Source organism: Gordonia sp. AC31, assembly GCF_031844505.1.
GTDB lineage: Bacteria > Actinomycetota > Actinomycetes > Mycobacteriales > Mycobacteriaceae > Gordonia > Gordonia hongkongensis.
The window spans coordinates 172,417-391,253 of sequence record NZ_JAUZVK010000002.1; the positions used below are offsets into that span (position 1 = coordinate 172,417).

Below are 218,837 nucleotides of genomic sequence, written 5' to 3' on the forward strand. Positions count from 1 at the left end.
ACCGAGGGCGTCGGCGACATCGAGGCCGTGCGCCCATGTCTCCATCAGGCGCGCGGTCGCCATCGACGCCGCGGACATCGGTGGTCCGAACCACGGGATCTTGACGCCGGCCGGTACCTCGCGCAGCGCGTCGGCGAGACGGTCGCGCGCCGCCCGCCACCCGGCCAGGATCTCGTCGGCCGGCGCGGCGGCCCCCGCTTCGGCGGCGTCGTCGACGTAGGTCGCCACGCTGCTCGCCGCCTCCGAGAGCAGTGCGCCGAACCGGTCCGGGTCGGTGGCCGCGACCGCCGCCACCTCGTCGGTCCACGCCAGATGCGCGATCTGGTGCGCGATCGTCCACCCCGGCGCCGGCGTGGGGGTGGCCCAGCCCGCATCGTCGAGACCCGCGACGAGCGTGTCGAGCTGCGCGGATTCGGCTTCGAGGTCGGCGACGACGCCGATCACGGCTGCTTGTCCCTCAGGCATGCGATCACCCTCACACACGGCATCAGAAGAATCAAGCGCGCTTGATTGTTTTTCCCGCAGGGACGACCCGGCGCTTTCACCACCGGTGGTTGAGCCGGCACCGAGCGGAGCCGCCGGGCCGAGCAAGCGACGGAGGAGCGCGTCGAGGTCGAGGCGCCGAGTCGAAGCCACTCGACAACCCGCGCCCCCACCGCTGGTTGAGCCGGCACCGAGCGCAGCCGCCGGGCCGACCAAGCGACGAAGGAGCGCGTCGAGTCGAAGCCACTCGACAACCCGCGCCCCCACCGCTGGTTGAGCCGGCACCGAGCGGAGCCGCCGGGCCGAGCAAGCGACGAAGGAGCGCGTCGAGGTCGAGGCGCCGAGTCGAAGCCACTCGGCGACCCGAGCCCCACCGCTGGTTGAGCCGGCACCGAGCGGAGCCGCCGGGCCGAGCAAGCGACGAAGGAGCGCGTCGAGGTCGAGGCGCCGAGTCGAAGTCACTCGGCGACCCGGGCACAAGAGGTGACCTCGACCGACGCGGCAACCTCGCCACGCCCGATAGACGCTGCTCGGCCGGCTGACGACCCAACTGCGGTCAGCGGTAGTGGATGTCGACCGTGGCTCGGCTCAGCAGGACGTCGTCGTAGGAGGTCATCGTCGCCTCGAAGGACGAGATGCGGCGGCCGAGCTTGATCGGCGTCACCTCGACCACCACTTCACTGCCGTCGACAGCAGGTGAGCGGTAGAAGCCGATCGCCATGTCCCCGATCGAGTACTCCTGCCCGGCACCGGCATGCAGATGCCCGGCGAACGATGCCGCCTGGCCGGCGATGGTGGCGATGACGCCGCCGTGCATGGTGCCGAACATGTTGCCCATCCACGGTTCGGTGGCGCTGCGAAAGCGGATGCCGGACTCACGGTCGGTGGTGCCGTCGATCACCTCGACGCGGCCGTTGAGCATGTCGGTGAGCGGGCCGGGTTCCCGCATCTTCGACGCGATCTCCTCGACCACGGCCCGCCCGGACAGCGCGGCGGGTATGCGCTCGGGCAGAACGGACCCGCCATCGTCGCTGCATTGCGGTATCGCGTGGCCGATCTCGGCGGACGGGGTGGCACCGGTCGGGGCACGGCCGACGCGGACGTTGCGTGCGGTCCCGACGCAGCACAGGTCCCCGGTACCGGTGCGGATCTCGACCGACGTCGAACCCCAGGCGTCGTCGTGCATGACCACCTCGGCCCGTGCGGCGACCAGGTCGCCCACTTCTGCGCGACCGTGCGTGGACATCGTCAGGCGTGCCTGGAGGGTCGCCGCGGCGGGGTCGTCGTGGATGCGATGGAACGGGATACCACCGCAGTGATCGAACAGCACGGCGAGCGCCGGCAGCTCGATCACGCCCCGATGGTCGGCGAACCGCGGGCACAGCCGCTGCGAGGCCCGCACCCCCGACTCCGACACCGAGATGTCGCCGAGGTGGAACGCGGACAGGGGATCGTGCGGCTGGCTCATGAAATCTCTTGTATCAGCGATGTACCGCCGATCTCACAGTGGAGAGTCCAATCTCACTCCCGTAGTCTGGGTGCGTACGTGTCCAGAGTGACGGGAGAGACAGATGCGACGCACAACTGTGGCGACGATCGGGGCGATTGCGGCAGTGGGAGCGTTCGGCGTAGGAGCAGGCACCGCCTCCGCCGCACCCGCGGAACGACCCCTCAGCGTGGAGCAGGTCCCCAACGCCGGCGTCACCGTCGGCGCCAGCGGCATCACGGGCGGTTTCGTGGCGGGCATCCTCGCCTCGGCCACCGAACCCGGGGTCACGCTGATCACGCTCAACACGACGCCCACCGAGTCCTGCGCCACCAACCTGAAGGATGCGCGCGTCGGGATCACCTGGAAGAACACCTCCACCGGGGCGTCCGGCGACGAGGTCTTCGCCGCATGTGCGGACGGACGTCCGTCCGACGGGGTCGCCGTTGCGACCGGAGCGGGATCGGTCGAGTTCACCACGACGATCCTCGGCCAGGGCGACCAGACCTTCACGGTCGTCCCGGGCAGCGGATCGTTCACGCGCTGACGCCGAGCCGACCACACCCACTCCGCTGAGCGGGAGGGCGCGAGCCACCCACCCTGCTCCCTGATCTGAAAGAAGCCCGTAACCCGTGCTCCCTGAGGTGTGAGGAGCGCAAGCCGCCGGGCCGAGCAAGCGACGAAGGAGCGCGTCGAGGTCGACGAGCCTCGAAGGGCTGGCGAGACACGTTGTTACACCCTTCGTGGCTCGCTTCGCTCGCACCTCAGGGAGCATGGAGATCAGACGCTCACGAGTGTTCTTTCAAAGGTCACGGCGACCCCCTCCGGTACCGCAGTAGACAATTCTGCAAATCTGTATACACGTGCGGTGAACACGTTCTAGATTTGCCGCATGGCCGAGACAGTCACCCAGCTCCTGCAGGCACGCGCCGACGACGACAACCTCGCGATCACCTACGAGGGTCGGCAATGGACGTGGCGCGAGTACATTCGCGACGCCGAACGCGCCGCGTCGGCGATTCTCGGCATCGCCGACACCGAGCGCCCGCTGCATGTGGGTGTGCTGCTCGGGAACACGCCGGACATGCTGATCGCCCTGGCCGCCGGCGCGCTGGGCGGTTACGTGACGGCGGGGATCAACAACACTCGCCGCGGTGAGGGTCTGGCGGCCGACATCGTGCGCGCGGACTGTCAGATCCTGCTCACCGACGCCGAGCACCGCCCTCTCCTCGATGGCTTGGAGCTACCGGGCGTGACGGTGCTGGACACCTCTACTCCGCAGTGGGCCGAGATGCTCTCCGGCGCCGCGGAGTTGACCCCGCATTCGGCACCCGGGGCGATGGACACGTTCATGCTGATCTTCACCTCGGGGACCAGTGGAAACCCCAAGCCGGTCCAGTTCGCGCACATGATGATGCCGTTCGCGGGTCCGGTGCTCGCCGACAAATACGACATCGGCCCCGGCGACGTCTGCTACCTGTCGATGCCCCTGTTCCACAGTGCCGCGCTCATGGGGGGTTACTGCGTCGCACTGTGCGGCGGTGCCGCGATCGCGCCCGCCAAGTTCTCCGCCTCGACCTTCCTGGCCGACATCCGCCGCTACAACGCGACGTACATGAACTACGTGGGCAAACCGCTCGCCTACATCCTGGCCACCGAGGAGAGGCCCGACGACGCCGACAATCCGCTCCGGGTGGCGTTCGGCAACGAGGCCACCGACCGCGACATCGACGATTTCTCGCGCCGGTTCGGTTGCACCGTCTGGGACGGCTTCGGTTCCACCGAGCTGGCGATCATCATCACCCGTGAGCCCGGCACGCCGCACGGTTCGATCGGCAAGGGTTTCCCGAACGTCGCCGTGTACAACTCGTCGACGCTGACCGAATGTCCGCGTGCCGAATTCGACTCCAGCGGAGCGCTTATCAATGCCGACGACGCGATCGGCGAGCTGGTGAACATCGAGGGCGGCGGGATGTTCATGGGCTACTACAACGATTCCGACGCCACCAGCGAGCGTCTCCGCCACGGGATGTACTGGTCGGGCGACCTCGCGTACAAGGACGCCGACGACTGGATCTACCTCGCCGGCCGGACCGGCGACTGGATGCGCGTCGACGGCGAGAACCTCGCCGCCGGACCGATCGAACGGGTGCTGTTGCGCGTTCCCGAGATCAATCGCGTTGCCGTGTATGCCGTTCCGGACGACCACGTCGGCGATGCGGTGATGGCCGCCGTTGTCCTGCAGGACGGCGTCGAGCTGACCCCGGAGTCCTTCGCCGAACAGCTTGCCGCACAGGCCGACCTGTCGCCGAAAGCGTGGCCGACGTATGTCCGGATCGAGGACGACCTGCCCACGACCGCAACGAACAAGATCCTCAAGCGCACCCTGAAATCCGAGGGAGCCGTCCCCGGCACGGGCACACTCTGGGTGCGCGAGCCGCGGTCCCGCGTGTATCGACAAGCCGTCGCCGCACAGGCATGACCTCGACCGCGGCCACCATACCGACACCGGAATCCGTCCCTCAGCAAACGCTTCCGGAGATCGGCTACTACGCACTCTCGCGCCATCCGGTCGATCCCGCCGAACTCGCCGACGAAGCGGGGCTCGCCGACCGCGCGGGCTTCGGTGCCGCCTTCGTCTCCGAGCGGTTCAACGTGAAGGACGCGGCCGTACTCGCGGGCGGTCTCGCGGCGGCGAGTCGCCGGATGGGCGTCGCCACGGCCGCGACCAACCACAACACCCGTCACCCCATCATCACCGCGTCCATGGCCGCCACGTTGTCGACCATGACGGGTGGTCGCTTCGCGCTCGGCCTCGGTCGTGGATTCGCCGCACAGTGGCAGGTTCTCGGGGTTCCCGATGTCACGAGCGCCCAGCTCACCGACGCCGCCTCGGTGTTGCGCACCCTTTGGCGCGGCGAGATGATCCTGGGCCACGACGGCCCGCTCGGCACCTACGACTACCTCAACCTCGGTGTCGCGGTTCCACCGGTCCCCATCCTGCTCGTGACGATGTCGCCCAACACCTTACGTCTTGCCGGGCGCATCGCCGACGGTGTCGTCCTGCACACGTTCTTCTCCGACGAGGCCACCATCGCCGCGGTCGAGACCGTCCGGGCGGCGGCCGCCGAGGCCGGTCGGGACCCCGCTTCGGTGCGCATCTGGTCGGTACTGGCCACCGTGCCCGACCATCTCGGTGATGACGACCGGTTGCGACGTCTGTACGGCCGGCTCGCGACCTATCTCCAGGGGTATCCGGACGTCCTGATGCGTGCCAACGGATGGCGTGGGGATGATCTCGAACGAATCAGAGACAGTCCGGCTTTCGCCGGCGCCCGCGGGCCGATCGACGCCACTGCCACCGCCGACGAACTCACCCGGCTCGCCGAGGTCATCCCGGCGTCGTGGGTCGCCGACAGCGCGGTCGGCAGTGCCGAACAGTGCGCGGCCGCCGTGGCGCGCCAGTTCGACCTGGGAGTCGACTCGGTCATCATGCACGGCGCCGCGCCGTCGGAACTGTTGTCGGTGCTGACGGCGTACCGGTCGATACGACCCGCCTTGCCGGCTCTGCCAGTGAACCCGGGTTCGGTTGCGGGACCACCGGTTCAGTGACCGTCAGTCGGGCACGCCGGGTGGCACCGAGTTCAGCAACGCGCCCGCCTCGACCCGGAGCTGTTGACCGGTCACGTACCGGGCAGCATCGGACACCAGGTAGAGGACCGCCTCGGTGACATCCTCCGGCGCGAGCAGGTCCACCGGCATCGCGTGCAACGACGCGAAGACGTCCTTGACGTCGTCGTAGACCGGCTTCTCGAGATCGGGTCGGAACAGCCGGTAGATCTCGTCGTGATGCACCATCGCGGTGTCGACGTTGCCGGGATGAATCGCGTTGACGCGAATACCTTTCGGCGCCAGGTGCCGGGCGAGGTCGTTGACGAGTCGCGCCACCGCTCGTTTCGAGTGGCCGTAACCGCCTGCACCCGGCCCGGCCTGCGCGGACTCGAACGACGGCATGAACGCGGCCATCGAACCGATGCAGACGATCGATGCACCCGCTTCGAGGTGCGGCAGAGACAACTCGAGGGTGTTGATCACCCCACCGAGATTCACCGACACCGTGTTCAGCCAGGTGACCGAGGGACTCTCGGGCCCGAGCGGGCTGATACCGGCGTTGGCCACGACGATGTCGAGTCTGCCGAACTGCGCCACCGCGTCGTCGATCGCGGCCTGCAGGGCGTCCCGGCTGCGGACGTCGGCGATCTTCGCGATCACCCAACTGTCCGTCGCGTCGACCATCTTCGCGGTCTGCTGCAGGTCGTCCGGCGTGCTCATGGCGTAATTGACCGTCGTGATCTGATCGCAGATGTCGATGGCGATGATGTCGGCGCCCTGCTCGGCCATCCGCACGGCGTGGCTGCGCCCCTGACCCCGTGCCGCGCCCGTCACGAGTGCGACCTTCCCGTCGAGTCTGGTACTCACTCGCGCTCTCCTCGTCCCGGCGGCCACGAGTCCGGACGCCGCGTCTCCGCGCAGCCTAGCCGACGGCCATCCTTCGTGTGGCGGAATGGATTTGCTGTTCGCAAGGTCGCCCGGCGTGGCCGGCCTGCACAGCTGCACACCGCCGCGCCGGTTCCCTGGACACCAGTCCAATTCCTCGGTAGTGTCCGATCAGCGGCCTGGGTGAGCCCGGTCACATCGGCCCGGCCCGCGCAGCTCGATCGAAAGGGCGTGCCCGTGCCGGACACCGTCGGAATCCCGACTTGCATAGACGAACTCACCCCGACGTGGTTGACCTCATTCCTCCGCTCTCACGGTCACGACGTCAGCGTAGAGTCGGTCAGTGCCGAACCGGTGGGAACCGGGCAGATGGCGGGTTCCTATCGCCTCCACCTCGGGCACGACAGCCCAGCGACGTTGCCCGACACCATGATCGCGAAGCTCGCGACCGGCTCACCGGACCAGCGCGAGTTCGGATCGGGGGTGTTCCGCAACGAGGTGCGCTTCTACCGCGACCTCGCCGGGTCGTTCACGGTGCCGATGCCAGACTGCTTCGCCGCGACCATCTCCGACCGCGGCACCGAGTTCGTACTCCTGCTGGAGGACATGTGCGCGGCCGTGCAGGGCGATCAGATCGCCGGCTGCACACCCGCGCAGGCCGAGGCGGTAGCCGTGGCGACTGCCGGTCTGCACGCTCCCCGGTGGAACGATACGACCCTGCTGGCCGAGATGCCGTTGCCCACCGACGCCGACCGGGAAGTGATGGAGTCGATCCTCGCTCCGATGGCCGAGGTCTATCGCGAGCGCTTCTCCCCTATCGGTCCGTCATCGGCAGCGGTCGATTGGCTCGTCCGTGAGGCCGGCCAGTGGCTGGTCGCCCCGCTGGACAATGCCACCCTGATCCACGGCGACCTCCGGGTCGACAACGTCCTGTTCGGCCCGTCCGGTGAGGTCACGGTGATCGACTGGCAGACCATCACCACCGGTAACCCGCTGCGCGACATCGCCTTCCTGCTGAGTACCAGTCTGACCACCGCCGACCGGCGCCGGCACGAGCGCGGCATCGTCGCCTCGTACCATCGGGCGCTGGTCACCGCGGGCGTCGGCGACTACACGCTCGACGACTGCTGGGACGACTACGTCGGCAACCTGATCCAGGCACCGCTGATCATCGTGTTCGGCTCCGCTGCTGCACAACCCACCGAGCGCGGCAATGCGATGTTCGATGCGATGCTGTCCCGCAGCGCAGCCGCGATCGACGATCTCGCACCCGGAGGGCTGTGAACCGTGCCGTCACTGGTCATCGGGGGCAACGGGTTTCTCGGTTCTCATCTCGTTCGGCAGCTCGTGGACGCGGGCGCGGAGGTGCGGGTGTTCACCCGGCCCACGAGTGACCTCCGGACCCTGGCCGGTCTCGGCGTCGATCACGTGACGGGCGATCTCTTCGACGCCGACGCCGTCGCGCGGGCGATGACCGGTTGCGACGTGGTGTTCCACTGCGCGGTCGACACGCGCGCGTGGTTGCGCGATCCGGCACCGCTGTACCGGACGAACGTCGAGGCCCTGCGTTCGGTGCTCGACGTCGCAGCCCGGATGCCACTGCGGAAGTTCGTGTTCACCAGCACCGCGGCGACCATCGGGCGGGTGAACGGCCGTCGGGCGACGGAGGACGATGTGTTCAACTGGGCCGCGCGGGCTCCCGCCTATGTGCGCAGTCGCGTGGCCGCCGAGGACCTGGTGCTGCGTCGAGCGCAGGACGACGCGGTACCCGCCCTCGCGATGTGCGTCGCCAACACCTACGGACCCGGCGACTGGCAACCAACTCCCCACGGCGCATTCGTTGCCGGTGCGGCGCTGGGCAAGTTACCGTTCACCGTCCGCGGCTGTCGCGCCGAGTCGGTCGGCATCGACGACGCCGCGCAGGCGCTGCTCCTCGCGGCGGACCGCGGCGAGGTCGGCGAACGCTACATCGTCTCCGAGCGGTCCATCGACACCGGTGAGATCGTGGCCATCGCCGCCGCGACCGCCGGTCGTCAGCCCCCGCGCGTCGTTCTCAACCGCGCTGCGCTGTACACCTTCGGGGCGGTGGGTTCCGCCCGAGCGACGCTGACGCGCAAGCCGGTGCAGTTGACGATCCCCTCGGTCCGGTTGATGCACTTCATGTCCGAGATGGACCACGGCAAGGCCGAACGCGACCTCGGATGGCATCCACGCCCGGTGACCGAGGCCATCGCCGACGGTGCCCGCTTCTGGCTCGAACGACGCGCCGTCCGCCGCGCTGGTTGAGCCGACACAACCACCTCGCTGGTTGAGCCGGCACCGAGCGAAGCCGCCGGGCCGAGCAAGCGACGAAGGAGCGCGTCGAGGTCGAGGCGCCGAGTCGAAGCCACTTGGTGACCTCGACGAGCTCGGTCAGCGGGCGAGTCAACCCGCCCTGCTCCCCAATCCCCAAGAACCGCAAAAGCACTGGTCCCTGAGGTGCGAGGAGCGATAGCGACGAGCCACGAAGGGCCTGGTGGGGCACCTTGCGAGCCCTTCGTGGCTCGCTTCGCTCGCACCTCAGGGAGCAGAGGGGTGGCCCTCCGCAAGCTCCGCACGCTTCTCAGGGAGGACGAACGCGATCGATCTCAGGGACCGGAAGGCCCGGCCAGGATGCCGGCGAGTTCGTCAAGGCTGTAGGGCGAGGTGCCCTTGTGGTCGCGGTAAGCGACGAAACTCGCCTGCTGCGACTCGAACCGGCCGATGAATCCACCGGCAGCGCTGAAGATCTCGCCGGTGATGTGCTCGGCCGCGTCACTGGCCAGGAACACGTACAGCGGGGCGACGTACTCGGGCGGGGCGGGATCGAGCGCCGCGTCGCGCGTGGGGTCGTCGAGGATTCCGCGACGATGGAGTCCTTCGATGTGGGCGACGTAGTCGTCGCCGGAGGACAACCTCGACTTCGCTCCCGGCATCACCACGTTGACGCGTACGTGATGATCCCGGAGGTCCGCGGCCGCGGCGAGGGCGAGTGCGTTGACGCCGCCCTTCGCCGCGGGATAGCCGCTGCCACCGAACATTCCGAGCGAGGCCGCCGAACCCGTGAGCACGACCGACCCCGATCCTTGTTCGACGAACACCCTCCCCGCGGCCTGTAGGAGATGGAAGGCGCTCATCAGGTGGGCGTCGATCTGCTCGCGGAACTCGTCGGAAGCGATCGTCAGCACCGTCGAACCGGGAGGTTCGGCGATGCCGGCGCAGTTGATGGCGATGTCGAGGGCACCGAACTCCGCCAGCGCCGCCTCGACCATCGCCTGCGCCACTCCGTCGTCACCCGCGGACCCGCGAACGCCCACGGCATATCCGCCGCCGCCGCGGATCTCGGCGACGGTGTCGTCGACGGCCTGTCCGTCGCGACCGTTGACGACGACCGAGACTCCCTGTCCGGCCAGCGCATACGAGACGGCCAGTCCGATACCGCGGGTCGCGCCTGCGACAACGGCGACCCGGCCCCCCAGTCCCGCGCCGCCAGGTGACCAACCGCCGCCCGACGTCACGCCGAGCTGCCCACCGGCGTGATCGGGATCGACCGCCCGCGGTCGACGAATTCGAAACTCGCGCCCCCGCTGAAGCGTGCGACGGCCACCTCACCGTACTCCTTCTGCGGCGTGTCCGCCTTGGTGATCCGGACGACGAGATCGCCGTCGGCCTCGGTCGCGTCCGCGACGACGAGATACGGATCGACGGCGGTCGCCGCCGCCTGCAACGGTTCGACGTGGTCGACATCGAGTATCGACGTCCAACCGCCGTCGGTCATCGCATAGGACTCCCGGGGGATTCGGACGGTGACCGTGTCCCCGTCGGCCTCTGCGGTGAGTCCCGTGTACTGGGTCGGACCGAAACACGGATGCAGTGCCAGTACCTGGGCGAGACCTGCGGCGTCGGCGGACAGATCGAGCGCGACGCGAATCCGGTCGGCAGCGAGTCCGGCGATGCCGATCAGCTGCTTGCGGAAGATCTCGGTGGTCTGCGCCTCGCTCTCGGCATACCTGCGCAGGCTGACGAGGAAGCCCAGCGACAGCAACTGGTGTTGCAGCGCAACCTCCTCGGCGACCCGCACCAGAGCCGACGTCGACCACTCCGCGAACTGCAGATCCTCGACGAGCGGGCCGCGGTAGTCGACCCAGCCGTCGGTCTCCGTGGTGTCGATGGCCGACAGGACGAGTTGACCGGCCCTCGTCTCGAACATGTCGACCGAATCCGGTGGGAGCGGCAGCTCGTCTCGATCCGGTTCGATCGTGACCGTCCACTCACAGTGCGGCGTGCGATCGACCGGTCGACGCGGGGGGCGATGAACCGGACGGATTCGTGCGCGCCGGTTGGTCGCGATCGCCGTCGCATCGAAGGTGGGGTCCTCGATGTCGTGGCACATGGTGGTCACGTAGTCGTCGCCGAGGGGTTCGACGTCGAGCAGCGCGCCGCAGTGATCGAGCACGAACGACCCGTGGTACTCGTCGTCGATGCGGTATCGGAAGTCCATGAACTGGGGTGGCGCACCGATGTCGAGTTGCAGACACTTGAACATGTCCTCGACACCGTCGCCGTCGATACCCAGGGCCGTGCGCATGCGATGCGTGTAGACCGGACTCGCGGCCATCCACTCCTCGATGGCGACCTTGCCCATCACGTCCCTGCCGAAGGCGCTGATGAGATGCGCCATGCCGCTGCGGTCGATCATCTGACCCGACAGCAGCAGTTCCGGTACGAGCACGGCGAGCTGATCCTGACTCAGACCTTGGTAGGTCGGGGCTGTGGAAGTCATGTCAGTTCACCAGAACGCGACCGGGGCCTTGCCGAAGTCGTACCAACCCGGCAGATTACCCGGCGCCGACTTCTCCACACGCTTGAGCATCGGCTCACTCATCGCGTTGTTCTTCATCATCTCGATGAAGAGAGCCGAGACGTTGCCGTAGTCGAAGAAGTCACGCTGCCAACGGAACTGGAAGTTTCCTCCGTACTTGAACCAGCTACCCTGGATGCCCTCGAGGGCGTAGTGGCTGCCGTCGTCGCGTGTGCCCTCGTAGATCTGCTTCCACAGTCCGATCATGTCGCCGGTCTGGTCATCGATGACCCACGCCTGGTACGGGTACTCCCACCCCTGCAGACCCTCCATCTCCTGTCCGAGGGCGAGCTCGCGGATCTCCTCGCGGCCGACGGCCATGAAATCCTTGTTGGGGCCGTAGTTCCACCCGTAGGTGGCATCCTCGGTGTAGAAGTCGGCCAGGGGCTTCCAGTCCCCCGCCTTTTCGGCCTCGATGTTGGCGGCGAGCCACCGCTCCTTCATCTCGTCGAGTTCGGCACGGTCAAAAGACATGTGTTCCACCTTTATTCGATCGTTCGGGTCTTGCGTGGGCGACGTGGTCGGAGCTCAGTCCTCGATGATCCGAAGGGCCTGAGTCGGGCAGTAGTGCACGCCGGCCTCGACCTCGGCGCGCTGGGATTCGTCCGGGGTCGCGTCGAGGATCTCCACATGATCGGTGTGCGCGGCGAAGACCTCGGGCGCCTCGAGCTCACACATCCCATGTCCCTGGCAGAGGTCCAGGTCCACCTCGACGCGCATCACGCGTCCTGACGCTTGCGGTAGGCGACGCGGCAGGGTTGCTGCAGCTGGACCACCATCTTCGAGTGGTCGTTGCGGTAGCTCTCCGGCGGCTGCAACATCTCGAACTCGTAGTTCTGGAAGAGCACCGAGAAGATGGCCTTCAGTTGCATGATCGCGAATTGCGCACCGACGCAACGGTGACGACCGGCGCCGAAGGGGATCCAGGTCCAGCGATTGACCAGATCCTCCTGCCGCGGTTTGTCGTAACGGTCGGGGTCGAAGGTGTCCGCCTCGGGGAAGTCCTCGGGCAGCCGGTTGGAGATCGCCGGCGAGACGGCGATCGACTGCCCGGCCTTCACCTCGAAGTCCTCGACGTGAAAGTCGTTCTGCACCACGCGCATGAGGATGATGAGCGGCGGGTGCAGCCGCAGCGCTTCTTTGAGCGCGTTCTCGAGCTGTGGCATCTGACGGGTGTGCGCAAAGGTGTATTCCGGGCGCTCGCCGGGCGGGGTCTCGCCGTAGATCTCGTCGAGCTCCTCGTACACGCGTTGCATGTAGTCGGGGTTGCGCAGCAGTTCGATGAGGGTCCACGCGGCGGTGCCCGACGTCGTGTGGTGGCCCGCGAACATCATCGAGATGAACATGCCGGTGATGGTGTTGGCGTCGAATCCGACCTGGACGAGGACGTCCATCAGGTCGCGATCTTCCTTGTCCTCGGTCGGATTCGCGATCCGTTCGTCCATCACGCCCTGGATGAACTCGACCAGTTCGGCCCGGGCCTCGTCGCGCTTGCGGAAGCTCTCGATGTCGGCGTTGTAGTCAACGTAGGCGATCGGGTCCGTGCCCTTCTCGAGATCGTGGAACAGGTGGGCGATGTGCCCGTTGAGCCGCTCCCGGAACTTCCGCCCGATGAGGCACGACGACGACGTGTAGAGGGTCAGCTCGGCGAAGAAGTCCAGCAGATCGATCTCGCCCTCGTCCCCCCAGTCGGCGATGATCCGCTCGACCTCGTTGGGGATGGTCACCGCGTGCTGCTTCATGTGCGCGCCCTTGAGCGCCGAGTTGTGGATCGCCTTGGACCGCTCCTCTGGACTCGTGTCGAACACGACGCCCTCGCCGAAGACCGGTGTCATGAACGGGTAGGCGGCGGCCTGGTCGAGGTCCTCCTCGGGGGCGCGGAAAAATTCCTCGTTCGCGGCCGATCCGGAGACGAGAACAACCTCACGGTCGGCGAGTTGGAACATGCCGACGTCCCCGCATTCCTCCCGCACGCGCCAGAACAGTGCGAGCGGATCGGTGGCGAGTTCGTCGAGATGTCCGTGTTCGCCCTCGCCACCCGAGACGCGATTCGGTTGTTTCAGGCCTGATTCGGTGATGGCGGTCATCCATCCGTCCCCTTCTCCTGTGCTGCCTGTCGTTTCTTGTCGCTGACTGCGCCTTCGGCCTCCACCTCGACCGACCGCATGTGCGCACCGCGAGGCATGGTCACCATGGCGGCGACGGCCTGCGCGATGTGTTCGGGCGAGAGGAAGTTGCCATGACGGGCCAGACCGTGTGTGATCCAGTCGTTCAGCATGTTCTCGGTCGTCTTCGGGTCGAGGTTCATCCCCATGCCGGTGAGTGTCTGCCCGGGCCGCACGACTCCCGCACGGACACCGGTTCCCTCGAGCTCGAGCTGAATGGTCGCCACCAGCCCATCGATGCCGGACTTGGCTGCGACGTACGCCGACGACCAGGGCCGCGGATGTATCGCCACATCGGAGCCGATGAACACGAAATCTCCTCGGGTGCGGTCGATCATGCCGGCGATCACGGCGCGGTAGATGCGGTAGGCGCCGGTGAGATGGATGTTGATCTGATCCGCGAAATGGTCGGTACCGGTCTCATAGGATAGTCCGACTGCGAGATCGCCCGCACCGGCGACGACGATCTCCAACGGCCCGAGAGCAGCTTCGGCCTTCGCCACGCAGTCGAGCACGGATTGCTCGTCGGTGACGTCGAGCGGAACTGCGACGGCCTCGCCACCGGCAGCGGTGATCTTGTCGGCGAGTTCCTGCAACTTCTCCACCCGGCGGGCGGCGAGCGCGACGGGATGGCCGGCAGCGGAGAGAAATTCGGCGGTGGCGGCGCCGATGCCCGACGACGCGCCCGCGACGAGGACCGGTCGGCGCTCGGGATGAGGACGGAAAGCCATCAGCGCACCGTCACCTTCACCGGGAGCTCGGCGAAGCCGCGCACGTTCACCGAGTGGACCCGTACCGCCTTGTCGGCATCGACCTCCACTGCCCGGATCGACTTGATCACCTCGGTCAGGCCGATGTTGGCCTCGAGGCGCGCGAGGTGCGCCCCGAGGCAGAAGTGGGCGCCCAGGCCGAAACTCATCAGGGACTGGGCGCAGTCGCGGCCGATCTCGTACCGGTCGGCGTCGGCGCCGAACACCTCGACGTCGCGGTTCGCCGAACCGACGAGCAGGAGTACGCGCTCGCCCGCCGGGATCACGAAGTCGCCATAAGGGGCATCCTCGATCACCCGCCGCACGACGATCTGCGTCGAGTTGTCGTAGCGCAGCGTCTCCTCGGTCCAGTCCGGGACGACGACTTCCGGGTCGGCGAAGACCTTGGCGAGCTCGTCCGGATTGCGCCAGCCCCAATACAGGGCGTTGGCAAGCAGTTTGGTGGTGGTCTCGTTGCCCGCCACCACCATCAGAACCATGAACCCGACGATCTCGTCCTCGGTGAGCTTCGTCTTCTCACCGGTCTCGTCGTCGTCGATCTCGGCCGCGATGAGGGCCGAGACCAGATCCTCGCCGGGGTTCTTGCGACGATCGGCGATGAGCTCCGAATAGTACTTGTGCAGTTCGATGTACGCGTACACCGCCGCCTCGGGAAGGTCGAGGTCGCCGTCCTCGCGATGCAACAGCAGGTCGGACTGGTGGCGCAGCCGGGTGCGATCGGCTTCGGGCACTCCCAGCAGTTCGGACACGACGTCCATCGGGAGCAGGGCGGCGAAGTCGTGCACGAAGTCGAACTCGCCCTTGTCGAGACATCTGCTCCAATGCTGATGGGTGAGGGCGGTGATCCTGCCGGTGAGTTCGTTGACGCGGCGAGGCGTGAAGCCCTTGGAGACCAGTTTGCGGATACGCATGTGCTTGGGGTCGTCCATGGCGAGGAACGACATCGACTTGTGCGCGTCGGGACCGTACGCCGACGGGTCCATCGACACGCCCCAGCTGTTCGAGAGTCGTTGTGTGTCACGGAATGCGGCACGGACGTCGGCGTGTCCGGCGAGCGCCCAGAAGTTCATCCCGCCGTGGTAGTAGACCGGCGCCTCCGCGCGGAGACGGGAATAGGTCGGGTAGGGATCCTCGTGGAAATCATAGGCATACGGGTCGAAGGGGAGCTCGTGCTCCATCCCCGACACCGCCGTCGTTTCGGTCATCACTTCTCCATCAGTAGATGTGCGGCTGCGACAAGACGTTCGGAGGTCTGCTCGTAGGTCATGTGCCCCATACCGGCATAGACCAGGCCGCCGGAGTAGATCATCTCCAGGGCGTCGAGCAGCGGGCCCGGGTTTTCCGGGTCCTCTTCGAGGGCGGCGGCGAGACGACGCCGGATGAATGCGCCGATCCGCACGCGCAGGTGTTCGACGTCAGGGTCACTGCCCAGCAGGGCCACCGTGACCGCACCACCCAGCTGCCCCTCGCCGGCCACGACCAGGGCGACCTCGCGGAGCACCTGCGCGACGCGCTCACTCCGCGGTGCACCGGGATCCGGTTCGAGCACCCCGGCCGAGAGGCGACGCCAGAACACCTCGGCGACGAGGTGACTCTTCGACGAGAAGTAGGTGTAGGCGGTAGCCGGCGCGACCCCGGCGATCTTGGCCACCGACCGCACGGTCAGACCGTCGAAACCCTCGGCGTTCAGCACGTCGACCGCGGCATCGGTGAGGCGTGTGACCGTCTCCGCCTGCTGCTGGGTCAGCCTGCGGCGGGTGGATTCCTGAGACACGGGGCTGGACATGTGAGCAACGCTACACTAGGTTTGAACGCGAGTCCAGACACCTGTCCAGATGGAGTTCCAGCTCATGCCTCTTCGCCCCGAATCCGCGTCGGATCTGTTGATCGACGGCAAGCTCACCCCCGGGAGCGGTGGCGTCTTCGACGTCGTCAATCCCGCGACCGAGGAGGTCATCGGGCAGGCGGCCGACGCCACCGCGGCCGACATGGATGCCGCCATCGCCGCCGCTCGCACCGCCTTCGACACCACCGACTGGTCGCGCGATCACGCCTTCCGCGCTCGCTGCCTGCGTCAGCTGCGCGACGCACTGCTCGCCCACGGCGACGAGTTCCGAGAGCTCACCATCGCCGAGGTCGGGTGCCCGTCGTTCCTCACCCACGGCCCGCAGTTCGAGGGACCGGTCACCGATCTCGGCTACTTCGCCGACCTCGCCGAGAGTTACGAGTGGACTCGCGACCTCGGCACCGCGAAACCGATGGGCTTGAAGAACCACCGTGAGCTGCGCTCGGAGGCGGTCGGCGTCGTCGGCGCGATCACCCCGTGGAACTTCCCGCACCAGATCAATTTCGCCAAGATCGGACCCGCCCTCGCCGCCGGGTGCACGGTGGTGCTCAAGCCCGCGCCCGACACCCCGTGGTGTGCGGCGCTCGTCGGCAAGGTGGTCGCCGAGGAGACGGACTTCCCGCCGGGCGTCCTCAACATCGTCACCTCGACCGACCATCAGCTCGGCGCCCAGCTCAGCACCGACCCTCGCGTCGACCTGGTCTCGTTCACCGGCTCCACGGCGACGGGCAAGAAGGTGATGGCGGCCGCCTCCGAGTCGCTGAAGAAGGTGTTCCTGGAGCTGGGCGGCAAGTCGGCCTTCATCGTCCTCGACGACGCCGACATCGGATCCGCCTGCGCCATGGCCGCGTTCAACGTCGTCACCCATGCCGGCCAGGGGTGCGCGATCACGACGCGTCTCGTGGTGCCGCGCGGCAGCCTCGACGAGGCGATCGCCGCCACCCGCGACGCGATGGCGGGCCTGCCCGCCGGGGACCCGACCGACGGCGGCACCATCTGCGGACCGGTCATCTCGGCCCGGCAGCGCCAGCGCATCGAGTCCTACATCGAACTCGCCACCAGTGAGGGCGGCACCATCGAGATCGGTGGCGGCCGTCCCGCCGACAGGCCCGCCGGTTTCTTCGTCGAACCGACCCTGATCTCGGGTCTGGACAACTCGGCGCGGGTGGCGCAGGAGGAGATCTTCGGCCCGGTGCTCGTGATCATCCCCCACGACGGCGACGACGACGCGATCCGCATCGCCAACGACTCGCCGTACGGGTTGTCGGGCATGGTCTACGGGACCGATGAGGACCGGATCGACAAGGTCGTCAACGGAGTTCGCACCGGGACGATGGGCGTCAACGGCGGCATCTGGTATTCCGCCGACGTCCCGTTCGGCGGTTTCAAACAGTCGGGCATCGGCCGCGAGATGGGTGTCGCCGGTTTCGAGGAGTACCTGGAGACCAAGGCCGTCGCCCGCCCGGCGTGACCCTTCGAGGCTCGTCGCTATCGCTCCTCGCACCTCGCACCTCAGGGAGCAGAAGCCTCGCGCTATCGCTCCTCGCACCTCAGGGAGCAGAGAACGCCCCCTGAGGAGGCCCGGAGCTTGCGGAGGGCCGTCACCCACCCCGCCCCCTGAGGAGGCCCGGAGCTGGCGGAGGGCCGTCACCCACCCCGCCCACTGAGGAGGCCCGGAGCTTGCGGAGGGCCGTCACCCACCCCGCCCCCTGAGGAGGCCCGGAGCTTGCGGAGGGCCGTCACGAAGGGTCCACCCGAAGACCACCCGAAGCCCACACGACACCACACAGAAAGCAGGACAATGAGTTCCAAGCGTTTCGAGAACAAGACCATCATCGTCACCGGCGCCGCCGGCGGGATCGGCGAGGCCTATGCGCGTGCCCTCGCCGCGGAGGGCGCGAACGTCGTGGTCGCCGACCTCGCCGACGAGAAGGGCAAGCAGGTCGCGGCCGACATCGGCGGACTGTACGTCAGCACCGATGTCGCGGACGAGGATTCGGCGAAGGCGCTCGCCGCCGCCACCGTCGACGCCTACGGTTCGATCGACGGTCTGGTGAACAACGCCGCGATCTACGGCGGGATGAAACTCGACTTCCTCATCACCGTGCCCTGGGACTATTACAAGAAGTTCATGAGCGTGAACCTCGACGGTGCACTCAACGTGACCCGGGCGGTCTACCCGCACATGACCAACGGCGGTGGCGCCATCGTCAACCAGTCCTCGACCGCCGCATGGCTGTACAGCGGCTTCTACGGGCTGGCCAAGGTCGGCGTCAACGGCCTGACCCAGCAGCTCGCCACCGAACTCGGCGGGCAGAACATCCGCGTCAATGCGATCGCCCCGGGGCCCATCGACACCGAGGCAACCCGGAGCACGACGCCCAAGGAGATGGTCGCCGACATCGTGAACCGGCTGCCGCTGAAGCGTTTCGGCACTCCCGAGGATCTCGTCGGAATGTGCCTGTTCCTGCTGTCCGACGAGGCCGGGTGGATCACCGGGCAGATCTTCAACGTCGACGGCGGCCAGGTCATCCGCTCATGAGCGAGTCGTCCCCCATCCGTCTGGGGTATGTCGGACTCGGCAACATCGGTGGGCCGATGGCCGGGAGCCTGGCCGCCTGGGCGGGTGGGCTGACGGTGTTCGACCTGTCGTCCGACGCCGTCGCGAAGGTCGTGGAGAAGGGCGCCACCGCTGCGGAATCGCTCGCCGATCTCGCCGCGTCGGCCGACATCATCGGCATCTGCGTGCTCGACGACGCGCAGGTCCGAACCGTGGTCGCGGGTCCGGACGGCCTGCTGTCGGCAGCTCGCCCGGGCACCGTCATCACCGTCCACTCGACCATCGCGCCGGAGACCGCCGTCGAACTGGCGGATCTGTGCGCGGCGCGCGAGGTGACTCTGCTCGACGCACCGATCTCCGGTGGTGCGATGGGTGCGGCGTCGGGCCGCCTCGCGATCATGGTCGGTGGACCGCGGGACGCGTACGAGAAGCTGAAGGAACCGTTCGCGCTCACCGCCGACATGCTGGTCCACGCGGGGCCCGAGGTCGGCGCGGGTACCCGGATGAAGCTGGCGCGCAACCTCCTCCACTTCATCTCGTTCACCGCGACCACCGAGGCCGCGCGACTGGCCGAGGCCGCCGGCATCGACATCACCAAGCTCGGCAAGGTGGTCCGGCACTCCGACGCCGTGACCGGTGGGGCCGGGGCGATCATGTTGCGCGACACCACCGCTCCCGTCGAGCGCGACGATCCCTGGTACGGAATCCTCGCCGGCGTCCGTACCCTGGGCGAGAAGGACCTGACGCTCGCACTCGCACTCGGTGAGGAACTCGGCGTCGACCTGCCCCTCGGGCAGCTCGCGTTGCGGAACCTGGCCACCGGGCTCGGTGTCCCCCACCTCGAAGGAGAACCAGCATGACCCGTTCCAACATCTCCGACGACGCACCCGACGAGGCACGCAAGCGCGGCCTCGCCAAGATGTCAGAGGTCTACGGCTGGGAGGTGAGCGACGGCCCGGGCGACTACTTCGCACACACCGCCGACCAGGTGTTCGGCAATGTGTGGGCGCGAGACGGTCTGTCCAACCGTGATCGTCGGCTGCTCCTGCTCGGCGCGCTCGCCGCGAGCAACAACATCGACGTCGCCGAGATCCAGGCCGGTGCCGCACTCGGGAACGGAGAGCTCACCCCGGAGCAGCTTGAGGAGATCAGCCTCTTCCTCTGCTACTACGTAGGCTGGCCGCAGGGCACCAAGATGCACTTCATGTTCGGTGAGGTGATCAAGCAGCACCGGAAGAAGAAGTGAGTCGACCCATGCGGTTTCGAGTCCTACAGGGCGGCGACGGGTGTTCGTTGCTCAGCGCCTCTCCCCTCCCCGACCTCGCCGCGGCCGGATACACCGACATCGAGTACGCGGCGTCGGGGGTGGCCGAGAAGATCGTCGGGGACCCGCCCGCGCCCGCCGCCGAGTTCACGACCCGGGTCGTCGTCCGACGCCCAGCGGAGCCCGCGACGTTCAGCGGCTGCGTTGTCGTCGAGTGGCTGAACGTCAGCAGTGGCGCCGACGCCGCCCCCGAATACTCCTATGTGGCTGCTGAACTGGTCCGTTCCGGGCACGCCTGGATCGGGGTCTCGGCCCAGTTCGTCGGAGTGGAGGGCGGCACGGGCTCGGTCGGCGTCGCGACCGGTGCGCCGCAGAGTCTCGCCGCCAAGGACCCGGAACGGTATGCCGGACTCCACCATCCTGGTGATGCGTACTGTTACGACATCTTCAGCTCGATCGGACGGGCCGCCCGGGACACCGCTGGGGCCGACCATCCCCTCGCGGGCCTGACGGTCGCCACCGTGCTCGCGATCGGCGAATCACAGTCGGCGATGGCCCTGACGACCTACGTGAACGCCATCGGCCCGGATGCGGCGCCGTTCGACGGATACCTCATCCACAGCCGCGCGGCCGCCGGGTTGCCCGCAGGCGAGGTCGGTTCGGGCATCGACGTGGCGACCGTCTTCGGGCGCGAGCCCACCACGATCCGCACCGACCTCGACGCACCGGTGTTCGTGGTGCAGACCGAGACCGACGTCCTGACCAACTTCCGTTATCACACTGCGCGGCAACCGGATTCCGACCGGTTACGCGTGTGGGAAATGGCGGGCACGTCCCACGCCGACCTGCACCAGGTCGGCGACTTCGAGGAGTTCCTCGGCTGCCCCGACCCCGTCAACCGGGGTCAGCAGCGTTTCGTCCTGCGGGCTGCGTTGCGGCACCTGCGATCCTGGGCCGACGGTGGCGATCCGCCGCCGGCAGCCGACCCGCTGGCCCTCCGGGACATCGACGGCGCCGACCCCGTGTTCGAGCTGGACGACATCGGCAACGTCCGGGGCGGGGTCCGGACGCCGTGCGTCGACGCACCGACCCAGGTCCTCAGCGGGATCGTCGCCGACCCCGTCTCCCGCATCTGCCTGCTGTTCGGCACGACATTCCCTGTCCCCGCCGACGCGTTGGCGGCCCGGTACGGAACGCGCGACGAATACGAGAAGCACTACCGGAACGCCGCCGACGCCGCCATCGCGGGCGGATTCGTCCTCGCCGAGGACCGTGACGAGCTGCTCGCCGACGCCAATCCGGACCTGATCCCGAACTGACCGTCCGCCGATTCGTCTCGGCGCGCGGCGGTTTGAAAATCACCATGACTCCAACGGTGCCGGTGGAGTCGAGTTCTCAGTAGCGTCCCAGAAGTCCTGCCAGCCCTCTCCCAGGCGGATTTCGATGACTCTAGAACTCACGACACCGGTCGGTGTCGCCCCCGCCCCGTCCGCGGCCGGGCCCGTCGACGTGCCGTCCGACGGCCCGGCGGCCCGAGTACGTCGGCGACGGCTCTCCCGTCACGCCGCCACACGCACGCTCCGTCAGTCCATCGGCCTGATCCTGGTCGTCGTCATCTGGCAGGTCGGCGCGCGGGGATGGCTCGGCGCGACCACCCCCGCACCCACCGAGGTGGTCGAGGCGGGCTGGGAACTGATCAGCACCGGTGAACTCTGGACCCATCTGGCCGCGTCGGGGCGGCGCGTCGCGATCGGACTGGCGATCGGGATCGCCATCGGCGCGGTGCTCGGCGCGGCCGCCGGCCTCTTCAAGGTCGCCGAAGACCTGGTCAACGCACCGGTCCAGGTGCTGCGGATGATGCCCGCCGTGGCCCTCGTCCCGGTCTTCATCATCTGGTTCGGGATCGGCGACTCGTTCAAGATCGCCCTGATCATCGTCGCCCCGATCTTCCCCATCTATCTCAACTTCCTCGCCGGCATCCGGGGCGTGGACCAGAAGCTCATCGAAGCCGCCGAATCGCTGGAGCTGACGCGTTTCGAACTCGTGCGATACGTGGTCCTGCCGGGCGCACTACCGCAGATCTTCGTCGGGCTACGACAGGCGCTGGGCATCGGTTGGCTCGTCCTGGTCGTCGCGGAGATGCAGACCACCCCGGTCGGTCTGGGCTTCCTGATGAACGACGCCAAGGAGTACCTACGCACCGATCAGATCTTCCTGGTCCTGGTGATCTACGCGGTACTCGGACTGCTCACCGACATCGGCGTGCGAATACTCGAGCGTCGGTTCCTGTCGTGGCGCAACGGATTCGAAGGTAGGTGAGTGGAATGTCCGCAGATCGAATCGACGGTGTCCGCGTCCTCGGCGCCGGGCGCGAGTTCGACGGCCGGCGGGTTCTCGACCGCGTGGATCTGACCATCGCCCGGGGCGAGTTCGTCGCGCTGCTCGGAGCGAGTGGTTCCGGGAAGAGCACCCTGCTCCGGGGGATCGGCGGGCTCGACCGCGGTTTCACCGGCACGATCGAGGCACCCTCGGCCAAGGCCATCGTGTTCCAGGAGCACCGACTCATGCCCTGGATGTCGGTGTGGCGCAACGTCGCACTCGGGCTGCGCGGCGGTGACACCGAGGCCCGCGCTCTCCGCGCACTCGACGAGGTGGGGCTGGCGGCCAAGTCCGACGCCTGGCCGTCCACGCTCTCGGGTGGCGAGGCCCAGCGCACCGCGCTGGCACGCGCACTCGTCCGGGAGCCCGACCTGCTGTTGCTCGACGAACCGTTCGGCGCGCTCGACGCCCTGACCCGGATCAACGCCCAACGCCTGGTGGCCCGGTTGTGGGAAGCGCACCGTCCGGCAACACTGCTGGTGACGCACGACGTCGAGGAAGCCCTTCTGCTCGCGGATCGCGCGCTGATCCTGCGGGCCGGCCGGATCGCACAGGAGATCGTCGTGGATCTACCTCGCCCACGCCAGGTCACCGATCCCGAATTCGTCGCCCTCCGTTCGCAACTGCTCGCCGGGCTCGGCGTCGGCGGAACCGACCGCGAATCCACCGGCCCCACAACGACACCGACAACGACACCCCGGGAGTTCACCCATGTCTGACGTACTGACCCTGTCCACGGACGTGCTGGTGATCGGCGGTGGTCCCGCCGCGACCTGGGCCGCCATCCACGCTCGCGACGCCGGAGCCGAGGTGATCATCGTGGACAAGGGTTACTGCGGTGCGTCGGGTACGACGGCCCCTGCCGGGACCGGGGTCTGGTACGTCGCCCCCGACCCGGACAAGCGCTCGGCGGCGAAGGCGAGTCGCGAAGCCCTCGGCGGGTATCTCGCGGACCACGCCTGGATGGACCGGGTTCTCGACAGGACCTACGCGAACATGCACCGGCTGGGCACCGAGGGTCGCTACCCGTTCCCGATCGACGAGCACACCGGGGAGCCCATCCGCACCGGTGTCCAGGGCCCGGAGTACATGCGTTGCATGCGCGCGTGGGTCCGACGCCGCGGAGTACAGATCCTCGATCACTCCCCCGTCCTGGAACTCCTCACCGACAGCGAGGGCGCCGTGCGGGGCGCCGCCGGACACCAGCGGCAGACCGGCCAGGACTTCCGGATCTCGGCCGGCGCGGTCGTCGTGGCGACGGGCGGATGTGCGTTCCTGTCCAAGGCACTGGGCAGCAACGTCGACACCGGCGACGGCGCACTGATGGCGGCGGAGGTGGGTGCCTCGTTCTCCGGGATGGAGTTCGCCAACGCGTACGCGATCGTGCCGAAGGGCTCCACGGTGACCAAGACCGCGTACTACGGCTACGCCACCTTCTTCCACGCCGACGGACGCATCGTCGAGGGTGCGGGATCGACGAAGGGGCGGTCGGTGATCGCACGGACTCTGCTGCAGGAGAAGGTCTACGCACAGCTGGACCGGGCCGATGAGCGGGTGGCGGCACAGATGCGCCAGGGTCAACCCAACTTCTTCCTCCAGTTCGACCGCCGGGGCATCAACCCGTTCACCGACCGGTTCGAGGTCGATCTCCTCGCCGAGGGCACCGTTCGCGGAACCGGTGGCATCGACATCGTCGACGCGGACTGCTGGACCGGCGTCCCGGGTCTCTACGCGGCCGGCGACGCCGCCACCCGCGAGCGGATCTGCGGTGGCTTCACCGGCGGCGGCAGTCACAACTCCGCCTGGGCGATGTCGTCGGGCGGTTTCGCAGGCGCTGCCGCGGCACGAGCGGCCCGCGACGCGGGCGGGGCATCCCCACTCGATCGGCTCTCGGGCGCCGGCACCGTCGGATTGGACTCCGCCCGGAGCGGGATCACACCCGACGAGGTGGTGACCGCCGCACAGGGCGAACTGATCCCCTTCGAGAAGAACTACCTGCGTCACGGCGACCGTATGGGTCCGGCGCTGAACGCCCTGGACTCGCTGTGGGATGAGGTCTCCGGCCCGGCCTACGGCGCCCGCACACCGGCGGGGCGCGTCCGCGCGCGGGAGGCGGCTGCGATCACCGCGGTCGGACGGTGGATCTACCGATCCGCACTCGCCCGCACCGAATCCCGCGGGATGAGCAAGCGCGCCGACCACCCCGAGCTCGACCCGGCACTGGGCGATCACGTCCGCACCGGCGGACTCGGCGATGTCTGGGTCGCCGCACCCGGATCGGCTGTCCGCCGGCCAGACCCGGCCCCTCGGCTCGCCGTCAGGATTCCCGCGTGATCGAGCTCGTCGTCGCGTCGGCGTGTATCGCCTGCGACAAATGCGTGAATGCCTGTCCCACCAACGTCTTCGACACCGGACTCGACGGCGTACCGGTCATCGCACGGCAGTCCGACTGCCAGACCTGCTTCATGTGCGAGGCGTACTGCCCCACCGACGCTCTCTACGTCAGCCCGGAGTCGTCCCCACTCGGCACCCGAGAATCGTTGCCGCTCGGGCTGATCGGCAGCTACCGGGAGCGGCTCGGCTGGGGCAAGGGGCGCGCACCAGGAAGCCTCACCGCGGTCGGGCCCCCGATCCCGCATGGAGACCCGCCACCCCGGCTCGTCGAGCAACACGCCGACTGACCGGCTCACCCCGTTCATCCCTTCAGATCGCCAGAACAGAGAACTCATGCCCACCACATCATCTTTCGGATCACCGCTGCGCCGGATCAGACGCGCCCTCGCCCTCTTGTCGGCGGGCGTGGCAATCGCAGCGGTGGCCGCGTGCGGTTCCGACGACGCGTCGTCGGCGCAGCGCGAGGTCATCGACACACTCCGGATCGGCGTCATCGGCTCGAGCAACGTGATCGCCGGTCCGGTCGGCTTCGCCCACAGTCGAGGCGAACTGCTCGAGGCCTTCGCCCCGCTCGGTGTCAACAACGTCGAGGTCTTCAACTTCCCGAACGGGCCCGATCTCAACCAGGCGCTCATCGGCGGACGCCTCGACGTGGCGAGCTACGGTGACACCCCGGCCCTCGTCGCCCGCGGCTCGGGACTACAAACCCGCCTGCTGTCGATCAACCAGTTCGACAACGATGCCGGCGTGGTGGCCAAAGACCCGTCGATCCGCTCGCTGGCCGACCTGGCGGGCAAGAACATCGGTGTGCCGAAGGGGTCCTACATCGACCGCTATCTGCAAGGCGCACTGGCCGAACAGGGCATCACCGCCAACCTGATCCACCTGTATCCCGCCGATCAGGAGGCCCCACTCAACTCCGGGGAGATCGACGGAGCGGCGCTGCCCGGCGTCATCCCGTCGGTGGCGCTGCAGACCCTCGAAGGCAAGGGATTTCACCTGGTGGACTCGGTCTACCGGGACCATCCCGATCTGGCCGGCACCAGCGTGACGGTCAGCAGTGACCAGTTCCTGGAGAAGAATCCGGACTTCGCCGCGACGTGGCAGCAATTGCACGCGTCGTCGGTCCGCTACGCGAAGGCGAACTGGGAGGAGTACCTCCAGTTCGAGCTCGGCAACTCCAAGGCACCCGAAGCCGCCGTCCGTGCCGCCGCCAACCCCGAGGGCTACTCCGAGGAGCCGTTCCCGGCCCGCGCCGTCGAATTGCTCACCGGCACCAAGGCTTTCCTGGTCGAGCAGGGCAGCATCGAAGAAGACTTCGAACTCGACTCCTGGCTGCAGCGTCCCGCGACAGGAGCGAACTCGTGACCGGGCCCCGGTTCGGGGTGTGGGCCAATGTCTACGGCACGTGGGCCTCGGCACACCATCCCGACGACCCGGTCGACGCATCCTGGGAACGCAACCTGGCACTGGTCCGCCGCGCGGAGGAACTGGGGTATCACAGCACCCCGTGAGGTGCGAGCGAAACGAACCCACCCCCCTGAGGTGCGAGCCCAACTACTGCTCCCTGAGCAGGGGCAGGGCGTTCTTTCGGATTAGGGAGCAGAAGAGGTCAGCGCTGCCTCACATCAGCGAACGGAGGCCCGGTTCGCTGTCGGACCGCGGGGGCGGAGCGGCGCGGAAGAATTCGTCGGTGGCCTGTCGGATACTGCCCGAGATGGCGTGTCCGACATGGCTACCGGAGTACCAGTGGACTTTCCCACCCCAGTGATTGTGTAGCTGCTGGGCGGCGGTCACGGAGGTCACCCGGTCGTTGAGCGCCGCGACCACCATGCGGCGTTCTGGTGTCGGAACCGGCTCCACGGACAGTGGGTTGATGACCGACGAGACCGCACGAACCGGCTCGCTCCGCATCAACGACGCGAGATGGCGCCCCTTGGACCCGCCGCGCTCCATGTGATGAGCCAGGGTGGCATGCATCTGCAGCATCGGCACGACGGCGAGCACCGAGCTGATACGGGGGTCCATCGAGGCGACCATCGCGGCGATCGGTCCGCCGAGCGACGTGCCCGCGATCGCGATGTCGGCGGGTTCCTGACTCTCGATCCACGTGATGAGCGAACGGATCTCGGCGATCGCCCGGATGGTGATGACGGTGTTGACCAGTGGATCGAACCCCGGATAGGCCACCTTCTCGACTCGCCGCGAGCCGTGGGCCGGAAGAACGGGGAAGACCACGTCGTAACCGAGCTTGTTGTACAGGTTGGCCGCGCGGAACGCGTAGAGATCGTCGGCCCGACCCTGAGCCGCCCCGTGGACCCAGATCAACCAACGGCGACCGGCGCGTCGTCGTGACAGCACCCGCACCGAGGCGATCCCGTCGGCGTAGGGGTCGGCCGCGGCGATCGATTCCGGGAGCGGCACCGCCACCGAGTAGTCGATGTGATCGAACGAGGTGGTCCCGAAGGTCTTCCGGTTGCGGGAGACGATGCCGGGTGGGCCGGGGTCGAGGTGGACTCGCGACGGACCGAGGGCAGCCAGTTCATCTGCGACACCGACACATCGGTCGACGCAGTCTTCCACGAAGTCGATCGGCGGGATGTCCCGGATCACCGAGTTGACCGCGATGAACAGCTCGTCGACGGCGGTCTCCCCGACCATCCGCGGACCGCAGTCCGCCGGCGGGACGCCCGTCGCGGGATCCCCGCGGCCGGCCGCACGCGAACTGCCGATCGCACGGGGCAGCACTTTCGCGAACAACCCCAGTCGTGCTGCTCCCGACTCCCAGTCGATCAACTCGCCTCCTGCGCCATCGCGGTACTGTTCTCGTCCTCGTCGGCGGTCGTCCGTCCGAGCGCATCGGCGGCCTCGGCGACCGCGTCGGCCACCCGCCGCAAGAAGCCGGCCGGGTCGGGCATCGACTCCGGTGTCGCGATGAGGCCCATGCTGAGCCTGCCGGCATAGCTGTAGGTGGTGAGGTTGACGTCGGCGGGTGCGATGGCCAGCGCGAACGAGATCCAGTCGACGACCTCGATGTCCCCGACCCACCGCGTGGTGCGCGGACCCGGCATGTTGGCGGTGGTGATGTTGTTCATCACCAGCGGCGCGCGATTCGCGGCCAGACCGCGGAAGGTCGGGCCGAGCCGTCCGGTGTAGGTGGCCAGCGCGTCGGTGAGATCGAAGCCGACCTCGCGCCGGCATCGAACAGTCGCCGCGCAGCTCTCACCGGTGGCCGCGATCCGCTCGATCGGGTCGGCCAGATCCGACCTGAGATAGGCCATCGCGGTGGCGATCTCGTTGCCGTGCACACGGGTGGAGGCCAGGTCCTTGCATACCCCGAAGATCGAGACCGACACTCCCGGCTCCTCGCCGCGAGCGATGAGTTCCGCCCGGATCGCACCGGCGATGACACCGTGCAGAGCCCCGTTCACGGTGTTTCCGGTGGCCAGCGCGAGTCGCTGGACGGCGGCGAGCGGGATGTCGCCGGACGCACACACGCGTTCGGCGCCGCTGCGGGCGTTGAAACTCGTCCGACGGACCGTCAGGGGTTTCGGGATGAGTTCGGCATCGCCGGCCCGGCGTTTCGCGACAACCGCACGCGCCAGTGCCGACGCTGCCGACGGCAGGCGACGAACCATACGCCAGGATTCCGAACGCGCTGCGCGCGTGAGCTCGTCGTCGTCGTGCTCGATGCGGGTCGCGGAGATCGGCGCCTGCTCGACCCGCTCATCCGGACCGGCGGTCGCGGCCATGAACGTGTTGAGTGCGGCGAGACCGTCGGCGACGGCGTGATGGACGCGGACGACGACCGCCTGCCGCCCACCGGCGAGACCGTGCACGAGGGTCAGTCCCCAGAGCGGCCGACTCCGATCGAGTTGCCGGACGGCGAGCTCGGACAGGATCGCGTCCAGCTCGGCACGTCCCCCCGGTGCGGCGGCGGAACGCTCGTCCAGGTGCCGGCGCACGTCGAAGTCGTTGTCGTGCACCCAGAAGGGACGGGCGCCGTGTCCGCGAGCCCACGCGAGCCGCTGGGTCGCGCGCGGGAACATGCCGAGGTAGTCGGGCAGGACGTCGGCGATCTCGGTGAGATCGAGGGGCCGGCCACGACGGGAGGTGTCGAGCACCGCGACCTTCAGTGTGTGCATCGGGGTCGACGCCGATTCCATGTTCAGCATCAGCGCGTCGGGACCGGACATCCGTTCGGCGTCCAGAACACCGGTGGAGCGGTCGATCTGCTTGACAGCGTGCATGATTCAGCTCACCTTTCGTTCGGTCGACGGGGCGGACGGGAGTTCGCGTTTGAGGATCTTGCCGGTCGCATTGCGCGGCAGTTCGTCGAGGAAGTGGACGTCGCGGGGGACCTTAAACCCGGCGAGCTGTTCTCGCACGTGCCGCTGGATGTCCTCGGCGCCGATCTCGGCCTCCGGTGCTCGCACCACATGGGCGACGAGACGCTGGCCGAACCTGTCGTCGTCGACCCCGGTCACCGCGACCTCGACCACCTCGTCGAGAGCCCCGATGACCAACTCGACCTCGAGGGGATACACGTTCTCCCCACCGGAGACGATCATCTCGTCGTCGCGGCCGACGACGAACAGCAGCCCGTTCTCGTCGAAGCGGCCGACATCGCCCGACACCATGTGTCCGTCGCTGAATGCCCTGGTGTCCGAGCTGGTGTAACCGTCGAACCCGGAGTTGTTCGCGACCACGATGCGCCCGACCTCGCCGACGGGGACCTCGCGGTCGTCGTCGTCCAGGATGCGAACACTCGTACCCGCGAGCGGCCGCCCGGCGGTCTCCGGCGCGGTGCGCAGATCGGTTGGGGTGGCGGTGGTGATGAGACCCGCCTCGGTGGCGTTGTAGCTGTTGTAGACCACGTCGCCGTACCGGTCCAGGAATGCGACGAGAGCGTCGGAGCGCATCCGCGATCCGCTCGCGGTGGCGAAGCGCAGTGTCGGCATCGGGTGGTCGTCGAGGACGTCGTCGGGGAGGTCCGTGATGCGTTCGAGCATCACCGGAACCACGGCGAGGCCGGTGGCCCCGTGGTCGCGGACCATGTCGAGCGTCGCCACGGGATCGAAGCGACGGCGCATGATCATCGTGCACGTCATCGTCGCCGCGATGGCCACCTGCCCGAAACCCCATGCGTGGAAGACCGGGGCCGCGATGACGATGGACTCGCCTGCGCGCCAGGGAATCCGGTCGAGCATCGCGGCGAGGGACGCCACGTCGGTGCTTCCGCCTCGGCGCGCACCCTTGGGCGTTCCGGTGGTTCCCGAGGTCAGCAACACGATCCGGCCGGCACGATCGGGCCGCGCGGGTCGCGCGGGTCGCGCGCCGCGATTCGCGCCGATCAGTCCGTTGACGGTGACACCTTGCGACGACTCGTACTCCGTCCATGCACGGATGCGCCGCAGTTCCGGAAGTCGTTGCGCCGCGCCCTCGACGACGGTGTCGAACTCGTCGTCGGCGATGAGCACGTCTGCCTGTTCACGTTCGAGGACGTCGGCGAGCTGGGGTCCGGCGAACCCGGTGTTGAGGAGTACCGCGTCGGCACCGAGCCGGGACGTCGCGGCGAGCGCCTCGATGAGACCGCGGTGGTTGCGGCAAAGGATGGCGACGGTGCCGACGGTCGTGCCGGGTAGATCGCGCAGACCGACGGCGAGCGCGTCACAGCGGGCATCGAGCTCGCGCCAGGTGAGTTGTCCCGCCTCGTCGATGAGGGCGAGTCCGTCGGGATCGCGCGCCGCGGCGAGGCCGATCCCGCTCACCGGCGAGGCACCGCCGTGCCGACGGAGGTTGAGCCCCATGCGGACATAGCGATCGACCCGAAGCGAACCGAGAAAGCCGCTGCGGACGAGGGTGCGAACGAGCCACATCTGTGTGGTGACGCGATCGCGGAGTTGCGAGATCATCGTCGTCTCCTGGTGATCAGCCGATGACCGGGAATCGGCGCTTGCGGGCGAGGTCGTCCAGTGCGTGCTGCATGCGTTTGCGGACCATCTGGTCCACCTCGTCGTGTTCGGGGTCGTTGCCGAACTCGGCGGTGATGTCGATCGGGTCGAGAACCTCGGTGACCAGCTTCGACGGCAACGGGATGTTCGGCGGGAGGTGCGCGGTCAGACCGAACGGGAAGCCGAGCGCGAACGGAGCGGTGTCGGTGCGGATCAGCTTGTCGAGCCGCAGTATCCGGGCCAGCGTGTCACCGCGGTTGAGGAACAGCTGCGTCTCCTGGCCCCCGATGGTGACGATCGGGACGATCGGGACGCCCGCCTCGAGTGCGGTGCGGATGTACCCGGTCCGACCGTGGAAGTCGATCGTCGCGCTCTGGCTGCTCGGCCGCAGCGCCTCCCACTCCCCGCCGGGGAACACGATGGTGGCCGCGCCGGACCGCAGGGCGGCGACCGCGTTCTTCGGGTGAGCCGGCAGGAACCCGACCTTTCCGAAGATCTGTTTGCCCGATCCGGTGAAGATGAGGTCGTGGGCCAGGGTGTACAACGGCCGGTCCGCCCCGAACTCGTCGGCAAAGGCCACGCTGATCACCGGGACGTCGAAGGCCATCAGACCGCCCGAGTGGTTGGACACGAGGAGGGCACCGCCGTCGGGCACCTTGTCCATGCCCCGGACCTCGGAGCGGAAGTAGGTCTTGGCCACGAGCTTGAGCACGGGCAGCACCCGCTTCACCCAGGTCTCGTCGCGTGCGGTGAGGTCGAAGGTCTCGGCACTCATCGGTCCATCTCCTGTGGGATCGATTTCGCGGTTCGCGCGGATCACCGCTGGATCGGTCGGAGCCAGATGTCCGACCGGGGTCGATGTCCTCGGAACCGCAAAATGAGAACACGTTCTAGTGGTTAAATTAGAACACGTTCTACTTTGCGTCGCCACACTTCGTTACCCATGCCACAACTGACTGATCGGTAGCCTTATGGACTTCATCCTGGAGGACATCTCCGAAGCGGAGGTCGCGCGTCGCCGCGCGGTCTACACCCCTCTCACCGACACCGTCCGGGACCTCGTCGACGCGGTGATCCGCACCGAGGTCGCCGAGGACGACCTCGAAGAAGCACGCCGACGGATTGCCGAGGTGGTGGCCGACTTGCGGAGAAGCCAGATGGACGGGGCCTTCGGGGTGCGACACACGCGCGAGAACACCGGAATGGCCTGGGGAAATGCGGTCATCGGCGTGCGCAACGCGCTCGCGCCACCGCTCGACGTCGTGCATGACGCCGACGGGGTCCGCAGTGAGTTCACGCTGGGAGCGGCCTACGAGGGGCCGCCCGGTCAGGTGCACGGCGGGGTGTGCGCGATGGTCCTCGATCACGTCCTCGGCAACGCGGCCAGTGTCGAGGGGCCGTGCTACACCGGCACCCTCACCGTCCGGTACGGGCGACCGACGCCCCTGGGCGCACTGGTCGCGCAGGCGTCGGTGACCGAGCACAGCGGACGCAAACGCATCGTCCGGGGCACGATCTCCGACGCCGACGGGGTCACCTGCGACGCCGAAGGGGTGTTCATCGTGCCCCGCTCCGCGGTCGATGTCCCGTCGGTGCGCTGGTCGGCGGGCTGATGCGAGCCGCGGTGACCGCCCCCGGAGAGCTTGGCCCCGGAGAGTCCGGCCCAGGAGAGTTCGGCCCAGGCGGATTCGTCGTCGAGCACCGTCCGGATCCGACACCGGGGCCCGGCGAACTCGTTCTGCGGGTCGCGGCGAACGGGATCTGCGGTTCCGACCTGTCGACCGCGCCGCTGCTCCCGGCCGGCACGATCATGGGCCACGAGTTCGCCGGCGAGGTCGTCGGCATCGGGCCCGCGGACCCGGACGTCCCCCACGCCTTCCGGGTCGGCGACGCCGTGGCCGCCATGCCGGTCATCGGGTGCCATCGGTGCCGCGCCTGTCTCACCGGTGACGTCGCCCGCTGCCCGTCTGCGCGCACCCTCGGACTCGGCGTCCTACCCGGCGGACTCGCCGAGTTCGCGGTGGTCGGTGCCGCCGAGAGTGTCCTACTCGACGACATCGACCCGGTCGACGGCGCGCTGGTCGAGCCGCTGGCGGTGGGTCTGCACGCCGTCACCCGCGCGTCCGTCCGGCCCGGCGACCGGGTGCTGGTCCTCGGCGCCGGTCCCGTCGGCCTCGCGGCGTTGCACTGGCTCTCCCGCGGCGTGGCCACCGAACTCGTGTGTTCGGACCCGTCGCCGGGCAGGCGCGCGGCCGCACTCGATCTCGGCGCGTCCGCGGTGTGCGCTCCGGACGAACTCCCCGCCCAGGTCGAATCGGGCTTCGACGTGGTCGTCGAGTGCGTGGGCAAGCCGGGGATGATCGCGTCCGCCCTCGACGCGGTCGCGACCCACGGCACAGTGGTCATCGCGGGCGTCTGCTTGAGCCCGGACACGTTCATGCCGGTGGCCGGAGTCGTCAAGGAGATCACCATGCACTTCGTCTCCTACTACACCAAGCGCGAGTTCGACACCGCCGCAGCGGAGTTGAACAAGGGCGTGATCGGGTCGTCGACGCTGGTCAGCGGGATCGTGGGGCTCGACGAGACCGATCGCGTCGTCCGCGAGCTCTCGGCGCCCAATGACCACCGCAAGGTGCTGATCGCGCCCGGGGTGTCCACGGTCGGCTGAACGGCACTCGCGGACGCCCGCGCAACCGGCGTACGGTCACTCGGGTGAACAGTGCCGTCCCCGAAGCCCCCGAGCCGTTCAGCACCGACGAGGCGCGGCAGGTGCGCGCGATCTCTGCCGAGCTGGGCCTGCCGGGCATCGTCGACGTCCACACCCACTTCATGCCGCGACCGGTGATGGACAAGGTGTGGGCTTATTTCGATTCCGTCGGGCCGTTGGTCGGACGGGAGTGGCCGATCACCTACCGCGCCGACGAGGACGTCCGCGTCGCCACCCTGCGCGACTTCGGGGTGCGGGCCTACTCGTCCCTGGTCTATCCACACAAACCGAACATGGCCGAGTGGCTGAACGGCTGGGCGCACGACTTCGCCGCCAACCACGACGACTGCCTGCACACGGCGACGTTCTATCCCGAGGAGTCCGCCCACACCTACGTCTCCCGCGCCATCCAAGCCGGCACGCAGGTCTTCAAATGCCACATCCAGGTCGGCGACTTCGCCCCGACGGATTCGCTGCTCGACGGGGTGTGGTCGCAGATCGCCGACTCCCAGGTTCCGGTCATCATCCACTGCGGTTCCGGGCCCGCCCCGGGGACGTACACCGGACCCGACCCCATCCGCGAACTGCTGCACCGGTTTCCGTCGTTGCCGCTGATCGTCGCGCACATGGGGATGCCCGAGTACACCGCGTTCCTCGACCTCGCGTTGGAGTACCCCAACGTGCGCCTGGACACCACGATGGCGTTCACCGACTTCGCCGAAGAGGACGCCCCGTTCCCGTCGGACTACCTGCCGCGACTGGCCGACGCCGGCGACAAGATCCTGTTCGGCAGCGACTTCCCGAACATCCCCTACGGCTACACCCACGCCCTCGAGGCGATCATCCGCCTCGACCTCGGGGCCGAGTGGCTCCGAGACGTGTTCTACCGCAACGGCTCCAGGCTCTTCGGGATCGGCTGACCGGGGCGAGCGCCTACAGCACCTGGGACAGGAACGCCCGCAGCCGATCCGACGTCGCGTCGTCGAAGACCTGTTCCGGACGCCCGGTCTCCACGACGGCACCGTGATCCATGAACAGCACGTTGTCGGAGACGTTGCGCGCGAAGCCCATCTCGTGGGTGACGACCACCATGGTCATCCCCTCGCTGGCGAGGTCGGCCATGAGCGCGAGGATCCCCTTGACCAGTTCCGGGTCGAGGGCGGAGGTCGCCTCGTCGAAGAACATGACCTCGGGGGTCATGGCGAGCGCACGGGCGATGGCCACCCGCTGCTGCTGGCCGCCGGACAGGCGTGCCGGGCGCACATCGGCCTTGTTGGTCAGCCCGACGATCTCGAGCTGACGGAGCGCGACCTCGCGGGCCTCGTCCCTGCTCAGCCCCTTCAACTTGCGCGGTCCGAGAGCGACGTTGTCGACGACGCTCTTGTGCGGGAACAGGTTGAAGTGCTGGAACACCATGCCGATCCGGCGTCGGAGTTCGTCCGGGTTGTCCTTCAGGACCGACCGGCCGTCGAGCAGGATGTCGCCCTGGTCGGGTTCGTGCAGCCGGTTCAGCACTCGCAGGAGAGTGGACTTGCCCGAGCCCGACGGTCCGATGACCGTCGTCGTGGTGCCGGCGTCGACCTGGATGTCGACGCCCCGCAACACGTGGTGCTTGCCGAAGGACAGGTGCAGGTCGGTGCCGGTGAGCGAGACGGCCGTCCGGGTGGCGGTCGCACTCGGCGTCCGGGAGCCCGGCGTCTGGGAGCCCTCGGTGTCGGTCTCGGACTTGTTGAGATCAGGCATGGACCTATCCCTTCTCGACGACGGTCGGGGGCAGCGGGTCGTCCTGGACGTCGGTGGGACGTCCGGTGCGCAGGCGCCGGTCGATGTAGTTGACCAGGTGCGTCAGCGGGATCGTGAGGATCAGGTACATGATTCCCGCGGCGACGAGGGGCGAGAGGTTGCCCGTCTGCGCGTTCAGGTCGCGGCCGACCGCGAACAATTCCCGCTGGCTGGCCAGCAACCCGAGGAAGTACACCAGCGAGCTGTCCTTGATCAGGCTGATGAACTGGTTCATCAGCGCCGGGAGCACCCGCCGCACGCCCTGCGGCACCACCACCAGACGCATCGACTGCCGATAGCTGAACCCGATGGCCCGCGAGGCCTCGAGTTGCCCGTCGTCGACGCTCTGGATTCCGGACCGGAAGATCTCGCCGATGTAGGCCGCGGCGAGCAGGGCCAGGGCGACCGCCCCGAGCCAGTACGGGTTGTTGCCGGTGATGCCCTTGACCACCGGGCCCACACCGAGTCCGACGATCAGGATGACGACGACGGCGGGCAGTCCGCGGAAGATATCGGTGTAGACGCGCGCCGGCCAGCGCAGCCACCGCGACCGGGAGATGCCGCAGAGCGCCAGGATCATGCCCAGGATGGTGCCGAGCGCCCCGGACACCACGGACAGGATCAAGGTGTTCACGAGCCCGGTCTTGATCAGCTCCGGGAACGATTCCTTGTAGAGATCCCAATTGAAGAAGGTGTCGCCGAGCTGTTCCAGGGTGCTCTTGGGCGCGGTCTCCTCGGCCGGGCCCGCCTTCTCCGCGTTCTCGGCGGCGATGGCGGCGATGTCGGGGAGTTCGGGCGCGGGCGCCGCCTTGCTGCCCGGCTTCCACCCCTCGGGTAGCTCGCGCGGCACCCAGTCGACGTAGAGGTCGGCATACGTGCCGTCGGCGATGATGGCGTCGAGTCCGGAGTTCAGGGCCTCGGTGAGCCGCGGCTTGTTCTTGCCGACGGCCCACGCGACGAAGTTGTTGACGCTGAAGGTGTTCTCGACGATCGCGGTGCCGTCGCCCTCTCGGACCGCACCCTCCGCCTGCTGCGACGGTGCGACCCAGGCGTCGACCTGACCGCTCCGGAGGTTGGCGTAGGCGGTGGCGTAGTCCGGAAACTTCACCGGGTCGAGGCCCAGGGTGTTGACGACGTAGTCGTCCTGGACGGTGCCCTGGACCACGGCGATGCGCGTCGAGTCGGAGAGGTCGCCAAAGCCCTTGATCGCCCCGTCGGTCGGCGCCACGAGTGAGAAGTAGCCGAAGTCGTAGCCGTTGGTGAAGTCGACGGTCTTGCGCCGGTCGTCGGTGGTGGTGATCGACGACGACCCGACGTCGAAGCGGTTGTTGGCGACCTGGGACAGCAGGCCGGCGAACTCGGTGCCGTTGAACTCGATCTGCAGACCCAGCTTCACGGCGACGGCCTTGAGGAGTTCGTTGTCGAAGCCGGTGAAGTCGCCCGCGCCGTTGACGCAGATGCTCGGTCCGGCGTCCGACAGCGTGCCGACGGAGATCTTGCCGGGCGACAGCAACTCGAGACGACTCACGTCGATCTGGTCGAGCGGCGTGGTGGACTTGGTGGTGTAGCGGTCCTCACCGCCCTGATCGGCTGCGGCGAGGTTGACCGGCGCGGCCGAGGCCGACGCGAGTCCAGCGGGCGCACAGCTGTCGGCGGGAGCCGCCTGGGCTCGTGGCGCAGGTCCGCCGAGGATGGTCAGCAGGCCGACGATGGCGACCGTCAGTGCCAGCGCGACGACGCGCACGGCGCGCGGCGCGGCCCGTCGGGCGCGATGGGATCGGTGGTTGGACACCATGTCGACACTATCCCCACGCGCAGGAGGTGTCCCAAATTTTTGCTCGCCGGTGGGTTTAACCCGGTTGAGCTGGGGATCGTCGTCGTCACGGGGCGCCTGCGAGGCGCGCTGCGGAGGCCACCGTCGGCCTGGCCATCTCACGCCGATCATCGGGGACACTTGCGTGGGGTCGACGCCGATACTTCTCTATCGGAATTTGCCAATTGCTTGTCGGAAAACGATTCGCGTGCTACCAATGATACAGGGATTCGGGATTTGTAACATCATTTCTTCACCGCGCCAGAAATCAACCCCCTCTTGATCATCTGGCACCCATCCCGCTATCCCACGGGCCGCCGACGTGCGCCTTTGTTGCGGCCTGCGTCCACTGTCGAATTCGAAGTGAAAGCGGGAAATATCATGCTGTCTGCAATCTTCTACGCAATCGAGGCTTTCGACAATCTGTTGTGGGACTTCGCGGAAATGATCGTCACCGGCAGTGACGAAGCCGCCGGCTCGTAGGCTCCACCACCTCAGGACGAGTTCAGCAGTAGGTATCGCCTCGCGATACCTACTGCTGAACCTGTGTGGGACTCCTCAGCCCCGAGCGGCAATCCGCGCCTGCACCTCGGGGCGCCGGAGCGGGGGCACCGTCTTCGGCGGCTGACGACGCTCGGGCAAGACGTCGAGCAGCGTGCGGGTAGCCGCGGTCACGGCGACCACCGCGGCCTCGAAGGCCTCCGCATTCGCCGGCGATGGGTTGCGAACTCCACTCACCTTGCGCACGTACTGCCGCGCGGCCGCCTCGATCTCGTCCTCGGTGGCCGGCGGTTCGAGTCCGCGGAGTTCGGTGATGTTGCGGCACATGGCAGATCCCTTCGATGACGGACGCGCTGGGCGGAAGGCGATGCGACCTCGCAACCGGCCGACCCGCCGAGGGCCTACTCGCCGATCTTGACCACCGCTTTCCCCAGAATCCGCCCTTCGGCCAGATCGGTCAACGCTTCCGGCAGTTGATCCAGCGTGTAGGTCACGTTGACCTGGGGTTCCATCCCGTCGGCGATCATCTTCGACAGCTCTTCGTGCAGCTTCGCGGGCAGATTCAGTTCCGGATGGGTGCGCACGTACTCGCCCCACGCGGCCCCGACGACGGCGATGTTGCGGAACAGGACTCGATTGAGTTTGACGGTCGGGATGCCACCGGCCGCGAAGCCCACCACGACGTAGCGGCCATCGGGGGCGACCTGACGGAGTGCCTCGTCGAACACCTCGCCGCCCGACGGGTCGATCATCACGTCGACGCCCTTGGGGACGATCTCCTTGAGCTTGGTACCCCAGCCCTCCTCGAGCTGGACGATCTCGTCGGCCCCGGCGCTGCGCAGCAGGTCCTCGGCACCCTTCCGGTGGACGATGGCGATGACCTTCGCGCCCATCGCCTTGGCGACCATGATCGACGCGGTCCCGACGCCGCCGGCGGCGCCGAGCACGCCGACCACCTCACCGGGCTGGGTGTGCGCACGGGTCTTCAGCGCGAACAAGGCGGTCTGGTAGTTGATGCCCATGGCCGAGCCCTGCTCGAAGGACAGCCCGTCGGGAAGCGGCAGGAGCTGTTCGGGCGCGGCCGCGACCTGTTCGGCGAATCCGCCGACGATCGACGCCACGAGCACCTTGTCCCCGACCTTCACCGAGGCACCCTCGGGAGCCGAGCGCACCACGCCGGCGACCTCGGTACCCGGCGTGAACGGCGTCGGCACGCGCAGCTGGTACTTGCCCTGACTCATCAGCACGTCGGGGAAGCACACGCCGCACGACTTCACGTCGACGACGACCTGGCCGTCGGCCGGGGTGGGATCGGGAACGTCCTGCAACTCGAGTCCGGACGGGCCTGTCTCTGCGGTGAGTACCTGAGCTTTCATACGGCTCACCCTACGCGGCGACCGTCACACACCCGATAGGATCTGATGCCATGTCACAACCTGCGGCACAGTCGCCGAACGCACCCTCCCCCGACCGCCTCCGCGTCGCGGACGAGGCACCCGGATTCATGCCGCTCGACGAGGCCCAGACGCTCTTCGAGATCGCCGGAGAATATCTGTCCCAACCTGATTCGACGAAGGTCGGCGTGGAGATCGGTACCTACTGCGGGAAATCCACCGTCTTCCTGGGATCGGCCGGCGAAGCGAACGACGCCGTCATCGTGACCGTCGACCATCACCGCGGTTCCGAGGAACACCAGCCCGGTTGGGAGTACCACGACGAATCCCTCGTCGACGCACACACCGGGACGCTCGACACCTCGGCACGCTTCCGCCGCACCATGTTCGACGCCAGGCTCGACAACACCGTCGTCGGGTTGCTCGCCCCGTCGGCCGTCGCCGCTAAGGTCTGGGGCCGACCGGCGGATTTCGTCTTCATCGACGGCGGCCACAGCATGGAGGCGGCGCAGACCGACCTCGACGGCTGGGCGCCGTGGGTGCGCATCGGCGGGGCCCTGCTCATCCACGACGTCTTCCCCGACCCCGCCGACGGCGGCCGCCCGCCGTACGAGATCTATTGCCAGGCACTGGAAACCGGACAGTTCACCGAGGTGCGGGCGGAGGGATCGCTGCGCGTCCTCCGCCGCGACTCGGGCGAGGTGGGCGCACCGCTACCGCGGAAAGCCTGACCACGTCGGAGGCCGTCAGCGTCAGGCCTCGCCGGCCAGCGCCCGCACCTTGCCGAGCACGTCGGGATAGCGCTTCAGGTGCGCACCGCCGTTGACGTCGAAGGCGGCACCGGTGATCCAACGCGCCTTGTCGGAGGCGAGAAAGGCTACGGTGTCGGCGATCTCGGCGGGTTCTCCGCTCCGGCCCAGTGGGGTGTTGTCGAGGTAGTCCTCGGTGAGGCCCGGTACGAAGCCGATGCCCTCGGTCAGCGGGGTCATCACAAGCCCCGGCGACACCGCGTTGACCCGCACCCGACGGTCGGCGAGTTCGAGTGCGGCCACCTCGACGAGCATCAGCACACCGGCTTTCGACGCGCAGTACGCCCCCATCCCGGCGCCCGGTTGGCGGCCGTTGAGTGAGGCGATGCAGGTGATCGATCCGCCCTCGGCGATCCGGGCGCCGGCGTGTTTGATCACGAGGAACGTTCCGGTCAGACAGATGTCGACGGTGTTGCGCCAGGCATCGAGTTCGAGTTCGGTCAGCGCACCCGGATTCGACAGTCCGGCACAGTTCACCACCGTGTCGAAGTCGCCGATGCCGGCGAAAGTCGCTGCGACCGAGTCCTCGTCGGTCACGTCCATGTGCACCGCCCGCGCCCCGTCGCGCGTCGCCGCCACCTGCTCGGCACGTTCGACGTCGCGGTCGGCCACCACCACCTGCATCCCCTCGCCGACGAACGCGTCGACGGTGGCCAGTCCGATCCCCGAGGCACCCCCGATCACGACCGCCCGGTTCATCGCGTAGCCGCTTCCACAACGTCGGCGTTCGATGCCAGATGACGGCGCAGGAAACCGATCTCGTGCGTGACGCAGAGCTCGAAGAAGTCGTTGCCCGCGAAGATGTCGAAATGGTCGCACGGGTAGTGGCGCACTTCGGCGTGAGCTTTGAACGCGGTCTTCGACGCCGCGTACGGCGGTGCGGCGGAATCGAAGTCGGCGATCTGGAACAGCACCGGGGCATCGACGCGCGCGGCGTGCTTGTCGACTCGGAACGAGCCGATCTCGAGACCGACCGAGGCGTCGACCTCGTTGCGCCACGACGGCCCCGCGATCGCGCGGTAGCTCTCCAGAAACCCTGGTGCGGTCAGCGCGGCGCCCACGTCGCCGGGTTCGCCGACGACCCGCAACATCTTCGGACCCCGGCCCAGCCGTCGACCCACCGAACTGGCCACTGCCGTGGCGGTCGAGCGGGCGATCGCCGCCCCGCCGACCTGGGCGTAGGCGACGCGACCGGCGGCGAGCCCATTGACCAGTGGCACCACCGCGATCACCGCGGCCACGTCGGTCCGGTCGGCCGCCACGGTCAGCGCATGCCCGCCGGATTGCGACACTCCCCAGAGGATGATCCGTTCCGGGTCCACTCCCGGCTGTTTCTTGGCGGCGCCGATCGCGGCGCGGTAGTCGTCGGCCTGCCGTTCCAGCGAAATCGACTGTCGCGGTTCGCCACCGGACAGCCCGAAGCCGCGGTAGTCGAACGCGAACACGGCCAACCCCGCGTCGGCGAACCGTTGCGCATAGGGCGCCAGACCCGAGTCCTTGGTCCCCGCGAAACCGTGCGCCATCACGACGACGGGGCGCTTGCCGTCGATCTCGAACGGCGAAGACTCCGCGCCCGGAAAGAACCAGGCGTCGCAGTCGGCGTCGGACGATCGGAAGCGTACGGTGGTCGCACCATTTGAAATGGTCATGCGGATGCTCCCTTCGAGACCAGATCGTCGGCCACCCCGGCCCACGTCGGCGGCCCCTGCTGGTGGGCCCGCCGGATCCCCGCCGGAATCTCCTTGGTCCGCATGTTGTGTTCGTAGAGATAGTGATCGAGTTGCTGCGTGTGCCGCGGGCGGTCGAGCATGTGTCCGGTGTAGTACTGCATGTCCGCCTCGATCGTCTGCCGCATCTCCGGTACCGACGGGAGCCGGTAGTGACCCGTGGCGTAGGCCCCGATCAGCCGCGCCTGGCATTCCACGAAGGGAAACAGCGTCGGAACCGCCTGCGCGAAACCGGCGAAGACGAGGTCGTCGATTCCCGGGTAGAACATGCGCTTGTAGAGGTCGATCCGATTGTCGGGCGCACTGATGAAGTTCGGGTCGAAGAACGGGAACGTGATGTTGTAACCCGTTGCGTAGATGATGATGTCGAAGTCGTCGGCGGTCCCGTCGTCGAAGTGGACCGTGGACCCGTCGAACCGGCTGATGTTGGGCTTGGGGGTCACGTCGCCCGAGCCCAGTCGCAGTGGCAGTTCCACCGACTGCGTCGGATGTGCCTCAAAGAACTTGTGATTCGGTGTCGGCAGACCGTAATCCTCCGGCCGGCCGGCGGTCACGGGTTGCATGACCTGGACGAACTTGCGCTGCCACGACGTCGGCAGATACGGCGTCGACCGGTAGTACTTGTCGGCGGGCTTGCCCCCGAAGTATTTCGGCACGATCCACGCTCCCGACCGCGTGGAGAGGGTCAGCTTGTTGTCCAGCGCCTTCGACGACAGTTCGACGGCGATGTCGGCGGCACTGTTACCCAGGCCGACGACGAGGATGCGCTTACCCGTGAAATCGTGCGGGGTACGCGGATCGATGTAGTGGTGGGCGTGCATCTCGATTCCGTCGAACTCGCCCGGGAAATCGGGCCAGCGCGGATCCCAGTGATGGCCGTTCGCCACCACCAGCAGGTCGAACCGCCTGCGCTCACCGCCCTGGGTCTCCAGTTCCCAGCCGCCCCCGTCCAGTCGGGTCGCATGCTCGATTCCGTTGGTGAACTCGATCGAGGAGTAGAGGTCGAAGGCCTCGGCGTAGGAGTCCAGGTAGGCCTTGACCTGGGTGTGGTGCGGGAAGTCGGGATACTCGTCGGGCATCGGGAAGTCGCGGAACGACAACTGGTGTTTCGAGGTGTCGATGTGCAGCGACCGGTAGGCACTGCTGTGACCGTTCGGGTTGCCGAAGGCCCAGTTGCCCCCGACCCGGTCCGAACTCTCGAAGCAGGTGTACGGCACGCCGTAGTCGGTGAGCATCTTGCCGGCGGTCAGCCCGCTGATACCGGCGCCGATGATCGCGGTGGTTGGTAAAGGCACACTGCCCCCTCGGTGGACCCGTTGGATGTAGACACAATCTGATTTGTGTCTACACGATGAGACGTATCGTGTACACAGAATCCGCGAACTGTCTACGCAGCGCCCTCCTGAGCAGACATGTGGATGTGGGGACGCGGCGCGCACCGACCACGACCACAGGAGGAGTCAGTGACCGAGGCCTCGACCACGACGGTCCACGAACGACTGCTCGACGCCACGCAGAAGCTGCTCGCCGACAAGGGAATCCGGGCGACCACCATGCAGCAGGTCGCGGAGTCGGCAGGCGTGTCCCGCGCGTGGCTGTATCGGCACTATCCGGACAAACCGTCCATGATCGGCGCGACCATCGTCCGTCTCACCGAGTCGTTCTGGCGCGACGCCCGGGCCGAACTCGACGCCATCCCCGACCTGGTCGGGCAACTCACCGCCGGCGTCCGGATCGGCCGGGGTGCCTACGACGACCCGGGCACGCTGCTGCTCCGACTCCGCACGGAGGAACCCACGGAGTTCGCCGAATGCGCCGGTGTCGGTGTCGTCAAGCTGGTTCCCGACCTGGCAGCGTTCTGGTTTCCGTTCGTCGAACAGGCCGCCGCCCGCGGGGAGATACACCCCGCGCACGATCCGTACGAGGTGTCCGAATGGGTTGCGCGCGTCCTGATCAGCCTCGGCACCTCCCCGGGTGAGGCCCTCGACATCGACGACGCGCGGCAGGTCCGACGCCATCTCGAGCGGTTCGTCATGCCGGGTCTGGCCACCGACCCGCAGGGATGAGTCGGTGAGGCCCCCGATGCCCTCTGGCCTGGGTGACGCCGATCACCTAGACTAGTGTCCAGTCAACCGTCCGGAAAACGCGGACGACCGAACGACGCCGTCGGAGGGCCCCATGGATTTCGGGATCGTGCAGTTCACCAGCGACCGCGGGCTCAAGCCCCACGTCCTGGCCCCGCTCATCGAGGACGCAGGTTTCGCGTCGTACTACGTTCCCGAGCACGGCCACATCCCGACTCGACGCGACGCCGCGCATCCCCGCACCGGTGACGAGACCCTGCCCGACGAGCGCTACATGCGCACCCTCGATCCCTGGACGTCACTCGCCGCCGCCGCGGCCGTCACCGAACGCATCCGGCTCGCCACCGCGGTCGCACTGCCGGTGCAGTCCGACCCCATCACGCTCGCCAAGACCATTGCGACGCTCGACCACATCTCGAACGGAAGGGTCACCCTCGGCGTCGGATTCGGTTGGAATCTGGACGAACTCGCCGACCACAACGTCCCGCCGAAGCGCAGGCGGACGATGCTGCGCGAGTACCTCGAGGCGATGACCGCGCTCTGGACTAAGGAAGAGGCCGAGTTCGCGGGCGAGTTCGTGAATTTCGGCCCCAGCTGGGCGTGGCCCAAATCGACGCAGTCGCACATCCCGGTCCAGGTGGGCGCGGCAGGCAACGAGAAGAACTTCAAGTGGATCGCGCGCAGCGCCGACGGCTGGATCACCACACCCGGCGAGGAGGACATCGAGGGGTCGGTGTCGTTGCTCAAGCAGATCTGGTCCGACGCCGGTCGTGCGGGCGACCCCGAGATCGTCGTCCTCGACTTCCGGCCGGTACCCGAGAAGCTCGAGAAGTGGCGCGAGATCGGGGTCACGACAGTGCTGTACGGCCTCCCCGACGACTCGGTCGAGCGCGCGAGCGGCTACCTCGCCAAGCTGGCCGGCAAGCTCGGCATCACCCCGGCGGTCGTGTAGGCCGTTGTGGGAGGTGCGAGCGAAGCGACCCACCCCCGCTCCCTGAGTCGAAAGAACCACCTGGCTCTTGTTCCCTGAGGAGGCCGGAGCTTGCGGAGGGCGCGTCAACCCCTGCTCCCTGAGGAGCCGGAGCTTGCGGAGGGCGCGTCAACCCCTGCTCCCTGAGGAGCCGGAGCTTGCGGAGGGCGCGTCAACCCCTGCTCCCTGAGGAGCGCCCGGAGCTTGCGGAGGGCGCGTCACCCCCTGCTCCCTGAGGAGCGCCCGGAGCTTGCGGAGGGCACGTCACGAAGGGTCCTGGTGAGATGACGTCGCCACCCCTTCGTGGCTCTCGTCGACCTCGACGCGCTCCTCAGGGAGCGCGGATGGCCGCGCCCTCCGCAGCCGGCTCAGGGAGTCGGTGCGACGAGCCGCTGGCGGACGTCCCGGAAGATCCCGTTGGCCACGCTGGTGCGGCTCACCGCATCGGCCGCCAGGATCACAGCCGCCGAGGTCCAGCAGCTCTTCTCCACGGGCCAGCGTTTGCCATCGGCGAAAACCAGTCCGGTCCAATACGATCCGTCCGGATCGCGCAGATGCTGAATCGACGCGATGAGCTCGATGGCATCGGCGGTGTCACCGAGGGCATCGAGTGCCAGTGCCAGCTCACAGGTCTCGGCGCCGGTGACCCAGGGACGATGGTCGACGCAGCGAACACCCTTGCCGGGCACCACGAACTGTTCCCACCGCCGCGCGATGAGTTCCTGCCCGTCGCGTCCGCGGACGGCGCCGCCGAGGATCGGGTAGTACCAGTCCATGGAGTGTTCGGACGGCGGGGTGAAGGTCTGCCACTCGTCACGCGTGACGTCGGCACGGATCGCGTCGCCGAGCACACTGTGCGCCGCGATCCAGTCGGCGTCGGGCTGATCCATCTCACCGGCGATCCGGATCGCGCAGTCCAGCGCTTGGAAGATGCTGGCGTTCCCGGTGATCAGCGCTTCACCGAACATCGCTCCGGTCCGGTGGTCGCCGCCCCAGCGGAACGCACCGTCCTCACGCTGGAAGCGCAGCACGCAGTCGATCGCCGACCAGACCACCGGCCACATCTTCTGCAAGAAGGCGTCGTCACCGGTGATCAGATAGTGATGCCAGACCCCGACCGCGATGTAGGCGCAGAAGTTGCTGTCGGTGCCGGCGTCCTCCACCTTTCCTACGACGGTGCGGATCGGCCACGACCCGTCGTCGCGCTGTTTACGCCGCGACCACTCGTAAGCCGCCTCTGCCTCGGAGTGAAACCCGGTCACGGACAACGCCATCGCCGATTCGATGTGGTCCCATGGGTCGGTCTGCCCGCCCGGGAACCACGGCAACGCACCGTCGGCCTCCTGCATGCCGACGATCGCGGCACCGGTGGCCCGCATCTGCTCGGCCGTGACCACACTGGGGATCGCCGGGACGGCCGTCATGGGGCTCCCGTCCTGGAGGCCCCCGTCATGAAGACGCGGTGGCGGTCTCGGGCTTGCGCAGGTAGAGGGCCACCGACTTGCCGATGAGCGGGTTGAGCACCTGCTCGCCGACCCGGGTCAGCCACGGCTTGCTCATCATGTCCCAGACCAACAGCTGGTGGTAGCCCTTCACCAGGACATTGTCGTTGTTCTCGACTCCCACAGCGCATTTCAGCCACCAGTAGGGGGCGTGCAGGGCATGGGCGTGGTCGGTGCCGGTGACCTCGAGTCCGGCTCGCTGCAACTTGCCCGCGAGCTCGGAGGCCTTGTAGATGCGGACGTGTCCGCCCTCGACCTCGTGGTACTCGTCCGACAGGGCCCAGCACACCTTCTCCGGCCAGTACCGGGGCACGGTGACCGCGGCGACGCCACCCGGCTTCAGCACGCGCACCATCTCATTGATCGCGCCCTCGTCGGTCGGGATGTGCTCGAGGATCTCGCTCATCAGGACGACGTCGAAGCTGTTGTCCGCGTACGGGAGTCGAAGCGCATCCCCGACCTCGGCGCGCGCCTTGGCCGACGCGGGCACGTGACCCTCCGCCATCATGGCGTCGAACATCTCACCGACGTCGGACATGTCGCTCTCGGACATGTCGAAGGCGATGACCTCCGCGCCACGACGGAACATCTCGAACGAGTGCCTACCCTGCCCCGCCCCGATGTCGATCGCCTTGGTGCCCGGTCCAACGCCAAGCCGGTCGAAATCAACTGTGAGCACTCGATGTCCCTTCTGTTGCCCGCCGATGTCCGGCGAGCACGGTTTCGTAGTGAGCCGCAGTCTTCGCGGCCACTGCTGCCCAGCTGTAGTGCTCCTCGGCGCGTCGACGACCACCGTCGCCGAGACGCGTCCGCAGATCGGCATCGTCCAGCAGCCGGCCGATCGCCTGCGCCAGGCATCCGGAATCCCGCGGCGGCACCAGCAACGCCGCCTCCTCAGCGGTGCCGACGACCTCGGGGATCGCACCGGCCCGGGTTGCCACCAGCGGCGTTCCGCAACTCATGGCCTCGACCGCCGGCAGCGAGAACCCCTCGTACAACGAGGGCACACACGCCACCTCGGCGGAGGCGAGCAGGCCGGCGATCTCGGAGTCCTCGAGGCCGGACACCACCGAGACGCGATCGCCGATCGCCAGATCCTCGATCATCTTGGCGGACGGACCGTTCGGGTCCAACTTAGACACCAGTACCAATTCGACATCCCGCTCGGAGGACAGCTTCGCGACCGCCTCGAGCAGGTACGAGACACCCTTCAGCGGCGCGTCGGCACTGGCGACACACACGATACGTCCGGGAACGCGCGTGGCGGCCGGCGTGAAGATCTCGGTGTCCACCCCCAGCGGGATGGTGGTGATCCGACCCGACGGGATGTCGAAGGCCTTGCGGATGTCGACCTCGCTGCTGCGGGAAACGGTGAGCAGCTCGGGGATACGGCGTGAGACGCGCCCCTGCATGCGCAGGAACGAATGCCACCGCCAGGCACTGATCTTGCGCCACCCCTTGGCCGCCTTCACCGCCAGTGTGCGGTCGCGGGTGATGGGGTGGTGGATCGTCGCGATCAGCGGGAACCCGGCCTTCTGGATGTCGAGCAGTCCGTAACCGAGGCACTGGTTGTCGTGCACGATGTCGAAGTCGTCGCGGCGCTCTTTGAGAAGGCGCGCCACCCGGAGGCTGAACGTGAGCGGTTCGCCGAAGCTCGCCGTCCACATCGAGCCGACCTCGAGCACGTCGATCCAATCGCGGTACTCGCCCGGACGAGGCGTCCGGAACGGGTCCGGCTCGTCGTAGAGACCGAGGCTCGGCACTTTGGTGACGGTGACCCCGGCGTCGATGGCCACCTGGTCCAGTTCGGGGTAGGGCTGCCCCGAGAAGATCTCGACGCTGTGCCCCAGCAGTGCCAGTTCGCGGGAGAGGTGGCGGACGTAGACGCCCTGGCCACCGCAGTGCGGCTTGCTTCGGTACGAGAGCAGTGCGATGCGCACGGTCACTGCGCCCCGGCGGTGGCAGCCGCCTCGAACTCGGAGATTCTGACGAACTTCGTGCGGACCCGGCCGGTGGCCCTGCCCGCGGACTTCTCGGCGGCGTCGATCGCCTTCCAGCCCGTGAGGTCGATGCGGTTGGCGCCGCGGTCGGCCACGAGTGCGGCGACGTCGTCCCGCGAGGTCGAGGGGTCGTCGAACGCGGCGGCGACGAAGTCCGCGATGACCGCCTGCGCGGTCTCCTGACCGCAGATGCGGTTCATGCCGATACCCCCTGTCGCTCCTCGCTTGATCCAACCCGTGACGTACAGGCCGGGCATCACATCGCCGTCGGCCGCGGTCTGGACCCGCCCCTCGGTGTTGGGGACGACGCCGTGCCCCTCGTCGAACGGTAGGTCGGTGACCGGCACGCCCCGGTAACCGATGGCCCGCAGGACCAGTCCGGTCTCGAGGTCGAACCGATCCTCGGTGGGTGTCACCGCGACTGTCCCGGTCGCGTCGGCGTAGGCGTTGCGCACGCACGTAAGCGTAGCCACTTCCCCGTCACCGGCAATTTCGACGGGAGACGTGAGGAACCGGAACACGATGCGCTTGTTGCCCGGCGTCTGCGGACGCTCGGCGAATTCTCGGGCGAGACGCACCTTGGTGGCGATCGTCGAGTCGAGCGTGTCGTCGGACTGCGCCGCCTCCGAGGCCGGGTCGAGGACCAGCTCGTCGGGGTCGATGACGACGTCGACACCGTCGACGTCACCGAGTGCCAGGAACTCGCTGTTGGTGTATGCCGCCTGCGCCACGCCGCGGCGGCCCAGGAGCACCACCTCGGAGATGTTGGATTCACGCAGCTTCGCGAGGGCGTGGTCGGCGATGTCGGTCTTGGCGAGCTCGTCCGGGTCGGTGACGAGGATGCGCGCGACGTCGAGTGCCACGTTGCCGTTGCCGACCACGACGGCCCGCTCGCCCGACAGATCGACGTCGAGGTCGGCGAAGTCCGGGTGACCGTTGTACCAGGCGACGAACTGGGTCGCGGCGACCGAATTGCGCAGATCCTCGCCTTCGATTCCCAGCCGCTTGTCGGTCGCGGCGCCGACCGCGTAGATCACCGCGTGGTAGCGGGCGACCAGCTCGTCGTGGCTGATGTGCTTGCCGACCTCGACATTGAGGTAGTAGCTGAAGTTCTTCTTCGCCGCGACCGAGGCGAAGGTCTTCTCCACGCCCTTGGTGGCGCTGTGGTCCGGTGCGACCCCGGCGCGCACGAGTCCGTAGGGCGTCGGCAGCCGGTCAAACATGTCGACCTTGATGGCCGGTTTGCGGACGAGCTCCTCCGCGGCATAGAAGGCCGCCGGCCCGGCACCCACGATGGCCACGTGCAGTTCCTTCTCGGGCAGCTTGGGTGCCTTGCGCGGTGGCACGAGGCCGCCCTCGACGTCGTGGTCCTTGTAGTAGTCCGCGTTGATCTGGAGGTACGGCTCGTCACGCTCGTCCAGCTGATCGTCGGGGATGATCGCCTCCACCGGGCACTCGTCGATGCAGGCGCCGCAATCGATGCAGGTCTCCGGATCGATGTAGAGGGCCTCCGCCGTGAGGAACTCCGGCTCGTCGGGCGTGGGGTGGATGCAGTTCACCGGACACACGCTGACGCAACTGGCATCGTTGCAACATGGGCGGGTAATCACATGCGCCATCTGCTGTTTCCTCGTGATCCGACACGTAGAACGTGTTCTATTTTTCCGATTGAATGTATCTTAGCCGCAAAGATACCGGCGACCTATCGGAGGGACTCGAGTGAGCCAGGTTACGCCAGCAGTGTCGGTTGCATCACTCCCGGATCGCAAGCCTGGTGCCCAGTTCTACGAGGTGGGCTATCGCGTCCGCACCGGCGACGTCGATCAGGACATGCGTGTGCGCCTCGATGCGGTGGCCCGCTACCTGCAGGACGTCGCCAACGACAACCTCGAGGCAACCGAGTTCAGCGCGACCGACCCGTTCTGGATCGTTCGGCGGACCATCATCGATGTCATCGAGCCCATCACCTGGCCGGGTACGGTGACCGCGCAGCGCTGGTGCGGTGCCCTGTCGACGCGCTGGACCAACATGCGCGTGCGCCTCACCGCCGAGCACGAGACAAACCGGTTCAACCCCCGACCGCGTCCCGCGGGCCTGATCGAGACCGAGGCGTTCTGGATCAACGTCAACGAGCAGGGCGTGCCGTCACGCCTGTCCGACGACGCCTTCGCGATGCTGTCGGCGATGACCGACGAGCACCGCCTTCGCTGGCGGTCGATGAACCCCGAGAAGGCCCCCGACGCCGCCGACATCGACTTCCCCGACCGTGAACACGTTCTCCGGATCACCGACTTCGACCCGTTCAAGCACCTCAACAATGCCGCCTACCTCGAGGCGATCGAGGACGAACTGGTCGAGCATCCCGACCTGGTCGACGCTCCGCACCGGGTGGTCATCGAATATCTCCGGCCCATCGTGCCGGGCACGCGGCTGGTCCTGCGCCGGGTGCGCGAGGGCGACCGGCTCACCGTGTGGTTGCTGATGCCGGGCACCGGCGACGAACTCGTGGTCGCGGCCAGCGTCGTCGTCGGGCCGCTCCCGGGGTGAGCAACTTCTACTGACCGCCCTGGAGCAGCAACTCCATCAGCTTGATCGGCGCCTCGCACGGATCGCCCTGGGGCGCGCTGCGAGGTTCGACGAACCAGGTGAAGATGCCCCGGCTCGGCGCACGGGCGGTCACACCGCAGACGCCCGGCCGGTCGGGACTGCGCTGGGTGAACGCCGACTGGCTGGCGACCTTGATGTTCTCGGTCTGGAAACCGAGCTTCTTGGCCGTCTCCTTCTCCACGTTGACGTTGCCCCACTCGAACCAGTTGAACGTCACACTCACCACGTCGGTGGTGCCGGAGACCAGCCACCGGCAGATGGCCCCGCTGAACGACCGTTCGGCGAACCCGCCGCCGGCGACGACATCGGCGATCATCGCGTCGGGTAGCACATCGCATTCCAGCAAGAGCCGGTCGAACTGGTCGGTGTCGATGTCGCTGCTGCCGGACTGGTCCGCGGCCCCCAACGGCACCGCCTCACCGTCGACGGTGCGCGCACACCCGGCCAGGGCGGTCAGTCCCAGCAGCACCGCGGCGATCACGATGAGGGCGCGCTTCACGACGCACGCTCTATCGACAGCGTCGCCAGCTCGCGTGCGGCGTCACAGATCTCTTCGATCGGCCGTGGTGTCGCCGCGTCGCCGCGGATCGACCATTCGAAGAAGTCCGCGCCGAAACCGATGCCGACCTCACAGATCTGACCTGATTGCGTGTAACCGATGAATCCCTCGTGGCCGTCGATCACGAGTCTGTTGGTGACGTCGCGCGACAACTTCACGTTCGCCTCCTCACGACCGATCGGCGATCCGCGATACCAATTGAACGAGGCGACGGCACCCGTCCGCGAACCGGTCGTGTCCCATTCGCACACCGAAGTGTTGTTCACGGTCTCGGTGAGTCCACCGAACCCGGTGATGCGGACCACCTCGTCGAGGGACACGCCGCCGCATTCGCCGAAGAACGGTCCGGAACCGGCCTGGGCGGGCGCCTCGGGCGTGTTCGGAGTGTTTGGATCTGACGTCGGCTCGTCGTCCGAGCAGGCGCCGACGAGGAGCGTGATCGCCGCCAGTACCGCGATGAGGAATGTGCCGTCACGCAGCCGATCCAGTTGACGCCGTTCACGTTTCGTCGGCCGACCGGCACCGCGGTCGCGACGCGGCTGACTCGCGAGGATCTCCTTCGGCGGCGGCGGCGGAGACCGGTCGATGAAGCACTCGGCGGCCATCGGCGCCGACACCCGCTTACTGATCGTCCTGGTGACCTCGACGATGCGCTCCCGTCCGGCGAGCCGTACGCGGACCTCGTCACCCGGCACCACCGGCTGGGCCGGTTTGGCGGTCACCCCGTTCACGCGGACGTGCCCGCCCCGACACGCGGCGCCCGCCGCCGATCGGGTCTTGGTCAGACGGATGGCCCAGATGTAGGCATCGACGCGGGTGGACATGGTCAGCCGCCCAGCCGACTCGTCCGCAACCCGGGAGTCCGTCCGGCGCAGGCGCGCCGACCCGGTTCAGTGCCCACGACGCCGACTCCCTTCACCGCGCTTTCAACCCTGCCGGGTGCTCGTTGGGCACCACTGTAGCGGGGTCGCCCAGCTCGCCGCGGGTGCTGAACAGGCGACACCGTCAGCGCTTGCGCGTCAGCAGGTATGCGCCCCCGCCGACGGCCAGGACGAGGAACAGGATCGCCAGGAAGGTCTGGTCGAGCAGCAGCAACGTCACGAACACCGCGATGCCCGGTGACACCGCGACCAGGCTCATCGCCGGGTGCTGACGCACGACCTCCGACACCGCTCTGCTCTTGTCCCGATCGATGGCCATGATGCCCTCCCTGGTCGGTTGCACCCGGATCGGTCCGTGAACGGCCCGGGGTCGTGTGACCAGGGTAGCCGCGTGTCGCGACAGGCCCGGAAAATCGCCCCCGTTCCGGTCAGGGACTCTGCGGCCTGACCCCTGCTCTCAGCTCATCGAACTGCCCGCGAAGCGAATAGCCATATCGTCAGCCACACGGTCCGATGTCGGCAGATGTTCCTGCCCGAGGAGTCGGCCGGGACGTCCAACGCGAACATGTGCGGGTCGGCGAGGATGTCGGTGACCGCGGCGGAGCCGGCACCGATGTCGGGTCCACCCGATCATGTCTACTCCGTCTGACATGTCTATGCCGTTCAGCGGCTTCCATTCTGGTGGAATGTGGAGGGCCGCGGTTTCTACTTCTTGCTTCGCTCCGAAGTCTGGTCTGACCTGGTTCACCTGGTAAGTAATCGACTGCATACTGCATCAGATGAGACGCCTCGGCGTTCTCACAAAGGATGGCCGCGGCAACCCCGTCCGGCGCATAGTCGTGGCATGCTGCGTTTCTGTGCTGACGTCTCAGCCGCGGACTGGATCACACGAAGTCGCGACGCGACCGACGACGTCGCGTCGGGCCAGGCTTGGAAAGCTCTAGCGCTGTTCGGCCCTCCTGAGTTCGAGGCCTACGCGCGGGTCCGTTTCATACCGGATCCAGACCGTCCTCACCAGAGCGTTCCGAGCCAGGACTTCACACAGCCCGCCTATGAGGGCTACGAGCACGCCATCGTCGCCAGGACGTGTAGAGCCCTGGCTGCGGCGACGCGCAGCTCCGACGAGTGCTACTTCGCGATCTGGGCCCGCTATTCAGGTGTCGCGTCCCCTCTACCGGGTGGCCCTCGGATGTACATCCCCAACCGCGGCTACCACCTCTACGTCGGCACACTGTCCGACCTCAAGGCGTGGGAGGAGCCCTTGACACACGAAACGCCTGCGCTATTTCACGACCCGCCGGCCTTTGTATGGCCCGCTGACCATGCCTGGTGCCTGGCAAGCGACACCGATCCTCACTGGGCCGGGATCGGGGCGAACACAGCCACCATCCGCGACCTCACATTGCGAGACGACATCGATGTCGTGACCGCAGACCGCTACGGTCGCCAGCCGTTCTACGACTAACGCACAGAACCGAGGATGGATGAAACAAACGTCGCGGATTCCGACTACTGACCGTAGGTGTATCGCAGGTTGGCGTTGATCAGGTGGCCGATCCGTTGGCACAGATGACGGAGCTGGCGGTCTTCCGAGTCGCGACCCGCTTTCGTCTGCCAACGCGTCAACATGATGAAACACCCGATTGATGCGGTGCGACTCGGCTGGGCTCAGGGGACATGCGCGGGCAGTCGGCTGCTCCGTAGCGCATCCTCGGCGTTGGACCCCCTCCTGTTGTCAGCTGCGTAGTGATGATCGACAAACCCTGTTCGATCAACGGGCTGTGACTGGTGGGGTTTCTGTTCACCACGGTTCACTGCGGTTCACCGCTGATGTGTGTGTGACATAGAGTGCCGCACAGTGTGATTCGACGCCAGATAGGTTGTGGATAAATCTCGTCGTCGAACGTTTTGGCGAGTACCTTGGTGTCATGACCTCGATCACCGAGCTCCGCGACACCCTCATTGGTCTGCAACCCCCGCCCGACGCCGGGAGTGGTCGCCTGGTAGTCGAGCGACTCGACGGACTACGCGTGCTGCGCAACGTCCTCGATCACCAGATCGCCGTCCACATCGCCCTGTTGGACGATTCGGGGGCACCGGCGCGAGCTGGGTCGACGACCCGATCCTGGCTGATCGAGATGGGCCTACCCCCGACGGCCGCGCACCGCGGTGCACGGATCGCCGCCGGACTGGGATCGTTGCCGAAAGTCGCTGACTGCGCCGCCGACGGGTATCTCGCGGCCGAGTGTGTTGATGCCGTGGTCCGCGGTATCGCGTCCATCGACAAACAGGCAGCGACTGCGTTGTCCGACGATGACCGGTCGGCGTTCGAGAGCGAACTGCTGGCGCAGGCGTTCTCCGGTGCCACCCCCGCCGAGATCAACACTCACGCCCGGAGCATCGCCATGCGGGTCGCCGATGACGATCCGCACGCGGTCGCGCCGGCCGATGATGCGTCGCTGAACACCTTGCACACCAGGGTGACCGACGAAGGCCGGGTCGCGATCACCGGCGATGTGACGGCGGTGATCGGCGAGAAGTTCCTGGCGATGATCGACGAACGCTCCTGTCCGCGTCCCGAACCCGACGGGGCCGACGACCGCCGTGATGTCGGGCAGCGTCGTGCGGACGGCTTGGAGCTACTGCTCGATCAGGCCGCGATCGGTGCGGCGATGACCACCGCAGGTGCACCCCGCACTCAGGTAGTGGTGACCATCCCCGCTGATGGTGTGGGCCCGGCGATTCTGCCGTGGGTGGGCGCGGTCACGGCATCGACGGCGCGCCGGTTGTCGTGTGACGGCGCGGGCGCCGAGATCGTCCTCGACGCCGAAGGCGTGCCGCTACGGATGGGAACGACGAAACGACTGTTTCCGCATCACTTACGTCAGGCGATCGTCGTGCGGGATGCGTGTTGTGTGAAATGCGGTGCCCCAGCAGCACATACCCAAGTGCATCATCTGGTCCACTGGGCCGACGGCGGACCGACGGATCTGGACAACGGCTGCCTACTCTGCCAGCGCTGCCACACCCAGGTCCATCACCACGGCTGGGAGGTGGTGATGGGCCCGGACCGGCATCCCTGGTTGATCCCACCCGCCGACATCGACCAGAAACGCCTCCCCCGACCCGCCTACAATCGGCGCACCATGCGACTCGACGACGCACTCGTCTAACCGTCCCCGCCGCACCAGACCCTCGGGCATCGACCCCGACGCCACACGACCCTTGACAACTCCACAGTGTTAAAACAAACCCCTGCCCACCGGGGCACTGTCGCGGAAGATGTCGTTAGCAATCTCTTCGCGAGAGATCCCGGTGGGGTCCGGGGGGATCGAAGCTGCACTTGAGATCAACCGTTCCCGCCTTCACAGCAACCAATAGCCAGGCGGTGAGTCAGCCCCGGCCCGGCCCCCTCCCCTCAGAGCGCAGCGAGCCTGGAACACTTTCGGATCAGGCCGCGGCATCTTCGGAATCGCTGCCGGAATCGGAATCGGCGCTCGAGTCCGAGTCGCTACCGGAGTCGTTGCCATCGGAATCAGAGGTGTCGGAATCAGCGGCGTCGGAGTCCGCGGCGTCGGAACCGGCTCCGTCGGAATCCGAAGTGTCAGGATCCGAGGTGTCGGAGTCCGAGCCGCCGGGCTCGGGCGCGTCGGAGTCTCCGGCATCCGAGTTCCCGACGCCACCCTCTTCGGAGGTCGCCGGCGCCCGGTGCTTGCCGACGTAGGAGTTCTCCGCCGAGCGGTGCTTGCCGACGTAGCTATCGGCCTCGTCGGTCTCATCGTCGGTGGCGGCCGAATCCGCCGATGTGTCGACGACCGACATGCTCGTGCGCGCCACAGTGTTCGACGCGCCGGTGTCTATTGGATCGGTGGCGGGCAGGCCGAACGGGAACTCGTAACTCGGGATGCGGATCACGGGGACGAGTTCGCCGGTGTCGAGTTGCCCGAATTCGATGACCGGCATGCCCAGTCGATTCGGCCGGAGCTCGCCGTTGACCTCGACCAGCGGCCGGAAGGTGACGGTCGAACCCAGCCAGTCGACGGTGATCGGAGCCGTGAATCCGTAATCGCTCGTCAGCCGGAGGAAGTTCCCGCTGAACAGGTCGTAGTCGCCCCCGATGCTCAGGCGGGCGAAGTCCTTGGAAAGCGACATCCAGTCGCCGTCGAAGTCGATTCCGGAACCACTCAGGGCGCCGGCGAGCAGACCCTCGAGAACGTCGGCGCCGAGTCCGCCGAGAACCCCTCCCGGATCGGCGATCAGCGCTGTCGGGTCAGTGAGCGCGAACTGGAGTTCGCCGTTCGGTTGCTGCCACCGGAAGTCGAAGGTGCCCAGCACGTTCGCGCAGGCTCCGACGCCGTCGGCATAGGCACCGGTGAGGCCGCCATAGCAACCCACGCCCTGGACGCCGGGGATCGTCGTGATCGTCTCGCCGAGGACCGTGACGTCGAGCGGCCCGGTGTTCCACGCGTGTGCCATCCCGATCAGTGCGAACGACCTCGCCGTCCGTCCGTCACTCGCCCCCGCGGTCGCGATGCTCAGCGGCAGATACGATGTCGCAGTTGCGTCGCCGCCACGGTATGCGAGCGCGAACTGGAAGCCGTTCCCGGCGACCGTCGCCGAACCCTCGGTGGCGGGGCCGTCGGTCATCGTCGGCGGCAGGTCGATGCCGAGAAAGCGGAGGATGTCGCCGAGGACCGAACCGGACACGGTGTCGAACACCTGCTTGACCGGATCGTAGATCGCGACCGGCACCACCTCGATGCGGTCGGGCAGGACGACGGCGAGTCCGATGCCGCCGAGCTCGGTGCTCGACTGAGAGCAGTCGGCCCCGTCCCGGACGCCGCCGGACAGGCAGCTCTGGATGCGCCACTGCTCCGCGATGTCGGCGAGCGCGCCGTTCCCGATCTCGGAGATCAGACTGCCGAGCGGGTTTCCGCTGTTGAAACCGTTCAGCCAGTCGTCGAGTTCGCCGATCGCCGGTGGTATCACCGCGGCCTCGGCCACCGTCGGCTCCGCGACCTGCCCCGCTCCGATCGCGGCTACGGTCGCCAACGCGGCCGCCCCCGCGATCGCACGATGCTGCCGCCGCTGCTTCCGGTTCTCGCGTCGAGCGACCTTCTCCGATCGCTGAATTCCGCTGCGCCCCAACCTGGTCATCCGTCCCACCCTCTTCTCCCCGACCGCCCGAGCTGAGTAAGTGAATCATCACGCTCGGTGAACAGATGGTCGATCGGAGGAAATGGCACGAATCGGCGGTTCTGGTCAGACGTCCCACCCCTACCAGCGGTCGCGATCGAGACCCTGACCGGTGGCACCGGCGTCGGCGGCGCACCCGAATCCCACGAGCCAGCGGGCAGGACCGCTCTCTCCCGCGGCGATCTCGACCTTGCCCAGCATCATCGGCTCGGGCAGGGCGGCCAGGAACTCCCCCAGCGCCGACGGGGCGAGCGTCCACACCTCGCCGCGAATCGCACGGCCGGCCTCGGGATCGCGGATCAGTCCCGGTTTGGGCGGGGTCGTATCAAGTGCGACCAGACGGTACGACTGGGTCGTGGTGACCTCGCCGGCCCACCGGGCACCCCGTTCGCTGAGCTCGTGCGTCAGAGGCCCACCCCGCATGTGCGCCCCGAAGACCGCGAGTTCGATCGCATCGTCGGGCTCCGCCCAGGAGGACGCCACCGAGTCGTCACCGACGAAGCGACGTGCCACGTCGACGAGCACGGCGTCGGCATGCGCGACGCCCAGGAACGTGACGCCGAACTGGGCTGTGCTGCCGTCTCCTTCGATGACCGTCCCGGCCGGCACCGCGAGTCCGCAGAGGTCGAAGAGGTTGCAGAAGTTGGTGTACGTGCCCATCCGCGAGTTCACGCCCACCGGATCGGCGGCCACCTCGGCGAGCGTCGGGTGCGCCGGCGCGGTCGGGACCATCAGGACCGTCGCATCGCCCCACTGGTCCATCGCCGCCGCACGAAGGTCCGCAAGCCGACAACGGGCGCGCAACAGGTCGACCGCCGAGAAACGGTCCGCCGCACCGATGATGGCCGACACCGTCGGATCGAGGCCGGCGGCGCCGGGATCGGCAACGGAATCGAGGTACTCCCCCACCGCCTCGTATCGCTCGGCGACGAGCGCGTCGTCGTAGAGGAGCCGGGCGGCCTCGAGGAACGGCGACAGGTCGATGGTCTTGATCATGAGCCCCGCCGCCTCGGCACGATGCACCGCGTCGTCGAACGCGGCGCGCCATCTGTCGTCCAGACCGGGCAGCTCGGTGGGCACGGCGACGACCGGGCGTTCGGGCGCGGCGTAGGGCATAGACTTCGGGAAGGGGCGTGTCCCAGCGGCTTTCGCCATCACCGCAACCGATCGGTCGGCCAGCGCGAGGTCGGCGGCGAAGATGGTGAGGACATCGTAGCTCCGACAGGCGGGTACGACTCCGTCGGTGGAGACGACACCGAGGGTCGGCTTGACACCGACGATGCCCTGCAGGCCCGCCGGCACCCGACCCGACCCGGCGGTGTCGGTCCCGATGGCGATGTCGGCGAATCCGAGGGCCACCGCCACCGCCGACCCCGAGCTCGATCCACCCGAGATGCGGTCGGGGCGTCGGGAATCCCGCACCGCACCATAGTGACTGCGCGTACCCACCAGTCCGGTCGCGAACTGGTCGAGATTGGTCTTGCCCAGCACCACCGCGCCGGCCGCACGCAGGGCGGCGACCGCGGGCGCATCGGCCTTGGGGGTGAAAGCGAAACCGGGACACCCGGCGGTGGTCGGCAGACCGCCGACGTCGACGTTGTCCTTGACCGCGAGAAGAATGCCCGCCAGCGGGCCGCCGGTCGCGACGGACCGCTCGTATTCGGCACGCACCTCGGCCTCGGGCCGGAGCGTGATGAACACCTCCGGACGATCCGCCTCGGCGATCCGCGCGTACACCTCGTCGATCCTGCTCATGCCACCCGCTCCTCGTCGTCCGCGCGCTCCGACGCTCCGCCGTCGGCCACGCTCACACCGGCCGCTCGCGCAGCGAATTCACCTTGTAACGACCATCTCTCGCGCTCCTCCGCACGGGCGATCTCCATCGTCTCCCGGCGAGCCGCGATGTCGCCGGCGTGCTCGTCGAGGAAGCGCTGGTGCGCGGCCAGCGAGAACTCACCGTCGACGATCTTCGTGCTGTCGCCGCGCCCGGCGGCGACGTCGGCCCGCATGTCCAAGAGCTCTTCGGCGCTGACCGGATACCAGTGGATTCGATCGAAGAACCGCAGGAGCCACGGATGTTCGGGATCGAAACCCGGGGCCGGCAACGGATGCCGGTGATTCCACACCTGGGTTGTCCGTCCGACGAACTGATAACCGCCCGGGCCTTCCATGCCGTAGATGCACAGGTAGGCGCCGCCGATACCCACCGCGTTCTCCGGGGTCCAGGTGCGGGCGGGGTTGTACTTGGTCGTGACCAGGCGGTGGCGTGGATCCAGCGGAACGGCCACCGGCGCACCGAGATAGACGTCGCCGAGGCCGAGCACGAGGTAGCTCGCGTCGAAGACCGTGCGGTACACGTCGTCGACGGAGTCCAGGCCGTTCATCCGGCGGATGAACTCGATGTTCCACGGACACCACGGGGCGTCGGACCGCACGCCGAGCATGTACCGTTCGATCGCCTCGCGAGTGGCCGGGTCGTCCCATGAGAGTGGCAGGTGCACCGTGCGGCTCGGCACCACGAGGTCTTCGGCGGCCGGCAGTTGGCTCTCGCATTCGGTCAGCCACTCCAGCATGTGCGCCTGCGACCACACGTCCGGGTCCGCCTTCACCTGCAGGGAGCGGATTCCTGGCGTGAGATCGATGAGCCCGCGCGGCTTCTCGGCGGCGATCCGCTCGGCCAGCGCATGTACCCGGGCCCGCAGGGCCAGGTCGAGGTGCATCTCGCCGTACTCGACGAGCACGTTGTCGTCGCCGGACCGGCGGTAGGTGACGGTGGTCGATCCGTCGGCGGTCGTCGTGGTGCCCAGGATTCCGTTGTCGGCGTCGCCGCCCGACGACAGGACGTCGACGAAGCACGCCCGCCGGCCCAGCCCCACCTCGGCGGGCGAGGCCGCACGGTCACCGCGCACCGCGACGAACCGGAGCGTGTCACCCGGCTTCAGCTGGCCGAGCTTCCAGCGCTGCGCGGTCGTGACCGTCACCGGGCACACGAATCCACCGAGACTCGGGCCGTCCGGGCCGAGCAGGATCGGTGTGTCCCCGGTGAAGTCGAGGGCGCCGACCGAGTAGGCGGTGTCATGGATGTTCGACGGGTGCAGGCCGGCCTCGCCACCGTCGTCGCGCGCCCATCGGGGTTTGGGGCCGATCAGCCGGATACCGGTCCGGTCGGAGTTGAAGTGCACCTCGTAGTCGGTCGCGAACAGATCGGCGATGTCGTCCTCGGTGAAGAACTCCGGGGCGCCGTGGGGTCCGACGGTCACCGCCAGTTGCCAGCTGTTGGTGAACGCCGGCTGCTCGTCGGAGAGGATGCGCCTGGGTGCGCCGGCCGGCGCACCCAGCAACGCGAGATCGTCGCCGGCCACCAGTGCCCGCCCGTCGAGCCCGCCGAACTTGCCCATGGTGAAGGTGGAGCGGCTCCCGAGGTGATCGGCGGCGTCGAACCCGCCCCCCACCGCCAGATACGCCCGCATGCCGAGGGTGCCGATCGATCCGATGTCGAGCACGTCACCTGGTTCGAGTGTCAGCGGAACCCATTGCGGTGCAACCGTTCCGTTGATCGTCACCGGGACCGGCGCCCCGGTGACGGCCACGACCGCGGACCGGTCGAACCGCAGGGCCGGCCCCATCAGCGTGATCTCGAGACCGGCTGCCGTCCCCGGATTGCCGACAGCGATGTTGGCGAGCCGGAAGGACAGGTCGTCCATGGGACCGGAGGGGGGTACGCCGACCTTCCAGTACCCGACCCGGCCGGGCCAGTCCTGGATGGTGGTGAGCGGACCGGACCGCAGTACGGTCACCGCGCCCGTGGTGGTGGCAGACATGATGGTGGGATCCTCGTCGGAGTCAGGCGACGCCCGGGGGCGTGGAGGTGAACGGAGGTCAGGACGGCCGGGTGACGATGACGCGCACCGCCGTCGGATCGAATCCGTTGCAGGGGTTGTTGATCTGCGGGCAGTTCGAGATGAGCACGAGGGTGTCGACCTCGGCGCGCAGCGCCAGTCGCTTGCCGGGGGCGGACAACCCATCGACGATCCCCAGCGAGCCGTCGGGATCGATGGGGACGTTCATGAAGAAGTTGACGTTGCCGACGAGGTCGGCCTTGCCGAGGCCGTGCCGGCTGCCCTCGATGAGGAAGTTCTCGACGCATGCGTGCTGGTGCTTGGTGTGGTGGCCGTAGCGCAGCGTGTTGGATTCCTGCGAGCAGGCGCCGCCGAGGGTGTCGTGGTTGCCGACCTCGTCGGCGACGATCGTCATCAGCGGAGTGGAGTCGTGGTCACGGATCACGCTGCCGGTGGTGAGGAAGATGTTGCCCTGCGCGGCGATCGTCGCCTGGGCCGAATACCGCTGGGCAGTGTCGGCGGCGGCGTAGAACAGCGTGTCGACGGCCTGGTTGCCGTGCAGGTCGACGATGGTCAGCACGTCGCCGGCGGCGACGACGCCCGACCACGGAGCCCGGTCGCCCACATGCGCGTCGTCGACGACGGCGCCGGGGACGAGAGCGAGTTCGGCGGCGGGCGGCGAGGCGAAATCGGTGATGAGTGCGGTGTTTGTCTCGGTCACGATGGGTGGTCCTCTCTGTGGGTCGGCTCAGTGATGAGCCGCGGCCCAGACGTCTTCGGAGTTGGCGACCGCGCGCTGGTACTCGGGGTCGGTGCCGGCGACCTCGGCCAGCAGCGTGTCGAGGTCGCTCTTCGCCTGCCACGCCAGCACTTCCAGCGAGGTGGTGTCGAAATGCGGCGACGGGTCGAGCGGATGCGCGGTGTTGGCGATCGCGACTGTGCACGGCAGATGCAGGATCAGATCGACCGAACGCCCGGGGCCCGCGCTGCCGGTCGAGCGCAGTGTCCCGTCGGCGTCGACGGTGACGCCGTGGAAGAACGACAGCGACGGCGCCACATCCGTGGGTGTCAGACCGTGCTTCGCGGCCGCGAGCGTGAACAGCTCACGTCCGGCCGGACTACCCGAATGCACCTCCCCGGCTCCATATCTCGCGGTATTGCCCGCGAGGGTCGAGGTACCGCACAGGGCGTCGTGGTGACCGGAGTCGTCGGCGACCACGGTCGCGAGCACGCGGCCCTGATCGCTGAGGAGCGGATGACCCGCACCCAGGTACGCCTGCCACGGGACCTTCACGGTGTCGGCGACGTTGAGACGCTCCCACGGCGCGTCGGCGCGCCAGAGCAGCAGATGTGCGCAGGCCGCGCCGGCCACATCGGTGAGCCGCAACCGGGTTCCCCGTGCCAGGACCTTGCTGGTGTAGCGGCCACCGGGCACCGTCTCCGCCCAGGTCAGCGAGGTGGGCGGGACGTCTGCGGGCGGGTTGGGCCAGGCCGATGGCGGCACCACCGGCATGCTGTCGGTGATGGCACCGGCCTGCGCACGGGCGTGTTCGCGGGCGCCGGTGGTGGTGCCGGTACCCGCCGCGGTGATCGTGCTCATTCGGAACTCCTTGTTGTAGATGGTGTTCGGGTGCCACCCTGCTCCCCGAGAAGCGAGCTAGCGAACGTCTCCCCCTGCTCCCTGAGGAGCGAGCTTCCGAGCGTCTCCCCCTGCTCCCTGAGGAGCGAGCTTGCGAGCGTCACGAAGGGTCTTCGCAACTCGTCTCGCCAGACCCTTCGTGACGCGCCCTCCGCAAGCTCCGGGCGCTCCTCAGGGAGCAGTGGTTGTGCGGTTCTTTCGGATTAGGGAGCAAGGGGGCATCAGGCGGACGGGGAGGTCGTCACCGGTCGCGGGTGTTCTTTTCCGCGGGGGTAGCAGGCGATGCCGACGAGGACGGTCGCCACGATGCAGATGGGGCCGGCCCAGCGGAGGATCGGCATCTCACCGGACGGGTCGAAGACCTCGGCCCGCGGCCACGCCAGATTGATCACCATCAGGACGCCGTAGAGCACCGCGAGGGCGTTCACCACGATACCGAATCGGCCCAGGCTGAACAGCTTTCGGCCACCGGCGTCGACGGCCGGCGTGTCCCGGCCGCCGCGATGCGGCCAGCCCTGGAACCGCCGGTAGAGCATCGGGCCGGTGACGGCCAGGTAGGCGAGGTAGATCAGGATGATGCACACGCTGGCGAGGGTCGCGAAGATCGCCGAGTTGCCGACGTTGACGAGCAGGATGCCGATGCAGAGCACACCGATCAGGATCGACGGCAGGATCGGGGTCCCGGTGCGGCTGTTGACATGTGCCAGTTGCGCCGAGAACGGGAGCCGGCCGTCGCGAGCCATGGAGAACATCAGACGCGAGCAGGCGGTCTGGATGGCGAGGGTACAGATGAAGATGGCCACCGCCACGTCGGCGAGCAGGACCTTGCCCCAGAAGCTGCCGAGCACGGAATCGAGGACGTACGGCAGACCGCCGGTCGCGAGTTGCTCATCGAGGGTGGGTGCCGCCATCAGGGTGCCGAGCAGCATCAGTCCGCCGCCGATGGCCGAGACGGTCAGCGCCATCCGGATGGTGCGCGGTGCGACGCGGCGCGGGTCCCTCGTCTCTTCGGCCAGCTCACCCGCCGACCCGAAACCGACCATGACGTACGCGGCCATCAGACCGGAGACGATGAACGCCCAGATGTAACCGGGCTGCTGACCGGGAACGCCGGTGTCGAAGACGACGTCGGGACCGCGCTGGGCGTGGGTGAACAGTGCCAGGATCACCGCGACGACACCGACGAGTTCGCAGACGACGCCGATGCTGTTGACCCGGCTCATCCACCGGACACCGATGCAGTTGATCGCGGTCACGATGACGAGCAGAACCGAGCCGAGCAGCACCGCGTTGGCCGCACCGCTCGTGGTGGTGAGGGTTGGGTCGTCGCCGATGATCTGGAAGCCGATCCAGATCGACGGCAGGACGACCTGCAGGGCGATCGCGGCCGCGGCAGCGGTGACGACCTGCGCGATCATCATGAACCAGCCGCCGAACCAACCGACGACCTCGCCGCCCATTCGGCGGGACCACTGGTAGATCGCGCCCGAGATCGGGTATCGCGCCGCGATTTCGGCGAAGCACAGCGCCACCAGGAACTGGCCGGCGTAGACGATCGGCCAGGTCCAGAAGAAGGCCGGGCCGCCGAAACCGAAACCCAGACCGAACAACTGGAAGATGGTGGTCAGGATCGAGACGAACGAGAACCCGGCGGCGAAGGACGCGAACTTGCCGAGCGAACGATGGAGTTGCTGGTCGTAGCCGAGTGCCGAGAGGTCGTGTGCGTCGGCATCTCCGGCGCCCGGGCCGGACGATGATCCAGCGGCCGAGGAGGGCGATGGCGCGGGAGCCACTTCGGGGGTGGAGGTCATGCGTGGTCTTCCTTTCTGAGAGAAAGCTCCACGTTGAGCACGGTTGAGGCAGGCACTGTTTCCTGTCACCTGATAGGTAAGCCCTCGCTGATTTCTATCGATTGACAGAATTGTTCCGGTCGTGAAAACTCCCGTTACGTCCGCGTAACGCGCCTGGGATTTCCCCGGTCGGCGGGTCCGCGAACAGCCGAAGCACGCGGTCTGTCGGCTAGGGTCGAGAAATCCGGGTCACAAGATGCCCGGGTTGCGAGATCTGTTGACGCAATTGAGGAGACGACATGCCGTCCGGCTCGAGTACGGCCCCGACGCCGACCGGCCGCGGCCGCCCGCGCCTGGTCCAGGCCCGACGCCGCGGGCAGACCGCGCGCGAGGAAATCCTCGACGCCGCTGCCGAATTGTTCACCCGCCACGGGTACACCGGGACGTCGACACGCATGATCGCCGAGGCGGTCGGCATCCGACAGGCGTCGATGTACCACTACTTCGGCACCAAAGACGACATTCTCGCGACCCTGCTGGAGACGACAGTCGTCGCCTCACTCGACCGCGCGCGGGTACTCCTCGACGGGGATGGACCCGCGCTCGCGCGGCTGCTGGAGCTCGCGCGCTTCGATGTCGATCAGCTGGCACAGTCGCGCTGGAACCTCGGCGCCCTGTACCTGCTGCCCGAGGTCGCCGACCAGCGTTTCGTCGAATTCCGTTCAGCACGGCAGGAATTGGCCGACTCCTATGCCGCCCTGGCGGCCGCGGCACTCGGCGACTCCACCGACAAGCGGACGCTGCTCCCCTTCCGCCTGGTGGAGTCGGTCATCATGATGCGCGCCGACGAACAGCGCGGCGAGCTCGGCGAACACACGGCCGCCGGTCTCGCCGCCACCGTCGTCGACGCGATCTCGCGAATCCTGTAGCAACAGAGCGCACATGGCCCACGTCGCTACGGGATCCCCGCGAGCGTGACGGCTAGCAGGTTCCGATCACGCCACCCTGCAGCGCCACCTCCATCTTGCGCACGATCGAGCAGTCCGCCGGACCACTCCCGACACCCCGCATGGGTTCGACCTGCTTCACCGCGGGGGTCGGGGCGAGCTGCCGGCCGACCGGCCCGGTGACCTGCGGTACGACCGGCTCCGGGGCGGCGTGCCGCGGCTGATGCGGTACGACCCGCTCGGCCGACACCTCGGTGGCGTCCGCGCGCAGGTGTCGCGGCTTGTCGACCGGCACCTTCCAACCCTTGTCGTAGCCGTGCGCGGCGCCGATCGCGACACCGGCCGCGACCGCGGGCAGCGCGACGAGGGTGGCGACCAGAGCCGTCCCGACCACGGGACCGACGACGAGTCCGGTGGGCCACAACGGCAACGTGAGTATCAGACCCAAGGGGGCACCCACCACACCGCCGACCGCGAGGGCGAGGGGTGCTGCCACCCCGGCTCCGATGACGCCACCGACCGCGGCGTCACCGACCATCTGCTCGGCCACCCGGTCGGCGCGCGCGACCGGTACGCCGTTGCTCTGCAACACATCCGAGATTCCTCGGACGATCTCGCCGGCTCCCGCCGAGATCTGCGCGGCCAGTTGCGGCGACACCGCTCGCGGACGGGTCAGGTCCAGGTTGCCGACCCGAACCCGGTCCCCGGCATCGGCGACCGGCACCGCCACCGAACCGAGTGGCCGCAGGTGCCGCGGCCCCGGTGTCGGGACGACCGACGTCACTTCCGGCCATGACCCGACCACCACCGGCGCCGCATCCGAGACCAGTGCGGCGTCGATCTGCGCGATGCGGAAAGCGTTGCCGGGCAGTGTTTGTGCTCCCGACGTCGATGAGGAGGGTACCACCGGGACGGGCAGGGCCACCCCGGGTGAGACCGCCTGGGCCACGGCCGGGGCCGTCACCGTGAGCGACGCGGCCATTGCGCAGCCAAGCAAGGCGCCCGCCGGGCGGCGACCGCGCGGACGTGGGCAACGGTGTGCGCCGGATTTGCCGTTCTTGTCCATGGACGACCTCATCTCTTGTTGGTGAACCGATCATCGTGAGAAAACGCTAACCCCGAAGCGGCTTTCCGCGAGGCACTTTCGCGCGTCAGATGATCGTCGAGGACGGTCGCGATCTGTCTGATCGCCTCGTCCTCGGTCATCCCGAGGTGGTGGGTGTCGATGTCGACATTCGTTATGCTCCCCCGGACGTACCGACCCCATCCGTTGGCGCCCAACGCATCCGGTCGCCGATCGCGCACTGCGGTGAAGTAGAGCACGTCGGTGTCGACGACCGGCGGGTGCCAGTCACCGGTGGCCCGGATCAACAGGTTGTAGGCGTCGGTCAGCCGCTCGATCGTCGCGGCGTCGATGCCGAACCCGGCGCCGAGGCGCTCGGCGATCTGCTCGGCGGCTTGTTCGGCGGTCGCGTCCGCACTGACGTAGTCGATGCCGAGGACCGGGCCGAGATTGCTGATCAGCTCGCCGGCGGTGACGGTGGTGATCGCCGACGAGTCGACACCGTCGGCCTCGGTGTCGAGCATGGCGAGCAGCGCGACCTCGGAACCGGCCGCCCGCATCTCGGCGGCGACCGCGTGCGCGATCACCCCGCCCAGCGACCATCCCAGCAGGTGATACGGCCCCTCGGGCTGTACCGTCCGGATCTCGTCGGCGTACCGGCGTGCGATCTCGTCGATCGTGGTGGGGCCGGGTGCCTCGCCACCGATCTGTGGCGCCTGCAGGCCGTACACCGGCCGGCCGGGCGGGACCTGCCGGCTCAGCGTCTGGTAGCACCAGGCCAGTCCGGAGGCGGGGTGGACGCAGAACAGCGGCGGCAGTTCGCCTTCCGGCCGGATGGGGAGCAAGACGTCGAAGCCCACCCCGCCCGGCGACTCGTCCCCCGGCCCGCTCGCAACGTCGAACCCGTTACGCATCCCGTCCTCGATCCGCCGGGCCAGGTCGGCCGGGCTCGAATCGGACAGCATCCACCGGACCGGGATCTCGACGTGCAACTCGGTCTCGAGGTCGTTGACGACCTGGACCGACCGCAGCGAATTGCCGCCGAGCGCGTAGAAGTCGTCGTCGGCACCGACCCGCGGGACACCGAGCACGTGCTCGAAGGTCCGGGCGATCTCGGTCTCCAGCCACGACGACGGTGCGCGGAACGCCGAGGCGTCACGTGTCGGCTGCGGCAGCCTCGCCCGGTCGAGCTTGCCCGACGCGGTGATCGGCAGCGAGTCGATCACCATCACCGCCGTCGGCATCATGTATCCCGGGAGCGCCGCCGACGCGAACGCGGTGACCTCGGCGGTGTTCACCGACCTCTCCCCGACGTCCCTCACGCCGACGCCGCGGTCGGCCCCCACCGGCACCAGGTAGACGGTGAGATAGTCGACCGTGTCGGTCGAGGTGACCGCGGCCGCCGCGCGGGCGATGTCCGGGTGCGCGGCGAAGACCGCCTCGATCTCACCGAGTTCGATGCGCAGCCCGCGGAGCTTGACCTGGAAGTCGCTGCGTCCCAGATACTCGAGCGCACCGCTTCGGCGACGCCGCACCAGATCACCGGTGCGGTACATCCGGGCGCCGGCCGTGAAGGGATCGGCCACGAAGCGATCGGCGGTCAGAGCCGGTCGTCCGTGATAACCCCGCGCCACCTGCGTCCCGGACAGGTAGAGATCGCCGGTCACCCCCGCCGGCACCGGACGCAGCCGCGAGTCCAGCACGTACGCACAGGCATTCCACACCGGCGCACCCATCGGCACCGCGCCGTCGTCGGCCGTCCCCACCGCGGAGGAGGTCGCGTGCACCGTGAACTCGGTCGGCCCGTACAGGTTGTACAACTCCACTTCCGGCAGCGCACGGCGGGCGGCGTCCACCACGTCGGGCCCGAAGGCCTCACCCGCGACGAGCAGGGCCCGCAACGACAGCGCCGCGCCGGTGGGCAGGGCATCGGCGAACACCGCCAGCATCGACGGCACGAACGAGGTGATGGTCACCCGATGGGTGGACATGGCCTCGGCCAGGTAGCGCGGATCGGTGTGGCCGTCCGGTCGCGCGATCACCAGTCGGGCACCGACGGAGAGGGTCGCGAACAGTTCCCACACCGACACGTCGAAGGTCGCGGGAGTCTTCTGCAGCACCACGTCCGATCGGTTCAGCCCATACTCGGCGCTGATCCAGCGAAGCTGGTTGACCACCGAACGATGCGACACGGCAACGCCTTTGGGTCGACCCGTGGAGCCGGAGGTGAACAGCACGTACGCGAGGGCGTCCGGGGTCAGCGGCGTGATCCGGTCATCGTCGGTCAGCGGCGAGTCGTCGAACCCCGAGAGGTCGACAGAGTCGAGCGCGGACAGCACCAGCACCGGCTCGGCGCACTCGACCATGTAGTCGATCCGCTCGGCCGGATGGTCCGGGTCGATCGGCACGTAACCACCGCCGGCGGCGTGCACCGCGTACATCGCCGTGAGCTGGTCGAGCGAGCGTCGCATACGGAGCGCGACCAGCGAGTCCGGCCCCACCCCCTGTGCGACCATCCAGCGGGCCAGCCGGTTCACCCGACCGGAGAACTCGGCGTAGGTCTGCGAGACCGTCCCGCAGATCACCGCGGTGTCCTCGGCGTACGCGACCGCGGCCGCGGCGAACATCGAGGCGAGGGTCTCGGCGGAGTCCACCTCGTGCGACGTCGCGTTCGGACCCTGGAGGGCGGCAGACCGTTCGGCGTCGTCGAGCAGGTCCACGTCGTGGACAGGGCGGTCGTTGTCGATCGTCATCGCCTCGAGCATCGCCACCAACCGTTCGACGAACCGCTCCACGGTCGACGCGTCGAAGAGGTCGGACGCGAACGTGACACCACCGGTGATGCCGGCCGGCGCCCCGTGCGCGTCGTAGGAGTCGGCGACCGTCACCTGCAGATCGAACAGGGCGAGTCCGGTGTCCGGTTCGACGGCCCGCACCGACAGATCAGGCAGTTCGATGTCGGTGCTCGAGATGTTCTGGAACGCCAGCATCACCTGGAACAGCGGGTTGTGGGCGTCGGAGCGGACCGGGTTGAGTTCGGAGACGAGCCGTTCGAACGGGACGTCGGCGTGACCGAACGCCGCGAGGTCGGTGGCGCGCACGTCATCGATCAACTCGGCGAACGACATCCCGCTCCGCACCCGGGTGCGCAGGACCAGCGTGTTGACGAACATCCCGACCAGATCGTCGAGGGCACGTTCCCCGCGTCCGGCGTACGGGGTCCCGACGGCGACGTCGTCGGTCGCGGCGAGCCGCGCGAGCAGGGCGGCCAGCGCGGCATGGAAGACCATGAACAGGGTCGTGTTGTGGGCGCGGGCGACCCGTTGCAACCCGGCGTGCAGATCGGCGTCGACGGTCAGGCCGACGGACTCCCCGGCGTAGGACTGGGTGGCCGGGCGCGGCCGATCGGTGGGCAGTTCGAGCAGCGGCGGTGTGTCGGCCAGTTGCTCGGCCCAGTAGTCGATCTGCGCTCGCAGCAACGAGTTCGGGTCCGATTCGGAGCCCAGGACCGCCCGCTGCCAGATCGCGTAGTCGGCGTACTGCACCGGCAACGGCACCCATCCGGGCGCCTCGCCCTGCAGACGCGCGACGTAGGCCGTCATGATGTCCCGCGCGAGGGGCCCCAACGAGGAGCCGTCACCGCCGATGTGATGCAGGATCACGGCGAGCACCCACTCGTCGCCGCTGAGCTCGAAGAGCACGATCCGGGTCGACGCCCCGGCGGTGAGGTCGAACGGTGCCGCGATCAGCTCCGTGATCGCCTGATCGACATCGGATTCCGCGACCTGGACGACCTCCATCGGGACGGAGTCCGCGGGCAGGATCACCTGAGCCGGTTCGCCTTCGACGAAGGGGTAGACGGTGCGCAGGATCTCGTGGCGCGCGACGACATCACCGATCGCCCGGTGGAGGGCGTCGACATCGAGACTTCCGGACAACCGCACCACGACCGGGATGCTGTACGCCGGCGACTCGGGTTCGATCCGGTTGAGGAACCACATGCGTTGCTGCGCATAGGACAGCGGGATCCGCTCCGGGCGTTCGTGTGCCACCAGGTCGACACGCCCGGTGTCCGTGTGCGACTCGGCGCGGGCGGCCAGCCGCGTCACCGTGGACGCCTCGAAGATCACCGACACCGGGATCGTGGTGTCAAGCGCCGCACCGATTCTCGCCACCACCCGCGTTGCGGCGAGACTGTTGCCGCCGAGGTCGAAGAAGTCGTCGTCGGCACCGACCGCGGCATCGACGGACAGGATGTCGGCGAACACCCCCGCGACGATCTCCTCGACCGGCGTGGCCGGGGCACGGAAACTCCGGGTGGTGACGACCGGCGCCGGAAGGGCACGCCGGTCGAGCTTGCCACTGGGTGTCAGGGGGATCTCGTCGAGGACCACGACCGCCGCCGGGACCATGTACGTCGGCAACACCTCGCCGAGTTCGGCACGCAGTTTCTCACCGACGAGGGCGACGCCCGGCGCGGGCACCACGTAGGACACCAGGCGCATACCGATGCCGGAGTCGTGCCGCGGGACGGTGACGGCGTAGGCCACCCGAGCGAGTTCTGCCAGCGCGGCGTCGATCTCCCCGAGCTCGACCCGGAAGCCGTGGACCTTCACCTGGAAGTCGTTGCGTCCGATGAACTCCAGGTCGCCCGAGTGGTTGCGGCGCACGATGTCCCCCGTGCGGTACGCGCGTTCTCCGGCATCGCCGAAGGGGTGGGCGACGAATCGGGCGGCGGATACCCCGGACCTGTTCAGGTAGCCGCGCGCGAGCGCGGGTCCGGACAGATACAGCTCCCCCGCGACCCCGTCCGGCACGGGCTGCAGACGGGTGTCGAGCACGAGCGTCTGCATCCCGGCGAGCGCCGTGCCGATTGTCGACCGTTCTCCCACCCGCAGCGGAGTAGTGGCGGTGGCGACGATGGTGGTCTCGGTGGGGCCGTACAGCACCCGGAATTCCCGGCCAGTAGCCGGATCGGCACCCACCCACCGGCTCACCAGGTCGGTCGGTACCTCGTCACCGCCCGACATCACGACCCGCAGGTCATCGAGCCCGTCCGGGTCCACCGAGGCCAGCGCGGCCGGGGTGACGAACGCATGGGAGACGCGGTGATCGCGGAGGAAGTCGGCCAGCTCGCGACCACCCCGCATCCCGGTGGGCGCCACGACGAGGGTGGCCGCGGCGCTCACGGCGAGCAGGATCTCCAGCAGCGACGCGTCGAACGAGGGAGAGGCGAAATGCAGTACCCGCGGGCTGGTTCCGGGCTCACGGTCGATGTGCAGCGTGGCGAGGTAGTCGGCGACGCCGGCATGCGTGACGGCGACGCCCTTCGGCACGCCGGTGGAGCCGGAGGTGAAGACCACCCAGGCGGTGTTCGCGGGCCGGACCGGGCACACCCGATCGGTCTGTCGGATCGGCGACGACGACAGTTCGGCAACCTCGGCGGCGGTGGCGGGGTCGTCGAGCACGACCCAGTCGAGCGTCCCGGACAGCGTCGGCCGGGACCCACGTGTCGTGATCCCCAGTGGCGCAGCCGAATCGGACACCATCTGGTCGATCCGCGCGGCCGGGTAATGCGGGTCCACCGGGACATAGGGAGCACCCGATTTCACGACGGCCCACCACGCGACCAGCGATTCCGCCGACCGCTCCACGGCCACCGCCACGGGCCGCTCCGGTGCCGCACCATTGTCGATGAGGTACCGCGCCAGCCGATTCGATCGGCGATCGAGCTCGCCGTAGGACAGCTCGACGTCGCCGCAGATCACCGCCGCACCGTCCGGGTCGGCCACGACGGCCGCCGCGAAGATCTCCGGCAGCAGCACGGGCTCCGCGACCGCACCCGGTCCCACCACCGACACCAGTTCGGCGCGCTCGGTTTCACCGAGCCAGTCGATGTCACCGACGGGTGTTGTCGCGTCGTCGACGATCGCGTCGAGCACACGGTGCAACCGACTGGCGATGCCGGCCACCGTCCCCGGATCGAACAGGTCGCGGGCGAACATCACGGTTCCCGAAAGACCCTGCGGCGTGCCGTCTTCGGTGTAGGACTCGGCGAGGACCACCTGGAGGTCGAACTGGCAGATGCCGGTGTCGGCCTGCGCGCGGGAGACGCGCAGGTCCGGCAGGTCGAGATGGACGTCGGACAGGTTCTGGAAGGCCAGCGCGACCTGGAACAGCGGATGATGCGCGGTGGACCGTTCCGGGTTGAGTTCGGAGACGATCCGCTCGAACGGGACGTCGGAGTGCTCGAAGGCGTCCAGGTCGACCTCGCGCACGCGGTCGAGCAATCCGGCGAACGACTCCGCGGCGTCGAGGTCGGTCCGGAGCGCGAGGGTGTTGACGAACATGCCGACGAGCGGTTCCAGTCCCGGTTCGCCGCGCCCGGCGACCGGGGTGCCGATCACGACGTCGTCGGCGCCGCTCAACCGGCCGAGCACTGCGGCGAGCGCGGCGTGCACGACCATGAACAACGACGCGCCATGTGCCCGCGCGAGGGCCAGGAGTTGCCCGTGCAGGCGGGCGTCGATCGCCACCGGCACCTGCCCGCCCGCCAGGGTCGCCACCGGCGGACGCGGGCGGTCGGTGGGCAGATCGAGGACGTCCGGGGCACCCGACATGGTCGACCGCCAGAAATCCAGTTGGGCGTGCATCAACGAGGTCGGGTCGCCTTCGCTCCCCAGCATGTTTCGCTGCCACAGCGCGTAATCGGCGTAGTGGACCGCGAGCGGTTCCCAGGTCGGTTCCGCGCCGGCGATGCGGGCGGCGTACGACGTCATCACATCGCGGGCGAGCGGCGCCATGGACTGGCCGTCACCGGCGATGTGATGGACCACGAGGACGAGCAGGAAACGCCCGTCGGTCCCCTCCCGGTCGTCGTGTGCGTCGCGGTTGTCCGGGCCATCGGGATCGTCCACGCCGTCCGGGTCCATCGCGACCACGGCCACACGCATCGGTACCGACGCGGTCACGTCGAAGCCGCGGCGTACGAATACGGCGACGACGTCCTCGACCTCGGTGGCCGATGCCCGCATCGACTCGAGGAGCACCGGGGCGTGGTCGAGGACGAGTTGCCACGGCTCGCCGTCGGTGTCGGGGTAGATCGTCCGCAGCACCTCGTGCCGCCCGACCACGTCGTCGAGGGCCTGCCCGAGCGCCGCGAGGTCCAGGTGCCCCATGAGTTCGAGGACCACCGGGATGTTGTAGGCCGGCGACTCCGGCTCCATCCGATTGAGGAACCACATCCGCTGCTGCGCCAGCGACAACGGGATGCGCTCCGGGCGAACGGCTGCCGTCAACGCGGTGCGCCGGTCGTCGCCCAGCGACCCGACCAGCTCCGCCAGTGCCGCGACGCCGGGCGCGTCGAACACCGACCGCAGCGGAACCCGTACTCCCAGTTCCGCACCCAGCCGCGCCGTCACCACCGAGGCGGTCAGCGAGTCGCCACCCAGGGCGAAGAAGTCATCGTCGGCGCCCACGCGCGGCACGCCGAGGACGTCCTGGAAGACGTGCGCCACGGCGGACTCGGCCGGGCCGGACGGTGCACGGAACCCACGCGGGGCGATCACCGGTTCGGGCAGGCGACTCCGATCCAGCTTGCCGGTCGGCGTGAGGGGTATCTCGTCCAGCACGACCACCGCGGCCGGGACCATGTACGCGGGCAGCGATCGCTCCAGCGACGCACGTAGTTCGTCACCGGAGAGCGACGCCCCCGCGGTGGCGGTCACGTAGGAGACCAGACAGTGCGGCGTTCCGTTCCCGCCACGCGGGACGGTCACGGCGTAGGCGACGTCGGCGCGCGATCCGAGGCGCGCGTCGATCTCGCCCACCTCTACCCGGGTGCCGCGCACCTTCACCTGGAAGTCGTTGCGTCCCACATACTCCAGTGCACCGGACCGGGAGACCCGGACGAGGTCGCCCGTCCGGTACATCCGGGTTCCGGGCGCGTCGGCGGGGCAGGCCACGAACCGCGCCGCCGTCGTCGCGGGCCGGCCGACATAACCGTCGGCCAGGCCGGGGCCGACGAGGTACAACTCGCCGACGACGCCCTGCGGAACCGGACGCATCCACGTGTCGAGCACCATCGTGCCGACCGGTCCCACCGCCGTCCCGATCGTGATCGGATGACCCGCCCGCAGCGGCGTGCCGGCGGTGGCCCAGATGGTCGATTCGGTCGGCCCGTACAGGTTGATCATGTTCCGGCCGTCGGCCCACCGTGAGACCAACTCGGGCCCGACCGGCTCACCCGCGGTCGCCAGTACGCGCAGCGTGTCGAGACCGTCGGCCGGGACGGTGGCCAGTGCCGACGGGGTCAGGACGGCATGCGAGACCTTCTCGCGCCGAATCAGATTCGCGAGCTCGGGGCCGCCGTAGACATCGGGTGGCGCCACCACGAGACGTCCCCCGGAGCCGTGGGCCATCAGGAGTTCGAACACGAAGGCGTCGAAGCTCGGTGAGGCCACCTGCAACACATTCGACGACTGGTCGACGCCGAGTACCGCGCGCTGCGCCGCGACCACCGGCGCGAGTCCGCGGTGGGAGACGACGACGCCCTTGGGCGTGCCGGTGGAACCGGACGTGTAGATCACGTAGGCGGTGTCCCCGAGCCGGATCGGGCCGCCGGCTTCGTTCGACTGGGGGCCGTCCGTCCGCAGTTCGTCGACGAGGAGCCAATCGATGCTGTCGGGCAGTGCGGCCCGGCGCGCGCCGACGGTGATCCCCAACCCGGCGCCGGCGTCGGCCAGCACGAACTCGATGCGTTCGGCGGGCAGGTTCGGATCCAGCGGCAGGAACGGCACTCCCGCCTTGGCCGCCGCCCAGATCGCGATCGCCGCCTCGACGGACCGCGGCAGTGCGCATGCCACGACGCCGGACCGCGCCTGCCGCGAGATCTGTCGCGCCAGGCGATCGGACTCGGCGTCCAGCTGCCGGTACGTCAGCGACCGCTCGCCGCAGGTCACCGCGATCGCATCGGGCGCCTGACCGGCTGCGGCGGTGAGGATGTCGAGCAGGGTGGCCGGTTCCGTCTTCGCGTCGATCCGACCGGCGCCTGCCTCGTGCCCGATGTGACGGAGTGCGCCGAGGCGCGAACCCGGCTCATCGGCGATGCGGGCGAGACATTCCACGAAGTGGTCGACGATCTCCCGTGCGCGGTTCTCGTCGAACTCGTCCCGATGGAACCGCACGGTGATGCCGAGTCCCGGTTCCCCCTCGCCGCCGTCGATCTTCGGCGCCACGACGACGCTCAGCGGGTAGGGCGTGGCGTCGAGCCCGGTGACGCTGTCGACGTGCAAGCCCGCCGCGGTGACCAAGTGTTGCAGTGCGTCCTCGCGCAGCGGGAACGACTGGAAGGCCAGTGCGGTGTCGAACAGATCCGACCGGCCCACCGCGCGGTGGATGGCCGGGAGTCCGACGTAGTGGTGGTCCAGGACCAGCGCGTTCGCGTCCTGCACATGAACCAGCAACTCGCGCAATGACATCGACGGTTCGAGACGGACCCGGATCGGTACCGTGCTGAGGAACATCCCCAGCGCCCGGTCGACGCCGGGCAGCTCCGGTGGCCGTCCGGCGATCGCGGAGCCCAGGACCACATCGGTGTCGCCGGTGAGGGTTCGCAGGACGAGGGCCCACGCCGCGGACAACGCGGTCCCTACCGTCACCGCGGACTCCGCGGCGGCCGACCGCAGACGCGCATACTCCTGCCCGGGCAGCTCGGCGATGACCTCACCGGCGTCGAACACGGTGGTCGCGGCGCCGAGTCGGGTCACGCGGGTGGGTCCGTCGACGTCGGCGTAGGCCTGCGCCCATGCGGCCGTCGAGGCGTCCTGATCCTGTTCGCCGAGCCACGCGAGGTAGTCCCGGTATGAGGCTGCCGGCCGGCATGCGCCGATCTGCCCCGGGTCGCCGTAATAGTGGAGCAGTTCGCCGAGCAGCAGGGGCATCGACCAGCCGTCGAGGATCACGTGATGGTTGGTGACGTGCAGGGCGAAGTGGTCGCTGTCGAGCCGCACGAGGGTGAATCGGATCAGCGAGGGTTCGGTCAGATCGAAACCGGCGGCGGCGTCGTCGGCGGCGACCCGCCGGGCGGCCCCGCGGTCCGCGGCAACGGTGAGATCGACTGTCCGGAAGCGCACCTCGACGCCGTCGACGACGACCTGCCGCGGGCCACGCGACGTCTCGACGAAGGCCGTCCGCAAGACGTCGTGGCGGTCCACGAGCGCCTGCGCGGCGCGGCGCAGCAGACCGGCGTCGACCGGACCGGAGAGGGCGATCGTCGACTGCACGGTGTAGGTGTCCACCGCATCGGGATCGAGGGTCGAGTGGAAGTGGATACCCGACTGCGTCGGCGACAACGGCCAGACGTCCGACAGCCTGGGGTAGTCGTTGCGCAGCCGGTCGAGATCGGCATCGGGAAGATCGACGAGTGGCGAATCCTGCTCGGTGACAGCCTGTTCGACGGCCGAACCGGTGGCAGGGTCGCCGGTCGCGGAGGCGGTGGTGGCGATGGCGGCGAGCGCGGCGACGGTCTTCGCCTCGAAGATCGCCCGCGGAGTGAGGGACAGTCCGGCGGCCTTCGCCGCCGCGACCAGTTGCATCGAGACGATGCTGTCACCCCCGAGGGTGAAGAAGTTGTCGTCGGCGGTGACGTCGTCGAGTTCCAGCACCTCGGCGAACAGCGCGGCGATGATGCGCTCGGCCGGTGTCTCCGGCGGGCGGCCGCCCCCGCTCTCGGCACGGAACTCGCACTGCCGCAGCGCCTTCGTGTCGACCTTCCCCGACCGGGTGACCGGCATCGACTCCAGCTCGACGATCGCTGCGGGAACCATGTAGTGCGGCAGGGTGTTCGCGAGGTCGTCGTGCAACGCATGCACGTCCATCGGCTCGTCCGGCGTCCCCACGACGTAGGACACGATGACCGGACGACCCGCCGGTCCGCGCTGGAGCACGGTCGCCGCCTGCGCGACGCCGGCGATCCGCGCGAGATGGGCATCGATGTCCCCGGTCTCGATGCGCAGGCCGTGGACCTTCACCTGCTGGTCGTTGCGCCCCAGATAATCCAGCCGCAGGGCGCCGTCCGTGCGAATCCAGCGCACGGCATCGCCGGTGCGGTAGAGGCGTTCGCCGGCGGAGCGTACGGGATCGGCCACGAACCTCGTCGCGGTGACGCCGGCGCGGTCGAAGTAGCCACGCGCCAGACCGGGACCACCGAGGTAGAGTTCGCCGACCACTCCGACCGGCACCGGCCGCAACCAGGTGTCGAGCACGAACGCCGAGACTCCCCGGATCGGTTCCCCGATCGTCACCGGCTCCCCGGGCCGGAGATCGTCGGCGCCGGTCGCCCAGATCGTGGTCTCCGTGGGTCCGTAGTGGTTCATCAGCCGACGACCCGGCGACCACCGGGTGACGATGTCCGCGCCCGTCGCCTCGCCGACCACCGCGACGATCCGCAGCTCCGGCAGACGCGACGGGTCCATCGTGTTGAGCACCGTCGGCGTGATGATGGCGTGGGACACCCGCTCGGTCCGCAGCAGGTCCTCGAGGTCGGAACCGCCGTAGATCTCCGGCGGCGCGACGGCCAGGCAGGCGCCGGCGCTGTGCGCGACCAACACCTCCGACACGCAGGCGTCGAAGCCGGGGGACGCGACCTGCAGGACCGTCGAATCCGGTTTCACCGCAAAGGATTCCGCGTACTCGACTACCAGGTCGGCGAGGCCGCGATGGGTGACGTGGACGGCCTTCGGCCGGCCGGTGGAGCCGGACGTGAAGATCAAATAGGCCGCGTTGTCCGGCCGGAGCGGGAGCGGGTCCCCGGTACCGAGCGGTGTCGAGTCGTCGGTACCGAGCGGGAGCGAGCCGGGTCCGGTGAGGGTCAGCCACTCGACGGTGTCCGGGAGGCTCGGGACGACGGCGTCGACGGTCACCCCGATCGTGGACCGCGCGTCGGCGAGCAGTTCGGCGATGCGGTAGGCCGGATTGCCCGGGTCGACGGCGACGAAGGCCGCTCCGGTCCGGGCGACCGCCCAGATCGCCACGATGAGCGCGGCCGACCGCGGGATCGCCAGGGCCACCGAGGTCTCCGGTCCGGCGCCGCGGGCGGCGAGCTCGTCGGCGAGCCGGTTGCTGCGGCGCACGAGTTCGCGATATGTCATCGTGACGCCGTCGGCGCGCACCGCCGGTGCCTCGGGGTGTCGTCGCGCGGTGTCGGCGAGGATGTCCCGGAGTAGGCGGGGCGACACGGCGGGCGGCCCCTCGATCGGACAGAGGGCGGATCGTTCGGTGTCCCAACAGGATGCCAGCGTGGCGACCTTGCGGCCCGGTTCGGCGGCGATCTGGCGCAGCAGCAGCACGAACCGCTCGAGCAGGACCTCGGCGGACTCCCGGTCGAGGCGGTCGACGGCGTACTTCACCACCAGTTCGTAGGTGCCGGGCCGATCGGCGGCCGGTTGGTCGGCCCGTCCGGGCCGGGGCGGCGTGACCTGGAGGCTGACCGGGTACGGGGTCGCGTCGTGGGCGGCCAGGCCGTTCCATCGCAGTCCCGCGTCGCCGAGCATGCGGTTGATCTCGTCCGGGTCGACCGGGTACGACTCCAGCACCGTGGCGGTGTCGAACATGTCGGCCACCCCGGTCACCCGCTGGAGTTCGGCGAGGCCGATGTCGCGGTGGCCGAGCATCGCCGCCTGCTCGGACTGCGCTCTCGTGAGCAGGTCGATCACCCGCTCGTCCGGGTCGAGCCGGATCCGCACCGGGAGGGTGTTGATGAACAGGCCGATCATCCGCTCGATGCCCGGGATGGAGGCGGGACGGTCGGACACCGTGTTGCCGAAGACCACGTCGGATCGGCCCGTCATGATCGAGAGCAGCATCGCCCACGCCACCTGGATCGAGGTGTTCGCGGTCACCCCGTGGGCGCGCCCGAGACCCGCGATCGCCTCCGTCGTCGCGATGTCGAGATCGAGCGCGGCCTCGTCTACCTCGGCCGTCGCGTCGCGCTCCGCGGCGCCGGTCAGTCGCGTCGGACTCTCGATGCCGGCCAGGGTCTCCTGCCACGCGCGTGTCGTGGCGTCGTGATCGCGGGTGTGCAGCCACTGCAGGTAGTCCCGAAACGTCCGGGGTGCGGGAAGTACGGCAGCGCCGTCGGCGTCATCGTCGGCCAAGTACAGCTGCAGCAGTTCGGAGATGACGACGGGCATCGACCATCCGTCGAGGACGATGTGATGGTTGGTGATCGACAGCAGGAACTCGTCGCCACCCGGGTTCTCGGTGTCGTGCGTCAACCGGATCAGGTGGAAACGGAGCAGCGGCGGCCGAGCCAGGTCGAAGGGGGCCGCCGACCCGGCGATGAGACGACGCAGTGCACGGTCCCGGTCGTCGGCGTCGGCGATCCCGGTGAGGTCGGAGTCCGACCAGTCGACGGTCACGTCGTCGAGCAGGATCTGCCGCGGCCCGGCGCCGGTCTCGACGAATGCAACGCGGAGACTGTCGTGCCGGGCGATCAGCGCCTGCGCCGCCCGACGCATCCGGTCCGGTTCGAGCCGCCCGCCGAGTCGCAGTTCGGCCTGCACCGTGTACCCGTCGACGGCGGCGGCGTCGTAGGTCGCGTGGAACAGCAGTCCGGACTGCAGCGCGGTCAGCGGCCACACGTCGACCATCGACGGATGGGCGGCGGTCCAGTGATCGATGTCGGCCTGGGTGGTCGAGACCAGCGGGAAGTCCGACGGCGTGTGGCCGCCGGCCGTCCCGGACCGGACGTGCTGGGCGAGACCCTTCAGGGCCTGCACCCACAGGCCGGCCAGCTCCTCGACGTCGACCCGGTCGAGCACCAGCGCGGCGTACTCCCAGCCGACGTCGAGTTCGACGCCGGCCGAACCCGGTTCGGCGATCGCATTGATGTCGATGACGGCGGGCAACGCCATCCACGGGTGCCCGGTCCCGACCAACGCGTCGAAATCGCGCGCCGGCATCCACGGACCGGTGTGCTCGCCGGTCCCCATCCGGCCCAGGTAGTTGAGGCTGATCTGGGGTTCGGGCCGGTCGCCCAGTTCGTCGCGGCCGGCCGGGTCGAGATATCGGATCATGCCGTAGCCGATCCCGTGGTCGGGTGCCGCCCGCAGCTGTTCCTTGATCTGCTTGATCGCCAGTCCGGCCGACGGACCACCGGTGAGGGCGTCCTCGACGTCGACACCGTGCAATTCGAGCCGGACCGGGAAGCGAGAGGTGAACCAGCCCACCGTCGAGGTGAGGTCCGCGCCGGGTACCGCGGCCTCCTCGCGACCGTGGCCTTCGAGGGCTATCAACTCGCTGCCGTCGGCCTGCCCGCGCCGACGTCGCCAGTGCGCGAGCGCCAGGGCCAGCGCGGCCAGCAACGAATCGTTGGCACCGCCGTGGAAGCGCGCGGGGATGGTGGTGAGCGCCGCCTCGGTCACATCCGCCGGAATCCGCATCCGGATGCGTCCGGCGGTGGCGACGATGTCCCGATCCGGGTCGAGCGCGCGGCGCCCGAGCAACCGGTCGCCGGGCTCGAGGATCTCCGTCCATCGGTCGAGTTCGGCCGCGGTGCGCACGGGTGCCTGCTCGACGAGGCCGTGGACCCAACGGCGGACCGACGTCGTCGGCAGGCCGAGGTCGGGCAGCGCGCCTCCGCGGATCTGGTGCCAGGCGGTGACGAGGTCGGCGAGGAGGATGCGCCAGGAGACCCCGTCGACGGCCAGATGGTGGATGACCAGCCACATCAGGTCGGGCGCGGTGCGGTCGGGGTGCTGCAACCACACGAACCGCACGAGGACGCCGGCGCGTGGGTCGAGGCGATCGGCCGCGGCCTGGAGGTGGCGGTCGATCTCGTCGGCGTCCCGTCGGTCGAGCCAGACGTGCTCGAGCGCCTCGTCGGCGTCGACCGCACCGGGTGGGCGGACCACCAGGTGGGGTTGGTCGGCGAGATCGTCGACCAGCGTGGCCCGGAGGATGTCGTGCCGGTCGAGCACCGCGCGCAGTGTGCGCACCAGTTCGTCGCGCCCGGCGGCGTCCGGGAGTTCGACCAGCGCGGCCTGTCCGAAGCGGTCGATGGGACCGCGTTCGAGCATCGCGTGCATGATCGGCGACAGCGGGATGGAGCCGACGGCGCCGCCGGGCAACTCGCGCAGTCCGTCGTCGTCGGAGACATCGGAAGCCATCGCGGCCAGCGCGGCGACGGTCTTGTGCTCGAACACATCCTGGGTCGTGAACGCGAGCCCGCTCGCCTTCGCCCGCGCCACGAGCTGGATGGACAGGATGCTGTCGCCGCCGAGGACGAAGAAGCTGTCGTCGGCACCCACCTCGACGACCCCGAGTACCTCGGAGAAGAGTTGCGCCAGTCGGTATTCCCGGGGAGTCGACGGCGGCCGCCCCGATCGCGCGGATGCGAACACGGGCGCGGGCAGGGCTCGTCGGTCGACCTTGCCGAACGCATTCAGCGGCAGGGCGTCGAGGATCGTGATGACGGACGGGACCAGATGCGGCGGCAGGCACTCGCGTGCGAATCGCTCCAGCTCCGCCGGTTCGACCCGCTGTCCCGTCGCCGGCACCACGTACGACGCCAGGACGGTCGCGCCGGCGAGGTTGAGCGCGGGCACGGTGACGGACTGGTCCACCTGGGCGTGCCCGGTGAGAGCGGCGTCGATCTCACCGGGCTCGATCCGGTACCCACGGATCTTCAGCTGGAAGTCGGTGCGGCCCAACAGCTCCAGCGACGGCGCGGTCCCCGCCCCGACCCAGCGGGCGAGATCGCCGGTCCGGTACATCCGTTCGCCCGGCGCGCCGTGCGGGTGGGCCACGAAACGTGCCGCGGTCTGACCGGGCAGGCGCGCGTAGCCGCGAGCCAGCCCCGGGCCGGCGAGGTACAGCTCGCCTGCGGTTCCCATCGGCACCGGTTGCAGTGCGTGGTCGAGGACCATCACCGACGTACCGCGGATGGGGCCGCCCACCGTGACGTCTGCATCGGGCTCGACCACCGCACTCGCCGCCGTGATCGTCGACTCGGTCGGCCCGTACTCGTTGATCATCGTCGCCGACCGGGTCCACCGTTCGACCACGTGCGGTGCGCATCGGTCGCCGCCGACGACGACGGTCTGCATTCGGGTCAGCGACTCCGGCTCGATGGTCGCCAGCATCGCGGGCGTGAGGGTCAGGTGGGTGACCTCCTCCTCGGCGAGCAACTGGGTGAGCCGCTCGCCGCCGATCACCTCCGGAGGCACAATCACCAGGGCGGATCCGGTTGCGAAGCAGGTCAGCAGCTGTTCCATCGACGCGTCGAAGCTCGGGGAGAGCGCGTAGGAGACCCGGGACGCCGGCGCGAGGCCATAGGCGCGGGTGCGATCGGCGATGAGACTCGCCAACCCGGAGTGGGTGACCTGCACGCCCTTCGGCACGCCGGTCGAACCGGACGTGTAGGTCATGTACGCGACGTTCTCGAGCCGGACCCGCGACGGAGCCGGCGAGTCGTCGAAGCCGCCGCCCGAGGCGCCGTCGGTGTTCCCGTCGGGCGAGAGGTCGCCGAGGTCGATCCGGACAGCCGACGGGGGCACCCGCTCGGCGAACTCGTCGACGGTGATCGCCGCACGGGCACCGCTGTCGGCGAAGATGTGCTCGATGCGCTTTCGCGGGTATTCCGGATCCACCTGCACGATCGCGGCACCGGTCTTCGCCACCGCCCAGACGGCCACGACGGTGCCCAGGGACCGTCGCAGCAGGATGGCGACCGACTCCTCCGGCGCGCAGCCCGCGGCGAGCAGGCGCCGCGCGAGTCGCGACGAGGCGGCGTCGAGTTCGCGATACGTCATCGAACGCCCGGACGCGCACACTGCCGTCGACTCTCCGTGCCGTGCAACGGTTTCGGCGAGAATGTCGGCGAGTACCCGCGGCGGGGCGCAACGCGCGCCCCGCACGGGGAGCAATGTCGCCCGCTCATGCTCGTCGAGCAACGAGATCTGTCCCACGCGATCGTCGGACGCCCCGCCGAGGAAGGCGTGCAGGAACATCAGGAAGCGACGGTGGTGCCCGGTGAGCTCGTCCGGGGTGTAGATGTTCGGGTTGCCCTGGAAGTCGATGTGCGTGCTGCTCTTTCCCGCGCCCGGGTAGATGTTGACGAACAGATCGGACGTCGGACCCGAGGTCAATACGTGCAGCCGCCCGGTGACCTCACCCAGCACCACCTCGCTGTCGACCATCATGAGGTTCACCGCCGGCCCGAAGGACGCCGACTCGTCTCGGGCCATTCCCATGTCGGCGAAGATGTCCTCCTGCCGGTACCGCTGCCGCCGCAGAGCACTCAGCAACTCCCCCTGCACGGAGGTCACCACGTCGCCGAGCGTGCGGCCGGCGACCGGCACACGGAGCGGCACGACGTTGGCCACCATGCCGCCCGACCGGCGCAGCACGGCGGAGTGGCGACCCGAGACCGGAAGGCTGAGAAGGACTTCGGCACTGCCGGTCATCCGCGCGAGGTACGCGGCGAACGCCGCGACGACCACCGGGGTCACGCCACCTCCCTCCTGCGCGGCCGCATCGAGCAGCACGGCCGTCTCCGCGGGAATCGGCGCGCTCACGAGGATCGGGTGCAGCGTCGGCTTGCCGTGCCGGCCGGCCAGGGTGACGACCGGCGGGGCGCCGTCGAGATGGTCGCTCCAGTACCTGCGGTCGTTGTCGTGACGAGTCGACCCGGGGTAGGACGCGTCCTGGGCGATGATGTCGGCGATGTCGCTCGCCTTCGACGGCGGCGCGGGATCGCCGCGAACGGCCGCGTTGTACAGCTCGGTGATCCGCCGGACCATCGTCACCGCGGCGAATCCGTCGAGCGCGATGTGGTGCGCCCGCAGGTACCACATGTAGTGCGCGTCCCCGACGCGGTAGACGATGCTCGTCATCAGGTCGTCGGTGAGCAGGTCGAGCGGTCTCGTGTAGTCGAGCAGCATCAGCCGGTGCGCTGTCGCGGTCGGATCGGCCTCGCCGCGCAGATCCACGGTGCTCACCGGAGCGCTCTGGGAGGCGACGTATTGCCGCGGTTCGCCATCGACGACGACCAGGCGCAGGTGCCCCGAGCCGAACTCCCGCCCGGTGATTAGGCAGACCTCCGTCAGCAACTCGGTGTCCAGTTCGCCGTCGATGTCGACGTACTGTGCCACCGAGACCGGCAGGTCACCGGCCACATGCTGGGCGAACCAGATGCCGCGCTGCGCGGCGGACAACGGAAGTGAGTCCACACCGGGATCCGGTCTCGCCGACGTGGCGGCCCCGGTCGTCTCCGTGGGATGGTCATCGGCCGGCATCCGGGTCGACGAGGAGTGCGCGGACGGGGTGACGAGATCCTTGTCTGAGATGGTCACGTGGCCTCCATGCGTTCGTATCGATCGCACTCGTCCGGGTATCAGGACCACCCGGGCGCCCCCCGCAGACCACGGGATGGACAATTCACAACCCGCGCGAGATCAAGCCAGATAAGCCCCCCTGGAGAGCTGTCGCCCCGTCGACAAATCGGACCATACTCCCGATTAACATTCGCCGACATCCCTTTTCGGCAAAGGCAAAACGTCAGTAAAGTCGAAGTAATGACTAGCTATAAAACGTCTCAGAACGGTCACAAAGAATTCGATGGTCCATTCGGATGAGTTTTCCGAAAGGCGTGGATTTTCGCCCGTGTCTCTGATTTTCAGATCAACTCATTCGACAAGCGAATGTGGATTCATTACTCACACGGAGTCTGTCAAACCACAAGGAGCAGTTGTTCTTTCGGGCGACCGATCAATCGGTCCATCACGCCCTTCTCACGCAAATCGCCCAGAATGGACGGATCATATTTAGGTGTCATTGCTAACGAACCGTTTAACCATGTTCAGCGTTTGGCACCGGACCGGACTCATCGGGAATGCGATGCCGATGTCGACGACTCGGAACCAGATGATCGTCGACGTCATTCGCTGAGACGACACGACTGATGAACGACAAAAAGCGAACGCAGCTGCCCTGGGTCAGCCACGTTGCGGGGCCGGCCGGTTGCGCGTCAACCGAGCCGAGGCGGTTGCGGTCCCCGGCCCCACGGGGTGCCACCCGACCGCCCGGGCCAGGCCCTGCGGGGGCATCCCGCTCGAGATGGTCTCGTGTTCGCCGATGACGTAGGTCTCGTGCCAGATCCCGACCGAGTCGGTGTCGGCGAGCTCGCGATTGAACCACCGCCACATGGACAGATGCGGGGCGTCGGGGTCGGAGGCGAACCGTCGGAGATCGTCGGCGCTGCGCCAGTACGACAACACCATCGGCGAACCGCCCAGATAGAGGCGCGCGTCGAGCATGCCCGCATCCGGTCGGCGACGGAGGTGGATCAGCATCCGGGACATCGACGTCAGCACCGGCAACCAGGCGCGTACCCGCCAGGGTCGCGTCACCCGCACCCCGATCAAGAACAGCGTCGTGCCCGGCGGCGGGGTGTCGTTGGTCGTGCGGGCGGCTCGGCGAGCGGACATGAGACCTCCAGGACATTTCGTAACGTTGTTACGAAACGATGTTATGAAACGATGGGCGTCGTGGCAAGACCCCGATCCCACACCGACGATGTGCGTACCCTGCTGCTCGACGAGGCGGTTCGCATGGTGGCCGCCGACGGCATCGGCGCGTTGTCGGTCCGGGAGGCCGCCCGTGCCGCCGACACCTCCACCACCGCGGTCTACTCGCTGTTCGGCAACAAGGAAGGCCTCGCGCGCGCGATCCTGGTGCGCGCCTTCGACGCGTTCGCGGACGCACAGCGCTCCGCCGCGGCGGCAGCAACCGACCCGACCGCGCTCGCCGAACTCGGTGTCGCATACGTCGGGTGGGCGCTGGAGAATCCCCGGCTCTACGAGCTGATGTTCGGGGATGCGCTGGTGGGTGTCGCACGCACCGAGGAGACCCGCGCCGCTGCGACGCGGGCGATCACCCCGCTGCGCGAGGGAGTACAGGCCGCGATCACCGCGGGCGTCTTCCGCGACGCCGACACCGACACCGTCGTCGCCTCGTTGTGGGCCCAGGTGCACGGCATGGCCATGCTCCTGCTGTCGGGCAACTACCCGGACGGTGCCGACCCGGTGGCTGCGGCGACGGCGGTCATCGACGGATGGCGTCCTGCTCGCGCCTGACCGCGGCGGGGCCGGAGGACCACTAGGGTGTCGGTATGGCAGGGCGCAGCATGGATTTCGACCCCATCGCCGAAGCACGGGAGAACTGGACCCAGGCGGGGTGGGGCGAGGTGGCCGACGGCATGGTCGCGGTGACGTCGGTGATGCGCGCCCATCAGATCCTGCTCGCCCGTGTCGAGGCCGCCCTGCGTCCGTTCGATCTCAGCTTCTCCCGCTTCGAACTGCTCCGACTGCTGGCGTTCTCGCGTCAGGGGTCCTTGCCGATCACCAAGGCCAGTGACCGGCTCCAGGTCCACGTGACCAGCGTGACCCACGCGATCCGTCGCCTCGAGGAGGGCGGGCTCGTCCGCCGCGTCCCGCACCCCACCGATGGACGTACCACGCTCGTCGAGATCACCGACCTCGGCCGCAAGACGGTGGGCGACGCCACGGAGACCCTCAACCGCGAGGTGTTCGGCAACGTCGGCATGTCCGACGACGAGATGACCGGCCTCGTCGGCGCCATCCAGTCGCTTCGCAAGCACAACGGGGACTTCTGAAACGGCGCGCGGAATCCGTATGACGTCGTGCCCGGAATCCGGGTTCGACGTCATACGGATTCGCTCAGCTGCTCGGCGTTGGAACCGCGCGGTGATCGTCTGCGTCGAAACCCCATGGACCTCGCCGAACTGACCGCCCGCCGAGACGGCGTGTTCTCCACCCGCGAAGCGCGTGATTGCGGTGCGAGCTCGTCGACGATCCAACGCAAAGTCGCTGCCGGCGAGTGGAAAGCGGTAGCACGCGGGGTGTACCTCGTCGCCGGGCACCACCGCACAGCCCGGGCTCAGGCCCGCATCGCGGTCCTGTCGGTGCACAACATGGCGGTACTCGGCGGACCAGCGGCCGCCTGGTGGCTCGGACTGCACGACACCGAACCCCGAAAACACCTCGTCTACACCCCGACCCGCGGCAGCGCCCGACGCTCGTCCGCGACCGCGGTGGTCAGGTTCCGGCGACTACACGACGACGACATCACCGAGCATCAAGGTCTCCGAACAACGAGCGCCGCGCTGACCGTCCTCGACGCCTCCCTCGACCTCGGGATCAGCATCCTCGATTCAGCACTACTCAGCACCCGCGTCACCCTCGACGCTCTCCGCGCCGCCAACGACCGCTACCCCAACCGGCACGGAGCACCGCGCGTCGCTGCCTATCTGAAACTCCTCGGCGACGGAGCACGATCGGAAGCCGAACGACTCACCACCGAACTGCTGACTGCCGCTGGGATCTCCGGCTGGATGCCGAACATGCCCGCCTACGGCTACGTCATCGATTTCGCCTTTCCCGACAGGAAGGTCGCAGTCGAAATCGACGGCTTCTCCTTCCACCGCGACGCCGCGGCCTTCCAGCGCGACCGCACCAAGCGCAACCTGCTCACCGCCAACGAATGGACTGTCCTCAACTTCACGTGGACCGACCTCGTCGACCGGCCCGCCCAGGTCGCCGCGGACGTCAGGGCCGTGCTCCGACGAGCGGCCGCCTGAAACGCGTATGACGTTGTGCCCGGAAACCGGGCACAACGTCATACGGATCTCGTGAGGTCGGCGAACGATCTAGTGAAGCGACGTGATGATCGCGCTGAAGTCGAGGTCCGCGTGCTGTTCGGCGAAGCCGCGGTAGAGCTGTGCGGCGTGGGTACCCAGCGGCGCACGGGCGCCGGTGCTGGCGACGGCGTCCATCGCGAGACCGAGGTCCTTGTTCATCAGGGCGGTCGCGAAGCCCGGCTTGAAGTCGTTGTTCGCCGGCGAGGTGGGGACCGGCCCGGGGACGGGGCAGTTGGTCTCGACGGCCCAGCAGTTGCCGGTGGCGCCGGTGATCACGTCGTAGAGCGCCTGGTCGTCGAGGCCCAGCTTCTGGGCGAGCACGAAGGCCTCCCCCACCGCGATCTGCTGGACGGCGAGCACCATGTTGTTGCACACCTTGGCGGCCTGGCCGGCACCCGCGGCACCGCAGTGGATGATCTTGCCCGCCATCGGATCCAGGGTGGTACGCGCTGCGGCGAAGGCCTCGTCCTCGCCGCCGACCATGAACGCCAGGGTGCCGGCGACGGCACCCTTCACCCCACCCGAGACCGGGGCGTCGACCTGTGCGAAGCCGTGCTCGGTGGCGCGCTGGTGGATGTCCCGCGCGTCGTCGACCGAGATCGTCGACGAGTCGATGAACAGGGCTCCGGTCGGAGTTGCCGGCAGGATCTCGTCATACAGCTTCTTCACGATGCCGCCGTTGGGCAGCATCGTCACCACGACCTCGGCGGCGGACACGGCCTCGATGGCGGCTGGGAAGGTCTCGATGCCGTTCTCCTGCGCGGTCTTCACCGCCTCGGGTACCGGATCGAAACCGCGGACGGTGTGACCGGCTTTCACCAGATTGGCGGCCATCGGGCCACCCATGTTGCCGAGGCCGAGGAAGGCGATCGTCGTCATTGTCTCTGCTTCCTACGAAAGTGGTTGTGAGCGAATTCAGCTGTCCCGGTAGCGGGTCGCGATCGAACGGCCGAGCACGACCCGCATGATCTCGTTGGTCCCCTCCAGGATGCGGTGCACACGGAGGTCGCGGACGATTTTCTCGATTCCGTACTCGGTGAGATACCCGTATCCGCCGTGCAGCTGTAGCGCCTGGTCGGCGACCTCGTAGCAGGTGTCGGTGACGAAACGCTTCGCCATCGCGCACTGTTCGACCTTGTCGGGCGCGCCGTCGTCGAGCGCCGTCGCCGCCTGCCACAACATGAGCCGGGACGCCTGCAGCGAGGTGGCCATGTCGGCGAGGGTGAACCGGATGGTCGGCTCGTCGATGAGCGCGTTGCCGAACGCGCGGCGACTCGCGACATAGGCCGCCGCCTTGTCGAAGGCGGCTTGCGCCCCACCGAGCGACGACGCCGCGATGTTGATGCGGCCGCCGTTCAGACCGTTCATGGCGATGCCGAACCCGATGCCCTCGGTGCCGCCGAGGAGGTTGCCCGCGGGCACCCGCACCTCGTCGAGGATGACCTGGGCGGTGGGCTGCGCATGCCAGCCCATCTTGTGCTCCTGCGCACCGAAACTCAGTCCGGGCGAATCCTTCTCGACCAAGAACGTGGAGATGCCCTTGGGGCCGGCGTCACCGGTGCGCGCCATGATGACGTAGAGGTCCGACGACCCGGCCCCGGAGATGAACTGTTTGACCCCGGTGAGCACGTACTCGTCGCCGGACCGCTCGGCACGCGTGGCGAGCGCCGCCGCGTCGGAGCCGGCACCCGGCTCGGTCAGGCAGTAGCTCGCCACCGTCTCCATCGTCGCCAGGCGCGGCACCCACGTCGAACGTTGTTCGTCGGTGCCGTACTCGTCGACCATCCACGTGCACATGTTGTGGATGGACAGGAACGACGCGACGGCCGGATCGGCGTACGCCAGTTGCTCGAAGATGCGCACCCCGTCGAGGCGTCGCAGACCGCTGCCGCCGGAATCCTCGGCACAGTAGATGGCACCCATCCCGAGTTCCGAGGCCTCACGCAACTCGTCGACCGGGAAGTGGTTCGTGGCATCCCATTCGAGCGCGAACGGCGCCAGTTTCTTGGCCGCGAAACCCGCCGCGGTCTCGACGATGACACGTTCGTCACCGTCGAGCCGGGCGAGTGCGGCGTCGGCGAAAGTCGTCAACGCCGATCAGTCCATCGTCGGGATGACGAACTCGGCGCCGTCCTTGATGCCCGAGGGCCACCGCGTCGTGACCGTCTTGGTCTTGGTGTAGAACTGGATCGACGCCGGGCCGTGCTGATTGAGGTCGCCGAAGCCGGAACGCTTCCATCCGCCGAACGTGTAGTACGCCACCGGCACCGGGATCGGCACGTTCACGCCGACCATGCCGACGTCGACCCGAGCGGTGAAGTCGCGGGCGGCGTCGCCGTCCTGGGTGAAGATCGCGACGCCGTTGCCGTACTGATGATCCGACGCCAGGGCGAGGGCCTCCTCGTAGTCGCCGGCGCGCACGATCGACAGGACCGGTCCGAAGATCTCCTCGGTGTAGATGGTCATGTCCTTGGTGACGTGGTCGAACAGGGTCGGGCCGATGAAGAAGCCCTTCGAGATGTCCTCGTCGCCGAAGGTCTGCTCGTTGTTGGCGCGCTCACGTCCGTCGATGACGACCTCGGCACCCTCCTCGGCACCCTTGTCGATGAACCCGCGGACCCGCTCGAGAGCGGCGGCGGTGACCAGGGGGCCGTAGTCGGCCTTGGGGTCCAGGCTGTGACCGACGCGCAGTGCGTTGACCCGGTCGATCAGCTTGGCGCGCAGCCGGTCTGCGGTCTGCTCGCCGACCGGGACCGCGACGCTGATCGCCATGCAGCGCTCACCGGCGCTGCCGTAGCCCGCACCGATCAGCGCGTCGACGACCTGGTCGAGGTTGGCGTCGGGCATGATGATCGCGTGGTTCTTGGCGCCACCGAAGCACTGTGAGCGCTTCCCGTGGGCGGCCGCGGTCGAGTAGATGTACTGCGCGATGTCGGAGCTGCCGACGAAGCCGAGGGCCTTGACGTCCGGGTGGGTCAGCAGCGCGTCGACCGCTTCCTTGTCGCCGTGGACGACCTGGAACACACCGTCGGGCAGGCCCGCCTCGGTGAACAGCTCGGCAAGACGCACCGGCACGGACGGATCGCGCTCGCTGGGCTTGAGGATGAAGGCGTTGCCGCACGCGAGCGCCGGTCCGGCCTTCCACAGCGGGATCATCGCCGGGAAGTTGAACGGGGTGATGCCCGCGACGACACCGAGCGGCTGACGGATGGAGTGCACGTCGATGCCGCCGCCGGCACCCGCGGTGAACTCACCCTTGATGAGGTGCGGGATGCCGATCGCGAACTCGATCACCTCGACGCCGCGCTGGATGTCGCCGAGCGCATCGGCGTGGGTCTTGCCGTGCTCGAGCGACAGCGTGGTCGCGAGTTCATCGGCGTTCTTGTTGACCAGGTCGACGAACCGCATGAGGACGCGGGCGCGCCGCTGCGGGTTCCAGGCGGCCCACTCCTTCTGCGCGGCCGATGCGGTCGCGATCGCGGCGGCGACTTCGTCGGTCGACGCCAGCGGAACCTGAGACTGCACGGCGCCGGTGCTCGGATTGAAGACGTCAGCAAAGCGGCCGCCCTCGGCGGTGACGCGCTTGCCGTTCAGGTAGTGCGGGATCGAGGGGACAGCAGGAGCGGACACGGAGATCACCTTCGACTTCGTTGGGGGTATGGCCGGTGTCACCACATAGTAGGACATCCAAGTATTTCTTCCAACCCCCCTCAACTGGGATTTCGCCCCGACGGGCGGGTTAGGCTACCCTCGCTTAGCGAAAACGCCGACGTCGAGAGGAGTTCACATGTCGGTCGTCATCCTCTACGGAACCGAAACCGGGAACGGTGAGCTCGTCGCCGACGCCATCGCCGACACGCTGGCCGCCGACCACGATCCGTCGATCTACGACATGAGCGAATACGCGGTCGAGGACCTCGACCCCGAGGACTTCCTCGTCATCGTGTGCTCGACGTACGGCGAAGGCGAGCTGCCGACTGGCGCCGAGCCCTTCGCCGACGAACTCGAGAGCGTGAACCCCGACCTCACCGGTCTCCGCTTCGCGGTCTTCGGTCTCGGGGACTCGATCTACGACACGTTCAACCGCGGCGGCGAGATCGTCGCCGAGATGCTCACCAAGCGCGGCGCGGTCCAGGTCGGCGAGCACGCTCGCCACGACAACTCCTCGCCCATCAAGCCGGCGAAGCAGGCCGCCGAGTGGGCCGAGGGGATCTCTCAGGAGATCTGAGCACGCCTGACGTCGACGCGGCCGGTCAACCCGCCGGGCGCGACGTCGCGCCCGCCGCCGGGCCCGCGTCCGCTGCGGCGTCGGCTGCGGCGGACTCCTCCGCCGCCACGGCCTGCTCGTATCCGCGCACGGCCGACAGCTTCGCGAGTTCGCACACAGCGCGCACCATGATCGCGAGCACGATCCCCAGGAACAGCGCGGTCGGTACCGACACCTTCAGGTTCTCACCGAGCAGCAGCACACCGAGCACCATCGCGACGGCCGGCTCGGCGACGGTCATCGACGGGAACGACGTCTGCAGATCACCGGCGCCGAACCCCATCTGCTGGGCGAGGATGGCGCAGACCACCACCAGCACGAAGAGATAGATCTCGGGGTGGACGAAGGAACGCCAGAAGTGGTGCGTGATCTGGTAGATCACGGTCTTCACCAGCAACGCCGACACGCCGAACAGGATGCCGGCGACGAGCCCGTAGAACAGTGCCTTGTAGTGCGGACTCGAGCGGTGGGCGAGGATCACCAGCGCGACCACGACGCCGATGACCGCTCCCACGGTGCCCCACAGCAGGAGAGCATCGGGGCGTCGCATCGACGGTTCGGGACGCGCCACGATCAGGAATGTCACCACGCACGCGACGAGAACCCCGCCCCAGGCCCACTCGATGCGGGCCGGGTGCCGATGATCGGCCCACGCCTCGAGCGGAAGGGCGAACAGCACGGCGAGCACGACGAGGGGTTGCACGAGGAGGATCGAGCCGAGTCCGAGTGCCGAGGCCTGCAAACCGAAGCCGCACAGCGCGATCGCCGCACCGGCCCACCATCCCGGGGTGATCGCACCGTTGACCCGGGAGGCGCGCTGACGCAGCACGGTACCGGCGGCGATCATCAACGCGGCCAGCACCGCGAGGAGCGCGGGTACCCAGGTGTGCACGATCCCCAGGGTAACGGCGGTGAGCCGCGGTCGCGGTCCCGGCCGGGGTCGTCCCGGGCGACATCGACGGTGTCGTAACACCAACGGCCTGCCCGGACAACGTAGATTCGAACCCATGCGTTATCGGTCAGATCTGGAACGACTGGCCACCCTCGACGCCGCCGCGATCGAGGTGGCCTGCACCGACTGCACCTCGGTGGGTGAGCTCATCGACTGTGCCGTGGACGAGTACCTGGAGTTCGACGTCGCCGCCGACGAGGCCGAGGCCCGCGGTCACGACGAACACGCGGCCTACCTCCGCCAGGAGGCCGCCGCCTGGCGCGCGACCGTGCGGGTCCTGCGGATGATCGGCGCCGAGTCGGGGTCCGAATCCGACGCCCGGGACCGCGGCCGGCACGGCGCCGCATGAGCCGGACCCGCACGCTGGTCCTGATGCGGCACGGCAAGTCGGGTTATCCGCCCGCGACGCCCGATCACGACCGTCCGCTGGCCGAGCGCGGCGATCGGCAGGCCGCCCTCGCCGGACGCTGGATGGCCGATGAGGGCCTGCGGATCGACGCGGTGCTGTGCTCGACATCGACGCGAACGCGGCAGACGCTCGCCCGAATCGGCATCGATGCGCCCGTGACCTTCGTCGAGGACATCTACGGCGGCGCGCCCGAGGAGATCCTGGAGGCCATCCGCGTCCACGCGCCCGCCGACGCGCGGACGGTCCTCGTCGTCGGCCACGAGCCCGGGATGCCGTCGACCGCGCTGACGCTCGATCCGCACGGCTACATCGAACGCTTCCCCACCTCGGCTTATGCGGTCGTCGGCATCTCCCACGAGTGGGACCGGATCGGGTTGGCCCCGGACCCCGAAGCCCACCTCGTCGGCGTGCGGATCCCACGCGAGGGGTGACCGGTGGCGCACACTGGGATCATGCGTGAGATCCAGCGAACCATCATCGACGCCCTCGCCGTGAAGTCTTCGATCGACCCCGGCGAGGAAGTGGAGCGGCGGGTCGGGTTCCTCGTCGACTACGTCCGCGTCACCGGCGCCAAGGGTTACGTACTCGGCATCTCCGGCGGCGTCGACTCCAGCCTGGCCGGGAAGCTCGCCCAACTCGCCGCCGAACGCATCCGGTCCGACGGCGGTGACGCGACCTTCATGGGCGTGCGGCTGCCCTACCGGGTACAGCACGACGAGGACGACGCGGCCGCGGCCCTCGAGTTCATCGGCGCCGACGAGGTCGTGACCGTCAACGTGGCACCCGGCGTGGATGCCCTCGACGACGAGATCGAACAGGCCACCGGCACCCGGCTCACCGACTTCACCAAGGGCAACGCCAAGGCGCGGCACCGCATGGTCGCGCAGTACGCCCTCGCCGGTGACCGCGGGCTGCTGGTGATCGGCTCCGATCATGCGTCCGAGAACGTCACCGGCTTCTTCACCAAACACGGCGACGGTGCGGCCGACGTGCTGCCGCTCTCCGGCCTGAACAAGCGACAGGGGCGTGCCATCCTGCGCCACCTGGATGCGCCGCAGCAGCTGTGGGAAAAGGTCCCGACCGCCGACCTGCTGGACGAGAAGGCCGGACAGACCGACGAGGACGAACTCGGCCTGCGCTACGACGACATCGACGACTACCTCGAGGGGCGCGAGATCCCCGAGGACGCGGCCGAGAAGATCGAGGCCGCCTGGCACCGCAACCGGCACAAGCGCACCACCCCCGTCGAGGTCGACGACACGTGGTGGCGGTCCTAGCCCTGCACCCGGCCGGCGCGTTCGGCGGACCCCACACGACGGCCTGTCCGCGATTAGGGTGTCGGAGTGTCTGTCTACGCAAACGGATTCGCCCGCGTCGCCGGAGCCGTACCCGTCCTGACGCTCGCCGAACCCGCGGTCAACGCCGCGCGCACCGTCGAACTGGCGACGCAGGCCGCTGACGACGGCGCCTGCATTGTCGTCTTCCCCGAACTCGGGCTGTGCGGGTACAGCGTCGACGACCTCTTCCACCAGGACGCCCTCCTCGACGCTTGCCGCACCGCACTCGACGACATCGTGACGGCCAGTGCCGGGCTGAAGCCGGTTCTCTGCGTCGGACTGCCGATGCGCGTGGGTGACGGCCTGTACAACTGCGCCGCCGTGATCCACGACGGCGCGGTCCTGGGGGTGGTCCCGAAGTCGTACCTGCCGAACTACCGCGAGTTCTACGAGCAGCGCTTCTTCGCCGCGGCGCGCGACGCGGTCCCCACGACCGTGCGGATCGGCGACGACGAGGTCCCGTTCGGTGCCGATCTCGTGTTCGAGGCCCGCGACCTGCCGGGTTTCGCACTGTTCGTCGAGATCTGCGAAGACGGCTGGGTGGCGATCCCACCGAGTACATGGGCAGCTCTCGGCGGCGCGACCGTGCTGGCCAACCTGTCGGGCAGCCCGGTCACCATCGGCAAGGAGAGCTACCGCACCAACCTGTGCACCGGGCATTCCGCGCGGACCATCTCGGCCCACGTGTACGTCGCTGCCGGGTACGGCGAGTCGACCACCGACCTCGCCTGGGACGGCGATGCCCTCATCACCGAGAACGGGTCGCTCCTCGCCCGCAGTGAACAGTTCGCGACGATCGACCAGATCATCACCGCCGACATCGATCTCGACCGCCTGCGGCAGGAACGCATGCGGATGATCAGCCTCCGGGACCAGGTCGGCGATCACTCCGACCGGTTGAAGTCGTTGCGTCGCATCGGTTTCGACTTCGGAGACCTGTCCGACGACGATGTCGTCCGGCGGGTGGTCCCCCGATTCCCTTATGTCCCAGCGGATTCCGACGACCGCGACGAACGCTGCGCAGAGGTCCGCTCCATCCAGGTCCAGGGACTGGCCCAACGACTGCGCTCGACGGGTCTGGAGAAGATCGTCATCGGGGTGTCCGGCGGGCTGGACTCGACGCTCGCACTCTTGGTCGCGGTCGACACCTTCGACCGGCTCGGCCTGCCGCGCACCAACATCCTCGGTTACACGATGCCCGGCTTCGCGACCGGCGGCCCGACACTGCGGCGCGCCCACGCGCTGATGAACTCGCTCGGGGTGAGCGGCGCGGAGATCGACATCCGGCCGTCCTGTGAGCAGATGCTCGCCGACCTCGACCATCCGTACGCGCGCGGCGAGAAGGTCTACGACGTCACCTTCGAGAACGTGCAGGCCGGTGAGCGGACCTCACACCTGTTCCGGCTCGCCAACGCCAACGGCGCCATCGTGCTCGGGACCGGCGATCTCTCCGAACTCGCGCTCGGATGGTGCACCTACGGCGTCGGCGACCAGATGTCGCACTACAACGTCAACGGGTCGGTGCCGAAAACGCTGATCCAGCACCTGATCCGGTGGATGATCACCAGCGGGCACCATTCCGCCGAGACCACCGAGACGCTCGTCGAGATCCTCGACGACGTCATCTCTCCCGAACTCGTCCCCGCCGGCGACGACGGCCGGATCCAGAGCACCGAGGACACGGTCGGCCCCTACGAGCTGCACGATTTCTTCCTCTATCACCTGACGCGCTTCGGTTATCGCCCGAGCAAGATCGCCTATCTCGCGCGCCAGGCGTGGGGTGACCGCAGCCGTGGCCCGTGGTCGGATCTGCTGACCGAGGACAAGCGCAACGAGTACGACACCGCGACCATCGAGCACTGGCTCGAGGTGTTCCTGAAGCGGTTCATGGGCAACCAGTTCAAGCGCTCGGCGATGCCCAACGGCCCCAAGATCGGGTCGGGCGGGTCGCTGTCCCCACGCGGCGACTGGCGTTCACCCTCGGATGCGTCGGCGCGGGTCTGGCTGGACGAACTCGCCGGGGGCTAGTGCGGCGGGTGGTCGGGCCCTGCGCAAGCTCCGGCCCGCTCCTCAGTACCTGCGGCCGGGCGGCCGTCGTGGACTACGAAGAACCCTCTTGAGGGTCCACATCTCTGCTCCCTGAGGTGCGAGCGAAGCGAGCCACGAAGGGCTCCGCAACCTGTCTCACCAGGCCCTTCGTGGCTCGTCGCTATCGCTCCTCGCACCTCAGGGAGCAATGGTTATGTCGTTCTTTCGGATCAGGGAGCAGGGTGGTCGCGCCCTCCGCAAGCTCCGGGAGCAGAACGGGACCAGGGGGCATGCGGTTCTTGCGGATCAGTCGCAGGCGGCCAGCAACTGCTTGATCTCGTCGTCGAAGGCGTTCGCGATGGCCCACGGGTCCGGGGTCTGATCGGTGCAGCCGACGATGCCGATGTTGAGGTTGCCGTCGGCGGAGAAGACCGTGATGTTGAGTCCCAGGCCATGCATGATCGGGCCCAGCGGGTAGACGCCGGTCACGCGCGCGCCGAGGAAGTACAGCGGGAAATCCGGGCCGGCGACGTTAGACACCAGGACGTTGAACACCGGCGGATGCGCCGACGCCCAGTTGCGGTCGCCGTAGATCTTCATCGCGGTGGACAGTGTCGTACCGGGAGCGAACTGCGCCCAGGACCGCAGGATGTTCGCGTCGATCTCGGCGTGGTGCTCCTTCGAGGTCCGGCTCAGCTCTGCCTGCTTCCGCAGCCGCGCGACCGGGTCGGGCTCGTCGGAGGACAGCAGGGTGAACATGCCGGTCACCTTGTTGGTGCCCTCCACCACGAGGTCCTTCTCGTCGGCGCCGTGCACCGAGACCGGGACCATCCCGACCAGCGGACGATCGGGGAGCTCGTCGTGGCCGAGCAGATAGGTGCGCAGTGCCCCGCCGACCATCGCGAGCACGACGTCGTTGAGCTTCACCTCGAAGTGGTCTTTCACTCGCTTCACATCGTCGAGCGAGAGCTGGGTGACGGCGATGCTGCGGTGCGGGGTGATGGGTGCGTTGAACCGGGTGCGTGGGGCACGAAACGGTGCGGGCATCGCCGAATCCTGTTGTGCCCGACGGAACCAGCCGACGGGCACGCTCAACGTGCGGGGGAGCAGTTTGGCCATGGCGAGGGGCCGCTGCACGAAGTAGTTGACCGCGCCGCCCGCGGCCATCGCGACGCGCGACGACGGGCCGGCCGACTCCCCCACCTTCTCCGCGTCGAGATCCGGCGGTTCGGGCGTGAGCGTGCACATCTGGGCGAGCATCTCGGCGCCCGTCACACCGTCGGTCCCGGCGTGGTGCATGCGCAGCATCGCGCAGACCCGGCCGTCGGCGAGACCCTCGATGATCCACAGCTCCCACAGCGGCTTGCCCCGGTCGAGCGTCTGTCCGGCCAGATGACCGCACAGTTCGGCGACCTCGCCGGCGCCGCCGGGGGCCGGCACGCCGACCCGGTGCACGTGACGCTCGATGTCGAAGTCGTCGTCCTCGATCCACACCGGGTGGTCGATGTTGAACAACGAGTTGTCGAGTTTCCGCCGGAACGCGGGTATGGCAGCGATGCGTCGTTCCATCTCGGCGCGGAGTTTGTCGAAGCGGTAGCCGCCCGGCATGGTGCTCGGATCGATCTCGAACAGACCGATGACATGCATCAGTTGCGAGCGCGTCTCGAGGTAGAGAAACGATGCGTCCAGTCCGCTCAAGCGCTGCATGGGATTCGCCTTCCCTCGACGTCGGGCACCCGACCCCGTGGGCACCCCACGCCATCATGCCGCACGTGACGACCCCGGCGGGGTCGGTTCCGGCACAGCCGTGACGGCGTCGAGATGCCAGATGATCCCGGCTCAGAGCGGCAGCGAGTCGACCATGTCCAGAATGTCCTGTCCATCCGTTTCGAGGACGACGATCATGGCCAGCTCGCGCGACGGGTCGTCGGTGATCTTGAAGACCCCGCGTCCGTTCTCGTCGATCAACCCCGTCCCGTGCCGCCATCGCACCGGCCGCGACGTCTCCGAGGAACGCGAGTACTCCGCGTTCAGCGCATCTCGGGACGCGAACCAGAACACCCCGAAGGGGCGATCGACCGAGCCCGCGGCACATCGGACGACGAACACGGTGCGCACCTGACCCGCTCCGGTCTCCGACGGCCCGACCTCGTCGCGGCCGCCGGAGTATCGGCGGATGCACTCGGTGTTCATCCACTGCGCCGCGGTGTCGGGGGCCTGCGGGAGCAGCTCCGGGAACTGCGCCACCAGCGGCGCGAACTCCCCCCAGCTCGCGCCCGTCCGGACCCGCTGCACGGGCCCGGGCTCGGAGTACACACCCGCGCGGATCGCGATGACCCGGTAATCATGTTCTCCGGCAGGCACACTCACGTCCTCGGCGGAGGTCTCGGGTCCCTGGTGGACGACGTAACCGTCGCCGCGGAGCAGCTGATAGGCCGACGCCCCGGACACCGGGTCCCACGACGCGATCACCCGTCCCGGTCGCGCCTGCAGGGTCAGGCCGCCGGGGGTGTCCGGCGCGTCGGGCGCGGTCACCGACCGGACGACGACGAAGCCGCCGACGGCGACCACCGCGGCGACGAGCACGATCAGCCCGATCAGCCACGGCCCCGACCCGAATCGGCGTGGCGAACTCGGTGTCGTGGTAAGGGATGTCGAGGGTGTCGGTGAAGTCATCAGATCGGTAGCCTTCTCAGGACGTCGCCGGCTGCGGCGGCGGGCTCACCCGGGACGACCACCCACACCACCGACCGTGCGTGGTCGCCGTCGTCGAAGGTGAGGATCGCCTGCCCCTGATCCCGCTGCTTGTCCGACAGGTACAGCGTGCCGGTGTGCCCCTGCGCGGTGGTGTAGTCGACGCCGCGGAGGTCGTGGGCGGTCACCTTCGCCGCCGCGACCGCTTCCTCCGGGGTCTCGTAGGTGTCGACGATCACCTGATACGCCGCCACACCCGGGTCCGACGCCCGCCCGCTGTCGTCGCCGGTCGCGGCGTCGGCGTCGCGGGTACACGACACGGTGCGTTTGCTCGACGAGAACGCGAGATCGCCGTCCTCGCCCCAGCAGCGCATCGCGTCGAAGCCGTTGGTGCTCAACGGCGTGGCCGGGATCAGGTCGTGGTACAGGTCGGCGATGGGCTGCAACTCGCCCCATGTCATGAAGACATCGACCTGTTCGGAGTTCCGGGAGAAGTCCGACACCCGGCCGCCGTCATGCGCGGCGACCTGATACGTGTACATGCCGGGCACCGGCCGGGGCGCAGTGAACTCGGTGGCGGGCCCGGAATAGATCACGTCCTCGTTCTGGGTGACCACGTAGTCGGTGGCCCCGGCCACGCCGTTCCAGGTCAGTTCGACAGCGGTGGTCGTGACCTCCACATCCGGGGGATCGGGGGTGTCCAGGGAGGTGGCCGACATGCGTGCGAAACCGATTCCGGCGCCGAGGATTCCGGCAACGAGCACCGCCACGATGGCGATCGCGGCGAGGTGGCGAGGCCGGCGGACGGAAGTGGGTTGCGTCGCATCGTCATCGGGTGGCCAGGTCTGCAACGGACCCGGTTGCACGGGCGGTGGCGTGTACCCCGTGCTCCCCGCGACGCCGGCGCCGACGTGCCGGAACCCCGGGCTCGGTTTTGGACCGGCCGGTGCGGGCCCGACGGGGGTCCCGGCCGGGGGCTCCGTCGGGGGCTCGGGCCTGATCGCCGGGCCGATGAGCGTTGCGCGGGAATCGAAGACGTCGGCGAGCGCGGCGGCGAACTCCCCCGCCGTCGGGTGACGGCGACCCGGCTCCTTGGCGATCGCCCGCGCGAGCACGGCGTCGACCCCGGCGGGCAACGCCCGGTTGCGGGCGCTCGCCGACGGGGGTTCGTGATGCATGTGCGCGGTCATCAGTCCGTGCAGCGACGGCGAATCGAACGGCGGTGCACCGGTGAGGAGTTCGTACGCAGTGGCAGCGAGAGAATAGATGTCGCTCCGGCCGTCGACGCGCAACCCCTCGATCTGCTCCGGCGAGGCGTAGCGCATGGTCCCGATGGTGATCCCGGTACCGGTCAGGTGGGTCACCTCGTCGAGGACCTGGGCGATGCCGAAGTCGGTGAGCTTGACGGCCTCCGGGGCGCTGTCGGTGTCGCCGTCCGCGCCCGGCGTGATGAGGATGTTTGCCGGTTTGATGTCCCGGTGCATGACGCCGCGCCGGTGCGCCGCGTCCAGACCCGCCGCCGCCCCGGCGATGATCGTGCACGCGAGACCGGGGTCGAGGGGCGACTCCCGGGCGAGCATCCGGGCCGCGTCGGTACCTGGCACGTACTCCATCGCGATCCACAGCAACTCGTCGAAGACGCCACGGTCGTAGACGGCCACGATGTTGGGATGGTGCAGCGGCGCGACGATGTCGGCTTCGCGTTCGAACCGCGCGCGGAAGACCGGGTCCGCGGCGTGGACCGAGCGGAGCACCTTCAGGGCGTCGGCGCGCGGCAGCCGGGGATGCGCGGCCTGATAGACCTCGCCCATGCCGCCGCGTCCGAGCACGTCGAGGACGCGGTACCCCGCGATCAGGTCCCCTACCTGGTACATGACGTCCTCACCGATCCGTGTGCGGTGGCTGTGCTGGGGACGAATGGTACCGATTGTCGCGAAACGCGGTGGACCACATCGGTGCGGACTCTACGATCGTCGGCGATGGAAACCACCGAGAACCCGACCCCGACGACCGCCGAATTCACCCCGGCAGAGCTCGACGAGGCCTTCGCACAGTTCCAGCGCACGGTCGCCGAGATCGCCGTGACCCGGGACTGGGATCGCTATGCCGAACTGTTCACCGAAGACGCCGACTACATCGAGCACGCCTTGGGCACCATGCGCGGTCGCGAGGAGATCCGGACCTGGATCTGGCGGACGATGACGTCGTTCCCCGGCAGTCACATGACCGGGTTCCCCTCGTTGTGGCATGTGGTCGACGCGACGACCGGCCGGGTCATCTGCGAAGTCGACAACCCGATGCGCGATCCGGGCGACTCGACACACATCACCGCCACCAACATCACCATCCTCACCTACGCCGGCGACGGCCGGTGGAGTCGCGAAGAGGACGTCTACAACCCGATGGAGTTCGGGCGCGCGGCGATGCGCTGGTGTGAGAAGGCACGCGAACTGGGCACCATCGACGAACCGGCCACGGCGTGGATGGAGACGACGGGCGCGATGTTCGCCTCGCGTCCACGTTCCGGTTGAGGGCCCGCCGACCTGCGCGAACACCGGTTCCGGCGTCGCCGGTACCGACGTGACCGACACCACCGGCCGGACGCGTAACGCGACGCGCGGGCGTGAACGACACCCAGGCGACGGACTTGGGACACCGGTGTGCGTGCCGTACGCTAGAACTTTGACCAGTGGCGACGGGGCGGCGCGGGGGACCCGGCCCGACACACCACGGTTCGGTGGGCGGGGTGCGCACCTCCCCACGACGACGTCGCGAACCACGGTCGTGGCCGCCGGCCACGCACGCGGATCGATCGACACGACGCACGACGACGACACGCAATGACGACACACGCGGACACGGTTCGGAGGACATCTATATGGCACGCGACCTGACGCAACTCGAGCTACTCAAGGAGCTGGCCCCGGTTGCCGAGGACAACGTCAACCGCCACCTCAAGATCGCCAAGGACTGGAACCCGCACGACTACGTGCCGTGGGACGAGGGCCGTAACTTCGCCGCCCTGGGTGGCGTCGACTACGACCCCGAGCAGTCGCAGCTCGACGAGGTCGCCAAGGCCGCGATGATCACGAACCTCCTCACCGAGGACAACCTGCCGTCGTACCACCGTGTCATCGCCGACAACTTCTCGATGGACTCCGCCTGGGGCCACTGGGTCGGTCGCTGGACCGCCGAGGAGAACCGCCACGGCATCGTCATGCGCGACTACCTCGTGGTCACCCGCGGCGTCGATCCCGTCGCCCTCGAAGAGGCGCGGATGATCCACATGACCAATGGTTACGACCCGATGCTGGCCGCCGCCGGACGCGTGGACGAGCTAGAGGAGCACGCCGACGAGCTCGGTCTGCTGCATTCCGTGGCGTACGTGACCTTCCAGGAACTCGCGACCCGCGTCAGCCACCGCAACACCGGCAAGGCGTGCAACGACCCGATCGCCGACAAGATGCTGCAGCGCATCGCGGCCGACGAGAACCTGCACATGATCTTCTACCGCAACATCTGCGGTGCGGGCTTCGACATCTCCCCCGACCAGACGCTGCGTGCCGTCACCGACATCGTGACCAACTTCCAGATGCCCGGCGCCGGCATGCCCAACTTCCGTCGCCACGGCGTGCTCATGGCCAAGCACGGCATCTACGACCTGCGTCAGCACCTCGAAGAGGTCGTCATGCCGGTCCTGCGTAAGTGGAACGTCTTCGAACGCGACGACTTCAGCAGCGAGGGCGAGAAGACCCGCGAGGAGCTCGCCGCCTTCCTCGAGCAGCTCGAGAAGGACACCATCCGCTTCGAGGAGATGCGCGACCGTTCGCTCGCCCGCGAGGCCAAGAAGCGGGAGCAGCAGGCATCCTGAGCACCCTCGTCGACAGCCACCCGGCGCCCTCGACCACCGAAGGCTCGCTTCCCAGCTCCCTGAGGAGCGAGCTTGCGAGCGTCTCGAAGGGACTGCGTATCGGGTCCATCGAACTGGCCAGCCCGGTCGTACTGGCCCCGATGGCGGGTGTCACCAACGTCGCGTTCCGGACGCTGTGCCGCGAACTCGAGCTCGCCCGCACCGGAACCGTCTCCGGGCTGTACGTCTGTGAGATGGTCACGGCGCGCGCGCTCGTGGAGCGGCACCCGGTCACGATGCACATGACGACCTTCGGACCCGACGAGAACCCGCGGTCGATGCAGCTCTACACCGTCGACCCGGAGTACACGTACCAAGCCGCGAAGATGATCGTCGACGAGAATCTCGCCGACCACATCGACATGAACTTCGGCTGCCCGGTCCCCAAGGTGACCCGCAAGGGCGGGGGGTCGGCGATCCCCTACAAGCGCACGCTGTTCCGCAAGATCGTCGCGGCGGCCGTCCGAGCCACCGAGGGCACCGACATCCCGGTGACGGTCAAGTTCCGGATCGGCATCGACGACGATCACCGCACCCATCTCGACGCCGGCCGGATCGCCGCCGAAGAAGGTGCCGCGGCCGTCGCCCTCCACGCGCGCACCGCATCGCAGCGATACTCCGGTGAGGCCGACTGGGACGAGATCGCCCGACTCAAGGAGCACGTCACCACCGTGCCGGTGCTCGGCAACGGCGACATCTTCGAACCCGCCGATGCGGTCGCGATGATGCGCCGGACCGGCTGCGACGGCGTCGTCGTCGGCCGCGGTTGCCTCGGCCGGCCCTGGCTGTTCGCCGAACTCGCCGCCGAACTCGGCGGTTTCGACGCTCCGGCGCCGCCGAACCTGGGCGAGGTCGCCGACATCATGGTCCGGCACTGCCAGCTCCTCGTCGATCACCACGGTGAGATGAAGGGTTGCCGCGAGATCCGCAAGCACGTCGCCTGGTACCTCCGCGGTTTCCCGGCCGGCTCGGAGATCCGGCGGCGGATGGCGCTCGTCGGCAGCGTCGACGAACTACGTGAACTGCTCGCCGAGCTGCCGGCCGACGCGCCGTTCCCCTCCGACGGTCACGGCCCGCGCGGCCGGCAGGGTTCGCCGGCGAAGGTCGCGCTGCCGGACGGCTGGCTCGACGACCCCGACGAGGACGTGATCCCCGCAGGCGCCGAGATCATGCACTCCGGCGGTTGAACCGGATTGCGAAAACCGTCACAACCGGTGCCCGGCTGAGACGCTTTCTCAGGTGGGATCAGTACTATTGCGCGGAGGTCCCGGCCGCCGGGGCCTCCATTCTGTGCGCACCGCGCTGGTCGAGCCCCGATCCGCGGTGACTCCGCGACACGACCACGGGGCATGAGGAACGTGCATTGAGTCGTAGGACACCGGGCCCGGACGACCCCGAGGTGGGCGACGCCGGTCGCTCTCGTCGTGGTCGACGCGCCGGACGCTCCCGCGACGACTTCGAGCCCGTCCCCGGTCCGGACGCGCCCGGTTCCACCGACCAGGGCTCCCCTCCCCCGGCGCACCCCAGCCTCCGCGAGCCACGCTCGGCAGATCGCTTCGTCCGGGGACGCACTCGCCTGACGGTCCGTCAGCTCATGGAGCAGATGAACGCGGAGGAGTCGTCGCCGTCGGAGCCCCCCGCCGGCTCCGGCCGGTCCGGCACCCGCCGCGCGACACCGCCGCGTCCGGAGTCGCGGACGTCCGAGCCCCCGTCGTCGACCCGCGGGCGGTCCCGCCGCACCGGACCGCCGTTCGGCGGAAGTGCCACGCCACCGGCGGCCCCGGGCGGGCGGGTCCCCGCAGCTCCGCAGCCGGCGCCCGACGACCGCCCGACGACCGTCCATCGTTTCGACAACGAGGTCACCCAGAAGATCCCCACCGTCGGCGACGCCGCGCCCGACCTGTCCGATCGCGCCACCGAGCAGCGGGTGATCGAGGAATCCCGCGCCCAGGAGCCGGTCGCCGGCGGCCCGGCCGGACCGCCGGCCCAGCCCCCGCTGGAACGCACACCCGACCTCACCGAACCCCTCGCCCTGCGCTCGGCGCCTCGGCGCCATCCCGGACGCGACGAGGACCGGCAGGGCGCGATGCTGCGCAAGACCGCCGCGACCGGACGCATCCTGGTCGCCATCGCGTGCGTGCTCGCATTGGTGGGCACCGGCTTCGTCTGGGGTTACCTGCAGTCGTGGAACGGCAACTGGCGGAACGTCACCGCCGTCGACCCCGACGACCAGAACATCCGGAACAAGGATGCCCAGTACGGCGACGAGACCTACCTCATCGTCGGTACCGACACTCGCGGTGGCCAGAACTCCAAGGTCGGCGCCGGCACCACCGCCGACGCCGAGGGCGCCCGTTCGGACACCGTCATCCTGGTGAACATCCCGGCCAACCGCAGTCGCGTCGTCGCGGTGTCGTTCCCGCGCGACCTGCAGGTGGATCAGCCGGCGTGCAACGCGTGGGACAACGAGACCGGTGAGTACGGCGCCGAGATGCCGGCCCAGTCCGGCGTCAAGCTCAACAGCGTCTACTTCTACGGCGGTCCGCAGTGTCTCGTTCGCGTGATCACCGCGATGAGCGGGCTCAACATCAACCACTTCATCGGGATGGACTTCTACGGCTTCGAGAAGGTCGTCCGCGCGATCGGCGGCGTCGAGGTCTGCTCGACGGTCCCGCTCTACGACTACGAGATCGGCCAGATCCTGCGTAAGCCGGGCAAGCAGAAGCTGACCGGCCGGCGCGCACTGAATTACGTTCGTGCCCGCAACATCAGCACGGAGGGCAACGGCGACTACGGCCGGATCAAACGCCAGCAGCTCTTCATGTCGTCGCTGTTGCGGTCGAGCCTGTCGGGCAATGTGCTGTCGAACCCCAACAAACTCAACGGGATCGTCAACACGTTCATCGAATACAGCTACGTCGACGGCGTCGACACCCAGTCGCTGATCAACCTGGCCGAGTCGATGCAGGGCATCGAGGCCGGCCGCGTCTCGTTCCTGACGATCCCGACGTCGGGTACCTCCACCGACGGCGCCAACAACGAGATCCCGCGCACCGACGACATCGACGCGATCTTCGACGCCATCATCGACGACCTGCCGCTCCCCGGCGAGCAGGCGCGCAAGAAGCCGCCGTCGTCGTCGAAGGCGCCGACGAGTCCCGGCGCACCGAGCACCGACTCGAACGCCGGCGCTCCCGGGCCCGTGACCGCGACCGCGCAGAACCCTGGCAATGTCGGCGTCCGGGTTCTCAACGGCACCGGCCAGACGGGCCTCGCCACCGAGGTGTCCGAGCAGCTCACGCCGTACGGATTCGACGTGCGGGGTGTCGCCGATGCGTCGGAGAACCGGGACGACACCGTCGTGCGGTACGGGCCGGGACAGCGCGACGCCGCCGCGACGCTGGCCGAGATGTTCCCGAACGCGAGCATCCAGCTCGACCGCACGGTCAAGTCGGGTGTCGAGCTCATCGTCGGTGCGGATTTCACCGGCTCTCTCGAGTCGGTACCGGCCTCCGGGGCGACCCTGACGGCGGACCAGCTCGCACCCGCGGAGAACACCGGCAATCTGCCCAACGACCTGGCCATCACGAACGCGGGCGACACCACCTGCACGTGATCTCAGGGTGTCGGTGCACTCGCAGGTGGACGGATCTGCACCCGACGTTCACTGGACGTTCATCGGTCGGAGTCGGCCTGGAGTGATCACGCACGTATCCTGGGACCATGCGTACCGCCTATCAAGAGCAACTCGAGGCGCTGACCTCGGTATTGGGTGAGATGTGCGAACTCGCCGGCACCGCGATGGCGCGCGCCACGCAGGCACTGCTGCAGGCCGATCTCGCCATCGCCGAAGAGGTCATCGGGGACACCGACCGGATGAGCCGGCTGACGGCTCGCGCGGAGGAACAGTCCTTCGCGCTCCTCGCCCTGCAGGCCCCGGTCGCCGGTGACCTGCGTGGAGTCGTGAGTGGATTCCAGATCGTCGCCGACGCCGATCGGATGGGTGCTCTGGCGCTGCACGTCGCCAAGGTCGCCCGGCGCCGACATCCCGCCAAGGCACTGCCGGAGGAGGTCAACGGCTACTTCGCCGAGATGGGCCGCCTGGCCGTCACCCTGGCCAAGAACGCACATGAGGTCCTCGTGACCAGCGACCCGCAGGCCGCCCTTCGTCTCCAGGAAGACGACGACGCGATGGACGACCTCCACCGCCACCTGTTCACCGTCCTGATGGACCGCGAATGGAAGCACGGCGTCGCCGCCGCGGTGGACGTGACCCTGCTCGGCCGCTACTACGAGCGGTTCGCCGACCACGCCGTACTCATCGGGCGCCGCGTGGTGTTCACCGCGACGGGCAAGACCCCGGAGCAGTTCCAGAGCGTGGGGTGATTTCTCTCGCTCGGTGCTGAACATCGAGCGAGGGCCACACCGAAAGAGGCCGAGAATTCAGTTTCCGACACTGAATCTCGGCCTTTTTTCATGTCCGTGAATATTTTGGCCCCAGCGACGTCGAGGAGATTTCACACGCGCCGAGGTCGTCGTTAGGGTGGCGACATGGCCCAGCACTATCCGACCGAGCCCGATTTCAATGCGGTGACCGACGAGGACGCAGAGGCTGCCGCCCACCGCCGCAAGATCCTGGCGTACCTGGGTGTGACCGCGTCGCTGGTCGCTCTGCTGGTGATCCTGCTGCTCAACATGTGACACCCGGACACGACGACCCCCGGCACGACGAGGCCCGCTCCCCCGGACGGGTGAGCGGGCCTATTCGTGTCCTGCGGAACCTCAGCCGAAGCGGCCCGAGATGTAGTCCTCGGTCTCCTTCTTCGTCGGGTTCGAGAACATCGTCTCGGTGTCGTTGATCTCGACGAGCTGTCCCGGCTGGCCGACCGCCTCGAGGTTGAAGAACGCGGTCTGATCGCTGACGCGGGCGGCCTGCTGCATGTTGTGGGTCACGATGACGATGGTGTACTCCTTCTTGAGTTCACCCATCAGGTCCTCGATGGCCAGCGTCGAGATCGGGTCGAGCGCCGAACACGGCTCGTCCATGAGCAGGACGTCGGGAGAGACCGCGATGGCGCGGGCGATGCACAGACGCTGCTGCTGACCACCCGACAGTCCGCCGCCCGGCTTGTCCAGGCGATCCTTGACCTCTTCCCAGAGGTTGGCGCCGCGCAGGCTCTTCTCGGCGACGTCGTCGAGCTGTGATCGGTTCCGCACACCCTGCAGACGCAGGCCGGCGACGACGTTGTCGCGGATCGACATCGTCGGGAACGGGTTCGGCCGCTGGAACACCATGCCGATGGTCGCGCGCACGCTCACCGGGTCCACGGTCTTGCCGTAGATGTCCTCGCCGTCGAGCAGCACGCTGCCCTTGGCGTAGGCACCCGGGGTGACCTCGTGCATGCGGTTGAGGGTTCGGAGCACGGTCGACTTACCGCAGCCCGACGGGCCGATGAACGCGGTGATGCAGCGCGGCGGCACCTCGAGGGTGACGTCCTTGACCGCGTGGAAGTCGCCGTAATAGATGTTCAGGTCTTTGATGTCGAGGCGCTTTGCCATGTCATTGGTCCGTTCTGGAAAAGATGACCCGAGAAGGGTGGGTGGTCAGGAAGTCTTGGGGGCGAAGATCTTCGACACCGCCTTGGCGCCGAAGTAGACGATGGCAACGAGGATCACCAATGTCAGCGCCGCGCCCCATACCTGATCGAAGGCGCCCGGTCCGTTGTTGTACTGCTGCACCATCATCAGCGGCAGCGACTGCTGGTTGCCGTCGAAGGGATTCCAGTTCATCGCGCGGGTGGCACCGACGAGGATGAGGACCGGCGCCGATTCGCCCATGACCCGGGCGATGGCCAGCATGACGCCGGTGACGATGCCCGACAGAGCCGTCGGCAGGACGATCTTCACGATCGTCTTCCACTTCGGGATACCCAGGGCGTACGACGCCTCGCGCAGGTCCTGCGGGACGATCTTCAGCATCTCTTCGGTGGCGCGCACCACGAGCGGGACCATCAGCAGCACCAGCGCGATCGCGACCACGAATCCCGAGCGGGGCAATCCGAGGGTGGTGCGCCACACCGCGTAGACGAACAGCGCGGCGACGATCGAGGGCACACCCGAGAGGATGTCGACCATGAACGTGGTGACACGCGCGAGCAGCGATTTCTTCGTCGCGTACTCCACCAGATAGATGGCGACGAAGATGCCGAGCGGGATGGAGATGACCGCCGCGAGGGCGGTCTGCATCAGCGTGCCGACGATCGCGTTGGCGGCGCCGCCGCGTCGCTCGGCCTGGGTCCACCAGTCGATGTCGATGATCGTCTCGATACCCCGCGACACCAGCGTGAAGACCAACCAGAGCAGGGGAACCAGCGCCAGCAGCAGGGCGGCCATGACGGCGACACGGACGGTCCCGTCGGTGAAACGTCGGCGCCCGGACATCGGGGTGAAGCCGGAGGGCTTCTTGACCGGATCGGCCGCGGAAGTAGTCGTGGTCACAGACATGGTCACTTCTTTCCGGCGACGACCGCGCGGGCGGCGGCGTTGACGATGAAGGTCAGGACGAACAGGGTCAGGCCGGCCGAGATGTAGGCACCGGTCTTGGCGGGCGAGTCGAATTCGGCCGCGTTGTTGGCGATCTTGGTCGCGAAGGTCTCGCCGCTCTCCATGAGGTTGAAGTTCATGGGACCGGCGGTCGAGATGATGAGCAGCAGCGCCATCGTCTCGCCGAGCGCGCGACCCAGACCGAGCATAGAACCGGAGATGTAGCCGGAGAACCCGAAGGGCAGCACGGCGACCTTGACGACCTCGAACTTGGTGGCGCCCAGGGCGAGCGCGGCTTCACGATGCCCCTTGGGGGTCTGCATGAAGACCTCGCGCGTGACCGCGGTGATGATCGGCAGGATCATGACCGCCAGCACGATGCCTGCGGTCAGCAGCGTGCCGCCGGTGCTCATGTTCGCGATCTGGGTGGGCTCCTGGAAGAACGGCAGGAAGCCGAGATTGCCGACCAGCCACTCGTTCACCGGCACCAGCGCCGGGCCGAGCACGAGAATGCCCCAGAGGCCGTAGACGATGGACGGCACCGCCGCGAGGAGGTCGACGGTGTAGGTGATCGGGCCGACGAAGCGCTTCGGCGCGTACTCGGTGAGGAAGATCGAGATACCCAGCGCCACCGGCATGGCGATCAGCAGCGCGATGACCGACACCACGACCGTTGCGTAGAACAGCTGGGGGATACCGAAGGCGAGCTGATCTCCGCTGGTGATCCACTGCCCGGTGTAGGTGAAGAAGTTCTCCTCGTTCTGCGCCAGCGACGGAATCGCCTGTGCGAGAAGGAAGAGTGCGATCAGCGCGATGACGATCGAGACCACGAATCCCGAGCCGACGGCCAGGGTGCGGAACACCCGGTCGGCGACGCGGTGATGCGCGGCCGCGTGGAGCGAGGATCCGGGTTGGTCGGGCGATGACCCGGGGGCCTGGAATTCGCCGGTGTCCGGCGGGATCGCGCCACCCTCTTTGCTCAGCGAGGTCATGCGTCCTTCTTGTGATTCGGCTCTGGTCATTGGGGCCACTTCCCGCCGTCTCGTGGACACGCGAAATGTCGTGTCAGTGTGTCAACCACACGCGCGGGACCGCAACCGAGGCGGCCCCGCGCACGTGATCAGAGGGGATTGATCAGGCGTTCCCGGACCCACCGGACAGCGAGTCGATGGTCCCCTGCAGCTTGGTCTTGAAGGCGTCGGGTACCGGCACGTAGCCGATCTCCTCGAGGCCGGCCTGGCCGTCGTTCAGGACCGCGGTGAACGCGTCCTTCAGCGTCTGGCTGGTGGCCTCGTCCTCGTAGCCCGCCGAGCAGACGATCGAGTACGGGGTGAGCAGCAGCGGGTAGGCGCCCGGAGCCTTCGAAGCGAACAGGGCGTCGGTGTCGACGACGAGGTCCTTGCTGGCCGGATCGGCGAAGGCCAGCGACTCGAGGGCGTTGCCCGCGCTCTCCGCGTTCAGCGTGACCGGGCCGGCGCCGAAGTCGATCTGAGCGACACCGAGGTCGTTCTCGGTGGCGAAGCCCCACTCGACGTAGGTGATCGAACCCGGGGTCTTCTTGACGGTGTCGCCGACGCCGGTCGACTTCGAGGCACCGGAACCGACACCCTTGGGTGCGAATTCCTTGCTGTGCTCGTACGGCCAGTCAGCGGGGGCCGAGTTCTCCAGGAAGCGCTGGAAGTTGTCGGTGGTGCCCGAGCTGTCCGAGCGGTACACCGGCACGATGTCGGTGGTGGGCAGCGACACACCGGGGTTCAGCGCGGCGATCTTGGGATCGTTCCAGGTGGTGATCTTGCCGTTGAAGATCTGCGCGATGACGCTGGGATTGAGCTTGAGGTCCTCGACACCGTCGAGGTTGTAGGCGACCGCGACGGGGCCGACGACCAGCGGGAGGTGCCAGGGGGCGTTGCCGTTGCAACGTGCGGTGGCGTCGGTGACCTCGTCGTCCTTGAGGGCCGAGTCCGAGCCGGCGAAGTCGACGTCGCCCGCGATGAACTTCTTGATGCCGTCGCCCGAGCCGCTGCCGGTGTAGTCGAGCACGATGTCGCTGTTGTCGGTGAGGACCTGGCTGAAGTGCTCCATGGCCTTCTGCTGCGCGGTCGAGCCCTCGCCGCTGACAGTCTGTTCGCTTCCCCCACCGCCGCACGCCGTGACGAGTGTCAGTGCCGCGATCGCCGACACCGACGCCAGGGCGCCGTTCCGATTGATTTTCACCGCTGGTGTTGCCTTTCCGTTCGCGTTCCCCGCTCCGACTGGCGTCGGCTCCGGAGTGTCCGAGTGGAAAGCTATGGGGGCGTGGTGGACTGATCCCCTCCAAAAGATGAACGACAGGTGAACTGGCCAAGGCAGACGGGATGCGACCTGCCCAGGCGTGATCGTACGTGATCTGCGTAACCCGACATTCGAGACTTGGGCACCTGGCTACAGGACGGATCGTCGGGCTCGCGCGAATCGGCCCGCACACCCGGGGCGGGCTCCTGCCCTCGCCCCACCGGCGAGACCGCCCGGTGGCCTGCCCGACGACCGGCGGCCGCGCGACGCCTCGAGGCCGACGGGCACCATGTCGATCTGGTCGTCGTGGTGGACACGTTCGTCCCACCGCGGGTGCTGCATCGCGCCAAGCGCGCCGACCCGTCCCTCACGACGGCCACCACATATGAACCGCTCCCCGGAAAGAATCGTGGCGCCGACGAATTCGGGTTCCGCTCGCCGGTGTGGTGAGAACCTCGCCGACCGCCGACGCGCAGGCGCTCGAGGAACTCGGTGTCCGGGTGGCGCGGCTGCACCGCCCCCGCCCGTACACCGGTCGCGCGCTCGTGGTGCAGGGCAGCGAGAATCGTGACGACCCTTCGGTGTGGCGGCGGCACATCGTGACCGGGGACGTCGACGTCCTCCGTCTCGAGTGCAATCACCTGTCCGTGGTTCGCGAGCCCCACATCGGCGACGTCGTCGACGCCATCGGCGCCGCACTCGGGCAGCCTCAGCCGTAGGCGACGTCGACGGCGTATCGGGTGAACCCGAGGCGCTCGTAGGTGTGCAGCGCGGCGACGTTGTCACCCTCCACGTAGAGGTTGATCTCCGAGACGCCCTCGCGCGCAAGGTGATGCAGGCCGGCGAGCGTCAACAACCGACCCAGTCCGCGACCCTGCGCCGCAGGATCGACGCCGACGATGTACACCTCGCCGAGGTCCGCGTCGTGCCGCTTCGTCCAGTGGAACCCGAGGAGCTTGCCATCTCCCCCGCCCGATCCGTCGCCGGCACGGTCGAAGGCGAGGAACAAACCCGCCGGATCGAACCAGTCGGCGGCAACCCGTTCACGGATCTGCTCCGGCGACCAGCCACCCTGCTCGGGATGCCAGTCGAAGGCCGCGTTGTTCACCCGCAGGATCTCGGCGTCATCGGCCGGTCCGGCATAGGTCCGCAGGTCGACCGTCGGGTCGACGACGAGTTCGGGGAGTTCGTGGCCGGGTCCGACCGGGCGGCGCAGCTGCAGCAGTTCGCGACGTTTCGTCAGCCCCATCGCCGCGGCGAGCGCCACCGCACCAGGCAGATTTCCATGAGCCCACACCCGGACCCCCGACCCCGATTCGGGCGCGGCCCCGAACGCCGCGTCGAGCAGCGCCCGGCCATGTCCCTCCCGTCGGTGCGCCGGGTCGACAACCGCCTCGATCATCGCCGGCTCGCCGTCGCGACCGGGGACGATGACGGCGTACCCCGCCTTCGACCTGACGTGCACGATCGGCGAGCCCTCGGGGGCGTCGATCGCGGCGACCGCCCCCTCCGAGAGCGGGGCGACACCATCGGCGTCGTTCGCCTCGCGCACCAAACGGTGAGCGAATTCAGCGACGTCGTCGGGCAGTGCGCCTCGACGCACCTGCGGGTCCTCAGTTCCCGGCACTGGCACTGAACTCCTCGTCGAACGGATCGGGACCGTCGAGCGCGTCGTCGAAGTCATCGGTGCCGACCGCATCGGGGCCAGAGGCGTCCTCGGACAGGTCGGCGTCGGCCGCGGGCGCCCGGCCACGCGTCGGACGGACTGCCTTGTATCCGACGTTGCGGACGGTCCCGATCAGCGACTCGTGCTCGCTGCCGAGTTTGGCGCGGAGTCGACGGACATGGACGTCGACGGTGCGGGTGCCGCCGAAGAAGTCGTACCCCCACACCTCCTGGAGCAGCTGGGCGCGCGTGAACACGCGACCCGCATTCTGCGCCAAGTACTTCAGGAGCTCGAACTCCTTGTAGGTCAGGTCGAGCGGACGTCCGCGCAGGCGTGCGGTGTAGGTCCCCTCGTCGATGACGAGTTCCCCCAGCGTGACCTTGCCCGAGGACTCCTCCGCAGCAACCCCCCGGGTTCGAACCACGAGCAGGCGCAACCGGGCATCGAGTTCGGCCGGACCGGTACCCGGCAGCAGGAATTCGTCGATGCCCCAGTCCGCGTTGACCGCGACCAGCCCGCCCTCGGTCAGCACCGCCGCGACCGGCACCGAGGAGCCGGTGCTGCCCAACAGGCGGCACAGCCCGCGGGCCGCCGCCAGGTCGGCGCGGGCATCGACCAGCGCCACATCGGCGTTCCCCGCCTCCATGAGTGACGACACCTCGGTCGGAGCGGTCCGCACCGTGTGCGCGAGCAGCGACAACGACGGCAAGACCGACTCCGGATTCGGGTCGGCCGTCAACAACAAGAGATCCACCCAGCACTCCGATCTCGTTCGTCCCCGTCCCGGACCATCCAGATCGCTCACCACGACGTGAACGCCACCCGCGCGTGGCTCGGCGATTGTTTACGCCGCCTTACCAACGTGTGCGAGATAGGTGACAGAATAGCGCCACCGGCGCGCTCACCTGTTAACAAGGCGACCACGACCGCCGGATGACCACGACGGGGAGGGTGATCGGCCGAGCATGCCGCGCATCCGGAAAGTGCTCGTCATCGGTGTGGTCGCCGCCCTGGCCGCCGCGGGGGTCGCGCTCGGCGTCGACGTCGGGGCCGCCGTTCGCGGGGAGCATCAGTTCTCCCGCGCCCTCGCCCAATCCCCCCGCGTGACTTTCGATCCCGAGGTCACCATCGCGGGTTTCCCGTTCACCCCGCAGTCGTCCGCCGGTCACTTCGACGGGGCCACGATCGCCGCCCGCGGCGTCGAACTACCCGGGTGTCCGCCCGCCCGCGGAGTCTGCCGCGGTGAGCTGGGTGCTTCTCTCGGCCCGTTCGACGTGGCCGACGGCAGCGGATTCTCGGCGAGTGATGTTCTCCACACCGGCTCGATCTCGGCGTACACCCGCCTCGATGCCGTCACCCTGGCCCGGTATCTGCGCATCATCGACCTGACCGTCAGCACCCCGGGACCGGACGACACGGCGGGCGCAGGCGGGCCCCAGGACGGCATCGTCAGTCGCGAGACCGGCGTCGTGCTCACCGGCACGGTCGCACTGCCGCCGGGCGACGGGCTCGATCCCGCCGACCCGCCGTCGGCGTCGTCCTACGACCGCCCCAAGGTGCGGGTGAGTGTGTCCGTCGACCTCTCCGTCGTCGACGGCGCACTGGACATCCGGGCGACCGGCTTCTACACCGGCCCCGAACGCCACGTCGACGCCGAGGTCCCGGCGGAATTCCGCGCCGCCGTGCTCGATCGGTTCAGCCTGACGCTCCCGCGCCTGCCGATGGCCTGGGATGTCGAACCCGATCGCGCGGAGAGTTTCGGCGGGGACGTCCAACTGGTCGGCGACTCCGGTCCGGCATCGGTGCGCCTCGACCGCTTCTGAGCAGTTCAGACCGTGTTCTCCCGGTCTCGGCGGCAAAGCACCCCGGCCGTTGGGGGCTCGATCGGCTCTGTTGTACCCTCGTGGGCATGCAGCAGCGCCGTGAGTACTTGCTCACACGACGCCGGGCGATCGACTTCTGTCGTGTCGCCGACTGCTGTTGTCGCACTCGCCGTTGACGGTGTGACCAACCCGTGCTGCGTTGAGCAGCCGGTCCGCCCACACCGTCGATGAGAACGGGGGCGTCTCCACCGAGGTCTGCGACCTCGTTCCCATGCGCCGTCACCCGTGCTCATCTCCCCGAGACGCGGGCATCCTTCTCGCGCCTCACCGTCTCCACCATCTCCATCTGTTCGATGACCATCACCGATCCACTCCGAAAGGACACCGCCATGGCACGTTCCGACGTCCTGGTCAGCACCGAATGGGCTGAGCAGAACCTCAAGGCCGACAAGACCGTCTTCGTCGAGGTCGACGAGGACACCTCGGCCTACGACGGCGGGCACATCGCCGGCGCCGTCAAGCTCGACTGGAAGACCGACCTGCAGGATCCGGTCCGCCGCGACTTCGTCGATGCCGAACAGTTCGGCAAGTTGCTCTCCGAGCGCGGGATCGCGAACGACGACACCGTGATCCTCTACGGCGGCAACAACAACTGGTTCGCTGCATACGCCTACTGGTACTTCAAGCTGTACGGCCACAACGACGTCAAGCTCCTCGACGGCGGCCGCAAGAAGTGGGAGCTCGACGGTCGCCCGCTGTCCAGCGACGCCGTCAGCCGTCCCGCCACGACCTACAAGGCCGGCGAGCCGGATGTCAGTATCCGCGCGTTCCGCGATGAGGTCGTCGACGCCATCGGCACCAAGAACCTCGTCGACGTGCGCAGCCCGGACGAGTTCTCCGGCAAGATCCTCGCGCCGGCCCACCTCCCGCAGGAGCAGAGCCAGCGTCCCGGTCACATCCCGAGCGCGATCAACGTGCCGTGGAGCAAGGCCGCCAACGAGGACGGCACCTTCAAGTCCGACGAGGAGCTCAAGGAGCTCTACGGCGAGGCGGGACTCGACGGCTCGAAGGACACCATCGCGTACTGCCGCATCGGCGAGCGGTCGAGCCACACCTGGTTCGTGCTGAAGGAACTGCTCGGCCAGCAGAACGTCAAGAACTACGACGGCAGCTGGACCGAGTACGGCTCGCTGATCGGCGTCCCGATCGAACTCGGAGAAGGAAAGTAAGAGATATGTGTGCTGCACCCAAGCAGGGACAGAAGCTGCCCGCTGGCGTCGACGTGGAGAAGGAGACCGTCCTGACCGGACAGGTCACCGACGGCTCGGGTTCGCCCGTCGCCGGCGCCTTCGTGCGTCTGCTCGACTCGACCGGTGAGTTCACCGCCGAGGTCGTGGCATCGCCCACCGGCGACTTCCGTTTCTTCGCCGCCCCCGGCACCTGGACGCTGCGCGCCCTGTCCGCGGTGGGCAACGGCGACGTGACGATCAGCCCCGAGGGCCCCGGCATCCACGAGAAGGACATCACCGTCTCGAAGTGACGCCACGCTCGACCCGGCAGCCCGGTCACCGCACCCGCGGTGACCGGGCTGTCTCGTTCTCTCCGCCCTCTGATCCCACTGGTCCCTGAGGTGCGAGGAGCGTAAGCGACGAGCCACGAAGGGCCCACCCCTCGACGGCGCCCTGACCACGGCGGGGTTAGAATTCCCCTCGTGGTCCTCTTCTTCGAAATCCTGCTGATCCTGGCCGCCGTGCTGATCACCTGGTTCGGTGTCTACACCCTGTACCGCCTGGTGACCGACGAGTCGTGACGCCCCCACCCGGCGGCACGACGGCCGACGGCCCTGCCGACCCGGACCCGTCCGAGGACGGTTCTGCCGACGCACTCTCGCAACCGCGTCGGTCCGGTGACGAGGCGATCAGTCAGGCCGAGGCCCGGGCGGTGGAGTCCGGCAGCCGTGAACGCAACGTCCCCACATGGGATGATCTGCCGCTCCCGGCCGACACCGCGAACCTCCGCCTCGGCGCGGACCTGCATCCCGGCCTCCTCGCACTCCTGCCGCTCGTCGGCGTGTGGCGTGGCGAGGGCGAAGGCCACGATCCCCAGACGGACACCGACTATCACTTCGCTCAGCAGATCGTCGTGTCCCACGACGGCCAGAACTTCCTCACCTGGGAGTCCCGCTCGTGGGTGATCGACGACGATGCTGCCTACCAGCGGCCCGACCTCCGCGAGTCCGGGTTCTGGCGGATCGGTGAGGACGACACCATCGAATTGCTCCTCGCCCACGCCGAGGGCTCGATCGAACTCTTCTACGGCACTCCCCTGAATCAGACCACCTGGGAACTCGCCACCGACGTCGTCATCAAGGCAGAATCAGGTCAACGCACCGGCGGCGCCAAACGGCTGTACGGACTCGTCGCCGACGGCGACCTCGCCTACGTCGAGGAGCGCGTCGACGCCGACGGGGACCTCACCCCGCGGCTCTCCGCCAAGCTGCGCCGCCACGTCGGCTGATCCACCTCATCGACGGAACCCGCGGCAGGGACGCGCGCCCTGCTCCCGGCGGCTCGCACATTCGCCCCGCTCGCTTCGCTCCCGGCGGCTCGGCCCCCTGCTCCCTGAGGTGCGAGCGAAGCGAGCCTCGAAGGGCCGCCGATCCGAGAACGCAAGGTACAGATTGCGTTTCGGCAGCGCGCTGTACACCGGCGCGCCGAGCATGACGACGACCGAACCGTAGGCGGTGACTTCCCCCGGCCGACCCGCCCAACCGGGATGCACGGTTCCCGACCTCGACATGTACGGGGCGTGCCCGGCCGTGCCGCCGCCCCGGCGACCGACGACCGAGAACACCTCAGCGCGGGCGGACTGCGGGGAGAGTTCGAAGACGGCACGCCCACCCGGTGGGCATTCGACGAAGGTGAACTCCGTGCCGGACCGATGGACCACCCCGATCCAGTCGCTGCCCGCGTTGCGTACGACGAACGTCGAACCGCCCGTCCGGTACTGGTACGAGACACCGGCCGCCGCGGCATCGAGCATGTGCCGACCGGAGACACCGCCGTTCCACTCCGCGCTCCACGGGGTGAGATATCGCTGGTCGAGGAACTCGCGGCGGGTGGGGATCGGAACCGTCACCGGCATCACCCGCCCGTCGCGCACCCACACCGCGCCGTACAGAACCGGCCGGCCGGCAGCGGTGCGGGGGGCCTGGAGGTAGGTGAGCGAATCCACCTCCGGCAGAGCGATTTCCGAACCGGGAGTCAAGAGTTCGACATACGACCGGCCATCCTCGAGCAGGACCACGGCAGCCACGTCGTGCACACCGCGGTTGTGGACGGCGATGCGGTCACCGGGCTCCCGCGACAGGTCCTCGGCGTGGAACAAGCCGGCGGCGTGCGGGTCGGCGAACGCGAATCGGGGTGCCGACGCCGTCCCGAAGTCCGGGTCGCCCGGGGTCCAGTAGTTCTCGCCCACCACGGGTTCGATGCGATCGCGATCCTGCGTCCCGACCGCCGCGGCGACATGCATGGTCACCATGTCTTCTTCTCCCTCTCGACGCCCCGGCGGGCGCCGTGGACTGTGCTGTGCTCCCAGTCCAGCGGTTTCACGCCGCGGTTTCGCGAGTACTGCGCTACGCGAATCTCGTAGCGCTGCCCTACCTGCGCCCGGACCGGTTTCGGATGGAACCGGGACGCAGATCGAGTCGACGCAGCAGCTGTGCGTTCAACGCCACGACCACCGTCGAGGCGGACATCAGGATCGCGCCGACACTCATGGGCAGGACGAACCCGATCGGCGCCAGGATCCCGGCCGCCAACGGCACCGAGATGAGGTTGTAACCCGCTGCCCACCAGAGGTTCTGCGCCATCTTCCGGTAGCCGGCACGCGACAGCTCGATGACCGACAGGACCGATCGCGGATCAGAGGAGGCGAGGATGACGCCGGCCGAGCCGATGGCCACGTCGGTGCCGGCACCGATCGCGATCCCGACGTCGGCCTGCGCGAGTGCGGGGGCGTCGTTGACGCCGTCGCCGACCATCGCGACGCGACGACCTTCGTGCTGCAGGTCCGCGACAATGGCGGCCTTGTCCTCGGGCCGGACCCCGGCGTACACCCGGTCGATGCCCAACCGGCCGGCGACATCGTCGGCCACCGCCTGCGCGTCGCCGGTGATCATCACGACCTGCACGTCGAGAGCGTGGAGTTCGTCCACGGCCACACGCGACTCCGGACGGACCTCGTCGGCGAGCCGGAACGCCCCTACGACACGATCGTCGACGAGCACGTGCAGGATGATCGCCCCCTGCTCCCGCCACGACGACGCGACGGGCAGTTCGTCGAGGCCGTGCTCGGCGAGCAGGTTGGGTCCACCCACCCGGACCCCGTGGCCGTCGACGGATGCAGACACCCCCACCGCAGGCGACGAGGAGAAGTCCTGTGCGACGGGCAGATCGATTCCCTCATCTCGAGCGGCCCGCACGATCGCCGAGGCCAGCGGATGCTCACTGCCCGCCTCCGCGGCGGCCGCGAGGGTCAGCACTCGACGCCGGTCCTGCCCGGGAGCCGGTTCGAGCTCGAGGACGGTCGGTTCTCCCTTCGTCAGGGTGCCGGTCTTGTCGAAGAGCACGGCGTCGACGTTGCGCATCGACTCGAGGGCGAGCCTGTCCTTGATCAGGACCCCGGCACGCGCGGCCCGCTCTGTGGCGATGGAGACGACGAGCGGGATCGCGAGTCCCAACGCGTGGGGGCATGCGATGACCAGCACCGTGATCACGCGAACGACGGCCTCGTCGGGCGATCCGACCGCGGTCCAGGCGATCGCGGTGAGGACCGCGGCGCCGAGTGCGAACCAGAACAGCCACCCGGCCGCGGTATCGGCGAGTCGTTGGGCCCGTGACGACGATGCCTGCGCATCGGCGACGAGGCGTCCGATCCCGGCCAGCGCGGTGTCGTCGCCGGTCGCGGTCACGCGGACCCGCAGTCCGGAATCGGTCGCGACGGTGCCGGCGACCACGACGTCACCGACCTCCCGCCGAACGGGTGCCGACTCCCCGGTGACCATCGACTCGTCCATGCTCGCCGAACCGTCGACGATGGCGCCGTCGGCGGGCACGGACCCGCCGGGCCGGACGACGACCACGTCGCCGACGACCAGTTCCTCGGGAGATACCGAGATGATGTCGCTGCCCACGACCTTCTCGGCCTCGTCCGGAAGGAGCGCGGCGAGTGAGTCGAGAGCCGATGTCGTCCGGGCCAGCGAGCGCATCTCGATCCAGTGGCCGAGCAGCATGATCACGACGAGCAGTGCCAGCTCCCACCAGAAATTCAGGTGGTGGTCGAACAGGTGCAGCGTCGAACCCCAGGAGGCGACGAAGGCGACGGTGAGCGCGAGCGAGATCAGAAGCATCATCCCCGGGCGACGAGCTCGGAGCTCGGCGGCCGCGCCGACGAGGAACGGGCGCCCGCCCCACACGAAGAGAACTGTGCCGAGCAGCGGTGACACCCACCGGACCCACTCCGCGTCGGGCAGACCGTAGCCGAGTATGTCGGCGAACATGTCGTTGAAGGCCACGGTCGGGACCGCCAGCACGAGCATGATCCAGAACAGTCGCCGGAATTGCGCCACGTGGTCGCCGTGGCCCGCATGGCCGGCATGTCCGCCGTGGCCGGTGTGATCGGCGTGCCCCTCGTGGCCGTCGGGCCCGGGATCGAACTGGGGGCGGTGCGCGTGGTCGGCCGGTGCCGGCGTTGTCGGTGGATGGTCGTGGTGCGTGTTCATGAGGTCGAGGGTATACCCCCCTAGGGTATATACGCCAGGGGTACTTCTACCCTGTAGGGGTATTCACCGAACAAAACCGTCAGCAGACATGGAACGGCCCCCGCACCGCCCACGAAGGGCCTGCGCCGACCGGACCGGGTCGGGATGCGGGGGCCGGGTGACCACCTGGTATTCGCTTGCGCCGACCGGCGGGAATCCCGCCTCGGTGCGACACGAATGCCACACGGTCAACTGCTAACGGATGGTCACCTCACATGTCCGATGAGAAATCACTATCAGACCACCTCCTTCCTTGTGTACCCGCGAACGTACGCCCGATTCGGGCGGGCCGCAACGGATTAAGGCGGTCAGGGAGTCGGCACCGGCGCCACGGACGGGCCGGGAGCCGGGGACGGCGCACCGGAGGGTGCCGAACTCGGGCCGGGCAGCGGCTTCGCGTCGGGCGGCAATGACTCGACGACCTCGATCTTCGATCGGAACGTGTCGTCGGTGATCACCTCGATCGAGTTGATCATCCAGCGGTCGCCCTCGCGTTTCATGTCGAAGGTCAGCCGCGACGGGTTGATGCTCACGAGTTCCTTGTTGCCGCGGGTCACCGACTGATTCATGAAGATCAGGACCTGCGAGGTGTCCGCGGTGTTGGTCACCACACCCGCGTCCTGGATCGTCACCTCGGACACCACCGACTGCTTGCGCACCTCGGCGGCGAGATTGTTGTCGGTGATCAGCTTCGTGTACTCCGGCTTCGCCGGCCCGGTGAGCACACTCATCGACTGGTCGATGTGCTCGGTGACGTTCTCGGCGTTGTACCCGAACATCGTCGTCGCATAGTCCCGGGCCGCCGCCAGCGACGATGCGCGGGCGTCCTCGACCCCGCGGCCCTGGGTGAAGCGAAAACCGAGAAATGCGGTCACGGCGATCGCGGCGACCAGCACCACGCCGAGTGCGATCAGACCCAGGCGCCCCTTGCGCAGGGCGAATCGAGATCCGGTCGACTTCGGCGCGGGCTCGGATCGGGGCGCGGACTCGGAGCGGGCCGACATCACGCCACCCACTCGAAGTCGGTCATCTTGAGGTCGCCGTTGATCCGCGTCATGTCCACCCGCCAGCGGAACACCTTCTCCTGTGACGGCACCTCGCCGTCGAGCGATCGCTGATGCCAGCCGAACACCATGATGACCGAGCCTTCGTCGGGTTCGGCCTTGGTCACCGCGGACGAGAGGATGAGCGAGCGGGTCTCGAGCTTGCCGTCCCGGACAAGGGCCGCCACCTGCTGGATGTTGTTCTCGACCTCTTGCTTGACCTTGCCGCTCGTGTCCTCCTGGACCGACGTCAGCGTCTGGTCGACGGTGTCGGGATTCATGCTGGTCAGGTTCACGAGAACCTGCGAAGCGAACGCGGAATACTCGGCCCGCAGGTCGTCGGTCCGGTCCTGACGCGCGATGCCGAGCGCGAACACCACCGATGCGATGGCGCACACGACGATGACCACGAGCGCCACCACGACGCCCACGATCGCCTTCGCCGACCGACGACGATCGGACCCGCGATAACGGACGCGACGCTTGCCTTTCCGCGTCACCGCCGCCGACGACGCCGCGGCCGTCCGGGCGCGTCGACGCTCCCGGTAACCGACGGTCTTCTCGACCTCGGACGGGTCGGGCGAGATCGACTGCTCCGCAGTGACTTTCTCCTCGTGCTCGGCGGTGGTCATCGGCTGCGCGGCGGCCACATCCGAGGACTCGGGTTCCACGGGCGCGGGGACCGGGGCGGCCGGCGTCGACGGCTTCTTCCCCGTCGGACGCCCACGCCGGATCGGCGCCGACCGCACCGGCCGCTTCACGTTGCGGCGATCACCTGCACGCTCCGAGCCGGACCGCTCGCACCCTCGGTCGCAGACCCTTCGTGACGCGCCCTCCGCAAGCTCCGGACGCTCCTCAGGGAGAAGGGGGCTCAGGGAACCATGGGGTTCGCTTCTTTCGGATCACGAAGCCGGGGACCAGCCCGCGGGGTCCCGGCCGGTCCAGTTGGCCAGTCGCTCAGTGGGTCCGGCGCCGGGCCGGGGTTCGACGACGACGCCGAACGGCACGTTGGGGTCGGTGCGGATCTCGGCCGGGATGAACTGCTGCGCGACCGCGAGCGTCGCCTCGGCCGTCGCGGGATCTGCTTCCGCGGGTTGCCCGGTGGCAACGGCGAGGTCCCAGCCGTGCACGAGGGTCTCGCTGACATAGCCCCAGAGCGCGCCCGCGCCGGGTACCTCACCCCACGGCACCTGGACCATGCGGGTCAGCGACGCATCATCGGACCATCCCTCCAGGGCGGCCTCGACCAGTGCGGAGTAGGTGGCAGCGTCGTGCTGCTCGGCGATCGTCCGCATCGTTCGGACGTCGAGTCCGTCGGCGAGTGCCCGGGCACGCTCGGCGGTCGCCACGACGTGCGCCGAGAGTGTCCGGACGTCGAAGTCCTCGCAGGGAGTGGGCGCATCCAGCTGATCGTCGGCGATCCCGGTCAGCAGTGCGGTGACCCAACCAGTTGCCACTCGGAATGCGGGACGGGGGTCGACGGGTGCGGCTGGGGCGGGAACGGCCTCTGGTGTGGTTGCGGTCATGATGACGTCCTCTCCTGGTGGTTGGTCGGTCTGCCACCAGTGAATCCGCGATACACGACATCTTCTGTCATGTATTCGGGAGAGAATCATGATCGTGCGCGCCGAACGTCTCATCGCCCTGCTGATGGTGCTGAAGAAGCACGAGCGGGTGACCGCCGCCGTATTGGCCGCCGAGCTCGGGGTCTCCGAACGAACCGTGCTCCGCGACATCGACGCGCTGTCGCTGTCCGGCGTGCCGGTCTACGCCGAGCGCGGCCGACACGGCGGCTTCGCGTTGTTACCGGGGTATCGCACCGATCTCACCGGACTGACCGTCGACGAGGCCACGTCGTTGCTCGCCGGTACCGGACGGGTCGACTCCCCCGCGTTCACCAGCGCCATGCGCAAGGTGACCGCCGCCCTGCCCGAGGCGCATCGGAGTCATGCCGTGCGCGCCGCGCAGCGGATTCTGGTCCGTCCGGAGGGTTTCGTCAGAACCCCGGAGATCCTCGACGGCCTCCAGGCCGTACAACTCGCCGTGTTCGAGGGCCGACGGATCCGTGTGAGTTACCGCAGCCGGGGTGCGCACACCCCGCGCGAGCACGTCCTCGACCCGATCGGACTCATCGTGGCGGGCGAGACCTGGTACCTCGTCGCCACCTCGTCGCGCGGCAGCACGTCGCACGACGGCGCCGGCTCGGCGGAACGCATGTACCGCGTCTCCCGGATGAGCGACGTGGACGTCCTCGACGAACCGGCGCACCGGTCCGAGGACGTCGACCTCGGCGAGATCTGGGAGCGGCATCGTGACGCGTTCCGACGCTCCTTCGAACCCGTCGACGTGGTGATCGACTGCTCGGTCGACGATGCCGAGCAGATCGAGTCGATCGCCGCCGCAACATATCTCGACCGGCCACCAGAAGGACGATGCCGGCTCGGACTCCGGTTCGCCGACCGTCGCCACGCCACGCGCGCGTTATGGGCGTCGATGTTCGACCACGACTTCGTGGTCTGCGAGCCGGAATGGCTCCGAACCACGCTCGTAGCCCGCGCCCGCGTTGTCGGCGGCGACTAGGCGAGCACATCGGGCCGCCTGCACCGAACGAATGAATCCCCTGGCGAGGTCCCCCCGCCTGTGGTCTGATTCTCGAATGTTCGGGGTTCTCACTCCATGTCGGCACGCACTCGACGACGACCTGATGGACCAGTGGCGCTCCCACCTGTGCGGGGTCTGTCTGTCGCTACGCGACAACCACGGCCAGTCGAGCAGGTTGACGGTCAACACCGATGCGGTGATGGTCTCGATCCTCACCGCGGCCCAGTCGGCGGCGGAGTGCGCCTCCACCGAGGCCGGTCGGTGTCCCCTACGCGGAATGCGCACGGCGACAGTCGTGTCCGCCGACGAACCGGGTGTCCGCCTCGCCGCGACCGCCTCCCTCACCCTCGCCGCAGCGAAGGCGGCCGACGTCGGCAACGAGCAGCGACACGCGCTGGCGCCCCGTCGGCCGGTACGCGCGAAGCTCGCCGACTATGCCGGGAGCCACCTGCGCCGGAATGCCGCGGCCGACACCGAGGTCGCCCGACGTCTCGATGTGGACGGCATGATGACGACGCTCTCGCGTCAAGCCGAGATCGAGTCGACGAGCGTCGTCCTCGACGACCTCACCCAGGCGTCGGCAGTGGCTGCGGCACAGGTCTTCTCCGCGTCGGCGATACTCGCCGACGCACCCCGCAACGAGGCCGCGCTCTCCGACATCGGTGCCGATTTCGGCCGGATAGCGCACCTCTTGGACGCGGTCGACGACTATGACTCCGACGCCGAGCAGGGACGGTACAACCCACTCCGGTCCACCGGAACGTCGCCGGAGACCGCGCTCGAGCAGTGCCGGCGACTCGCCTCCGCGATCCGGGCCCGCTACGCCGACCTCGAACTCGTCGACGACCGACTCCTACGGGTGGTGTTGCTCGACGGACTGCGCCACGCGATCCACAAGCGCATGCACCCGCACGCGGAGGCCCCTTCGGTGGTCGCCGACTCGCGCACCCAGTGGCCGCCGCACCGGCCGTTCGGCTATCCGACCGAGTGGCCGTACCCGCCACCCTTCAAACCGAATCGATCGTTCCACGAACGGATTCTGCCGTTCATCGGTGTCTCGTGCTTCGGCAAGGCCTGCTGCGTCGACCACTGGAATCACTTCACCGACAAGTACAAGGACGCGGTCTGCGACGACTGCGACTGCTGCGATTGTTGCGACTGCTGCGACCTGTGACCCGCCCGGGCGGGCGGGTCGGTTGAGGCGCGAGCAATGCGCTCCCCCTGTGCTCCCTGAGCTGAGGTGCGAGCGAAGCGTCAACGCTCCTCGCACCTCAGGGGGCAATGGTTATGTCGTTCTTTCGGATCAGGGAGCAGAGGGGAATCTAGCCGACGCCGCGGTCGGAGTCGGCCCAGTACTGGGACCGCAGCGCCTTCTTGTCCGGCTTGCCGAGCGCGGTCAGTGGCAGGGCATCGGCGAAGATCACCCGCTTGGGTGACTGCACCGCACCCTTGCGGTCTTTCACGGACTGCTGGATCTCGGCGGTGATCCGGTCCTTCGCCGCGTCGTCGGCGTCGGCATCGTTGCGCAGCACCACGATCGCGGTGACCGCCTCGCCCCACTTGTCGTCCGGGACACCGATCACGCCGACCTGACCCACTGCCGGGTGTTCGGCGACGACGTCCTCGACCTCGCGCGGGAACACATTGAAGCCACCGGTGACGATCATGTCCTTGGTGCGGTCGACGATGAACCAGAATCCGTCCTCGTCCTCGCGGGCCACGTCGCCGGTGCGCAGCCAGCCGTCGCGGAAGGTGTCCGCGGTCTGTTCGGGGAGGCCCAGGTACCCGCCGGCGAGAAGTGTTCCCGCGACGCAGATCTCGCCGGGTTCGCCCTGCGGGACGGGCTTGTCGTCGGGCCCGAGCAGGGCGGTACGCAGGAAGGCCGACGGCCGTCCGCAGCTGCTCAGCCGACGCTGGTCCTCACCGGGACCCGGATGGTCACCCTTCGCCAGGTAACTGATGACCATCGGCGCCTCGGACTGACCGTAGTACTGCGCGAAGATCGGACCGAAGCGTTCGATGGCCTCGGCCAGCCGGACCGGATTGATCGGCGACGCACCGTAATACACGGTCTCCAGCGAGGACAGATCGCGCGTCTTGGAGTCCGGATGATCCATCAGTGCGTACAGCATCGAGGGCACCAGCATGGTCGCGGTGATCTTCTGCTCCTCGATCGTGCGGAGCACCTCGGCCGGGTCGAATTTGGACAGGACCACCATCGACCCGCCCTTCATGAGGGTGGGGACGAAGAAGGCGGCGCCGGCGTGCGAGAGGGGCGTGCAGAGCAGGAACCGCGGGTGTTCGGGCCATTCCCATTCGGCGAGCTGGATCTGCGTCATCGTCGACATCGCGCGGGCTGTCCCGATGACGCCCTTCGGCTTGCCGGTGGTGCCGCCGGTGTAGGTGATGGAGACGACGTGGTCGGGTGAGAGATGCGCGGCGACAAGGGGCTTCGGCTCGAAATTGTCGGCTTCGGCGATCACGTCCCGCGCGTGGGCGGCGAGTTGCTCCGGCACCGGTCCGAGCGTCAGCACCTGCTTGAGACCGGGAACCCGTTCGAGCAGTGCCGCGGCCCGCTCGACGAACATGGGCACCGGGTCGATGATGAGAGTCGACACGCCGGCGTCGGAGAGCACGTACGCGTGGTCGTCGAGTGAGCCCAGGGGATGCAGTGCGGTGCGGCGCCATCCCTGCGTCTGGCCGGCGCCGATCACGAACAGCACCTCGGGCCGATTCAGCGCGAGCAGGCCGACCGCGGTTCCCGTACCAGCCCCCAACCCCTCGAACGCCTGGATGTACCGACTGATCGACGCGGCCATCTCACCGCCGGTCATCTCCGTGTCGCCGAGCGACAGTACGGTGCGGTCGGCGTGCCGCCGCAGCGCCGCGACCATCAGGTCGCCCATGTGCGTGCCCCCGCGCAGGTGATCGAAGTCGGCCGGTGCTGTCGTCGTACCCTCGTTCGTCATGACCACCAGACTAGGACGTGTTACAGCTCTAGGGAAGAATCTCCACCAAAACCGCACTATGAGACACGAGAACGTGTTCTAACATTCCCTTGCGGATGCGCCTTCCGCGAATCTGAAGTCCGCCACCGGCGAGGGGTGGTGACCTAGGATCGAACCATGACTGATCTCGACCTCGCCACCACCCGGCGTGACATCGCCGACGCCCTGCTGACCGCCCTCGAGCACCGCCACGAGGTCCTCGATGCCATCGTCGACGCCGAGAATCATGACGAGGCCGTCACCGCGATCGTCGACCTGCTCGGCAAATCCAAGCTCGGCGCCGAGGCCATCCTCGACATGAAGCTCGACCAGCTCACCAAGGACGACCGCCGCAAGAACCAGGCCGAACTCGACGACCTCAACAGCGCCCTCACCTTCACGCTCGCCGAACGCCCGGCCAGCAGTGGGGACACCCTTGATCTCCGTCCGTTCGACCCGTCCGCCGACGCCGAACTGTTCTCGGCGCGCACCAACGAGATCGGCACCGCCGGCGACGGTTCGGGCGCTCCCGCCGGCGATGTCGCGGCCGAGATCGATGCCGCCACCGCCCGGGTCGACGCCGAGGAAGCCGTCTGGCTGGTCGCCGTCGAAGGCGAGTCGAAGGTCGGCTTCGTGTTCGGCGAACTGAAGGACGGCGAGATCGACCTGCGCATCTGGATCCACCCGCAGTTCCGCAAGTCGGGGTACGGCACCGCAGCGCTACGCAAGTCCCGTTCGGAGATGGCGGCGTACTTCCCCGGCGTGCCGATGGTCGTCCGCGCGCCCAGCGCCTGACGGTCCACCTACAGTCGACGAACCCACCGCCCGTTCGGGGTGGTGGGTTCGTCTGTTGGTGGCGTGCCGGACGGTCAGGCCCGTTGGGGCCGCGGGAGGCCGAAGTGGGCGACGATCGCGCGGATCCGGTTGTCCTCGTCGACCACGAAGGTCTCGGACACGGTGGCACCCAGGCGAAGGGTCTTGGGTCGGACGTGGACGATGTAGCGCGTGGTGACGCTGTGCCCGTCCACCGTGGCGGTGAAGTCCGAGATCCGGTGGATGAGGCGGAATTGCGGGCCACGCGCGAGGCTGCGGGCGATGTGGTCGCCGTCGCGCCCGGTCCGCACACCGAACTCCACGCGGGTGCAGTCCGGGTGCAGGACGACCGCGGACGGATCGTGACTCACCAAGGCGTCCACATAAGCGCGCGCCGCGGCGATCCGCTCGGCCGAGGGATCTCGGGGCGAGGTCATCGCGCGCCGTACACCGGCATCGGTACCGGCGCCTTGGCCAGGATCTCCTCGATCACCGGGCCGAGCTCGCCGGCCTCCCACCGAGAGCCCTTGTCCCGCTCGATGCTTCGCTGCCATCCATCGGTGATCGAGATCTTGCCGCCCTCGACTTCGAACACCCGGCCGGTCACCGAGCCCGCCGCGGGCGAACCCAGCCAGACCACGAGGGGCGAGACGTTCGCCGGATTCATCGTGTCGAAGGAACCGTCGGCGGGCGCCGCCATCTGAGCGGCCATCGCCTCACCGGCACCCATGGTCATCTGGGTACGGGCGGCCGGAGCGATCGCGTTCACGGTCACACCATACGACCCCAGTTCCGCGGCCGCCTGGATCGTCAGAGCCGCGATGCCGGCCTTCGCCGCTACGTAGTTGCCCTGCCCCACCGAACCGTACAGTCCCGCACCGGAACTCGTGTTGATGATGCGCGCCTGCGGAACGTCGCCGGCCTTCGCCTGGGCACGCCAGTACGCGGCTGCGTGCCGCAGACCGACGAAGTGCCCTTTGAGATGTACGCGGACGACCGCATCCCACTCGTCCTCCGACAGCGAGACCAGCATCCGGTCACGCACGAAACCCGCGTTGTTGACCAGTACGTCGAGGCGTCCGAACGCGGAGAGTGCGGTCTCGACCATGGCCGCACCCGAATCCCAGTCCGCGACGTCGCCCACCGACGCGACTGCCTGCCCGCCGGCGGCGACGATTTCGTCGACGACCTCACTCGCGGGGTCCTCGGCGTAGTCGTTGACGACGACCTTCGCGCCGTCGGCGGCGAACGCGAGGGCGTGGGCGCGTCCGATGCCCTGGCCGGCACCGGTCACGATGACGACACGACCCTCATTCAACTTGCTGGTCACTGATGTTCTTCCTTTCCGAAGTGTCTGCGGCCCCGAACCGCACACCGGGTCTCAGACTGCGTTACCGGCCGTGGCGGCGTCGAGGAATGCCGGCTTCTCGCCACCGCCGTGGACGGTCAGCGTCGACCCGGTGATGTAGCCGGCAAGCGGTGACAAGAGAAAGGCGACCGCGTTGCCGACATCGGCGGGCGTGGCCATCCGCCCCATCGGGATGGTCTCGCCGACGGCTGCCACACCGGCGTCGTCGCCGTAGTGCAGGTGGGACTGTTCGGTGACGACCGGGCCGGCCACGACCGAGTTCACCCGCACCCGCGGCGCCCACTCGACGGCGAGCGAGCTCATCAGGTTGTCGAGTCCGGCCTTCGCCGCACCGTAGGCCGAGGTGCCGGGTGACGGCCGGTGGCCGCTCACGCTCGAGATGTTCACGATGCCACCGCCATCCGGCTGCGTCTGCATCACCGCGTTGGCCGCGCGGGCCACGGCGAGCGGGGCGAGCAGATTGAGGTCGACGATCTTGCTCGCGAACCGGACCGACGCGTCGGCGGCCAGCGCGAACGGGGAGCCGCCGGCATTGTTCACGACACCGTCGATGCGTCCGGCCCGCCCGATGATGTCGTCCATCATCGCCACGACCGCATCCGCGTCGCGGACATCGCAGGACACGAAATCGAGATCGCGGAGGTCGTCGGCGAGATTGTCGGCGTTGCGACCACAGATCACCGGACGGGCGCCGAGCGAACCCAGGACGCGGGTGATCCCGGCACCCACCCCGCGCGCCCCGCCCGTGACCAGGATGACCTTCCCGACCAGGCCCAGCTCGACCTGTGACTGCGTCTGCATGGGTGCTACCCTACCAAACAACCAAGCACTTGCTTGGTGCGCTTCCGCAGTCCCCTCGGACTGTCCGGACCGCCCCATGAGAGGAGCCCGCGTGCCGATCACCACGACACGTTCCGATACCGGGATCGTGACCGTCACCGTCGACTATCCGCCGGTCAACGCGCTGCCATCGGCCGCATGGTTCGAACTCGGCGACGCCATCACCGCCGCCGGCCGGGACCCCTCCACCCACGTGGTGGTGCTCCGCGCAGAAGGTCGGGGCTTCAACGCGGGCGTCGACATCAAGGAGATGCAGGCGACCGACGGCTTCGACGCCCTGATCGGCGCCAACCGCGGATGCGCCGCCGCCTTCAGTGCCGTCTACGACTGCGCCGTCCCCGTCGTCGTCGCCGTCAACGGGTTCTGCGTGGGCGGCGGCATCGGCCTCGTCGGCAATGCCGACGTCATCGTGGCCTCCGACGACGCCGTCTTCGGACTACCCGAGGTGGACCGCGGAGCACTCGGCGCCGCAACCCATCTCGCGCGGCTCGTGCCACAACACATGATGCGCACCCTCTACTTCACCGCCAAGAACGTCACCGCCCAGCAACTCGAGCACTTCGGTTCGGTCTACCGGGTCGTGCCCCGCGAGGAACTGCTCGACGCGGCACTCGAGGTCGCAGAGGCCATCGCCGCCAAGGACACTCGCGTGATCCGCGCGGCGAAGGAGGCGATCAACAACATCGACCCCGTCGACGTCAAGGCGAGTTACCGTCTCGAGCAGGGGTACACCTTCGAGCTGAACCTGGCCGGCGTCGCCGACGAGCACCGCGACGCGTTCGTGTCGACCGGCAAGCCACTTGCCGCGAATTCCGCCTCGGATGGAGGACGTGCCTGACATGCCCACCGACAAGACAAGCACTTTCGACGACGTCATCGCCGAGCTACGCGACGGCATGACCATCGGCATCGGCGGATGGGGTTCGCGCCGCAAGCCGATGGCGCTGGTCCGTGCGCTCGCCCGCTCCGACGTCAAGGACCTCACCGTGGTGACCTACGGTGGCCCCGACCTCGGATTGCTCTGCGCGGCAGGGAAGGTGCGCCGCGCGTACTACGGCTTCGTCTCCCTCGACTCGGCCCCGTTCTACGATCCGTGGTTCGCCAAGGCGCGCACCAACGGCGAGATCGAGGTACGCGAGATGGACGAGGGCATGGTGAAATGCGGCCTCGAGGCAGCCGCCGCACGCGTGCCGTTCCTGCCCATTCGTGCCGGCCTCGGCTCCGACGTCCTCAACTTCTGGGAGGGTGAGCTGAAGACCGTCACCTCGCCCTATCCCGACGCCGACGGCCGGACGCAGACGCTGGTGGCCATGCCGGCGCTGAAGCTCGACGCCGCCTTCGTGCACCTGGATCTGGCCGATGCCCACGGCAATGCCGCATACACCGGGGTCGACCCGTACTTCGACGACCTCTACTGCGCGGCCGCCGAACGTCGCTATCTCGAGGCCGATCAGATCGTCTCCACCGAGGTGCTCGTCAAAACCGTCCCACACCAACGTCTTCTGCTGAACCGAATGGCCGTCGACCGCGTCGTCCACGCGCCCAACGGCGCTCACTTCACGTTTGCCGGGGAGTACGGCCGGGACGAGAAGTTCCAGCAGTTCTATGTGGCGTCGGCGAAGGAGCCCGAGACCTGGGACGCGTTCTCGCGCCGATTCCTCCAGGTCGACGAACAAACCTACCAGCGAGAAGTGACCGCCTGGCAGGACGAGCAGAAGGAGACCGGACAGTGAGCACCGCCGAAACCGCGACCACGCCCGGTGAATCGTCCGGTACGGATGAACCCACCCGCGCCGAGTACTGCGTGATCTCCTGCGCCGACATCTTCGCCGGCGCCGGCGAGATCATGGCCTCGCCGATGGCGCCCACTCCCCTGCTCGGCGCCCGGCTCGCGCGTCTCACCACCGAACCCGACCTGCTGATCACCGACGGCGAGGCGCTGATCCTCGCCGACACCCCGCCGATCGGGAAGACCGGGCCGATCGAGGGTTGGATGCCGTTCCGCAAGGTGTTCGACGTCGTGGCGTCGGGTCGGCGCCATGTTGTCATGGGCGCCAACCAGATCGACCGGCACGGCAACCAGAACCTGTCGGCGTTCGGTCCGTTGCAGCACCCCACTCGCCAGATGTTCGGTGTGCGTGGCGCGCCAGGCAACACCATCAACCACCCCACCAGCTACTGGGTGGCCCGCCACACCGCGCGCGTCTTCGGCGAGTCCGTCGACATCGTGTCGGGCGTCGGTTTCGACAAGGTCGATCCGGAGAACCCGGCCTTCGACGACCTGAACATCCATCGCGTGGTCACCAACCTCGGCGTCTTCGACTTCGGCGGACCAGGCCACACCATGCGGGCCCTGTCCCTGCATCCCGGGGTCGGCGCCGACGAGGTCGCCGAGAACACCGGCTTCGAGGTCGAAGGCCTTGCCGACGCACCCGAAACGCGCCGGCCGACGGCAGAGGAGCTCGGTCTGATCCGGGACGTCCTCGACCCGAAGGGCGTCCGCAACAAGGAAGTCCGATGAGCAGTCCCACCAGCGCACAACCGAGTCCCGCGCGCGCCGCCGGACTGTCGACGTCGTTCACCGAGCTCGTCGGCATCGAGTACCCGATCGTCCAGACCGGCATGGGATGGGTGTCCGGACCGTCGCTGACCTCGGCAACCTCGAACGCCGGCGGGCTGGGCATCCTGGCGTCGGCCACGATGACGTTCGCGGAACTCGAGGCGGCCATCGCGAAGACGAAATCGTTGACGGACAAGCCATTCGGTGTGAACATGCGTGCCGACGCGACCGATGCCCCCGAACGCATCGACCTGTTGATCCGAGAGGGCGTCAAGGTCGCCTCCTTCGCGCTGGCCCCGAAACCCGAACTGATCGCGAAGCTCAAGGACAACGGCATCGTCGTGATCCCGTCGATCGGTGCGGCCAAGCATGCCGTCAAGGTCGCCTCGTGGGGTGCCGACGCAGTGATCGTCCAGGGCGGCGAGGGCGGTGGTCACACCGGACCGGTCGCCACCACCCTGCTGCTGCCGTCGGTGCTGGATGCGCTGTCCGCCAAAGGTATCGACATGCCGGTGGTCGCCGCGGGCGGGTTCTTCGACGGCCGTGGGCTCGCCGCCGCACTCGCCTACGGGGCTCAGGGCGTGGCCATGGGCACCCGGTTCCTGCTGACGTCGGACAGTGCCGTGCCCGACTCCGTCAAGCAGGAGTACCTCGCCCGCGGTCTCGGCGACACCGTTGTCTCGGTCAAGGTCGACGGCATGCCGCACCGCGTGTTGCGTACCCCGCTGGTGGAGGCGCTCGAGAGCGGGAGCCCGGCCCGGGCCCTCGTCGCCGCGGCCCGCAATGCCAACGAGTTCAAGCAGATGACCGGCATGCGCTGGACGACGATGCTCAAAGACGGGCGCACGATGAAGAAGTCGGGCGAACGCACGTGGCAGCAGGTCATCATGGCGGGCAACACCCCCATGCTGCTCAAGGCCGGCCTCGTCGAAGGTGACACCCGCGCCGGCGTGCTCGCCTCCGGCCAGGTCGTCGGCATGATCGACGACCTGCCCAGCTGTGACGAGTTGATCCAGTCCATCATGACCCAGGCGCACGAACGGCTGAAGGCTCTCGGGTCGTTGGGCTAGGGGCGCCCTGGAGCGTGCGGAGGGCCGTCCCCACCCCGCTCCCTGAGGAGGCCCGGAGCTTGCGGAGGGCCGTCACGAAGGGTCCTCGCACCTCAGGCAGCGCAGGGCGGCCCGTCACCCCCCTCCCCCTGAGGAGGCCCGGAGCCTTCGAGGCTCGTCGCTTGCGCTCCTCACACCTCAGGCAGCGCAGGGCGGCCCGTCACCCCCCCGCCCCCTGAGGAGGCCCGGAGCTTGCGGAGGGCCGTCACGAAGGGTCCGGTACCTTCGGACCGTGACGACTCCGGAAGTCCTGCGCCTGAATTCGGTCGACTTCGTGCGGCAGTCCCGTGCGATCCTCGCGGACATCGACCTCACCGTCCACGCCGGCGAGCGGTGGGCGCTCATCGGCCCGAACGGCGCCGGCAAGTCGACGATCCTGAGCCTATGTGGCGCGGAACAGCATCCGACGCGGGGGACCGTCCATGTCCTCGGACACCAACTGGGGCGCGTCGAGACCCGGAAGCTGCGCGAGTCCATCGGCCACGTCAATCCGCGGCATCCGCTGCGGTCGCCGCTGTCGATCCGCGAGGTGGTGCTGACCGGTGCGACCGGCACGACCGAGCTGATGGACCACCGGGAACCCGCATCGGAGACACTGGCCCGCGCCGACGAACTGATCGAGATGCTCGGCTTGAGCGCGCTCGCGTCGGCGCCGTGGACGAACCTGTCGCAGGGCGAACGCGGCCGGACCCTGATCGCCCGCGCGCTGCTCTCCGATCCTCGACTCCTGCTGCTCGACGAACCGTCGACCGGCCTCGATGTGGCTGCCCGCGAGCGTCTTCTGCAGACCGTCGACCGGCTGCACCGGACACATCCCGATCTCGCGACGGTGCTCGTCACCCATCACCTCGAGGAACTTCCCGAGACGACCACGCATGCCGTGCTGGTGACCGGCGGCCGGATCCTCGCCGCGGGGCCGGTTCACGACATTCTCACCACGGCCCTGGTGACCGAGTGCTTCGATTACCCGATCGAGATCGCCCACCAGGAAGGGCGGTGGTCGGCGCGGGGGGTCGCGACCACTGCTCCCTGAACTCGAGCACCGCGAGTACGGGCCCCGCCAATCCCCGAGCAGTTGGCAGAGCGGACAGGCTCCTCAGGTCCCCAGCGCGAAGGCCGCCGGCGACGAGATGGCACTGCAGATTTCGTGCGCTCCGAGGTCGGTGGTGAACCCGGGCCCTATGCTCGGCTAGCCACCGTGTGACTGGTGGGGTTTCTGTTCACCACGGTTCACTGCGGTTCACCACTGATGTTCGTGTGACATAGACTGCCGCACAGCTTGATTCGACGGCAGATAGGTTGTGGACAAACCTCGTCGTCGAACGTTTTGGCGAGTACATTGGTCTCATGTCCTCGATCACCGAGCTCCGCGACACCCTCATTGGTCTACAACCCCCGCCCGACGACGGGAGTGGTCGCCTGGTAGTCGAGCGACTCGACGAACTACGCGTGCTGCGCAACGTCCTCGATCACCAGATCGCCGTCCACATCGCCCTGTTGGAGGATTCGGGGGCACCGGCGCGAGCAGGGTCGACGACCCGATCCTGGCTGATCGAGATCGGCCTACCCCCGACGGCCGCGCACCGCGGTGCACGGATCGCCGCCGGACTGGGATCGTTGCCGAAAGTCGCCGACTGCGCCGCCGACGGGTATCTGTCTGCCGAGTGTGTTGATGCAGTGGTCCGCGGTATCGCGTCCATCGACAAACAGGCAGCGACTGCGTTGTCCGACGATGACCGGTCGGTGTTCGAGAGCGAACTACTGGCGCAGGCGTTCTCCGGGGCCACCCCCGCCGAGATCAACACTCACGCCCGGAGCATCGCCACGCGGGTCGCCGATGACGATCCGCACGCGGTCGCGCCGGCCGATGATGCGTCGCTGAACACCTTGCACACCAGAGTGACCGACGAAGGCCGGGTCGCGATCACCGGCGATGTGACGGCGGTGATCGGCGAGAAGTTCCTGGCGATGATCGACGAACGCTCCTGTCCGCGTCCCGAACCCGACGGGGCCGACGACCGCCGTGATGTCGGGCAGCGTCGTGCGGACGGGTTGGAGCTACTGCTCGATCAGGCCGCGATCGGTGCGGCGATGACCACCGCAGGTGCACCCCGCACTCAGGTAGTGGTGACCATCCCCGCTGATGGTGTGGGCCCGGCGATTCTGCCGTGGGTGGGCGCGGTCACGGCATCGACGGCACGTCGGTTGTCGTGTGACGGCGGGGTCGCCGAGATCGTCCTCGACGACGAGGGGGTGCCGCTGCGGATGGGGACGACGAAGCGGTTGTTCCCGCATCATCTGCGTCAGGCGATCGTCGTGCGGGATGTGTGTTGCGTGAAATGCGGTGCACCAGCGGCGCATACGCAGGTGCATCATCTGGTGCCATGGGCTGACGGCGGACCGACTGATCTGGACAACGGGTGTCTACTGTGTCAGCGCTGTCATACCCAGGTGCATCATCATGGGTGGGAGGTGGTGATGGGCCCTGATCGTCATCCGTGGTTGATCCCACCGGCCGATATCGACCCGCGGCGTCTACCTCGGCCGGCTTACAACCGGCGCACCATGCGCCTGGACGACGCCCTCGTCTGACCTCACCCCGCCCCCACCAGACCCTCCGGCGTCGTCACCGACCGACGCCACACGACCTTTGACAACTCCACAGTGTTCAACAAGCCCTGGCCGCCGGGGTCTGGTGGCAAAAATCTCTTGCGCGTTGCGCAATTTCGCTCCGAGATCCCGGTGGGCGGGGGGCGATCGGTCTCGGAACGAGGTCGACAGGTCCAGCCCGCTCTCACCGCCTCGGAAGGGCGCGCCTAAGCCGACGGCGTCAGCGTCCAGCCGGCAGCTGCGGTCCGCTGGTTCCAGAACTCGGTGTATCGCCCACCGCGGGTGAGCAGTTCGTCGTGGGTGCCGATGTCGTCGACGCCGCCCTGATCGTCGAGCACGACGATCTGGTCGGCGGCGATCACGGTGGACAGCTTGTGCGCGATGACCAGCACCGTGCTGCGGTCGGCGAGGCGGCGGATGGATTCCGCGACGTGGGACTCGTTCTCGGGGTCGAGAGCGCTTGTCGCCTCGTCGAACAGCACGATCGGCGCGTCCTTCAGCAGGGCGCGTGCGATCGAGACTCGTTGGCGCTCACCGCCGGACAGGGCCGACCCGCCCTCACCGACGACGGTCTGCCAGCCATCGGGCAGCCGGTCGACGATCGAGGTGACCCCCGCGGTCTCGGCGGCGGCCCGGATCTCGTCGTCGGTCGCATCGGGCCGTCCGAGTTTGATGTTCTCCCACAGGGTGTCGTCGAAGAGATAGACGTCCTGGAACACCTGGGACAACTGGCCCATGAGTGCACCGGTCTCCTGCTCCCGCACGTCGACGCCGCCGACCTTCACGACGCCGCCGTCGACGTCGTAGAACCGTGCGATGAGACGGAAGATCGTCGACTTACCCGACCCCGACGGGCCGACGAGTGCAGTCATCGTGCCGGGGCGGGCTCGCAGGGACACATCGCGCAGGACCTGCGCGCCGGTCTCGTACCCGAAAGCGACACCGTCGAGTTCGACAGCACCCGGTTCGGTGATCGGCGTGGGTTGATCGGGGGTGGGCATCCGGTCGGTGTCGAGCACCCCGGTGATGCGGTTGATCTCGTCGGTGGACATGCGCAGCGTCGAACCGAGTTCGGCGAGTTCGCCGATCGGGCCGAAGAAGCGGGCCGCGAGGCCGAAGACGGCGATCAGCAGGGCCGGCTCGATGTGGCCCGCCACGGCCAGCCCCGCGCCGAGCGCGAGCACGGCACTGAAGACGACCTGCACCGACAACCCGTTCAGCAGGATGCCGAGGATCGAGCGCCAGAGCATCGACTTGCCCACGCGTGCTTGTTGTCCGAGTGCGTCGGCGAGCGGCTTGTGCGCGGAGTCCGAGTCGCCGAAGGCCCGCAGCACCGCCTGGCAGCGGGCGAACTCCAGGACCCGGTTGTTGACCTTGACGGCCTCGGCACGCTTACGGCCCTCGGACTTCGCGAGGAACGAACTCGACAGCTTGCCGACGTACATCAGCAGCAGCGTCCCGGCGACCATCAGAAGACCGATGCGCCAGTCGAAGAAGCAGATACCGATGACGACCACGACGGAGCTCACCATGTTGACGACGACCGGGGTGATGTAGTGCGCGCCGGTACTGCCCACGAACATCGTTCCCTTGACCGCGATCTGGGAGACGTCACCGACGCGGTCGCGGGTGAACCAGCCGAGCGGCAGCGTGACCATGTGATCGCCGAGACGGTGGTGCAGCATGCGCATCGCGTAGAGCGCCATCGTCATGCCCTTGAGCGACTGCACGTAGGCACTGACCGCACAGATGACGACCAGAACGGCCAACGGCCACAACCACATCGCGGCGGCGGAGAGGTCACCGGTCAGCAGGTGTTCGACGATCGGGACCAGGGTCAGCATCGCCAGCCCCTGCGCGACGCCGTAGACGACCACCCAGGTCAGGAAGACGACCATCCGGGACCGTTCGGAACCCAGGATCGTGTAGAAACCGCGGATCATCGTGCCGCCTCGCTGCTCGTGACCGCGCCCCGCGCGATCTCCTCGTCCTGCCTGGTGGTCCCGGCCTCGTAGGAGGCCCACATCGACGCGTACAACCCGCCGCGGGCGACCAGTTCGTCCTGCCGACCCTGTTCGACGACCCGACCCCGATCCAGGACGACGATGTTGTCCGCGTGCGTGATCGAGCCCAGACGGTGCGCGATGACGAGCACCGTGCGCCCGACCATCAACGCGCCGATGGCCTGCTGGATCTGCGCCTCCGACTCCGGGTCGGCGAAGGCGGTGGCCTCGTCGAGGACGAGGATCGGGGTGTCGGCGAGCAGGGCCCGCGCGATCGAGACACGTTGCGCCTCACCGCCGGAGAAGTGTGCCCCGTCGCCGACCACGGTGTCGTAGCCGTCGGGCAGCTCGAGGATGCGGTCGTGGATCTGGGCGGCGCGGGCGGCGTCGTAGACCTGCTCGTCACTCGCGTCCGGACGGCCCAGGCGGATGTTGTCGCGCACCGACATCGTCAGTAATTGCACGTCCTGGAGCACGAACCCGACGTGGCGATAGAGCTCGGTGGGCGCGATGTCGCGGACATCGACCCCACCGATGCGCACCGCACCGGAGTCGGGATCGCCAAAGCGGGGCAGCAGCGTCGCAAGCGTCGACTTGCCGCTTCCCGACGGCCCGACGAGAGCGGTCACGGTTCCCTCGGCCAGTTCGACACTGACCCCGTCGAGGGCCTTCACCCCGGACGGGACACCGAGGCGCGGCGGGTAGGTGAAGTGCACGTTCTCGACCCGCACATCGTGCCCGGCGGGCACCTGGGGGTTCTCCGGAACCGTCAGCTCCGGTTCGGCGAGCAGCGAGGCGATACGCAGGGCGGCGGCCGAGGCCTGCTGACGGGTGTGGACCGCGGTCGAGACCGTGAGCAGCGCGGTCGGCAACACCATCGCGATCAGCGTCGACCCGACGAGCTCGATCGGCTGGACCCACCCGTTGTCGACGAGCCAGTACCCGACGCCGAGGTTGACCAGCAGGATCAGCGGCGCGCTGATCAGGACGGTGGTGACCGCCTGTACGCGGAGCATCGGCCCCATGTAGCCGGCGAAGTCGTCGTTGAACTCGTCGGCGGCATCGACGAACCGCCGGTGTGCCTTGCCGGTCTGCCCGAAGGTCTTCACGACGGCGACGCCCGAGATGAACTCGACGATCGTGGCGCTGATCCGCGCGACGCCCTTGTCCATCTTCTCCATCTCGGTCGTGAGGTCCCGAGCCATGTAGGAGTAGGTCAGCGCGTACAGCGGCACCGTCGCGATCGCGAGCAGCCCCAGGCGCCAGTCCAGGTAGAAGCAGTAGATCAGCGCGAAGATCGGCGACAGCATCGCGGCTGTGGCCTCGACGGTCGCGTGCGCGACGAGATAGTGCAGGTCGGCGACATCGTTCTGCACCGACTTGCGGACCGCACCCGAGCTGGTCCGGCTGAACCACCCCAGCGGCAGCCGACCCAGCTTGTCCGCGATGCGGATTCGAAGTTGCGCCTGGAGATCGAGATCGGCGAAGTGGGTGATCGCCAGTGCGAGGAAGCTGAAGGCGGCGCGAGCGCCGAGCCCACCGACCACCAGCCACACGACCAGCCAGACGCGCCCGGAGTCGACCGGTCCCGGTTCGAGCAGGATGCGCCCGAGTTCGACGATCCCGATGAACGGCACCACCGTGGCGGCGGAGGCGAAGATCTGGACGAACTGGGCCAGCAGCGTGCGCTTCTTCACCGGGGCCAGGACGTCGGCGAGGGCAGCGGCTTTCGCCTTGGACTCGGATCTGGCCTGAGCGCGCGCGGCTTTCGGATCGTCGGGTTCGACGTCGACGTCGGAGACTGGTGCCGGCGCGGCCACATCGGTTCCGCCAATTGTCATACGCGCACAATAACGGCCAGACGTTGGGAAAGGAAAGCTACCCTAACTTCGACGCGCGTGGTTAGCGCGGCAGGATGCCGTCGAGCACCACCGACAGGTACTGATCAGCGATCGAGTCGACCGTCATCGAGCCCCCGGGCCGATACCACCGCACTGCGACCCACACGGTGTCGCGCATGAAGCGGTAGACGAGTTCGACGTCGAGATCGGCCCGGAATTCCCCGTTTTCTACGCCGCGCTGCAGCACCGACTGCCACAGCTGCCTGAATTCGACGTTCAGTTCGGAGATGTAGGCGAAACGTTCCTGGCCGGAAAGACGCTTTGCCTCGTCCTGGTAGATCGCCACCGCGTTGCGTTCGGCATCGATGGACTCGAACGACGCGATGACGAGGCCCCGCAGGGTCTCGGTCGCCGACTTGCTCGACGCCGCGATCTGCCGGTAGCGAGCGAACAGGTCGTCGAGGAAACCCCGCAGGATCTCGTCGACCATCGACTCCTTCGAGTCGAAATGGTGATACAGACTCCCAGAGAGGATTCCGGCCGCGTCGGCGATGTCCCGGACCGTCGTCGAGCGCAGCCCTTGCTCGGCGAACATGCGCCCGGCGGTCGCCAACAACTCGTCCCGGCGCGACGAACGAGTCGGCGCGTCGGCGGTACTCGCAGCGGTCCGGCCGTTCGCGTCGATCCTGGTCTGACCTCGTGGTGACAAGCGCATCCTCCTGGAAGAGTGTGCGCTCACCCTAGCAAGCGCTTGGCCGGGACCGTCGGACGACGATCCCGGCCAAGACGACCGATGTTATGCGCCGAGGCGCTTCCGCACCTTCTTCATGGCGCGGTTGTTGAAGAACTTCCACAGCTTCAGCTGGTTGTTGGTCAGCCTGGCGTCCTTGGGCAGGAACGGTGGCGACATCATCTCGGCAACGCTGACCGGCAGCGTCGAGAACGCGACGGCCCGAGCATGGCTGAAGGTCTCGAAACCGGTGCGGCCGTGATACCCGCCCATTCCGCTGTTACCGACGCCGGCGAACGGCAGTTCGCCACTGAACAGGTGGATGGCGAAGTCGTTGCCGTTGATCGAACCACTGCGGGTGTTGTCGGCCAGCTTCTGGAACCGCTCGTTCTGATCGCCGCACCAGTACATGGTCAGCGGATGCGGGTGCGAGCCGATCTGGCTGATGACCTCGGACAGGTCGCGGTAGGGGTACACGGTCAGCACCGGACCGAAGACCTCGTCCTCCTCGATCTTCATGCCCGCCTTGACGCCGGTGAGCAGCGTCGGCGGAATCTTGCGGCGTTCGGCGTCCGGCAGCGGTTCGCCGCCGGGGATCACCTGACGCTTGGTGGCGCCGAGCTGCTCGGCGTCGTCGATGAGCCCGAGGATCCGCTCGTAGTTCTTCTGGTTGATCGTCGACGTGAACTGCTCGTTGTCGATGATCGTCGGGAAGTTCTCGGTCCACCGCGCGACGACCTTGTCGGTGAACTCGCCGAGCTTGGCCTCGGGGACGAAGACGTAGTCCGGGCATAGGCACACCTGGCCGCCGTTGACCATGCGGGCGTCGGCGAGCATCGTCGCGGCTTTGTCGATGTCGGCGTCGACGTCGACGACGGCCGGGTTCTTGCCGCCGAGTTCGAGGGTGACCGGGATCAGGTTCTTCGCGGCCTCCTGGGCCACCGAAGCACCCACGCCGGGCGAGCCGGTGAAGAACATGTGGTCGACCTTGAGCTTGGCGAAGTCCGATCCCGAGCCGTGCTTGGAGGTGGCGATCGCCAGCTCCTCGATCGAAAAGTAGTTCGGTGCGTGCTTCGCGATCACGTCGGTGGTCTTCGCGGTCACCGACGACGGTCGCATGATGACCCGGTTACCGGCGGCGAACGCCGAACCCGCGGGCACGACCGTCAGCTGCAGCGGGAAGTTCCACGGCCCCATGATGCCGACGACGCCCAGCGGGTCGTGGCGGATGCTCTGCTTGTACCCGAGCAGGCCCTGCACCTTCGCGACCTTCGACTCGGCCATCCACTCCTTGACCCCGCGACGCTGGTGGGCGAGGTCGATCATGCAGCCGGCCACATCGGCGGCGAGCGAGAGCTCGCGCGGGCGGGCACCGAAGTCCTCGGCCAGCGCGGCGGCGATCTCGTCGGCGTTGTCGAGGAGCAGGGCTGCAAGCCGCGTGATGCGGTCGATGCGCGTGTCGGCGTCGGGGATCCCGTCGCGCAGGAACGCCGCGCGCTGGATCTCGACCAGTTCGGTCAAACTATGCGCTTCCGACGAGACGCCACGCGTCGCGCCGGTGGCGCCGGTGCTGGTGTGCTCAGCAGGCTTGGTCATCGAGATCCCCTCAGCTAGGTCGTGCTGCACCTGACGTGCGGCGGTTGGAACGAAATGGTCCGCGTGTGCCACACAATAGTATGCGCCAGATCACACCCGTATGTGGGCACGCCTGTTGTCAGAATGGTACGGCCTCGAGAGGGGAACGTCGAGGGGCGAACTGTGGCCCTCAGGCAGCAGAGGTGGTGACTCTCAGCCGAGCCGCTCGATGATCGTGACGTTGGCGGTCCCGCCGCCCTCGCACATCGTCTGGAGTCCGTAGCGGCCGCCGGTGCGCTCGAGTTCGTTGAGGAGGGTCGCGAACAGCTTGGCGCCGGTGGCGCCGAGGGGGTGACCGAGTGCGATGGCGCCACCGTTGGGGTTGACCTTCGCCGGGTCCGCGCCGGTCTCCTTGAGCCACGCGAGCACGACCGGCGCGAACGCCTCGTTGATCTCGACGACGTCGATGTCGTCGATGGACATGCCGGTCTTGTCGAGGGCGTACTTGGTGGCCGGGATCGGCGCGGAGAGCATCATCACGGGGTCGTCGCCGCGCACGGACAGGTGGTGGATGCGGGCTCGCGGTGTCAGATTGTGTTCCTTCAGCGCGCGTTCGGAGACGACGAGGGTCGCCGACGACCCGTCGGCGATCTGCGAGGCGACGGCCGCGGTGAGCCGGGAACCATCGGCGAGGACCTGCAGGCCGGCCATCTTCTCCATCGAGGTCTCGCGCGGGCATTCGTCGACGACGCAGTCACCGAGGGCGACGTTCTCGTTGTCGAACTTGCCGTCGGCGATCGCGGCCCGGGCCCGCTCGTGCGACTGCAGCGCCCAGCGCTCCATGTCCTCGCGACTGATGTCCCACTTCTTCGCCATCATGTCGGCGCCGAGGAACTGCGAGATCTGCGCGTCGCCGAAACGTTCCTGCCAGCCGGCGGATTCAGCGGTGGGCGTGGTGAATCCGAACTCCTTGCCCGAGATCATCGCCTGCGAGATCGGGATGGCGCTCATGTTCTGCAGGCCGCCGGCGACGACGATGTCCTGGGTTCCGCTCATGATGCCCTGCGCTGCGAAGTGGATGGCCTGCTGGCTGGACCCGCACTGCCGGTCGACGGTGGTGCCGGGCACCTCGAGCGGGAGACCGGCTGCGAGCCAGGCGGTCCGGGCGACGTTGCCCGCCTGGCCACCGATGGCGTCGAGGCAGCCGAACACCACGTCGTCGACGGCCGCGGGGTCGATGCCGGTGCGCTCGACGAGTGCGGAGATGATGTGGGCGCCGAGATCGGCGGGGTGGGTCTTGGCGAGCGAGCCGTTGCGCTTGCCGACCGGGGTGCGGACGGCGTCGACGATGTAGGCCTGGGGTGTGGTCATGGTCGGTGCTCCTTGAATCGGTAGAAGTCGTTGGCGGTCAAGCACGCTGGCTGGAGATCGAGACGACCTCGCCGGTGAGGTAGGTGGTGTAGTCGCTGGCCAGCATCGCAACGGTCGCGGCGACCTCCCAGACCTCGGCCGCGCGCCCGTAGGCCTCTCGGGAGGCGAGTTCGTCGAGGAGGTCGTCGCTCGTGACCTTGGCCAGGAACGGGTGTTTCGCGATCGACGGTGCGATCGCGTTGATGCGCACCCCGACGTCGGCGGCTTCAAGTGCCGAACAGCGGGTCAGGGCCATCACCCCGGCCTTCGCCGCGGCGTAGTGCGCCTGTCCGCGCTGGGCCCGCCAGCCGAGGACAGAGGCGTTGTTGACGATCACGCCGTTGTGCTCGACCGAGCCGAAATACCGCAGGGCTGCGCGGGTGGCGCGGAATGTACCGGTGAGCGTGATGTCGAGGACACGATCCCATTCCTCGTCGGTCATCTCGGCGACCGGGGTCTCGCCGCCGAGCCCGGCATTGTTGACCAGTACGTCGATACGTCCGAGTTCGGTTGCGGCATCGGCGATCAGCGCGTCGACCTCCGCGGTGACCTGCACATTGCAGGTGCGCTGGGTGACCGTGCGCTCCGGGAATTCCGCCGACAGCTTCTCGGCGGCCTCACCGAGGCGTCGTTCATGCCAGTCGCTGATGAGCACATCCGCGCCTTCGAGCAACGCACGCCGGGCCGACGCGAAGCCGATTCCCGTTCCGGCGGCGGCGGTCACCACGACCTTCTTGCCCAGCAGCAGGCCGTGCCCGGCGATCTCGGCAGGCGGTGTGGCCAGCGGCGAGACCGCTCGGCCGGCCGCCCGGGCCCCGTTGACGTCGACTCCGGTCATCTCAGCGTGCCTCTCGGGGTAGGCCGAGCACGCGCTCGGCGATGATGTTGCGCTGCACCTCGTTCGAGCCGCCGTAGATGGTGTCGGCGCGGGTGAACAGGTAGAGCCGTTGCCATTCGTCGAGTTCGACGTTCTCCGGGTCGGCGATGTCGTTGGCCTTGCCTTCGGCGGTCGCGGCCGGCCCGATCAGCGACGGTGCGCCCACGACGTCCATCGCGAGCTCACCGAGGTCGCGATGCCAGTTGGCCCACAACAACTTCGAGACCGAGGCCGCACCCGCTTGCGAGGTCACGTCCCCGTCCAGCGTCCGCTGGGCGTGGGCGCGCATGACCATCAACCCGATATCCGCCCGAGCCAGCCGCGACGCGATCTCCGGGTCGTCCAGCGCCCCGTTGGCTCGCGCGAGATCGGTGAGATTGCCCAGCTCGCGCGCGAATCCGACCTGCTGACCCAGCGTCGACACCCCGCGCTCGAACTGCAGCAGCCCCATCGCCACCTTCCAGCCGTCGCCCGGGTCACCGACGATGAGATCGGCATCGGTTTCCGCGTCGTCGAAGAACACCTCGTTGAATTCTGAAGTGCCGGTGAGCTGTTGGATCGGGCGGACGGTGACGCCCGGTTGGTCGAGCGGCACCAGCAGGAAACTCAGTCCGGCATGGCGCGACGATCCCTTCTCGGTACGCGCGATCACGAACACCCACTGCGCCACGTGGGCGAGCGAGGTCCAGATCTTCTGGCCGTTGATGATCCACTTGCCGTCTTCGAGCCGCGCCGACGTGGACACGCCCGCGAGGTCCGATCCGGCGCCCGGCTCGGAATAACCCTGCGACCACAACTCGGTGACATCGACGATGCCGGGCAGGAAACGCCGCTTCTGCTCGTCGGTCCCGTAGGCGATGAGCGTGGGGCCCAACAGTTCCTCGCCCAGATGATTCACGCGCGCAGGTGCGTTTGCACGTGCGTACTCGCGATGGAAGATGATGCGCTGTTCGAGCGTCGCACCACGACCGCCGTACTCGACCGGCCAGCCGATGCAGGTCCACCCGGCGCGCGCGAGGTGACGATCCCATTCGAGGCGCTCGGCGAAGAACTCGTGTTCGCTGCCCGGCCCCCCACGACCCTTCAGATCGGCGAAGTCGCCGGCGAGGTTCTCGTCGAGCCACGCACGCACCGCGGCCGCGAACTCGGTGGTGGCGTTCGGTGTCGATTTCGCCCATTCACCCAGGTCGACGGCACGATCGGCGAGATTCGTCGTGGTCATGGGCGCTAGCATAACGCACCAAGCAAGTGCTAGGTTGGGCGCATGGCGCAGACCCCACTGCACGAGGTCCTCCCCACGCCCACGACCCCGGCCGCACTGCGCCGGGCGGCGCAGACCTGGCCCGACCGTATCGCTCTCGTCGACGGTCAGTGGCAGTCTTCGACGCATCCGCGGATCGAGTCGACCTGGACCCGTCTCCACGAGTCCGTCCGGGATTTCGCGGCAGCGTTGGTGGCCTCGGGTATCGAGGCCGGCGACCGGGTCGCCATCTGGTCGCCGAACAGCTTCCACTGGCCGATTGCGGCGCTCGGGATCCACTACGCCGGTGCGACGCTCGTCCCCTTGAACACGCGCTACACCGCGGGCGAGGCGATCGAGATCATCGAACGGTCCGGGGCCCGGGCCGTCGTCGTGTCCGGCGAGTTCCTCGGTGCCGATCATGCGGCCGAGTTGTTGCGCGATCACCGCGCCACGATGCCCGACGTCGTGATCCGGGTGTCGCTCACGGACGACGCCGCCCCGCTCGACGGTGCCGTCGACTGGGATGAGTTCCTCAGTCGGGCGGCAACCCCCGACGCACTCGCCGAAGCCGACCGACGCGCCGATGCCGTCTCACCCGACGATCTCTCCGACATCCTCTTCACCTCCGGCACGACCGGAAAGTCGAAGGGTGTGCTGGCCACCCACCGGCAGACCCTGACCGGCTCGTACGGCTGGGGCGCGAACGCCGGCCTGGGCCCGGACGACCGCTACCTGATGGTCAATCCCTACTTCCACACCTTCGGCTACAAGGCGGGCATCCTGCCGAGCGTGCTGTTCGGCGTGACCATGCTGCCGCTCGCCGTCTATTCACCGGACCAGGCGATGAAACTCGTGTCCGACGAACGCGCGACGGTCTTCCCGGGCGCGCCCACCATCTTCCAGACCATCCTCGACGACCCGAAGCGGGCCGACCACGACCTCTCCAGCCTGCGGATCGTCATCACCGGTGCCGCGATCGTGCCCGTCGTCCTCGTCGAACGCCTGCAACACGACCTGGGCGTCGACACCGTCATCACCGCCTACGGCCTGACCGAGGCGAGCGGCTTCGTCTCGACGTGCACCCCCGACGACGACGATGCGACGGTTGCCAACACCTGCGGACGTGCGTTCCCGGGTATGGAGATCACGCTCTCCGACGACGGTGAGGTGCTGGCGCGCGGAGACATGGTGATGGTCGGCTACCTCGACGACCCGGAGGCCACCGCCGCGACGATCGACGCCGACGGGTGGCTGCACACCGGCGACATCGGGACCCTCGACGAGCGCGGCAACCTCAAGATCACCGACCGGCTCAAAGACATGTACATCTGCGGCGGGTTCAACGTCTACCCCGCGGAGATCGAGCAGACCCTCGCGCGGCTCGACGGTGTCACCGAGTCCGCGGTCGTCGGCGTGCCCGACGACCGGCTCGGCGAGGTCGGCCGCGCCTACCTGACGGTCCGGGCGGACGCCGACCTCGACGAGGCGCAGGTCATCGCGTTCGCCAAGGAGCACCTCGCCAACTTCAAGATCCCCCGGTCGGTGGTCTTCGTCGACGAGTTCCCCCGCAACGCGTCGGGCAAGATCCTCAAGCGCAACCTCACCTGACCCCAGGATTTCGTAGCGCCAATGCGCGCTATTCACCTACTGACGCTACGAAATTCGGGGCTGGGAACCGGCCGGACGGTCGACGATCGGATGCGGATGCGGCTCGCCGTACTCCAGACCGGACCGGGCGCAGCCCTGGCCGGCGCCGCAGCCGCGTGGTGGCACGGCCTCGTCAGCCGGGTTCCGGATGTCCCGGTCGTGGTGGCACCGCACGGCCGGCACGGGACCCGCGTCGAGGATGTGACCGTGTGGCACCGTACCGTCGCGCCTCGCGATCTGACCGAGGTCGACGGGCTGACGGTGACCGGCCTCGAGTTGACGGTGCTCGACGCCTCGGTGACGCTGGGGGTGAAGGTGATGGACTCCGCGCTGCTGAACAAGAAGGTGACCGTCGCGGCCCTCGACACGGTCCAGCGCCGCAACGCGGGTCGTCGGGGTTCGCCACGCGCGCGGTCGATGCTGGAGGCGATGTCGTCGGGCGCGAGGTCGGAGGCGGAGCGGATCACCGCGAAGCTACTCGAGGGCAGCGGGTTCACGGGGTGGTCGGCCAACACGCCGGCGTGTGGCTACGTCCTCGACTTCGCGTTCGAGGCGTCGAAGATCGCCATCGAGATCGATGGGATGGCTTTCCATAGTGACGCCGTCGCATTCCAGCGAGACCGCACCCGACAGAACGACCTCGTCAGATCCGTACAGCCCTACGACGGAAATCCGTAGCGTAGATGCGGATTTAGCGCGTATCCGCGCTACGAAATCCCGGTCAGGAGCGGGGCTTCACCAGCGGGAACAGGATGGTGTCGCGGATGCCGAGGCCGGTGAGGGCCATCAGCAGGCGGTCGATGCCCATGCCGGTGCCGGTGGTCGGGGGCATGCCGTACTCCATCGCGGCGAGGAACTCTTCGTCGAGGACCATCGCCTCGTCGTCGCCGGCGGCGGCCAGGCGGGCCTGATCGGCGAAGCGCTCGCGCTGGATGACGGGGTCGACGAGTTCGGAATATCCGGTCGCCAGCTCGAAGCCGCGAACATAGAGGTCCCACTTCTCCACGACGCCGATCTGCGACCGATGTGCGCGGACGAGTGGCGAGGTCTCGACCGGGAAGTCGCGGACGAAGACCGGGCGGTCCAGCTTCGCGCCGACCATGTGCTCCCAGAGTTCCTCGACGAGCTTGCCGTGGCCGTACCCCTTGTCCTTCGGGATCTCGAGGCCGACGCGCGCCGCGATGGCCAGCAGCTGCTCGACGGTGGTCTCCCCGTCGGCGCCGGCCGGGACGATCTGCTCGCCCAGCGCCTCCGACAGCGACGGGTACATCTCGAGTGCGGTCCACTCGCCCGAGAGGTCGTAGGTGGAACCGTCCGGCATGGTCGGGGTCTGAGTGCCGAGCGCCGCCTGCGAAACCTCTTGCACCAGTTCGCGGATCATGACGGCGGAGTCGTCGTAGGTGCCGTAGGCCTGATAGGTCTCGAGCATCGCGAACTCCGGTGAGTGCGTGGAGTCGGCACCCTCGTTGCGGAAGTTGCGGTTGATCTCGAAGACGCGCTCGATGCCGCCGACCACACAGCGCTTGAGGAACAGCTCCGGTGCGATGCGCAGGAACAGATCGATGTCGAAGGCATTGGAGTGCGTGACGAACGGTCGCGCGGCCGCCCCACCGTGCAGGGTCTGCAGCATCGGGGTCTCGACCTCGAGGAAACCCCGACGGCCCAGCGCCGCACGGAGTTCGGCGATCACCGAGATCCGGGTGCGGGCGATGCTGCGGGCCTCCGGGCGCATGATGAGGTCGACGTAGCGCTGCCGGACTCGAGTCTCCTCGTTCATGTCCTTGTGCGCGACGGGCAACGGTCGCAACGACTTCGACGCCATCTGCCAGCCGTCGGCCATCACCGAGAGTTCGCCGGTGCGCGAGCTGATGACCTCGCCCGAGATGAACACGATGTCCCCGAGATCCACCTCGGACTTCCACCGCGCCAGCGCTTCCTCGCCGACGCCGTTGAAGCTGACCATCGCCTGCAGCTGCGTGCCGTCGCCCTCCTGCAGCGTGGCGAAGCAGAGCTTGCCCTTGTTGCGCAGGAAGATCACGCGTCCGCTCACGCCGACGTGCTGTCCGGTCTCGGTACCGGCCTCGAGGTCGGGGTAGGCCGCGCGGATCTCACCGAGGCTGTGGGTGCGCGGGATCGCGACCGGGTAGGCCTCACGACCCTCGGCCAGGATCCGCTCACGCTTCTCGCGGCGGATGCGCAACTGCTCAGGAGTCTGCTCGTCGGTCGCTTCGGGGGTGGCGGTGCTGGTCGGGCTGTCACTCACCCCACGCACCCTATCGGGGCCGGTCATCGACTCCAACTCACCGCCTCGCGGTGACCGCGGACACAACCGGGTCGCGCTGGGCGGGTTCAGCTCTCGTGGGCGGAGATGACGGCGAGGTCGTCGGGCCGAATCCGGCCGTTGACCCTTGCCGACCGCATCCGACGGTGCCCGCCGACGACGAACACCGCGCCGTGCACCCCGCGCGCCTGCAGGTGCCAGGCGAGCCATTCGGCCTCGTGCCCGTCCTCGCTGACGAGGATCCATCGTGATTCCGGCCGGGCGACGCGCAGTGAGTCCGGGGTGTCCGGCGTGAGCCGGTCGAGAACCTCGACGGCGTCGATGGCCAGGGCCCCGAACAGTGCGCCGTCGAGCTGACGGCGCCGGTGGGAGCGGACGTCGACGGGGGTGGCACCGGCGGCTACGGCGAACGCGTAGTCCTCGACCCGCAACGACAGCGGCGCAGACGGGGCCGGGGCGACGGTCGGCGGTACAGCGGCAAACACCGAAGCAGGGGCAAACACCGAAGCAGGGGCAAACACCGAACCGGTGGAAGAAGGACGAACGGAAGAAGCAACCGAAGCGGTCATGAGAGGGGGTCCTCAGGTGATCGAGATCGAGCGGGGAGCGCGAAGGAGGGCAGCCGCAGACGCGGTACTAGCCCTGACAACACTCCCGACAGCTCGTGATCACGGCGACGAGTATGCCACAGCACACCCGCACCGGCCAGGCCCCGACCCGACCGAGGTCGTCACACCGACGTCACACTTCCGGCGGCTGCCACCGCTGCACGCGTCGCATCTGCGCGTTCAGGACGGCGTCGGGCGTCATGCGCAGTGCGAGGTCGCGCGCCCAGACCGCGGGGCCGGCACGCAGTTGCCCGACCCTGCCGATCATCGACGCCTGCCGCACGATCCGCTGGGTCCGCGGGCGTCGGAGCCGGTCGTAGGTGCGCAACGCCTCGTCGAGGTCACCGCGGCCGTGCCGGCGTACCAGCGCCGTCAGGGTGGCCGCGTCCTCCATCGCCTGGTTGGCACCTTGACCCAGGTTCGGGGTCATCGCGTGCGCGGCGTCGCCGATGAGAACACTCGCGCACCCCCGGCCCGCTCTGACGAACGTGGGCAGCGGCTTGGCGAGCTCCTCGATCGGCAGGTATCCGACGGTCGCCGGATCGGTGGCGTCGAGCAACTCCCCGATCGGTCGATGCCACCCCGAAAACCGTTGCCGCACTGCATCGAGCCCGCCCGCCGAGTCGCCCCCGTCGTCCGACACCGAGGCGAACCAGTAGACATGCCCGTCGGGCAGGGGCGCGATCCCGAAACGCGCCCCACGTCCGGTCGTCTCCCCGGCCGCGTCGACCGACACCGGGGTCGTCGTGATGGCCCGCCACGCGGAGTAGCCACATCGCCGGACGCCCGGGTCCTCGACGACCGCGGCACGCACCCGGCTGCGCAGACCGTCGGCGCCGACGATCAGGTCGCAGTCACCGATCTCGGTGCCGTCGGACAGTCGCACGAGACCGCGGTCGGGCACGGCGTCATCGACGCCGGAACCCGTCCTGATGTCCACGACGTCGGCCGCGGCGGCGAGGAGGGCCGCGTGGAGATCGGTGCGGCGCACGACGCGCATGTCGGTCAGCGACGCCGGATCGAACCGGCTGAGCCATCGCCCGTCCGGTGTCCGGGTTCCGCTGGTCGGCGGGGTCGGCGCCGCGGCGCCGCCGAGGACCGACCGCATACCCAGCGCCTCGAGTGCGCGGACCCCGTTGCCGAAGATGCTCAGGCCGGCACCCCCGCCGCGCACCTCCGGCGCCCGCTCGACGACCGTCACCCGGGCGCCCGTCGACGCCAGTCCGACCGCGGTACACAGGCCGGCGATCCCGGCTCCCACCACGACGACCTTCATCAGCTTCTTCTCCACATGGAGAAGACGCTAGCAGATAAACTTCTCCACGTGGAGAAATCAGCCAACGGGTCGACGCGTGATCTGCTGCTCGACACCGGCATCACCCTCATCGGCACCGTCGGGAGCCGGCAGGCGTCGGCACGCGCGGTCGAAGACGCGTCCGGGGTGCCACACGGGAGCGTTCGGCATCATTTCGGCGGTCAGAGCGGTTTTCTCGCGGCTCTCGTCGAGCATGTGTTCAGCGCCGACCGCGCTGCGGAGGGCGAGTCGACCCAGGAGGTGATCGTCCGCTGGTTGGGCACCGACCGCGTCCGCACCAGGGCGCGGTACGAGCTCATGCTCCTGGCGACGCGCGACGAGGACCTGCGACACGTGATTGTCGGGCATCGGGAGCGCTACGTCGACGGACTCGTCTACGGCGGGTTGACCCGTACCGAGGCCCGGCAACTGGTCGCCGCGCTCGACGGCCTCGTTCTCGACGCCCTCCTGCGGAACTCCGACGGCACCGACTCCGACCACGATCCCACTACCCTGCTGCGCGCGTTCCGCTGACGATCCGGGGTCACGTCGTCCCGACGAGTTCGGCGGCCAACGTACGGAGGTGGTCGGCGAGTTCGTCGACGCCGGGCTGCTCCACCGGGAAGTGCCCGCACCCGGTCAGCAGATGGATCTCGGCGCGCGCCGCGATCCGTCGCGCGAAGCGCACACTGACCTCCGGCGGCGTCCACGAGTCGGCCGCCGGATGGACCAGCAGCACCCGTGGACCCCGGTACTCCTCAGGGGGCGGCACCTCATGCGTCATCAGGTCCGCCAGGAACCCCAGCGACACTGACGATCCGGCACCGAGACGGTCGTCGACGCAGGCCCGGGACAGGTCCGGGTCGCGACTCATCGCCGACATCGGCGCCACCCATCGGATCGGAAACCGCATCCGGGCGAGCACCCCGACGCGGGCGAGCACCGGCATCAGCGGGGTGAGGCGACCGAGCGCCGGCGTGCGCGCGACCGCTCGACGCGCATCGGGATCCCCGGCCAGATCGAGCAGGCAGGTCGCGACGACCGCGGCCACCCGTCCGGTCCGGCTCGCGACCTCGTAGGCGAGCATCCCGCCGAGACTCGCCCCCAGCACGATGAGCGGACGCGGATCGTCCTCGGTCTCGGTCGTCACGAGATCGCAGATCAGATCGACCCAGTCCTGGTAGCGGACCCTCCCCGGATCGGCCACCCGCGTACGTCCGTACTGCGGCAGATCGGGGGCGAGCACCTCGACCCCCTCGTTCGCGAGGATCGCGCCCAGCGGCCAGACCAGGGCACTGTGTCCGCCACCGCCGTGCAGCAGCAACACGCGCAGCGGTGCCGCGCTCGGGCGCGCCCGCAGGATGTGGACGTCGACCTCCCCGCAGGCCCGGCCGGAGCTCGACGGCCAGGTCCACCAGGTGGATTCGGCCGCGACCCCGGCGGCGACGGACCGCCACGGCTCGGGCAGGAACCGAAGGTAGGATTCGGGGGTTCCGGATCGGCGGATCATGTATCCATCGTCGAACCGGCGGCGGGACTCCACAACTCGCATTTCCCGAGGATCAATCAGATGCGCAAAAGGCCACGGCAACAACGCTCTTCGTTCACCGTCGACACGATTCTCGAGGCGGCCACTCAGCTTCTCGACACCGAGGGCGCGGAGATGACGACCAACCGCATCGCCGAGAAGGCCGGGGTGTCGGTGGGCTCGATCTATCAGTACTTCGGCGACAAGCAGGCGATCTTCGACGAACTGGCGCTCCGCCATCTCGACGCGGCCGCCGGGGCGATGACGGCCGTCCTCGACGACCACCCGCCCGGTTCGTGCCCGTGGCCGGAGGTGCTGCATGCGGTGATCGAGGTCGCGGTCCGCGAGAACTCGACGCACGGCCGCGCCCATGGGCGGCTGCGCGAACTGGCCGACCCGACACGCCTGGCCACGGAGTACACCACCCTGATCGATTCGCTGATCGACCGGTTGAGCGCTCATCTCGTCGCCGACGGCTGGACGGCGCAGTCCGCGGCAGCTGACCTCCGGCTCGCCTTCGCCGCGGTCGACGCACAGATCCACCAGCTGGCCGGTACCGACGTGACCGCCGGCGAACTGACCGACCGCATCACGGCCTACACCGAGGCAGCACTCCGCGCGCACCGATGACACGCCGAATCCCCGTGCCGCCGTTCGGTTCGCCTAGTGTCCCGGGTCGGAAATTCGTTTCATGAGTTCGGCGGTCCAGGTGGATGCATCGCGAGGCGGCGGAGGACGCAGCTACTGGATGTACCTGCGACGACGCCAACGAAGCGAGGCGCCGCCTGGGCGTCGCAATCATCAACGAATTTCCGGCGCGGGACACTAGATCTACTTCCCGCGACGGGGATTCGCCTTGGCCCGCTCGTGAACCAGACGCAGGCCATCCAGAGTCAGGTGCGGGTGATGATCGGTGAGGGAACGACATTCGTCGAACATCAGCGGCGCGAGAAATCCCGTCGCGACCACCGTCACGTCGTCGCCGTCGAATCCCGGGACAGTGTCGCAGACGCGGTCGACCAACCCGTCCACCTGGCCGGCGAAGCCGTACAGGATGCCGGACTGCAACGCTTCGACGGTGTTCTTGCCGAGCACGCTGCGAGGCGGCATCAGCTCGACCTTCCGCATGGTCACGGTGTGCTCCGACAGCGCCTCGACCGCGAGGTTGACGCCCGGTGCGATGGCCCCGCCGAGGAATTCGCCCGTCGCGGAGACAGCGTCGACGACCGTTGCGGTACCGAACGCGACCACGATGCAGGGCCCGCCGAATTCCGTGTGCGCGGCAAGGCAATTGGCGACCCGGTCGGTGCCGACCTCTTTCGGGTTGTCGACCAGGAGGGGAACCCCGGTCCGCACACCCGGTTCGAGCAGCACGTGTGGCCCGTTGCCGAAGTAGCGCGGCACCATCACGCGCAGTTCGCGCAGGAGCGACGGAACCGTCGACAGCGCACTCACCCCGGTCACCTGCTCGATGTCGTCGCCGAGCATGCCGCGGAACGCCCACGCCAGTTCGTCGGCGGTGTAATGCGGGTCGGTGTGGATTCGCCAATCACGCACCAGGCGCGCGTGATCCCCGACCCCGGCGTACACGCCGAGATGGATGTTGGTGTTGCCGACGTCGACGGTGAGCAGCATCGAAGGTCGTCGCCGCGTCAGAGCGAGGCGTCGGCGAAGATCGGACCGTCGAGGTGACGCGGGTCGAGCAGGCCCGACCCCGCGGGTACGTCGGCCGGATCGTCGCCCGTGGTCACGATGCGGTTCTGCGCGTCGACGAACACCACGTTCGGCGAGTACTCACGCAGCTCGGCCGCATCGAGCATGCTGTAGGCGATGATGATGACCAGGTCGCCGGGGTGAACGAGATGCGCTGCCGCACCGTTGATCCCGATGACACCACTGCCGCGCTCGCCGGCGATCGCGTAGGTCACCAGCCGGGCGCCGTTGTCGATGTCGACGATCGTGACCTGCTCACCCTCGAGCAGACCCGCGGCGTCGAGCAGATCGGAGTCGATGGTCACCGAGCCGACGTAGTGCAGGTCGGCCTGGGTCACGGTGGCGCGGTGGATCTTCGAGGTCATCATGGTGCGCAACATGGTCATCGTCCCTCTGTCGTGGTTGTGGTGGCATTGGTCCAGGCGATTTCTTCTTCGAGCGCGGCGACGCCGCCGACCGTCACGCCGACGTTGTCGATCAGGCGTGCGCCGCCGAGCCGGGCGGCGACAAGCAGCCGTCCCGCGCCCTTCTCCGGTGGTTCCTCGAGCTGACGCCCGCGCAGGTCCAGGTAGTCGACCTCGATCTCCGGGACCGTGGCGAGCACCGACCGTGCCGCGGCGAGGATGGCTTCGCGTCCGCCTTCGGCCGCGTGGGCCCCCGCGACGAGCGACGCCGAGAGCGTCGTCGCCAGCTCCCGCTGCTCCGGGGTGAGGTAGCGGTTGCGTGACGACATCGCCAGCCCGTCGGACTCGCGGACGGTCGGGACGCCGACGATGTCGACGTCGAGGTTCAGGTCGGTCACCATCTGCTTGATGAGCACCAGCTGCTGATAGTCCTTCTCACCGAAGAACGCCGCATTGGGTCCGACGATGTTGAGCAGCTTGAGGACCACCGTCAGCATCCCGGCGAAGTGTGTCGGCCGCGAGATCCCGTCGAGGATTCGGCCCACCTCGCCCGGGTGCACCGTCGTCCGCGGACCGTTCGGGTACATCGACGACGCGGACGGCGCGAACACCAGCTCGACGCCCAGCGGCTCGAGGAGCGCGAGGTCGGCGTCGAGGGTGCGCGGGTAGGCGTCGAGGTCCTCGCCGGCGCCGAACTGCAACGGGTTGACGAAGATGGACACCACCACCACGGTGTTGCCCTTCGCCTTGGCGGCCCGGACGAGCTGCAGATGGCCGGCGTGCAGGGCACCCATGGTCGGGACGAGCACGACACGCTTGCCGGCGGCGCGCAGCGCGCGGGTGACGCGGCTCAGGGACGCCGGCTCTCGATGCACGGTCATCGTGCCGGCCGAGTAGGTGGGCTGTGCGTCGGACGGGCCGCTCACGCCGTCTCCTCCGCTTGATGTCATCGGTCCTCCAATGCGTCGATCAACGCCTGCGGTGCGTGGCTGTGGTCCGCGGCGCGCCGGGCGAGTGTGCGATATGCCTCGGCGATGCCGTGCGGTCCCGGGCCGGCGGGGACGGTGCGCAGCGCCGCCAGGTGTCGGGCGACCGCGGGCGCGTCACCGCGGGCGACGGGCCCGGTCAGCGCCGACGGGCCGAGTTCCAGCACGTTTCGCAGCGACGCCGCGGCCAACGGCCCGAGGATGCGTTCGGCGAGGCGGTTACCGTGTCCGTCGACGGTCGCGGTGTCGCGGCCGGAGTGGTCGATGGCGGCGTTGAGTGCGAGGACCGCGTCGGAGATCAGGGCGATCAGGTGGTTGGCGCCGTGGGCCAGTGCGGCGTGGTAGAGCGTGCGCTCGGCTTCGGCGATCCGCACCGGGTCACCGCCCATTTCCAGCACCAGCGACGACGCGATGGCCTCGCCGACCGCATCGGCGGCGGTGATGGCGAAACAGGCGTTGGTGAGGCGCGCGGTGTCGTCCTCCGAACCCACGAACGTCATCGCCGGATGCAGTGCGATCCCCAGTGCACCGCGGTCGGTCAGCGGTTGCAGCACGGCCACCCCGTGCGCGCCCGCGGTGTGCGCGACGATCGTCCCCGGACGGAGCGAGTCGGACGCCGCGATCTCGTCGACCACGGCGGCGAGCTCGGAGTCGGGCACGCTGACCAGCAGCAACTCGGATCGCGCGACGACCGCGTCGAGGTCGAGGACCTCGGAATCGGGGAGTCGACTCACCGCGCGGGTCCGGGACTCGGGCGACCGCGCCACCACGGCTCCGACCACATGCCCGGCCTTCTCGAGCGCCTCGCCCAGAGCGGTCCCGACGCGGCCGGCGGACACGAGGCCGACGGTGAGGCGAGCGGGCGTCGGCAGATTCGTCATGCCGGGAAACGGGTCGGTGAGGGAACGGAGGTGCGGGCCATCGCCGAAGGCGTCATCGCCACCGGTTCGCCGTGCAGACGGCATACCGGCATCACCGCTCGGTGAGGTCACCGCTGTCCTCCAGAGTGTCGTTCCAGTCCCGCCTCCGCCGACAGGGCCGTCGCATGAGCGGACTCATCGCGGCGGCGTCGGCACGGGTACCAGACGTTGCAGAGCAAGAGTAGGTCCGACACCGCGGCCGGTGCCAACGTCTGTGACAGGTGTCACCTCGAGGTTGTCCGGTCGATCCGCCGGTCGTGCCGACCGATCCACCGAACCACCGGTGACCTGCGCCGACGCGGCGTAGTCTGAGACAGCCGCAGTCCGCCCAGGATCGCCGGCCCGGACGACATCGACACACCCGCGCACACGAAGGTCCCGCCCATGAGCTTGGAACCGGGCACAGAGTTCGCCGGTTACCGGGTCGTGCGCAGGATCGGTGCGGGCGGGATGGGTGAGGTGTACCTCGTCCGCCATCCCCGGCTCCCGCGCCATGACGTGATCAAGGTCCTCGCCGAGCAGGTGTCGAACGATCCGATCTTCCGAGCCCGGTTCACCCGCGAGGCCGACCTCGCCGCCCAGCTGGACCACCCGTGCATCGTCAGTGTCTACGACCGCGGCGAAGTGGACGGACGACTCTGGATCTCGATGCAGTACGTGCCCGGCACGGACGCCGCGGCATTGCTCGCCACCAGCCCCGGCGGGCTCCCGCTCGCCGACGTCGCGGCCGTGGGCGACGCGATCGGCGCGGCGCTCGATCACGCGCACCGCTCCGGACTGCTCCACCGCGACGTCAAACCGGCGAACATACTGATCAGCCCCGAGGAGTCCGATCCGCGACTCCCCCAGCACGTCACGCGCCGGCGTATCCGGCTGGCGGACTTCGGGATAGCGCGCCCGACCGACGGTGGTGCCACCTCGCTCACCTCGACGGATCTCGTCATCGGCTCATTCCCCTATTCGTCACCCGAACAGCTCTCGGCCGAGACCCTCGATGCCCGCAGCGACGTCTACTCACTGGCCTGCAGCGTCTTCGAATTGATCGCGGGCACAGTGCCGTTCGCCGCACGGACGCCCGCCATGATGATCCACCACCACCTCAGCACCCCGCCCCCGGAGCTGTCCGACCTCCGGCCCGACGTGCCGCCGGCGGTGTCCGACGTGGTGCGCTCCGGTCTCGCAAAGAACCGGACGGACCGTCCGTCGTCGGCGGGGGCCTTTGCCGCCGAACTCCGTTCGGCGATCGACTCGACGGTATTCGCCCCGGCGCCACCGCGGCCGGAGCGCACCGTGCGCGGCCACGCCGCGGCGGCACCGATGTCCGGTCCACCGATGTCCCGACCCGCACCGCCGGCGCTGCCCCCGACCGCCTTCGCACCCACTGTTGCGATCCCGGTCACCGGTGCCACCCGGCCGGGGGACGACGGGTCTCGGCCCACCATCGCACGGGGCGCGACGGCGTACTCCGGACTCCCCGGACAAGCTGTCCCCCAGCATGATCCCGGGTCGTCGACGGTCCGCGCCTCGCGCGATCTACCGGTGCTGGACCCACCTCGGCCCGGCCCGGGTGCGACCCGGCGGACCACCGCGTCGCTCGCATGCGGTGTGGCGGCGATCCCGTTGAGCGTCGTCGGTGGACTGGGCCTGCCGGTAGGCGTGGCCGGCTGGTATCTCGCCGGCCGTGGTCAGCCGGGTTCGGCCGGGCGGTTCGCCCGTGTGCTGTGCGTCCTGGGCGTCGTGCTGAGCCTGGGGTTCATCGCGTTCACCGTCGGACGCGCCGTGGCGATGCAGTTCTGACTTCGAAGTCGTGGCAACGGATTTCGTCAGCGCCAGCTCCCCGGCCGGGACTGCTGCGGCTCACGCGCCTGCCTGGACAACGCGCCGAACACGGCGTCGACCACCCACAGGGTCAGGATGCCCGCCACGATGTCGACCACGTCGTCGAACGGTGAACGGAATCTCGGCGAGAACGGGTCCAGTACCTGCGAGGCCGGGACGTCGAGGAGTCTCCCGGTGCCGTCGACGATCGCGTCGACCGGGTTCGACGCCCAGCCCTCGTACGCGTTGATCGCCAGCAGGGTGATGACCGGAATGGCGAGCACCCACCAGAATCCACGTCGACGCGCGACCGACCACGCCACGATCAGCATCACGACGAAGGCGGGCATGTGCTCCGAATAGAACGTGAGCACGGGGTAGTCTCCCGATCGCACCAGGACCGGGACCTGACCACCCCAGAATCCGAGTGCCCCGACCGCGCCGATCACCACCGCGATCCCCGACCGCATCGGATTTCGAGCCCAGATCCCCAGCACGAGAACCATGTACAGCGGCATCAGAGCCGTCAGCGACCAGATGAGCAACAGGCTCGCCTCGGGACCGTTGGCCTGGAGGTTCGCGTGGTACTCGGGGAACGGGGTGCCGTCGAGCGGGTCGAAGGTGAAGAGCCACAACACCGTCGGCCACCACGCGATGACCGGCAAGAACACCGCGGTGCTCACCAGCGACTGCTTGACCGCGTTCCCGCGCTCGGTATGGCGGATCGCGGCCATCGACGGATCGGACCCCGGCCCGAGACCGAACTCCCCACCCGCGAGCGTCTCGCTCATACGGGAATACTAGGGCGATCGTCCAACTCGTATCGGCGAATCCGCGGCAACGCCGCAGATGCACTCGGACGGATGACAGGGGCATCGGACCGCGACCCGGCAGTGTTGCAAGCGGCCGGGCCCCCCCGGCCGATCAGCCGTTCCGTCGGCGCCGTCCGCCGCCGGTGGACTCGGTCTGTGACCGCAGCTGGCTCAGGAGTTCGGAGACGGGCAACCCCGCCGAGTGTGCCGATTCCGCGTCGTCGGCGACCGCTCGGCGTCGACGACCACCGCCGAAGGACTCCGCGGGCCGACCGCCCGGCTGATTCTCGTGTCGTCCAGCGGACCCGAGGAAGGGCGGGGGCTCCACGTCGTCGGAAGCATCCGCAACACCCGGAGTCTCATCGCTCTCGGGTGCTTCGCCCGACGCCGACCGGGTCGACCATTCGTCGGTCGGGGTGTCGTCGGTGTAGAGCGGTTGATTCGCATTCGCGACCGGCGACTGCGATCCCGGGCCTCGGGTATCCGCCGCGTCGGTGTCGTTCCCGAGGTAGAAGCCCCCGGAGAACGGCACTGACGCGGACTCTCCGGCGCCGGTCGACGCACCACTGTCCGCACCCGAGGTCTCGCCGCCGGCGGAGGCTTCCGTGCGGCCGGGGTGATCGGTGTCGACGATCTCGGCGTCGGAGACGTCCGCATCGGACGTACCCGTCGCGGCATCGGGTTCGGCCGGCGCGCTCGTCGCCGCGGCCTCGTCGGGCGACACCTCGGTGGCGATGCGGCCCGAGATCGGGTCGTCGGTGACGACCGGGATCACCTCGGTCATCTCGTTGGGATCGACCGGCCCCGTATGTCTACCGTCGTCCGCGGTCGGAGCCGTCGCCGCGAAGTCGCGCGCGGCGAGCACCCCGTCGTCGGCGTAGGTGGCGCCGTAGGACGACACGCCACCGATATCACCGGAGAAGCCACCGCCGTAGGGTGCACCGGATCGACGACCCGCGCGTGATTCGTCGTTCAGGCCCGAGGCCAGTTCGCGCATCTTCTCACTCGACAGGGCGACCCGCTGATCCGGGAGCGGTTCACCGAGGAGCATCTCCAGGCTGGAACGCAACGCCAGCACCTGGGCCTTGAGCTCGGAGAGTTCTTCGTTCGACTCGGCGGTGACCTCTTTGCGGATGGTCGTCTCGACATCGAGTTCGTACTGCCGACGCGCGGCGATCTCGCGTTCCAGCTGCAGTTCGTAGACCAACCGGAGGTCACGGCTCTTCGCCTCGGCGCTCTCGGCCTGTCGACGGAACTTCGTCACCAGGATCGCGCCGATGACGGCCGCCCACAACGCCGCGATGACTGCCAGCGAGCCGGTGATCGACAGCCTGTCGGTGAAGACCATCAGGATGCTGGCGATCAATGCGAGCACGATCAAGAGGCCGAGCAACCACTGAGCCGTCGACCGACTCGAGCGGCGCGAGTCGGCGGCACGGCCGTTCGAGGTCGTCATGATCGTGAATTTACCCGCTGTGAGTGCATTCGGACGGCAGGCGGGTGCGGAGTTTCTCCGATAGTCGACATGTTAGGCGACGAGTGCGCGGGGCGTCCGACACTCGCCCCGACCCTCACGGACCGCCGACGGCGGACGGATCGTCGGGTGCTCGGCAGCAGTACTCGAGCCACAGCGCGGCACCGACGAGGACCACCCCGCCGATCAGTCCGACGATCGCGCCCGGCCGGTCGTGGTCGGCAGCGGCCAGATCGTGTTGGCCGAGCAGGAAGGCCAGCAGACCCAGCCACACCCCGACGGCGATCGCGCCGAGGATCGCAGAAGCCTTGGCCAGGGCCAGCACCCGCGCGGCCGTGAGTGGATGGAGCTGCCCCCGCGCGCGACCGACATCCCGCGAATCGACCCGGGAACGGACGACGAAGGCGATGACGATCTCGAGTGCGGCAAGCACATACAGCACCACACCGGCGAGCAACGGCAGCGGCGGGAAATCGGAGTAGTTGTACCGCACCAGGATCCACGCGACGATCGCCGTGACCGCCGCGATGACGGCGAGATCGCGGACCCGGGTGGGACCGAGACCGGTCTCCTCGTCGTCCTGATCCGGCCGGCGCGGATCCGACGCGGTCACGACTCGACCCCGGTCAGGCGGCCGACCGGACGCACCGCGTCCCGCTCTGCGGCGTCGAGCCCGGCCACGAGATCGGACACCGCGCGCGTACCGTCCGGGGTCCAGAGGATGGCATCGGGTTCGATCTCGAGCCACGGGACGAGGACGAAAGCCCGCTGCGCGGCACGGGGATGGGGCAGTGTCAGGTCCGGGTCCCCGGACACGACGACCTGGCCGGACTCGGACACGGTGACGACGTCGACGTCGAGAGTTCGCGGCCCCCAGCGGATCTCGCGCGTCCGATCGGCGGCCCGCTCGAGTTCGAATCCGCGCTCGAGCCACCCGCGCGCATCATGCGGGCCGTCGACGACGAGCGTGATGTTGCGGAAGTCCTCCTGCTCGACCCCGCCCCACGGCGGCGTCGAATAGACCGCGGACACCGCGACCAGGTCGTCGGCGAAAGCCTCGACGACCGAACGCAGGTGCGCGGTCGGGTCACCGATGTTGGAACCGGCCGAGAGCACCGCGCGGCTCATCGCGTCCCCTTGCGGGAACGTCTGGTCACCACCGCGACGTCGTCGAAGGTCAGTGGGATCGGCGCCGACGGCTTGTGCACGGTCACCTCGCAGGCATCGATGCGCTCGTCGGTCATGATCGACTCCGCGACCTCGGCCCCCACCTTCTCGATGAGGTTGCGCGGTTCGCCCCCGACGATGCCGGCGACCTGCTGCGCGAGCGTGCCGTAGTCGACGGTGTCGGCGAGGTCGTCGGACTCGCCGGCGGCCCGTAGGTCCAGCCAGAGCACGACGTCGATGTAGAAGTCCTGGCCGTCGGCCCGTTCATGGTCGAACACACCGTGATTGCCGCGCACCTTGAGGCCGCGCAGTTCGATCCGGTCAGCCATTCGAGTCTCCTACCGAGGACGAGGTTCGGGAACCGCCGGTGCGCCAGGCCGCCGCGACCGCGACCGCGTCGCGACTGCTCGCGACGTCGTGGACGCGCACCCCCCACGCGCCCGCGGCGGCGGACAGCGCCGAGACCGACGCGGTGGCGACATCACGTCCGGCGGGCGGCCGATCCGCACCGTCGCGACGCAGCAGCGACCCGAGGAAGCGTTTGCGGGAGGCTCCGACCAGCACCGGGAAGCCGAGCCCGGTGATGGTGGGCAATGCGTTGAGCAGGGCCCAGTTGTGCTCGGCGGTCTTGGCGAAGCCCAGCCCCGGATCCAGGATGAGGCGGTCGGCGTCGACGCCGGCCGACACCGCCGCGTCGACCTGGGCCAGCAGTTCCCCACTCACCTCGGCGACCACGTCCCGGTACCCGTCGACGTCTCCACTGCGGTGCGTGAACCGCCGGTCCGTGCTGTCCCCGGCCGGGCGCCAGTGCATCAGGATCCACGGCAATCCCGCGTCCGCGACGACCCGCGCCATGTCGGCGTCGGCACGCCCGCCGGACACGTCATTGACGATCGCGGCGCCGGCCCGGATCGCGGCGGCCGCGACCGGGGCGCGCATCGTGTCGACCGACACGGTCACCCCGCGCGCGGCGAGTTCGCCGATCACCGGGACCACGCGCTCCGCCTCGAGACCGGGGTCGACCCGGACCGCGCCGGGCCGGGTCGATTCGCCACCCACGTCGATGAGGTCGGCACCCTGCTCGATGAGTTCGAGCCCATGCGCGATGGCCGCATCGGCGTCGAGGTAGCGACCGCCGTCGGAGAAGGAGTCGGCGGTGACGTTGAGGACGCCCATCACGAGAGTCCGGTGCACACCGCCGCCGGCGGGGACTGCGTGCGCCTGCGTCACCGGGTGATCAGGTCGAGGGCTTCGCCGCGGGACACCGCACTGGTCTTGAAGATGCCGCGCACCGCCGACGTGGTGGTCGTCGCGCCGGGTTTGCGGATACCGCGCATGGCCATGCACAGGTGCTCGGCCTCGATCACCACGATCACCCCGCGGGGCTCGAGTCTGCGCATCATCGCGTCGGCGATCTGGCTGGTGAGCCGCTCCTGGACCTGCGGACGCTTCGCGTACAGGTCGACCAGGCGCGCCAACTTGGACAGCCCGGTCACCCGGCCCGAGGTGCCGGGGATGTAGCCGACGTGGGCGACACCGTGGAACGACACCAGGTGATGCTCGCAGGTGGAGTACATCGGGATGTCCTTCACCAGCACCAGCTCGTCGTGGTCCTCGTCGAACGTCGTGGCGAGGACCTCATCGGGCTCGGTGTACAAGCCGGCGAACATCTCCCGGTAGGCGTTCGCCACCCGCGTGGGCGTCCGGATCAGACCTTCCCGATCCGGGTCCTCGCCGACGGCGAGCAGCAACTCGCGGACCGCAGCTTCGGCGCGTGCCTGGTCGAAGTCGGACCGGGGTCCCTCGAGTACGGCGTCCCGCCGCTCGCTGATACTCATCCGGCCACTTTACGAACTCGGACGCGAGTCGTCGTCACCGGCGCGATGACCCCAGCCGTTCGTGTCGCCGTTGCGACCCGACCGCGGGTCGGGCTCGGGTGGCCAACCGGGTGCGGACCAATCGCGCGGCGCGCCGTAATCCGGACGCGTGCCGCCCCCGTACGGCCCACCCGACCCGGGTGCCGCCGTCCGGCCGTTGCCCGGGTCCGGATACTGCGGGTTGGGGTAGTTCGGGTTCGGATACTGGGGGTTCGGATATTGGGGATTCGGATAGTGGGGGCCGGGATCGGCCGGCGGATATCCGTGGTCGGGGTACCGCGGTTCCGGATTGCCCTGCGTCGGGGGTGTCGGACCACCCGGCTCGGGATACATCGGCGGGTAGTTCGGCACTTGGCCGGGGACCTGCGGCCCACCGGGATAACCGGCACCCACCGGCTCGGGGATCTTGGCCTGCTCCGGCGGCGGCCACGGCTCACCGCGTTCGATCGCCAGCTCTCCCGGCGTCTTCACCGGCGGTTTGTCACTCGGAGTGCGTTCGCCGAAGTCGTTGAACGCGGTGATCCGCGGACGCTTGTCGACGTCGGCGAAGATCTTCTCGAGGTCCTTGCGGGTCAGCGTCTCCTTCTCGAGGAGCTGCGTCGCGAGCACGTCCAGGGTGTCCCGGTACTCGGTCAGGATGGCCCAAGCCTCGGTGTGCGCGGCCTCGATGAGCCGGCGCACCTCGTCGTCGATCTCGCTCGCGATTTCCGCGGAGTAGTCGGTGTGCGAGCCCATGGACCGGCCGAGGAACGGATCGCCCTGGTCCTGGCCGTAGCGCACTGCACCCAACTTCGAACTCATGCCGTACTCGGTGACCATCGCACGCGCGATCTTCGTCGCCTGGTCGATGTCCGACGACGCGCCGGTCGTCGGCTCGTGGAAGACCAGTTCCTCGGCGGCACGGCCGCCCATCGCCATCACCAGCCGCGCGATCATCTCCGAGCGGGTCATCAGGTCCTTGTCCTGCTCGGGGACGGCGAGCGCGTGGCCGCCGGTGCGCCCGCGCGCCAGGATCGTGACCTTGTAGATCGGGTCGAGATCGGGCATCGCCCAGGCAGCAAGAGTATGGCCGCCCTCGTGATAGGCGACGACCTTGCGCTCGTGTTCGCTGATGATCCGGGACTTGCGGCGCGGACCGCCGATGACCCGGTCGACCGCCTCTTCGAGGGCCTCGGCGGTGATCGTCTGCTTGTTCTCCCGTGCGGTGAGCAGCGCCGCCTCGTTGACGACGTTGGCCAGATCCGCTCCGGACATGCCGGGCGTGCGCTTGGCCAGACCGTCGAGATCGGCGTCGGAGTCGATCGGCTTGCCCTTGGCGTGGACCTTGAGGATGGCCCGGCGACCGGCCATGTCGGGGTTGCCGACCGGGATCTGCCGGTCGAATCGGCCGGGGCGCAGCAGAGCCGGGTCGAGGATGTCGGGGCGGTTGGTGGCCGCGATCAGGATGATGCCCGAGCGGTCGCCGAAACCGTCCATCTCGACGAGGAGCTGGTTGAGCGTCTGCTCACGCTCGTCGTGGCCACCGCCGAGACCCGCGCCGCGCTGCCGGCCGACGGCGTCGATCTCGTCGACGAAGATGATGCACGGACTGTTGTTCTTGGCCTGCTCGAACAGGTCACGCACGCGCGACGCGCCGACGCCGACGAACATCTCGACGAAGTCCGAACCGGAGATCGTGAAGAACGGGACGCCCGCCTCGCCGGCCACCGCGCGGGCCAGTAGCGTCTTGCCGGTTCCGGGAGGGCCGAAGAGCAGCACACCGCGCGGGATCTTGGCGCCCAGCGCCTGGTACCGCGTCGGGTTCTGTAGGAAGTCCTTGATCTCGTAGAGCTCTTCGACGGCCTCGTCGGCGCCCGCGACGTCGGCGAAGGTCGTCTTCGGCATGTCCTTGGTGAGCTGCTTGGCCTTCGACTTGCCGAAGCCCATCACGCCGCCGCGGCCACCGCCCTGCATACGGCTCATCACGAAAAAGAACAGACCGAACAGCAGGATCATCGGCAGCACGAAGATGAGGATCTGCCACAGGACGGACTGCTCGTTGACGTTGGTCGTGTACGGGGCGCCGGTGCCCTGGACGGCCTCGAAGACCTGGTCCCCCGCCTGCGCCGGGTACTTGGCGCTGATCTTGTCGGCGTCGGCGTCGTTGACCTTGATCGGGGTGTTCAGCTCGATGCGCAGCTGCTGCTCGCGGTCGTCGATGCTGATGAACTTGGTGTTCTTGTCGTTGAGTTGCTGCAGTGCGACAGAGGTGTCGACGCCGCGGTACTCCCGACCGGAGTCGCTCATCACGCTCCAGCCCCACAGGGCGAGCAGGATGAGCGCCAGGATGGCGAGGTTGCGGAAGACTGTCTTACGGTTCATGCCAGTTGGTGGGGGTCGTGCGGGCTCACGGGATCGAGTCCCGGTGCCGACGCCGTTCCCATGTCCTTCCCGTCGACGTACACATTGAGGCTACCGGTCAACGATCGCGCTGGTGAAACCGTTCCCTCGCAGGTCGGACACGCGGGCGCCGCGTCATGCGCCGGCGATGGATCAGTGCGTGTACACCGACGGCTTCAGTCGTCCGATGTAGGGAAGGTCGCGGTATCGCTCCGCGTAGTCGAGGCCGTATCCGACGACGAACTCGTTGGGGATGTCGAACCCGACGTCGGCGACCCGGATGGTGGAACGCACGGCGTCCGGCTTGCGCAACAGAGCGCACACCTCCAGGCTGCGTGGCGACCGTGTGGCGAGATTCTTCATGAGCCAGGACAGCGTCAGACCGGAGTCGATGATGTCCTCGACGATCAGGACGTCGCGTCCCTCGATGTCGCGGTCGAGGTCCTTGAGGATGCGGACCACACCCGAGGACGAGGTCGACGACCCGTAACTGGAGACCGCCATGAACTCCATCTGCGACGGGATCGGAAGCGACCGGGCGAAGTCGGTCATGAACATGATCGCGCCCTTGAGGACACCGATGAGAACCAGATCCTCTTCGATGTCGGCGTAGCGCGACGCCACGGACTGGGCGAGTTCGGCGGTGCGCTCCTTGATCTCGTCCTCGGTGATCAGGACAGCGTCGATGTCGGCGGCATACGGATCGGCAAACTGCACGGTCCCAGCTTCGCATGTTTCGGCCGCACCGCGATGAACGGGGGCCGCACCGGGGTCGTCGCCATAGGCCGAAGAAATGACCGACCGTCCACCTGGGGGTTTTCCGAGAAATTCCTGCTCAAATCATTGTCGCCCTTTCATATCGATATTTCGCCGAATTGCCGTGCAGATAACGGTCGCATAACAAGTCGCCACACCGGCACCAATCCGAGTGGTTGCGTTTCGGAGTGGATCAAGCGTCTGACATTCTCGAGAACAGAGATCTGAGTAACCAGGCCTCGAAATTCCCCTCCCTTCTCACGCCCTGTCCCCGTGTGGACAAGAAGGAGCGCTCGTGTCCCCCACTTCGCGTTCTCCCCTGCGCAGAAAACGTTTCAGCGCCATCCTGTGCCTGGTCACCGCGGTCGTCACCGTATTCGCCGCGACCGCCGAAGCCGCACCTCAGCGGGCCTCCGCCGCGACCTACGATGCGTCGTGGAATGCCTCGGCGCTCACTCTCACGGTGCACAACGCGTCGGTCAGCACGGCGAACGGAAATCTGACGATCCGGGACACCGCCGGCGCGGAACTCTTTCGCATGCCGCTCATGTATCGCAGCGAGTATCGGCAGTTCCCGATCGACACGCGGACCACGGGAAACAAGGTGACCCTCATTCCGTCCCGTGAGGTCGCACGTTCGACGACACTCAATCCGACCGCGGTCGATCAATTACGCGGGGCGGCCCGACACAATGTCGCGGCGCCGCAAACGCGCCAGGAGCGCGACGACCAGGCGCTCGAACGTTTCCGTTCGCAGCTCGCCGCGGGAACGTCGATCGGGACATTGGTCGGGACCATCGTCGGTGGAATCGTCGGCGGAATCATCGGGTGCGTCATCGGACTCGCCGCTGCGGTGGTGGGCTGCCTGGTGGGCGTCGCGCCGGCCGCTGCGATCGGCGGCATCGTCGGCCTCGCCCTCGGCGGCGGGGGCACCCTGATCGGGGCCGGGATCCACTACTTCCAGACGATCAACTCGCCGTTCGTTCCGCCGCGACGCTGATCGCGGAGTCTGTCCTCGACGGTCCGTCTCACCTCTCGGTGAGGCGGACCGTCAGTGTCTCGCCGCGGCGGACGACGACGCGGCGGACCGCGGGGTCGCCGCCGACGGCGACCTGGGTCCGGTCGCCCGCGGCGCCGGTCCGGTCCAGCAGAGCCGCCACCGCGGAGATGACCCGATGGGTCGGCTCGGTCGCACCGACGTCGAGCAGCCAGGCGCGCAGGGCACGGGTCCGGACCGCGGGCGGCGCGTCGCGCAGCGGGGCGATCTCCAGTACGTCACCGCGGCCGGCCTCGGCCAGGACCCGGGCCGCCCACTCGTCGAGCGCGTCGTTGTCTGCTCGCAAACCGTCGGCGGTGCGACCCAGCGCGTCGACGACACCCCCCTGGAGCACGTCGTCGAGCAGCGGTAGCACCTCGGCCCGCAGACGAACCCGGGTGAAACGCGGATCGCGGTTGTGCGGGTCGTGGTGGGGCTCGAGGCCCATCTCCGTACAGGCCGCCAGGGTCTGATGTCGCCGGACCCCGAGGAACGGTCTGCCCCAGGGTCGATTCCACGGGCGCATACCCGCGATCGACCGGGACCCGGATCCGCGTGCCAGTCCCAACAGCACGGTCTCTGCCTGGTCGTCCGCGGTGTGGCCGAGCAGGACCGGCCGGCCGTCGCGGGCCTGCTCGAGCGCCGCATATCGCGCGTCACGTGCGGCGGCCTCGAGACCGCCCCGCCACCCGACCCGCACCGGGAGAATTCGCACGCGGGCACCGAGGGACTCCGCCGTGCGCGCCGCCGCCGCGGCCACCTGCGTCGAACCCGGTTGGAGGCCGTGATCGACGATCAGCGCGGTGACGTCGAGTCCGGCACCGACCGCGCCGGCGGTCAGCGCGAGCGAGTCAGCTCCACCGGAGAGTCCCACGCAGACGTCCGGCCCGGCGAGATGAGCGGCCGCGAAGTCCGCGACCGCCCGCCTCACAACACCCGCTGAATCCATGCCTGCGGGTCGTCGATCTCGCTCGGCAGCGGCATCGTGTCCGGCGAGGTCCACACGACGTTGAACCGCTCCATCCCGACGGCCTCGACCACCGCGTCGACGAAGGCCTTGCCGCGGATGTACTGCGCGAGCTTGGCGTCCATCCCGATGAGCGCCCGGATGAGCCGCTGGACCGGGTTCTGGGGTGCGGTGCGTCGTTTGTCGAAGGCGGCTCGGATGCTCGCCACCGACGGCACATGCGCCGGTCCCACGGCGTCCATGACATGGTCGGCGTGACCCTCGAGCAGCGTGCCCAGGACCATCATGCGTTGGAAGGCGGCGTGCTGCTCCGGGCTCTGCAGCAGTTGCATCGCCCCGATCACACCCTTTTCGCGCGGACCGTCGGAGCCCTTGAGCGCCTTGGTCATCCGCGTGACGATCTCGGTGGTGGACTCGCCGGCGTCGGAGGTCAGCACGGCCACGTTGTCCTGCATGTAGTCGCGCAGCCACGGGTTGGCCGAGAACTGCACCCGGTGGGTGACCTCGTGTAGGCACACCCACAGGCGGAAGTCCGACGGGATCACCTTGAGCTGACGTTCGACGTTGATGATGTTCGGCGTCACCACCATCAGCACACCCGGTTCGCCGGTCTCCGGGTCGGGGGTGAACGGGTCGTACTGGCCGAGGATCGCGGTGGAGAGGAAGGCGAGCAACCCGCCGGCCTGGAGGCCGCCGAATCGGGCCCCGAGTCCGGGCGATCCCGCATCGATCGACTCGTCGGAGCCGAGCATCGAGCGCATCGACCGGGATGCGGCGTCGATCCACCCGGCCCGGTCGAGGACCCGGGTGGTCGGTACGCGAAGGCCGTCGGCGAGCCCGGTGACCTCACGGACCGGGGCTTCGGCCCGGGTCGCGGCGTCGGCCAGTTCCGTACGGGCCGCCTCGTAGGTGTAGGCCGTGGTCTTGGGACCGGGACGGGTGAGACGTTTCGCGGTCGACGCCGCGAGCGACCAGTCGATCTGCGACCCGATGCCCGGTTGACGGTCGGCGGTCTCGGCGACCTCGGTGGTCCCGGTTCCGGTGATCCCGGCGTCGGTGACGTCCGATCCGGCGATTCCTGAAGTGGTCATCGGCACCCGCACTCTCTCAGTTGACCCACCACGGCGTCGAGGGCGGGTCGCGCGTCCGCCGGCGAGGTGCCGCCGGACATCAGGGCGAACGACAGCACGCGGCCGTCGACTGTCTGCACTATGCCGGTCAACGAACTGACCCCGGTGAGTGTTCCGGTCTTGGCGCGTGCCCAGCCCGCGCCCGGGTTGCCCGGGGCGTCGAACCGGTCCGCGAGCGTACCGGTGCCACCGGCGATCGGCAGCCCGTCGAGCATCGGGCGCAGCGCCGGCCGGCTGGGCCCGCTGGCGGCCGTCATCACGGCGTCGAGCAGTTCCGGCGTGGTGCGGTTGGCGTAGGAGATCCCCGACGCATCGTGCAGGGTGGTGCCCGCCCACTGGTCCGGGAACATCGACGACAGGACTTGTTCGATCGCCTCCACGCCGCCGGCGTGCGTGGGCGGCCCGCCCCGGTGCACCGACAGTTCGATGGCCAGGGTCTCGGCGAGCACGTTGTCGCTGTAGCGCAGCATGTCGTTGACCCGGGTGACCAGCGGCGCCGACTGGACCTTCGCGATGACGCGGTCGTTCCCCGATGCGGCTGCGCCGGAACCGGTCACCTCCGTGACGGGACCCTCCACGCCGAGAGCCGCGGCCAGCGCCTCGCCGGCCATGATGCCCGGTTCCGCGGTGCGCGGCGAGTACTCGTCGAGCGGTTCGAGCCGGGCGCCGTCGACCATCAGCGATTCGATCGGCGCGATGTCGCCACCCTGGATGTCCCGGCGGTCCCAGGTGGTGTCCATCGTCGGACCCGAGAACGCGCTCAGGTCGACTGCCACCGACGTCACCGGGATCTCGGTGTCCTCGATCTGCCGCGCGAGGTCGGCGATGCGACCGGGGTCGGTGTAGAAGGTGTCGGTGCCGGCGGGCTGTGCGGACAGGGTCGGGTCACCCGCACCTCGGAGGATGATCTGCCCGTTGCTGCCGGCCACCACCGTCGTGGTCAGTCGCTGATCGTGCGGCACGGCTTCGAGGACGGCCGCGGCCGAGAGGACCTTGGCGTTCGACGCGGGGATCCGCGGACGCTCGGGGTTGCTGGTCCACAGGACGGTGCCGGTCAGCGAGTCGCTGATCATGCCGGTGAGTTCGCCGAGCGCCGGATCCCGCAGTGCCGGCGCGATGGCCCGCGACACACCGCTCGGCGTGGGCTCCGGCGCGGAGGCGACCACCGGGTCGATCCGGGGGTCGACGGCGATCGCGGCGGGCTGCGGGGGAACCCCCGGCGGCAGTTCGGGTTCCCGGTCGAGCCGGAGCGCGATGACCACCGAGGCCGTCGCGACGAGGGCCAGGATCACCACCGCGGTGATCGTCCACCACAGAAGTCTCCGACCGGAACGACCGCCGTTTCGGGTGGATGCGCCCACAAAGCCTCCGGGTCTCTCGCGGTTGACGGTCGATGGAACGGCCCGGACATACGCACAACGAGGGGTACGAACATCGAGGTCGCCGGACCAACAGTATCGTTGGGGCAGCGTGCGGGCGTTTCGGCCCGACGCGGCATCCCCGATCAAGACTGCCAGGAGGAACTGTGGAATTCGATGTGACCATCGAGATCCCCAAAGGTGGCCGCAACAAGTACGAGGTCGACCACGAGACGGGCAAGGTCTACCTCGACCGCTACCTGTACACCTCGATGGGCTACCCGGCCGACTACGGCTACATCGACGGCACCCTCGGTGAGGACGGCGACCCGCTCGACGCGATGGTCCTGCTCCCCGAGTCGGTGTTCCCCGGCATCATCGTGCGCGCACGGGTCGTCGGCATGTACACCATGACCGACGAGGCCGGTGGCGACGACAAGCTGCTCTGCGTCCCCGCCAAGGACGTGCGCTGGGACCACATCAAGGACATCTCCGACGTGTCCGAATACGAGCTGGGACCCATCGCCCACTTCTTCGAGCACTACAAGGACCTCGAGCCGGGCAAGGAGGTCGACCCGGGCGGATGGGTCGGCCGCGACCAGGCCGAGAAGATCGCACAGGAGGCCATCGATCGCCTCGCTGCGCACCCCGACGCGGCCAACGAGCCCTCGCGCGGCTGATCTCTCCCACACACGAGACCGCCGGCACCATCATCCGAGATGGTGTCGGCGGTCTTGTCTGGTCACCAGGTGGCTTCGACTCGGCGCCTCGACCTCCACGCGCTCCTTCGTCGCTTGCTCGGCCCGGCGGCTACGCTCGGTGCCGGCTCAACCAGCAGTGGGTCAGGCCACGCGGTACCGCTGCTCGGCGAGCACCGGCAGGATCTGTTCGCGGATGCGGCGTTCGGTGGCCGCGCCGTCGATCGGGATGAGGATCACGGCGTCGGCGACCTCGGCTGCGTAGATGTCGCGGACCAGCGTGATCAGTCCGTGTGTCGTCCCGATGTAGCGGATGGTCCCCGAGCCCGTCTCCGACGACGCGTTCACCGCCGCAGCAGCGGCCGTGCGCGCCGACGCGGCGTCCGGCGCGACGGCCACCTCCACCTCGAGTGCGACCACGAAATTGGCCTGATCGTGGCTGCCGGCCCGGAGCAGGGAGCGGGCGCGCTGCGCCTCGCGGAGGGTCTCCCGCCGCACGACGATCGGAAACGTCTGTGCGAGATCGTCTCCCGCGAGCGCGATCTGGAATCCCGGACGTCCGATGCTGATCGGGGCCGTCGGGGTGGCAGTCTGTGCGGCGATCACGGTGCCGCGGTCAGCACGTGCGTCGAGTTCGATGGTCATCTATTCACCCCTGGTCGAGTTCGGTCGGTCTGTTCGGTTCGCGCCCGGAATGCATCGAGAATCCGGTCGATGTCGTCGACGGTGGTGCCCGCTCCGAAACTCGCGCGCACCGTGTCGGCCGGCGGTGCGAGGCCGTCGACGGTGTAGCCCGCGACTCCCGCGCGGTCGGTGGAATCGGTGAAGATCCGCAGCGGCGTGAAGCTGCCGATCGCGGCCAGGCCGGCGTCGAGACGTTCGGCGAGGCGGCGTTCATGCAGGCCGATCGTCTCGGGTCCGAGATCGGCGAGCACCCGACACGCCTCGGCGACCGCGATCGCCCCGGGAACGCCGTCGGCGTCCGGCGAGGCATCGACATCGGCGGCGTCGAACCAGTCACGACGACCGATGAGAACGCCGGCGCCATCCGTCCTACGACCTGGTTCACCGAACGCCAGGTAGTCGATGCCGTGGCTGACGACGGAGACGGGCCGGTGCCCGACGAGTTGCGCGGCGTCGACCAGGATGCGGGCCCCGGACCGGTGCGCGAGCGAGGCGAGCCGGCCGATCGGCAGCACCTCGCCGGTGATGTCCGATACCGCGGTCACGACCAGGAACGATGCCGGCGCCGAGGCGAGCTCGGTCTCCAGCGCGACCAAGGTGTCCTCGATGGTCTCGCAGGCCGGGACGAACCGCGCCCGGTCGCGCCCCTGCCGTGGTGCGCACCACCGCAGCAGGTCGGCGCCCTGCCCGATGTCGAGGACGACGACGTCGCCAGGAGTGATGCGCGCCGCGAGGTCGAGGGCAACGGCGGCATCGCGGGTGAAGACGACGGTGTCGTCGACCCGCGCACGGACGAACTGCCGCACCGATTCCCGGGCGGCGTCGAAGCGGACGTCGACTGCGGGCGACAGGCGACCGGCGGGTGCGGACAGGACAGCGGTCACGGCAGGAAACTCCTCAGACAATTCGCGCTTGCCGCGTCCGGTCGGTACGCGGCCGGGTCGTCACCCGGAGCACCCCACCGCGAAGGAGGGTTGCCGACCAGCGAGCCGGGGCTTGTCACTGGCACTCATGACCTACGACCAAGGGTCGTCGATCTCGCGCGGACGTGTCAATTTTCACTCAACGTGATCGGAAGTTAGGGCACACTTACCTGTAGCGTGTCAGGGGTGTCAGCGACTGATGTGTTCGTGTTGTCCCGCCCGCACGGCACCGTGCGGGGCATGGGCGCGGTCCGTGCGTTCACCGACGTCGACGCCGCCTCGGCCGCCCTGCGCGCCGGGACCGTCGACGGTCTGACCGGCGCGATCCCCTTCGACCTCGCCGAGCCCGCCGCGCTGGTGGTGCCCGAAGTCCTGCACGTCGACGCGGCGCCGCTGGCAGGCACACCACCGCTGACGCGCACCCCGGTGTCGACGACCCTGCACCCCACGGCCGACGAGCACCGCGAACGTGTCGCACACGCGGTGAAGCGGATCGTCGCCGGCGACGTCGGCAAGGTCGTACTCGCCCGCAGCGTCGACATCGTGCTCGACGCCGAGGTCGAGCCTCTGCAACTCCTCGACGCACTGGCGGGCGGCAATGCCGGACACAACGCATTCGGTGTCGATCTCGGCGCGGCCACCGGCTCGGGTTCGTGGCTGTTGGGCGCGAGTCCCGAAGTGCTGCTGCGCAAGTCGGGTTCCGTCGTCACCTGCCACCCGTACGCGGGATCGGCGCCGCGGTCACCCGACCCGGTCGTCGACCGCGCCGCTGCCGACGGATTGTTCTCCTCGGCGAAGGATCTCGCCGAGCACGCCTTCGTCGTCGACCACCTGCGAGACCGGCTGGGACACCTCTGCGACGACGTCGACGCGCCGTCGACCCCGCAATTGCAGTCGACCGGGGAGGTCTGGCATCTGGCCACCCCGATCCGCGCGCGGCTTCGGGACCCGGCGACCACTGCGCTCGATCTCGCACTCCTGCTCGGCCCCACCCCGGCGGTCTGCGGCACGCCGAGTGATGTTGCTGCGCAGATCATCCGCGAGGTCGAGGGTGAGCGCGGCTTCTATGCGGGGGCGGTCGGCTGGTGCGACGCCGCCGGCGACGGGGAGTGGATGGTCACCATCCGGTGCCTCGAACTCGAGGCCGATCGTCGCAGCCTCCGGACGTGGGCCGGCGGCGGTATCGTCGAACACTCCGACCCGCAGGGCGAACTCGAGGAGACGGCGTTCAAGCTGCGGACGGTCCTGAACGCGTTGGGCATCGCCGCACTCGACTGAGCGGATCAATTGCGGACGCGCGCGATCTTCGCCCGTTACGCTCGTCGATGATGCCCGACGACCTGATCATCGCCCGAAATCCGGAACAGGGCTCCTCACTGCCCTTTCTGGTCCGGATTCCGCTCGGCAGTGACGGGATCGTCTTGAAGGTGAGGGAGACCTGGCCGCGAACCAGCAAGGTCTATTGTCATCGCGCCGACGAATGGCCGACCACACCGCAGATCGTCGAACGTCTTCCGGTTCGGTCGGTGACGCGGCGCGGGGCGGCGATCGATCTGGTGCTCGACCGCGCTCGCGAGAATCGGTCACAGTTCGTCGTCACGCGGGCTCGCGGACGCGAGATGATCTTCTGGCAGACGCGCAAAACCACCAAGCAGGCGCGTCCAAACGTCACGCTTCCCAAGGCTCGGGCACACGGCCAGGCGCTCGAGATCGTCGTCGACACAGGCGAGAAGTACGCCTACTCCTTCGGTCATCAACAGGCGACCACCACTCGACACCGCCTCGATGCCGGCGATTACGCGATCGTCGAGGACGACCAGGTGGTCGCCGCCGTCGAACGCAAGTCGATCGACGACCTCGGCAACGGTCTCATGAAGGGAACTCTCACCTACCAGTTGGCAGGTCTCGCGGGACTCCGACGCGCCGCGGTGGTCGTCGAAGCCTCATACAGCAAGGTGTTCACGCGCGAATACGTCAGCGGCGCCGCGCTGGCCGAGGCAGTCGCCGAGGCGCAGGTCCGGTTTCCGACCGTGCCGATCGTCTTTTGCGACAACCGCAAACTCGCCGAGGAATGGACCTACCGCTGGCTCGGTGCCGCGCTACACGAATGGCGGCTCACCGTCGGCAGCGAGCCCATCGTGCAGGGCCTGCACGGTCCACCGGCGACACCGTCGGAGATCAGGGCGTGGGCTCGCGCCCAAGGGATCGAGGTGCCCTCCAAGGGACGGATCCCGAGTACGGTGCGAGCGGCCTGGGATCGCCGGAACGACTGAATGGCACCACCCTCCGGGGACTCGGCCCCGCTCACCGAGGCGGATTCGCGCTGTGCCGCAACGGAATACGTCAGCGCTTACCCTCACCCCAGCGCGTGGTCCAGGTCGCCCAACAGGTCGTCGACCCCTTCGAGGCCGACCGACAGCCGCACCACCGAGTCACTCAGACCGATCGCCGCGCGTCCCTCGGGACCCATCGCACGATGAGTGGTGGTCGCCGGATGCGTGATCAGCGACTTCGAATCTCCGAGATTGTTGGAGATGTCGACGATCCGCAGGCCGTTGAGGACCTCGAAGGCGCGCTTCTTGCCGTCGATGCCGTCGTGGTCGTTGAGCTCGAAGGTCACCACCGTGCCGCCGCCGGACATCTGCGACTTCGCCAAGTCGTACTGCGGGTGTGACTGCAGGAAGGGGTATTTGACCCAGCGCACGCGCGGATCGCTCTCGAGGAACTCGGCGATCCGCAGCGCCGACGACACCGAGGCGTCGACGCGCAGACGCATCGTCTCCAGCCCCTTCACGAGGGTCCAGGCGTTGAACGGACTGAGTGCCGGACCGGTGTGTCGCATGAGTTGCTGCACCGGACCGTCGACGTACTCCTTGGTCCCGAGTACCGCGCCACCCATGACGCGCCCCTGGCCGTCGATGTGTTTGGTGCCCGAGTAGACGATGACGTCGGCGCCGAGTTCGAGACCCCGCTGCAGCAGCGGGGTGGCGAAGACGTTGTCCAGCACCACCTGTGCGCCCGCGGCGTGCGCCATCTCGGACACCTTCACGACGTCGACGAGGCTCTGCATCGGGTTCGACGGTGTCTCGAAGAACACCGCGTCGGTGGGCTTGGACAGGGCCCGCTCCCACTGCTCGAGGTCTTCACCGTCGACGAACTCGGTCTCGATCCCCCAGCGCGGGAGGATCTCGTTGCAGACCACGAAGCAGGAACCGAACAGGCTGCGGGCGGCGACGAGACGGTCGCCGGCCTTCAACAGTGCACCGAGCGCGACGAACACCGCGGCCATGCCGCTCGCGGTGGCGAAACACGCCTCCGCGCCCTCGAGCCGGCGCAACCGCTCCTGGAACATCTCGACGGTCGGATTTCCGTAGCGCGAGTAGACGAATCGTTCGTCCTCGCCGGTGAAGGCTCGCTCGGCGGCCTCCGCGGAGTCGTAGACGTAACCGCTCGTGAGATAGAGCGCCTCGGCCGTCTCGTGGAAACCCGAACGCGCCAGCCCGCCGCGAACCGCGATCGTGTCAGCCGAGAGCCCTTCAGGCAGTTCACGACTGACGGGCAGATCAGAACTCACGATTGCCTCCACGGCAGGTTCTCGGCACGCCAGCCCGACGTCCCGCGGTGGTCGTTCTCGTCGAGGGCGCCTTCGAACCCGTCGATCACGTTGTATGCCTTCGCGATACCGTCGGCGGTCGCGGCCTCCGCAGCGCCGATCGACCGGTGCCCCGAACGGCAGATGAAGATGACCTCCTGGTCGTCGGAGACACCGGAATCACGCAGCTGTGCCACGAAGTCGTCGTTGCGACGCCCCTCGGGGAAGGTGGTCCACTCGGCGAAGATCGCGCGCTTGCCCAGGACCTCGAGGTCGGGCACGCCGACGAACGACCACTCCGCCTGCGTGCGACAGTCGACCAGCACCGCATCCGGGTTGTTCTCGAGCTTCTCCCACGCCTCGCGCGGGGTCAGGTCACCGGCATAGCTCATGAGGAACACACCTTCCACTCGCCGTTCTCGCGCACCACGATCGTGTCCACGACGTTCACGTCATCGGGGGTCTTGTCATAGTGCCAATGAACCTTCGCGGTCGCCCGGTCACCGTCGACCACCAGCTCGGTGATCTCCGGGATCTCGATGTGACCGTTGGCGAGCAGCGACTCCCGGTTGTCGGCGAGGAACTGTTCCTCGGAGACGAAGTCGGCCGCCTCGACGTCGGCCGCGCAGGTGTTCGCCCGGTATTCGCCGAAGTTCGGACCGTTGCGCGCGGTGTAGATGTCGTTGATCGCGTACTGGACCTGAGCCGAGTCGCCGGCCCGGTCCTCGGCCGGACGGGTCACATTCGACAGCACGACGCCGAGCACCACGAGTCCCACGACGCCGGCCGCGACGAAGAACGGCCAGGCGTTCTTCCACGACGGGGGCTTCTGGTCGCCCTCACCTGCAGCTTCGGCCATGGCGGGCAGTCTATCGAGCGTCCCGGCGGCGGTTGAGACCGGCGTCGTCGGAGCCCGGACGCACCGGGCAGAGCGCCGAACGACGTCGACATCGAACACGTCCTGCGTAAGGTGGCCCTAAGTTCCGCGGCGAACGACGTCGCCGACCGCAACGACCAGCGAGGACCCGGATGCGCGCTTCCACCCACCGTTCCCTCATCCTTCTCGTCGGGCTGCTCGCGGCAGCCCTGGTGGTGACCTCGTGTTCGCCGCCGGACGAGACGGTCGACTCCGGCACGGCCCAGGTCCCCGCGCCCGAGGCCGGCGCGATCCCGGTCACCGTGCAGCAGGCCTACGCCCCCGCGACCGTCGACCAGGCACCCAAGCGCGTCGCCGCGATGGGCGTGGGTGACGGCGACACCCTCCTCGCACTCGGTGTCACCCCCACCACGATCGCCCCGTTCGCCGACCCCGACCAGGCGTCGGCGCCGTGGAACGCCGAACTCCTGGCGGACTCCGACCCGGTGGTGCTGCCGAACGCGTCCGGCGCGTTCGGCGACGAGATCCCCAAGGCGCTGGCCACCGAGCCCGACCTCATCACCGCCGTCGGCGCCGATCCCACCCGCGACCAGTTCGATCTGCTGAGCAAGACCGCCCCGACGATCCTGCGGCCCGCCCAGTTCCAGCCGTGGCAGGTGCCGTGGGACGCGCAGACCCGCCAGATCGGTACCGCCGTCGGCCTGCCCGAACTCGCCGATCGCAAGGTGACCGAGACCGAGCAGTTCCTCGCGAACGTGCGGGAGCAGAACCCGCAGCTGGCCGGGAAGACGGCGGTCGTGGTCACCGCCAGCCCCACCGGCGGCGTGTCGATCTACGGCCCCGGCGACGGGCGCGGACAGACCCTCACCGGTTACGGACTCACCTTCCCGCCCGCGCTGCAACCTTCGGTGACCAGCGGTTTCTACGGTGACCTGCCGGCCGAGAGCCTGAACCTGCTGGACTCGGCCGACGTCGTCGTCGCCGTCGACTGGCAGGGTTCCAACGACCGGCTCAAGTCCAACGCGGCGTTCAACCGGCTGGCGGTCGCGCAGTCGGGCCGCGTGGTCTATCTGCCCCAGGAGGTCGGCAGCGCGATGTCGGTGCCGACGGTCCTGACGATCCCGTGGGTCGCCGAGCAGGCCGTCGGACCGATCGCCGCGGCCGCCGGCAAGGCGTAGCGGGCCCGAACCCGCCGGACACCGCGCACCCGCCGAGTGAGGGTTACCTCACAGACGGATTTTGGTCGGGGACAGCAAGCGCCTACCGTAGAAGGGATAGGCCTTATCCATACGCGCGGACCTGGGGGTCACCGAGATTTGCTTGTCCTCGCGTGCTGAGCAACGGAAGACACCTACTCCATGAGCGACAACAGCCGCCCGCTGCGGGTTGCGATCGTCGGTGCCGGTCCCGCCGGGATCTACGCCGCCGACGCGTTGATGAAGTCCGACACCGCCAAGGACCGCGGGGTCAGCATCGATCTGTATGAGCGCATGCCCGCTCCGTTCGGTCTGATCCGTTACGGCGTCGCACCCGACCACCCGCGTATCAAGGGCATCATCACCGCCCTGCACAAGGTCCTCGACAAGCCCCAGGTCCGCCTGCTCGGCAACGTCGACTACGGCACCGACATCACCATCGACGAACTGCGCGCCCACTACGACGCGGTGATCTTCTCCACCGGCGCCACCGACGACCGCGCCCTCGACATCCCCGGCATCGATCTCGACGGCAGCTACGGCGCCGCCCAGTTCGTCGCCTGGTACGACGGCCACCCCGACTTCCCCCGCACCTGGCCCCTCGAGGCCGAGAAGGTCGCGGTCATCGGTGTGGGCAACGTCGCCCTCGACGTCGCCCGCGTGCTCGCCAAGACCGGCGACGAACTGCTGCCCACCGAGATCCCCGCCAACGTCTACGACGGACTCAAAGCCAACAAGGCCGTCGAGGTCCACGTCTTCGGCCGCCGGGGACCCGCCCAGGCGAAGTTCACCCCGCTCGAACTCAAAGAACTCGACCACTCCCCCAACATCGAGGTCATCGTCAACCCCGAGGACATCGACTACGACGAGGGCTCGGCCGTCGCCCGCCGCGGGTCGAAGATCACCGACCAGGTCGCCACCATCATCGAGAACTACGCGATCCGCGAACCCAAACAGGGCGCGATCCACAAGCTGTTCCTGCACTTCTTCGAAAGCCCCACCGAGATCCTCGGCGCCGACGGCAAGGTCGTCGGTCTGCGCACCGAACGCACCCAGCTCGACGGCACCGGCAACGTCAAGCCCACCGGCAAGACCACCGACTGGGAGGTCGGCGCGGTCTACCGTGCGGTCGGCTACCTGTCGGACAACCTGCCGCAGATCCCGTTCGACTCCCAGGCCGGGGTCATCCCCAACGAGGCCGGACGCGTCTTCGACGAAGGGCAGCAGCTCACCGGTATCTACACCACCGGATGGGTCAAACGCGGCCCCGTCGGCCTCATCGGCCACACCAAGGGCGACGCCAACGAGACCGTCGACTGCATCCTCAAGGACATGGAAGCCGGCACACTCCTCGACCCGGCCCACCCCGGCGAAGACGCCATCGTCGAACTCCTCGAGTCCAAGAACATCCCCTTCACCACCTGGGACGGCTGGTACCGCCTCGACGAACACGAACGCGCCCTCGGCGCCGCCGAAGGCCGCGAACGCGTCAAAGTCGTCGAACGCGAAGACATGCTCGCCGCATCGGAGCCGGACAAGGTGTCCCGCCCGTCCGCATGACCCCGCTTCCCGCCGGCTGAGCCACCCTCCGCCGGCTGAGCCACCCTCCGCCGGCTGAGCCCACCCTCCGCCGGCTGAGCCTGTCGAAGCCATAAGAGCGGCGGCCGAGTTCTCTCGGTCGCCGCTCTTTCGCATGCGCCCGGCGGGTGCGGGGGCGTCCTCCCCGCACGCCGCCCGGCGCGAATGGCTCAGTTGTGGTGCATTCTCAACTGTCGTCGGATGAGATCAACGGCCCGGAATCGCCGGCACGCCGGCGACGTCGGTGCCACCGCCGGTCAGGGCGGCCGCTGAAGCGGAGGAGCCCGTACCGAATCGATCCAACGGGTTGTCGATGCGCCGGACGTTCCACCAGAAACCGGCGTTGTCGGTCAGGTTCTCGGCGTAATCGGAGATCGCGTACCCCGCGATGGAGGACGGGAAGCAGCCGAACCAGGTGGTCTTGATGGTGAGCGACTCATTCTTCTTCAGCAGCGACTTGAACTTCGTCGCGCCGTTGATCTCCTGCAGCGTGACGTTACGGAAATCGCCGTCACGCGCGGTGACGCGCATGAACCGGGTCATGCTCCACGCCTGATTCCACGGCGTGCCAGGGGCTGCGAACTGACAGTAGACCCCGCCCGTCATCTGGAGGTTGGGAACGGCGGCCTGTGCCGGCGCGGCACCCACCAACGATCCACCGGCGATTCCTGCAGCGACCAGAACCCCTGTGAGAGCCCGTTTCAGCGATTTCATCGATCCTCCTCGTTCGTAGGCGACACTGTTTTCCCGACGTCGCCGTCGTGGGAGCGGCATGCCGCCCCACCGACGACCGGTCTTGCTGCGGTCGGCCCGAGATGCCCACCGACACCGGGACTATCGACCCAGCCTGAGCGAAGTGTTACCGCGCGCACAGCGATCCCTCAGGTTTCGTCGGCAATTCGTTATACGAACGACACCCGCCGAGGCGCTCGACGCTGCGCGCGACGCCGCGTCGAAGAAGGTTGGTAAGGTTTACCTTCGTGCGCCGATCCCTCCGACTTTTCGGAATCCCGCTGCTCCTGGCGGTCCTCGCAGCGCTGGTCGTCGCGTCGGTTCTCTTCGGCACCCGACCGGTCCCGCTCGACGAGATCTGGCCCAGCTTCACCGCTGGTGTCGAAGAGATCTGGAACGCGCTGATCAACCTACGGATGCCGCAGGTGCCCAAGGATTCCGATGTCGACGGCATCGTGTGGGATCTGCGCGTGCCGCGCACTCTGCTCGGCCTCGCCGCCGGACTCGCGATCGGCGCGGCCGGTGCCATCACCCAGGGCCACACCCGCAACCCGATCGCCGATCCCGGCATGCTCGGCGTCAACGCGGGTGCCGCCTGCGCGGTCGTCGGCGGCATCTACCTGCTGGGCATCACCAGTCCGATCGCGTTCATGTTCTTCGGTCTCGTCGGAGCGATCATCGCCGCCACCGTGGTGTTCGGACTGTCGTCGCTGAGCGGCTCGAGCCCACTGACCCTGGTCCTCGCCGGCACCGGCCTGACCGCGATGCTGACCGCCATCACGTCCGCGATCGTGCTCGTCGACACCAATTCGCTGGACCAGTGGCGCTTCTGGAGCGTCGGCTCCACCGCGGGTCGGGGCATCGACGTGTTCTGGGCGAGCCTGCCGTTCATCACGGTGGGCCTCGTCCTCGCGCTGGCGAGCGGCTTCTTCCTGAACGTCCTGAGCCTGGGCGACGACATGACCAAGGCCCTCGGTTCCCGTGTCGTGCTCATCCGCGCCCTCGGCGTCCTGACCATCACGCTGCTCATCGGCGCGGCGACCGCGGCGTGCGGGCCGATCGTGTTCCTGGGCCTGGTCGTACCGCATATCGCCCGCGCCTTCGTAGGCGCCGACTATCGGTGGATCATCCCGTATTCCGCTCTGCTGGGCGCCATCCTGCTCGTCGGATGCGACATCCTCGGCCGGATCGTCGCCCGTCCGGGCGAAGTGCAGGTCGGCGTCATGCTGGCACTGGTGGGCGCACCCTTCCTCATCGTCATGGTCCGCCGACAGAGATTGGGGACCGTGTGAATCCGCCGACCTCCATCAAGACCGACATCACGTCCGGAACCACGACGAAGGGCCGGATCGCACCGCACCCCGGCGGTTATCGGATCGCCGTCGAACCGCTGTCGATGGTGGTGCGACCACGGATGCTCACCGTCGCGGTCGTGTCCACGGCCGTCACGGTCGTCCTGTTCCTCACGAGCGTCGGTGTCAGCGACTTCCCGCTGACCCCCGTCGACGTCGCCCGCATCCTGCTCGGCGGCGGCACCCGCGTCGAGAACGTGGTGGTCTTCGACGTCGCGCTGCCCCGAGCGCTGGTCGCCCTGCTCGTGGGATTCGGTCTGGGCCTTGCGGGTTCGATTACCCAGCTGATCGCCCAGAATCCCCTGGCCACACCGGACATGCTCGGCATCACCGCCGGCGCGAGCGTGGCGGCGGTGACCGCCATCGCGTTCTCGACCACCAGCTGGGGTGCCTGGCTGGGCGATCTCGGCGTCCCGGCGGCGGCGATGATCGGCGGGTTGCTCACCGCGGTCGCGATGTACGTCCTCGCCTGGCCGGGTCGCAAGGCCAACAGCGGCATCAACCCGTTCCGGCTCGTGCTGATCGGCGTCGGGATGACGTGGTTGCTGCAGGCGCTGACCCAGTTCCTCCTCTCGCGCGCCGACATCCGGGATGTGGCTCGTGCGCAGGTGTGGATCGTCGGGTCGGTGTCCAACGTCGGCTGGTCCAACGTGTGGCCGGTCGCCGCCGGTGTCGTCGCGAGCATCATCGTTGTGGTCGTCCTGGCCCGCCAGATCGGGATGCTCAGCCTCGGACCCGATCTCGCCCGCGGACTCGGAGTCCGGACCGGCGCGGTGTCGACGACGCTGCTCCTGACCGCGGTCCTGGTGAGCGCGCTGAGCGTGTCCGCGGCCGGGCCCATCGCCTTCGTCGCGCTGCTGGCCCCACAGATCGCGCTGCGGCTGGCCGGTACCGCCGTGCCCACGCCGCTCGTGTCCGGTGTCATCGGTGCGTCGTTGGTACTGGGCGGCGACCTGATGGTGCGTACGGTTCTGCCGGGCGGCCTGCCGGTCGGCATCGTCACCGCGGCGATCGGCGGCCCGTTCCTGATCTACCTGATGATCGTCATGTCCCGAAAGGCGAGCGTATGACCGCGTCATCCCTCGAATCCCCCGCCACCACCGCCCGATTGCGGGGCGTCGGACTGACCGTCGGCTACGACGAACGGATCGTCATCGACGGTCTCGACATCGACATCCCCGATGGTCAGGTCACGACGATCATCGGTTCCAACGGATGTGGCAAGTCGACACTGTTGCGTTGTCTCGCAAGGCTGTTGCCACCCCGGGCCGGTGCGGTCTACCTCGACGGCGACGACATCTCCTCGGTCCGGCCCAAACAGGTCGCCCGCACCCTGGCGATCCTGCCGCAGAATCCCATCGCGCCCGAAGGGCTCACCGTCGCCGATCTGGTCGGGCGGGGACGTCATCCGCATCAGCGCTGGTTCGCGCAGGCCAGCGCGGCCGACGAGGCGGCAGTGGCACTGGCGATGGAGATGACCGACACCCTCGACCTCGCCGACCGCACCCTCGACGCCCTGTCCGGCGGTCAGCGGCAACGGGTCTGGATCGCGCTGACGCTCGCGCAAGACACCGACCTCATCCTGCTCGACGAACCCACCACCTACCTCGACCTCGCGCACTCCATCGACGTCCTCGACCTGGTCCGCCGGCTCCGCGACGAGCACGGCAAGACCGTCGTCATGGTGCTGCACGACCTCAATCTGGCCGCGCGCTACAGCGATTCGCTGTTCGTCATGCGCAACGGAGCCATCGTCACCACCGGCTCGCCCACCGAGGTCATCGACGCCGAGACCCTCGACGCGGCGTTCGGCCTCCGGGCGCACGTCATGACCGATCCGATCACCGGTGGCCCGCTCATCGTGCCGCTGGACTCCCGGACCCGCGCCACCCCCACCGCTCCCTGATCCGAAAGCGCGGCCCCTGCTCCCTGCTCCCTGCTCCCTGCTCCCTGCTCCCTGCTCCCTGCTCCCTGCTCCCTGCTCCCTGCTCCCTGCTCCCTGAGGTGCGAGCGAAGCGAGCCACGAAGGGCTTCGCAACGTGTCTCACCAGGCCCTTCGTGGCTCGTCGACCTCGACGCGCTCCTTCGTCGCGTGCTCGGCCCGGCGGCTAACGCTCCTCGCACCTCAGGGGGCAATGGTTATGTCGTTCTTTCGAATTAGGGACCAGTGAGTGTGTGGCTCTTCCGGATTAGGGAGTACGGGCGGCAGCTCGCAAGCTCGCTCCTCAGGGAGCGGAGGGAGGCTCTTCTCGCCCAGTCGGTTTCGCGAGCATCCGCTCGCGAAGAGAGTCGTAGACCGGCGGCGACCCGGACAGGTGGGCGACGAGCACCGCGGCGGCGGTCGCGGCCAGCATGGGGAGGGCGACCGTGGTCGTCGCGGTCATCTCCATCACGACGACCATCCCGGTGAGCGGGGCCCGGACGACCGCGCCGAACAGCGCCGCCATCCCGGCGAGGATCATCGCGCCCCGGAATCCCGACGCACCTGAATCCGGTTGTTGCACAATGATGTCGGCGACCTCGGCGAAGGCGGCACCCCACAGGGCGCCGAGCGCGAGCAGCGGCGCGAACAGGCCACCCGGCGTGCCCGCGGCATAGGAGAGCGGACCCGCGACGAACCGGATGAGGAAGAGCGCGACGAGTGCGGGGAGTACGACACCGCCGTCGACGACCGCCTGGGTGAGGCCGTCCCCGCCGCCCGCGGTGCGAGCGTCGAGGGCGAGAAGCGCACCGATCGCCGCGCCGATGAGGGCGGCGCGTCCGATCGGCGGTATCCGCGAGAACCGGCCGACCCAGCCGAGGGTGCCGAGAACCATTCGGCTGTAGGCGATCCCGATGACGCCGGACACGAGCCCGAAGATCACGAAGACGGGCAGCACCGTCACCGACGGGACGTCGAGGGCGGGGACGTCGAACTCCGGGCGGTCGCCGAGGATGACCCGTCCGGCGGCGACGGCGGCCACCACGGCGAACACCGTGGGCACCACGAGGCGCAAGCGGACCGAGCGGCCGACCTCCTCGAGTGCGAAGAGCGCGCCGCCGATCGGAGCCGTGAACGCCACTGCCAGTCCGGCCCCGCTGAGTGACGTCTGCATCACCCGGACGTCGGCGTCGTCGAGACCGCCGCGCCGGCCGGTCTCCGCACCGACGACCGAACCCATGTGCACTGTCGGGCCTTCGCGGCCCAGCACGAGTCCGGAACCGATCGCGGTGAGCGCGCCGAAGAACTTGGCCGGGATGAGGCTCAGGGGCGCCGGTGACGCCTCCCCGCGCTCGACGGCCTCCACGTGTTGGATCCCGCTTCCCGCCGCGGTCGGCACCAGCCGGACGGCGAGCGCGCCGAGCGCCGCACCGGTCGCGGTGACCGCGATCGGGATGAGCCACCCGGGGACACCGAGTCCCGCCGACCAGTCGAGCATCTCGACCCGCCAGCGGTCCAGGTGGTTCAGGCACCAGCGGAAGGCGCCGCCCAGCACACCGGTCACGAGCCCCGCCACGACGGCCAGCACGCACAATCGCACCAGGCCCCGATCGGCAGGCTGAGGCGAGGTCACACGTGGACGCTACCCCGCGTCGGGCATCACACCGGCTGAATCAAACGCCCCTGCACCACAAGCGAGGCGTTCTGCTTCAGCCGGCGCATCCGGATGCTGACCGAGTACCCGGTGACGCCGCCGATCGCGGCGACCCGGGTGCGCAGATAGTCGTGGAAATGCGCGGTGTCCCGGCAGATCACCGACACCATGAGGTTCCACTCGCCGCTGATCGCCGCCGCGAACGCCACCTCGTCGTGAGCCGCAAGTTCGGTGCCCACCTGATCGAGAGCCGAGGGGGTCACCGTCAACCACAGCGTGGCGCTCAGGTCGAAGCCGAGCCGGTCGGGGAGGATCTCGACGTCGTAGAAGAGCGCACCCCCGCGCTCGAGCGTGCGCAGCCGGCGGCGCACTCGTCCGACCGTCCATCCGCAGATCCGGGCCAGTTCGCGGTGCGCTCGCCGACCGTCCTGGGTCAGCGCGTCGATCAGCACGGCATCGTCGGCCGTCAACCGCGCGCCACCCGCCGGGGCATCCGACGACGGATCGTCCTGCTCGGGGTCCTCCGGCATGTCGTCGACCACAGCAGCCGCAGCGGAAGCGAGGAGGTCGCGGTCCCGATCAGAGAGGTGGCCACCGAATCCGGTCCACCTCGACGCGGGGTGACCGGGATCGAAGGCGTGCAGGACGAGATCGATGCGGACGTCGGTCACCGAGGCTCGGGCGGGGAACGTCTTGGCGATGGCCTCCTCACCGGCCACGCCGAGCGGCGCCCGGATGAGACAGATGATCTCCGCACCACCGGACGCGACATACGCGAAGGCGACATCACGTCGGCGGGCGAGCGAGGACGCGAGCGGTTCCATCCGGTCCGGACGGCACCGCACCCGCGCCACCCACTCCGACTGGCCGCGGACGGATGGCTTGATGATCCCGACGACCTTCATCACGCCGGCCCGCCGCATCGCCTGGTAGCGGCGCGCCGCGGTCTGCTCCGAGATCCCGGCCACCTCACCCAGCTGGCGGAACGTCGCACGCGGCGACATCTGCAGCGCACGGAGGATCGTGCCGTCGATGTCGTCCATGGTGGAGGAAGTGTATCGCCGCGCGACCCACAGTGCCGTATCGATACCGGCACTCGGGATCTGTGCGTGGTTTCGTCGACGCGGACCAGACAATGAACTCCTGCGCCGTTCGGCGACCCTCATCGACCTGCGAAAGCGAGCGCGTTGACCGCGACCATCTCCCCCGTTCCCACCGGCGTACCGACTCCCCCGGCACGTCGGACGGCCACCGTCGTGATGGCCTGCCTCGGCGTCTTCGTCGCCTACCTGCCCATCACGAGCGTCGCCGTCACCCTGCCGGCGATCGGCAGCGCCTTCGGCGCCTCGACCGCCCAGTTGTCCTGGGTACAAGACGCGTTTGTCCTGCCGATGGCCGCATTCATCCTCACCGCCGGAGTGTTCGGCGACGTGCACGGCCGTCGCAAGGTCTATCTGGTGGGCCTCTGCCTCACGGCGTCGGGCGCGTTGGTGGCCCTGTGTGCGCAATCGATCAGCATGGTGTGGATCGGACAGGCGCTCGCCGGAACGGGCGCGGCCGCCCTCCTGCCCACGACCCTGGCACTGATCAGTCACGCGGTCCCCGACTTCCGGGAACGGGGCAAGTTCATCGGCATCTGGGCGTCGGCGCTCATGCTCTCGCTGACCGTCGGGCCGCTGGTCGCGGGTCCGGTCGCCGAGTCCGCCGGCTGGCGATGGATCTACCTGCTGCCGATCCCGATCGCCCTCATCGCGCTGGCGGTGGCCGCGACGATGCTCCCGGAATCCCGCGCACCCCATGCCCGTCGCCTCGACTGGTCCGGCCAGATCTCGGCCGCGATCGCCGTCACGGCACTCGTCTTCGGCGTCATCGAGGCGGGCGTCTACGGCTTCGGCGACCCCCGCGTCGTCGTCGCGCTGCTGGCCGCCGCGGTCGCCGCAGTCGGGTTCGTCGTCATCGAAAAGCGTTCGGCGAGTCCGATGCTCGACCTCGACCTGTTCCGGAGCCGCGCCTTCACCGCCACCACCCTGGTCGCGATGATCGCCTTCCTGGCTCTGATCGGGTTCATCTTCGTGCTGAGCATGTATTTCGGGCTGGTTCAGCAACTCGGCACCGTCGAGGCCGGTTGGCGGCTGGCCCTCATGAACGGCGCCTCGATGCTGGTCGGCGGGCTCGCCGGCAAGATGATGCATCGGATTCACGCCCGGTTCCTGATCGGCGGCGGACTCCTGATGGTCGCCTGCGCCCAGTTCGCGCTGCTGACCCTCGACGCCCACACCTCCTTCGCCGCCATCTCGTGGCGTCTGGTCGTGCTCGGGCTCGGAATGGGACTGGTGATGGCGCCGATGACCGCGACCGCGGTGTCGGCCGTGCCCTACCACCTGTCGGGGATGGCCGCGGCCGGGAACAACGCCTTTCGTCAGGTCGGCGGCGCGCTCGGCCCGGCCGTGCTCGGCGCCCTCTTGACCGCCGGTGCGGTGAACTCGTTGCCGCAGAAGCTGATCGATGCCGGTGTCGCCGAGCCGGTACGTGACCGGGTGATCGGCGCGGGCGACACCGAGGGCCTGGCTGCCGCGAGCGGCCTGAACCTCGGCGCCGACGCCCCGGCCGTGATGAACGCCGTCGGCGACGCCTTCCTCGACGGAATGCGTCTGTGCCTCACGTTCTCCGGCGTGCTCACCGCGGCCGCTGCGATCCTCGCACTCGTGATGCTGCGCCCCGGGCGGGCCGTCGAGGAGCAGCCGACGGGTTGAGCACCCGCACGATGACCTAGGGCCGGCCGGGCGTGGCCCCGCCGAGCGCTTCGGTGACGGCCGCCGCGGCGGCCCGCACCCGGCCACCGAGTTCGATGACATCGCGCCCGCGCATCGTCGTCCGTGCATCGACGACCGCGACGATAACCGCGGGCACCCCGCCGGGTGCGAAGGCGACCGCGTTGACGGAGATGGGCCGGTAGTCGGCGGCCGGGTCGATCTCCCCGACCACGACGTCGGTGGACAGACGACGCTGCGCCTCGCGCAGCGCGGAGACCGCACGCTGACCCGCGACACCCGTTCCGCGCAACCCCGCGACGGTTGCCGACAGCGACTGCTCTCGCTGGTCGGCGCACTCCACCGCGTACCCGCGGGCGCGGATCACCTCCAGCATCGGCCGGTACAGTTCGCGCAGTTCGGAATGGTCGATCCCGACGTGGTCCGCCCCGAGGAGCAGCCACTCGTCGAGCCGGTCGGGCGGGTACCACGCGGCCAGCCCCGCACCCAGCGGCGGCGCGATCTCCAGGGTGTCACCCAGGCGCAGGCCCAGCGTGCCGCGACGACCGGTCACGGGTTGCACGATCTCCCCTATCGCCAGGTCGGCCCCGGTGGGGACGAAAGCGATTGCGGCCATGTCACTGTCGTCGGCCAGATCGCGCATCAGCGGACGGGCGACCTCGACAGGAGCCATCGCCCGCGACGCCGCATCCCCGATCGGGACCACCGCGGGGCCCAACCGATAGCCCTTGCTGACGGGATCGCGGAGCAGCCACCCGGCTTCGGTGAGCGCGATGACCATCGGATAGCAGGTGGGCTTGGAGACCCCGAGGTGGCGCGCGATGTCGGCCAGACTCCGTGCCGTCGTCGGCTGATCGGTCAGCAACTGCATCAGCATGACGATGCGTTCGGTCTGTGGGGAGGAGCGAGCCATGCTCGCAATCGTGCCATCGACCAGAGTGTTTGCATAATGCGACCCTGGCGTCGCACTGTGATGCCAGTTACTCTCGGCCGCACACGTTGGACAGCTCTCGAAAGGTCCCCACAATGGCAACTGTCAACGGCGGTCAACTACTTGCCCGCGCGCTCGCCCAGGCCGGCACCACCGAGGTGTTCACCCTCCACGGCGGACACCTCGACGCGTTCCTGATCGCCTGTGCGGGTGAGGGGATCAGGCTCACCGACACCCGGCACGAGGCCAGCGCAGGCCATGCCGCCGATGCGTACGCACGCGTCACCGGCGGCTTCGGCGTCTGCGTGGTCACCTCCGGACCCGGGTTCACCAACGTCTACACCGCCCTGGCCAACGCCTATCTGGACCGCTCACCGACGCTGTTCGTCGTGGGCGCCCCGCCGCTGCGTGAGACCGAGACCAATCCGCTGCAGGGCGGTTTCGATCAGATCGCCGCGGCCGATCCGGTCACGAAGTGGGCATACCGGATCACCGACGCCGCCCGGGTCCCCGAGATCGTGGCGCTCGCGATCCGCAAGGCCACCAGCGGCGTGCCCGGTCCGGTCCTGCTCGAGCTGCCCATCGACGTCATGTTCGGCGAGGCCGACGACGACCAGGTGCGCTTCCCCACCAACTATCGGGTACCGACCCGGTCCGGGGCGGATCCCGACGCCGTCACCCTCGCGCTCGACCTGCTCCACACCGCATCGAATCCCGCGATCGTGATCGGCGGCGGCATCACCTTCTCGCGTGCCGAAGAAGCGCTCGTGACCTTCGCCGAGACCGTCGGCGTACCCGTCTTCTACCCGGGCAAGGCCGACGGCGCCATCCCGGCCGACCATCCGCTCGCCGGTGGCGGACTCCTGTCGATGGGCACCATCCCGGCTCTCGGAGCACCGACACCCGACGTCGTCCTCATGGCGGGCACGCGGGCAGGGATGTTCACCGGCGGCCGCGCCAGCATGTTCCCCGGCGCCAAGATCATTCAGATCGACATCGACGCCGCCGAGATCGGCCGGATCTACGACGTCGAGGTTCCCATCGTCGCCGACTGCCGCGCCGCGCTCGAACAACTCGCGGCCGAAGCCGCCGGACGAACCTGGCCGGACTGGTCCGAGTGGGCGGCTACGGTCAAGGCCGCCAAGGGCGCTCACGCCGCCGGTTTCCCCGACGCGGCCACCGACACCGGAAAGATGCACCCCTACTTCGCCGCCAAGGCCATCGTCGAAGCATGCCCGCCGGACACCATCTTCGTGCTCGACGGCGCCGAGGCCCCGTCCTGGGCGGAGTTCTTCGTCGCCGTCGGCCGTCCGGGAAGCGTCCTGCGGCTGGGCTACCTCGGGTGCCTGGGTGTCGGGCCGGGATTCGCGATCGGAGCGGCCCGCGCCCGACCAGGCGCACCCGTCGTGCTGATCACCGGGGACGGCGCGGCCGGCTTCCACCCGCAGGAGTTCGACACCATGGCCCGTCATCACCTGCCGGTGACCACGGTCGTCTTCAACAACGCCGTCTGGGGCATGTCGATCCACGGACAAGAGGCCGTCTTCGGGCCCCGAGGCGTGGTCGTGTCCGAGCTGGCCGACAGCGACTACGAGAAGATCGCCGAGGCCTTCGGCGGTATCGGCATGCGCGTCAAGCACATCGACGATCTCGCTCCGGCCGTCGACAAGGCACTCGGCGCCGGTGTCCCCGCCTGCATCAACGCCGAGATCGAACCCGGCATCGTCCATCCGATCACGACCATGATGCTCGGCGACGTGACGAGCACCGACGAGATCGTCGTCCCCTATTACGAGAACCTGCCCCGGTGACCACCGACCACACCCATCGAGAGGGAAAGACCATGGCAGACCAACGCGTCGCAGGCAAGATCGCCGTCGTCATCGGCGGCGGCTCGGGCATCGGCGAAGCCGCGGCCCGTACCCTGGCCGCTCACGGTGCCACGGTGGCCGTGGCCGACGTGAATCGCGAAGCCGCCGAATCGGTTGCGCGAGAAATCGGGGGCGGTGCGCGGGCTCACTGGGTCGACGTGACCGACGAGGCATCGATCGCCGCACTCCTCACCGCTGTCTCCGACGACCTCGGCGGCGTGGACACTGTGGTGAACTGTGCGGGGCTGAACGTCCCCGGCTTCATCGTCGACCTCGACGCACAGCAGTGGCACACGACCATCGAGCTGTGCCTCACCGGCTCGTTCCTGGTGACCAAGCACGCGGGACGAACGCTGAACGACGGCGGATCACTCATCGGCATCGCCTCTCTCAATGCCCGCCAGCCGGCAGCCGGCTTCGCGGGCTACTGCGCGGCCAAGGCGGGCATGGTGATGCTCGCCGAGGTCGCCGCACTCGAGCTGGCCCCCCGCGGGATCAGGGTCAACTCGATCGCGCCGGGACTCGTGGACACCCCGCTGGTGCAGACGCTCACCTCGATCCCGGCCATCCAGGACGACTTCACCGCGAACACCCCACTGGGGCGCAACGGCCGACCGGAGGAGATCGCCGACGCGGTGCTCTATCTCGCCTCCGACGACTCGCGGTGGGTCACCGGGGAGACGATCAACATCAACGGCGGGGCGCACCTGCGCCGGTACCCCGATGTGATGCGCCACCTCGCCGACCTGTCGGCCGCCGAATGACGGCGCCGGCCGAGTACCGTCTCGCCGAGCAGACCCGGCTTCAGGCCCGCCGGCGGGGAAGCGCACCGGCGTTGTCCGGAGCCGGGATTCACCTCACCTACGAACAGCTCGACGACCGCACCAGTCGCCTGGCGAACGTGCTGCGTGACCGCGGTATCCGAGGCGGCGATCGGATCGCCGTGTTGGGAAAGAGTTCTCCGGAGATCATCGAGACGGTACTCGCCGCCGCGAAGATCGGCGCGGTCACCGTGCCGCTGAACTGGCGGCTCTCGGTCCGCGAGCTCGGCGAGGTCGTCGACGACGCGCAGGCACGTCTGATCGTGTGCCACCGCGACTTTCTCGATGCGGTGACGGAGATCCGTTCCGGTGCAGACGCTCTCGGCGAACCGATCGCGTTCGGTGATCCACGACCATCGCTCTCCTACGAACAGTTGCTGGCCGCGTCGTCCCCGAATGATCCGGGCCACGTCGGCGACGCCGACGACGTGGTCCTCCAGCTCTACACCTCGGGTACCACCGGCCGGGCCAAGGGCGTGCTCACCTCCAACACCAACCTGGGCGCCTGCACGCAGGCCGGCGGGCCGTGGGGTTTCGACGACTCGTCGGTCAGCCTCTGCGCCATGCCTCTCTTCCACATCGGCGGGCTGGGCTGGGCGTTGGTGGGGCTCGCCAACGGTGCACACAACGTGGTCATCGCCGACTTCACCCCGGAGTCCCTCTTGGACACCCTTGTCCGCGAACGCATCACGAATGTCTTCCTCGTACCGACCGTCATCGGCATGCTCGTGGACGTACCGGGCGCCGACCAAGCCGATGTCGGGGCCTTGCGGTCGATCGCCTACGGGTCCGCGCCGATCACCCCCGCACTCCTGCGACGGACGCTGCGTACCTTCGGTACGCCGCTGTTCCAGGTGTACGGACTCACCGAAACCCACGGCGCGGTCACCCAACTCGACGCCGCGGACCACGGCACCGACCCCGAGCGCGCGCACCTGCTCCGCTCCGTCGGCCGCCCTTACCCCTGGGTGGAGCTGTCCATCAGGACCGCATCGGGCACCGAGGCACCGAGCGGCGAGCAGGGCGAGATCTGCGTCCGGACACCACAGGCGACCCGCGGCTACCACCGGCGCGACGCCGAGACCGCGGTGACCATCGATGCCGACGGCTGGCTGCACACCGGCGACATCGGCCGAGTCGACGCCGAGGGCTACGTGTACGTCACCGACCGGCTCAAGGACATGGTCATCACCGGCGGCGAGAACGTCTATCCCACCGAGGTCGAGGCGGTTCTCGGCGACCACCCTGACGTCGCACAGGTCGCGGTGGTCGGGCTGCCGCACGACACGTGGGGCGAAGAGGTGACGGCGTTCGTCGTGGCCACCCCGGGGCACGAACCCACCGGGGCCGATCTCCGCGCGTTCGCCCGGACCCGGTTGGCGGGCTACAAGGTCCCGAAGACCGTGCACGTCGTGACGGCCCTCCCGCTCGGGGCGACCGGAAAGATCCTCAAACGGGCTCTGCGGGAGCAGTTCGCATCCTAGGTCCGCCCGGCTCCCCGATCCGTCAGGAGAACGCCGCCGCCACGTCCGCCGCGCGCCGGAGCTGACCGGGGTCCGAACTCGTCGGGATGAGTTGCACCTCGTCGGTACCGATGTCGGCAAACCGCCGCAGGACCTCGGCGAGCTCGGCCTCGGTGCCCGCCCACCCGGTGGTGGGTGCGATCGCGTCGACGAACTCCGACGGGATCCAGTTCATGTAGTGATGCAGGTGCCGGGTCACCTGCGCTCGGGGACCGTCGCCCTCACCGATCGCGAACCAGAACGACGTCGCGAGATGCGGTGCCGCCCGACCGGCATCCGCCCATGCCGACCGGGCGATATCGAAGAGCTCGTTCTGCTTGCCGGCATCGAGATCGAGGGTGACCCCGGCGATTCCGTCCGCCCAATCGACCGCGCTACGAATCGTCTTCGGCCCGGTGGTCCCGACATGCAGTACCGGACCGCCCTTCCGGTGCGGCGGCGGACCGACCGGCAGGACCGACTCGGTGAGTTTCTCCCCGGCCCACACCCGTTTCATCGTCTCGGCCCGGTCGGCGAGTTGACGCATGGTCTGCGTGGACGGGTCCGCGCCGACGGCCCGGTAATCCTCGTGCCGCCCGCCGACCCCGAGTGCCACGGTGAGGCGTCCTCCCGACAGCATGTCGCCGGTCGCCAACGACTTGGCGAGCATCACCGGGTCGTGCAGCTGCGGCACGACGACCGTCATCACGAGCGGCACCCGTCGCGTCCACGCCGCCAGCGCGCCGAGGAAGGTCAGGCATTCCGGATTGTCGAACGCGATACGTTCACCCCAGCACAGCGAGCTGAACGGACCGTCGTCGATGGTGGTGGCCCACGAGTGGAGCATCTCGGCGTCGAGATCCGGCTCCATCACAGGCATGGTCATCCCGATGCGCACGTGCGTCATTCTGACACGGGCACACCACGCCCGGGCGCGATTCGCAGATGTCGCGCATCGTCGCGGGATACGCAACGATGCGCGACATCTGTTGTGTCAGTGCTGGTTCCGTCCCGGACTCCCGGACGCAGCCCGCCCCACATGCGCCGACCGCACCGGGGAATTCTTGAGTTCACGCAACGCCGTCCGCAGACCCCGTCGCTTCCCGGTCGCCGGGTCGACGCCGAAGTGGTCACTCATGCCCTCGCGGATCGCGAAGCGCAGCTCCGACGCCGTCTCCGGCGCGTCATCCGACGTCGCCTTCAACAACGAGTTCGGCAGTGCCAGCTTCGCGATGGTCCGGAACGACTGGGCATATTGACCCAGGAGGGTCCCCGTCGTGTACGGCAGGTCGTATTTGTCACACAACTCGCGGACACGCACACCGATTTCCTCGTACCTGCTGCTCGGCAGGTCGGGGAACAGGTGGTGTTCGATCTGATGACTGAGGTTCCCGCTCATGAACCGCATCAGCGGTCCGGCCTTGAAGTTGGCCGATCCCAACATCTGACGCAGATACCAGCGCGGTTGGTCCTCGTTCTCGAACTCGTCGACCGTGAACTTCTCGGCTCCGTCGGGGAAGTGACCACAGAAGATCACCATGTACGCCCAGTAGTTCCGGATGATGTTCGACGTGAAGTTCGCGGTGAGCGTCGTCTTCCAGTTCGGACCCGCCAGAGCCGGGAAGATCAGATAGTCCTTGGCCGCCTGTTTGCCGACCTTGGTGCCGATCACCCGGAGATCCTTGGCCGCCTGACGGTAGGTCTTCTCTTTGTTGCGCAGCTTCTCCGTCTCCAGATGGTGCAGCGCCACACCGTATTCGAAGAACGTGCCGAGCGTCAGGTTGTAGATCGGGTTACCGACGTTCCACCACTCCCAGGGCTGGTCCCGGGTGACGCGCAGGATTCCGTAGCCCACGTCGTCGTCCATCCCGACGACGTTCGTGTACTTGTGATGGACGAAGTTGTGCGAGTGCTTCCACTGCACGCTCGGGCAGGTGGTGTCCCACTCCCACGACGACGAGTGGACCTCCGGATCGTTCATCCAGTCCCACTGGCCGTGCATCACGTTGTGGCCCAGTTCCATGTTTTCTATGATCTTGGCGAGCGAGAGCATCGCGGTCCCGGCAGCCCAGGCGACCTTCTTGTCGCTGAACATCAGGGCGAGCCGGCCACCGGCAGCGAGGCTGCGCTGCAGGGTGATGGCCCGGCGGATGTACTTGGCGTCGGCCTCGCCCCGCGACTCCTCGATGTCACGACGGATGGCGTCCAACTCGGCGCCGAGGGTTTCGACGTCGCTCTCGGTGAGATGTGCGTATTGATCGATGTCGGTGATGGCCATGAAGCCTCCTACAGATCTAGGGTGCATTCACCAGACACGGCGCTGATGCATGTCTGGATTCGTTCTCCTTCGCGACGTTCCTCGCCGGTGCGCAGGTCACGCACGTAACCCCCGGCGAGCGGCACGACGCAGGTCTGGCAGATACCCATCCGGCAGCCGAACGCCATCTGGATTCCCAGGTTCTCCCCTGCTTCGAGAAGTGTTGTGGCGCCGTCGATCTCGGCTTCCTTGTCCGAGATCGCGAACTTCACGGTGCCGCCCTCGCCACCGTGGTCGGTGCGCGCGATGGCGAACCGCTCCACGTGGAGACGTTCACGCAGGCCGCCGTCCTCGTAGTGCGACTCCATCGCGTCGAGCAGCGCGACCGGTCCGCAGGCCCAGCATTCGCGTTCACGCCAATCCGGCGCCCACTCGTCCATCCGCGAGACGTCGAACTTGCCCATCTCCTTGGTCAGCTGGAGATTCAGATCGTAATCATCGGCCTCGTCGGCGAGCGTCTCCATCTCGTCGAGGAAGATCACGTCGTCGCGGGTGGGCGCGGAGTGGATGTGCACGATGTCGGGTGTCTGACCGTGCGAACTCAGCTGCCGCAGCATCGCCATGACGGGAGTGATCCCGCTGCCCGCGGTCACGAACAGGATCTTGCCCGGAACCGGCTCGGGCAGGTGGAAGTCGCCCTTGGGCGACTGCAGCCGGATGATCGTCCCGGGGCTGACGCCGTCGACGAGATGCGACGACAGGAATCCGTCGGGGTTCGCCTTGACCGTGATCGCGATGGTCTTGTCCTCGTTGGCGCCGAACGACGTCAACGAGTACGACCGCCAGTGCCACTTGCCCTCGATCTGCAGACCGATCCCGACGTACTGGCCCGGTTTGTACGACTCGGGGAACCCCCAGCCCGTCCGGATGGTGACTGTGGCGGTGTCGTCGGTCTCCTTGGTCACGTCGAGCACCTTGCCGCGGAGCTCGCGCGCGCTCCACAGCGGATTGATCAGGTGCAGATAGTCGTCGGGCAGCAACGGGGTGGTCGCTCGGGCCACCAGACCCCGGATGATGTTGACCTCCGGCTTCCGGGCCTCGACCCCGGCCGCCGGCCGCTTGCTCCACTTCAACAGGTTCACTCAGACTCCTCCCCTAGAAATCCCCACGGCTGGAGTTACTGACCGGTATTACCCTTCGGTGCACGACTGTACACATCAATCGGTGACCGCGATCACAGGATTTGATACTGGCAGGTCACGGCCGGCGCCGCGACCCGTTCGGTCACCAGGTGAAGGCGCCGCCGGTCCAGATGCCCGTCGCGATCAGCGCGAAGAGGAGTTCGATGCCGATCGTCTTCACCGCCGCCTTCAGCGCCGAGAACGCGCCCCGCCACGCGCCGTCGAAGCTGCGCGTGCGAACGAGTTCCGATGCCAGCGCGCCCACGATGAAGCCGAGCAGCAGGCCGATGACGGGGACGACGAAGAAGCCGACGATGCCGACCAGGCCCCCGACCACGATCGTGCGGTTCGGGATCGCGTCCGCGCGCAGCGACCGGCCCGCGATCAGGTACTTGAGCACCTCGCCGACGCCGATGACGACGAGGGCCAGAGCGAATACCGACCAGGCCCAGCCACCCACGACGAGGGCCCAGACGAACAGTGCGCCGACGATGAGCAAGGTGCCGGGCAGGATCGGCACGACGATGCCCACCAGGCCCACCAAGATCACCGCTGCGACCAGCAGCTCACCCCAGAACGGCACCCGGACCTCGTCCGATCACTCGCCGGGCTTCGACGACGCACCGGGGCGCGCGTCGGCGGGCCGGTCGTCGGTCTTGACCATCGAGGTCATCGCCGGGGCCTGATCGTGCGGGGCCTTTTCGTGCGGGGCCGGCCGTGGCGGCGGGCCCGACGGACGCGGCGGGGTCCCCGACGGGGGTATCGGCGCGGGCGGTACCGGGCGCGGACCCCCGGCCGGCCGCGGTACGGGTGGCCGGGGCCCGGGCGGCGGTCCCGGACGACCGGGCGGCGGTCCCAGCGGCGCACCCGGTGGTTTCAGTACACCGGGAGGCGGACCCACGGGTCCGCGCGGCGGGCCGACCGGGCCGGGCGGTGGCCCGGGGCGTCGCGGAGGCGCCGGGGGCGGGGTCGGCGGAAGGTTAGTGGCCTTGCGAACGGCCGGGCGGCCCGGCACGGGTGTGACGAGCGACGCGGCGCGGACGGCACGCTCACGCGCGACCGGCACGTCGTCGGCTGTCGCGGTGACCACGCCCATGCGCCGGCGGTGGAAGCTCTCGGGCTTGCCGAACAGTCGGATGTCGGTCTCGGGTACGGCAAGTGCGGCGGCGACGTTCTCGAAACCGATCGCCGGCTCGTCGAGTTGCCCGTAGATGACGGCCGAGGCACCCGGGGACGCGAGCGTGACGTCGACCGGGAGACCGAGGATCGCGCGGGCATGCATCTCGAACTCGGACAGTCGCTGGGTCGCCATCGTGACGAGGCCGGTGTCATGGGGCCGCGGGCTGACCTCGGAGAAGTAGACATCGTCGCCCTTGACGAAGAGTTCGACGCCGAAAACGCCGCGCCCGGCCAGCTTTCCGTCACCGAGCGCGGTGGCGATGCGCGCCGCGATCGAGGTCGCCGAGGCGTGCGCGTCGGTGCTCATCTCATGGGGCTGCCAGCTCTCCACGTAGTCGCCGTTGATCTGTCGGTGACCGATGGGCGCACAGAAGTGGGACGTGAGCCGGCCGGTGGCCGGATCGATCGCACGAACCGTGAGAAGGGTGATCTCGTAATCGAATTCGACGAAGCCCTCGACGATGACGCGACTGCCCTGCACCCGACCACCAGTGTTCGCGGTCTCCCAGGCCGAGGCCAGCTCCTCGGGGCCCCGCACGACCGACTGTCCCTTGCCCGACGACGACATGACGGGCTTGATCACACACGGGAACCCGACCTGGCGGGCCGCGACGGTGACCTCCTCTAGAGTGTCGGCGAAGAGATACGGCGATGTCGGCAGCCCGAGTTCCTCGTCGGCGAGACGTCGGATTCCCTCGCGGTTCATGGTGGCGACGACAGCGCTCGCGGTGGGGATGACCTCGGCGATACCGCGTTCGGCGACGTCGACGAGGGCCTCGGTGGCGATCGCCTCGATCTCGGGCACCACGTACGCGGGACGATGTTTGTCGATGACCGCGTGCAGGGCGGCGGGGTCGGTCATGTCGATGACCTCGGCATGGTGGGCGACCTGGTGGCCGGGCGCGTCGGCGTAGCGATCGACGGCGACGACCTCGACGCCGAGGCGCTGGAACGCGATCACGACCTCTTTGCCGAGTTCACCTGCCCCGAGGACCATCACCTTGGTCGCGGTCGGACTCAGCGGCGTGCCGATGACGTCCGGCGGCCCGGTCGTCGGCGCCGGCTGGGCTGCGCTGGGCGCACTCTCGCTGTTCGACGTCATCCTCAAATCCTACTTGCCGCCAGCACAGATCCCGGCGCACTCCTCCACCTCGTCGAACACACCAAGGACCGTCGGGTGATCATCCCGTCACCTCGTGCACGAAGCACCAGCGCCACACCTCGTCCGGTTCGGCCGAACGCATGACCGGGTGCCCGGTCTCGTGGAAGTGACCGGTCGCGTGTCGTCGCGGGCTCGAATCGCAACAACCGATGTGCCCGCACGTCAGGCACTTCCGCAGATGTGCCCAGTGGGTCTCGCCGATCGCGACACAGTCCTGGCAACTGCGGTCGTCGCCCGATGCCGGCGCCGGGTCGGCGGCCGGCGCGGCGTCGAACGACTCCAGTTCGACGCAGCGCGCCGTGCTCGAGGCGTCGGAACCGGACCCCGGCGGCCCGGGCGCGGCCGCGGACGATGACTTCCGCCGAAAGATCTTCATGCCCGACATTATCCATCGGGCCGGCGCGATTAGAGTCGCTCGAATGGGCGCATCGCTACTGCTGGTCGCGGTCATCGCCGTGGCGGTCGCCGCGTTGTGTCGTCGCTATGGCTGGTCCTCGCCGCTGGTGCTGGTCACCGTCGGTCTCGGGATCGCATGGATTCCCGAGTTGCCCTCGGTGGCCCTGGAACCCGAGCTCGTGCTCTTCCTCATCCTGCCGCCGCTGCTGTACTCGGCCGCGCAGGAGAGTTCCTATCAGGCGTTCCGCGCCAACTGGCGTGCAATCGGATTCCTGGCGGTCGGCCTACCGCTGGTGACGACCCTGGTGGTCGGATACGTCGCATACCTCGTCGTCCCCAATCTCCCGCTCGCCGCGGCACTGGTCCTCGGCGCGGTCGTCGCGCCGCCGGACGCGGTGTCGGCGCAGGCGATCGGCCGCCGGCTCGGTCTGCCGCGCCGGATGATGACGCTGCTCGGCGGCGAGAGCCTGCTCAACGACGCGACGGCCCTCACCGCGTTCCGGATCGCGCTCGCCGCGGCGGTGGGGGCCACCGCGACGGTCGGCGAAGGCGTCCTGACGTTCGCGGTGGCCGCCCTCGGCGGCCTGGTCGTGGGCCTCCTCGTCGGGGTGGTCGTGTCCTGGGTGCGTGTCTGGCTCACCGACCCGCCGATGGAGACAGCGATCGGCATCATCGTCCCGTTCAGCACGTACTACGCGGCCGAGGAACTGCACGGTTCGGGTGTCATCGCGGTGGTCACCGCCGGTCTCTACCTCGGCCACCGGTCGGTGCGGCTGGGCTATGCGACGCGCCTGCAGGACGAGGCGGTGCGCAAGTCGATCGACACCATCCTCGAGTCGTTCGTCTTCTTGCTCATCGGGCTCCAGCTGCCCATGCTCATCGAGGGTGTCGAGAACGAGTCGTGGACGCAGATCGCCATCGACGCCGCGGCGGTCCTGGCGGCGACGATCCTCGTGCGCATCGTCTGGGTCTACCCGGCGACCTATCTGCCCCGACTGCTCTCGCGACGGATCCGCGACCGCGAGCCGCCGCCGAGTCCGGCGTCGGTGTTCGTCGTCTCCTGGGCCGGTATGCGTGGCGTGGTGTCACTGGCCGCCGCGTTCGCCATCCCCGTCTACACCGAGACGAATGAACCGTTCCCCGCCCGCGCCGAGATCCTGTTCCTGACATTCGTGGTCGTGGTGGGGACGTTGCTGATCCAGGGCACCACCCTGCCCTGGGTCATCCGCTTCCTCGGAGTGAGCGGCGACGAGCGCGCCCAGGACCGGCTGGCGTATGCGGCCGCGCAGGACCGTGCGTCCCGGGAATCCGAACGGCGCCTCGACGATTACGCCACCGAACTGTCCGACGACGATCCGCGCCGGCTCCAGGTGGCGATGCTGCGCAAGTGGATCACCACGCAGCGCAATGTGGCCTGGGAGGAACTCGGCCGGGGTCCCGAGGATCTCGGCGAGAGTCCGACGTCCGCCGGGGCACGACTCCGGACGGAGATCCTGCAGATCCAGCGCGCGGTCTTCATCGCCGAACGCGACGCCGGACGCATCGACGACGAGGTGCTGCGAATCGCGTTGCGCCGGCTCGACTTCGCCGAGGGGCAGGGCGACCGGGATCCCTAGCTCCCTGAGGAGCCCGGAGCTTGCAGGCGACACCCCCCTCGCTCCCTGAGGAGCCCGGAGCTTGCGGGCGACACCCCCCTCGCTCCCTGAGGAGCCCGGAGCTTGCGGGCGACACCCCCGTCGCTCCCTGAGGAGCCCGGAGCTTGCGGGCGACACCCCCCTCGCTCCCTGAGGAGCCCGGAGCTTGCGGAGCGCGTCTCGAAGGGTCCCCCATCCGAACGAACCCGGGGAGTTCTGCCCATTCCCACTCGACAAGCCCTGTCCTACCTTCGCTCTCATGAACACGACCATCACCCGCCTGGCCACTGCCGGCGCTTCCCTCGTCCTCACCGCCGGCGCGCTCGCCGTCGGCACCTCGACCGCGGTCGCCGCGCCCTCGGCACCGTCCTGCGATCCCGGACAGCGGACCGTCACCTCCGTCGTCACCGCCCGGTCGGCGGCGTCGATCTGTCAGTGGCGCGCCGACGGCACCCTCGAGTACCGGGGTGTCGCGCGTTCGAGTGGGAACACCCTGTGCATCCCGGTGTCCGAGGTGCACGTGCAGGAGAACGGCAGCGGCCGTCACTACTACGTCGCCTACAACAACGGGTACAAGTACTCGGTCTTCGACGGACTGGGCCTCAGCATCGTCGGCCCGGACGGGCGGCTGATCAGCTCCGAAGACGCGATCGGCTGAGCGAGGCCCTCACTCGTCGTCGACGAATGCGGCGAACACGGTCGTCTCCTCGGTCCGGCCGCGCAGCGAGGTGGTCTCCTGTTCCTCCCACCACTCGGCCTCGTCCCGCTGCGCGGCCTTGACCGCGCGTCCGGAGGCCAACGGCCGCCGCGGATCCCGTTTGGCCAGTTCCGACAGGCGGGCACTCTCGTTGACCGGGTCGCCGATGACGGTGTACTCGAATCTCTCGATGGCACCGACGTTCCCGGCGACCACGGCCCCGTGGCTGACCCCGATACCGGCCGACAGGTCGGGCACCTCCTCGGCCAGGCCGCGGGCGATGTCGCGCGCGGCGGCGAGCGCGCTGCCCGCGGCGTCGTCGAGATCGATGGGTGCGCCGAAGATGGCGAGCACCGCGTCGCCCTCGAATTTGTTCACCAAGCCGTCGTGTTCCTCGACCGCCCGCACGATGACCGCGAAGAACTTGTTGAGGATCTCGACCACCTCGGTCGGGCGTCGTTGCGCGGCAAGCGTCGTCGAACCGATGACGTCGACGAAGAGCGTGGCGGCGAGACGTTCGGTCCCGCCGAGTTCCGGGTTCGACGACATGGCCGCCTCGGCGACTTCGTGGCCCACGTGCCGTCCGAACAGGTCCCGTATCCGTTCTCGCTCACGCAGTCCCGCGACCATCGAGTTGAAACCCACCTGCAGGTCGCCGAGTTCGGTGCCGTCGTAGACGACGAGGTCGGCGTTGTCGAGGTCACCGTCGCTGACTCGGTTCATCCCGGCGCGCACGCTGCGGATGGGGCCGGTGACGCTCATGCTCGACAGCAGCGTCAGCAGCAGGCCGGTGAAGAGTGCGGTGACCCCGAGGACCGTGGCACCGACGAACAGGTCGAGCTTGGAGGTCTCGTCCCGCGCGAGCCCGAACGCCAGCACCAGCAGGATGCCGATGATCGGGGTCGCCGAACCCACCATCCACGAGACGACCGAGCGCGCCCGCACACCGGTACGTTTGCGCCGGCGGTGGCCGGCCGAGATCAGTTCCGCCGCAACGGGACGCAGGGTGAAGTCGATGAACAGATATGAGATCGCCACCACCACAACACCACTGAGGCTCACCACGAAGATGGTCTTGGGGATCAGCTGTGGGTCGACGATCCCGTACATGATCGTGAGCATGATGGCGGCGATGCCCCACAGGAATCCCTGCACCAGCGACAGTCGCCACGGCAGCCGCATGGTCCGCCGGGCGTCGCGTTTCGTCGGGGTGACATCGCGGATCGCCCACCGCAGATCACGGACGCCGACATAGGTGCCCCACCCGATCCCGACCACGAACGCCGCGGTGATGTAGACGGGCACCACGATGAAGTTGACCCACCACAGTTCGGCGGTGAAGATGGTCGGCTGCGGGATGCCGACCGCGGTGAGCGCGACCGCGACGATCGCCCCGAACAGGTTGGCCACCACGATCGACGCGGTCAGCAGGGTCTGGATACGGATCCGCTGTTTGACCGAGCTCTCGCCGACGGAGCCGAGCAGGATGGACCCGTAGTCGCGACTCCCCCGCTTGGCACGCATGGGCACTAGCTAATCACGAGCAGACCGCGAATCCGCGACGAGCTCGCCGAGCGGAGCATCACCCCGCCCCAACCCTGCTCCCTAATCCGAAAAAGCGACCCCATTGCTCCCTGAGGTGTGAGGAGCGCAAGCAACTGCCCGCCGCCCCACTGGCCCCTGAGGTGCGAGGAGCGCAAGCGACGAGCCACGAAGGGCCTGGTGAGACACGTTGCGAGCCCTTCGTGGCTCGCTTCGCTCGCACCTCAGGGAGCATGAAATCAGACGCTCACGGGTGTTCTTTCGTAGACCCTCGACGGCCGCCAAGCCGCCGAAACCCCAGGAGCGAAGGGTCAGACGATCTCGCGCCGCACGATCGTCTGGTCCCGTCCCGGACCGACACCCACGCACGAGATGTGCGCACCCGAGAGCTCCTCGAGCCGCAGGATGTAGTTCTGCGCGTTCTGGGGCAGTTCGTCGAAGGTCTTGCACTGGGAGATGTCCTCCCACCAGCCGGGCATCTCCTCGTAGATCGGCTTCGCGTGGTGGAAGCCGGTCTGGGTCATCGGCATCTCCTCGACGCGCTCACCGTCGACCTCGTAGGCCACGCAGATCGGCACGGTGTCGAGGCTGGAGAGGACGTCGAGCTTGGTGAGGAAGTAGTCGGTGATGCCGTTGACGCGGGTCGCGTAGCGGGCGATCACGGCGTCGAACCAGCCGCAGCGGCGAGCGCGACCGGTGGTGACACCCACCTCGCCGCCGGTCTTGGCGAGGTAGGCGCCCCACTCGTCGAAGAGTTCGGTGGGGAACGGCCCGGAGCCCACGCGCGTGGTGTAGGCCTTCAGGATGCCCAGGACGGTGGTGATCTTGTTGGGTCCGATGCCGGCGCCGACCGCGGCGCCACCGGCGGTCGGATTCGACGACGTCACATACGGATAGGTGCCGTGGTCGACATCGAGCAGGGTGCCCTGGGAGCCCTCGAGCAGCACCGTCTCGCCGTTCTCCAGGGCCTGGTTGAGCAGCAGCCGGGTGTCGGCGATGCGGTGCCTGAATCCTTCGGCCTGCCCGAGGACCTCGTCGACGACCTGCGCCGGGTCGAGGGCCTTGCGGTTGTAGATCTTGACCAGGATCTGGTTCTTCAGCTCGAGCGCCGCCTCGACCTTCTGGGTGAGGATCTTCTCGTCGAGGACGTCGGCGACGCGCACGCCGACGCGGGCGATCTTGTCCTGGTAGCAAGGACCGATGCCGCGGCCCGTGGTCCCGATCTTCTTGTTGCCCAGGAAACGCTCGGTGACCTTGTCGATCGCGACGTGGTACGGCATGAGCAGATGCGCGTCGGCGGAGATCAGCAGGCCGGAGGTGTCGACGTCGCGGTCCTCGAGGCCACCGAGCTCGGTGAGCAGCACGCCGGGGTCGACGACCACGCCGTTGCCGATGACGTTCTGCACGCCGGGCGTCAGGATGCCGGACGGGATGAGGTGCAGCGCGAAGGATTCCCCGGTGGGGAGTACGACGGTGTGCCCGGCGTTGTTGCCACCTTGGTAGCGGACAACCCAGTTGATCCGGCCTCCGAGGAGGTCGGTCGCTTTGCCTTTGCCCTCGTCACCCCACTGGGCTCCGATAAGCACGATCGCGGCCATGTCCGGTACTCCTTTGTGTGGCGCGCTTGGGACCAAACCTGACCAACACTACTGGGTCGGCGCGCTCGATACGCTATCCGCGTGCCGTTTGCCCTTCTGAGCCAGACCAGCCGCGCCGACGACAAGAAGGCCGTCCGCGCCGCGGTCGCCGACGCCCTCACCGATCCCGACGTCACCCGACTCGTCGTCGAGCCGCGCGTCGCGGAGCGCTTCGCACCGACCGTGGCGCACGAGAACGACATCTTCCTGTCCCAGGTGCTGGCCGCATTGATGGTCACCGAACGACTCGACGTCGAGATCGCATACGTCTCCGCCGAGGCCACACCCGCGACGCGTCGCTACCGGTTGCCGCACGGACCCGCGGCCCGCGAGCTCGCCGAACACGGCACGGCGGTCGCGGTGCCGCTCATCCGCGACGACGCCGCGACCGTCATCATCGGCAGCGCGCGTCACCTGGGCGCCGAGGGCGCGAAGCTGCACGGTGAGACCTACGTCGACAACGAGCGCCTCTTCGACGGCGAGGTGCGTTCGATCCTCATCGAACCGACCCTGACCGCACCCGGCCTCCGCGCGCAGGTGGAGCGGATGTTGTTGCCGGGCAAGTGGTTCACCGGGCGCGCGTGTCAGACGGGCGGGACCAACGTCGTCGTCGAGCGCGAGGGCGTCGTGAACCCGCGCGTGCTCAAGCGCTCGACGTTCTACCGCCACGTCACCGATCTCCTGCTGGTGCGCCCCTGATCCGGGACTCAGCCGACCGGCCGCGCCTGGGGGCCCGTCGTGAGGTGGAGATCGTCGCGCCGGATGAGCGTCGTGGCCACGACGCTGATGATCGCGGTCAGCACGAGGTAGCCGGCGGCGAGCCACGGTGACCCGCCGGCCGCCCCGATCAGCGCGGTGAGGATCAGCGGCGTCAGACCCGAGGCGTAGATGCCGGAGAACTGGTAGACGACCGACAGTCCGGTGTAGCGCACCGGGGTCGGGTACAGGCTCGCGAACAGGGTGCCCTGCGCGCCGTAGAAGAGTGCGTGGATGACCCCGAAGACGATCACCAGTCCCACGGTGAACCAGAGCAGGTTCGAGGTCCCGAACAGCACGAACACCGGGTAGACCGCGACGCCGTAGGCGGTGATCCCGATCAGGTAGATCGTCTTGGCGCCGTACCGGTCGGTGAGCAGTCCGGAGAACGGGAGCAGGGCCGCCATCACGAGCGAGGCGATGGTCACGGCGACCAGCACCGGGACCTTCTCCATGTCCAGTTCGGTGGTCGCGTAGGCGATCGCGAAGACGCCCCAGGTGTTGAAGGCCGACCCCTCACCCCACCGGGCGAGGAGGCCGAGGACGGTGTTGCGCGTGTTCGGCGGGACCACGACGTCGCGCAGTGGTGCCGTGGACTTCTTGGCGAGCTCGGCCACCTCGGCGAACGCCGGCGTCTCGTCGACCTTCAACCGCACGACGAACCCGATGACCACCAGGACGATGCTCACCAGGAACGCGATGCGCCAGCCGTAGGTCAGGAACGCCTGCTCGTCGAGGGCCACCTGCAGCAGCGCGAACACTCCGGTGCCCAAGGCGAGTCCGAGGGCCAGGCCGATCTGCGGGGTGCTCCCGAACAGACCGCGCTTGCCGTCCGGGCTGTGCTCGACCGACAGCAGCACCGCACCTGCCCACTCCCCGCCCAGCGCGAAACCCTGCACGATGCGCAGGAGGAGCAGGAGGATCGGGGCGAGCACACCGACCGTCTCGGCGGTGGGCAGCACACCCATCAGGGCGGTCGCGACGCCCATCATCACCATGGTGATCGCGAGCGTGCGCTTGCGGCCGATGCGATCACCGATGTGCCCGAAGACGACTCCGCCGATCGGGCGCACGACGAAGCCGACCGCGAACGTCACGAAGGACAGCAGGGTGCCGACGAACGAACTCTGGTCGGGGAAGAACAACTGGTTGAACACGAGGCTCGCCGCGGTCGCGTAGAGGAAGAAGTCGTACCACTCGACCGTGGTGCCGAGAAGGCTTGCGGCGACGACGGTCCGGAGCCGTTTGCGACGTTCGACGTCGGTCTCGCCGGCGAGCACGGGTGGAAGTGTGGAGGTAGCCATGACCGACACACGGTAACGACGCGGCGACCCGATCCGACGACTACGAATCAGCGTGAACGAAAAGTTGCGGTCGGCGTCCGCACCTCGCCGCCGCCACCGGAGGTGCGGTCGGACCTCAGCGGCCCGCGGCGAAGTAATCGTCGAGTGTCACCATGCGCAGCTTCCGATTTCGGATGATCTCGACGAGTTCCGGATACACCTTGGTCACCGGATCGTGATTGGCGTGGCCGATGACGATGCTCTGCGGACGGAAGTACTTGCGCGCGCAGCGGATGAGGTACCTCTCGGTGATCAGGCCGGAGTCGGACAACGAGCCGTACCAGAGGGTCGGCACCGTGTAACCGAGGTCGGCGGCCACCGCGTCGACGCCTGCGTTGTGGTACCCGAACGGCGGGCGATAGTACGGCGTGCCGTCGACACCGAACTGGTTGCTCAGGAACCGTTTGGTCCGGCGCAGTTCGTCGGCCACCCCGCGCGAGGACAGCTCGGTGAGCGCGGGATGACTCCACGTGTGATTGCCCAGCTGGATCTGGCCGGACTCGACGAGCGGCCGCAGGGTGCTGCGGTGGTCGGTCCAGCCGTCGAACGAACCGGTGACGAAGAAGGTGAACCGGGCGCCGGTGTCCCGGGCGAACTTCACATAGGCGCCGATCACCTCCGAGCTCGCGCCGTCGTCGACCGTGAGCGCGAGACACCGGCCGGGACCGGGCAGTGCGGTGATGGCCCCGTCGGGCAGCGGTCGGCGGGTTCCGACCGCCGGCGGCAACAGTCCCGACGACGGGACGGGCGTCGTGCTGGTCGGCCGCGGCGGGGTGGACGGCCCATCGGCCGGGTCGATCTCGGCCGCCGGGACCGGCGTCGCGCAGCCCACGAGGACGCCCGAGGTCAGAGCCCCCACGGTGCCGGCGGCGAGCACCGCGAGAAAATCGCGTCGTTCCATTCGCCGCAATGTAGGGCATAACCGACATTCACGGCGCCACGACGCACGGTCACCAGGTCATCTCGTCACGACAACGTCGCTGATGGTCGTCGGGGTCGATCTGCACCGTCGCATGTTCGAGGCCGTGGCGGGCCAGGACGGCCTGTGCCGCGGGCAACACCTCATCGTTGGGCCGGCTGCTGCCGAGATGCACGGTGGCGACGTCCATCCCGGTCGTCAGCGTCCAGACATGAAGGTCGTGCACGTCGTCGACGACGGGGATGTCGGCCAGATCGGCCCGCAGGGCCTCGACGTCGATGTGGGCCGGCGCCTGCTGGTTGAGGATGCGCAGCGCGTCGAGCGCGAGTCGCACCGCCCGCGGGACCACCCACAGCGCGATCAGCACCGCGACGACGATGTCGGCGTAACCCCACCCGGTCGTCATCGCGACGACGCCGGCGATCAGCACGCCGACGCTGCCCACGGCGTCGGCCAACACCTCCAGGTAGGCGCCGCGAACCGCGATCGACTCCTTGGCGTCCGCCCGCAACAGCAGCATGACCCCGAGATTCACCAGCAGACCGATCAGGGCCACCACGATCAGCGTGAGGCCCGGGACCTGCGGGTCGCTACCGATACGCTCGACCGCCTCGTAGAGCACGAAGACCGCGACGCCCATCAGCAGCACGGCGTTGGCCACGGCGGTGAACACCTCGGCGCGATGCCACCCGAAACTACGGGTGTCGGTGATCCGCCCGTGCCGGCCGAGCAACAGCGCGATCAGCCCCATGACGAGTGCGACGACATCGGTCAGCATGTGCCCGGCGTCGGCGATCAGCGCGAGCGAGTTCACCAGGATGCCGGTCACGAGCTCGACGACGAAGTAGCCGCCGATCAGCCCGACCGCCAGCACCATCGGCCAGAGCCGACGCTGTCCCGCAGCCGCGGCGGGAGCGTGCGAGTGCGAATGTGAGTGCCCCATGATGCCGGTCAATATATGCAGAACTTCGCATATGTGGCAACAGCCGGGTCAGCTCCGCAGGGTCGCCAGCGCGGAGGATCGGCGGAGCCCCGCGGTCATCAGCAGGTCGACGAGCAACGACCGGATCTCGGCCAGCAGGGCGGCCTCCGACAGTTCGCTGTTGGTCACCAGATCGGCACGCGCCTTGCGCACGATGCTGCGGATCACCCGCGCGGCGTCGGCCTGATCGGGTGCCTCGCCGGGGTCCGCCATCATCATCGCGCGTAACACCTCGAACGCCCCGGCGAGATCGTCGATGATCTCGATCAGCTCCGGCTGCACCGCGACACCCCGCTGGGTGAGGCCGAGGGAACGCCGGGCGATGATCCGGAAGTTGCGGACCGCGTTGTCGATGGGGTCGGCCGTTGCCGAGATCCGGTCCAGCCGCATCCTCGATCCCCAGTACAGGGGCGAGATGCGGGTGACCTCGCGGCCGCCGGTCATGTCCGATCGCATCTTGTTGATCTCGGCCTGCGTCCCGCGACCTGCTTCGAGGGCGGCGGCGATCAGCTCCTCGTCGCGTTCGCGGAGTCCGGTGGCCAGCCGGCGAGCGGCATCGCGGACCGTCGCCAGGACGCCCGCCGCGTCGCGTCGCGCTCGGCTGGCCGGGTTCACCGGCAGCAACGCACCCACGAGGATGCCCACCAGCCCGCCGATGAGGGCGTCGATCGCGCGATGGAAACCCGCCACCCCACCGGGCGGGAGGAGCGTCGCGACCAGCGCGGCCGACGAGGCGGCCTGCATGGGGACGAGCGGACCGTCGTCGAGGAAGACCGCCACCAACATCGCCAGCGCGACGACGACCATGATCTGCCAGGCGCCTTCGCCGACGAGACTGATGAAGAGGTCGCCGACGAGGATGCCGATCGCGACGCCGCCCACGAGTTCGGCGGCCCGGCGCCAACGCTGTCCCAGGGAGAGCCCGAGCGAGATCACCGCGGCGATCGGCGCGAAGAACGGATCGGGATGATCGAAGATCTCCACCGCGATCCACCACGACGCCCCCGCCGCCAGCGCGCACTGGACGATCGGGACCAGCGACACGCGCAGCCGGCGCAGGCGGCTCTTCAGCGGCGCGGGCATCGCATTGAACACCCGGCGCGGGTACGACGGGTTCGCGGCACTCGGAGCCATCAGGCGGACGTCATCCGCAGGTGACCGATCGACTCGGTGCGATCACACGAGGCCGAGTTCGGCGGTCGCGCGCGGGTCGCTGTCGTTGAGCAGGTCGAGGCAGCGCAGGTGCTCGTCCTCCTCGCCGATCAATTCGGCGGCCCGGGCCAATGCCCCGACGCAGCGGAGGAAGCCGCGGTTGGGTTCGTGACTCCACGGCACCGGCCCGAAACCCTTCCAACCGTGGCGTCGGAGCTGGTCGAGGCCGCGGTGGTAACCGGTCCGGGCGTAGGCATAGGCCGCGATGACCGCGGCGGTGTCGATGTCGTCGCCGGCGGAGGCCGTCTTCGACGACTCTAGAGCCGCCTCGGCCAGGTAGGCCCAGGCGATCGAGGCGGTCGGGTGTGCAGCTGCGACCGCGGCCGGCGCGGCGCCGTTGAGCAGGTCCGATTCGGCGTCGTCGTCCCCGGTGAGCAGAACGGGTTGCGGGCCGAGTAGATCTCCGAAAGACGTCATGTCCTCTATTCAAGCACCGCCTGCGGACTCCGACGCCGTTCGCTCGCGGCGGCCGGCGCCCATTCGATCAAATGCCCTAGTGCTGGACCGCCGGGCCGTTCGCTAGGGTGAATGGCGCAATCGGTCCTGCTGCCCGCCGCTGAACGGCGACGCCGGGCGGCCGGGCCGTAGTCGTGCACGGGCGAGATGCGGGGTGATTCAGTCGATGGCGCGATCCGACAGGCCGAGAGCCGCTGTCACCAAGGCACTGTCGACGCTCAAGCAGGTGCGGGACGAGCGCCGGGCTCGTCAGACGGACACGCGGCCGACCCCCGATACTGTTCCGACCGGCACCGACGCCGCTCCACCCAGCACCAGCAGAGAGGGTCACGAGCCACCCGTGGACGATCCCACCGAGAACGAGACCGCCGACGACACGGCCGCCCCGACCGAGGCGACCCCGGCGGAGTCCACGACAGACGCGTCCACGTCCGAGGAGACCACCACGCGCAAAGCAGCGACCGACAAGGACGCGACGGACAAGGATGCGAAGCAGCCCGCGGCACCCACCCCGAGAGGTGGGCGTGGGATCGACGGCGCCACCCAGATCATCAACCGCGACAACCTCCCGTCCGCCGAAGACCTCGAAGACCTGGACGACATCGACCCGCTCAGCGAGGCGCCCGACACCGCGGAGACCGAAACGACCGAGCCCGACGACGCCGAGGCCGCCCCGCCGGCACCGGCCCGGCTCGGCCCGAGCGACTCCGCGACCACCGTCATCCGTCGCTCGGACCTCCCGGACGCCGCCGAGCTCGAGGACCTCGACGACATCGACCCGACGGCCCCGGAGCCCGAGGCAGCGTCCGCCGGAGAAGAGAGCGCCGACTCCAGGACCGAGGGCTCCGACGCCGAGACCGCGTCCACCGAGTCCGGGTCCGCGCCCGAATCCGAGTCGGATCAGAACACCGGTGCGGCCGCCGAACCAGCGCTTGCCGACGACGACACGGACCCGTCCACGGGCACCGCGGTCAGCGCCGGTGTGGGCGCGGCGGGCGCGGCGGCCGTGGCAGCCGGAACGACTCGTGACTCCGACGACGAGTCCGAGGCCGACGACGAGTCCGAGGCCGAGTCCGAGGCCGTGGATACCGACGTGGCGCCAGACGAGGCAGCGACGGACGAAACGGCAGCAGACGAGGCAGAGGCGCACCAGGACCCCGTAGCCGACTCGGACGCCGAGAACGAGCCGGCCGCAGCCGAGGCCGAGGGCGTCGAGGCGGAGGGCGCAGAGGCAGAGGGCGTCGAGACCGAACCAGCACCGGCGGAGCCGGTCGCGGAACAGCCTGCCCCGGACGAGACCCCCGCGGACGCGGCGACAGCAGACGACTCGACCGCAGACGACTCGGCCGTGACGGAGGTCGACTCGCCGACCGAGACCGATGCTGCCGCCGACGCTGACGCCGACGCCGACTCCCCCACCGAGGCGATCGCCGTCCCGACCGGCGAGGACACCGACACAACCGAGCCGGACACCACCGACACCGACACCGAGGACGACGACTCCGGTTCGGGCGCGGCGACGGCCGTCATCCCGGCGGCAGCAGCGGCATCCACCGCCGCCAAAGCCCGGACCGAGACCGACGCGCCGGCCGACGACGACGCGCGGACGACCCCGGAGCCGGCCGTGGCCGCCTCGACCGCCGGATGGACGACCACCGACCGCGAACCGCAGGTCATCCCGGGTAGCGGCCCCACGTCACCGAAGAAGAAACGCGGCAAGGGTCTGCTGATCGCGGCGGCAGCGGTCGTGGTGGTGATCGTGGCCGTCGTCGGCGGCATCTTCGCCTACAACAGCCTGCGCGCACCAGCGCCCGCCGACGAGGCCGCGACCGTGGCCATGGATTACACGACCGCACTGTACGAGGGTGACCTCTCGACCCTGCGGTCGGTCACCTGCGGCGAGCTCAACGCTTTCTACAGCGATTTCGACGACGCCGCGTACCAGCGCACCTACGAGGCGCAACGGGCCCGCAACGAACTCGTGCAGACGCAGGCGATCAACGCGGTCCGCGTCGTCGAAGGCGGTGATCAGGCCGTCGTCGAAGTGGTCGCGGTACACACCAATTCACCCGATCAGCCCGAGACCGTCACGCTGAACCTGCAGCGCGACGGCGACGACTGGAAGGTCTGCAACCCCACGTGACGAGCGGACATCGGTCCGGCCCACCGCCGGCCGGCCCGGGTGACCGTTCTGCGCCGGGCTACTTCACGCCCCCGTCCCGACCGGCACCACCCGCGGGCACGACGCCACGCCGGGGTCTTTCGACGGACATCCGTCCCGTGTCGGACAACCGGGTCCGAAGCAATCGAATCCGCCCCTACGACGTGGGTTCGCCGCAACGGTCCCGGTCGCGCGTCGACCCGGCCGTCATCATCGCGGCGCTGGTGATGGTCGCGCTCGCCGCCGCGGTCGTCGTCGGGCTCGCCCTCACCTGAGCCGGGCCCCCGGACCGGCGCGACGCACGGGGTCGATCACCCGAAAAGACAACTGCCCGCACCCTTTCGGGGTGCGGGCAGCGATCGTGGGACTCTCCGTCAGGCAGTCAGGGACTTGCCGTTGGACTTGAGGTCGTTACACGCCTCGACGACGCGCTCGCTCATGTTGGTCTCGGCCTTCTTCGACCAGCTGCGCGGGTCGTAGACCTTCTTGTTGCCGACGTCGCCGTCGACCTTCAGCACACCGTCGTAGTTGCTGAACATGTGGCCGGCGACCGGACGGGTGTAGGCGTACTGCGTGTCGGTGTCGACGTTCATCTTGACGACGCCGTAGCTCAGGGCCTCATCGATCTCGCTCTTGAGCGAGCCCGATCCACCGTGGAAGACGAAGTCGAAGGGCTTGGCTCCGTCACCGAGGCCCAGCTTCTTCGCGGCGACCTCCTGGCCGGTGTTGAGGACATCGGGGCGCAGCTTCACGTTGCCCGGCTTGTAGACGCCGTGCACGTTGCCGAAGGTCGCGGCGAGCAGGTAGCGGTTGCCCGAGTCGCTGGCACCGAGGGCCTCGATGGTCTTCTCGAAGTCTTCGGGGGTGGTGAACAACTTGTCGTTGATCTCGTTCTCGACGCCGTCCTCCTCGCCGCCGACGACGCCGATCTCGATCTCCAGGATGATGTTGGCTGCGCCGGCCTTCGCCAGGAGCTCCTTGGCGATCTCCAGGTTCTCGTCGAGCGGCACGGCGCTGCCGTCCCACATGTGTGACTGGAAGAGCGGGTTGCGGCCGGCGTCGACGCGCTCCTGCGACACCTGCAGCAGGGGGCGGACGTAGGTGTCGAGCTTGTCCTTGGGGCAGTGGTCGGTGTGCAGGCCGATGAGGACGTCATATTTCTCGGCGACGACGTGCGCGAACTCGGCGAGCGCGACCGCACCGGTCACCATGTCCTTGACACCCAGGCCGGACCCGAACTCGGCGCCACCGGTCGAGAACTGGATGATCCCGTCACTGCCTGCGTCGGCGAAACCCTTGATGGCGGCGTTGATCGTCGACGACGAGGTGCAGTTGATCGCGGGGAATGCGTAACCGCCCTTCTTCGCCTTGTCGAACATCTCGGCGTACTGCTCCGGGGTTGCAATGGGCATCGACGGATCCTCCAGGGTGTTGATGTGCTCTGGTGTTCGGGTTCTCTCGCCGTCGATTGGTGCTTCGGTGGCGAGCAGCCGGACTTCCCGCGGCCGGACTTCACTCAGTATGGCAGGTGCGACATCACCCGGCGCGGGCACCATTCGTGCCCGGACCTGCTGGAAACCGGCGGTGGCGGACCCGTGAGATTCTGTCCTCGCCCCACGCGCAGGTACTCTGGGTCCCCGTGATCGACTCCGCGCTTGCCACCACGACCACCAACCTGGCGCTCCTGCCGGGATTCCTGGATCCGGTGAACCTGCTCAACTCGTTCGGCACGTGGATGCTGGCCGGTCTGCTGTTGGTCGTGTTCATCGAGTCGGGTCTGCTGTTCCCGCTGCTCCCCGGCGACTCGCTGCTCTTCACCGCCGGGCTCATCGTGGCGGCGAAGTCGGCGGAGATCGAGCCCTTCGCCCCGCTGTGGGTGCTCCTCGTCCTGATCCCCATCGCGGCCTTCCTCGGCGACCAGGTCGGGTACTGGATCGGCAAGAAGGCGGGATATTCGCTGTTCCGGCCGGACGCGAAGATCCTGAAGCAGGTCTACATCGAGGAAGCGCACGAGTTCTTCGAGAAGCACGGTCCGGTGACGATCATCCTCGCGCGCTTCGTTCCCATCGTGCGGACCTACGCCCCGCTGGTCGCCGGTGCCGCGAAGATGCGGTACCCGATCTTCCTCACGTACAACATCATCGGCGCGGTCGCCTGGGGTGCGGGAGTCACGCTGCTCGGCTACTTCCTGGGCCAGATCGAGTTCATCCGCGACAACATCGACTACATCTTCCTGTTCATCGTCTTCATCTCGGTTCTGCCGATCATCACCGAGATCGTCAAGCGCATCCTGCGCTCGCGCAAGAAGGTCGTCGAGGAGGAGCCCCTCCCCGCGTCCGACGACGCGAATAACTGAGCCGCCGAGCAGCTGGTCTGCGAGAGCAACACCGCACCGAAATAACGACAACCATTCCGGCGGTACGGCGAAACCGCAATGACGACAGTCGGATTCAATCGTTGGTCCCGCCGTGGCCTGGTGTTCACCCGCGTGCTCGAAACTGGTCATATTCATCTAGATGAATAGACCT

189 protein-coding genes and 1 riboswitch (1 of these 190 running past the window's edge) are annotated in these 218,837 nt (G+C 68.4%); of the genes, 79 read left to right on the plus strand and 110 right to left on the minus strand.

The genetic code is table 11. The features are described 5' to 3' along the window. Together Q9R39_RS03465 and Q9R39_RS03470 are read right to left on the minus strand one after the other, a co-directional pair. On the minus strand, nt 1-465 hold the 5' portion of the coding sequence (locus Q9R39_RS03465) for a TIGR03084 family metal-binding protein (RefSeq protein WP_078113130.1). 336 nt of this gene lie to the left of the window's left edge; only the first 465 of its 801 coding nucleotides appear in the window; it begins with the start codon at nt 463-465; its stop codon lies off the left edge, out of view. A 574-nt stretch (nt 466-1,039) separates the two neighbouring features. Beyond that, complete coding sequence (locus tag Q9R39_RS03470) at nt 1,040-1,951, minus strand: PaaI family thioesterase (protein WP_068971216.1); 912 nt, start codon at nt 1,949-1,951, stop codon at nt 1,040-1,042. Between the two features lie 103 nt (nt 1,952-2,054). Here Q9R39_RS03470 and Q9R39_RS03475 point away from each other — a divergent pair, with 103 nt between their 5' ends. The 3 genes from Q9R39_RS03475 (at nt 2,055) to Q9R39_RS03485 (ending at nt 5,581) form a co-directional block, all read left to right on the plus strand. Beyond that, a complete protein-coding gene (locus tag Q9R39_RS03475) occupies nt 2,055-2,516 on the plus strand; it encodes a hypothetical protein (protein ID WP_058252388.1) in 462 nt (153 codons plus the stop codon). A 345-nt stretch (nt 2,517-2,861) separates the two neighbouring features. Then, nucleotides 2,862-4,451, plus strand: coding sequence for a fatty-acid--CoA ligase FadD1 (gene fadD1 / locus Q9R39_RS03480; protein ID WP_311277108.1), 1,590 nt, complete (start codon nt 2,862-2,864; stop codon nt 4,449-4,451). Further along, nucleotides 4,448-5,581 (plus strand): TIGR03857 family LLM class F420-dependent oxidoreductase, encoded by a 1,134-nt coding sequence (locus Q9R39_RS03485; protein ID WP_259936069.1) that lies wholly within the window; start codon nt 4,448-4,450, stop codon nt 5,579-5,581. Before fadD1 ends, Q9R39_RS03485 begins: the two co-directional genes overlap by 4 nt. A 3-nt stretch (nt 5,582-5,584) precedes the next feature. On the opposite strand, the gene Q9R39_RS03490 is transcribed toward Q9R39_RS03485, so the two are convergent. After that, nucleotides 5,585-6,448 carry a mycofactocin-coupled SDR family oxidoreductase gene (locus Q9R39_RS03490; protein WP_159371367.1) on the minus strand — a complete coding sequence of 288 codons (864 nt, stop codon included), beginning with the start codon at nt 6,446-6,448 and terminating at the stop codon, nt 5,585-5,587. A gap of 249 nt (nt 6,449-6,697) precedes the next feature. Here Q9R39_RS03490 and Q9R39_RS03495 point away from each other — a divergent pair, with 249 nt between their 5' ends. Together Q9R39_RS03495 and Q9R39_RS03500 are read left to right on the plus strand one after the other, a co-directional pair. After that, nucleotides 6,698-7,750: a phosphotransferase family protein gene (locus tag Q9R39_RS03495; RefSeq protein ID WP_396275640.1), complete on the plus strand. Its 1,053-nt coding sequence runs from the start codon at nt 6,698-6,700 to the stop codon at nt 7,748-7,750. Between the two features lie 3 nt (nt 7,751-7,753). Next, nucleotides 7,754-8,752, plus strand: a complete 999-nt coding sequence (locus Q9R39_RS03500; protein WP_159371369.1) for an NAD-dependent epimerase/dehydratase family protein — start codon at nt 7,754-7,756, stop codon at nt 8,750-8,752. Between the two features lie 341 nt (nt 8,753-9,093). Here the strand turns inward: Q9R39_RS03500 and Q9R39_RS03505 are convergent, their stop codons facing one another. Genes Q9R39_RS03505 through Q9R39_RS03540 form a run of 8 tightly spaced genes read right to left on the minus strand, consistent with a single transcriptional unit; the run spans nt 9,094 to nt 16,066 of the window. After that, entirely contained in the window at nt 9,094-10,002 is a 909-nt protein-coding gene (locus Q9R39_RS03505; RefSeq protein WP_058252394.1) for an SDR family NAD(P)-dependent oxidoreductase, read from the minus strand. Further along, nucleotides 9,999-11,267 (minus strand): hypothetical protein, encoded by a 1,269-nt coding sequence (locus Q9R39_RS03510; RefSeq protein ID WP_058252395.1) that lies wholly within the window; start codon nt 11,265-11,267, stop codon nt 9,999-10,001. Before Q9R39_RS03510 ends, Q9R39_RS03505 begins: the two co-directional genes overlap by 4 nt. A 6-nt stretch (nt 11,268-11,273) precedes the next feature. Continuing rightward, a complete protein-coding gene (locus Q9R39_RS03515) occupies nt 11,274-11,819 on the minus strand; it encodes a hypothetical protein (RefSeq protein ID WP_078114131.1) in 546 nt (181 codons plus the stop codon). Between the two features lie 54 nt (nt 11,820-11,873). Beyond that, entirely contained in the window at nt 11,874-12,065 is a 192-nt protein-coding gene (locus Q9R39_RS03520) for a ferredoxin (protein ID WP_058252397.1), read from the minus strand. Continuing rightward, nucleotides 12,065-13,432, minus strand: coding sequence for a cytochrome P450 (locus Q9R39_RS03525; RefSeq protein ID WP_078114117.1), 1,368 nt, complete (start codon nt 13,430-13,432; stop codon nt 12,065-12,067). Before Q9R39_RS03525 ends, Q9R39_RS03520 begins: the two co-directional genes overlap by 1 nt. Then, nucleotides 13,429-14,241: an SDR family oxidoreductase gene (locus Q9R39_RS03530; RefSeq protein WP_065629686.1), complete on the minus strand. Its 813-nt coding sequence runs from the start codon at nt 14,239-14,241 to the stop codon at nt 13,429-13,431. The genes Q9R39_RS03525 and Q9R39_RS03530 overlap by 4 nt, the downstream gene beginning before the upstream one ends. Then, entirely contained in the window at nt 14,241-15,485 is a 1,245-nt protein-coding gene (locus Q9R39_RS03535; RefSeq protein WP_159371372.1) for a cytochrome P450, read from the minus strand. The genes Q9R39_RS03530 and Q9R39_RS03535 overlap by 1 nt, the downstream gene beginning before the upstream one ends. After that, nucleotides 15,485-16,066: a TetR/AcrR family transcriptional regulator gene (locus Q9R39_RS03540; protein WP_033206302.1), complete on the minus strand. Its 582-nt coding sequence runs from the start codon at nt 16,064-16,066 to the stop codon at nt 15,485-15,487. The genes Q9R39_RS03535 and Q9R39_RS03540 overlap by 1 nt, the downstream gene beginning before the upstream one ends. 64 nt (nt 16,067-16,130) lie before the next feature. Here Q9R39_RS03540 and Q9R39_RS03545 point away from each other — a divergent pair, with 64 nt between their 5' ends. The 11 genes from Q9R39_RS03545 (at nt 16,131) to Q9R39_RS03595 (ending at nt 26,237) form a co-directional block, all read left to right on the plus strand. Continuing rightward, nucleotides 16,131-17,597: an aldehyde dehydrogenase gene (locus Q9R39_RS03545; RefSeq protein WP_311277110.1), complete on the plus strand. Its 1,467-nt coding sequence runs from the start codon at nt 16,131-16,133 to the stop codon at nt 17,595-17,597. Between the two features lie 330 nt (nt 17,598-17,927). Next, nucleotides 17,928-18,668, plus strand: a complete 741-nt coding sequence (locus Q9R39_RS03550) for an SDR family oxidoreductase (protein ID WP_065629688.1) — start codon at nt 17,928-17,930, stop codon at nt 18,666-18,668. Further along, on the plus strand, nt 18,665-19,546 hold the full coding sequence (locus tag Q9R39_RS03555; RefSeq protein WP_058252402.1) for an NAD(P)-dependent oxidoreductase: 882 nt from the start codon (nt 18,665-18,667) through the stop codon (nt 19,544-19,546). The genes Q9R39_RS03550 and Q9R39_RS03555 overlap by 4 nt, the downstream gene beginning before the upstream one ends. Next, nucleotides 19,543-19,932: a carboxymuconolactone decarboxylase family protein gene (locus Q9R39_RS03560; protein WP_065629690.1), complete on the plus strand. Its 390-nt coding sequence runs from the start codon at nt 19,543-19,545 to the stop codon at nt 19,930-19,932. Before Q9R39_RS03555 ends, Q9R39_RS03560 begins: the two co-directional genes overlap by 4 nt. Before the next feature lie 8 nt (nt 19,933-19,940). Beyond that, the gene (locus tag Q9R39_RS03565) at nt 19,941-21,269 is read left to right on the plus strand and encodes an alpha/beta hydrolase domain-containing protein (protein ID WP_311277111.1); all 1,329 of its coding nucleotides are present in this window, start codon (nt 19,941-19,943) and stop codon (nt 21,267-21,269) included. A gap of 124 nt (nt 21,270-21,393) precedes the next feature. Then, a complete protein-coding gene (locus Q9R39_RS03570) occupies nt 21,394-22,269 on the plus strand; it encodes an ABC transporter permease (protein WP_058252405.1) in 876 nt (291 codons plus the stop codon). A gap of 5 nt (nt 22,270-22,274) precedes the next feature. Beyond that, on the plus strand, nt 22,275-23,048 hold the full coding sequence (locus Q9R39_RS03575) for an ABC transporter ATP-binding protein (RefSeq protein WP_311277112.1): 774 nt from the start codon (nt 22,275-22,277) through the stop codon (nt 23,046-23,048). Further along, on the plus strand, nt 23,041-24,663 hold the full coding sequence (locus Q9R39_RS03580) for an FAD-binding protein (RefSeq protein WP_311277113.1): 1,623 nt from the start codon (nt 23,041-23,043) through the stop codon (nt 24,661-24,663). Before Q9R39_RS03575 ends, Q9R39_RS03580 begins: the two co-directional genes overlap by 8 nt. Beyond that, nucleotides 24,660-25,010 carry a ferredoxin family protein gene (locus Q9R39_RS03585; protein ID WP_311277114.1) on the plus strand — a complete coding sequence of 117 codons (351 nt, stop codon included), beginning with the start codon at nt 24,660-24,662 and terminating at the stop codon, nt 25,008-25,010. Before Q9R39_RS03580 ends, Q9R39_RS03585 begins: the two co-directional genes overlap by 4 nt. 46 nt (nt 25,011-25,056) lie before the next feature. After that, the gene (locus Q9R39_RS03590; RefSeq protein WP_311277115.1) at nt 25,057-26,091 is read left to right on the plus strand and encodes an NrtA/SsuA/CpmA family ABC transporter substrate-binding protein; all 1,035 of its coding nucleotides are present in this window, start codon (nt 25,057-25,059) and stop codon (nt 26,089-26,091) included. Then, entirely contained in the window at nt 26,088-26,237 is a 150-nt protein-coding gene (locus Q9R39_RS03595; RefSeq protein ID WP_277242985.1) for a hypothetical protein, read from the plus strand. Before Q9R39_RS03590 ends, Q9R39_RS03595 begins: the two co-directional genes overlap by 4 nt. 109 nt (nt 26,238-26,346) lie before the next feature. Here Q9R39_RS03595 and Q9R39_RS03600 read toward each other — a convergent pair whose 3' ends face one another. From Q9R39_RS03600 to Q9R39_RS03615, 4 genes are read right to left on the minus strand one after another with little or no spacing between them, the layout of a single operon-like run. Beyond that, entirely contained in the window at nt 26,347-27,519 is a 1,173-nt protein-coding gene (locus Q9R39_RS03600) for an alpha/beta hydrolase family protein (protein WP_311277116.1), read from the minus strand. Then, nucleotides 27,516-28,973 (minus strand): wax ester/triacylglycerol synthase domain-containing protein, encoded by a 1,458-nt coding sequence (locus Q9R39_RS03605; RefSeq protein WP_058252411.1) that lies wholly within the window; start codon nt 28,971-28,973, stop codon nt 27,516-27,518. The genes Q9R39_RS03600 and Q9R39_RS03605 overlap by 4 nt, the downstream gene beginning before the upstream one ends. Before the next feature lie 3 nt (nt 28,974-28,976). Beyond that, complete coding sequence (locus Q9R39_RS03610) at nt 28,977-30,638, minus strand: AMP-binding protein (RefSeq protein WP_311277117.1); 1,662 nt, start codon at nt 30,636-30,638, stop codon at nt 28,977-28,979. 16 nt (nt 30,639-30,654) lie between these two features. After that, the gene (locus Q9R39_RS03615; protein ID WP_311277118.1) at nt 30,655-31,452 is read right to left on the minus strand and encodes a lysophospholipid acyltransferase family protein; all 798 of its coding nucleotides are present in this window, start codon (nt 31,450-31,452) and stop codon (nt 30,655-30,657) included. Nucleotides 31,453-31,648: 196 nt separating this feature from the next. On the opposite strand from Q9R39_RS03615, the gene Q9R39_RS03620 reads away from it, so the two are divergent. From Q9R39_RS03620 to Q9R39_RS03630, 3 genes are read left to right on the plus strand one after another with little or no spacing between them, the layout of a single operon-like run. Next, nucleotides 31,649-32,290, plus strand: coding sequence for a PaaI family thioesterase (locus Q9R39_RS03620; protein ID WP_078114121.1), 642 nt, complete (start codon nt 31,649-31,651; stop codon nt 32,288-32,290). After that, nucleotides 32,290-33,345 (plus strand): alcohol dehydrogenase catalytic domain-containing protein, encoded by a 1,056-nt coding sequence (locus Q9R39_RS03625; RefSeq protein WP_311277119.1) that lies wholly within the window; start codon nt 32,290-32,292, stop codon nt 33,343-33,345. The genes Q9R39_RS03620 and Q9R39_RS03625 overlap by 1 nt, the downstream gene beginning before the upstream one ends. A 44-nt stretch (nt 33,346-33,389) precedes the next feature. After that, entirely contained in the window at nt 33,390-34,304 is a 915-nt protein-coding gene (locus Q9R39_RS03630) for an amidohydrolase family protein (protein WP_058252415.1), read from the plus strand. 13 nt (nt 34,305-34,317) lie between these two features. Here Q9R39_RS03630 and Q9R39_RS03635 read toward each other — a convergent pair whose 3' ends face one another. The 4 genes from Q9R39_RS03635 to Q9R39_RS03650 form a co-directional block, all read right to left on the minus strand. Next, nucleotides 34,318-35,127: an amino acid ABC transporter ATP-binding protein gene (locus Q9R39_RS03635; RefSeq protein ID WP_058252416.1), complete on the minus strand. Its 810-nt coding sequence runs from the start codon at nt 35,125-35,127 to the stop codon at nt 34,318-34,320. A gap of 4 nt (nt 35,128-35,131) precedes the next feature. Beyond that, nucleotides 35,132-36,961 (minus strand): ABC transporter substrate-binding protein/permease, encoded by a 1,830-nt coding sequence (locus Q9R39_RS03640; protein WP_311277120.1) that lies wholly within the window; start codon nt 36,959-36,961, stop codon nt 35,132-35,134. 576 nt (nt 36,962-37,537) lie between these two features. Further along, the gene (locus Q9R39_RS03645; RefSeq protein ID WP_211538273.1) at nt 37,538-37,807 is read right to left on the minus strand and encodes a DUF2277 domain-containing protein; all 270 of its coding nucleotides are present in this window, start codon (nt 37,805-37,807) and stop codon (nt 37,538-37,540) included. Between the two features lie 74 nt (nt 37,808-37,881). Next, nucleotides 37,882-38,856 carry an NADPH:quinone oxidoreductase family protein gene (locus tag Q9R39_RS03650; RefSeq protein WP_211538272.1) on the minus strand — a complete coding sequence of 325 codons (975 nt, stop codon included), beginning with the start codon at nt 38,854-38,856 and terminating at the stop codon, nt 37,882-37,884. A gap of 50 nt (nt 38,857-38,906) precedes the next feature. Between Q9R39_RS03650 and Q9R39_RS03655 the strand changes: the two genes are divergently transcribed. Continuing rightward, complete coding sequence (locus tag Q9R39_RS03655) at nt 38,907-39,605, plus strand: class I SAM-dependent methyltransferase (RefSeq protein WP_211538271.1); 699 nt, start codon at nt 38,907-38,909, stop codon at nt 39,603-39,605. Between the two features lie 21 nt (nt 39,606-39,626). Here the strand turns inward: Q9R39_RS03655 and Q9R39_RS03660 are convergent, their stop codons facing one another. The 3 genes from Q9R39_RS03660 to Q9R39_RS03670 are packed head-to-tail and all read right to left on the minus strand — an operon-like array spanning nt 39,627 to nt 42,705. After that, nucleotides 39,627-40,382, minus strand: coding sequence for an SDR family NAD(P)-dependent oxidoreductase (locus Q9R39_RS03660; RefSeq protein ID WP_058252421.1), 756 nt, complete (start codon nt 40,380-40,382; stop codon nt 39,627-39,629). Further along, nucleotides 40,379-41,332: an alpha/beta hydrolase gene (locus Q9R39_RS03665; RefSeq protein ID WP_211538270.1), complete on the minus strand. Its 954-nt coding sequence runs from the start codon at nt 41,330-41,332 to the stop codon at nt 40,379-40,381. Before Q9R39_RS03665 ends, Q9R39_RS03660 begins: the two co-directional genes overlap by 4 nt. Then, on the minus strand, nt 41,329-42,705 hold the full coding sequence (locus tag Q9R39_RS03670) for an NAD(P)/FAD-dependent oxidoreductase (protein ID WP_058252423.1): 1,377 nt from the start codon (nt 42,703-42,705) through the stop codon (nt 41,329-41,331). Before Q9R39_RS03670 ends, Q9R39_RS03665 begins: the two co-directional genes overlap by 4 nt. Nucleotides 42,706-42,873: 168 nt before the next feature. Between Q9R39_RS03670 and Q9R39_RS03675 the strand changes: the two genes are divergently transcribed. Both Q9R39_RS03675 and Q9R39_RS03680 read left to right on the plus strand, forming a co-directional pair. Further along, a complete protein-coding gene (locus Q9R39_RS03675) occupies nt 42,874-43,476 on the plus strand; it encodes a TetR/AcrR family transcriptional regulator (protein ID WP_171011674.1) in 603 nt (200 codons plus the stop codon). 112 nt (nt 43,477-43,588) lie between these two features. Continuing rightward, nucleotides 43,589-44,446: an LLM class F420-dependent oxidoreductase gene (locus tag Q9R39_RS03680; RefSeq protein ID WP_058252424.1), complete on the plus strand. Its 858-nt coding sequence runs from the start codon at nt 43,589-43,591 to the stop codon at nt 44,444-44,446. A gap of 386 nt (nt 44,447-44,832) precedes the next feature. Here Q9R39_RS03680 and Q9R39_RS03685 read toward each other — a convergent pair whose 3' ends face one another. The 4 genes from Q9R39_RS03685 to Q9R39_RS03700 are packed head-to-tail and all read right to left on the minus strand — an operon-like array spanning nt 44,833 to nt 49,585. After that, nucleotides 44,833-45,888 carry a prenyltransferase gene (locus Q9R39_RS03685; RefSeq protein WP_058252425.1) on the minus strand — a complete coding sequence of 352 codons (1,056 nt, stop codon included), beginning with the start codon at nt 45,886-45,888 and terminating at the stop codon, nt 44,833-44,835. 25 nt (nt 45,889-45,913) lie between these two features. Continuing rightward, entirely contained in the window at nt 45,914-46,645 is a 732-nt protein-coding gene (locus tag Q9R39_RS03690; protein ID WP_078114126.1) for a class I SAM-dependent methyltransferase, read from the minus strand. Further along, complete coding sequence (locus tag Q9R39_RS03695; RefSeq protein ID WP_078114133.1) at nt 46,632-47,906, minus strand: glycosyltransferase family 4 protein; 1,275 nt, start codon at nt 47,904-47,906, stop codon at nt 46,632-46,634. The genes Q9R39_RS03690 and Q9R39_RS03695 overlap by 14 nt, the downstream gene beginning before the upstream one ends. Nucleotides 47,907-47,908: 2 nt before the next feature. After that, nucleotides 47,909-49,585 carry an FAD-dependent oxidoreductase gene (locus tag Q9R39_RS03700; protein ID WP_078114127.1) on the minus strand — a complete coding sequence of 559 codons (1,677 nt, stop codon included), beginning with the start codon at nt 49,583-49,585 and terminating at the stop codon, nt 47,909-47,911. A gap of 100 nt (nt 49,586-49,685) precedes the next feature. Between Q9R39_RS03700 and Q9R39_RS03705 the strand changes: the two genes are divergently transcribed. Beyond that, nucleotides 49,686-50,513 (plus strand): acyl-[acyl-carrier-protein] thioesterase, encoded by an 828-nt coding sequence (locus Q9R39_RS03705; RefSeq protein ID WP_078114128.1) that lies wholly within the window; start codon nt 49,686-49,688, stop codon nt 50,511-50,513. A gap of 7 nt (nt 50,514-50,520) precedes the next feature. On the opposite strand, the gene Q9R39_RS03710 is transcribed toward Q9R39_RS03705, so the two are convergent. The 3 genes from Q9R39_RS03710 to Q9R39_RS03720 form a co-directional block, all read right to left on the minus strand. After that, the gene (locus Q9R39_RS03710) at nt 50,521-51,072 is read right to left on the minus strand and encodes a DUF3558 domain-containing protein (RefSeq protein WP_269554892.1); all 552 of its coding nucleotides are present in this window, start codon (nt 51,070-51,072) and stop codon (nt 50,521-50,523) included. Next, a complete protein-coding gene (locus tag Q9R39_RS03715) occupies nt 51,069-51,956 on the minus strand; it encodes a DUF3558 family protein (protein ID WP_058252430.1) in 888 nt (295 codons plus the stop codon). The genes Q9R39_RS03710 and Q9R39_RS03715 overlap by 4 nt, the downstream gene beginning before the upstream one ends. A gap of 181 nt (nt 51,957-52,137) precedes the next feature. Beyond that, nucleotides 52,138-52,332, minus strand: a complete 195-nt coding sequence (locus Q9R39_RS03720) for a hypothetical protein (protein WP_058252431.1) — start codon at nt 52,330-52,332, stop codon at nt 52,138-52,140. A gap of 525 nt (nt 52,333-52,857) precedes the next feature. Between Q9R39_RS03720 and Q9R39_RS03725 the strand changes: the two genes are divergently transcribed. Both Q9R39_RS03725 and Q9R39_RS03730 read left to right on the plus strand, forming a co-directional pair. Then, the gene (locus Q9R39_RS03725; RefSeq protein WP_240199135.1) at nt 52,858-53,478 is read left to right on the plus strand and encodes a hypothetical protein; all 621 of its coding nucleotides are present in this window, start codon (nt 52,858-52,860) and stop codon (nt 53,476-53,478) included. Between the two features lie 463 nt (nt 53,479-53,941). Beyond that, on the plus strand, nt 53,942-55,186 hold the full coding sequence (locus tag Q9R39_RS03730; RefSeq protein ID WP_311277121.1) for a DUF222 domain-containing protein: 1,245 nt from the start codon (nt 53,942-53,944) through the stop codon (nt 55,184-55,186). 277 nt (nt 55,187-55,463) lie between these two features. On the opposite strand, the gene Q9R39_RS03735 is transcribed toward Q9R39_RS03730, so the two are convergent. From Q9R39_RS03735 to Q9R39_RS03760, 6 genes are all read right to left on the minus strand, one after another. After that, nucleotides 55,464-57,170, minus strand: coding sequence for a hypothetical protein (locus tag Q9R39_RS03735; RefSeq protein WP_078113651.1), 1,707 nt, complete (start codon nt 57,168-57,170; stop codon nt 55,464-55,466). 120 nt (nt 57,171-57,290) lie between these two features. Then, nucleotides 57,291-58,964, minus strand: coding sequence for an allophanate hydrolase (gene atzF, locus Q9R39_RS03740; RefSeq protein WP_311277122.1), 1,674 nt, complete (start codon nt 58,962-58,964; stop codon nt 57,291-57,293). After that, a complete protein-coding gene (locus Q9R39_RS03745; protein WP_078113649.1) occupies nt 58,961-61,030 on the minus strand; it encodes a 5-oxoprolinase/urea amidolyase family protein in 2,070 nt (689 codons plus the stop codon). Before Q9R39_RS03745 ends, atzF begins: the two co-directional genes overlap by 4 nt. Before the next feature lie 58 nt (nt 61,031-61,088). After that, nucleotides 61,089-61,769: an urea amidolyase associated protein UAAP2 gene (locus tag Q9R39_RS03750; protein ID WP_078113648.1), complete on the minus strand. Its 681-nt coding sequence runs from the start codon at nt 61,767-61,769 to the stop codon at nt 61,089-61,091. Nucleotides 61,770-61,796: 27 nt separating this feature from the next. Beyond that, nucleotides 61,797-62,648 (minus strand): urea amidolyase associated protein UAAP1, encoded by an 852-nt coding sequence (locus Q9R39_RS03755; RefSeq protein WP_078113647.1) that lies wholly within the window; start codon nt 62,646-62,648, stop codon nt 61,797-61,799. Nucleotides 62,649-62,908: 260 nt separating this feature from the next. Continuing rightward, a complete protein-coding gene (locus tag Q9R39_RS03760; RefSeq protein WP_165629685.1) occupies nt 62,909-64,498 on the minus strand; it encodes an amino acid permease in 1,590 nt (529 codons plus the stop codon). A gap of 278 nt (nt 64,499-64,776) precedes the next feature. Between Q9R39_RS03760 and Q9R39_RS03765 the strand changes: the two genes are divergently transcribed. Next, nucleotides 64,777-65,406, plus strand: a complete 630-nt coding sequence (locus Q9R39_RS03765) for a TetR/AcrR family transcriptional regulator (protein WP_058253821.1) — start codon at nt 64,777-64,779, stop codon at nt 65,404-65,406. 52 nt (nt 65,407-65,458) lie between these two features. Here the strand turns inward: Q9R39_RS03765 and Q9R39_RS03770 are convergent, their stop codons facing one another. From Q9R39_RS03770 to Q9R39_RS03780, 3 genes are all read right to left on the minus strand, one after another. Continuing rightward, nucleotides 65,459-66,406, minus strand: coding sequence for a hypothetical protein (locus Q9R39_RS03770; protein ID WP_374193872.1), 948 nt, complete (start codon nt 66,404-66,406; stop codon nt 65,459-65,461). Between the two features lie 92 nt (nt 66,407-66,498). Beyond that, a complete protein-coding gene (locus Q9R39_RS03775; RefSeq protein WP_311277123.1) occupies nt 66,499-84,840 on the minus strand; it encodes a non-ribosomal peptide synthetase in 18,342 nt (6,113 codons plus the stop codon). A gap of 642 nt (nt 84,841-85,482) precedes the next feature. Next, nucleotides 85,483-85,974, minus strand: a complete 492-nt coding sequence (locus Q9R39_RS03780) for a DUF4188 domain-containing protein (protein ID WP_058253824.1) — start codon at nt 85,972-85,974, stop codon at nt 85,483-85,485. A 51-nt stretch (nt 85,975-86,025) separates the two neighbouring features. Between Q9R39_RS03780 and Q9R39_RS03785 the strand changes: the two genes are divergently transcribed. From Q9R39_RS03785 to Q9R39_RS03795, 3 genes are all read left to right on the plus strand, one after another. Then, nucleotides 86,026-86,622, plus strand: coding sequence for a TetR/AcrR family transcriptional regulator (locus Q9R39_RS03785; protein WP_058253825.1), 597 nt, complete (start codon nt 86,026-86,028; stop codon nt 86,620-86,622). A gap of 35 nt (nt 86,623-86,657) precedes the next feature. Continuing rightward, on the plus strand, nt 86,658-87,161 hold the full coding sequence (locus Q9R39_RS03790; protein WP_058253826.1) for a MarR family winged helix-turn-helix transcriptional regulator: 504 nt from the start codon (nt 86,658-86,660) through the stop codon (nt 87,159-87,161). 114 nt (nt 87,162-87,275) lie between these two features. Next, entirely contained in the window at nt 87,276-88,145 is an 870-nt protein-coding gene (locus tag Q9R39_RS03795; RefSeq protein WP_058253827.1) for a type IV toxin-antitoxin system AbiEi family antitoxin domain-containing protein, read from the plus strand. Nucleotides 88,146-88,214: 69 nt separating this feature from the next. On the opposite strand, the gene mmsB is transcribed toward Q9R39_RS03795, so the two are convergent. Genes mmsB through Q9R39_RS03810 form a run of 3 tightly spaced genes read right to left on the minus strand, consistent with a single transcriptional unit; the run spans nt 88,215 to nt 91,892 of the window. Continuing rightward, nucleotides 88,215-89,084 carry a 3-hydroxyisobutyrate dehydrogenase gene (gene mmsB, locus Q9R39_RS03800; protein ID WP_058253828.1) on the minus strand — a complete coding sequence of 290 codons (870 nt, stop codon included), beginning with the start codon at nt 89,082-89,084 and terminating at the stop codon, nt 88,215-88,217. A gap of 36 nt (nt 89,085-89,120) precedes the next feature. Continuing rightward, nucleotides 89,121-90,296: an acyl-CoA dehydrogenase family protein gene (locus Q9R39_RS03805; RefSeq protein WP_058253829.1), complete on the minus strand. Its 1,176-nt coding sequence runs from the start codon at nt 90,294-90,296 to the stop codon at nt 89,121-89,123. A gap of 6 nt (nt 90,297-90,302) precedes the next feature. After that, nucleotides 90,303-91,892, minus strand: a complete 1,590-nt coding sequence (locus Q9R39_RS03810) for a CoA-acylating methylmalonate-semialdehyde dehydrogenase (protein ID WP_249145016.1) — start codon at nt 91,890-91,892, stop codon at nt 90,303-90,305. Between the two features lie 100 nt (nt 91,893-91,992). Between Q9R39_RS03810 and Q9R39_RS03815 the strand changes: the two genes are divergently transcribed. After that, complete coding sequence (locus Q9R39_RS03815; protein WP_058253830.1) at nt 91,993-92,433, plus strand: flavodoxin domain-containing protein; 441 nt, start codon at nt 91,993-91,995, stop codon at nt 92,431-92,433. A gap of 25 nt (nt 92,434-92,458) precedes the next feature. Here the strand turns inward: Q9R39_RS03815 and Q9R39_RS03820 are convergent, their stop codons facing one another. Further along, the gene (locus tag Q9R39_RS03820) at nt 92,459-93,364 is read right to left on the minus strand and encodes a DMT family transporter (RefSeq protein WP_058253831.1); all 906 of its coding nucleotides are present in this window, start codon (nt 93,362-93,364) and stop codon (nt 92,459-92,461) included. A 115-nt stretch (nt 93,365-93,479) separates the two neighbouring features. Here Q9R39_RS03820 and Q9R39_RS03825 point away from each other — a divergent pair, with 115 nt between their 5' ends. From Q9R39_RS03825 to Q9R39_RS03840, 4 genes are all read left to right on the plus strand, one after another. Further along, nucleotides 93,480-93,773 (plus strand): hypothetical protein, encoded by a 294-nt coding sequence (locus Q9R39_RS03825; RefSeq protein WP_058253832.1) that lies wholly within the window; start codon nt 93,480-93,482, stop codon nt 93,771-93,773. After that, the gene (locus tag Q9R39_RS03830) at nt 93,770-94,264 is read left to right on the plus strand and encodes a histidine phosphatase family protein (RefSeq protein ID WP_058253833.1); all 495 of its coding nucleotides are present in this window, start codon (nt 93,770-93,772) and stop codon (nt 94,262-94,264) included. Before Q9R39_RS03825 ends, Q9R39_RS03830 begins: the two co-directional genes overlap by 4 nt. Nucleotides 94,265-94,285: 21 nt before the next feature. After that, a complete protein-coding gene (nadE, locus tag Q9R39_RS03835) occupies nt 94,286-95,110 on the plus strand; it encodes an ammonia-dependent NAD(+) synthetase (RefSeq protein WP_058253837.1) in 825 nt (274 codons plus the stop codon). A 66-nt stretch (nt 95,111-95,176) separates the two neighbouring features. Beyond that, the gene (locus Q9R39_RS03840; RefSeq protein WP_211538261.1) at nt 95,177-97,198 is read left to right on the plus strand and encodes an NAD(+) synthase; all 2,022 of its coding nucleotides are present in this window, start codon (nt 95,177-95,179) and stop codon (nt 97,196-97,198) included. Between the two features lie 306 nt (nt 97,199-97,504). Here the strand turns inward: Q9R39_RS03840 and Q9R39_RS03845 are convergent, their stop codons facing one another. The 3 genes from Q9R39_RS03845 to Q9R39_RS03855 form a co-directional block, all read right to left on the minus strand. Further along, nucleotides 97,505-98,905, minus strand: coding sequence for a wax ester/triacylglycerol synthase family O-acyltransferase (locus Q9R39_RS03845; protein ID WP_065629730.1), 1,401 nt, complete (start codon nt 98,903-98,905; stop codon nt 97,505-97,507). A 132-nt stretch (nt 98,906-99,037) separates the two neighbouring features. Continuing rightward, nucleotides 99,038-99,874, minus strand: coding sequence for a fibronectin type III domain-containing protein (locus tag Q9R39_RS03850; protein ID WP_165629678.1), 837 nt, complete (start codon nt 99,872-99,874; stop codon nt 99,038-99,040). Further along, complete coding sequence (locus Q9R39_RS03855; RefSeq protein WP_211540044.1) at nt 99,874-101,766, minus strand: serine/threonine-protein kinase; 1,893 nt, start codon at nt 101,764-101,766, stop codon at nt 99,874-99,876. Before Q9R39_RS03855 ends, Q9R39_RS03850 begins: the two co-directional genes overlap by 1 nt. A gap of 105 nt (nt 101,767-101,871) precedes the next feature. Here Q9R39_RS03855 and Q9R39_RS03860 point away from each other — a divergent pair, with 105 nt between their 5' ends. The 6 genes from Q9R39_RS03860 (at nt 101,872) to Q9R39_RS03885 (ending at nt 108,503) form a co-directional block, all read left to right on the plus strand. Further along, nucleotides 101,872-102,423, plus strand: coding sequence for a nuclear transport factor 2 family protein (locus Q9R39_RS03860; protein ID WP_211540042.1), 552 nt, complete (start codon nt 101,872-101,874; stop codon nt 102,421-102,423). Between the two features lie 347 nt (nt 102,424-102,770). Then, a complete protein-coding gene (locus Q9R39_RS03865) occupies nt 102,771-103,763 on the plus strand; it encodes an acyl-ACP desaturase (RefSeq protein ID WP_058253529.1) in 993 nt (330 codons plus the stop codon). Nucleotides 103,764-103,822: 59 nt separating this feature from the next. Beyond that, entirely contained in the window at nt 103,823-104,989 is a 1,167-nt protein-coding gene (gene dusB, locus Q9R39_RS03870; RefSeq protein ID WP_280361797.1) for a tRNA dihydrouridine synthase DusB, read from the plus strand. Nucleotides 104,990-105,165: 176 nt separating this feature from the next. Further along, entirely contained in the window at nt 105,166-107,418 is a 2,253-nt protein-coding gene (locus tag Q9R39_RS03875; protein WP_311277124.1) for an LCP family protein, read from the plus strand. A 107-nt stretch (nt 107,419-107,525) separates the two neighbouring features. After that, nucleotides 107,526-108,188, plus strand: coding sequence for a phosphate signaling complex protein PhoU (phoU, locus tag Q9R39_RS03880; protein ID WP_058253532.1), 663 nt, complete (start codon nt 107,526-107,528; stop codon nt 108,186-108,188). A 165-nt stretch (nt 108,189-108,353) separates the two neighbouring features. Further along, on the plus strand, nt 108,354-108,503 hold the full coding sequence (locus Q9R39_RS03885) for a hypothetical protein (protein WP_165629676.1): 150 nt from the start codon (nt 108,354-108,356) through the stop codon (nt 108,501-108,503). Nucleotides 108,504-108,584: 81 nt separating this feature from the next. On the opposite strand, the gene pstB is transcribed toward Q9R39_RS03885, so the two are convergent. The 4 genes from pstB to pstS all read right to left on the minus strand — a co-directional run bounded on the left by pstB (nt 108,585) and on the right by pstS (nt 112,559). Then, the gene (gene pstB / locus Q9R39_RS03890; RefSeq protein WP_004022008.1) at nt 108,585-109,361 is read right to left on the minus strand and encodes a phosphate ABC transporter ATP-binding protein PstB; all 777 of its coding nucleotides are present in this window, start codon (nt 109,359-109,361) and stop codon (nt 108,585-108,587) included. Between the two features lie 45 nt (nt 109,362-109,406). Next, a complete protein-coding gene (pstA, locus tag Q9R39_RS03895) occupies nt 109,407-110,306 on the minus strand; it encodes a phosphate ABC transporter permease PstA (RefSeq protein WP_058253533.1) in 900 nt (299 codons plus the stop codon). A gap of 2 nt (nt 110,307-110,308) precedes the next feature. Further along, nucleotides 110,309-111,337 carry a phosphate ABC transporter permease subunit PstC gene (pstC, locus tag Q9R39_RS03900; RefSeq protein WP_137810317.1) on the minus strand — a complete coding sequence of 343 codons (1,029 nt, stop codon included), beginning with the start codon at nt 111,335-111,337 and terminating at the stop codon, nt 110,309-110,311. A gap of 142 nt (nt 111,338-111,479) precedes the next feature. Then, entirely contained in the window at nt 111,480-112,559 is a 1,080-nt protein-coding gene (pstS, locus tag Q9R39_RS03905; protein WP_311277125.1) for a phosphate ABC transporter substrate-binding protein PstS, read from the minus strand. 195 nt (nt 112,560-112,754) lie between these two features. Here pstS and Q9R39_RS03910 point away from each other — a divergent pair, with 195 nt between their 5' ends. Both Q9R39_RS03910 and Q9R39_RS03915 read left to right on the plus strand, forming a co-directional pair. Beyond that, nucleotides 112,755-113,066, plus strand: a complete 312-nt coding sequence (locus Q9R39_RS03910; protein WP_058253536.1) for a hypothetical protein — start codon at nt 112,755-112,757, stop codon at nt 113,064-113,066. After that, nucleotides 113,060-113,335, plus strand: a complete 276-nt coding sequence (locus Q9R39_RS03915; protein WP_058253537.1) for a hypothetical protein — start codon at nt 113,060-113,062, stop codon at nt 113,333-113,335. Before Q9R39_RS03910 ends, Q9R39_RS03915 begins: the two co-directional genes overlap by 7 nt. Here the strand turns inward: Q9R39_RS03915 and mshD are convergent. Continuing rightward, nucleotides 113,326-114,249, minus strand: a complete 924-nt coding sequence (mshD, locus tag Q9R39_RS03920; protein WP_058253538.1) for a mycothiol synthase — start codon at nt 114,247-114,249, stop codon at nt 113,326-113,328. The two genes, Q9R39_RS03915 and mshD, sit on opposite strands and share 10 nt — an antisense overlap. Further along, on the minus strand, nt 114,230-115,036 hold the full coding sequence (locus Q9R39_RS03925) for a response regulator transcription factor (RefSeq protein ID WP_058253539.1): 807 nt from the start codon (nt 115,034-115,036) through the stop codon (nt 114,230-114,232). The genes mshD and Q9R39_RS03925 overlap by 20 nt, the downstream gene beginning before the upstream one ends. 211 nt (nt 115,037-115,247) lie before the next feature. Between Q9R39_RS03925 and Q9R39_RS03930 the strand changes: the two genes are divergently transcribed. The 4 genes from Q9R39_RS03930 (at nt 115,248) to Q9R39_RS03945 (ending at nt 118,622) form a co-directional block, all read left to right on the plus strand. Further along, nucleotides 115,248-116,105, plus strand: a complete 858-nt coding sequence (locus Q9R39_RS03930) for a DUF2993 domain-containing protein (RefSeq protein ID WP_058253540.1) — start codon at nt 115,248-115,250, stop codon at nt 116,103-116,105. Nucleotides 116,106-116,494: 389 nt separating this feature from the next. Next, the gene (locus Q9R39_RS03935) at nt 116,495-117,334 is read left to right on the plus strand and encodes a sulfurtransferase (protein ID WP_078113655.1); all 840 of its coding nucleotides are present in this window, start codon (nt 116,495-116,497) and stop codon (nt 117,332-117,334) included. Nucleotides 117,335-117,339: 5 nt separating this feature from the next. After that, nucleotides 117,340-117,645 (plus strand): DUF1416 domain-containing protein, encoded by a 306-nt coding sequence (locus Q9R39_RS03940; RefSeq protein WP_010840619.1) that lies wholly within the window; start codon nt 117,340-117,342, stop codon nt 117,643-117,645. A gap of 266 nt (nt 117,646-117,911) precedes the next feature. Beyond that, on the plus strand, nt 117,912-118,622 hold the full coding sequence (locus Q9R39_RS03945; RefSeq protein ID WP_078113629.1) for an FABP family protein: 711 nt from the start codon (nt 117,912-117,914) through the stop codon (nt 118,620-118,622). A 6-nt stretch (nt 118,623-118,628) separates the two neighbouring features. Here Q9R39_RS03945 and Q9R39_RS03950 read toward each other — a convergent pair whose 3' ends face one another. From Q9R39_RS03950 to Q9R39_RS03970, 5 genes are all read right to left on the minus strand, one after another. Then, nucleotides 118,629-119,645: a hypothetical protein gene (locus Q9R39_RS03950; protein ID WP_311277126.1), complete on the minus strand. Its 1,017-nt coding sequence runs from the start codon at nt 119,643-119,645 to the stop codon at nt 118,629-118,631. Nucleotides 119,646-119,763: 118 nt separating this feature from the next. After that, nucleotides 119,764-121,887 carry a heavy metal translocating P-type ATPase gene (locus Q9R39_RS03955; RefSeq protein ID WP_311277127.1) on the minus strand — a complete coding sequence of 708 codons (2,124 nt, stop codon included), beginning with the start codon at nt 121,885-121,887 and terminating at the stop codon, nt 119,764-119,766. 347 nt (nt 121,888-122,234) lie between these two features. Continuing rightward, entirely contained in the window at nt 122,235-122,930 is a 696-nt protein-coding gene (locus Q9R39_RS03960) for a hypothetical protein (RefSeq protein ID WP_231742641.1), read from the minus strand. Next, nucleotides 122,930-123,730, minus strand: coding sequence for a hypothetical protein (locus tag Q9R39_RS03965; RefSeq protein ID WP_311277128.1), 801 nt, complete (start codon nt 123,728-123,730; stop codon nt 122,930-122,932). Before Q9R39_RS03965 ends, Q9R39_RS03960 begins: the two co-directional genes overlap by 1 nt. 141 nt (nt 123,731-123,871) lie before the next feature. Then, complete coding sequence (locus Q9R39_RS03970; protein ID WP_058253571.1) at nt 123,872-124,495, minus strand: TIGR03086 family metal-binding protein; 624 nt, start codon at nt 124,493-124,495, stop codon at nt 123,872-123,874. A gap of 94 nt (nt 124,496-124,589) precedes the next feature. On the opposite strand from Q9R39_RS03970, the gene Q9R39_RS03975 reads away from it, so the two are divergent. Then, a complete protein-coding gene (locus Q9R39_RS03975) occupies nt 124,590-125,549 on the plus strand; it encodes a YafY family protein (RefSeq protein ID WP_058253578.1) in 960 nt (319 codons plus the stop codon). 76 nt (nt 125,550-125,625) lie between these two features. Next, on the plus strand, nt 125,626-126,744 hold the full coding sequence (locus tag Q9R39_RS03980) for a DUF5685 family protein (protein WP_159371412.1): 1,119 nt from the start codon (nt 125,626-125,628) through the stop codon (nt 126,742-126,744). 148 nt (nt 126,745-126,892) lie between these two features. On the opposite strand, the gene fadD8 is transcribed toward Q9R39_RS03980, so the two are convergent. Beyond that, nucleotides 126,893-128,539 (minus strand): fatty-acid--CoA ligase FadD8, encoded by a 1,647-nt coding sequence (gene fadD8 / locus Q9R39_RS03985; protein WP_159371413.1) that lies wholly within the window; start codon nt 128,537-128,539, stop codon nt 126,893-126,895. Nucleotides 128,540-128,695: 156 nt separating this feature from the next. Between fadD8 and Q9R39_RS03990 the strand changes: the two genes are divergently transcribed. Beyond that, nucleotides 128,696-129,352: a GNAT family N-acetyltransferase gene (locus Q9R39_RS03990; protein WP_078113612.1), complete on the plus strand. Its 657-nt coding sequence runs from the start codon at nt 128,696-128,698 to the stop codon at nt 129,350-129,352. 74 nt (nt 129,353-129,426) lie between these two features. Here the strand turns inward: Q9R39_RS03990 and Q9R39_RS03995 are convergent, their stop codons facing one another. The 3 genes from Q9R39_RS03995 to Q9R39_RS04005 are packed head-to-tail and all read right to left on the minus strand — an operon-like array spanning nt 129,427 to nt 131,540. Beyond that, nucleotides 129,427-129,807, minus strand: coding sequence for a nuclear transport factor 2 family protein (locus Q9R39_RS03995; RefSeq protein ID WP_058253928.1), 381 nt, complete (start codon nt 129,805-129,807; stop codon nt 129,427-129,429). Further along, nucleotides 129,804-130,700 (minus strand): SDR family oxidoreductase, encoded by an 897-nt coding sequence (locus Q9R39_RS04000; RefSeq protein ID WP_159371414.1) that lies wholly within the window; start codon nt 130,698-130,700, stop codon nt 129,804-129,806. The genes Q9R39_RS03995 and Q9R39_RS04000 overlap by 4 nt, the downstream gene beginning before the upstream one ends. A gap of 51 nt (nt 130,701-130,751) precedes the next feature. Beyond that, a complete protein-coding gene (locus tag Q9R39_RS04005; RefSeq protein WP_058253930.1) occupies nt 130,752-131,540 on the minus strand; it encodes an SDR family oxidoreductase in 789 nt (262 codons plus the stop codon). Between the two features lie 91 nt (nt 131,541-131,631). Between Q9R39_RS04005 and echA20 the strand changes: the two genes are divergently transcribed. The 6 genes from echA20 (at nt 131,632) to Q9R39_RS04035 (ending at nt 137,840) form a co-directional block, all read left to right on the plus strand. Further along, entirely contained in the window at nt 131,632-132,417 is a 786-nt protein-coding gene (echA20, locus tag Q9R39_RS04010; protein ID WP_058253931.1) for a (7aS)-7a-methyl-1,5-dioxo-2,3,5,6,7,7a-hexahydro-1H-indene-carboxyl-CoA hydrolase, read from the plus strand. Between the two features lies 1 nt (nt 132,418). Next, a complete protein-coding gene (locus Q9R39_RS04015; RefSeq protein ID WP_265967082.1) occupies nt 132,419-133,312 on the plus strand; it encodes a CoA transferase subunit A in 894 nt (297 codons plus the stop codon). Then, nucleotides 133,309-134,100, plus strand: coding sequence for a CoA-transferase subunit beta (locus Q9R39_RS04020; RefSeq protein ID WP_078113609.1), 792 nt, complete (start codon nt 133,309-133,311; stop codon nt 134,098-134,100). Before Q9R39_RS04015 ends, Q9R39_RS04020 begins: the two co-directional genes overlap by 4 nt. Further along, nucleotides 134,097-135,209, plus strand: coding sequence for a nitronate monooxygenase family protein (locus tag Q9R39_RS04025; protein WP_058253933.1), 1,113 nt, complete (start codon nt 134,097-134,099; stop codon nt 135,207-135,209). Before Q9R39_RS04020 ends, Q9R39_RS04025 begins: the two co-directional genes overlap by 4 nt. A 271-nt stretch (nt 135,210-135,480) precedes the next feature. After that, entirely contained in the window at nt 135,481-136,281 is an 801-nt protein-coding gene (locus tag Q9R39_RS04030; protein WP_058253934.1) for an ABC transporter ATP-binding protein, read from the plus strand. Nucleotides 136,282-136,595: 314 nt separating this feature from the next. After that, nucleotides 136,596-137,840, plus strand: coding sequence for an HNH endonuclease signature motif containing protein (locus Q9R39_RS04035; RefSeq protein WP_159371416.1), 1,245 nt, complete (start codon nt 136,596-136,598; stop codon nt 137,838-137,840). 224 nt (nt 137,841-138,064) lie between these two features. Here Q9R39_RS04035 and Q9R39_RS04040 read toward each other — a convergent pair whose 3' ends face one another. The 7 genes from Q9R39_RS04040 to Q9R39_RS04070 all read right to left on the minus strand — a co-directional run bounded on the left by Q9R39_RS04040 (nt 138,065) and on the right by Q9R39_RS04070 (nt 147,516). Beyond that, nucleotides 138,065-139,801, minus strand: coding sequence for an ABC transporter ATP-binding protein (locus Q9R39_RS04040; protein ID WP_311277129.1), 1,737 nt, complete (start codon nt 139,799-139,801; stop codon nt 138,065-138,067). Next, on the minus strand, nt 139,798-141,702 hold the full coding sequence (locus Q9R39_RS04045; protein ID WP_078112632.1) for an ABC transporter ATP-binding protein: 1,905 nt from the start codon (nt 141,700-141,702) through the stop codon (nt 139,798-139,800). The genes Q9R39_RS04040 and Q9R39_RS04045 overlap by 4 nt, the downstream gene beginning before the upstream one ends. A 61-nt stretch (nt 141,703-141,763) precedes the next feature. After that, nucleotides 141,764-142,411 carry a TetR/AcrR family transcriptional regulator gene (locus tag Q9R39_RS04050; protein WP_058249973.1) on the minus strand — a complete coding sequence of 216 codons (648 nt, stop codon included), beginning with the start codon at nt 142,409-142,411 and terminating at the stop codon, nt 141,764-141,766. A gap of 87 nt (nt 142,412-142,498) precedes the next feature. Then, nucleotides 142,499-144,028 carry an aldehyde dehydrogenase family protein gene (locus tag Q9R39_RS04055; RefSeq protein ID WP_078112633.1) on the minus strand — a complete coding sequence of 510 codons (1,530 nt, stop codon included), beginning with the start codon at nt 144,026-144,028 and terminating at the stop codon, nt 142,499-142,501. 192 nt (nt 144,029-144,220) lie between these two features. Further along, nucleotides 144,221-145,378 carry an acetyl-CoA C-acetyltransferase gene (locus tag Q9R39_RS04060; RefSeq protein WP_078112634.1) on the minus strand — a complete coding sequence of 386 codons (1,158 nt, stop codon included), beginning with the start codon at nt 145,376-145,378 and terminating at the stop codon, nt 144,221-144,223. A 37-nt stretch (nt 145,379-145,415) separates the two neighbouring features. Beyond that, a complete protein-coding gene (locus tag Q9R39_RS04065) occupies nt 145,416-146,255 on the minus strand; it encodes an SDR family oxidoreductase (RefSeq protein ID WP_058249907.1) in 840 nt (279 codons plus the stop codon). A 1-nt stretch (nt 146,256) separates the two neighbouring features. Further along, complete coding sequence (locus Q9R39_RS04070) at nt 146,257-147,516, minus strand: acyl-CoA dehydrogenase family protein (protein ID WP_078112635.1); 1,260 nt, start codon at nt 147,514-147,516, stop codon at nt 146,257-146,259. A 42-nt stretch (nt 147,517-147,558) separates the two neighbouring features. Between Q9R39_RS04070 and Q9R39_RS04075 the strand changes: the two genes are divergently transcribed. Further along, complete coding sequence (locus Q9R39_RS04075) at nt 147,559-149,145, plus strand: FadD3 family acyl-CoA ligase (RefSeq protein ID WP_058249905.1); 1,587 nt, start codon at nt 147,559-147,561, stop codon at nt 149,143-149,145. 21 nt (nt 149,146-149,166) lie between these two features. Continuing rightward, entirely contained in the window at nt 149,167-149,862 is a 696-nt protein-coding gene (locus tag Q9R39_RS04080; protein WP_265967063.1) for an endonuclease domain-containing protein, read from the plus strand. A 43-nt stretch (nt 149,863-149,905) separates the two neighbouring features. On the opposite strand, the gene lysS is transcribed toward Q9R39_RS04080, so the two are convergent. From lysS to Q9R39_RS04095, 3 genes are all read right to left on the minus strand, one after another. After that, complete coding sequence (gene lysS / locus Q9R39_RS04085; protein WP_207624940.1) at nt 149,906-151,474, minus strand: lysine--tRNA ligase; 1,569 nt, start codon at nt 151,472-151,474, stop codon at nt 149,906-149,908. 59 nt (nt 151,475-151,533) lie between these two features. Then, entirely contained in the window at nt 151,534-152,034 is a 501-nt protein-coding gene (locus Q9R39_RS04090) for a rhodanese-like domain-containing protein (protein WP_249145953.1), read from the minus strand. Nucleotides 152,035-152,206: 172 nt separating this feature from the next. Then, a complete protein-coding gene (locus tag Q9R39_RS04095; protein ID WP_058249972.1) occupies nt 152,207-153,349 on the minus strand; it encodes an FAD-dependent oxidoreductase in 1,143 nt (380 codons plus the stop codon). 81 nt (nt 153,350-153,430) lie between these two features. Here Q9R39_RS04095 and Q9R39_RS04100 point away from each other — a divergent pair, with 81 nt between their 5' ends. Then, nucleotides 153,431-153,901 carry a TetR/AcrR family transcriptional regulator gene (locus Q9R39_RS04100; RefSeq protein WP_058249971.1) on the plus strand — a complete coding sequence of 157 codons (471 nt, stop codon included), beginning with the start codon at nt 153,431-153,433 and terminating at the stop codon, nt 153,899-153,901. Nucleotides 153,902-153,911: 10 nt separating this feature from the next. On the opposite strand, the gene Q9R39_RS04105 is transcribed toward Q9R39_RS04100, so the two are convergent. Continuing rightward, on the minus strand, nt 153,912-154,877 hold the full coding sequence (locus tag Q9R39_RS04105) for an alpha/beta hydrolase (protein WP_058249970.1): 966 nt from the start codon (nt 154,875-154,877) through the stop codon (nt 153,912-153,914). Nucleotides 154,878-154,937: 60 nt separating this feature from the next. On the opposite strand from Q9R39_RS04105, the gene Q9R39_RS04110 reads away from it, so the two are divergent. After that, a complete protein-coding gene (locus tag Q9R39_RS04110; protein WP_165629658.1) occupies nt 154,938-155,525 on the plus strand; it encodes a TetR/AcrR family transcriptional regulator in 588 nt (195 codons plus the stop codon). A 201-nt stretch (nt 155,526-155,726) separates the two neighbouring features. Here Q9R39_RS04110 and Q9R39_RS04115 read toward each other — a convergent pair whose 3' ends face one another. The 4 genes from Q9R39_RS04115 to Q9R39_RS04130 are packed head-to-tail and all read right to left on the minus strand — an operon-like array spanning nt 155,727 to nt 158,990. After that, nucleotides 155,727-156,530 carry a type III pantothenate kinase gene (locus tag Q9R39_RS04115; RefSeq protein WP_058249901.1) on the minus strand — a complete coding sequence of 268 codons (804 nt, stop codon included), beginning with the start codon at nt 156,528-156,530 and terminating at the stop codon, nt 155,727-155,729. A gap of 17 nt (nt 156,531-156,547) precedes the next feature. After that, the gene (panD, locus tag Q9R39_RS04120; RefSeq protein ID WP_065629606.1) at nt 156,548-156,988 is read right to left on the minus strand and encodes an aspartate 1-decarboxylase; all 441 of its coding nucleotides are present in this window, start codon (nt 156,986-156,988) and stop codon (nt 156,548-156,550) included. Nucleotides 156,989-156,990: 2 nt separating this feature from the next. Next, on the minus strand, nt 156,991-157,938 hold the full coding sequence (panC, locus tag Q9R39_RS04125) for a pantoate--beta-alanine ligase (protein WP_265967053.1): 948 nt from the start codon (nt 157,936-157,938) through the stop codon (nt 156,991-156,993). A gap of 20 nt (nt 157,939-157,958) precedes the next feature. Next, nucleotides 157,959-158,990: a Rossmann-like and DUF2520 domain-containing protein gene (locus tag Q9R39_RS04130; protein ID WP_265967051.1), complete on the minus strand. Its 1,032-nt coding sequence runs from the start codon at nt 158,988-158,990 to the stop codon at nt 157,959-157,961. Between the two features lie 312 nt (nt 158,991-159,302). On the opposite strand from Q9R39_RS04130, the gene Q9R39_RS04135 reads away from it, so the two are divergent. Then, nucleotides 159,303-160,715 carry a serine/threonine-protein kinase gene (locus tag Q9R39_RS04135; protein ID WP_265967049.1) on the plus strand — a complete coding sequence of 471 codons (1,413 nt, stop codon included), beginning with the start codon at nt 159,303-159,305 and terminating at the stop codon, nt 160,713-160,715. Between the two features lie 26 nt (nt 160,716-160,741). Here Q9R39_RS04135 and Q9R39_RS04140 read toward each other — a convergent pair whose 3' ends face one another. The 9 genes from Q9R39_RS04140 to hpt all read right to left on the minus strand — a co-directional run bounded on the left by Q9R39_RS04140 (nt 160,742) and on the right by hpt (nt 169,162). Beyond that, nucleotides 160,742-161,527: a hypothetical protein gene (locus tag Q9R39_RS04140; protein ID WP_265967047.1), complete on the minus strand. Its 786-nt coding sequence runs from the start codon at nt 161,525-161,527 to the stop codon at nt 160,742-160,744. Nucleotides 161,528-161,660: 133 nt separating this feature from the next. Next, entirely contained in the window at nt 161,661-163,004 is a 1,344-nt protein-coding gene (locus tag Q9R39_RS04145) for a DUF6779 domain-containing protein (protein ID WP_265967045.1), read from the minus strand. 115 nt (nt 163,005-163,119) lie between these two features. After that, nucleotides 163,120-163,635, minus strand: a complete 516-nt coding sequence (locus Q9R39_RS04150) for a DUF3180 domain-containing protein (RefSeq protein ID WP_265967043.1) — start codon at nt 163,633-163,635, stop codon at nt 163,120-163,122. Beyond that, the gene (gene folK / locus Q9R39_RS04155) at nt 163,632-164,150 is read right to left on the minus strand and encodes a 2-amino-4-hydroxy-6-hydroxymethyldihydropteridine diphosphokinase (RefSeq protein WP_265967041.1); all 519 of its coding nucleotides are present in this window, start codon (nt 164,148-164,150) and stop codon (nt 163,632-163,634) included. The genes Q9R39_RS04150 and folK overlap by 4 nt, the downstream gene beginning before the upstream one ends. Beyond that, nucleotides 164,147-164,518, minus strand: a complete 372-nt coding sequence (folB, locus tag Q9R39_RS04160) for a dihydroneopterin aldolase (protein WP_058249892.1) — start codon at nt 164,516-164,518, stop codon at nt 164,147-164,149. Before folB ends, folK begins: the two co-directional genes overlap by 4 nt. Further along, nucleotides 164,511-165,365 carry a dihydropteroate synthase gene (gene folP, locus Q9R39_RS04165; RefSeq protein WP_058249969.1) on the minus strand — a complete coding sequence of 285 codons (855 nt, stop codon included), beginning with the start codon at nt 165,363-165,365 and terminating at the stop codon, nt 164,511-164,513. Before folP ends, folB begins: the two co-directional genes overlap by 8 nt. A gap of 50 nt (nt 165,366-165,415) precedes the next feature. Next, nucleotides 165,416-166,027 carry a GTP cyclohydrolase I FolE gene (gene folE / locus Q9R39_RS04170; protein WP_058249891.1) on the minus strand — a complete coding sequence of 204 codons (612 nt, stop codon included), beginning with the start codon at nt 166,025-166,027 and terminating at the stop codon, nt 165,416-165,418. A 9-nt stretch (nt 166,028-166,036) separates the two neighbouring features. Further along, nucleotides 166,037-168,427, minus strand: coding sequence for an ATP-dependent zinc metalloprotease FtsH (gene ftsH, locus Q9R39_RS04175; RefSeq protein WP_265967039.1), 2,391 nt, complete (start codon nt 168,425-168,427; stop codon nt 166,037-166,039). Between the two features lie 171 nt (nt 168,428-168,598). Then, complete coding sequence (hpt, locus tag Q9R39_RS04180) at nt 168,599-169,162, minus strand: hypoxanthine phosphoribosyltransferase (protein WP_058249889.1); 564 nt, start codon at nt 169,160-169,162, stop codon at nt 168,599-168,601. Nucleotides 169,163-169,496: 334 nt separating this feature from the next. On the opposite strand from hpt, the gene Q9R39_RS04185 reads away from it, so the two are divergent. Further along, nucleotides 169,497-170,201, plus strand: a complete 705-nt coding sequence (locus Q9R39_RS04185) for a hypothetical protein (RefSeq protein WP_058249888.1) — start codon at nt 169,497-169,499, stop codon at nt 170,199-170,201. Between the two features lie 28 nt (nt 170,202-170,229). On the opposite strand, the gene tilS is transcribed toward Q9R39_RS04185, so the two are convergent. Genes tilS through dacB form a run of 3 tightly spaced genes read right to left on the minus strand, consistent with a single transcriptional unit; the run spans nt 170,230 to nt 173,695 of the window. Then, on the minus strand, nt 170,230-171,168 hold the full coding sequence (gene tilS / locus Q9R39_RS04190; RefSeq protein WP_078112647.1) for a tRNA lysidine(34) synthetase TilS: 939 nt from the start codon (nt 171,166-171,168) through the stop codon (nt 170,230-170,232). Continuing rightward, a complete protein-coding gene (locus Q9R39_RS04195) occupies nt 171,165-172,295 on the minus strand; it encodes a zinc-dependent metalloprotease (RefSeq protein WP_058249968.1) in 1,131 nt (376 codons plus the stop codon). Before Q9R39_RS04195 ends, tilS begins: the two co-directional genes overlap by 4 nt. Beyond that, nucleotides 172,292-173,695 (minus strand): D-alanyl-D-alanine carboxypeptidase/D-alanyl-D-alanine-endopeptidase, encoded by a 1,404-nt coding sequence (dacB, locus tag Q9R39_RS04200; RefSeq protein ID WP_078112648.1) that lies wholly within the window; start codon nt 173,693-173,695, stop codon nt 172,292-172,294. Before dacB ends, Q9R39_RS04195 begins: the two co-directional genes overlap by 4 nt. A 164-nt stretch (nt 173,696-173,859) precedes the next feature. Between dacB and Q9R39_RS04205 the strand changes: the two genes are divergently transcribed. Beyond that, nucleotides 173,860-174,372, plus strand: a complete 513-nt coding sequence (locus tag Q9R39_RS04205; protein WP_058249886.1) for an inorganic diphosphatase — start codon at nt 173,860-173,862, stop codon at nt 174,370-174,372. A gap of 162 nt (nt 174,373-174,534) precedes the next feature. Here the strand turns inward: Q9R39_RS04205 and Q9R39_RS04210 are convergent, their stop codons facing one another. Together Q9R39_RS04210 and Q9R39_RS04215 are read right to left on the minus strand one after the other, a co-directional pair. Then, the gene (locus Q9R39_RS04210) at nt 174,535-175,035 is read right to left on the minus strand and encodes a hypothetical protein (RefSeq protein WP_058249885.1); all 501 of its coding nucleotides are present in this window, start codon (nt 175,033-175,035) and stop codon (nt 174,535-174,537) included. Further along, the gene (locus Q9R39_RS04215; protein WP_058249884.1) at nt 175,032-175,958 is read right to left on the minus strand and encodes an aminotransferase class V-fold PLP-dependent enzyme; all 927 of its coding nucleotides are present in this window, start codon (nt 175,956-175,958) and stop codon (nt 175,032-175,034) included. Before Q9R39_RS04215 ends, Q9R39_RS04210 begins: the two co-directional genes overlap by 4 nt. A gap of 19 nt (nt 175,959-175,977) precedes the next feature. Next, a riboswitch (SAM riboswitch) is annotated at nt 175,978-176,091 on the minus strand. A 107-nt stretch (nt 176,092-176,198) separates the two neighbouring features. Between Q9R39_RS04215 and Q9R39_RS04220 the strand changes: the two genes are divergently transcribed. Together Q9R39_RS04220 and Q9R39_RS04225 are read left to right on the plus strand one after the other, a co-directional pair. Next, entirely contained in the window at nt 176,199-177,275 is a 1,077-nt protein-coding gene (locus tag Q9R39_RS04220; protein WP_058249883.1) for an isochorismate synthase MenF, read from the plus strand. Between the two features lie 50 nt (nt 177,276-177,325). Then, the gene (locus tag Q9R39_RS04225) at nt 177,326-178,270 is read left to right on the plus strand and encodes an ERCC4 domain-containing protein (RefSeq protein ID WP_058249882.1); all 945 of its coding nucleotides are present in this window, start codon (nt 177,326-177,328) and stop codon (nt 178,268-178,270) included. A gap of 83 nt (nt 178,271-178,353) precedes the next feature. Here Q9R39_RS04225 and Q9R39_RS04230 read toward each other — a convergent pair whose 3' ends face one another. From Q9R39_RS04230 to Q9R39_RS04240, 3 genes are read right to left on the minus strand one after another with little or no spacing between them, the layout of a single operon-like run. Further along, nucleotides 178,354-179,571, minus strand: coding sequence for an O-succinylhomoserine sulfhydrylase (locus tag Q9R39_RS04230; RefSeq protein WP_058249966.1), 1,218 nt, complete (start codon nt 179,569-179,571; stop codon nt 178,354-178,356). After that, nucleotides 179,568-179,981 carry a rhodanese-like domain-containing protein gene (locus Q9R39_RS04235; protein WP_058249965.1) on the minus strand — a complete coding sequence of 138 codons (414 nt, stop codon included), beginning with the start codon at nt 179,979-179,981 and terminating at the stop codon, nt 179,568-179,570. Before Q9R39_RS04235 ends, Q9R39_RS04230 begins: the two co-directional genes overlap by 4 nt. Further along, entirely contained in the window at nt 179,978-180,448 is a 471-nt protein-coding gene (locus tag Q9R39_RS04240) for a hypothetical protein (protein ID WP_065629636.1), read from the minus strand. The genes Q9R39_RS04235 and Q9R39_RS04240 overlap by 4 nt, the downstream gene beginning before the upstream one ends. 170 nt (nt 180,449-180,618) lie before the next feature. On the opposite strand from Q9R39_RS04240, the gene Q9R39_RS04245 reads away from it, so the two are divergent. Together Q9R39_RS04245 and Q9R39_RS04250 are read left to right on the plus strand one after the other, a co-directional pair. Next, nucleotides 180,619-181,644, plus strand: coding sequence for an ABC transporter substrate-binding protein (locus Q9R39_RS04245; protein WP_205333821.1), 1,026 nt, complete (start codon nt 180,619-180,621; stop codon nt 181,642-181,644). A gap of 180 nt (nt 181,645-181,824) precedes the next feature. Beyond that, nucleotides 181,825-183,222 carry an FAD-dependent oxidoreductase gene (locus Q9R39_RS04250; protein WP_205333822.1) on the plus strand — a complete coding sequence of 466 codons (1,398 nt, stop codon included), beginning with the start codon at nt 181,825-181,827 and terminating at the stop codon, nt 183,220-183,222. A gap of 225 nt (nt 183,223-183,447) precedes the next feature. Here Q9R39_RS04250 and Q9R39_RS04255 read toward each other — a convergent pair whose 3' ends face one another. After that, on the minus strand, nt 183,448-183,954 hold the full coding sequence (locus Q9R39_RS04255) for a hypothetical protein (protein ID WP_078112747.1): 507 nt from the start codon (nt 183,952-183,954) through the stop codon (nt 183,448-183,450). A 266-nt stretch (nt 183,955-184,220) separates the two neighbouring features. Here Q9R39_RS04255 and Q9R39_RS04260 point away from each other — a divergent pair, with 266 nt between their 5' ends. The 3 genes from Q9R39_RS04260 to Q9R39_RS04270 are packed head-to-tail and all read left to right on the plus strand — an operon-like array spanning nt 184,221 to nt 187,230. After that, nucleotides 184,221-185,264 carry an iron ABC transporter permease gene (locus Q9R39_RS04260; RefSeq protein WP_068971134.1) on the plus strand — a complete coding sequence of 348 codons (1,044 nt, stop codon included), beginning with the start codon at nt 184,221-184,223 and terminating at the stop codon, nt 185,262-185,264. Then, nucleotides 185,261-186,394, plus strand: a complete 1,134-nt coding sequence (locus Q9R39_RS04265; protein WP_311277130.1) for an iron ABC transporter permease — start codon at nt 185,261-185,263, stop codon at nt 186,392-186,394. Before Q9R39_RS04260 ends, Q9R39_RS04265 begins: the two co-directional genes overlap by 4 nt. Next, nucleotides 186,391-187,230 (plus strand): ABC transporter ATP-binding protein, encoded by an 840-nt coding sequence (locus Q9R39_RS04270; RefSeq protein ID WP_065629583.1) that lies wholly within the window; start codon nt 186,391-186,393, stop codon nt 187,228-187,230. Before Q9R39_RS04265 ends, Q9R39_RS04270 begins: the two co-directional genes overlap by 4 nt. Before the next feature lie 319 nt (nt 187,231-187,549). Here Q9R39_RS04270 and Q9R39_RS04275 read toward each other — a convergent pair whose 3' ends face one another. Together Q9R39_RS04275 and Q9R39_RS04280 are read right to left on the minus strand one after the other, a co-directional pair. Next, nucleotides 187,550-188,878 (minus strand): ClC family H(+)/Cl(-) exchange transporter, encoded by a 1,329-nt coding sequence (locus tag Q9R39_RS04275; RefSeq protein WP_311277131.1) that lies wholly within the window; start codon nt 188,876-188,878, stop codon nt 187,550-187,552. A 26-nt stretch (nt 188,879-188,904) separates the two neighbouring features. Further along, nucleotides 188,905-189,942, minus strand: coding sequence for an AsnC family transcriptional regulator (locus tag Q9R39_RS04280; protein ID WP_311277132.1), 1,038 nt, complete (start codon nt 189,940-189,942; stop codon nt 188,905-188,907). Between the two features lie 144 nt (nt 189,943-190,086). Here Q9R39_RS04280 and Q9R39_RS04285 point away from each other — a divergent pair, with 144 nt between their 5' ends. Continuing rightward, the gene (locus Q9R39_RS04285; RefSeq protein WP_311277133.1) at nt 190,087-191,652 is read left to right on the plus strand and encodes an MFS transporter; all 1,566 of its coding nucleotides are present in this window, start codon (nt 190,087-190,089) and stop codon (nt 191,650-191,652) included. Nucleotides 191,653-191,668: 16 nt separating this feature from the next. On the opposite strand, the gene Q9R39_RS04290 is transcribed toward Q9R39_RS04285, so the two are convergent. Continuing rightward, on the minus strand, nt 191,669-192,583 hold the full coding sequence (locus tag Q9R39_RS04290) for a helix-turn-helix domain-containing protein (RefSeq protein ID WP_311277134.1): 915 nt from the start codon (nt 192,581-192,583) through the stop codon (nt 191,669-191,671). Between the two features lie 113 nt (nt 192,584-192,696). Here Q9R39_RS04290 and Q9R39_RS04295 point away from each other — a divergent pair, with 113 nt between their 5' ends. Genes Q9R39_RS04295 through Q9R39_RS04305 form a run of 3 tightly spaced genes read left to right on the plus strand, consistent with a single transcriptional unit; the run spans nt 192,697 to nt 196,777 of the window. After that, nucleotides 192,697-194,412 (plus strand): thiamine pyrophosphate-binding protein, encoded by a 1,716-nt coding sequence (locus Q9R39_RS04295; protein WP_311277135.1) that lies wholly within the window; start codon nt 192,697-192,699, stop codon nt 194,410-194,412. 32 nt (nt 194,413-194,444) lie between these two features. Continuing rightward, complete coding sequence (locus Q9R39_RS04300) at nt 194,445-195,236, plus strand: SDR family oxidoreductase (protein WP_311277136.1); 792 nt, start codon at nt 194,445-194,447, stop codon at nt 195,234-195,236. After that, entirely contained in the window at nt 195,233-196,777 is a 1,545-nt protein-coding gene (locus Q9R39_RS04305; protein WP_078112659.1) for a long-chain-fatty-acid--CoA ligase, read from the plus strand. The genes Q9R39_RS04300 and Q9R39_RS04305 overlap by 4 nt, the downstream gene beginning before the upstream one ends. Before the next feature lie 22 nt (nt 196,778-196,799). On the opposite strand, the gene Q9R39_RS04310 is transcribed toward Q9R39_RS04305, so the two are convergent. The 6 genes from Q9R39_RS04310 to Q9R39_RS04335 all read right to left on the minus strand — a co-directional run bounded on the left by Q9R39_RS04310 (nt 196,800) and on the right by Q9R39_RS04335 (nt 202,950). Then, complete coding sequence (locus Q9R39_RS04310) at nt 196,800-197,681, minus strand: LLM class flavin-dependent oxidoreductase (protein ID WP_311277137.1); 882 nt, start codon at nt 197,679-197,681, stop codon at nt 196,800-196,802. A gap of 108 nt (nt 197,682-197,789) precedes the next feature. After that, the gene (locus tag Q9R39_RS04315) at nt 197,790-199,073 is read right to left on the minus strand and encodes a fatty acid desaturase (RefSeq protein WP_311277138.1); all 1,284 of its coding nucleotides are present in this window, start codon (nt 199,071-199,073) and stop codon (nt 197,790-197,792) included. An 8-nt stretch (nt 199,074-199,081) separates the two neighbouring features. Then, nucleotides 199,082-200,194, minus strand: coding sequence for a ferredoxin reductase (locus Q9R39_RS04320; protein ID WP_058249872.1), 1,113 nt, complete (start codon nt 200,192-200,194; stop codon nt 199,082-199,084). 142 nt (nt 200,195-200,336) lie between these two features. Further along, nucleotides 200,337-200,816, minus strand: a complete 480-nt coding sequence (locus Q9R39_RS04325; protein WP_068970718.1) for a DUF456 domain-containing protein — start codon at nt 200,814-200,816, stop codon at nt 200,337-200,339. Nucleotides 200,817-200,831: 15 nt separating this feature from the next. After that, nucleotides 200,832-202,514, minus strand: coding sequence for a formate-dependent phosphoribosylglycinamide formyltransferase (gene purT / locus Q9R39_RS04330; protein ID WP_058249870.1), 1,683 nt, complete (start codon nt 202,512-202,514; stop codon nt 200,832-200,834). Between the two features lie 79 nt (nt 202,515-202,593). Beyond that, on the minus strand, nt 202,594-202,950 hold the full coding sequence (locus Q9R39_RS04335; protein WP_311277139.1) for a UBP-type zinc finger domain-containing protein: 357 nt from the start codon (nt 202,948-202,950) through the stop codon (nt 202,594-202,596). A gap of 43 nt (nt 202,951-202,993) precedes the next feature. On the opposite strand from Q9R39_RS04335, the gene Q9R39_RS04340 reads away from it, so the two are divergent. Next, nucleotides 202,994-204,586: a Na+/H+ antiporter gene (locus Q9R39_RS04340; protein WP_078112661.1), complete on the plus strand. Its 1,593-nt coding sequence runs from the start codon at nt 202,994-202,996 to the stop codon at nt 204,584-204,586. A gap of 277 nt (nt 204,587-204,863) precedes the next feature. After that, nucleotides 204,864-205,262, plus strand: coding sequence for a hypothetical protein (locus tag Q9R39_RS04345; protein ID WP_205333900.1), 399 nt, complete (start codon nt 204,864-204,866; stop codon nt 205,260-205,262). Between the two features lie 9 nt (nt 205,263-205,271). Here Q9R39_RS04345 and Q9R39_RS04350 read toward each other — a convergent pair whose 3' ends face one another. Together Q9R39_RS04350 and Q9R39_RS04355 are read right to left on the minus strand one after the other, a co-directional pair. Beyond that, nucleotides 205,272-206,825, minus strand: a complete 1,554-nt coding sequence (locus Q9R39_RS04350; protein ID WP_311277140.1) for an adenylate/guanylate cyclase domain-containing protein — start codon at nt 206,823-206,825, stop codon at nt 205,272-205,274. Between the two features lie 329 nt (nt 206,826-207,154). After that, nucleotides 207,155-208,441 carry an adenylosuccinate synthase gene (locus Q9R39_RS04355; RefSeq protein WP_078112663.1) on the minus strand — a complete coding sequence of 429 codons (1,287 nt, stop codon included), beginning with the start codon at nt 208,439-208,441 and terminating at the stop codon, nt 207,155-207,157. A gap of 81 nt (nt 208,442-208,522) precedes the next feature. On the opposite strand from Q9R39_RS04355, the gene Q9R39_RS04360 reads away from it, so the two are divergent. Beyond that, a complete protein-coding gene (locus Q9R39_RS04360; RefSeq protein ID WP_078112664.1) occupies nt 208,523-209,179 on the plus strand; it encodes a hypothetical protein in 657 nt (218 codons plus the stop codon). Nucleotides 209,180-209,187: 8 nt separating this feature from the next. On the opposite strand, the gene Q9R39_RS04365 is transcribed toward Q9R39_RS04360, so the two are convergent. The 5 genes from Q9R39_RS04365 to Q9R39_RS04385 form a co-directional block, all read right to left on the minus strand. Then, a complete protein-coding gene (locus Q9R39_RS04365; protein ID WP_078112751.1) occupies nt 209,188-210,540 on the minus strand; it encodes an MFS transporter in 1,353 nt (450 codons plus the stop codon). A gap of 115 nt (nt 210,541-210,655) precedes the next feature. Continuing rightward, on the minus strand, nt 210,656-211,480 hold the full coding sequence (locus tag Q9R39_RS04370) for a polysaccharide deacetylase family protein (protein ID WP_078112665.1): 825 nt from the start codon (nt 211,478-211,480) through the stop codon (nt 210,656-210,658). Between the two features lie 49 nt (nt 211,481-211,529). Next, nucleotides 211,530-212,441 (minus strand): cation diffusion facilitator family transporter, encoded by a 912-nt coding sequence (locus Q9R39_RS04375; RefSeq protein ID WP_078112666.1) that lies wholly within the window; start codon nt 212,439-212,441, stop codon nt 211,530-211,532. Between the two features lie 48 nt (nt 212,442-212,489). Further along, entirely contained in the window at nt 212,490-213,614 is a 1,125-nt protein-coding gene (locus Q9R39_RS04380; protein ID WP_078112667.1) for an aromatic acid exporter family protein, read from the minus strand. A gap of 42 nt (nt 213,615-213,656) precedes the next feature. Then, the gene (locus Q9R39_RS04385; RefSeq protein ID WP_078112668.1) at nt 213,657-214,109 is read right to left on the minus strand and encodes a DUF3151 domain-containing protein; all 453 of its coding nucleotides are present in this window, start codon (nt 214,107-214,109) and stop codon (nt 213,657-213,659) included. Between the two features lie 379 nt (nt 214,110-214,488). Here Q9R39_RS04385 and Q9R39_RS04390 point away from each other — a divergent pair, with 379 nt between their 5' ends. Together Q9R39_RS04390 and Q9R39_RS04395 are read left to right on the plus strand one after the other, a co-directional pair. Then, complete coding sequence (locus tag Q9R39_RS04390; RefSeq protein WP_311277141.1) at nt 214,489-216,291, plus strand: hypothetical protein; 1,803 nt, start codon at nt 214,489-214,491, stop codon at nt 216,289-216,291. Nucleotides 216,292-216,428: 137 nt separating this feature from the next. Beyond that, nucleotides 216,429-216,584: a hypothetical protein gene (locus tag Q9R39_RS04395; RefSeq protein WP_311277142.1), complete on the plus strand. Its 156-nt coding sequence runs from the start codon at nt 216,429-216,431 to the stop codon at nt 216,582-216,584. Nucleotides 216,585-216,683: 99 nt separating this feature from the next. On the opposite strand, the gene fbaA is transcribed toward Q9R39_RS04395, so the two are convergent. After that, a complete protein-coding gene (fbaA, locus tag Q9R39_RS04400; protein WP_055474546.1) occupies nt 216,684-217,721 on the minus strand; it encodes a class II fructose-bisphosphate aldolase in 1,038 nt (345 codons plus the stop codon). A 227-nt stretch (nt 217,722-217,948) separates the two neighbouring features. On the opposite strand from fbaA, the gene Q9R39_RS04405 reads away from it, so the two are divergent. Further along, entirely contained in the window at nt 217,949-218,665 is a 717-nt protein-coding gene (locus Q9R39_RS04405) for a VTT domain-containing protein (RefSeq protein WP_058249864.1), read from the plus strand. Nucleotides 218,666-218,837: the final 172 nt, after the last annotated feature.

What these genes read in the sequence shown, in the direction of transcription:
- Q9R39_RS03470 (WP_068971216.1), bottom strand. Translation starts at nt 1,951, where the DNA reads ATGAGCCAGCCGCACGATCCCCTGTCCGCGTTCCACCTCGGCGACATC.
- Q9R39_RS03475 (WP_058252388.1), top strand. Translation starts at nt 2,055, where the DNA reads ATGCGACGCACAACTGTGGCGACGATCGGGGCGATTGCGGCAGTGGGA.
- fadD1 (WP_311277108.1), top strand. Translation starts at nt 2,862, where the DNA reads ATGGCCGAGACAGTCACCCAGCTCCTGCAGGCACGCGCCGACGACGAC.
- Q9R39_RS03485 (WP_259936069.1), top strand. Translation starts at nt 4,448, where the DNA reads ATGACCTCGACCGCGGCCACCATACCGACACCGGAATCCGTCCCTCAG.
- Q9R39_RS03510 (WP_058252395.1), bottom strand. Translation starts at nt 11,267, where the DNA reads ATGACTTCCACAGCCCCGACCTACCAAGGTCTGAGTCAGGATCAGCTC.
- Q9R39_RS03515 (WP_078114131.1), bottom strand. Translation starts at nt 11,819, where the DNA reads ATGTCTTTTGACCGTGCCGAACTCGACGAGATGAAGGAGCGGTGGCTC.
- Q9R39_RS03520 (WP_058252397.1), bottom strand. Translation starts at nt 12,065, where the DNA reads ATGCGCGTCGAGGTGGACCTGGACCTCTGCCAGGGACATGGGATGTGT.
- Q9R39_RS03525 (WP_078114117.1), bottom strand. Translation starts at nt 13,432, where the DNA reads ATGACCGCCATCACCGAATCAGGCCTGAAACAACCGAATCGCGTCTCG.
- Q9R39_RS03530 (WP_065629686.1), bottom strand. Translation starts at nt 14,241, where the DNA reads ATGGCTTTCCGTCCTCATCCCGAGCGCCGACCGGTCCTCGTCGCGGGC.
- Q9R39_RS03535 (WP_159371372.1), bottom strand. Translation starts at nt 15,485, where the DNA reads ATGACCGAAACGACGGCGGTGTCGGGGATGGAGCACGAGCTCCCCTTC.
- Q9R39_RS03540 (WP_033206302.1), bottom strand. Translation starts at nt 16,066, where the DNA reads ATGTCCAGCCCCGTGTCTCAGGAATCCACCCGCCGCAGGCTGACCCAG.
- Q9R39_RS03545 (WP_311277110.1), top strand. Translation starts at nt 16,131, where the DNA reads ATGCCTCTTCGCCCCGAATCCGCGTCGGATCTGTTGATCGACGGCAAG.
- Q9R39_RS03550 (WP_065629688.1), top strand. Translation starts at nt 17,928, where the DNA reads ATGAGTTCCAAGCGTTTCGAGAACAAGACCATCATCGTCACCGGCGCC.
- Q9R39_RS03555 (WP_058252402.1), top strand. Translation starts at nt 18,665, where the DNA reads ATGAGCGAGTCGTCCCCCATCCGTCTGGGGTATGTCGGACTCGGCAAC.
- Q9R39_RS03560 (WP_065629690.1), top strand. Translation starts at nt 19,543, where the DNA reads ATGACCCGTTCCAACATCTCCGACGACGCACCCGACGAGGCACGCAAG.
- Q9R39_RS03565 (WP_311277111.1), top strand. Translation starts at nt 19,941, where the DNA reads ATGCGGTTTCGAGTCCTACAGGGCGGCGACGGGTGTTCGTTGCTCAGC.
- Q9R39_RS03570 (WP_058252405.1), top strand. Translation starts at nt 21,394, where the DNA reads ATGACTCTAGAACTCACGACACCGGTCGGTGTCGCCCCCGCCCCGTCC.
- Q9R39_RS03575 (WP_311277112.1), top strand. Translation starts at nt 22,275, where the DNA reads ATGTCCGCAGATCGAATCGACGGTGTCCGCGTCCTCGGCGCCGGGCGC.
- Q9R39_RS03580 (WP_311277113.1), top strand. Translation starts at nt 23,041, where the DNA reads ATGTCTGACGTACTGACCCTGTCCACGGACGTGCTGGTGATCGGCGGT.
- Q9R39_RS03590 (WP_311277115.1), top strand. Translation starts at nt 25,057, where the DNA reads ATGCCCACCACATCATCTTTCGGATCACCGCTGCGCCGGATCAGACGC.
- Q9R39_RS03605 (WP_058252411.1), bottom strand. Translation starts at nt 28,973, where the DNA reads ATGCACGCTGTCAAGCAGATCGACCGCTCCACCGGTGTTCTGGACGCC.
- Q9R39_RS03610 (WP_311277117.1), bottom strand. Translation starts at nt 30,638, where the DNA reads ATGATCTCGCAACTCCGCGATCGCGTCACCACACAGATGTGGCTCGTT.
- Q9R39_RS03615 (WP_311277118.1), bottom strand. Translation starts at nt 31,452, where the DNA reads ATGAGTGCCGAGACCTTCGACCTCACCGCACGCGACGAGACCTGGGTG.
- Q9R39_RS03620 (WP_078114121.1), top strand. Translation starts at nt 31,649, where the DNA reads ATGGACTTCATCCTGGAGGACATCTCCGAAGCGGAGGTCGCGCGTCGC.
- Q9R39_RS03625 (WP_311277119.1), top strand. Translation starts at nt 32,290, where the DNA reads ATGCGAGCCGCGGTGACCGCCCCCGGAGAGCTTGGCCCCGGAGAGTCC.
- Q9R39_RS03635 (WP_058252416.1), bottom strand. Translation starts at nt 35,127, where the DNA reads ATGCCTGATCTCAACAAGTCCGAGACCGACACCGAGGGCTCCCAGACG.
- Q9R39_RS03640 (WP_311277120.1), bottom strand. Translation starts at nt 36,961, where the DNA reads ATGGTGTCCAACCACCGATCCCATCGCGCCCGACGGGCCGCGCCGCGC.
- Q9R39_RS03645 (WP_211538273.1), bottom strand. Translation starts at nt 37,807, where the DNA reads ATGTGCCGCAACATCACCGAACTCCGCGGACTCGAACCGCCGGCCACC.
- Q9R39_RS03650 (WP_211538272.1), bottom strand. Translation starts at nt 38,856, where the DNA reads ATGAAAGCTCAGGTACTCACCGCAGAGACAGGCCCGTCCGGACTCGAG.
- Q9R39_RS03655 (WP_211538271.1), top strand. Translation starts at nt 38,907, where the DNA reads ATGTCACAACCTGCGGCACAGTCGCCGAACGCACCCTCCCCCGACCGC.
- Q9R39_RS03660 (WP_058252421.1), bottom strand. Translation starts at nt 40,382, where the DNA reads ATGAACCGGGCGGTCGTGATCGGGGGTGCCTCGGGGATCGGACTGGCC.
- Q9R39_RS03665 (WP_211538270.1), bottom strand. Translation starts at nt 41,332, where the DNA reads ATGACCATTTCAAATGGTGCGACCACCGTACGCTTCCGATCGTCCGAC.
- Q9R39_RS03680 (WP_058252424.1), top strand. Translation starts at nt 43,589, where the DNA reads ATGGATTTCGGGATCGTGCAGTTCACCAGCGACCGCGGGCTCAAGCCC.
- Q9R39_RS03685 (WP_058252425.1), bottom strand. Translation starts at nt 45,888, where the DNA reads ATGACGGCCGTCCCGGCGATCCCCAGTGTGGTCACGGCCGAGCAGATG.
- Q9R39_RS03700 (WP_078114127.1), bottom strand. Translation starts at nt 49,585, where the DNA reads ATGGCGCATGTGATTACCCGCCCATGTTGCAACGATGCCAGTTGCGTC.
- Q9R39_RS03715 (WP_058252430.1), bottom strand. Translation starts at nt 51,956, where the DNA reads ATGTCCACCCGCGTCGATGCCTACATCTGGGCCATCCGTCTGACCAAG.
- Q9R39_RS03720 (WP_058252431.1), bottom strand. Translation starts at nt 52,332, where the DNA reads ATGGCCATCGATCGGGACAAGAGCAGAGCGGTGTCGGAGGTCGTGCGT.
- Q9R39_RS03725 (WP_240199135.1), top strand. Translation starts at nt 52,858, where the DNA reads ATGCTGCGTTTCTGTGCTGACGTCTCAGCCGCGGACTGGATCACACGA.
- Q9R39_RS03730 (WP_311277121.1), top strand. Translation starts at nt 53,942, where the DNA reads ATGACCTCGATCACCGAGCTCCGCGACACCCTCATTGGTCTGCAACCC.
- Q9R39_RS03735 (WP_078113651.1), bottom strand. Translation starts at nt 57,170, where the DNA reads ATGACCAGGTTGGGGCGCAGCGGAATTCAGCGATCGGAGAAGGTCGCT.
- atzF (WP_311277122.1), bottom strand. Translation starts at nt 58,964, where the DNA reads ATGAGCAGGATCGACGAGGTGTACGCGCGGATCGCCGAGGCGGATCGT.
- Q9R39_RS03745 (WP_078113649.1), bottom strand. Translation starts at nt 61,030, where the DNA reads ATGTCTGCCACCACCACGGGCGCGGTGACCGTACTGCGGTCCGGTCCG.
- Q9R39_RS03755 (WP_078113647.1), bottom strand. Translation starts at nt 62,648, where the DNA reads ATGAGCACGATCACCGCGGCGGGTACCGGCACCACCACCGGCGCCCGC.
- Q9R39_RS03760 (WP_165629685.1), bottom strand. Translation starts at nt 64,498, where the DNA reads ATGACCTCCACCCCCGAAGTGGCTCCCGCGCCATCGCCCTCCTCGGCC.
- Q9R39_RS03765 (WP_058253821.1), top strand. Translation starts at nt 64,777, where the DNA reads ATGCCGTCCGGCTCGAGTACGGCCCCGACGCCGACCGGCCGCGGCCGC.
- Q9R39_RS03770 (WP_374193872.1), bottom strand. Translation starts at nt 66,406, where the DNA reads ATGGCCGCGTCGCTCACGGTGACGGCCCCGGCCGTGGCCCAGGCGGTC.
- Q9R39_RS03780 (WP_058253824.1), bottom strand. Translation starts at nt 85,974, where the DNA reads ATGTCCGCTCGCCGAGCCGCCCGCACGACCAACGACACCCCGCCGCCG.
- Q9R39_RS03785 (WP_058253825.1), top strand. Translation starts at nt 86,026, where the DNA reads ATGGGCGTCGTGGCAAGACCCCGATCCCACACCGACGATGTGCGTACC.
- Q9R39_RS03790 (WP_058253826.1), top strand. Translation starts at nt 86,658, where the DNA reads ATGGCAGGGCGCAGCATGGATTTCGACCCCATCGCCGAAGCACGGGAG.
- Q9R39_RS03795 (WP_058253827.1), top strand. Translation starts at nt 87,276, where the DNA reads ATGGACCTCGCCGAACTGACCGCCCGCCGAGACGGCGTGTTCTCCACC.
- mmsB (WP_058253828.1), bottom strand. Translation starts at nt 89,084, where the DNA reads ATGACGACGATCGCCTTCCTCGGCCTCGGCAACATGGGTGGCCCGATG.
- Q9R39_RS03810 (WP_249145016.1), bottom strand. Translation starts at nt 91,892, where the DNA reads ATGTCCTACTATGTGGTGACACCGGCCATACCCCCAACGAAGTCGAAG.
- Q9R39_RS03815 (WP_058253830.1), top strand. Translation starts at nt 91,993, where the DNA reads ATGTCGGTCGTCATCCTCTACGGAACCGAAACCGGGAACGGTGAGCTC.
- Q9R39_RS03825 (WP_058253832.1), top strand. Translation starts at nt 93,480, where the DNA reads ATGCGTTATCGGTCAGATCTGGAACGACTGGCCACCCTCGACGCCGCC.
- Q9R39_RS03830 (WP_058253833.1), top strand. Translation starts at nt 93,770, where the DNA reads ATGAGCCGGACCCGCACGCTGGTCCTGATGCGGCACGGCAAGTCGGGT.
- nadE (WP_058253837.1), top strand. Translation starts at nt 94,286, where the DNA reads ATGCGTGAGATCCAGCGAACCATCATCGACGCCCTCGCCGTGAAGTCT.
- Q9R39_RS03845 (WP_065629730.1), bottom strand. Translation starts at nt 98,905, where the DNA reads ATGCAGCGCTTGAGCGGACTGGACGCATCGTTTCTCTACCTCGAGACG.
- Q9R39_RS03850 (WP_165629678.1), bottom strand. Translation starts at nt 99,874, where the DNA reads ATGACTTCACCGACACCCTCGACATCCCTTACCACGACACCGAGTTCG.
- Q9R39_RS03855 (WP_211540044.1), bottom strand. Translation starts at nt 101,766, where the DNA reads ATGTACCAGGTAGGGGACCTGATCGCGGGGTACCGCGTCCTCGACGTG.
- Q9R39_RS03860 (WP_211540042.1), top strand. Translation starts at nt 101,872, where the DNA reads ATGGAAACCACCGAGAACCCGACCCCGACGACCGCCGAATTCACCCCG.
- Q9R39_RS03865 (WP_058253529.1), top strand. Translation starts at nt 102,771, where the DNA reads ATGGCACGCGACCTGACGCAACTCGAGCTACTCAAGGAGCTGGCCCCG.
- phoU (WP_058253532.1), top strand. Translation starts at nt 107,526, where the DNA reads ATGCGTACCGCCTATCAAGAGCAACTCGAGGCGCTGACCTCGGTATTG.
- Q9R39_RS03885 (WP_165629676.1), top strand. Translation starts at nt 108,354, where the DNA reads ATGGCCCAGCACTATCCGACCGAGCCCGATTTCAATGCGGTGACCGAC.
- pstB (WP_004022008.1), bottom strand. Translation starts at nt 109,361, where the DNA reads ATGGCAAAGCGCCTCGACATCAAAGACCTGAACATCTATTACGGCGAC.
- pstA (WP_058253533.1), bottom strand. Translation starts at nt 110,306, where the DNA reads ATGTCTGTGACCACGACTACTTCCGCGGCCGATCCGGTCAAGAAGCCC.
- pstC (WP_137810317.1), bottom strand. Translation starts at nt 111,337, where the DNA reads ATGACCTCGCTGAGCAAAGAGGGTGGCGCGATCCCGCCGGACACCGGC.
- Q9R39_RS03930 (WP_058253540.1), top strand. Translation starts at nt 115,248, where the DNA reads ATGCCGCGCATCCGGAAAGTGCTCGTCATCGGTGTGGTCGCCGCCCTG.
- Q9R39_RS03935 (WP_078113655.1), top strand. Translation starts at nt 116,495, where the DNA reads ATGGCACGTTCCGACGTCCTGGTCAGCACCGAATGGGCTGAGCAGAAC.
- Q9R39_RS03940 (WP_010840619.1), top strand. Translation starts at nt 117,340, where the DNA reads ATGTGTGCTGCACCCAAGCAGGGACAGAAGCTGCCCGCTGGCGTCGAC.
- Q9R39_RS03950 (WP_311277126.1), bottom strand. Translation starts at nt 119,645, where the DNA reads ATGGTGACCATGCATGTCGCCGCGGCGGTCGGGACGCAGGATCGCGAT.
- Q9R39_RS03955 (WP_311277127.1), bottom strand. Translation starts at nt 121,887, where the DNA reads ATGAACACGCACCACGACCATCCACCGACAACGCCGGCACCGGCCGAC.
- Q9R39_RS03960 (WP_231742641.1), bottom strand. Translation starts at nt 122,930, where the DNA reads ATGTCGGCCCGCTCCGAGTCCGCGCCCCGATCCGAGCCCGCGCCGAAG.
- Q9R39_RS03970 (WP_058253571.1), bottom strand. Translation starts at nt 124,495, where the DNA reads ATGACCGCAACCACACCAGAGGCCGTTCCCGCCCCAGCCGCACCCGTC.
- Q9R39_RS03980 (WP_159371412.1), top strand. Translation starts at nt 125,626, where the DNA reads ATGTTCGGGGTTCTCACTCCATGTCGGCACGCACTCGACGACGACCTG.
- fadD8 (WP_159371413.1), bottom strand. Translation starts at nt 128,539, where the DNA reads ATGACGAACGAGGGTACGACGACAGCACCGGCCGACTTCGATCACCTG.
- Q9R39_RS03990 (WP_078113612.1), top strand. Translation starts at nt 128,696, where the DNA reads ATGACTGATCTCGACCTCGCCACCACCCGGCGTGACATCGCCGACGCC.
- Q9R39_RS03995 (WP_058253928.1), bottom strand. Translation starts at nt 129,807, where the DNA reads ATGACCTCGCCCCGAGATCCCTCGGCCGAGCGGATCGCCGCGGCGCGC.
- Q9R39_RS04005 (WP_058253930.1), bottom strand. Translation starts at nt 131,540, where the DNA reads ATGCAGACGCAGTCACAGGTCGAGCTGGGCCTGGTCGGGAAGGTCATC.
- Q9R39_RS04015 (WP_265967082.1), top strand. Translation starts at nt 132,419, where the DNA reads ATGCCCACCGACAAGACAAGCACTTTCGACGACGTCATCGCCGAGCTA.
- Q9R39_RS04025 (WP_058253933.1), top strand. Translation starts at nt 134,097, where the DNA reads ATGAGCAGTCCCACCAGCGCACAACCGAGTCCCGCGCGCGCCGCCGGA.
- Q9R39_RS04035 (WP_159371416.1), top strand. Translation starts at nt 136,596, where the DNA reads ATGTCCTCGATCACCGAGCTCCGCGACACCCTCATTGGTCTACAACCC.
- Q9R39_RS04040 (WP_311277129.1), bottom strand. Translation starts at nt 139,801, where the DNA reads ATGATCCGCGGTTTCTACACGATCCTGGGTTCCGAACGGTCCCGGATG.
- Q9R39_RS04045 (WP_078112632.1), bottom strand. Translation starts at nt 141,702, where the DNA reads ATGACAATTGGCGGAACCGATGTGGCCGCGCCGGCACCAGTCTCCGAC.
- Q9R39_RS04055 (WP_078112633.1), bottom strand. Translation starts at nt 144,028, where the DNA reads ATGACCAAGCCTGCTGAGCACACCAGCACCGGCGCCACCGGCGCGACG.
- Q9R39_RS04060 (WP_078112634.1), bottom strand. Translation starts at nt 145,378, where the DNA reads ATGACCACACCCCAGGCCTACATCGTCGACGCCGTCCGCACCCCGGTC.
- Q9R39_RS04065 (WP_058249907.1), bottom strand. Translation starts at nt 146,255, where the DNA reads ATGACCGGAGTCGACGTCAACGGGGCCCGGGCGGCCGGCCGAGCGGTC.
- Q9R39_RS04070 (WP_078112635.1), bottom strand. Translation starts at nt 147,516, where the DNA reads ATGACCACGACGAATCTCGCCGATCGTGCCGTCGACCTGGGTGAATGG.
- Q9R39_RS04075 (WP_058249905.1), top strand. Translation starts at nt 147,559, where the DNA reads ATGGCGCAGACCCCACTGCACGAGGTCCTCCCCACGCCCACGACCCCG.
- Q9R39_RS04080 (WP_265967063.1), top strand. Translation starts at nt 149,167, where the DNA reads ATGCGCGCTATTCACCTACTGACGCTACGAAATTCGGGGCTGGGAACC.
- lysS (WP_207624940.1), bottom strand. Translation starts at nt 151,474, where the DNA reads ATGACCGGCCCCGATAGGGTGCGTGGGGTGAGTGACAGCCCGACCAGC.
- Q9R39_RS04090 (WP_249145953.1), bottom strand. Translation starts at nt 152,034, where the DNA reads ATGACCGCTTCGGTTGCTTCTTCCGTTCGTCCTTCTTCCACCGGTTCG.
- Q9R39_RS04095 (WP_058249972.1), bottom strand. Translation starts at nt 153,349, where the DNA reads ATGAAGGTCGTCGTGGTGGGAGCCGGGATCGCCGGCCTGTGTACCGCG.
- Q9R39_RS04105 (WP_058249970.1), bottom strand. Translation starts at nt 154,877, where the DNA reads ATGATCCGCCGATCCGGAACCCCCGAATCCTACCTTCGGTTCCTGCCC.
- Q9R39_RS04110 (WP_165629658.1), top strand. Translation starts at nt 154,938, where the DNA reads ATGCGCAAAAGGCCACGGCAACAACGCTCTTCGTTCACCGTCGACACG.
- Q9R39_RS04115 (WP_058249901.1), bottom strand. Translation starts at nt 156,530, where the DNA reads ATGCTGCTCACCGTCGACGTCGGCAACACCAACATCCATCTCGGCGTG.
- panD (WP_065629606.1), bottom strand. Translation starts at nt 156,988, where the DNA reads ATGTTGCGCACCATGATGACCTCGAAGATCCACCGCGCCACCGTGACC.
- Q9R39_RS04135 (WP_265967049.1), top strand. Translation starts at nt 159,303, where the DNA reads ATGAGCTTGGAACCGGGCACAGAGTTCGCCGGTTACCGGGTCGTGCGC.
- Q9R39_RS04140 (WP_265967047.1), bottom strand. Translation starts at nt 161,527, where the DNA reads ATGAGCGAGACGCTCGCGGGTGGGGAGTTCGGTCTCGGGCCGGGGTCC.
- Q9R39_RS04145 (WP_265967045.1), bottom strand. Translation starts at nt 163,004, where the DNA reads ATGACGACCTCGAACGGCCGTGCCGCCGACTCGCGCCGCTCGAGTCGG.
- folK (WP_265967041.1), bottom strand. Translation starts at nt 164,150, where the DNA reads ATGAGCCGCGCGGTGCTCTCGGCCGGTTCCAACATCGGTGACCCGACC.
- folB (WP_058249892.1), bottom strand. Translation starts at nt 164,518, where the DNA reads ATGGCTGACCGGATCGAACTGCGCGGCCTCAAGGTGCGCGGCAATCAC.
- folP (WP_058249969.1), bottom strand. Translation starts at nt 165,365, where the DNA reads ATGGGCGTCCTCAACGTCACCGCCGACTCCTTCTCCGACGGCGGTCGC.
- folE (WP_058249891.1), bottom strand. Translation starts at nt 166,027, where the DNA reads ATGAGTATCAGCGAGCGGCGGGACGCCGTACTCGAGGGACCCCGGTCC.
- ftsH (WP_265967039.1), bottom strand. Translation starts at nt 168,427, where the DNA reads ATGAACCGTAAGACAGTCTTCCGCAACCTCGCCATCCTGGCGCTCATC.
- Q9R39_RS04195 (WP_058249968.1), bottom strand. Translation starts at nt 172,295, where the DNA reads ATGACCACTTCAGGAATCGCCGGATCGGACGTCACCGACGCCGGGATC.
- Q9R39_RS04210 (WP_058249885.1), bottom strand. Translation starts at nt 175,035, where the DNA reads ATGACCATCGAACTCGACGCACGTGCTGACCGCGGCACCGTGATCGCC.
- Q9R39_RS04225 (WP_058249882.1), top strand. Translation starts at nt 177,326, where the DNA reads ATGCCCGACGACCTGATCATCGCCCGAAATCCGGAACAGGGCTCCTCA.
- Q9R39_RS04235 (WP_058249965.1), bottom strand. Translation starts at nt 179,981, where the DNA reads ATGAGCTATGCCGGTGACCTGACCCCGCGCGAGGCGTGGGAGAAGCTC.
- Q9R39_RS04240 (WP_065629636.1), bottom strand. Translation starts at nt 180,448, where the DNA reads ATGGCCGAAGCTGCAGGTGAGGGCGACCAGAAGCCCCCGTCGTGGAAG.
- Q9R39_RS04245 (WP_205333821.1), top strand. Translation starts at nt 180,619, where the DNA reads ATGCGCGCTTCCACCCACCGTTCCCTCATCCTTCTCGTCGGGCTGCTC.
- Q9R39_RS04250 (WP_205333822.1), top strand. Translation starts at nt 181,825, where the DNA reads ATGAGCGACAACAGCCGCCCGCTGCGGGTTGCGATCGTCGGTGCCGGT.
- Q9R39_RS04255 (WP_078112747.1), bottom strand. Translation starts at nt 183,954, where the DNA reads ATGAAATCGCTGAAACGGGCTCTCACAGGGGTTCTGGTCGCTGCAGGA.
- Q9R39_RS04270 (WP_065629583.1), top strand. Translation starts at nt 186,391, where the DNA reads ATGACCGCGTCATCCCTCGAATCCCCCGCCACCACCGCCCGATTGCGG.
- Q9R39_RS04280 (WP_311277132.1), bottom strand. Translation starts at nt 189,942, where the DNA reads ATGGACGACATCGACGGCACGATCCTCCGTGCGCTGCAGATGTCGCCG.
- Q9R39_RS04290 (WP_311277134.1), bottom strand. Translation starts at nt 192,583, where the DNA reads ATGGCTCGCTCCTCCCCACAGACCGAACGCATCGTCATGCTGATGCAG.
- Q9R39_RS04295 (WP_311277135.1), top strand. Translation starts at nt 192,697, where the DNA reads ATGGCAACTGTCAACGGCGGTCAACTACTTGCCCGCGCGCTCGCCCAG.
- Q9R39_RS04300 (WP_311277136.1), top strand. Translation starts at nt 194,445, where the DNA reads ATGGCAGACCAACGCGTCGCAGGCAAGATCGCCGTCGTCATCGGCGGC.
- Q9R39_RS04305 (WP_078112659.1), top strand. Translation starts at nt 195,233, where the DNA reads ATGACGGCGCCGGCCGAGTACCGTCTCGCCGAGCAGACCCGGCTTCAG.
- Q9R39_RS04310 (WP_311277137.1), bottom strand. Translation starts at nt 197,681, where the DNA reads ATGACCATGCCTGTGATGGAGCCGGATCTCGACGCCGAGATGCTCCAC.
- Q9R39_RS04315 (WP_311277138.1), bottom strand. Translation starts at nt 199,073, where the DNA reads ATGGCCATCACCGACATCGATCAATACGCACATCTCACCGAGAGCGAC.
- purT (WP_058249870.1), bottom strand. Translation starts at nt 202,514, where the DNA reads ATGACGTCGAACAGCGAGAGTGCGCCCAGCGCAGCCCAGCCGGCGCCG.
- Q9R39_RS04335 (WP_311277139.1), bottom strand. Translation starts at nt 202,950, where the DNA reads ATGAAGATCTTTCGGCGGAAGTCATCGTCCGCGGCCGCGCCCGGGCCG.
- Q9R39_RS04340 (WP_078112661.1), top strand. Translation starts at nt 202,994, where the DNA reads ATGGGCGCATCGCTACTGCTGGTCGCGGTCATCGCCGTGGCGGTCGCC.
- Q9R39_RS04345 (WP_205333900.1), top strand. Translation starts at nt 204,864, where the DNA reads ATGAACACGACCATCACCCGCCTGGCCACTGCCGGCGCTTCCCTCGTC.
- Q9R39_RS04350 (WP_311277140.1), bottom strand. Translation starts at nt 206,825, where the DNA reads ATGCGTGCCAAGCGGGGGAGTCGCGACTACGGGTCCATCCTGCTCGGC.
- Q9R39_RS04355 (WP_078112663.1), bottom strand. Translation starts at nt 208,441, where the DNA reads ATGGCCGCGATCGTGCTTATCGGAGCCCAGTGGGGTGACGAGGGCAAA.
- Q9R39_RS04365 (WP_078112751.1), bottom strand. Translation starts at nt 210,540, where the DNA reads ATGGCTACCTCCACACTTCCACCCGTGCTCGCCGGCGAGACCGACGTC.
- Q9R39_RS04370 (WP_078112665.1), bottom strand. Translation starts at nt 211,480, where the DNA reads ATGGAACGACGCGATTTTCTCGCGGTGCTCGCCGCCGGCACCGTGGGG.
- Q9R39_RS04375 (WP_078112666.1), bottom strand. Translation starts at nt 212,441, where the DNA reads ATGGGGCACTCACATTCGCACTCGCACGCTCCCGCCGCGGCTGCGGGA.
- Q9R39_RS04380 (WP_078112667.1), bottom strand. Translation starts at nt 213,614, where the DNA reads ATGGCTCCGAGTGCCGCGAACCCGTCGTACCCGCGCCGGGTGTTCAAT.
- Q9R39_RS04385 (WP_078112668.1), bottom strand. Translation starts at nt 214,109, where the DNA reads ATGACGTCTTTCGGAGATCTACTCGGCCCGCAACCCGTTCTGCTCACC.
- fbaA (WP_055474546.1), bottom strand. Translation starts at nt 217,721, where the DNA reads ATGCCCATTGCAACCCCGGAGCAGTACGCCGAGATGTTCGACAAGGCG.